This is a genomic window from Parathalassolituus penaei, assembly GCF_026626885.1.
GTDB classification, from domain to species: domain Bacteria; phylum Pseudomonadota; class Gammaproteobacteria; order Pseudomonadales; family Oceanobacteraceae; genus Oceanobacter; species Oceanobacter penaei.
Genome location: NZ_JAPNOA010000056.1, coordinates 1 through 230,686, shown reverse-complemented (window position 1 = coordinate 230,686; position 230,686 = coordinate 1). Strand labels below are relative to the sequence as shown.

The 230,686-nt window shown below is 55.0% G+C and carries 175 protein-coding genes and 2 tRNA genes (1 of these 177 cut by a window edge); 72 read left to right on the top strand and 105 right to left on the bottom strand.

Annotation, left to right across the window (positions count from 1 at the left end):
• Positions 1–522 carry the 5' portion of a TRAP transporter substrate-binding protein gene (locus OUO13_RS15775; protein WP_283174857.1) on the bottom strand. It extends 450 nt beyond the left edge of the window, so only the first 522 of its 972 coding nucleotides appear in the window; the start codon lies at positions 520–522; the stop codon falls past the left edge of the window.
• Between the two features lie 439 nt (positions 523–961).
• Here OUO13_RS15775 and OUO13_RS15770 point away from each other — a divergent pair, with 439 nt between their 5' ends.
• Positions 962–1,408: a bacteriohemerythrin gene (locus OUO13_RS15770; RefSeq protein ID WP_283174856.1), complete on the top strand. Its 447-nt coding sequence runs from the start codon at positions 962–964 to the stop codon at positions 1,406–1,408.
• A gap of 58 nt (positions 1,409–1,466) precedes the next feature.
• Here the strand turns inward: OUO13_RS15770 and OUO13_RS15765 are convergent, their stop codons facing one another.
• From OUO13_RS15765 to OUO13_RS15740, 6 genes are all read right to left on the bottom strand, one after another.
• The gene (locus OUO13_RS15765; RefSeq protein ID WP_283174855.1) at positions 1,467–1,748 is read right to left on the bottom strand and encodes a hypothetical protein; all 282 of its coding nucleotides are present in this window, start codon (positions 1,746–1,748) and stop codon (positions 1,467–1,469) included.
• Positions 1,749–1,791: 43 nt separating this feature from the next.
• Positions 1,792–2,991: a GGDEF domain-containing protein gene (locus OUO13_RS15760; RefSeq protein WP_283174854.1), complete on the bottom strand. Its 1,200-nt coding sequence runs from the start codon at positions 2,989–2,991 to the stop codon at positions 1,792–1,794.
• Between the two features lie 131 nt (positions 2,992–3,122).
• Complete coding sequence (locus tag OUO13_RS15755) at positions 3,123–4,454, bottom strand: hypothetical protein (RefSeq protein WP_283174853.1); 1,332 nt, start codon at positions 4,452–4,454, stop codon at positions 3,123–3,125.
• Between the two features lie 270 nt (positions 4,455–4,724).
• Positions 4,725–5,876 carry an L-threonine dehydrogenase gene (yiaY, locus tag OUO13_RS15750; RefSeq protein WP_283174852.1) on the bottom strand — a complete coding sequence of 384 codons (1,152 nt, stop codon included), beginning with the start codon at positions 5,874–5,876 and terminating at the stop codon, positions 4,725–4,727.
• Between the two features lie 730 nt (positions 5,877–6,606).
• Positions 6,607–7,254, bottom strand: coding sequence for a DsbA family protein (locus OUO13_RS15745; RefSeq protein WP_283174851.1), 648 nt, complete (start codon positions 7,252–7,254; stop codon positions 6,607–6,609).
• A complete protein-coding gene (locus OUO13_RS15740; RefSeq protein WP_283174850.1) occupies positions 7,248–8,120 on the bottom strand; it encodes an MBL fold metallo-hydrolase in 873 nt (290 codons plus the stop codon). Before OUO13_RS15740 ends, OUO13_RS15745 begins: the two co-directional genes overlap by 7 nt.
• 118 nt (positions 8,121–8,238) lie before the next feature.
• On the opposite strand from OUO13_RS15740, the gene OUO13_RS15735 reads away from it, so the two are divergent.
• Entirely contained in the window at positions 8,239–9,132 is an 894-nt protein-coding gene (locus OUO13_RS15735; RefSeq protein ID WP_283174849.1) for a LysR family transcriptional regulator, read from the top strand.
• Here the strand turns inward: OUO13_RS15735 and OUO13_RS15730 are convergent.
• Positions 9,129–9,776 carry an alpha/beta hydrolase gene (locus OUO13_RS15730; RefSeq protein ID WP_283174848.1) on the bottom strand — a complete coding sequence of 216 codons (648 nt, stop codon included), beginning with the start codon at positions 9,774–9,776 and terminating at the stop codon, positions 9,129–9,131. The two genes, OUO13_RS15735 and OUO13_RS15730, sit on opposite strands and share 4 nt — an antisense overlap.
• Positions 9,777–9,920: 144 nt before the next feature.
• Entirely contained in the window at positions 9,921–11,942 is a 2,022-nt protein-coding gene (locus tag OUO13_RS15725; protein WP_283174847.1) for a methyl-accepting chemotaxis protein, read from the bottom strand.
• Positions 11,943–12,369: 427 nt separating this feature from the next.
• Here OUO13_RS15725 and OUO13_RS15720 point away from each other — a divergent pair, with 427 nt between their 5' ends.
• On the top strand, positions 12,370–12,750 hold the full coding sequence (locus tag OUO13_RS15720; RefSeq protein WP_283174846.1) for a hypothetical protein: 381 nt from the start codon (positions 12,370–12,372) through the stop codon (positions 12,748–12,750).
• 31 nt (positions 12,751–12,781) lie between these two features.
• Here the strand turns inward: OUO13_RS15720 and rlmF are convergent, their stop codons facing one another.
• Positions 12,782–13,768, bottom strand: a complete 987-nt coding sequence (gene rlmF, locus OUO13_RS15715) for a 23S rRNA (adenine(1618)-N(6))-methyltransferase RlmF (RefSeq protein ID WP_283175042.1) — start codon at positions 13,766–13,768, stop codon at positions 12,782–12,784.
• A 380-nt stretch (positions 13,769–14,148) separates the two neighbouring features.
• Here rlmF and OUO13_RS15710 point away from each other — a divergent pair, with 380 nt between their 5' ends.
• Positions 14,149–16,971: a hypothetical protein gene (locus OUO13_RS15710; protein WP_283174845.1), complete on the top strand. Its 2,823-nt coding sequence runs from the start codon at positions 14,149–14,151 to the stop codon at positions 16,969–16,971.
• A gap of 41 nt (positions 16,972–17,012) precedes the next feature.
• Here the strand turns inward: OUO13_RS15710 and OUO13_RS15705 are convergent, their stop codons facing one another.
• Entirely contained in the window at positions 17,013–17,234 is a 222-nt protein-coding gene (locus tag OUO13_RS15705) for a toxin-antitoxin system HicB family antitoxin (protein WP_283174844.1), read from the bottom strand.
• Between the two features lie 233 nt (positions 17,235–17,467).
• On the opposite strand from OUO13_RS15705, the gene OUO13_RS15700 reads away from it, so the two are divergent.
• The 3 genes from OUO13_RS15700 (at position 17,468) to OUO13_RS15690 (ending at position 20,218) form a co-directional block, all read left to right on the top strand.
• Positions 17,468–18,433, top strand: a complete 966-nt coding sequence (locus OUO13_RS15700) for an alpha/beta hydrolase (RefSeq protein ID WP_283174843.1) — start codon at positions 17,468–17,470, stop codon at positions 18,431–18,433.
• Positions 18,434–18,557: 124 nt separating this feature from the next.
• Complete coding sequence (locus OUO13_RS15695; protein ID WP_283174842.1) at positions 18,558–19,763, top strand: MFS transporter; 1,206 nt, start codon at positions 18,558–18,560, stop codon at positions 19,761–19,763.
• Positions 19,760–20,218: a cyclophilin-like fold protein gene (locus OUO13_RS15690; protein WP_283174841.1), complete on the top strand. Its 459-nt coding sequence runs from the start codon at positions 19,760–19,762 to the stop codon at positions 20,216–20,218. Before OUO13_RS15695 ends, OUO13_RS15690 begins: the two co-directional genes overlap by 4 nt.
• 16 nt (positions 20,219–20,234) lie before the next feature.
• Here OUO13_RS15690 and OUO13_RS15685 read toward each other — a convergent pair whose 3' ends face one another.
• Both OUO13_RS15685 and OUO13_RS15680 read right to left on the bottom strand, forming a co-directional pair.
• Positions 20,235–20,825, bottom strand: coding sequence for a retron system putative HNH endonuclease (locus tag OUO13_RS15685; RefSeq protein WP_283174840.1), 591 nt, complete (start codon positions 20,823–20,825; stop codon positions 20,235–20,237).
• Positions 20,826–20,831: 6 nt separating this feature from the next.
• The gene (locus OUO13_RS15680) at positions 20,832–22,223 is read right to left on the bottom strand and encodes an AAA family ATPase (protein WP_283174839.1); all 1,392 of its coding nucleotides are present in this window, start codon (positions 22,221–22,223) and stop codon (positions 20,832–20,834) included.
• Between the two features lie 414 nt (positions 22,224–22,637).
• Here OUO13_RS15680 and OUO13_RS15675 point away from each other — a divergent pair, with 414 nt between their 5' ends.
• Positions 22,638–24,332, top strand: coding sequence for a subtype B tannase (locus tag OUO13_RS15675; RefSeq protein WP_283174838.1), 1,695 nt, complete (start codon positions 22,638–22,640; stop codon positions 24,330–24,332).
• An 85-nt stretch (positions 24,333–24,417) separates the two neighbouring features.
• Here the strand turns inward: OUO13_RS15675 and OUO13_RS15670 are convergent, their stop codons facing one another.
• Positions 24,418–24,885, bottom strand: coding sequence for a nuclear transport factor 2 family protein (locus OUO13_RS15670; RefSeq protein ID WP_283174837.1), 468 nt, complete (start codon positions 24,883–24,885; stop codon positions 24,418–24,420).
• A 95-nt stretch (positions 24,886–24,980) separates the two neighbouring features.
• Here OUO13_RS15670 and OUO13_RS15665 point away from each other — a divergent pair, with 95 nt between their 5' ends.
• The gene (locus OUO13_RS15665; protein ID WP_283174836.1) at positions 24,981–25,559 is read left to right on the top strand and encodes a TetR/AcrR family transcriptional regulator; all 579 of its coding nucleotides are present in this window, start codon (positions 24,981–24,983) and stop codon (positions 25,557–25,559) included.
• Between the two features lie 507 nt (positions 25,560–26,066).
• Here OUO13_RS15665 and OUO13_RS15660 read toward each other — a convergent pair.
• Together OUO13_RS15660 and OUO13_RS15655 are read right to left on the bottom strand one after the other, a co-directional pair.
• Positions 26,067–26,309 carry a DUF3297 family protein gene (locus tag OUO13_RS15660; RefSeq protein WP_283174835.1) on the bottom strand — a complete coding sequence of 81 codons (243 nt, stop codon included), beginning with the start codon at positions 26,307–26,309 and terminating at the stop codon, positions 26,067–26,069.
• Between the two features lie 106 nt (positions 26,310–26,415).
• Positions 26,416–27,210 carry a M90 family metallopeptidase gene (locus OUO13_RS15655; protein WP_283174834.1) on the bottom strand — a complete coding sequence of 265 codons (795 nt, stop codon included), beginning with the start codon at positions 27,208–27,210 and terminating at the stop codon, positions 26,416–26,418.
• Positions 27,211–27,372: 162 nt separating this feature from the next.
• On the opposite strand from OUO13_RS15655, the gene OUO13_RS15650 reads away from it, so the two are divergent.
• A complete protein-coding gene (locus tag OUO13_RS15650; RefSeq protein WP_283174833.1) occupies positions 27,373–28,152 on the top strand; it encodes a Fic family protein in 780 nt (259 codons plus the stop codon).
• 136 nt (positions 28,153–28,288) lie between these two features.
• Here OUO13_RS15650 and OUO13_RS15645 read toward each other — a convergent pair whose 3' ends face one another.
• From OUO13_RS15645 to OUO13_RS15630, 4 genes are all read right to left on the bottom strand, one after another.
• Positions 28,289–29,482: a reverse transcriptase domain-containing protein gene (locus OUO13_RS15645; protein ID WP_283174832.1), complete on the bottom strand. Its 1,194-nt coding sequence runs from the start codon at positions 29,480–29,482 to the stop codon at positions 28,289–28,291.
• A gap of 44 nt (positions 29,483–29,526) precedes the next feature.
• Positions 29,527–30,027: a hypothetical protein gene (locus OUO13_RS15640; protein ID WP_283174831.1), complete on the bottom strand. Its 501-nt coding sequence runs from the start codon at positions 30,025–30,027 to the stop codon at positions 29,527–29,529.
• A 392-nt stretch (positions 30,028–30,419) separates the two neighbouring features.
• Entirely contained in the window at positions 30,420–32,441 is a 2,022-nt protein-coding gene (locus OUO13_RS15635) for a transglycosylase SLT domain-containing protein (protein WP_283174830.1), read from the bottom strand.
• 300 nt (positions 32,442–32,741) lie between these two features.
• The gene (locus tag OUO13_RS15630; RefSeq protein WP_283174829.1) at positions 32,742–33,767 is read right to left on the bottom strand and encodes an LLM class flavin-dependent oxidoreductase; all 1,026 of its coding nucleotides are present in this window, start codon (positions 33,765–33,767) and stop codon (positions 32,742–32,744) included.
• Positions 33,768–33,898: 131 nt separating this feature from the next.
• On the opposite strand from OUO13_RS15630, the gene OUO13_RS15625 reads away from it, so the two are divergent.
• Positions 33,899–34,060, top strand: a complete 162-nt coding sequence (locus OUO13_RS15625; RefSeq protein WP_283174828.1) for a hypothetical protein — start codon at positions 33,899–33,901, stop codon at positions 34,058–34,060.
• Here the strand turns inward: OUO13_RS15625 and OUO13_RS15620 are convergent.
• The 6 genes from OUO13_RS15620 to OUO13_RS15595 all read right to left on the bottom strand — a co-directional run bounded on the left by OUO13_RS15620 (position 34,047) and on the right by OUO13_RS15595 (position 41,924).
• Positions 34,047–34,604, bottom strand: coding sequence for a hypothetical protein (locus OUO13_RS15620; protein ID WP_283174827.1), 558 nt, complete (start codon positions 34,602–34,604; stop codon positions 34,047–34,049). The two genes, OUO13_RS15625 and OUO13_RS15620, sit on opposite strands and share 14 nt — an antisense overlap.
• A 392-nt stretch (positions 34,605–34,996) precedes the next feature.
• A complete protein-coding gene (gene guaA, locus OUO13_RS15615) occupies positions 34,997–36,574 on the bottom strand; it encodes a glutamine-hydrolyzing GMP synthase (protein ID WP_283174826.1) in 1,578 nt (525 codons plus the stop codon).
• Between the two features lie 201 nt (positions 36,575–36,775).
• A complete protein-coding gene (guaB, locus tag OUO13_RS15610; RefSeq protein WP_283174825.1) occupies positions 36,776–38,263 on the bottom strand; it encodes an IMP dehydrogenase in 1,488 nt (495 codons plus the stop codon).
• Positions 38,264–38,346: 83 nt separating this feature from the next.
• Entirely contained in the window at positions 38,347–39,345 is a 999-nt protein-coding gene (locus tag OUO13_RS15605) for an alpha/beta hydrolase (RefSeq protein WP_283174824.1), read from the bottom strand.
• Positions 39,333–41,255: an Lnb N-terminal periplasmic domain-containing protein gene (locus OUO13_RS15600; RefSeq protein WP_283174823.1), complete on the bottom strand. Its 1,923-nt coding sequence runs from the start codon at positions 41,253–41,255 to the stop codon at positions 39,333–39,335. Before OUO13_RS15600 ends, OUO13_RS15605 begins: the two co-directional genes overlap by 13 nt.
• Before the next feature lie 195 nt (positions 41,256–41,450).
• Positions 41,451–41,924 carry a DUF3015 family protein gene (locus OUO13_RS15595; RefSeq protein WP_283174822.1) on the bottom strand — a complete coding sequence of 158 codons (474 nt, stop codon included), beginning with the start codon at positions 41,922–41,924 and terminating at the stop codon, positions 41,451–41,453.
• Between the two features lie 230 nt (positions 41,925–42,154).
• On the opposite strand from OUO13_RS15595, the gene xseA reads away from it, so the two are divergent.
• The gene (xseA, locus tag OUO13_RS15590) at positions 42,155–43,606 is read left to right on the top strand and encodes an exodeoxyribonuclease VII large subunit (RefSeq protein ID WP_283174821.1); all 1,452 of its coding nucleotides are present in this window, start codon (positions 42,155–42,157) and stop codon (positions 43,604–43,606) included.
• A 2-nt stretch (positions 43,607–43,608) separates the two neighbouring features.
• A complete protein-coding gene (locus tag OUO13_RS15585) occupies positions 43,609–44,451 on the top strand; it encodes a peptidoglycan DD-metalloendopeptidase family protein (RefSeq protein ID WP_283174820.1) in 843 nt (280 codons plus the stop codon).
• A 682-nt stretch (positions 44,452–45,133) separates the two neighbouring features.
• Here OUO13_RS15585 and OUO13_RS15580 read toward each other — a convergent pair.
• Together OUO13_RS15580 and ccoG are read right to left on the bottom strand one after the other, a co-directional pair.
• A complete protein-coding gene (locus tag OUO13_RS15580; RefSeq protein ID WP_283174819.1) occupies positions 45,134–45,448 on the bottom strand; it encodes a hypothetical protein in 315 nt (104 codons plus the stop codon).
• Positions 45,449–45,622: 174 nt separating this feature from the next.
• Positions 45,623–47,086: a cytochrome c oxidase accessory protein CcoG gene (gene ccoG / locus OUO13_RS15575; RefSeq protein WP_283174818.1), complete on the bottom strand. Its 1,464-nt coding sequence runs from the start codon at positions 47,084–47,086 to the stop codon at positions 45,623–45,625.
• 113 nt (positions 47,087–47,199) lie between these two features.
• On the opposite strand from ccoG, the gene OUO13_RS15570 reads away from it, so the two are divergent.
• From OUO13_RS15570 to OUO13_RS15560, 3 genes are all read left to right on the top strand, one after another.
• On the top strand, positions 47,200–48,651 hold the full coding sequence (locus tag OUO13_RS15570; protein ID WP_283174817.1) for an aminotransferase-like domain-containing protein: 1,452 nt from the start codon (positions 47,200–47,202) through the stop codon (positions 48,649–48,651).
• 111 nt (positions 48,652–48,762) lie between these two features.
• A complete protein-coding gene (locus OUO13_RS15565; RefSeq protein WP_283174816.1) occupies positions 48,763–50,481 on the top strand; it encodes a nitrite/sulfite reductase in 1,719 nt (572 codons plus the stop codon).
• A complete protein-coding gene (locus OUO13_RS15560) occupies positions 50,478–50,921 on the top strand; it encodes a DUF934 domain-containing protein (RefSeq protein WP_283174815.1) in 444 nt (147 codons plus the stop codon). Before OUO13_RS15565 ends, OUO13_RS15560 begins: the two co-directional genes overlap by 4 nt.
• 316 nt (positions 50,922–51,237) lie before the next feature.
• Here OUO13_RS15560 and rhlB read toward each other — a convergent pair whose 3' ends face one another.
• Complete coding sequence (gene rhlB, locus OUO13_RS15555) at positions 51,238–52,686, bottom strand: ATP-dependent RNA helicase RhlB (RefSeq protein ID WP_428982351.1); 1,449 nt, start codon at positions 52,684–52,686, stop codon at positions 51,238–51,240.
• A 308-nt stretch (positions 52,687–52,994) separates the two neighbouring features.
• On the opposite strand from rhlB, the gene OUO13_RS15550 reads away from it, so the two are divergent.
• Positions 52,995–54,350, top strand: a complete 1,356-nt coding sequence (locus OUO13_RS15550) for an MATE family efflux transporter (RefSeq protein ID WP_283174814.1) — start codon at positions 52,995–52,997, stop codon at positions 54,348–54,350.
• A 75-nt stretch (positions 54,351–54,425) separates the two neighbouring features.
• Here OUO13_RS15550 and OUO13_RS15545 read toward each other — a convergent pair whose 3' ends face one another.
• The 3 genes from OUO13_RS15545 to OUO13_RS15535 all read right to left on the bottom strand — a co-directional run bounded on the left by OUO13_RS15545 (position 54,426) and on the right by OUO13_RS15535 (position 57,066).
• Positions 54,426–55,463, bottom strand: a complete 1,038-nt coding sequence (locus tag OUO13_RS15545) for an NADP(H)-dependent aldo-keto reductase (protein ID WP_283174813.1) — start codon at positions 55,461–55,463, stop codon at positions 54,426–54,428.
• Between the two features lie 108 nt (positions 55,464–55,571).
• Positions 55,572–56,042, bottom strand: a complete 471-nt coding sequence (locus OUO13_RS15540) for a bacteriohemerythrin (protein ID WP_283174812.1) — start codon at positions 56,040–56,042, stop codon at positions 55,572–55,574.
• Between the two features lie 142 nt (positions 56,043–56,184).
• Positions 56,185–57,066 carry a tetratricopeptide repeat protein gene (locus tag OUO13_RS15535; protein WP_283174811.1) on the bottom strand — a complete coding sequence of 294 codons (882 nt, stop codon included), beginning with the start codon at positions 57,064–57,066 and terminating at the stop codon, positions 56,185–56,187.
• 125 nt (positions 57,067–57,191) lie between these two features.
• Between OUO13_RS15535 and OUO13_RS15530 the strand changes: the two genes are divergently transcribed.
• Positions 57,192–57,827, top strand: coding sequence for a DUF6436 domain-containing protein (locus OUO13_RS15530; RefSeq protein ID WP_283174810.1), 636 nt, complete (start codon positions 57,192–57,194; stop codon positions 57,825–57,827).
• On the opposite strand, the gene OUO13_RS15525 is transcribed toward OUO13_RS15530, so the two are convergent.
• The 17 genes from OUO13_RS15525 to leuC form a co-directional block, all read right to left on the bottom strand.
• Positions 57,765–59,819, bottom strand: coding sequence for a transglutaminase TgpA family protein (locus OUO13_RS15525; protein WP_283174809.1), 2,055 nt, complete (start codon positions 59,817–59,819; stop codon positions 57,765–57,767). The genes OUO13_RS15530 and OUO13_RS15525 overlap by 63 nt on opposite strands.
• Positions 59,816–60,814: a DUF58 domain-containing protein gene (locus tag OUO13_RS15520; RefSeq protein WP_283174808.1), complete on the bottom strand. Its 999-nt coding sequence runs from the start codon at positions 60,812–60,814 to the stop codon at positions 59,816–59,818. The genes OUO13_RS15525 and OUO13_RS15520 overlap by 4 nt, the downstream gene beginning before the upstream one ends.
• On the bottom strand, positions 60,814–61,734 hold the full coding sequence (locus OUO13_RS15515) for an AAA family ATPase (RefSeq protein WP_283174807.1): 921 nt from the start codon (positions 61,732–61,734) through the stop codon (positions 60,814–60,816). The genes OUO13_RS15520 and OUO13_RS15515 overlap by 1 nt, the downstream gene beginning before the upstream one ends.
• Before the next feature lie 250 nt (positions 61,735–61,984).
• Positions 61,985–63,199: an O-succinylhomoserine sulfhydrylase gene (locus tag OUO13_RS15510; protein WP_283174806.1), complete on the bottom strand. Its 1,215-nt coding sequence runs from the start codon at positions 63,197–63,199 to the stop codon at positions 61,985–61,987.
• Between the two features lie 20 nt (positions 63,200–63,219).
• Positions 63,220–64,740: an amidophosphoribosyltransferase gene (gene purF, locus OUO13_RS15505; protein ID WP_283174805.1), complete on the bottom strand. Its 1,521-nt coding sequence runs from the start codon at positions 64,738–64,740 to the stop codon at positions 63,220–63,222.
• Positions 64,741–64,752: 12 nt separating this feature from the next.
• Positions 64,753–65,256, bottom strand: a complete 504-nt coding sequence (locus OUO13_RS15500) for a CvpA family protein (protein ID WP_283174804.1) — start codon at positions 65,254–65,256, stop codon at positions 64,753–64,755.
• Between the two features lie 87 nt (positions 65,257–65,343).
• Entirely contained in the window at positions 65,344–66,264 is a 921-nt protein-coding gene (locus OUO13_RS15495; protein ID WP_283174803.1) for an SPOR domain-containing protein, read from the bottom strand.
• On the bottom strand, positions 66,249–67,574 hold the full coding sequence (locus OUO13_RS15490) for a bifunctional folylpolyglutamate synthase/dihydrofolate synthase (protein ID WP_283174802.1): 1,326 nt from the start codon (positions 67,572–67,574) through the stop codon (positions 66,249–66,251). Before OUO13_RS15490 ends, OUO13_RS15495 begins: the two co-directional genes overlap by 16 nt.
• A 69-nt stretch (positions 67,575–67,643) precedes the next feature.
• A complete protein-coding gene (gene trpA, locus OUO13_RS15485) occupies positions 67,644–68,453 on the bottom strand; it encodes a tryptophan synthase subunit alpha (RefSeq protein ID WP_283174801.1) in 810 nt (269 codons plus the stop codon).
• 11 nt (positions 68,454–68,464) lie between these two features.
• Positions 68,465–69,679: a tryptophan synthase subunit beta gene (gene trpB / locus OUO13_RS15480; RefSeq protein WP_283174800.1), complete on the bottom strand. Its 1,215-nt coding sequence runs from the start codon at positions 69,677–69,679 to the stop codon at positions 68,465–68,467.
• The gene (locus OUO13_RS15475) at positions 69,666–70,301 is read right to left on the bottom strand and encodes a phosphoribosylanthranilate isomerase (protein ID WP_283174799.1); all 636 of its coding nucleotides are present in this window, start codon (positions 70,299–70,301) and stop codon (positions 69,666–69,668) included. Before OUO13_RS15475 ends, trpB begins: the two co-directional genes overlap by 14 nt.
• 80 nt (positions 70,302–70,381) lie before the next feature.
• Positions 70,382–71,200, bottom strand: a complete 819-nt coding sequence (gene truA, locus OUO13_RS15470; RefSeq protein WP_283174798.1) for a tRNA pseudouridine(38-40) synthase TruA — start codon at positions 71,198–71,200, stop codon at positions 70,382–70,384.
• Between the two features lie 10 nt (positions 71,201–71,210).
• A complete protein-coding gene (locus OUO13_RS15465) occupies positions 71,211–75,278 on the bottom strand; it encodes a motility hub landmark protein FimV (protein WP_283174797.1) in 4,068 nt (1,355 codons plus the stop codon).
• A gap of 257 nt (positions 75,279–75,535) precedes the next feature.
• Positions 75,536–76,654 carry an aspartate-semialdehyde dehydrogenase gene (asd, locus tag OUO13_RS15460; RefSeq protein ID WP_346429364.1) on the bottom strand — a complete coding sequence of 373 codons (1,119 nt, stop codon included), beginning with the start codon at positions 76,652–76,654 and terminating at the stop codon, positions 75,536–75,538.
• 35 nt (positions 76,655–76,689) lie between these two features.
• Entirely contained in the window at positions 76,690–77,766 is a 1,077-nt protein-coding gene (gene leuB / locus OUO13_RS15455) for a 3-isopropylmalate dehydrogenase (protein WP_283174796.1), read from the bottom strand.
• 88 nt (positions 77,767–77,854) lie between these two features.
• The gene (gene leuD / locus OUO13_RS15450) at positions 77,855–78,502 is read right to left on the bottom strand and encodes a 3-isopropylmalate dehydratase small subunit (RefSeq protein WP_283174795.1); all 648 of its coding nucleotides are present in this window, start codon (positions 78,500–78,502) and stop codon (positions 77,855–77,857) included.
• Positions 78,503–78,518: 16 nt separating this feature from the next.
• On the bottom strand, positions 78,519–79,937 hold the full coding sequence (leuC, locus tag OUO13_RS15445; RefSeq protein WP_283174794.1) for a 3-isopropylmalate dehydratase large subunit: 1,419 nt from the start codon (positions 79,935–79,937) through the stop codon (positions 78,519–78,521).
• A gap of 120 nt (positions 79,938–80,057) precedes the next feature.
• Here leuC and OUO13_RS15440 point away from each other — a divergent pair, with 120 nt between their 5' ends.
• Complete coding sequence (locus tag OUO13_RS15440) at positions 80,058–80,933, top strand: LysR family transcriptional regulator (protein ID WP_283174793.1); 876 nt, start codon at positions 80,058–80,060, stop codon at positions 80,931–80,933.
• A 66-nt stretch (positions 80,934–80,999) separates the two neighbouring features.
• Positions 81,000–81,932: a universal stress protein UspE gene (gene uspE / locus OUO13_RS15435; RefSeq protein ID WP_283174792.1), complete on the top strand. Its 933-nt coding sequence runs from the start codon at positions 81,000–81,002 to the stop codon at positions 81,930–81,932.
• 143 nt (positions 81,933–82,075) lie between these two features.
• Here uspE and OUO13_RS15430 read toward each other — a convergent pair whose 3' ends face one another.
• The 10 genes from OUO13_RS15430 to sdhC all read right to left on the bottom strand — a co-directional run bounded on the left by OUO13_RS15430 (position 82,076) and on the right by sdhC (position 95,386).
• Positions 82,076–83,968 carry a propionyl-CoA synthetase gene (locus OUO13_RS15430; protein ID WP_283174791.1) on the bottom strand — a complete coding sequence of 631 codons (1,893 nt, stop codon included), beginning with the start codon at positions 83,966–83,968 and terminating at the stop codon, positions 82,076–82,078.
• A 174-nt stretch (positions 83,969–84,142) separates the two neighbouring features.
• Positions 84,143–85,015, bottom strand: coding sequence for a succinate--CoA ligase subunit alpha (gene sucD, locus OUO13_RS15425; RefSeq protein WP_283174790.1), 873 nt, complete (start codon positions 85,013–85,015; stop codon positions 84,143–84,145).
• Between the two features lie 9 nt (positions 85,016–85,024).
• Entirely contained in the window at positions 85,025–86,191 is a 1,167-nt protein-coding gene (gene sucC / locus OUO13_RS15420) for an ADP-forming succinate--CoA ligase subunit beta (RefSeq protein WP_283174789.1), read from the bottom strand.
• 165 nt (positions 86,192–86,356) lie between these two features.
• Entirely contained in the window at positions 86,357–87,799 is a 1,443-nt protein-coding gene (gene lpdA / locus OUO13_RS15415; RefSeq protein ID WP_283174788.1) for a dihydrolipoyl dehydrogenase, read from the bottom strand.
• A gap of 21 nt (positions 87,800–87,820) precedes the next feature.
• Positions 87,821–89,017 carry a 2-oxoglutarate dehydrogenase complex dihydrolipoyllysine-residue succinyltransferase gene (gene odhB, locus OUO13_RS15410; protein WP_283174787.1) on the bottom strand — a complete coding sequence of 399 codons (1,197 nt, stop codon included), beginning with the start codon at positions 89,015–89,017 and terminating at the stop codon, positions 87,821–87,823.
• Positions 89,018–89,046: 29 nt separating this feature from the next.
• On the bottom strand, positions 89,047–91,887 hold the full coding sequence (locus tag OUO13_RS15405; RefSeq protein ID WP_283174786.1) for a 2-oxoglutarate dehydrogenase E1 component: 2,841 nt from the start codon (positions 91,885–91,887) through the stop codon (positions 89,047–89,049).
• Between the two features lie 278 nt (positions 91,888–92,165).
• A complete protein-coding gene (locus OUO13_RS15400; RefSeq protein ID WP_283174785.1) occupies positions 92,166–92,876 on the bottom strand; it encodes a succinate dehydrogenase iron-sulfur subunit in 711 nt (236 codons plus the stop codon).
• 15 nt (positions 92,877–92,891) lie between these two features.
• Positions 92,892–94,667: a succinate dehydrogenase flavoprotein subunit gene (gene sdhA / locus OUO13_RS15395; RefSeq protein WP_283174784.1), complete on the bottom strand. Its 1,776-nt coding sequence runs from the start codon at positions 94,665–94,667 to the stop codon at positions 92,892–92,894.
• Positions 94,668–94,670: 3 nt separating this feature from the next.
• On the bottom strand, positions 94,671–95,018 hold the full coding sequence (gene sdhD, locus OUO13_RS15390) for a succinate dehydrogenase, hydrophobic membrane anchor protein (RefSeq protein ID WP_283174783.1): 348 nt from the start codon (positions 95,016–95,018) through the stop codon (positions 94,671–94,673).
• On the bottom strand, positions 95,012–95,386 hold the full coding sequence (gene sdhC, locus OUO13_RS15385; protein WP_283174782.1) for a succinate dehydrogenase, cytochrome b556 subunit: 375 nt from the start codon (positions 95,384–95,386) through the stop codon (positions 95,012–95,014). Before sdhC ends, sdhD begins: the two co-directional genes overlap by 7 nt.
• Positions 95,387–95,733: 347 nt before the next feature.
• On the opposite strand from sdhC, the gene gltA reads away from it, so the two are divergent.
• The 3 genes from gltA (at position 95,734) to OUO13_RS15370 (ending at position 98,817) form a co-directional block, all read left to right on the top strand.
• The gene (gene gltA, locus OUO13_RS15380) at positions 95,734–97,014 is read left to right on the top strand and encodes a citrate synthase (RefSeq protein ID WP_283174781.1); all 1,281 of its coding nucleotides are present in this window, start codon (positions 95,734–95,736) and stop codon (positions 97,012–97,014) included.
• Positions 97,015–97,108: 94 nt separating this feature from the next.
• On the top strand, positions 97,109–98,110 hold the full coding sequence (locus OUO13_RS15375) for an NAD(P)-dependent oxidoreductase (protein ID WP_283174780.1): 1,002 nt from the start codon (positions 97,109–97,111) through the stop codon (positions 98,108–98,110).
• Between the two features lie 104 nt (positions 98,111–98,214).
• Positions 98,215–98,817: a hypothetical protein gene (locus OUO13_RS15370; protein ID WP_283174779.1), complete on the top strand. Its 603-nt coding sequence runs from the start codon at positions 98,215–98,217 to the stop codon at positions 98,815–98,817.
• Here OUO13_RS15370 and OUO13_RS15365 read toward each other — a convergent pair whose 3' ends face one another.
• Together OUO13_RS15365 and OUO13_RS15360 are read right to left on the bottom strand one after the other, a co-directional pair.
• The gene (locus tag OUO13_RS15365; protein WP_283174778.1) at positions 98,818–99,618 is read right to left on the bottom strand and encodes an MOSC domain-containing protein; all 801 of its coding nucleotides are present in this window, start codon (positions 99,616–99,618) and stop codon (positions 98,818–98,820) included. It abuts the gene before it with no gap.
• An 85-nt stretch (positions 99,619–99,703) separates the two neighbouring features.
• Complete coding sequence (locus OUO13_RS15360) at positions 99,704–100,642, bottom strand: chemotaxis protein CheV (protein ID WP_283174777.1); 939 nt, start codon at positions 100,640–100,642, stop codon at positions 99,704–99,706.
• A 123-nt stretch (positions 100,643–100,765) separates the two neighbouring features.
• On the opposite strand from OUO13_RS15360, the gene OUO13_RS15355 reads away from it, so the two are divergent.
• Positions 100,766–101,995, top strand: a complete 1,230-nt coding sequence (locus OUO13_RS15355) for an EAL and HDOD domain-containing protein (protein WP_283174776.1) — start codon at positions 100,766–100,768, stop codon at positions 101,993–101,995.
• 3 nt (positions 101,996–101,998) lie between these two features.
• Here OUO13_RS15355 and waaC read toward each other — a convergent pair whose 3' ends face one another.
• Complete coding sequence (waaC, locus tag OUO13_RS15350; protein ID WP_283174775.1) at positions 101,999–103,024, bottom strand: lipopolysaccharide heptosyltransferase I; 1,026 nt, start codon at positions 103,022–103,024, stop codon at positions 101,999–102,001.
• 157 nt (positions 103,025–103,181) lie between these two features.
• Between waaC and OUO13_RS15345 the strand changes: the two genes are divergently transcribed.
• The 6 genes from OUO13_RS15345 (at position 103,182) to OUO13_RS15320 (ending at position 114,078) form a co-directional block, all read left to right on the top strand.
• Positions 103,182–104,105, top strand: coding sequence for a lysylphosphatidylglycerol synthase transmembrane domain-containing protein (locus tag OUO13_RS15345; RefSeq protein ID WP_283174774.1), 924 nt, complete (start codon positions 103,182–103,184; stop codon positions 104,103–104,105).
• A gap of 87 nt (positions 104,106–104,192) precedes the next feature.
• On the top strand, positions 104,193–105,230 hold the full coding sequence (locus tag OUO13_RS15340) for a glycosyltransferase family 2 protein (RefSeq protein ID WP_283174773.1): 1,038 nt from the start codon (positions 104,193–104,195) through the stop codon (positions 105,228–105,230).
• Positions 105,231–105,239: 9 nt separating this feature from the next.
• Positions 105,240–106,844: an ArnT family glycosyltransferase gene (locus tag OUO13_RS15335; RefSeq protein WP_283174772.1), complete on the top strand. Its 1,605-nt coding sequence runs from the start codon at positions 105,240–105,242 to the stop codon at positions 106,842–106,844.
• 3 nt (positions 106,845–106,847) lie between these two features.
• Positions 106,848–107,636 (top strand): phosphatase PAP2 family protein, encoded by a 789-nt coding sequence (locus OUO13_RS15330; RefSeq protein ID WP_283174771.1) that lies wholly within the window; start codon positions 106,848–106,850, stop codon positions 107,634–107,636.
• A gap of 183 nt (positions 107,637–107,819) precedes the next feature.
• Entirely contained in the window at positions 107,820–109,031 is a 1,212-nt protein-coding gene (gene fabB / locus OUO13_RS15325) for a beta-ketoacyl-ACP synthase I (RefSeq protein WP_283174770.1), read from the top strand.
• 157 nt (positions 109,032–109,188) lie between these two features.
• On the top strand, positions 109,189–114,078 hold the full coding sequence (locus tag OUO13_RS15320; protein ID WP_283174769.1) for an ATP-binding protein: 4,890 nt from the start codon (positions 109,189–109,191) through the stop codon (positions 114,076–114,078).
• A 518-nt stretch (positions 114,079–114,596) separates the two neighbouring features.
• Here OUO13_RS15320 and OUO13_RS15315 read toward each other — a convergent pair.
• From OUO13_RS15315 to recC, 4 genes are read right to left on the bottom strand one after another with little or no spacing between them, the layout of a single operon-like run.
• Entirely contained in the window at positions 114,597–117,755 is a 3,159-nt protein-coding gene (locus tag OUO13_RS15315) for a DUF748 domain-containing protein (RefSeq protein ID WP_283174768.1), read from the bottom strand.
• Between the two features lie 32 nt (positions 117,756–117,787).
• A complete protein-coding gene (gene recD / locus OUO13_RS15310; RefSeq protein ID WP_283174767.1) occupies positions 117,788–119,707 on the bottom strand; it encodes an exodeoxyribonuclease V subunit alpha in 1,920 nt (639 codons plus the stop codon).
• A complete protein-coding gene (gene recB, locus OUO13_RS15305) occupies positions 119,704–123,507 on the bottom strand; it encodes an exodeoxyribonuclease V subunit beta (RefSeq protein WP_283174766.1) in 3,804 nt (1,267 codons plus the stop codon). The genes recD and recB overlap by 4 nt, the downstream gene beginning before the upstream one ends.
• A complete protein-coding gene (recC, locus tag OUO13_RS15300) occupies positions 123,507–126,929 on the bottom strand; it encodes an exodeoxyribonuclease V subunit gamma (protein WP_283174765.1) in 3,423 nt (1,140 codons plus the stop codon). Before recC ends, recB begins: the two co-directional genes overlap by 1 nt.
• A 190-nt stretch (positions 126,930–127,119) precedes the next feature.
• Here recC and OUO13_RS15295 point away from each other — a divergent pair, with 190 nt between their 5' ends.
• Complete coding sequence (locus OUO13_RS15295) at positions 127,120–127,776, top strand: hypothetical protein (protein ID WP_283174764.1); 657 nt, start codon at positions 127,120–127,122, stop codon at positions 127,774–127,776.
• A gap of 10 nt (positions 127,777–127,786) precedes the next feature.
• On the opposite strand, the gene zapE is transcribed toward OUO13_RS15295, so the two are convergent.
• From zapE to cynS, 3 genes are all read right to left on the bottom strand, one after another.
• Positions 127,787–128,869 (bottom strand): cell division protein ZapE, encoded by a 1,083-nt coding sequence (gene zapE / locus OUO13_RS15290; RefSeq protein ID WP_283174763.1) that lies wholly within the window; start codon positions 128,867–128,869, stop codon positions 127,787–127,789.
• A gap of 91 nt (positions 128,870–128,960) precedes the next feature.
• Positions 128,961–129,620, bottom strand: coding sequence for an NADPH-dependent FMN reductase (locus OUO13_RS15285; RefSeq protein ID WP_283174762.1), 660 nt, complete (start codon positions 129,618–129,620; stop codon positions 128,961–128,963).
• 87 nt (positions 129,621–129,707) lie between these two features.
• On the bottom strand, positions 129,708–130,148 hold the full coding sequence (gene cynS / locus OUO13_RS15280) for a cyanase (protein WP_283174761.1): 441 nt from the start codon (positions 130,146–130,148) through the stop codon (positions 129,708–129,710).
• A gap of 429 nt (positions 130,149–130,577) precedes the next feature.
• Between cynS and OUO13_RS15275 the strand changes: the two genes are divergently transcribed.
• A complete protein-coding gene (locus OUO13_RS15275; RefSeq protein WP_283174760.1) occupies positions 130,578–131,351 on the top strand; it encodes a fatty acid desaturase CarF family protein in 774 nt (257 codons plus the stop codon).
• Between the two features lie 2 nt (positions 131,352–131,353).
• On the top strand, positions 131,354–132,280 hold the full coding sequence (locus OUO13_RS15270; RefSeq protein ID WP_283174759.1) for a lysophospholipid acyltransferase family protein: 927 nt from the start codon (positions 131,354–131,356) through the stop codon (positions 132,278–132,280).
• Between the two features lie 595 nt (positions 132,281–132,875).
• On the opposite strand, the gene OUO13_RS15265 is transcribed toward OUO13_RS15270, so the two are convergent.
• Entirely contained in the window at positions 132,876–135,164 is a 2,289-nt protein-coding gene (locus OUO13_RS15265) for a YgiQ family radical SAM protein (RefSeq protein ID WP_283175039.1), read from the bottom strand.
• Between the two features lie 522 nt (positions 135,165–135,686).
• On the opposite strand from OUO13_RS15265, the gene OUO13_RS15260 reads away from it, so the two are divergent.
• The 8 genes from OUO13_RS15260 to OUO13_RS15225 all read left to right on the top strand — a co-directional run bounded on the left by OUO13_RS15260 (position 135,687) and on the right by OUO13_RS15225 (position 144,295).
• A complete protein-coding gene (locus OUO13_RS15260) occupies positions 135,687–136,310 on the top strand; it encodes an ANTAR domain-containing response regulator (RefSeq protein ID WP_283174758.1) in 624 nt (207 codons plus the stop codon).
• Positions 136,311–136,318: 8 nt separating this feature from the next.
• Complete coding sequence (locus OUO13_RS15255) at positions 136,319–137,488, top strand: CmpA/NrtA family ABC transporter substrate-binding protein (RefSeq protein WP_283174757.1); 1,170 nt, start codon at positions 136,319–136,321, stop codon at positions 137,486–137,488.
• Between the two features lie 249 nt (positions 137,489–137,737).
• Positions 137,738–138,091, top strand: a complete 354-nt coding sequence (locus OUO13_RS15250; RefSeq protein ID WP_283174756.1) for a hypothetical protein — start codon at positions 137,738–137,740, stop codon at positions 138,089–138,091.
• A 98-nt stretch (positions 138,092–138,189) separates the two neighbouring features.
• Positions 138,190–139,572, top strand: a complete 1,383-nt coding sequence (locus OUO13_RS15245) for a CmpA/NrtA family ABC transporter substrate-binding protein (protein ID WP_283174755.1) — start codon at positions 138,190–138,192, stop codon at positions 139,570–139,572.
• 68 nt (positions 139,573–139,640) lie between these two features.
• Entirely contained in the window at positions 139,641–140,645 is a 1,005-nt protein-coding gene (locus OUO13_RS15240) for an ABC transporter permease (protein ID WP_428982350.1), read from the top strand.
• Positions 140,646–140,672: 27 nt separating this feature from the next.
• The gene (locus OUO13_RS15235; protein WP_283174754.1) at positions 140,673–141,512 is read left to right on the top strand and encodes an ABC transporter ATP-binding protein; all 840 of its coding nucleotides are present in this window, start codon (positions 140,673–140,675) and stop codon (positions 141,510–141,512) included.
• A gap of 290 nt (positions 141,513–141,802) precedes the next feature.
• On the top strand, positions 141,803–142,942 hold the full coding sequence (locus tag OUO13_RS15230) for a hypothetical protein (RefSeq protein WP_283174753.1): 1,140 nt from the start codon (positions 141,803–141,805) through the stop codon (positions 142,940–142,942).
• Between the two features lie 87 nt (positions 142,943–143,029).
• Positions 143,030–144,295, top strand: a complete 1,266-nt coding sequence (locus OUO13_RS15225) for an NAD(P)/FAD-dependent oxidoreductase (protein WP_283174752.1) — start codon at positions 143,030–143,032, stop codon at positions 144,293–144,295.
• A gap of 1 nt (position 144,296) precedes the next feature.
• Here OUO13_RS15225 and OUO13_RS15220 read toward each other — a convergent pair whose 3' ends face one another.
• The 6 genes from OUO13_RS15220 to nirB form a co-directional block, all read right to left on the bottom strand.
• A complete protein-coding gene (locus OUO13_RS15220; protein ID WP_283174751.1) occupies positions 144,297–144,767 on the bottom strand; it encodes a hypothetical protein in 471 nt (156 codons plus the stop codon).
• A gap of 60 nt (positions 144,768–144,827) precedes the next feature.
• A complete protein-coding gene (locus OUO13_RS15215; RefSeq protein WP_283174750.1) occupies positions 144,828–146,561 on the bottom strand; it encodes a bifunctional protein-serine/threonine kinase/phosphatase in 1,734 nt (577 codons plus the stop codon).
• A gap of 183 nt (positions 146,562–146,744) precedes the next feature.
• Entirely contained in the window at positions 146,745–148,490 is a 1,746-nt protein-coding gene (locus OUO13_RS15210) for a bifunctional protein-serine/threonine kinase/phosphatase (RefSeq protein WP_283174749.1), read from the bottom strand.
• Between the two features lie 205 nt (positions 148,491–148,695).
• Complete coding sequence (locus OUO13_RS15205; protein WP_283174748.1) at positions 148,696–150,165, bottom strand: NarK family nitrate/nitrite MFS transporter; 1,470 nt, start codon at positions 150,163–150,165, stop codon at positions 148,696–148,698.
• Between the two features lie 223 nt (positions 150,166–150,388).
• A complete protein-coding gene (gene nirD / locus OUO13_RS15200) occupies positions 150,389–150,712 on the bottom strand; it encodes a nitrite reductase small subunit NirD (RefSeq protein WP_283174747.1) in 324 nt (107 codons plus the stop codon).
• 63 nt (positions 150,713–150,775) lie between these two features.
• Positions 150,776–153,337 carry a nitrite reductase large subunit NirB gene (gene nirB, locus OUO13_RS15195; RefSeq protein ID WP_283174746.1) on the bottom strand — a complete coding sequence of 854 codons (2,562 nt, stop codon included), beginning with the start codon at positions 153,335–153,337 and terminating at the stop codon, positions 150,776–150,778.
• 836 nt (positions 153,338–154,173) lie between these two features.
• Between nirB and OUO13_RS15190 the strand changes: the two genes are divergently transcribed.
• The 4 genes from OUO13_RS15190 to OUO13_RS15175 all read left to right on the top strand — a co-directional run bounded on the left by OUO13_RS15190 (position 154,174) and on the right by OUO13_RS15175 (position 160,090).
• Positions 154,174–156,828, top strand: coding sequence for a nitrate reductase (locus tag OUO13_RS15190; protein WP_283174745.1), 2,655 nt, complete (start codon positions 154,174–154,176; stop codon positions 156,826–156,828).
• Positions 156,829–157,066: 238 nt separating this feature from the next.
• Positions 157,067–158,017 carry an HlyD family secretion protein gene (locus OUO13_RS15185; RefSeq protein WP_283174744.1) on the top strand — a complete coding sequence of 317 codons (951 nt, stop codon included), beginning with the start codon at positions 157,067–157,069 and terminating at the stop codon, positions 158,015–158,017.
• Complete coding sequence (locus OUO13_RS15180) at positions 158,014–158,940, top strand: ABC transporter ATP-binding protein (RefSeq protein ID WP_283174743.1); 927 nt, start codon at positions 158,014–158,016, stop codon at positions 158,938–158,940. Before OUO13_RS15185 ends, OUO13_RS15180 begins: the two co-directional genes overlap by 4 nt.
• Positions 158,933–160,090, top strand: coding sequence for an ABC transporter permease (locus tag OUO13_RS15175; RefSeq protein WP_283174742.1), 1,158 nt, complete (start codon positions 158,933–158,935; stop codon positions 160,088–160,090). The genes OUO13_RS15180 and OUO13_RS15175 overlap by 8 nt, the downstream gene beginning before the upstream one ends.
• A 16-nt stretch (positions 160,091–160,106) precedes the next feature.
• Here the strand turns inward: OUO13_RS15175 and acuR are convergent, their stop codons facing one another.
• Together acuR and OUO13_RS15165 are read right to left on the bottom strand one after the other, a co-directional pair.
• A complete protein-coding gene (gene acuR / locus OUO13_RS15170; protein WP_283174741.1) occupies positions 160,107–160,763 on the bottom strand; it encodes an acrylate utilization transcriptional regulator AcuR in 657 nt (218 codons plus the stop codon).
• A gap of 908 nt (positions 160,764–161,671) precedes the next feature.
• Positions 161,672–162,322, bottom strand: a complete 651-nt coding sequence (locus tag OUO13_RS15165) for a DUF938 domain-containing protein (RefSeq protein ID WP_283174740.1) — start codon at positions 162,320–162,322, stop codon at positions 161,672–161,674.
• A gap of 232 nt (positions 162,323–162,554) precedes the next feature.
• Between OUO13_RS15165 and OUO13_RS15160 the strand changes: the two genes are divergently transcribed.
• From OUO13_RS15160 to wrbA, 3 genes are all read left to right on the top strand, one after another.
• Complete coding sequence (locus OUO13_RS15160) at positions 162,555–164,285, top strand: proline--tRNA ligase (RefSeq protein ID WP_283174739.1); 1,731 nt, start codon at positions 162,555–162,557, stop codon at positions 164,283–164,285.
• A complete protein-coding gene (locus OUO13_RS15155) occupies positions 164,279–164,857 on the top strand; it encodes a lytic transglycosylase domain-containing protein (RefSeq protein ID WP_346429362.1) in 579 nt (192 codons plus the stop codon). The genes OUO13_RS15160 and OUO13_RS15155 overlap by 7 nt, the downstream gene beginning before the upstream one ends.
• 186 nt (positions 164,858–165,043) lie before the next feature.
• On the top strand, positions 165,044–165,646 hold the full coding sequence (wrbA, locus tag OUO13_RS15150; protein WP_283174738.1) for an NAD(P)H:quinone oxidoreductase: 603 nt from the start codon (positions 165,044–165,046) through the stop codon (positions 165,644–165,646).
• Positions 165,647–165,881: 235 nt separating this feature from the next.
• Here wrbA and apbC read toward each other — a convergent pair whose 3' ends face one another.
• Positions 165,882–166,976, bottom strand: a complete 1,095-nt coding sequence (gene apbC, locus OUO13_RS15145; protein WP_283174737.1) for an iron-sulfur cluster carrier protein ApbC — start codon at positions 166,974–166,976, stop codon at positions 165,882–165,884.
• 114 nt (positions 166,977–167,090) lie between these two features.
• Between apbC and OUO13_RS15140 the strand changes: the two genes are divergently transcribed.
• From OUO13_RS15140 to OUO13_RS15130, 3 genes are all read left to right on the top strand, one after another.
• Entirely contained in the window at positions 167,091–167,486 is a 396-nt protein-coding gene (locus tag OUO13_RS15140) for a YkvA family protein (RefSeq protein WP_283174736.1), read from the top strand.
• 44 nt (positions 167,487–167,530) lie between these two features.
• A complete protein-coding gene (locus OUO13_RS15135; RefSeq protein WP_283174735.1) occupies positions 167,531–168,391 on the top strand; it encodes a DMT family transporter in 861 nt (286 codons plus the stop codon).
• 106 nt (positions 168,392–168,497) lie between these two features.
• On the top strand, positions 168,498–171,365 hold the full coding sequence (locus OUO13_RS15130; protein ID WP_283174734.1) for a prealbumin-like fold domain-containing protein: 2,868 nt from the start codon (positions 168,498–168,500) through the stop codon (positions 171,363–171,365).
• Between the two features lie 28 nt (positions 171,366–171,393).
• On the opposite strand, the gene OUO13_RS15125 is transcribed toward OUO13_RS15130, so the two are convergent.
• Positions 171,394–172,155: a sulfite exporter TauE/SafE family protein gene (locus tag OUO13_RS15125; RefSeq protein WP_283174733.1), complete on the bottom strand. Its 762-nt coding sequence runs from the start codon at positions 172,153–172,155 to the stop codon at positions 171,394–171,396.
• A gap of 50 nt (positions 172,156–172,205) precedes the next feature.
• On the opposite strand from OUO13_RS15125, the gene OUO13_RS15120 reads away from it, so the two are divergent.
• Positions 172,206–172,448 (top strand): glutaredoxin family protein, encoded by a 243-nt coding sequence (locus OUO13_RS15120; RefSeq protein ID WP_283174732.1) that lies wholly within the window; start codon positions 172,206–172,208, stop codon positions 172,446–172,448.
• On the opposite strand, the gene OUO13_RS15115 is transcribed toward OUO13_RS15120, so the two are convergent.
• Positions 172,423–173,076 carry a riboflavin synthase subunit alpha gene (locus OUO13_RS15115; RefSeq protein WP_283174731.1) on the bottom strand — a complete coding sequence of 218 codons (654 nt, stop codon included), beginning with the start codon at positions 173,074–173,076 and terminating at the stop codon, positions 172,423–172,425. The genes OUO13_RS15120 and OUO13_RS15115 overlap by 26 nt on opposite strands.
• Before the next feature lie 116 nt (positions 173,077–173,192).
• On the opposite strand from OUO13_RS15115, the gene OUO13_RS15110 reads away from it, so the two are divergent.
• A complete protein-coding gene (locus OUO13_RS15110; protein ID WP_283174730.1) occupies positions 173,193–174,356 on the top strand; it encodes a patatin-like phospholipase family protein in 1,164 nt (387 codons plus the stop codon).
• Positions 174,337–175,080 (top strand): Sir2 family NAD+-dependent deacetylase, encoded by a 744-nt coding sequence (gene cobB, locus OUO13_RS15105; RefSeq protein WP_283174729.1) that lies wholly within the window; start codon positions 174,337–174,339, stop codon positions 175,078–175,080. The genes OUO13_RS15110 and cobB overlap by 20 nt, the downstream gene beginning before the upstream one ends.
• Positions 175,081–175,103: 23 nt before the next feature.
• Here cobB and OUO13_RS15100 read toward each other — a convergent pair whose 3' ends face one another.
• From OUO13_RS15100 to OUO13_RS15075, 6 genes are all read right to left on the bottom strand, one after another.
• A complete protein-coding gene (locus tag OUO13_RS15100; protein ID WP_283174728.1) occupies positions 175,104–176,690 on the bottom strand; it encodes an FAD-binding oxidoreductase in 1,587 nt (528 codons plus the stop codon).
• Positions 176,691–176,900: 210 nt separating this feature from the next.
• On the bottom strand, positions 176,901–177,350 hold the full coding sequence (locus tag OUO13_RS15095; protein ID WP_283174727.1) for a hypothetical protein: 450 nt from the start codon (positions 177,348–177,350) through the stop codon (positions 176,901–176,903).
• Positions 177,351–177,745: 395 nt separating this feature from the next.
• Positions 177,746–178,855 carry a DNA alkylation repair protein gene (locus OUO13_RS15090; RefSeq protein ID WP_283174726.1) on the bottom strand — a complete coding sequence of 370 codons (1,110 nt, stop codon included), beginning with the start codon at positions 178,853–178,855 and terminating at the stop codon, positions 177,746–177,748.
• A gap of 13 nt (positions 178,856–178,868) precedes the next feature.
• Positions 178,869–179,216: a DUF4870 family protein gene (locus OUO13_RS15085; protein WP_283174725.1), complete on the bottom strand. Its 348-nt coding sequence runs from the start codon at positions 179,214–179,216 to the stop codon at positions 178,869–178,871.
• 12 nt (positions 179,217–179,228) lie between these two features.
• Positions 179,229–180,446 carry a chromate efflux transporter gene (gene chrA, locus OUO13_RS15080; RefSeq protein ID WP_283174724.1) on the bottom strand — a complete coding sequence of 406 codons (1,218 nt, stop codon included), beginning with the start codon at positions 180,444–180,446 and terminating at the stop codon, positions 179,229–179,231.
• Positions 180,447–180,553: 107 nt separating this feature from the next.
• Positions 180,554–180,757, bottom strand: coding sequence for a hypothetical protein (locus OUO13_RS15075; protein ID WP_283174723.1), 204 nt, complete (start codon positions 180,755–180,757; stop codon positions 180,554–180,556).
• 310 nt (positions 180,758–181,067) lie between these two features.
• Here OUO13_RS15075 and OUO13_RS15070 point away from each other — a divergent pair, with 310 nt between their 5' ends.
• The gene (locus tag OUO13_RS15070) at positions 181,068–181,334 is read left to right on the top strand and encodes a DksA/TraR family C4-type zinc finger protein (RefSeq protein ID WP_283174722.1); all 267 of its coding nucleotides are present in this window, start codon (positions 181,068–181,070) and stop codon (positions 181,332–181,334) included.
• A 102-nt stretch (positions 181,335–181,436) separates the two neighbouring features.
• Positions 181,437–183,083, top strand: coding sequence for a phosphoglucomutase (alpha-D-glucose-1,6-bisphosphate-dependent) (pgm, locus tag OUO13_RS15065; protein ID WP_283175036.1), 1,647 nt, complete (start codon positions 181,437–181,439; stop codon positions 183,081–183,083).
• A 242-nt stretch (positions 183,084–183,325) separates the two neighbouring features.
• Here pgm and OUO13_RS15060 read toward each other — a convergent pair whose 3' ends face one another.
• Positions 183,326–184,642: a PilT/PilU family type 4a pilus ATPase gene (locus OUO13_RS15060; RefSeq protein ID WP_283174721.1), complete on the bottom strand. Its 1,317-nt coding sequence runs from the start codon at positions 184,640–184,642 to the stop codon at positions 183,326–183,328.
• A gap of 209 nt (positions 184,643–184,851) precedes the next feature.
• Positions 184,852–185,427 carry a helix-turn-helix domain-containing protein gene (locus tag OUO13_RS15055; RefSeq protein ID WP_283174720.1) on the bottom strand — a complete coding sequence of 192 codons (576 nt, stop codon included), beginning with the start codon at positions 185,425–185,427 and terminating at the stop codon, positions 184,852–184,854.
• A gap of 225 nt (positions 185,428–185,652) precedes the next feature.
• Here OUO13_RS15055 and hmuQ point away from each other — a divergent pair, with 225 nt between their 5' ends.
• On the top strand, positions 185,653–185,967 hold the full coding sequence (gene hmuQ, locus OUO13_RS15050) for a heme-degrading protein HmuQ (protein WP_283174719.1): 315 nt from the start codon (positions 185,653–185,655) through the stop codon (positions 185,965–185,967).
• 112 nt (positions 185,968–186,079) lie between these two features.
• Here hmuQ and OUO13_RS15045 read toward each other — a convergent pair whose 3' ends face one another.
• Positions 186,080–187,291: an ammonium transporter gene (locus tag OUO13_RS15045; RefSeq protein WP_283175035.1), complete on the bottom strand. Its 1,212-nt coding sequence runs from the start codon at positions 187,289–187,291 to the stop codon at positions 186,080–186,082.
• Positions 187,292–187,802: 511 nt separating this feature from the next.
• Between OUO13_RS15045 and OUO13_RS15040 the strand changes: the two genes are divergently transcribed.
• Positions 187,803–189,029, top strand: coding sequence for a GGDEF domain-containing protein (locus tag OUO13_RS15040; protein WP_283174718.1), 1,227 nt, complete (start codon positions 187,803–187,805; stop codon positions 189,027–189,029).
• Here the strand turns inward: OUO13_RS15040 and rlmKL are convergent.
• Positions 188,953–191,154, bottom strand: coding sequence for a bifunctional 23S rRNA (guanine(2069)-N(7))-methyltransferase RlmK/23S rRNA (guanine(2445)-N(2))-methyltransferase RlmL (rlmKL, locus tag OUO13_RS15035; protein WP_283174717.1), 2,202 nt, complete (start codon positions 191,152–191,154; stop codon positions 188,953–188,955). The two genes, OUO13_RS15040 and rlmKL, sit on opposite strands and share 77 nt — an antisense overlap.
• Before the next feature lie 182 nt (positions 191,155–191,336).
• On the opposite strand from rlmKL, the gene rmf reads away from it, so the two are divergent.
• A complete protein-coding gene (rmf, locus tag OUO13_RS15030; protein ID WP_283174716.1) occupies positions 191,337–191,534 on the top strand; it encodes a ribosome modulation factor in 198 nt (65 codons plus the stop codon).
• A 147-nt stretch (positions 191,535–191,681) separates the two neighbouring features.
• Here the strand turns inward: rmf and OUO13_RS15025 are convergent, their stop codons facing one another.
• The 4 genes from OUO13_RS15025 to OUO13_RS15010 form a co-directional block, all read right to left on the bottom strand.
• Positions 191,682–192,704 carry a quinone-dependent dihydroorotate dehydrogenase gene (locus OUO13_RS15025; RefSeq protein ID WP_283174715.1) on the bottom strand — a complete coding sequence of 341 codons (1,023 nt, stop codon included), beginning with the start codon at positions 192,702–192,704 and terminating at the stop codon, positions 191,682–191,684.
• Positions 192,705–192,766: 62 nt separating this feature from the next.
• Positions 192,767–192,997, bottom strand: coding sequence for a DUF2835 domain-containing protein (locus tag OUO13_RS15020; protein WP_283174714.1), 231 nt, complete (start codon positions 192,995–192,997; stop codon positions 192,767–192,769).
• 110 nt (positions 192,998–193,107) lie between these two features.
• Complete coding sequence (locus OUO13_RS15015) at positions 193,108–194,142, bottom strand: hypothetical protein (protein WP_283174713.1); 1,035 nt, start codon at positions 194,140–194,142, stop codon at positions 193,108–193,110.
• A gap of 215 nt (positions 194,143–194,357) precedes the next feature.
• On the bottom strand, positions 194,358–199,190 hold the full coding sequence (locus OUO13_RS15010; RefSeq protein WP_283174712.1) for an NAD-glutamate dehydrogenase: 4,833 nt from the start codon (positions 199,188–199,190) through the stop codon (positions 194,358–194,360).
• Positions 199,191–199,454: 264 nt separating this feature from the next.
• Here OUO13_RS15010 and OUO13_RS15005 point away from each other — a divergent pair, with 264 nt between their 5' ends.
• Genes OUO13_RS15005 through OUO13_RS14980 form a run of 6 tightly spaced genes read left to right on the top strand, consistent with a single transcriptional unit; the run spans position 199,455 to position 206,745 of the window.
• Entirely contained in the window at positions 199,455–200,414 is a 960-nt protein-coding gene (locus OUO13_RS15005) for an AAA family ATPase (RefSeq protein WP_283174711.1), read from the top strand.
• A 21-nt stretch (positions 200,415–200,435) separates the two neighbouring features.
• On the top strand, positions 200,436–201,371 hold the full coding sequence (locus OUO13_RS15000) for a DUF58 domain-containing protein (protein ID WP_283174710.1): 936 nt from the start codon (positions 200,436–200,438) through the stop codon (positions 201,369–201,371).
• A complete protein-coding gene (locus OUO13_RS14995) occupies positions 201,368–201,976 on the top strand; it encodes a DUF4381 domain-containing protein (RefSeq protein WP_283174709.1) in 609 nt (202 codons plus the stop codon). The genes OUO13_RS15000 and OUO13_RS14995 overlap by 4 nt, the downstream gene beginning before the upstream one ends.
• Positions 201,973–202,983: a vWA domain-containing protein gene (locus OUO13_RS14990; RefSeq protein WP_283174708.1), complete on the top strand. Its 1,011-nt coding sequence runs from the start codon at positions 201,973–201,975 to the stop codon at positions 202,981–202,983. The genes OUO13_RS14995 and OUO13_RS14990 overlap by 4 nt, the downstream gene beginning before the upstream one ends.
• Positions 202,976–205,024, top strand: coding sequence for a VWA domain-containing protein (locus OUO13_RS14985; RefSeq protein ID WP_283174707.1), 2,049 nt, complete (start codon positions 202,976–202,978; stop codon positions 205,022–205,024). Before OUO13_RS14990 ends, OUO13_RS14985 begins: the two co-directional genes overlap by 8 nt.
• On the top strand, positions 205,018–206,745 hold the full coding sequence (locus tag OUO13_RS14980; protein WP_283174706.1) for a BatD family protein: 1,728 nt from the start codon (positions 205,018–205,020) through the stop codon (positions 206,743–206,745). Before OUO13_RS14985 ends, OUO13_RS14980 begins: the two co-directional genes overlap by 7 nt.
• Before the next feature lie 25 nt (positions 206,746–206,770).
• Here the strand turns inward: OUO13_RS14980 and OUO13_RS14975 are convergent, their stop codons facing one another.
• The 5 genes from OUO13_RS14975 to OUO13_RS14955 form a co-directional block, all read right to left on the bottom strand.
• Positions 206,771–207,448: a transglycosylase SLT domain-containing protein gene (locus tag OUO13_RS14975; protein WP_283174705.1), complete on the bottom strand. Its 678-nt coding sequence runs from the start codon at positions 207,446–207,448 to the stop codon at positions 206,771–206,773.
• Positions 207,448–209,541, bottom strand: a complete 2,094-nt coding sequence (gene ligA, locus OUO13_RS14970; RefSeq protein ID WP_283174704.1) for an NAD-dependent DNA ligase LigA — start codon at positions 209,539–209,541, stop codon at positions 207,448–207,450. The genes OUO13_RS14975 and ligA overlap by 1 nt, the downstream gene beginning before the upstream one ends.
• 14 nt (positions 209,542–209,555) lie before the next feature.
• A complete protein-coding gene (locus tag OUO13_RS14965; protein WP_283174703.1) occupies positions 209,556–210,956 on the bottom strand; it encodes a cell division protein ZipA in 1,401 nt (466 codons plus the stop codon).
• Between the two features lie 115 nt (positions 210,957–211,071).
• Positions 211,072–214,596, bottom strand: a complete 3,525-nt coding sequence (gene smc, locus OUO13_RS14960; RefSeq protein WP_283174702.1) for a chromosome segregation protein SMC — start codon at positions 214,594–214,596, stop codon at positions 211,072–211,074.
• Positions 214,597–214,701: 105 nt separating this feature from the next.
• A complete protein-coding gene (locus OUO13_RS14955) occupies positions 214,702–215,364 on the bottom strand; it encodes a GntR family transcriptional regulator (RefSeq protein WP_283174701.1) in 663 nt (220 codons plus the stop codon).
• A gap of 664 nt (positions 215,365–216,028) precedes the next feature.
• Here OUO13_RS14955 and OUO13_RS14950 point away from each other — a divergent pair.
• Positions 216,029–216,703: a LexA family transcriptional regulator gene (locus OUO13_RS14950; RefSeq protein WP_283174700.1), complete on the top strand. Its 675-nt coding sequence runs from the start codon at positions 216,029–216,031 to the stop codon at positions 216,701–216,703.
• Between the two features lie 65 nt (positions 216,704–216,768).
• On the opposite strand, the gene OUO13_RS14945 is transcribed toward OUO13_RS14950, so the two are convergent.
• Positions 216,769–217,611: a DMT family transporter gene (locus tag OUO13_RS14945; protein ID WP_283174699.1), complete on the bottom strand. Its 843-nt coding sequence runs from the start codon at positions 217,609–217,611 to the stop codon at positions 216,769–216,771.
• 209 nt (positions 217,612–217,820) lie between these two features.
• Between OUO13_RS14945 and OUO13_RS14940 the strand changes: the two genes are divergently transcribed.
• Positions 217,821–218,729: a GAF domain-containing protein gene (locus tag OUO13_RS14940; RefSeq protein ID WP_283174698.1), complete on the top strand. Its 909-nt coding sequence runs from the start codon at positions 217,821–217,823 to the stop codon at positions 218,727–218,729.
• Between the two features lie 82 nt (positions 218,730–218,811).
• Here OUO13_RS14940 and fadA read toward each other — a convergent pair whose 3' ends face one another.
• Together fadA and fadB are read right to left on the bottom strand one after the other, a co-directional pair.
• A complete protein-coding gene (fadA, locus tag OUO13_RS14935; protein ID WP_283174697.1) occupies positions 218,812–219,993 on the bottom strand; it encodes an acetyl-CoA C-acyltransferase FadA in 1,182 nt (393 codons plus the stop codon).
• 23 nt (positions 219,994–220,016) lie between these two features.
• Positions 220,017–222,185, bottom strand: a complete 2,169-nt coding sequence (gene fadB / locus OUO13_RS14930) for a fatty acid oxidation complex subunit alpha FadB (protein WP_283175034.1) — start codon at positions 222,183–222,185, stop codon at positions 220,017–220,019.
• Between the two features lie 471 nt (positions 222,186–222,656).
• Between fadB and OUO13_RS14925 the strand changes: the two genes are divergently transcribed.
• Positions 222,657–223,439, top strand: a complete 783-nt coding sequence (locus tag OUO13_RS14925) for a hypothetical protein (protein ID WP_283174696.1) — start codon at positions 222,657–222,659, stop codon at positions 223,437–223,439.
• Positions 223,440–223,579: 140 nt separating this feature from the next.
• Here the strand turns inward: OUO13_RS14925 and OUO13_RS14920 are convergent, their stop codons facing one another.
• Complete coding sequence (locus OUO13_RS14920; RefSeq protein WP_283174695.1) at positions 223,580–224,059, bottom strand: hypothetical protein; 480 nt, start codon at positions 224,057–224,059, stop codon at positions 223,580–223,582.
• Positions 224,056–225,960, bottom strand: a complete 1,905-nt coding sequence (locus OUO13_RS14915) for an ATP-binding cassette domain-containing protein (protein WP_283174694.1) — start codon at positions 225,958–225,960, stop codon at positions 224,056–224,058. Before OUO13_RS14915 ends, OUO13_RS14920 begins: the two co-directional genes overlap by 4 nt.
• Positions 225,961–226,143: 183 nt before the next feature.
• Between OUO13_RS14915 and OUO13_RS14910 the strand changes: the two genes are divergently transcribed.
• From OUO13_RS14910 to OUO13_RS14895, 4 genes are all read left to right on the top strand, one after another.
• The gene (locus OUO13_RS14910; RefSeq protein ID WP_283174693.1) at positions 226,144–227,238 is read left to right on the top strand and encodes an efflux RND transporter periplasmic adaptor subunit; all 1,095 of its coding nucleotides are present in this window, start codon (positions 226,144–226,146) and stop codon (positions 227,236–227,238) included.
• Positions 227,222–230,338, top strand: coding sequence for an efflux RND transporter permease subunit (locus tag OUO13_RS14905; protein WP_283174692.1), 3,117 nt, complete (start codon positions 227,222–227,224; stop codon positions 230,336–230,338). The genes OUO13_RS14910 and OUO13_RS14905 overlap by 17 nt, the downstream gene beginning before the upstream one ends.
• 107 nt (positions 230,339–230,445) lie before the next feature.
• Positions 230,446–230,521 (top strand) — tRNA-Val (locus OUO13_RS14900).
• A 44-nt stretch (positions 230,522–230,565) separates the two neighbouring features.
• A tRNA-Asp gene (locus OUO13_RS14895) sits at positions 230,566–230,642 on the top strand.
• The last annotated feature ends 44 nt before the right edge of the window (positions 230,643–230,686 follow it).

Below are 230,686 nucleotides of genomic sequence, written 5' to 3'. Positions count from 1 at the left end.
ATCATTGGCAAAAGAACGAACTCGTTTGCCTTTCAGGTCTTCTACCGAGTTCAGGGGCTTGGGGCTCATAATGTTACGCATGCCACTGAAGGTATACCCCAATCCAACAAGATTGTAGTTCTGCAGATTGGTCAACATGGTTTGCCCCTCCGGCGATTTTGCTGCAGCTTCCAGCTGATCCAGTTTATGGAACTGAAATGGAACCAGCCAGCCGTTTAACGCCGGGTCAAAAGTCGTCAGGGATTCAACCGCAATAATACCAGCCTGCAACTCACCACTTCCAAGCATCTCGAGAATGGCCGCTTCACCACGCACTTTTACAAAGCGGGACTCTTTGACGTTGATGGGACTTGTCGGCGTATTCAGATTGCTCTTGAACTGCTGCATTACCTGAATCCAGGGATGACCTTCTGGCGCTACCACGCCAAAACGGATCGACTCAGCAGAGGAAGTCGCTGAGACCAGAAACACCAGCAGACTGGCGATCAGAGTCGAGACACGAGTTATGGCTGTTTTTGTCATGATTTTTATCTTTTTTATATAACACGGGAGATTCCGTTCCACAGCCTCAACGGTACCGGATAAAACACCATCAGGTACTATCCAGGACAACTGACCACGGCTATGCAAGGGTCTGAAAGCATCCATCCACTACTGGCGATCATGAATGGTACTTACGGTGAGAATGCCCTCTCCTTTGGCTGCTAGTACCACCCCCCATTGGTAGCATTAAAGTTTTTTACAAATCGGGAAGACAGATCCCGCAGCGGACTGGCATAACGGCTTGTCGGATTTGCAACAAAGCGATAAGCGCGCAGAACTCATCGTGCTACCGAGGCTGTCATTTTGTAGGAATGCCGACAAAAATTTCCAACCACAAGAAACAAGTCATTGATTTAAATAGCTTTATTATCTGGAATGGTTTTTGCCAATGTACTTTCAAACAAAGTGGAGAGTACTCATGCAACAGTTTCAGTGGCTACCTGAATTTGAAACCGGCATAGAAGTAGTGGATGCCCAGCACATGCGAATTTTTGAATATTTACTGGCAGTTGACCGTGCGATCCGTTTGGAAGAAACAGATTCCATCCAGCATGTGGTGCATTCATTGATTGATTATTCAATCTCACACAACGCCTTTGAAGAAACCCTGATGGAACAGGCGGATTATCCCATCCTGGCAGCTCACGCCAAGGTCCACGAAGCTTTCCGCAACCGTGCCTTATCCTATGAGAAGCGTATCGAACAGGGTGAGGATTGCATCAAGGTCGCCAAGGAAGTGCGTTCGGATATTGGCTTATGGTTAACCAACCATATTCAGCGGGATGACAAGGACTATGTTCCCTATGTCCGTAAATCCATGGAAGGTGGATTTGTCAGCCGTATGATGAAGCGTTTTTTCGCATGAAACTGAGCAAACACTTGCTACCCGGCGAGCCACAACAAAAGAGCCAACGCTGGGTAGCTCAGAAAAGATCGGCCACGGAGACGAATAAACGCCCTGCCCCCTTGAACAGCCAGACCAGCACTTCCCAGGGGAAGTTAGCGATATCCAGCACAGCATCCAGCAAGCGGCGGCCATTACCGGCTTCGGGACGCACCCGGTCGGCCAGATACCCACACACCACCATGCCGACTATTTTCCAGAATCCGAATCCGTTCAGATATTGGTCGACCAAAAGCCAACCCCCCAGAGCAACCAGCAGCAACGCAATAACAAAGCGGACGTCATCCCAATCCTGGTTCATACCCTTCATTCCTTTGAACTTTGCTGCCCACACGGGCACCTGTTTAAAGCTGCGCTGACAAATCCAGATCGGCCAAAGCAAAGCCGTTGATCATCGATGCCATATCACTGGCCAGATTCACACGGTTACGACCAGAGTGTTTCGCCGTGTACAAGGCGCGGTCAGCAGCTTCCAGCAAACGTTGAGGGAAAACTTCGGTTCTCGGCAAACACGACGCCACACCAATGGAAACCGTCAGATGGTGCCATGGCAGCGCCAGATCGTGGGGAATACGGCTGTTGGCAATCTCGATGCGGAATTCTTCGGCCAGCGCATAAGCACGTGACTCATCAACCCCCGGCAATACCACCACAAACTCCTCCCCACCGTAACGCGCAACAAACCACTCTTCCGAGCTGAAAAACGTCTGCAAACGACTGGCGATAATCTTCAGGCATTCGTCGCCTTCCAGATGGCCCTTGCTGTCGTTGTAGAGCTTGAAGAAATCGACATCCACCAGCATCACCGACAAGGATTTGCCATTCTGGTGCGATGCCTCGCAGGCAACCTGTAAGGCATTGTCAAAGAAACGCCGATTGGCAATCCCTGTCAGACCGTCGGTATTGGAGTGCAGATACAGCTCATCGGCCAACAGGCGGTTCTTGTGGGCCAGCACAATGCTACCGTGCAGGGTGCGATAAATACGCTGCGACGAACTCAGAATAAGGACCAGATACAGTAGCATCACCGCAGCCAGAATATTGCCATCCACCGTCCCTTGCCAACCTTCCCATAAGGCCAGCGAGGTCAACACAGGCACCACAAACAGCGCCAGACTGACCCGGGAAGCCGAAGAAGTCGACACCGTACCGGCACAGATACCGGCCTGAATCACCAGCATGATCAGGGTATCGGCATGCGGCACGCTGCTGACTACGAACAGCCCCCATGAGCTCCACAAGATGCCATTCAGGAAAGAAAAAAACGCTAACAATCGGGAATGCGATGCTGCGTCCCACGAACGAAAACGGGACAACCGATAGTACCCGAATGCTGCAATCCGCATAGTGGTCAACACCAATACAGCAGCACCAAACAAGGCCAGTCCAGTCAATGGCAAGCGTTCGATATAGGCCAGAATATTAGCCATAGATAAAGCCAGATTACCCGCTGCAACAACAGGCATCTGGGAATACATAACACGCACCAGCTCCTGACGAGGATCAGGGATAGCTGCGGAGTTATCGACTGGGCGATGATTCATTAACAGACGCTCACTGAACAGGCCGGCAATCATACCTTGTCAGATACGGGAAAAAATCCTGTTTTTGGGAAACTCCACCATCTCCCCCTTGTCAGCCTGCCAATTAACCTGTCAGACACTCCATCAGGCATTTATGACAAAAACTGATACACGTACAGGGTTAAACAGCAGACCAGAAACATCAGCACCGCATAGTTGCGATTGGCTCTTAACAACGCCCGCGCACTCAACCCATAACGAGCCTGCAAGGTCAGCTGAATGCCGGATAACGGTGATAGCCCCACCCCCAACGCCCAGCCCATCAGCAAGGTCATACCAAACAGGTCCGGGTCGGTCACACTGGAGCCAAGCAGGCTGCCTGCCAGCACCACACTGGTCACCGGGTGCATTCCCGCCATGGCCGCCGCCAGCAGGGCAATCAGGGTCAATACCGCTTCTTTATATCCGAAGTGTTCCGGTGCCAGTGAAATATCCAGTGTGTACAGGGTGGCCGCGACTCCCGCCGCCAGCACCGCAGCAGCCAGAAACAACGCCAGTTCACTGCACATATTCGGCAGCCCCGTTTCAATATGACACCGCAGCGACCTGCCTCCCTCGACTTTCTGGGTCAGCAACAGCCAGCTGCAAGCGAATGTCAGTGCAATCAGCGTAACCTGGGTTAATACCGCCACTGCAGGCCAGATCAGGTGCGCCACAATCACCAGCACCGCTAACAATAAAGGCATCCACAGTGATGACCACTGCAGCGGATAACCCATGGCCGTTTGCGCTTCCGGGTTACGTTTTATCTCCCATGCCGAGTACAGCAATGCCACCAGCGCCACCGGCAAACCGAACAACACCAGAGTCGCCAGATGTGAGCCCGGCGCACTCAACAGTGCCAGCCCCATAGCCGCAAAAAACGGTGACCAAAAGGCACAGGTGGAAAACGCCCGCAGCAACACCAGCCCTTGTACCGGCTGTAATGGCTGGTTGTGGCGGGCATGAGCCAGACGATCTCCCACAATCAGTACCGCCGAAATATTCAGCACCGCACCAAACAGATGGGTGCCAAACAGACTGCGTTGCAACACCGACACACCAGACGGCAAGGCATCACTGGAGTTCACACCCGCCAGCGCTACCAGACGCAAAAAACTCACGCCAATCATCATGCCGACCACCAGCTGATTGGCCTCCAGTGCTTTTAACCAGAAACTTCCCGCATTACCGGCCAGCGTGGCGAACATCAAACCGGCCAGCCCCACCAGTATCAGAATACCAATCTGCTTTTTCTGGGTGCGTTTGATACCCGGCGCCACCAACAACATCGCCACCCACAAACCGGAGCCCGCTATCCAGGGCGGCAGACTGTGTTCAAGGCTGGTGAACAACACCAGAGCCAGCGCGATCAGCATAATCACACCAGCCAGACGATGAATGGCCGCAGAACCGGACAACCAGGGAGAAAACAGGCTCAACACAGACAGGCTCCGAATACCGGCCAAGAGGAAAACGCTGAACAGCGTAAACGCGAATATTGCCAGTTTTTGGCAAGCCTATAGAGACAAGGATCAGGAATGCACTGTTGTGTTATGCCATAAAGCGATGGCCCGCTGATCCATCAACGGCAGCTGGCAACTGCTGGTGAGGGCCATAAAAAAACCACCGGCCGCTGACGCGACCGATGGTTTCTCATCATTTCAGATGCCAACCCGCTGCTCGTTATCAGAAGCATCAGGCAAGCCGTCGGATTACAACGCCTGACGGAAGATCTCGCACACTTCCTCGAAACCTGGTTGTACCGGGTTGGTAAAACCACAGGCGTCTTTCATAGCGTTGGTGGCCAGAGTCGGAATATCTTCCTCTTTGGCACCCAGCTGGCCAACACCGGCTGGAATATGAACATCTGCAGACAGGGCACGAATCGCCTGCAGACAGGCATCGGCGGCGGCTTCATCACTCAGACCACGCACTTCACAACCCATGGCGGCCGCCAGTTCACCCAGACGTTTGGCCGCCACTCGGGCGTTAAATGCCTGCACGTGTGGCAGCAGAATGGCATTACATACACCGTGTGGCAGGTCGTAGAAACCACCCAGCTGGTGCGCCATCGCGTGTACATAACCCAGCGATGCGTTGTTAAACGCCATACCGGCGAGGAACTGGGCGTACGCCATCTGTTCACGGGCTTCGATATTGCTGCCGTCATTCACCGCCGTACGCAGGTTGGCACTGATCAGACGTACCGCTTGCAACGCACAGGCGTCGGTTACCGGAGTGGCAGCCGTCGACACATAGGCTTCAATCGCATGAGTCAGCGCATCCATACCGGTAGCCGCGGTCAGCGACGCTGGCATACCGGCCATCAGCTCCGGATCGTTCACAGACAACACCGGTGTGGTGTGTTTATCAACAATGGCCATTTTTACGTGGCGGCTATCGTCGGTGATGATGCAGAAGCGAGTCATCTCACTGGCGGTACCGGCAGTCGTGTTGATCGCCACCAGCGGCAGTTGCGGCTTGGCAGAACGATCCACCCCTTCGTATTCGGTGATGGAACCACCGTTAGCGGCGACCAGTGCAATCGCTTTGGCGCAGTCGTGTGGCGAACCACCACCAAGGGAAATCACAAAATCACAGTCATTGGCTTTCAGAACCGCCAGGCCATCTTCAACGTTGGCAACGTTCGGGTTGGGTTTGACGTGATCAAACACCACCGAGGTCACACCGTGGGCAGCCAGCAGCTCGGCAACCTTGCCAACCATACCGGTTTTCACCAGCGGCGCATCGGTTACCACCAGCGCTTTTTTCCAACCGTACGACTGGATCGCCGCCGCGGCATCTTTCAGGCAACCAGTGCCCATCAGGTTCACAGAAGGAATAAAAAAAGCAGTTGCGGCCATATCGGTAAACTCCGAATCATCGATTTGTGGTCAGGCTATACCTGTTTGAGTGACCCCAAATTGACTCGGAGCAATTCTGCTTTTTTGTTTGCTGAACGAATCTTTTGTAAACCGACTCAGATCAACCTGCAGCCCCGTTGAATAACTCGATACCCACTGTGGCTTCTCGGAACAATGACAAAAGGCATGGTGTTTTCAGGAGCAAATTTCTGTGGCGGTATCGGGAATCGCATCGGATGGCAACACCGTCTGCACGGCTTGTTAATTGGCACAACCTTATGCTATCCGGCCTGGCGGGGCATCCATACCCCTGCCGGGTCGGCGTTGCGGTGAATACCGGCTCGCCCAGATGGGCAATGGGTAGCCAGCTGCGCTGGGCGAAATCGGTGTTGATGGATACTGTTCGTCCGACGGCTGCTGGCTGCTGGCGGCTACTCGGTTTGTTAATTGGCCTGGCTGGTTGCCCTCTTGGGGGACCTTGTCCCCCGGCCGGGCGGGCCTCCCCCTGCTTTTGCCCGCTGGGCTCGTTTTTCCGGTGTTCACCGACAACGGCTTTTCGACCCCGACCCGATGGCACGTCCCTGTGCCAACGGGTCTGGCGGGGCATCCATGCCCCGGCCGGGTCGGCCGTTGCGGTGAATCCCGGCTCGCCCAGATGGGCAATTAACAGTTGCCAGCTGCGCTGGGCGAAATCGGTGTTGATGGATACTGTTCGCCCGACGTCCGATGCTCAGCTGAGTCTGGCCAGCAGGTTTTGCCATTCTTGCGGTTTGCCGTAGTACTGGCTGTGCGGCAGGCGTTGCCAGCCTTTTTCGGTTTCCAGCAGCAGGGTCGGGAAGCCTCGTACGCCCAGTTGGGTCATGAGCCGCTGGCTGTGTTGCAAGGTTTCGTGCAGGGTTTGCCGGGCGTTGGCGATGGCCTGTTGGCAATCTGCGCTGCTGAGGGGTTTACCGTTGTGGCTGGCGAGTTCCTTGATCACTGTGGCCAGCACGCGGATATCGGCGACATCCAGCCCGTGCTGGTAATGCGCTTGCTGGATGGCTTTCAGGGCGCTGAATTCATCCAGTCCCAGTGCTTTGCTGGCGAGAATGGCCTGGCTGGTGATCATGGAGTCCATCACCAGTGAGCCTTTGCCCGCTACCCGTTGCCGATAGGCATCTCCAAACTGTGCGCCGGTCAGGTTGGCGATATGCTGGTCGGCTTCGAGAATATGACGACGGAACTGCGGGTTGATTTCGCCGCGTTCGAGCATGCCACCTGGGTGTAATTCAAGCTGCCACCCCTGTTGTTGGGCCTGTTGCTGCAGGATGCTGACCAGAGTGGTGGCGCCGAAGCACCAGCCACACATAGGGTCATAAAAGTAATGAGCCCTTACCATTTCATCTCTCCGGTATGTACCTTGGAGCCCAGTTCGAGGGCAATGCCGAGGCCTGCGTCTGGATACTGTTGCTGCATGGCAGCTTTTACGTCGGCGCTGTTGTGGTGGTCTTTAACGGCCTGACGGAAAGCGGCCAGATACCCTTTGGAGTATTCAATCGCGCTGGCGGTCAGTTCAGTGTTGGCGGCCATATGCCCTGGAATGACCACCTCAGGCTTCAGTGCCAGCATGCTGTCGAGCTGCTGGTTCCAGGCGTCCAGCTGTTCGGCGCTCTGGGTGTCGGCGGTCCACAGATGCAGGTTTCCGAACACGGCGATGTCGCCCAGAATGGCCTTGTTATCCGCAATCCACAGGTATGGACGGGTTGCCAGCACGCCATCGGTGCCCCGGATGTCGATACTGTGACCTTCCAGATTCAGGCTGCTTTCATTCCAGGCATCTGGCAGCACTGGCTGTTGTGGAGCGTTGGCTCCCAGTTTCGGGCCCCAGTAGGCTACTTTGCCCGCCATTTTCTTTTCAATTGCTGCGCGCACGGCCGGGGTGGTGATGATGCGGACATCCGGGAATACCTGCTTCAGCACTTCGGCACCAAAGTAGAAGTCCGGGTCGGCTTGGCTGATAAAAATGGTTTTTAACGGTTTGCCGGTGTCCAGCACCTTGGCCGCCAGACGCAGGCCATCGGCTTTGGTGAAACCGGTATCCACCAGCAGCACTTCGTTTTCGCCAACGATCAGGGTGGAGTTGACGTGGAAGCTGTTGGGGCCAGCGTTGTAAACGTCGAGGGTCAGTGGTTGTCCGGCCAGTGCGGCGGTGGACAGCAGGCTGGTGGCGGTGGCGATCAGGGTTTTGCTAACGGTGTTTGACATGGAAGGCTCCGGTTGTTCGTTGTGGTCGCTATGGGGAGCATTCTGGCGTTTGATTGGTTACTGAAAAATAGCCAATAATCGTCATCATTATTTCAGAATATGAACAGGTTGGGCGTAGATGGATCGGATAACAGCAGCAAAGGTGTTTGTGGATCTGGCCTATTCCGGCAGCTTTACCAAAACGGCGGATCGGCTGGAGATGTCGCGGCCGATGGTCAGTCGGCATCTGGAATTTATGGAAAGCTGGATGCAGGCGCGACTGTTTCACCGCACCACTCGCAAGATTTCCCTGACCAGTGCGGGTGAAGCCTGTTTGCCGGAGGTCGAGCAGTGGTTGCAGCAAGCGGAGCGGCTGGCGCAGATGCTGGTGGCGGAGCAACAACCGTCGGGCCAGATTCGGCTGGCGACCAGTATGTCGTTTGGTTTTTCGCAACTGGTGCCCGCATTGGCCGGGTTTATGGCGCGTTACCCGCAGGTGACGGTCGATCTGACCTTGCAGGACCGGGTAACGGATCTCACCGCTGAGCGAATTGATCTGGCATTACGGTTTGCCAGCAACCCTGATCCATCCCTGATTGGCAAACCCATCGCCCTCTGTGATTCGGTGCTGGTGGCAGCGCCTGAATATCTGCAGCAACGGGGGACGCCGCAGCATCCGGATGAATTGCAGCAGCACGATTGTGTGGGGTATCGCAACTTCGGACGCCATGTCTGGCATCTGAGCCACCGTGATGGTGATGAGTGTTCGGTCAGCGTCAACTGTCGTCTGACCGCTGATGAGGCCACGGCGTTGATGGTGGCGGCGCAGCAGGGCATGGGGATTTCCATGCAGCCGACCTATCTGGTGTCTGGCCAGCTGGCCCGAGGGGAGTTGCAGGTGGTGTTGCCGGAATGGCAGCCGGACCAGTTAAAAATCTATGTGCTGTACGTCTCGCGCAAGCATCAGTCGCTGGCGGTACGGGCGCTGATTGATTATCTCGAAGACTGGTTCCGGGAGCATCCCTGGGGTTAACCGGCGTTCAGTACCAGGGTCATATGGTCGGTAACGATGCGTTTGAGGATATGCAGTTTGCGATTGAAAAAGTGGTCGGCACCGGCAATCACCACCACCGGACGGTCCTGATCGGCGGCCCAGTCGAACACCGAGTTTAACGGCACAATTTCGTCCTTCTCGCCGTGCACAATCAGGGTTGAACCTTGTGGATGCGGGGTGTTGTAAATACGGCCGCTATCAACCTCTCCTACGGCGGTGCCGGTCAGCATGATGGTTTGCACCTCGATGCCCTGAGCGTGCAGCCGTTCCTGTACACGCGTTACTACCCAGGTTCCAAACGAAAACCCGGCCAGCACCAGTGGCAGGTTCGGGTATTCACTGCGCAACCAGCGCAGCACTTCCATCATATCGTCGGTTTCACCATTGCCATGATCGTGGCTGCCCGAGCTTTGGCCAACGCCGCGAAAATTCGGCCGTGCCACCAGATAACCCATGGATTGCAGAACCCGGGCAATGGTCACCGGCACCTTGTGGTTGGCGTTGCCCCCCATCAGTGGGTGTGGATGGCCGATGAGGGCGATACCACGCGGAGATTCGGCGGGAGCATCCAGCCATACTTCGATATTACCGGCAGCGCCGGACAGCAGCAGGGTTGAGTTCATGGCAGTTTTTCAGAGAGGGATGGCGGATTATACCCGCTGCAACGTGGTTGGCGGTGATGGATGAGCTGGAAACGGATTATTCCGTGGGCGGCAAGGATTTGAAGTGGGCATAAATGCCCACGAAACACTCTTCAAAAAATCGCTCTAACGTCTGCTGACAAAACTGGCGAGATCGCTGGAGGCATCGCGAATACGGCTAATATTGGCCGTAATTTCCTCAGTGGTAGCGCTTTGTTGTTCGACTGCCGTGGCGACTTGCAACATGTGATTACTGATGCTGTCGATGGTCTGAGCAACATCCGCCAATGACTGATCAGCAACAGCGGTAGCATCAACAGTATCGGTAGCACGCTCAAGACCTTTGCTGACCATAGCGACTGCTTCCCGAACTTTGCTGGAAAGGTCTCCAATCAGACTGCTGATTTCTTCGGTAGAAGTCTGGGTTTTGGCTGCCAGAGTCCGTACTTCATCGGCAACAACGGCAAAACCACGCCCCTGTTCACCGGCACGGGCGGCTTCGATGGCGGCGTTTAATGCCAGCAGGTTGGTCTGTTCAGCGATCATATTGATCACGTCGATAATGCGATTGATGTTATCGGTGCTGGTGGAGACCGCTTCAATAGTAGTGCTGGTTTTGGCCATATCTCCGGACAGAGAACTGACAGAGCTGACCGCTTTACTGAGTATCTGCCGCACCTGACGGGTAGCGTTAACGGCAGATGACGCCTGATTGGACGACTCACTGGCCAGCGACGAAACCTCACGAATGGTGCAGTGCATCTGTTGCATGGCAGATGCCACGCTGTCGATTTCATGAGCCTGACGCGAGGTACTTTGCAACACCTGACTGGCGTGTTCACGGGTCAGGTTATCGGCACGTTGCAGTTTATCGCCCATGGCATTGATAGCGCGGCTGACGACGTCATCGGCCGAGGCTGGTTGTGCACGCTGGGTGAGATTGTCGGCGGCAATGGCCTGACAGACGCGAGCTACCTGCTGGAAGGACGTGGCGACCCGCCTGGTGATGGTTTCCAGTGCATCAATCTCATCCTGGTTACCAGCTGGCTGACCCAGATCCAGATTATCCACATTACCTGCAGCAACTTGACGTGCCAGTTGCAGGGTACGACGGGTACGGCGGGTGATAGAGCCAGTAAAGGTCATGGCGATGCCGATAATCATGGCCATAATCACCGCCAGAATCAGCGCACTACGCAATGCATCGGCGTAAATCGGCGCATAGACACTTTCACGCGACACTCGCTGCATCAACTTCCAGTCGCCAGTCGGGATATTGATGGCGGTAAAATAAAATTCTTTGTTGTCGACGGGATCAACTGCCTCAATCACCTCGCCAGGTTTGCTTAACATGGTGCCAAACAGCTCTTTGTAAGGAGTATCAGCGATTTTCTGGGTACGCATCTGTTCCGAGTTGACCGATACCGCGATAACGCGGTTTTCATGGCTTAACAACAACAGATCAGTGCCTTCTTTTACGGCCAGTTTTTTCAGGTAACCGTCGAGAAAGCTCAGGGCACGGTCGATGCTGGCGATACCCTTGAACTGGCCATCAATCACAATTGGGTAAACCTGCTCGATGATCAGCTTGTTTTCATAAATGTAGGGTTCGGTGATCAGCCCCTCAGCCTTGCCACTGGACTGGAAGCGGCGTTTGACGCCGTCGTAATAGAGGCTGGTTTCCATATCCACCAGCGGTGTCAGCTTGAGTGTTTCACCATCGCGATACCAGTACGGCAAAAAACGTCCATCACCAGAATGGCTGTCGGGTTGCCCAAGGTTGTTGCTGTCGGCACCATCAGCATCTGGCTCGTAACCAAATGAACTGCCCAGAAATTCCGGGTTTTTGTCCAGCACCTCACGGGCAAAGTCGATACTCAGCTGGCGTTGGCCAAATAATCCAGCCACCTGTGATTCAGCCATGATTTTGGCGGTTTGCAGAGCGTGTAGGTTACCCAGCTCAATCTGGCGAGCCGCACTGGCAGCTTCGCTAGCCAGTAGCTGTTTGGCAGCAGTTTCGGCTTGTTCGGCATTCTGGTAGATGTCGAGACCTACCGAGGTACTGAACATCAGGACGACAGGGGTGACCAGTTGCACCAGAATTCGTTTACGCAAGCTGCCAGACAGCGAGCCTTGAGAGTCGGGCATAAAAAATCCTCAATAGGGGCAACGGTTTCCTGTCCATGTGCTACATGTCCTTCGATACAAGAATAGACAGTGATTCAATATTTGCTCATCAGGAGACACTCTGATAGCTCTGCGCAAGTACCGCAGCCCGTGCCATTCGGGGCTTTTGGTACGGTGACAACTCAATAGTCGCCGGTTTTTAACGTAGCCCCCCGGATTCAGGAATGAGGCCCATCAAACCGGCTTCGTGATTCATCACCATTCCGACAAGCCAAAGAAAGCAGGCATCGAGTTATTCAGAGGGCCGCAAGGACAACATTGGTTGCGCAAACCTGAACGCTGCGTTTCAGCTTTGGCGTTGAGTGGAGCCGGTACGATTGTTACGGTGTGGGTTTTGGCGGGTAGTGGCAGTGGTTGCCATTATCCGAAGACACACAAGGAGCCCCTGATGTCTGCTGAATTCAAGCCGGTTGCGTACCTGAAAAACTCTTGCCCGTTCTGCTTCAAGTTTGTGATGTTTATGGCCGAAGCCGGGTTGATGGACAGTATTAACATCGTGCGTATTGATGGCGATAACGAAGAAGAGATGAACCGTTACCGCACGTTGCTGCAGGAAAAAACCGGCGCGACGGCGAGCTTCCCGACGGTGGAAATAGAACCGGGCCAGTTCAGCAGTGATTCCGAAGGTCTGATCCAGCACTTTGCGGCCCTGAAAGGCATTGATCCGACGACGCTGCCAGGTCTGGCTTATTACAAGGAAAACCTGTTCCCGGCTTACATCGCCCGCTTCAAGGAATTAAAAGCGCTGAAAGAAAAATTCGGCCAGTAAGGTTTATGGCTGATATGAAGGTGTCTGGCAGTTAACGCGACTGCCAGCGCATTTGTCGCCACAACGTCTGTTGTTGTGGATTCAGAAAGGTCCAGGCGATCAGGCGGCTGATCTTCTGGCCTTGCGCCATCTGGATTACCCGGCTTTCTAGCGCACCCACATGTTGCAGCAGCTTCTCAAACGCTGGCAGATTCGCCTGTTTGGATACCAATGAGGTGAACCAGAACACCTGGCTGCCAAACTGCTGGCTTTCTTCGATCATGCGACTGACAAACGCCAGCTCGCCACCGTCACACCAGAGTTCATTGTGTTGCCCACCAAAGTTCAGCCCCGGTTTTTGCTCGCCGGTTTTACCCAGATTGCGCCACTTGCGTTCGCTGCCTTCGAGCATTTGTTCTGCCGATTCGTGAAAAGGCGGGTTGCAAAGGGTCAGATCAAAGTAGTCGGCAGGGCCAATCACACCAGCAAAACAGCGATCAGCATGGTTCTGCTGAACCAGCCTGATCTGGCTGGCCATCGTCGGATTGGCGTTCAGCATGCGCTGTGCCGATGCCAGTGACTGCGGGTCGATATCCGAACCCACAAATTGCCAGCCGTATTCGCCCTGACCAATCAGTGGATAAATACAGTTGGCACCACAGCCAATATCCAACGCTTTTACCCGTTTCGCCGGTGGCACCTTGCCCTGATTCGCGCTGGCCAGCAGATCGGCGAGGTTATGAATGTAGTCGGCACGCCCTGGCACCGGCGGGCACAGGTAACCCTCCGGAATATCCCAGTGCTGGATGCCATAGGCTTCCTGCAGCAGCGCCCGGTTCAGGGTTTTCACCGCCTGCGGGTTGCTGAAATCAATGGTACTGATGCCCGCCGGATTCAACTGCACAAACAGCTGAAGTTCCGGGCAAGCCTGGGTCAGAACCGCAAAGTCGTAACCATTGCCATGACGGTTGCGGGGGTGTGGGCCCGACGGCTTTACCGCGGGTTTTGTTGCCGCTTTTGGGAGTGCCGGTTTGGTGATTGTAGGTTCTGTGCTTGTCAGTTTTGTGCTTGTCGGTTTTGTGGCCGGAGCGGACACACGTGTCTGGCGGGAACGGCGCTCATCTCCTGTACGGGAACGGGAGGCTGACGGGTTTGATGAATAAGCTGGTTTACGCGGCATGCTGATCGGCTGGCAGAAAAAACGGCCGACAGTATAGAGGCCTCAGCCCATGCGGGACAGTCGCAGAATGGTCAGGGTGGTTATTCGCGATTTGTCCTATACATTATGTTGCCCCACCGAAGGCCATCACGAAAATTTGCTGAGCGTGCCAGTATTCACACCAACACAGGCCCCACTCTGTGTCGGATAAAAACCGCCAGAACCGATAAGACTTCTGGCGCAACTTCAGTGTCGCCGGGTTGTTTACACCCGATGTCGTCGATGAAGTTCGTTTATTACTGACTCCCAGCTCTGATGGTGATTTGACCGGTCTGCTTCTGGAGCTTCTGGTTGGCTCCGCCATTGTTCATGACCTGGAGGATGACATACGCCCACTGCTATTGTCAGAGCAGGAATATCTTCGAACGCGGCAATACGCGCTTGAGTGCTTATGTAGTTTGAAGCAGGACTACAACCCGTACGGTGACCTGGCTGTTTTGATCTTTACCGCCAGTACAGAATCTTTAAAGCTGGCAGCACAGGCGATTGAATATTACTCGCCGTCTTCTTTTAGCAGAGAGTACCTTGCTGGTTTTCTTCGTGTCTGTATTCACCTATATCCGACAGAACGTCATCCAATCGAAAGTGTTGTCGGCAGTCGTTATTTCGTCAAGAAATTGATTGGCAGTTTCGACATTGATACTACTGAATATATTCTCGATTCATTGACGCAGGAACTCGCCTGCACCTGCGGTCAGAAGTTTTATTCCTGCAAGTGCCGAGTCACCATCAGCAAGGTGATCAGCATTTTATTGGATCGCTATTTTGAACTGAAAGAAGCACCGTTTGATTATGAAAAAATCTGGGGCTGGATGTGTGAGTTGAATTTTTCTGGCAGCGTTCGTGCAGATCAAAGCAAATCCGTCGAAGTTCTCCAAACCAATATGGAACTCAGGCATGGAATCATACGCCATGCGTTTTCAGGCCTGAACGACCATGAAATGATAAATTCAGTGATTTCCCGACTTGGATGGCACTCACATTCTGGTCTCACACTGACCACAGACGATTACCGATATATCATCGATTTTGCTTTCGAAAATGACAATGTCCCCCTCTGGTCTGCCTTTATGCAGCATCACATCCATAGAGCCAGCAAGGAATACCAAAAACCAAATGCTCTTCGACGGCATATGCGACTTCAGGCTCTCCAGAAGCCAGAACTGATGCGTCAATGGGTGAAGAATGAAAAAGCCTCTGTCAGACAAAACCTTGAACAGAATAAAACCGACTACAGACTGCATAGATCGTCAAAACGGTATACTCGAAAAAGACAAGAACAACACAAAGAAAACATTGAATACATACAGAAAAATCGAGAACTAATCAAAAGCGGAAAGCATCGAAGGGCCATTGAACAATTTGCAGCTGCCTTGCTTTTCAGCCCAGAAGAAATTGACGCAAGATTCGGCGACAAAAAATTAGTATTTGATGCTCTTTATAATTGCATTGACACGATCACTCCTGACCTGCCGACAATACAAAATGTTGCAAAATTAAAATGCGTTTCCAAGCATTTCCAGATAGTTCAAATTCTCCATGCCGCATGCTTGGCGCGCCTACGAATAGATGGCAACCTGGCTTCAGCACCAGCAGAGCCTTTATTTATACTCAAAGCAGATTCAAATATCCAATACCCTGGCAAATCTAACGAGGAGACTTCAACACTAAACGCCGAAATAAACAGACTGGCATTTTCAAATCCATCAGAGATTGAACGATTTTGCAGAGAATATATTGAACCTCAAATTGCCAACGCCACCTGCGAACACCCGAGCGTGGACCGACTTCGCAGCGACAAGATATTCAAAGATATTGCTCCAACTCTGGCTTTGGAGTGGCTGAGCAAATATACCAATATGTCTCCATTTGCACGTGACACTCTTTTTGATATTGCTGTCGACAGTACAAGCCAAGCCAAAGTCACAGAACTTGTTGCTCAAAAATGCGCAGAAATTCTCTACTCCCCGGTCCCAGAACAACCTGATGACGAACCGAAGGAATTGCGTAATTTCTGGTGCATAAGGGCTGCGTATTTCCTGAATGAAAGTGTTGGCCAACATTGGGATTGGCTCAAATCTGACAAAAATATGATTCTCGGATTTAACGAGCGCTCCGGCCGATTCATCGATCATGACGGAGCATCCTGGCCAAGGTTGACAGCCTCAAAAATCGAGGCACTTCTGGAGGCATACTTCACTCACTGGCCAAAGGTCGAACTTCCCAGTCATTGGGGCTCCGACAGCCCGCAGGAAGAAACAGCCTACCGTTTCCTGACCGATGTGGTTTCAGGTATCGCATCAGACACTCCAGAAAATGCCATCCCGGTATTGAAAAGACTATTGGCAAAAACTGTCTATACTGATCTTCATAATCAGATGAAAAGCATGCTTGCGGCACTCAAACGTAAACAGGCTCATAGAGATTTCCAACCGCCAAAACCTGCCGAGATTGTCCGGCTGCTGGATCATGACGACGTCGTAACTGTTGAAGGGTTACGTGCCCGAGTATTGCAGCAACTGAAAACGTACCAGAATGAAATCAACGGCGGAGAATTAAATCAGGTACGGCGTTTCTATGAAGATTTCAAGAAACCTGAAACCTATTTAAGAGAAGTCAGGTCAGCGGAGGTTATTGCCGAACACTTGAAATGGACTCTTGGCGGCCAGTTTTCAGTCAAGATTGAAGATCAGACCAAAGCGGCTCAGAGAATGGATATTACTGTGTCCAAAACCCTATCAGACAAGAAGCATTTACTAGTCATTGAAGTAAAAGGCCAGTGGCACCCGGAACTCTATACCGCTGCCAAAACCCAGCTGAAAGACCGTTATTCCATTCACCCTGATGCGGCAAATCAGGGAATATATCTGGTGCTCTGGTTCGGAACACACCTCGAAGTGAACGATAGAAAACACAAGATAACATCCGCTGATGAGCTAAAAACCAGCATTGAAGCAACCTTGCCGAATGAGTTGCGGGGTGCCATTGACGTATTTGTGCTGGATGTTTCGAATCCGTCCTAACCGGGTGAGGTGTCGATCTCGTCGAACCCGGTCCACCGCCGTTACCCGGTAAAATGCTCGTCCAGCTTATCCAGCAGCTCCAGCCCCTTGCGCTTGTCGCCCACAGCCGCCATCGCCCGAAAGCGGACTTCAGTATCAAACTCGGCGATGGCCTGCGTTGATAGCTCTTCAATCAGTTTGTTCATGCTGATTTTTCTGTGAGCTGCCAAAGCTTTCAGGCGATTATGTTTATCGTCGGGCAAGCGTACGGTTAATTTCGCCATTTCAAGGCTCCACAAAACAATCTCAGGATGATGATGGCAGAATGCCTGCAAGACTCAGTAAGAAATACACAATCTATCCAGCTCTCTCCAAAAGCATAGTTGCAACCAGAATCCTGCCCTTCAAGGATTCAGAGAATCAGGCAAGAAATCCGCAGGATCTTCATACCGCCCACCAGCCTCGTCGATGCATATTGGTTTCATCCAGTTTTTCTACCCAATGCGAGGTATAAAGCATGCATCTGACTCAAGAGTGGGACAAAACTTTCCCAAAGAGCGACAAGGTTGAACACCGCAAGGCCACCTTTACCAACCGTTACGGCATCCAACTGGCCGCCGATCTGTATGTGCCGAAAAATGCGGCAACCAGCGGCCTGCCAGCCATTGCGATCAGCGGCCCGTTTGGTGCGGTGAAGGAACAGGCATCCGGTCTGTATGCCCAGACCATGGCCGAACGTGGTTATGTGACCGTGGCGTTTGACCCGTCTTACACCGGTGAGAGTGGTGGCGAGCCAAGACACATCAGCTCTGGCGAGATCAACAGCGAAGACTTCAGCGCCGCTGTCGACTTTCTCGGCCTGCAACCGAATGTGGACCGCAACAAGATCGGTGCCATCGGCATCTGCGGTTTTGGTGGCATGGTGCTGAACGCCGCCGCCGTCGACAAGCGTATCAAGGCGGTGGTGACCACCAGCATGTACGATATGTCCCGGGTGATGTCGAAAGGTTACTTCGACTCCATGACCCCGGAACAACGTAACGATGCGCTGACCGCCATGAGCCAGCAGCGTTGGGACGATGCCGAAGCCGGTGCACCTGCGCTGTCCAACCAGGGTCTGCCAAGCGCCCTGAGCGGTGAAGAGCCACAGTTCGTCGCCGATTACTTCGACTACTACAAAACCCCGCGCGGCTTCCACCCACGCTCCATCAACTCCAATGGCAGCTGGACCATCACCTCGGCGTTCGCCCTGATGAACATGCCGCTGATGCGCTACGTGGACGAGATTTCACCACGCCCGATCCTGCTGATCGCCGGTGAAAACGCGCACTCCCGTTACTTCACCGATGACGTGTTTGATGCCGCCGAAGAACCGAAGCAGAAGCTGATTCTGCCGGGCATGGTGCATGTGGATCTGTACGACCAGCTCGACAAGATCCCGTTTGAACGCATCGACGCCTTCTTCGGCGAAAACCTGGCCTGATTCCTCTTATCGCTCTGATAACTGGCCAGATAGCAGTCCCCTGCCAGTACCGATGCTCTTCACGTCGCCGGTGAAGACATCTGTGCTGGCGCCTTATTCCGCTGACCCCACAAGGAATTCAGGCATGCATACCTTTCGCACTTCCCTCGCCTTCTGGGGCGCCGCTGTCGCACTGGTGATGACCTATGCCGCCTCGGCTTCACCCATTCCCCTTTATGAAACCTGGCGTTCAGTCGATGACCTCAGTTATTCCGACTTGTCGCTGAGTTCTGTGATCTATTTTGTCGGGGCAGTATCGGCGCTGCTGGTATTCGGACGCTTGTCGGATTACCTCGGCCGCAAACCAGTGGCCTTGCTGGCGCTGCTGTTGGCAGGCGTGGCGAGTGTGCTGTTCCTGTTTGTGCACAGCGCCTGGCCGTTGCTGACCGCACGATTGTTACAGGGCCTGGCCTGCGGACTGGCTTCTACTGCCATGACCGCATGGATCGTTGATACCACCAAAGCTGAACACAAAGCCCTGCCCGCCCTGATTATCAGCGTCAGCCCGCTGGTGGGGCTGTCGATTGGCAGCCTCGGCGGTGGCAGCCTGATCAACTTTGCGCCCTATCCGCGCACACTGGTGTTTGTGGTATCGCTGCTGTTGCTCGCTGCCAGTATGCTGGTGCTGCTGTTCGGACAAGAATCCGTGCACCGCAAGCCTGGGGTCAGGTCATCTCTGAAGCCGGTGTTTGGATTACCGAAAGAGGGTCGACACTGGTATCCGGCCGCTGCGATTGCCTTTAGCTGTACCTGGGCAGTGGGTGGTTTTTATCAGGCATTCGGCCCCACCATCGCCGCCGGGTATCTGCACTCCGGCACCCCGGTCGCCGCCGCCATTGTGTTTGCGTCGTTTATGCTACCCAGCGTTTTAGGCTCCACCCTTGCCGCCCGCTTCAGCCATCAGCGCGCCCTGATTATCGGCATGCTGGTGTTTATGCTGGCCATGATCGGCGTCGCCACCTCGTTGCATTTTGGCTTGCTGCTGCCGTTTTTGCTGTGCAGCGCCTGCGCCGGTGCGGCACAAGGTGCCACCATGAGTGGCGGGATTCGGAGCCTGATGAGTGGCGCCCAGCCCCATCAACGGGCCAGCACCTTCTCGGTGATTTACGCCACCGCCTACACCGGTGCTGCCATTCCGACCCTGATTGTCGGCCGCCTGACCAGCCACTTCAGCCTGCTGGAACTGGTGAGTGGTTACGCCGTGCTGGCCGTTGTTGGCTGGATGCTGGTCACGCTGCTGAACCTGCGAACACGACTAACCGCCGCTCAACAGGAGACAGCCCAGGTATGACCACACGGCTGATGACAATCAAACGCACGCTACTGGCGCTGGCTCTGGGGATCGTCACCAGCTGCGCCCAATCCGAAAACCCGACCAACATTCAGGAACATGCAATGAACATTGTGATGGAAATCGACGGCATCGAACTGCCAGGCACCCTTAACGACTCCGCCGCCGCCCGCGACTTCGCCGCCATGTTGCCACTCACCCTGACGCTGGAAGACTACGCCAGCACCGAAAAAATCAGCGACCTGCCGGGCAAACTCTCCACCGTTGGTTCACCGTCCGGCACCGCCGCCAAAGCTGGAGACATCACCTACTACGCACCCTGGGGCAATCTGGCGATCTTCTACAAACCGTTTCACCACGCCAGCGGCCTGATCAAACTTGGCAGCTTTGACAAGGGCGCACAGGGCCTGATGTTTAATGGCAAAAAAAACGTGGTGATTCGAGTGGTGGAGTAACAGACAAGCGACAAGGTTATAAAACAGTATCCAGTAAATATCGAAACGGTGCTTGATTCAGAAAATCAGCCAGATCCGCTGGTGAGTTATTGGCGATCTGATTCGCCTGCTTCAGCCACTTTTCCCGATCTCGCACCAGAGAGGCATCCTTGTTCAGCCCCAACATATCGCGAGTCTGAACCACAGGGTGCTTCTGTTTACGCGTCAGCGTAATGAGTGGCTCAATAAAACCATCGGTCGACAAGGTCCAGAATTGGTTACAGCCAGGTCCCGGTTCAATCGGCAGCAAACCATTCTTTTTCTTCTGGCCACAGGTCTGGTTATTAATGCAGCTATGAGCGTAGTTGCTGTAAACGAAGCACAGCTGTGGATGGGCATTATTCCCTGCTTTGGGTTTGATATGCTCAACCTGTCCTGCGTCAGGCTCCAGTGAGCGTTCACAGTAAACACACAATCCTCCCTGATCCTGATTGAGTGCAGCCTTCACGGCATCCTTGATAGGCCCGAATGCCAACGAATCAAAATCCTTCACCGTCAAATCCGGATGACTGGCAACAAAACCGGTTAACGCGGAAACCCCACCAGCACGATGCTGCAACTCAACCATAGCGAATCAACCTTCCCTGTTCTTCTTACGCTCCGCCAGAAACCGCCACGTCGTCAGGTCACTCTCGTGAAACTGATACCCCTCTTGCTCCAGCTGCTGCCAGAGTGTTTGTGCCTTAGGAGACGACTCCTGACCGGCTCGCACCAGCAGTTCGTATTCCCGAACCACACCCTTAAGAGCCAGCTCCGGCTCGGTATGCGTCGCCATGATATAAGCCAGCGCATCGCCCGACTCATGAGCCAGTGGGCTGAACCCGGGTTCAGCTATTGATATCTGACCATCATTCACCGCAAGAACCCGGATATAGCGTTTGGCAACGGTTGTCAGTACCTGCGGACTGTGGGTACTAACCACAAACTGAATTGCCGGGAAGGCTTCGCGAAGCTGCCCCACCACCACCTGTTGCCAACGCGGATGGAGGTGCATATCCACTTCATCAATCAATACCACGCCCTCTGTTTTACGCGCAGCTTCAACCCCCAGATGAGGATTTAGCTTGATGCAGCGATAGGCAATATCTCCGATCATCGCCAACATGCTGCGAATGCCATCGCTGAGCTGTTCAACCTCCAATACACCCTGATCACCGTGTGATAAAACCAGCGACCTGTCATGCGTGACACTGTACTCAAGTGAATGCCAGCCGGTACTTGGCCGCAAAAAACAGTCGATGGCCTGCTGAACCACTTTTACCCGGTCCTTTGCCGAGGTTAACGCTTCAGCATTCGGCTGGCCTTCAAGACCCTTTATTTGCTCTTCTCGAAGGCTCTCAAAGGCACCGATGAACCATTCCTTGAAATGCTTGTAGGAGGACGCCGGATCAAGGCAGTTCAGATAAGCAAAGGTACGAACACCAACATCGTCATCCGATGCATCATTTTTGGTTTTGGATATTTCAGTGAGTTTTTTCTGCGCCCACAGACGCCCGGTCCCGTAGTAGCCAAACACCGGCAAGTTAACCTGGCTCTCCAAATCCGGATCCCGTGTTTTGTCTTGCAAATCAGCGACCCACTGCTTGAGTGCCCTGGCATCACCTCGGTCTTTCGTCTGGCTGGAGCGCGATTCTTTATCCCGATAACGCTGCCAACAACTGATCTCGCCATTGCCGTAATCTCCGGTCAGGGATACGGTCGCGGGTAACTGACGGGCCATATTGCCATGAGCCATTCTGACCATACGAACATCAGCGATCGAGATACCATTGGCAGGGTCGGCCTTGGCATTTCTGGCAATATCAAAGCAGCTGACAAACGACCAAAGCCCAATGCGTATCGCATCCAGAACTGACGACTTACCCTGACCATTTTCGGCAACAAGCACAGTCAGCTGAGGATCAAGCTCCAGCTCAGCCCGTTGAAAACATCGAAAATTTTCAAGGTTCAGTCTTTCCAGTTTCATCAACCATCCTCAAGTACAGTCCTGCTCAATCGTGTCGCCACGGAACATAACTCCGCTGATCGACAACCACCATCAAAGTTGGCATCAGCATAATACAACAGCCACATTCCTGACGGCTCTTCTCAAATGCGGCACCTTGGCTTCGACACTATCCTAATAATGAAAATCTACAATCAGGTAACACGCTGGCTGAAATTATCGTGCCCTGTTGGCCATATTCAGACTTCACGACTGTATTAACCCATCACAGCTTTTCCAACCCATGACAATTCCTTGCAAGCTCGCCGGGAGTATTAACCCGGTCTTAACTATCAGACGTCCAGTATCGCTGTCATGAAACAAACAAGGACGCAGCGGCGGCCATCACCGGCCGCGCTGTGTACCGATCGTCTGACTGATCAAGTGGGTGTGTGTATGAAACGTATTCCTGTATTGCTGGCTGCTGGTACAACGCTGTCATTGCTGGCGGGTTGTTCCGACAAACCGGAGCCAGTGGCTGAAACCGAAAAAGCGGCCGAGAAAAGTTCTGCCATGGCCGACCAGGACCCGCTGGCGTTTCCGCCGCAGGGCTTTGTCGAAGAAACCCTCACCGTCAAAACCGACGCGGGTGAACAGACCATCACCGTCCACCGCTGGAACCATCTTCTATACGTCTCCAAACCCGTCGATGCCGACTACCAGAGCCTTGATGTACAAGTCCCCGTGGCCATTAACGGTAAACCCATTGATGCCAGCGCTGCGCCTATCGTTCTGAACATCAAGATTGGCGGTTATCGCTCGGTGAACAACCGCAACCCGGATGACGGTATGGGCCGTGGCCCACACGGTATGCAGCCACCGGGTGCCAGTATGGCAGCAGGCCCGGATGGCAAACCGGGCGAGCATGGCCCGCAAGGTGATCATGGTCCGAATGGAGATCACGGCCCGCGGGGCGATATGCCACCACAAGGCCAACGCCCGGGAGCCGAAGGTGGCAAGCCACCCCGTGGCCTCGCGATGGGTATGGGCATGGGTTCCGACAAGGCCAATCTGGCACTGGCCGCCGGTTACGTGGTGGTCACACCGGGTGCCCGTGGCATCAACAACCAGCGTGACGGCAAACCATACGGCATGGCCCCGGCGGGTATCGTCGACCTCAAAGCGGCCGTGCGTTATCTGCGTCATAACGATGCTGCAATGCCGGGCAACAGCGAATGGATAGTGTCAGCGGGTTGCAGCGCCGGTGGTGCCATGTCGGCCCTGCTCGGAGCCTCAGGCAACAACACCTGGTATCAGCCGTATCTGGATGAAATCGGTGCCGCCAACGCGCCCGACAATATCTTTGCCAGCGCCTGTTACAGCCCGATCACCGATATCAACCACTCCGACAGTTCTTATGAATGGTTCTTCGGCCAGATGCCGGTGAACGGCAAGCTGGTCGATCAGCCCCTGTCGGCCGAACTTAGTAATCAGTACGAGGCTTACCAGCAACAGCTGGCGCTGAGTGGTCTGGCCGGAGCAGATGGCAAACCGGGCGAAGCCATTACCGCCGCCAACTACGCCGAGTATTTCACCCGCACCTGGCTGCAACCGTCGGCTACGGCTTATCTGCAAGCTCTGCCTGCCGATCAGCGTGACGACTACCTGGCCCAGCACGGCTGGATTCATTGGGATGGCCAACAGGCGACCCTGGCGTTTGCAGATTACCGCAACGACATGACCCGCATGAAAGGCCTGCCAGCGTTTGATGACTTCGAGATGAAAGCGCCGGAAACACAGCTGTTTGCCACCGGCACCGACAAGGCCAATCACTTTACCGAGTTCAGTCTGCGTCATAGTGCTGGCGATAACGCCCAGCTGGGTGAGGAACTGCAACAGCGCATCAACCACATGAACGCCATGTATTTTACCGATGGCAAACAAAGCGATGTGGCGCAGCACTGGTGGCTGCGTAACGGCAGCCACGACAACAACAACGCGCCGATCGTTATGACCAACCTGGCCCTGAGCCTGGAAAATCATGGCAAGAACGTCAACAGCGCCGAGTTCTGGGGCGGCGGCCACTGCGCCGATGACGACCCGCAAGGCATGGTGAACTGGATCGGCCAGATCACCGGTTACCAGCGCTAAACGCTAGCCGGGTTACACCCGAAGCGGTGATGATCCTTGCTGATCATCGCCGCTGGCGGTTCCCGAGCTGCTAGTCCAACCCGGATTACAGGCCCAACTCACTCAGGCCCGGATGATCATCCGGGCGACGCCCCGCTTCCCAGAAGAACTTGCGCTCAGACTCCTGAATCGGCAGATCGTTGATGCTGGCAAAGCGGCGCTGCATATAACCGTCGGCGTTAAACTCCCAATTTTCATTGCCGTACGAGCGGAACCACTGGCCGGAATCATCACGCCATTCATAGGCAAAACGCACCGCAATGCGGTTGTCGGTATAGGCCCACAACTCCTTGATCAGCCGGTAGTCCAGCTCGCGTGCCCATTTGCGAGCCAGAAAGGCCTTCACTTCCTCACGACCACGCGGAAACTCGGCGCGGTTACGCCACTGGGTATCCTCGGTATACACCAGTGATACCCGCTGCGGGTCTCGGCTGTTCCAGGCGTCTTCCGCCATACGAACCTTCTGGATGGCACTTTCGAGAGTAAACGGCGGCAACGGTGGCTTTTGATCCATGATGAACTCCGGTGTAAATGGCAAAACCCAAGGTAGACAGATCTGTCTACATGCTTAAACTACCCTTTGTAGACAGAGCTGTCTACAATACCGACATGAACACAAACAGCCCCATCCCAACCGGCATACCGGCGCGCGAACGAATCCTCGTCACTGCCCACGACCTCTTTTACCGTCAGGGCGTCCGCGCAACCGGCATCGACCGGATCATTGCTGAATCCGGCGTCACCAAAGTGACCCTGTATCGCCACTTCCCCAGCAAGAATGACCTGATCCTCGCCTACCTCGATTATCGTCATCAGCTCTGGATGACCTGGTTTGATGCCGCACTGACACGCCACGGCAACCAGATTCAGAGCCTGGTTCCGGCCCTGCAGGAATGGTTTGAACGGCCAGATTTTCGTGGCTGCGCCTTTCTGAACAGCGTCGGAGAACTGGCCGAAGCATTACCCGCGGTGCTGGACATCACCCGCAACCACAAACAGGACATGTGGCAAGCCATTCTGCAACGCGCCAGCCGCGACCAACGTCCCATGCTGGAGCCAATGCAAAACGTCATCACCATCGCCATCGACGGCGCGATTATTCATGCCCAGTACGGCCAACAACCCACCGCATCACTGACGGCACTGCAACAGATACTGGAACGGGTATTACCCGCACAAGAAAAATGACCCGCCACACACCACCACGGCCGAACACCACGACCGCAGGATGCTAATAGCGCGAAGCGCGTATCACATCGAAGCCGCCAACCGCATCCTGCAGCCACACAACACCCAAACCGTAGGATGCTAATAGCGCGAAGCGCGTATTACATAGAACCGCCAACCGCATCCTGCGGCCACACGACACCACAGCCGTAGGATGCTAATAGCGCGAAGCGCGTATTACATCGAACCGCCCGGCCGCATCCTGCGGCTGCACAACACCCAAACCGTAGGATGCGAATAGCGCGAAGCGCGTATTACATCGAAACCGCCAACCGCATCCTGCGGCCATACAACACCACAGCCGTAGGATGCCAATAGCGCGAAGCGCGTATTACATCGAAACCGCCCGGCCGCATAACGCCCAGCAAAAACAAACCGCCAAAAATAAAAAAACCGCCCAAAGGCGGTTTTTTTTGTTACTCCCTGCCGCCCCACAAACACGGAACCGGCAGAAAACACATCCAGCAATTACTTGTAAAACGCTTCCACTTCGCCTTTCAGCTTCATCAGCAGCGGACGACCAAAACGATCCTTGGCAGTCGGCGAAGCCACTTTTACCCAACCTTCGCTGATGTTGTATTCCTCAACGTCAGTACGTTCCTTGCCCTTGAAACGGATACCGATGTCAAACTCGAAGCACGCCTCAACATAGTGCGGGCTGCGTGGGTTAATGGACAGGTGGTTAGGCAGTTCTGGTTTGGAATCAGACATAATCGGGATACGACCTTGTAGTCAGTTTAAGCTGGCACGGATTGTATATGGCGCCAGCCGTATTGCTCAACCAACACACCACCAACACACCACCAACACAACCCAGCTACACTCCGGCAGCAGCCGGGTCTTGCCGATAAAACAGACACATTTGTTCATACAGCTCGGGTAACGCCTGTTTCAGAGTATGCGGCGCCTCAAAGAAGGTTTCGCTGCACACCGCAAAAAACTCCGCCGGATTGGTCAGGCCATACGCATCAATCGGCAACACCGCATGGTGCATAGGGTGATGAAGCGCCGCCAGCGCCTGCAACTGCTGCCAGGCCGCCGCAAACACATCATGCCAATGCTGCGCGCTCATACCCGCATGCATCGGCGGCGCACCATTGGCCCCGTCATTCAGCATATCGAGCTTGTGCGCCAGCTCATGAATCACCACATTACCCGCCTTGCCCGAACGGGCGTGCGGACCACAATGCAGAATCGCATCCCACGACAGAATCACCGGCCCCCGACTCCAGGCCTCACCACTCAGGCCCGGCCCAACGGCATGCGTAACCCCATCTTCACTGCGATACGGCCGCTGCGGACGGAAATCACCCTCATACAGAATCAGCGTCTGCCAACCGTCGTACCAGTTCAGCCCCAGATTCAGAATCGGCACACACGCCATCGTCGCCACCTTCAGGCAAATCGGCCCCGTCAGCTCAAAATCCCGCCCCGACGCAAACACCTTATGCACCAGAAACCGCAACGACAGCTCGAACAGCTCATCACGCTCCGTCTCGGAATAACGAGCCAACAACGGCCAATCCGCATTGGCAGCATCCCAATCGGCACGGATAAACCCCATTTGCTGGATATGCCGCCGCTCCAGCCAATGCTCAATCGCCTCAAACACCTGAAGACTCCCGCAACAAACCACAGATAGAACCGCCAAACCGGCTAACGCCTATCAGAGCACAACGGACCGAAGGGAAAAAGCGGAAGACGAAGCCATTCGGGCGGAGAAGTCATGAGGGAGAAAAATCGTGCGCGAGCGAATGTACTCGCGAAGCCATAGTTGCTGACAGACCAGCAACGCTATTTGGCATCCGCATCAGAGAAGACGATAATTACGCACACCATAACCCTGTGCCCACGCCTACCTATGACCCCGACTCAATTCCAGTTGATGAAACCCAACCGTGCCAAAGCGCTGATGCTGGCCAAGCACGAAATATCAACGTTGGTTTACAACGCCATTCAACTCGAAAACATCAACTTCACCCTGCCCGAAGTCCAAACCATTCTGGACGGTATTACCATTGGCGGGCGCAAGCTGTCGGATCAGAACATCACCGCCAATCAGGGTAAGGCCTGGCAAGAACTCTTTGCCATGGTCAAAAACAATCTCTTCAAGGTTGATACAGACACGGCATTTAAACTGCACGCCATCGCAGGACATGAAGAAGCACTGGAATGGGGCAAGTTCCGAAGCGGCGGAGTGCTGATTGCCGGAACCGACTACACCCCGCCTCCAGCCAGTCAGCTGCCAAGCGAATTTGCCAACATGGTGGCCGAGATGGAGCAGATCAACGACATCTACGACCGCGCCATTCACGTTTTCCTCAGCATGGCACGCAACCAGTTCTTCTGGGACGTTAACAAGCGTATGGGGCGTTTTATGATGAACGGCATTCTGCTGGAGGCAGGCTACCCCGTGATCAACCTGCCCGCCAGCCGCCGTCTGGAATTCAACGAACTGATGCTGGAGTTCTACCCCACCGGCAATCAGCAACCCATGAACCAGTTTCTAAGATCCTGCCTTGACCCGAGAGTGATCGGGATAATGGCGGAGTGATTCACTGGGGAGCGTGGGCTGCTTGGCGGCAACCCGCCCCTGCCATCGAATACTAGAAACCGAGAGTTGAGCCCCGCACTGGCTCGTAGAGCACTAATAGCCGAAGGCGTATTACAAACGAGGCCAAAGCGAACTGCTATACGAGCATTAAGAATTGCTTTTGCTTATTAGTGAGATTTTCGTACCTTATCCCAAACTGGCTAACAAACAATCGATTCATTACGTCATTTCTTGCAGACTCCAAGACATTCTTCAATTGTTCAAAGTTACTACATTCACGGTAAACACCTAAATATCCAGAAACAACACCATCAAGCTTACCCATCAACCCAGATATATTAACATTATTCTTGGCACAATAATCCAAATCGCAGTACTGATATACCTTACACTTTACAGCATCAAGCTGTTTTTGAGTTACCTCAATAGCATATCCATCAGCTTTCCTAACCAATCCAAGTCCAAGAAACTCAACAGTATCCAAGGGCGATGCAATTATCGTCTTATTTTCCTCACCGATGGGATGAACTTCCAAACCTATTTTTGACAATTTCCCCACACAATATTCATGTATATCGCGGCAACCTTCCTCACTTCCAGAGAAAGCAACAAAATCATCTGCATACCTAACCATAGGTACTTTTTTACTCTGAATAGATCTATCAAAGTCAAGCAGCATCAAGTTAGCAAGATAGGGAGACATAGGCATTCCTTGGCGCAACCCCACCCCCTCATTAATATTCAATTTCTTTATACGCTTAGAGACAGCAGAGCCACCACAGTATATTTCCACATTAACAATACTTTCAATAATAGGATGCAATGCCTTTAATCGAATATTTTTCCTGACACTCTCCATTAACAAAAATCTATCAACACGATCAAAAAACGAAGTTATATCGGCCTTATAAACCCAATTAAGATCTCTCCTGTGCTCAACAGCCTTTTTCGCAGCCATCGAAACACTCCGCCCCCGAACAAAGCCGTAGCTAACATCATTAATGAAAGCATAGCCATTAATTGTAAGATAAGACAAAAGAGCACGTTGAACGAGTCTATCCACAACCGACGGAACGCATATAACCCTATCCTTGCCATTAGCCTTAGGAATAAAGTGCGGATTTAACAGAGAAGGCCGATATGATTTATCACGAAGTGATTGTGATAAGCGCAATATATTTCTTTTTTCATCTTCTTTAAATTTATTTATTGAAACTCCATCAAGACCAAAACTATCTCGCTTGCTCTTTTGGGAGTCATAAAGCATTTGCCCCCAAGCTTTTGACAAAAACTCAGGAGAGGAGAAACTATAAAGCGAATTTCTGGGCATGTGTGGACGCCTGAAATCAGGATGTCTGTGTCTCGCTGAAGCTATTAAGCCCTCAACCAGCGAGCATATGAACGAGTCACGGCACCTTGAGCATAGCCGTCGATCGTAGATCGTTGCGTAATCTCAATCGCCATCTTGCTGTTGCGATAATCTTCGCAATCAGTAGGCTGCCAATGTATCGCCTTACGCGCAACCTGCGAAACTGCAAATTGGGCGTGCGACAAACAAAGGTGTTTGCCAGCCTCACGAGTGTGAATGATTATCGATTGCGCTTCGATTCTCAAGTTATATTCCAACTGCATTCTAATGTCTCCAGTAAGAGTTACATCCAACTGACTAGCAGCAAAAATGCCGCACGAGAACGCCATAACCTTCAAACACTTCAGCACAAGTTGAATTGCCGAGCCCGCAGCCTGCCTTAGGCACACTAATAAAGCGTTACTGGCCTCTCTAGCTTTGTTGAGGGCAAGAGACCAGGTATTGGCGATCACGGCACCTTGAGCATAGCCGTCGATCGTAGATCGTTGCGTAATCTCAATCGCCATCTTGCTGTTGCGATAATCTTCGCAATCAGTAGCACGCCAATGTATCGCCTTACGCGCAACCTGCGAAACTGCAAATTGGGCGTGCGACAAACAACAACAGAAAAGAATATAAAGGCAATTTTTTCTATTTCAAGAGCGAGGGACATCTCAATAACGCTGCACCGCTCTGTACAAGTGCTATAGAACGTGTAAGCAAGACAGCGATAGACAAGTCCTTTTCAAACTCGCCAACACCGATCAAACGCGGTGCAGGCCCGTCCTTTGGGGCTTTAGAGATGGTGAAGAATCTCGATAAGCAAGAGCGAGCACCGAGTTGGCCAGATGGTTTTAGGTTAAATTCTGTTTCAATTAACTCTCCCCCATACATCGCTCTTCCCTATGCGAGTCTGGCGTTACGGCACTACTACGGCAGTTTGTGGGCTTACCGGGCCGGTTAACAGCAGCTGTTCGTTGGGTGCCAGCATATCGACCGGTTGGCCAGCGCGTTGGCCGTAGATCACGCGGAACGACAGTACGTTTTGCACGTAGTTGCGGGTTTCGGTGAACGGGATGGTTTCAATCCAGGCGTCGAGTGGCAGGTGGCCTCGGGCTTTTAACCACTGGTCTACACGGCTTGGGCCTGCGTTGTAGGCGGCGCTGGCAAAGGCGCGGTTCTGGCTGAAACGGTTGTACATTTCCGACAGGTAGGCGGTGCCAAGGGCGATGTTGGTTTGTGGCACAAACAGCTGATCCATTCCGCCAAGTGGCAATCCGTGTTTGCTGGCGGTGGCTTTGGCGGTGGCAGGCATTAACTGCATCAGGCCGCGGGCGCCAGCGCTCGATACCACTTCCTCGCGGAATGCGCTTTCCTGGCGGGCAATGGCGGTAGCCCAGGTGGCATCAATGCTGTTGCGCCCGGCTTCGGCGGCAAAAATGCCGGAATACTCTTTCGGGAATCGTACATTGAGGTAGTTCCACTGCTGCTGGTTGACCGCGTCCATAATGGCCTGGTGATACCAACCCCACCCAAACGATATCGCGGCCAGCTGTTCGCGCTGGGCAGCATTAAAGCTGGCACGGGCTGAGTTCCACTCGCGGGCCGCTTCGGCTTTACGGTTCAGCACCAGCCATTCACGGGCGCGCTGAATTGCGGCGTTTTGCTGCAACGAGGCGAGGATCAACGGATCTTCCTTGGGTGGCTGATCGTTAAGGCTATATGGCAGGTTCTGACGGGAAGCAGCCATAAAGCCATAGAAGGAACGCGACTGCGCGACCTTGGCCCAGATTTCATCCAGCGAAGTATTGCCCGGTGTCAGCATGTCGCCAGCACGGGCGTACCAGTACAACCAGCGGTCCGACGTCTGCAAGGTGTCGGGCAGACGACCAATCAGGGTTTGTATCAGCGTCCATTGCACCGGATTGGCGGCCAGTGCCTGCACCAGCTGGGCTTCGGTGATGTCGGAGTAACGGTATTCGGGGTCGATCTTCTGCAGCAACGCCGGGGCGTTATCGGCGGTGGCGGCAACCAGTCGACGACCGATATACACGTCGAGCTGGGCAATTAACGGCGAGGTTGCAGGCAGGCTGGAACGGTAGCCCAGCCAGCGTTCGGCAGCCGTCGCCGGGTTCTGGCGTGCCATGCCTTCAAAGGCTTTTTTGATCAGTTGCTGGCGGGCATCTTCCGGGAACAGTGCCAGGTTGGCCGTTGGCACCTGCTCCGGGTTGGCTTGCAGGTTTTCATACGCGGTGGCCGCCGCCAGCACGTTGGCGGTCATAAAGCGGTGCAGATAGGCAGCCAGTCGGGTTTCTCCGGCGAGCACCGCCAGCCAGTACCGGCGGGTGGCGACTTCGGCACTCGGGTTACCGGCAGCCACCCATTTTTCGAACAACGGGTCGCACTGCGATACCTGTGATTTACCCACCGTCCACAGGGTTTGCGCCAGCGCCATGCCCTGTTGCTGTTTACCGGTTTCCAGATAGGCACGGCCGAGGTCACATTGCACGGCGTCGGCTTTTACCGGCAAACGCTCGTACGCCACCAGCCATTCGGCCCAGCGATTGTTTTTGGACAGCTGTTTCAGCCACATCTGTTGCAGGTAGGTGCGCTTCGGAAACAGCGGGTAAGCATCCAGAAACTGGTTGATCTGCTGTTGAGTCAGATACTCAGGAAAACGCTGAAACGCCTGATACTGCAAATGCGGATACAGGGCGTACTGTTGCAGCGGGGCGATCAGGGCCGGAATCTCGGCGTATTGAGCCGTTTGCAGCTTTTTTTCTGCATCCAGAAAAGCCTGACTGTCTTTGGATGGTGCAGGTCGGGTGATCACCACGGAGGTTTCAGCGGCTTCTGCCACCGGGCTTAATGAGCCAAGGGTGATCAGCAAGCTGGCGAGAATGTTAACGGCTTTCATGGAAGTCTTGAGGCTTACTGACATAAACGGGGGAAGACCTGATCTTCAGTGTTTGTCCTGATTTGGTCAATTGCTGGCGGGCGGAGTTCACAGGTTTCTTTCCAACATCCCGAACAGGGCACAGTGAAACGTGGGTTAGATGCCGGAAAACCGAGCCAATACCCGCTTACCTCGCTCTTTTTATCTCGCTCCCTCTTACATCATTCCCTCTTACATCATTCCCTCTCAGCTATTACCGATCAGCATCGCAGGATGTATTCGCACAGCGCGATCAGGCGCTGCGCGTAATACATCAACAACCGAATACAACCGGACCCAACCGGGTTAACGGTCAGCCAGCAGCTCCCGCACCATCGGCATAACCTGCTCACCGTACAGGCGGATGCAGTCCATCTGGTATTCATGCGGAACCGGGCCGGTGGTGTATTTGAGATCAAAGCGCTGCAACGACAAGTCCTGCGCAGCGGCGGCGATTTTACGGGCGACGGTTTCCGGCGATCCCACAAACAACGCGCCCTGCTCCACTTCACCCATAAAGCGATCTTTGGTCATGGCAGGCCAGCCGCGTTCACGACCAATACGATTCATCATGCGTGAGTAATACGGCCAGAAACGTTCACATGCCAGCTCATCGGTGGCCGCAACCAGCCCCGGCGAATGTACGCCCACCGGTTTCGGCTCGTGCCCCAGCTGTTTGCAGCTTTTCAGATACAGGTCGACCAGCGGCCGGAAGCGCTTGGGAGCACCACCAATAATCGCCAGCATCAGCTGCACGTTCTGACGCGCAACCCGCACCACCGATTCCGGCGTGCCACCCACACCAACCCAGGTGGTCAGTGGTGATTCAAACTGCGGATACACCTCGGCGGAACGCAACACCGGCCGGGTTTTGCCGCGCCAGCTGATCGGGTTCTGCTCCAGCAGGCGCACAAACAGATCAAGCCGTTCTTCAAACAGCAGGTCGTAATCTTCGCCCTGAAAACCGAACAGCGGATAACTTTCGGTAAACGCGCCACGCCCGAGAATCACCTCGGTACGGCCCGGAGCCAAGGCATCCAGGGTGGCAAAACGCTGGAACAGACGTACCGGATCGTCGGTCGACAACACAGTGACCGCAGTACCAATTTTGATGCGAGACGTTTTGGCGGCGATGGCACCGAGCAGAATTTCCGGCGCGGAAATCGCAAAGTCATCACGGTGATGTTCACCCAGGCCCAGATAATCAACGCCAACCTCATCCGCCAGCACCGCCTGCTCAACAACTTCGCGCAGCACCGCACCCATGGGTTTCAGAGTGCCATCGAGGGTCATGGTGACATCACCAAACGTATGCAAACCCAGCTCAATCATGCTGATTCTCCCGCCATTCAAACCGAATGAGCAGGATTATCCGGGCAAACCCGCAGGCCCGCGACGGCTGAAATAATATGTTCAGGGAGGTGGCAGTGTCGGCGCTTTTTCGATCAAGGTGACGGGCCGTATTGCGCATCATCGCAGCAGATGAACTGCTGCACCGTATTACCGGCAAGCCCGTCTTGATCAGCAACGCCACCATCAAACTGATGGCGGGCGAACGCGACCGCACCCATTTCAGCCATGACAAAAGCGCACGTGAACTGGGCTGCTACTCTACTTCAAGATAAGTGAGCGTCCGGAGTACTCTTTGGTTAATTCAGACTCCTTCGCGATACGGCAAATATCGTAAGGTTTGCTTGGGGTACACTTCAACTCTTGCTTCGTTTCTTTATGAATCCGTATAGCTCCAGTAAAACGATACCCTTCATCCCTCATGCATTCATTTTCTTCAGTTAGCATCCGAAAGATGTCATGAATATATTTGGGCGCACCGAGGGCGCTCGACATGGTATGCAACTTTTGTTCTTCGACAGATTTTGCTTTTTTAGGATCTCCCGGCCTATTAGAGTATTTCCCTGAACTAGCCTCGACAAGCAGTTTTTTCAATTGTGCTTTGTCACGAATAACTTCACCATTTACATCAACACCCTGACCGAAAATCTTATCTTCACAGACCTTGTCATCCGCAAGAAATATAGGTGAATCAGCTCGTATAATCTCATTCTGGCCATTCTTTCTGTACACATCAACCGTATCCCATTTTTCAGGAGGAATCGCGACACAAGCACTGACCAACAAAGGCAATACGACCACCAGATTTTTCTTAATCATCAAACTCCACTTCCCTGCCGATTTAAATATTTTAAAATTTCAAACAACGCTTATTTCTTCTAAAGCAAAAACTTTCACATTAAAACCACAAACGGCGACAATAATACACGACCAACCACTCACTCCAACATTACAAAATCATTTTCGAAAGCGATTAACACCTCACAACCACCGCCCATAAAGGCTCATTAACAACAACTATTCATCCCGGCACGATACATTTAACGTAAACAATGCCAACCAGAAGATATACTGCCATCCGGCAGCCACCCTATCAAAGATCACCAAAGCTCCATTAACAAGCAAACAAAACGGGAGCCGAAGCTCCCGTTTTGTTTGACCGGTCTAACCGGCGTTGTTACCACTCAAGCGGCAACACGCCCGAGACGATCTTATTCCCACTCAATGGTGGCTGGTGGCTTGGACGATACGTCGTAGGCCACGCGAGATACGTGTTCGATCTCGTTGATGATGCGGTTGGATACCTTCTCCAGCAGTTCGTAAGGCAGGTGTGCCCAACGAGCAGTCATGAAGTCGATGGTTTCTACCGCACGCAGGGCGATGACCCACTCATAACGACGACCGTCGCCCACTACACCCACTGATTTCTGTGGAATGAACACGGCGAATGCCTGGCTGGTCTTGTGGTACCAGTCGGCGGCGTGCAGTTCTTCCAGGAAGATGGCGTCGGCTTCGCGCAGGATGTCGGCGTATTCTTTCTTCACTTCACCGAGGATACGCACACCCAGACCTGGGCCCGGGAATGGGTGACGGTAAACCATGTCGTATGGCAGACCCAGTTCCAGACCGATCTTGCGAACTTCGTCTTTGAACAGTTCACGCAGTGGCTCAACCAGGGACATCTTCATGTCTTCTGGCAGACCGCCAACGTTGTGGTGTGACTTGATCACGTGGGCCTTGCCGGTTTTGGCGGCGGCTGATTCGATCACGTCAGGGTAAATGGTGCCCTGAGCCAGGAACGGTACGTCTTTCAGCTTGCTGGCTTCGTCGTCGAATACTTCGATGAAGGTAGCGCCGATGATCTTGCGCTTGGCTTCCGGATCAGCAACACCGGCCAGTTTGCCGAGGAACAGGTCTTCAGCGTTGGCACGGATAACTTTAACGCCCATGTTCTTGGCGAACATTTCCATCACCATGTCGCCTTCGTTCTTGCGCAGCAGACCGTTGTCTACGAATACGCAAGTGAGCTGGTCGCCAATGGCGCGGTGCAGCAGGGCCGCTACCACAGAAGAGTCTACACCGCCGGACAGGCCCAGCAGGACTTTCTGGGTGCCAACCTGGGCACGTACTTTTTCAATCTGGTCTTCGATGATCTTGGCTGGAGTCCACAGGGCTTCACAACCACACACTTCCAGTACAAAGCGCTCCAGCAGACGCAGGCCTTGCAGGGAGTGAGTTACTTCCGGGTGGAATTGCACACCAAAGAAGTTTTTGGCGTCACAGCTCATGGCAGCGATTGGGCAAGAAGGAGTGGAAGCCACCACTTCGAAGCCTTCTGGCATGGCTACCACTTTGTCACCGTGACTCATCCAGACGTCGAGCAGGGATTTGCCTTCAGCGGATACGTGATCCTTGATGTCGCGAACGAACTTGCTGTCGTTCTCGATCTGGATCTGGGCGTAGCCGAACTCACGTACTTTGGAGCCTTCTACCTTGCCACCCAGCTGCTCGGCCATGGTTTGCATACCGTAGCAGATACCCAGCACTGGCAGACCCATGGTGAACACACATTCCGGAGCACGTGGTGAACCGGCTTCGGTCACAGACTCAGGACCACCGGCCAGGATGATACCGGACGGGTTGAATTCACGGATTTCCGCTTCGTCCATTTCGAACGCACGGATTTCGGAATACACACCGATCTCACGCACACGACGTGCAATCAGCTGGGTGTACTGGGAACCAAAATCCAGAATCAGGATTTTGTGAGCATGGATATCTTGAGACATAGGGTATCCAGATAAACCGGGCCAGAGCCCTGGGTTGATGTTCAAATAAAAATGCAAAAAGGGGATACCGATCCCCTCTTCAGAATTCCATCGTCCGGAAATAATCAGGCAGCGCTTGCGCCCTGCCCGATTCACCGAGTACCGCGGGATTCAGGTGCTGTGCTGGCAGGCTATTTTGCATAACCTGCCGGCGCATTTACCTTAGTCGCCCAGACGGTAGTTTGGTGCTTCCTTGGTGATCTGCACGTCGTGTACGTGAGATTCCTTCATACCTGCAGCGGTGATTTTCACGAACTGAGGCTTGGTACGCATCTCGTCGATGGTGGCACAACCGGTATAACCCATGGACGCACGAACGCCGCCCATCAGCTGGTGAACCACGTTGGACAGTGGGCCCTTAACGGCGATACGGCCTTCGATACCTTCAGGAACCAGTTTATCAACACCGGCTTTCTTGTCCTGGAAGTAACGGTCGGAAGAACCCTGGGTCTGACCCATGGCGCCCAGAGAGCCCATGCCACGGTAAGACTTGTAAGCACGACCCTGGTACAGCTCAACTTCACCTGGCGCTTCGTCGGTACCGGCCAGCATGGAACCAACCATGATCACGGACGCACCGGCTGCAATCGCCTTGGCGATGTCACCAGAGAAACGGATACCACCGTCAGCAACCACTGGCACACCGTATTTTTCCATGGCAGCGGCAACGTTGGCCACGGCGGAAATTTGCGGAACACCAACACCGGCTACGATACGGGTAGTACAGATAGAACCTGGGCCGATACCGACTTTCACGCCGTCTGCACCGGCTTCTGCCAGAGCAATTGCCGCTTCAGCGGTCGCGATATTGCCACCGATTACCTGTACTTGCGGGTACTTGGTTTTAACCCAACGAACGCGGTCGATAACACCAGTGCCCATGGCATTGCTGGTGTGACCGTGAGCGGTATCCACAACGATCACGTCAACGCCGGCTTTCACCAGTGCATCAACACGTTCGTCAGTACCGGCACCGGTACCGACAGCCGCTGCTACCAGCAGACGACCCTGGTCATCCTTGGCAGCGTTCGGGTAAGCCTTGGCCTTGTCGATGTCTTTAACGGTCATCAGACCAACCAGCTTGCCAGCGGCGTCCAGAACCAGCACTTTCTCAATGCGGTGCTTGTGCAGCAGACCCTGAACCACTTCCGGTGCAGTGCCTTCCAGAACGGTAACCAGCTGTTCTTTAGGAGTCATCACGGATGCAACGGTGGCATCCAGATTCTTTTCAAAGCGCACGTCGCGGCTGGTAACGATACCAACCAGCTCGCCGTCATCCACAACCGGCATACCGGAGATATTGTGCTGACGGGACAATTCCAGAACACGGCTGATCGTAGTGCTGCTGGTCACAGTGAAAGGGTCTTTAACCACACCACTTTCGTATTTCTTGACCTTACGAACTTCAGCAGCCTGCTCTTCAATAGACAGGTTCTTGTGAATAACCCCGATACCACCTTCCTGAGCAATAGCAATGGCCAGGCGAGCCTCGGTCACAGTGTCCATAGCAGCAGAAATCAGTGGAATATTGAGCTCAATACCGCGGGTCAGACGGGTTTTCAGCACTACCTGATTTGGCAGAACTTCGGAATAACCGGGAACCAACAGCACGTCATCAAATGTGAGTGCATCCTGAGCGATTCGCAACATAGAGAGCCTTCCAGAATGGGTGGGGGGAAGCCCTGGGGAAACTGCGGCGGAAAGCCCGAAGAGTGACCTTTTCCGCCGGGACATTATCCTTGAACAGCAACCCCGGAGAAACTTAGGCGCGGCATTGTATCCAATAACCCTTGACGGGTAAATGTCTGACACGCATTGGAAAGTATAAAGCTGCGAGCCTGATCGCGCACTTCAGTGCTGGCAAAGCCCGCCACATGGGGGCCCTGCAGCCACAACCAACAGTCTGTTCCATGCAATTGCCCGAACACTGCCCGGCCCTGCTCTGCCGGTATCAAACCATCGTCGCGACTGTGCATGACCAGTACCGGCACATGGATATCTCCGGCATGCCGTAACGGATCCCACTGACCCGGCAGCAGCCAGATAAAAGGCCACAACAGCCAGCCCAGCCAGGAGTGGCTGAGCGCCTCGCGGGCGATGGTCCCGTATCCGGAAAATGGCGCTTCCAGAACCAACGCATCAATGCCGTAGACATCCTGGGCTTTGGCCACAAACGGCACCGCCAGTGCCGCGCCCAGGCTCTGCCCCAGCACCACCAGCCTCTTGTCCGGAAAACGCTGGCGCAGCCAGTGCGCCGCTGCCTCAATATCGGCAAACACCGCAGGCACCATGGCCTGCCCGGCGGATGCCCCATAACCCCGATAATCCAGTGCCAGCAAACCAATGCCACTGGATGCCAGCCAGCCGACACTGACGATATGGCTGCTGATATTTTCACCATTGCCGTGCAGATACAGCACCACGGTATCCTGCTCCGGTTGCGGCACCTGACCCCAGACATCCAGACCATCTTCCCGCAACTGCGGGCGCTGGGCCGGAATCCACCAGCCATGCACCTGAACCTCGTCAACGGTGTTCAGCCAGACATCCTCATAGTCAAGACCCAGCTCGGTCGGGGTACGAATCCAGACCGTCTGCGGCACAAAAAACAGGCTGGTCAGCGAACTGCAGCCACTGACCAGCAGGCTCGCCGCCAGCAACACCACTGACATCATCAACGCCCGGCACCAGCGACGCGGCCCGAATGTCCGCAAGAGATTCAGAAATACCACGACCACTGCATCCGGCTTTCGGTTTCGGCACGAGTCCCGGCACTGGCATCCGTCAGCTGGCGCTGCCAACCCAGCCCCAGCTGCCACCGCACACCCTGCGACCAGCGCAGATCCAGCCCCAGACGGCGACTGCGGGAGTCCTCACCAGCCCAGGCCGGTTGCCAAACCCCGGACAGCTGCCCCAGCAGTTCACCACCACCCAGCTGCCAGCGCCCGCCAAGCCCCAACTCCGGGCCACTGGCGAGCCGCCAGCCACCATCCAGTTCATCACCGGCGGTCAGGCGATTATTCAGCAACGCCCAGCCACGCACACCGGAATGGCGCGCCTGCCCGGCCAGCCGCCAGCTGTAACCAAAACGGGCATCAAAAAAAGACTGCAACCCATCCGCAGCCATTGGTCGCAGCACCCCTGCTGCCCCCCCCCAGGATAACGGCCGGAAAAACTCATCCCGCTCCGACAGCGATAACACATCCACCACCCGGAACTCCTGCAGGCGCAAGCCAATCCCATCACTGACACGCACCCGCACATGGCCCATCTGGATCTGTGCCCCTTCGGTAAAACCGGGCTGAGGATCGAGAATATCGTGATAGGCCGGGCGATAACCCAGCTCCAGCCAGTCGCGCGCACCACTCTCAACGACGCTCCCACCGGCACTCCGGGTTTCTCCAAGGGCCAGCTGCAAACGCTGGGTATTATGACCCTGATCATCGCGCACCGGCGGCTGCTCCGGCTCGATAAAGGCAATCCCCGGCGGCCGCCGACTGCGCGCCGACAACATGGCGATGGTGCGTGCTCGCAAAACCGGATTGCCCTGTTTCTTGCGAATCGACAGATAACGGGCGTACTGGTGCGCCAGCTCCAGAGCCTGTGACTGGGCCATCAACTCCTGCCCCAATCGCTGCTCTGCTGCCAGCGCTTGCAACAGGGTTTCAATATCGGTGTCGGTTTCAACCAGTTGTTTGGCGGTGCTGATCACTCCGGGCAACGCCTGCTCACTCATGGTCAGCATCTGACTGGAGGCCGACGGCCGATAGCGGGCCGATTCGATGGCATCGGCCTGATACAGCGCCCGCACGGTATCCACCGGAATAGTGCGCCAACGGAAATCATGGGCGGTATCCAGACGCTCACTGGCGGCATCCAGCATCGCCAGCACCCGATAGGAGCAGTTTTCGTCGAAGAAGTAGTAATCAAACCAGGTGTTCTGCAGCTCCCAGGTGTGGCGTACAAACTGGTCGACTTCGGCCTGATCAAGATTGAGGCGATATTCGATGACGTCGCGGTACTCCATATAACGGTACTCGCGGGACTTGACCATAAACGGAAGCACCGACACCACACCGGGATAACCACCGGTCAGGCCCTTGTAACTGAACACCAGTTCGTTATCATCCGGGTCGGCATTGGCGGCAAAATTGACGCTGTAGGCCAGCAAATCGCTGCTGCCTTCCGCTCTATCCATACGGATCAGGGTGTGGCCGTACATGGACGACGGTGAGTTGATATGAGACGCCGGAAACACCAGCGTCAGCGCGTGGGCGTCAATAACGTCACGCCAATGTTCAAACTCCGGGCACGGCTGATCCTGCCAGGGCAAGGTCGGCAGCTGCTGTTTAAGCCAGTGATAACGGGCCGGAAACCGGCACTGTGCTGAAGCATCGGGCGCCTGCCCGGTTTGCAGAAAGGCACTCACATCGGCCTGCAGTTCAGCCGCCAGATCCTGACCACCGTCAGCGGCCAGAAAAAATTCCGGGCTGCGATTGCGGCTTTCCTCTGCGCCGGTCAGCGCCGAAGCCCGCACATGCAGCAACTGCTGCCACTGACGACTGGCCGCCAGATCCGCAGCCTGCTGTGAAGTAATGACGACAGCGGTCGGCTCGGCACAGGTCGCGACCGGGATCGACACAGCCAACGCCCATCTACCCGCCTTTCGCATCCATCGAACCCAAGCACCCATCACCAGGCATCCCTCAAATATTCGAACCACCAGACACCAGCCCTGAAAAACAAAAAGTGCGCCGAAGCGCACTTTAAAGGGGATCAGTCAGTGTCAGAACAACCCCAGCCTAGCCGGAGGTCATGACAAACTGACGAACATCGATCAGCCTACGTATTTCTGCAGGCTGGCGTTGCTGGCCATCACTTCGGTCATTACGCGGGTAGCACTGGCGGCATCGGACTCAGCGGTGAACATACGGTCGAAGCTGGACTGCATGGCAGCCGCAAACACGGACTGATCTGCGGCTTCCACACCCATCACTTCACCCAGAGCTGCCAGGGTTTCGCCTTCGCCACGAGCCACGTCCAGCGCCAGCTGATCCATGTTGTCGTTGATGAACGCCTGCGCCATGCTCAGCTTCAGCGGGCCATGGGCATCTTCACAACCCAGAGTGCCAGAAGTCATACCAAAGGTCTGGTTGCCAGAAGTCCCGTTGGTGGTGGCGGCCAGTACAAATTCATGCCACTCATTGGCATCCGGGAAAACTACTGCAGTGCCCAGACCACAACCGGCCGGGTTGGCAAACGCAGCAGAAGAAGCAACAACCATCAGAGAAGCGGCAAACAATTTTTTCATAGGAATCCATCCTGTCCTGATTGAAACTCGGCATCGCTGCTCTCAGCACCGAAGCTGGCAACGGCCGTCAGCCATTCGCTAAGTTACTGATAATAGACACAAGCGTCCAGAGGACTTGCGTCTATAAACACACAGCAATATCACAATGTGAGCCAGCGCAAGTTCATCGCAGGTCTGGCCAGCGCTGCCACAATATGGCAGCCTGCCCTGAAACTCCGATTGAGTAAGCCATGTCTGCTTTTAATCCCGACAACGCCATTTTTACGGTTGCCCAGCTCAACGAACGCGCCCGGCAACTGCTGGAAATCAGTTTTGCCAACGTCCGTGTCGAAGGGGAAATCTCCAGCCTGTCGCAGCCATCGTCTGGCCACTGGTACTTCACCTTAAAAGACCAACAGGCGCAGGTGCGTTGTGCCATGTTCCGCTCGCGCACGGCGTTGCTGAAATTCCAGCCGCGTAATGGTGACAAGGTCGAGTTACGAGCCCGTGTCAGCCTTTATGAAGCCCGCGGCGACTACCAGCTGATTGTCGACAGCATGAAACCGGCCGGTGAAGGCGCGTTGCTGCAGGCCTTTGAGCAATTGAAGCAGAAGCTGGCGACAGAAGGACTGTTTAATCCCGACAACAAACGCCCCCTGCCCTATGTGCGCCGCGTTGGTGTGATCACCTCCGCCACCGGTGCCGCTCTGCACGATATTCTGACCGTGCTGGCGCGTCGCAGCCCGGATATTGAAGTGGATATTTACCCAACGCTGGTTCAGGGCCGCGAAGCACCGGCACAGATTATCGCGGCGATTCAACGTGCCAACCGCGATCAGCGGGTTGATGTGCTGATCGTTGGCCGTGGCGGCGGTTCGCTGGAAGACCTCTGGTGTTTTAACGACGAAGCAGTGGCCCGTACGATTTTCCAGTCGGCCATTCCGATCGTCAGTGCCGTTGGCCACGAGGTGGATTTCACCATCGCTGACTTTGTCGCCGACCTGCGCGCGCCCACGCCATCGGCTGCCGCCGAGCTGATCAGTCAGGATCATTTACATCGTCACGAACGCCTGAACCAGATCCGCCAGCGCCTGCTGCTGGCTCAGCGTCATCGTCTGCAGCATCAGCGCCAGCGTCTTAATCAGGCGCTGGCCGGTTTGCGCTCGCCGTTACAACGCATCCAGAACCAGGCACAAAAACTCGACCATCTGGAACAGCGCCTGCACGGCATCCTGCGGTCGCGTCTGCAACAATTACAGTGGCGTCTGCAGCAGCATCAGCGCGCGCTGGTTTTGCAACATCCCCAGCAGCGCCTGACCAATCTGAAACGGCATAATGAACAACTGCAACAACGGCTGATGCGTGCGATCCAACAGCCACTGGCGAGTGAAGCGCGCAGCACTGAACAACTACAACAACGTCTGCTGCGTGCCATGCAGCAACAACTGCAACAGCAGCAACAACGATTGGCGCGTAACGCCAGTGTGCTGAACAGTGTCAGCCCGTTGCAGGTACTGGCGCGGGGTTACTCCCTGTGTCAGGACGACCAGGGTGGCCTGATCCGTGACTACCGTCAGGTGCAGCCACAACAACAGATTCATACACGTTTGCAAAACGGCTGGATTACCAGCCAGGTGACCGCCAGTGGCGCGCCCGCTGACAGCACCACCCCGACCTCCAATGACTCCAGCGAGACTGTCTGAACATGAACTTCCGTCGTACCGGCCTTTTGATTGGCGCCCTGTTGTGCAGTGTGGGCGCGTTTGCCGACCTGCCCAAAGAACACCTGATTCCAGGTGGTCTGGCCCTGTTTGAACTGGGCCAGAGCAAACAGCCTCCGGTCGTGCGTTACAACAACCAGCAAGTGCTGGTATACGCCCACGGCGGCGCCAATGGTCAGGCACCGGAATGGACCGCCGCTATCGGTATTCCGCTGGATGCCAAGCCGGGCCAGAGCAGCGCCACCTATGGCAATCAGAAGCTCACCTTCACCATCGGCAGCCACAAGTACGCCGAACAGCGCCTGCAAGTGCAGAACAAACACGTCAACCCTGATCCAAAAGCCATGGAACGCATCAACACCGAAGCCGCGCGCATGGGCAAGATTTTCAAGAGCTTTAACAAACCAGAGGCCCAGACCTGGCCACAGATGATCTGGCCAGCCGAAGGCCCGCTGTCGAGCCCGTTTGGTCTGCGTCGCTTCTTTAATGGTGAAGAACGTAACCCGCACACCGGTCTGGATATCGCCGCCAAACGAGGCTCCAGAATTGTGGCACCGGCCGACGGCGTGATTCGTGATACCGGTGATTTCTACTTCAACGGCAACACCGTGATGATCGACCACGGTCAAGGCATGATCACCATGTTCTGCCACCTCGACCGTATCGACGTCAAACCGGGGCAGGTTGTCCATCAGGGCGACATGGTCGGCATCGTCGGAGCCACCGGCCGCGCCACCGGCCCACACCTGCACTGGACCTTAAGCATGAACAACGCCCGCGTTGATCCACGTCTGGTGCTGCCACCACATCCAAGCGAGAAGAAGTAAAAAAACGTCGGGCCGGGCGTCGGGCGAACAGTATCCATCAACACCGGCTTTGCCCACCGAAGGTGGCTGCAAAATGCCCATCTGGGCGAGCCGGGATTCACCGCAACGGCCGACCCGGCCGGGGCATGGATGCCCCGCAAGGCCCGTTGGCACAAGGACGTGCCATCGGGCCGGGGTCGAACAGCCGTTGTCGGGGAATACCGGATTCACGAGCCCAGTCGGGCTAAGCAGGGGGAGGCCCGCCCGGCCGGGGGACAAGGTCCCCCAAGAGGGCAAGCAGCCAGGCCAATTAACAAGCCGAGTAGCCGTCAGACGTCGGACGAACAGTATCCATCAACACCAATTTCACCCACCGAAGGTGGCCGCCCATCTGGGCGAGCCGGGATTCACCGCGACGGCCGACCCAGCCGGGGCATGGATGCCCCGCTAGCTCAGTTGGCACAGGGATGTGCCATCTGAGCGGGGTCGAAACGCCGTTGTCGGGGAATACCGGATTCACGAGCCCAGTCGGGCAAAAGCAGGGGGAGGCCCGCCCGGCCGGGGGACAAGGTCCCCCAAGAGGGCAAGCAGCCTGGCCAATTAACACGCCGAGTAGCCGTCGGACGTCGGCGTCGATCAAGTAAAAACCGCAGCGTTCCCACGCGGAGCGTGGGAACGAGAAGCCTTGCAAACTAACAAGCCGTCAGGCGTCTTTACCCAGCACCGCTGGCTTCAACACATTCAACTGCCCTTTCACCATCACCAACACCGCATAAACCAGCGCCACTGAAGCAATTACCCCACCCGTCAGCACCAGTGCCGAGCCAGATTCCGGGTAGTCCACGGCGGTATACACCAGTAATGGCAGTACCGCCAACGCCAGTCCGGCGCCGAACATCCGCCAGTATTTTGGACGTTTACGCATCAGGGCCATTACGACACCAATCACCAGCAGGTGTAACGACACCAGGCTGTCGAGGCCAATTACCAGTATCAGAAGTTGCAGGTCTGTCGACATAAAGGCTCCGCCAATAAAAAAACCCCGCCAGCTTGCCTGCTTCAGCGGGGTTTTTCATCTGTCGGGGTCAATACGGCGCTGGTATCCGCTCAAGATTCACGGCCAGATACACATCTCACACCAGCAACTCCAGCCCCCCAGCAGCCATCAATCACCACTGCAGGTTCACAATCATCAGGGGTTGACCGGCGTTATAAACTTCACATCGCGGGTTTCCACCACATCCCCCATACGGGCAGTAATACGTACGGTGTCGGTGCCCTGATCTTCTTTTAATGCACAGATACGGAAGTTCTGGCGCATCCCCTGATTGTCGCGCAGGTCGATGGTGTCGGGGCCCACCAGTTCAAACCCGGCCCAGCCGCTTTGCAGATACGAAAGCCCCTGCACCGCCAACTGCACATCAAACGCGCCCTCAACAAAACTTTCGAGTTTGAAATCGAAGTCGTTACACACCGTGTTATCCGGCCGCTCAACATACAAGGCACCACGGTCGCGGCTGACTTCCAGCAGCAGCTGGTGGGTATTGGCAAAACCGAAGCCCACCAGCGCCATCATAACGGTCAGAACGGCCGCATAGGTCAGTAAACGCGGACGAACCCACGGAGAACGTTTGCCGAGCAACTGGTTTTCCGATGCAAAACGTATCAACCCGGCGGCCTTGCCAATTTTGGCCATCACACCATCGCAGGCATCGATGCAGGCACCACAGTCGATACAGGCCAGCTGCAAACCATTACGGATATCAATGCCGACCGGACAAACCTGCACACACAGAGAACAATCCACACAGTCGCCCTGACTGGAACAGCTGGAGGTATTGCCTGCAGACACGCCGCTGGCAGAATCTTTCGGGCCTCGACGAGGCTCACCCCGAGCAATATCGTAACTGACCGTACGGGTGTCAGAATCAAACATCACACTCTGGAAGCGCGAGTACGGACAGGCGTGAAGGCAGATTTTTTCACGCACCAGACCGGCGTTGGCCCAGGTCAGTAATCCCATGGTGATCACCCAGGCCCAGCTGGCCGACACAATATTGAACTGCGCCAGCTCCACCAGCAGATCCCGAATCGGCACAAAATATCCGGTAAAGGTGATCGCCGTGGCAAAGCCCACCAGCAACCACACCAGATGTTTGAGCACGCGCCGCCCCCACTGAACCGCTGTCAGACCTTTTTCATCCATTTTACGCAGCTTACGGGCGTCACCTTCGATCAGCTGTTCGATGCGAATAAACCACCAGGTCCAGACACTTTGCGGACACGCAAAACCACACCATACGCGTCCCATAGCCACCGCCATAAAAAACAACAAGGCTGCACCGGCAATCAGCAAACCCGCCAGCAACGGCAAGTCGTACCAGCTAAGGTTGAGACCAAACAGGAAAATCCGGTGATCGTTGAACGAAAACAGCACCATCGGGCGATCATTCCACTGCAGCCACACCGTGCCAAAAAACGCAGCTAACAGGGGCCAGCTCACCAGTCGGCGCAGGTGCTGGAACAGCCCGCTCACCAATCGCACGTAAAACTTGCCGTTCACCTGAGCCGGCTTTTGCGGCGGCAAACGGGCCTGCAAAGACTCGGCGGTCTCATCCCGCAGCGGAATCTGGCGGGCAATCGGTTGGGTACTCATCGGGTTGTTCCCCTCGCATCGTATGTGTCACTGCGCCCAGATTAGGGCATTGACAACAACAGGTTCAGGGCTAAAAAATTTAAAATGAATAGGTACAGATTTCAGTGACCCTTATGACCAAGTACTCGCCCATCCCAGCGCCCACCCAATCGCCAAGCACAGCCGATCAGGAGTTTCGTTACCAGCAGCTGGAACAACAACTGCTGGCAGGCATCCAGCAACAACGCTGGCGGCTGGGCGAACGCCTGCCCTCCATACGCGATCTGTGCCAGCAGTTCGAAGCCTCCAAGGCCACCGTGCAACACGCTCTGCAACGGCTGGAAGCCCAGGGCCTGCTGGAGGCCCGGCCCAAATCCGGGTTTTACGTAACCCTGCGCCCCGGCGCTATCAGCCCACCGCAGGCACGTAACCGGCTGGAGCCGCCACAACCGGTGAACGTCAGCCAGTTGTTACTCGACATCATGCGCCGCAGTGCTGCCTTTGATATTTTGCCGGGGCGTCCTTCCGGCGACCTGCCGCCCGGCATTGTGGCACTGAACCGCTCAATTGGCCGCGCCCTGCGCCGCCAGCGCGGTGATGACTACCTGTACTACGACGACCCGGCCGGTCTGCCTGCCCTGCGGGAACAGCTGTGTCTGCATCTGAGCCGTCGTGGCTGTCAGTTGCCGGTTGACCAGCTGGCCATTACCTCGGGCTGCCAGCACGCGCTATTTCTGGCCTTGATGGCCTGCTGCAAGGCCGGTGACGTGGTGGCGGTGGAGTCGCCAGGCTTTTATGGCCTGCTGCAATTACTCGAACAGCTGCAATTGCAGGTGATTGAAATTCCGTCTCCCACCAGTACCGGCATGGACCCGGATGCCCTCGAAGCGGCACTGGCGCGCTGGCCAATCCGGGCCTGTATTGTGTCGCCCGCATTTTCCACTCCCGGTGGCGCACTGATGCCGGATGCCCATCGTCAGCGTTTGCTGACACTGGCCGAGCAGCACGATATGGCGATGATCGAAGACGACATTTACGCCGACACCGCGTTTGCCACCCCGCCCGATCCCCTCAAGGCCCTCGATCAGCATGGCCGCGTGATTCTGTGCAGCTCGTTCTCGAAATCGTTATCCAGGGATTTACGTCTGGGCTGGATCAGTGGTGGTCGCTGGCATGCGCGAATCCTGCATCTGAAGCTGGTGACCCAGCTGGCCAGCAGCCGTTCATTGCAGCAGGGGGTGGCAGATTTTCTCGAAGACGGCAGTTTCAGCAGCCATTTACGACGCCAGAAATACCTGCTACGTGAACAGCGTGACCGCCTGCTGGCCGCGTTGCGCATCTGGCCCGGCAACCACCGCATCAGCACTCCGGAAGGCGGGCTGGCGGTCTGGCTGGAACTGGATCAGGACGCCGATACCCTCACCCTGTACCCTCAAGCGCTGCAAGCTGGCGTGGTGATTACCCCCGGCCCGCTGTTTTCGGCATCTGGTCAGTTTCACCACTGCTTGCGCCTGAGTTTTGCCCACGACTGGACGCCGTCACGGCTACAGGCACTGCAGACCCTGTCGGGGTTACTGGTGCCCTGATACCCGATAGCCAATCACAATCTGTCCCTATGATTTTTGTTTTATGTGAGCCTGCACCCATTCCACACAGCTGATTAGCCTGATAACAATCCAATCAGTCAGGCAATCACTGTGTATCAATACAACGAATACGACGAAACGCTGGTGCTATCCCGGGTCGAGGAGTTCCGCGATCAGGTGCAGCGTTATCTGGCGGGCGACCTCAGCGATGAGGAGTTTCTGCCGTTGCGGCTGCAAAACGGCCTCTACAAGCAGCGCCACGCCTGGATGTTACGGGTCGCCATTCCGTACGGCACCCTGTCGGCCGAGCAGTTACGCTGTCTGGCGCAAGTCGCCGATCGTTATGATCGCGGTTACGGCCACTTCACCACCCGCCAGAATATCCAGTTCAACTGGATCGAACTGACCGACGTTCCGGACATTCTGGAGCGGCTGGCACACCAACAGATGCATGCCATCCAGACCTCCGGCAACTGCGTCCGTAACATCACCACCGAAGCCTTTGCCGGTGTCGCCGCCGATGAATATCAGGACCCGCGCCCCTACGCCGAAATCCTCCGCCAATGGGCCACGCTGCACCCGGAATTCCTGTTTCTGCCGCGCAAATTCAAGATCGCCATTACCGCCGCCGACGAAGACCGGGCGGTGATCCGCGCCCACGATATTGGCCTGCACCTGTACGAACAGGATCAGGAAGCACGCTTCCGGGTGTTGGTCGGCGGCGGTCTTGGACGCACACCGATTCTGAACCAGAGTCTGTTTGAGGCGGTGCACTGGCGCGATATTCCGGCGGCGATTGAAGCGATTTTGCGGGTGTATAACCGTTATGGCCGTCGCGATAACAAGTACAAGGCGCGCATCAAGATTCTGGTAAAAGCCCTGGGGATCGATGCTTTCCGCGAAGAAGTGCAACAGGAATGGCAGCAAATGCGCAACAGCGGCCATGCTCCCGCCATCAGCAGCGAAGAACTGGCGCGAGTCAGCGTCGGGTTTGAGCAACCCCTGCCGACGCTGCAGCCTGATCTGGAATACGGCGCCTGGCTGGCGCGTGATAGCGGTTTTGCCCGCTGGTGCCGCAGCAATACCCGCTCGCAGAAGCAGCAGGGCTATGTCAGCGTGGTGATTTCCAGCAAACCGCATCCGGCGGCTCACGGTTCAACAGACGCTCTCCCGGCCGCCCCTGGCGACCTCACCAGCCAGCAAATGCGCCAGCTGGCGACCATGGCTGAGGATTACAGCAACAGCGAAATCCGCGTCACCCATGAACAGAATCTGGTGCTGGCCAATATCGCCCAGCGTGACCTCTACCCGCTTTGGCAACGGCTACGGCAACAGCAACTGGCGACGCCCAATATCGGCCAGCTGACCGACATCATCGCCTGCCCCGGCGGTGACTACTGCAGCCTCGCCAACAGCCGCACCCTGCCAGTCACTGCGGCGATCCAGCGGCTGTTTGATGATCAGGACCAGCTCGACGACATCGGCACCATCAGCCTTAACATCTCAGGTTGTATGAACGCCTGCGGCCATCACCATGTTGGCAACATCGGCATTCTGGGTGTCACCAAACAGGATCAGGAATGGTTTCAGGTCACCATTGGTGGCCAGCAAGGGCACAACGCCCGCCTCGGCCAGATCATCGGCCCAGCGTTTCAGGCCGACGCCATACCGGGCGTGATCCAGACCCTGACCAACACCTACCGCCAACACCGTCAAGCCCGGGAAAGCTTCGTCGACTGCGTGCAGCGGTTGGGCATCGCCCCGTTCAAAAATGCGGTTTACCAGAATACTGGGGCATCAGCAGAAACCCCGACGGAGGCCAATGTATGAGCCAACTGATCAGCCTGTTATCCGGTCAGCCAGTGATTGAAAACAACGACCGCTGGCAGCCAGCCTCAGCAAGCGTCGCCACACTGCCCGTAATGAGCCTTGAAGAATGGCAAAACGCCGGTTGCCCCGGCAACGCCGGCTTGCAACTCCAGGCCAACGACGACCCCGAACAACTGCCCGCCGCCGCCCTGCAACTGCCCCTGATCTGCCTGTGGTTTGAACGCTTCACCGACGGCCGCGCCTACTCACAAGCCAACATCCTGCGCCGCCGCATGGGCTATCGTGGCGACCTGCGCGCCTGCGGGGATGTACTGCGCGACCAGCTGGTCATGATGGAACAATGCGGCTTCAGCTCATTCCTGATACGCGCTGACAAAAACCCGCAGGATGCCCTGCAAGGCTTGCAGAGATTCCGGTATAGATTTCGGTCTGACGTCTGAATGAGAAAAACCATCAAGGGGGCGCAAGCGACGAGGATCAATAGCAGATCCTGTCACGTACCGGAGACTATGAAGTAATCATCTTGCAGGGTAAGAAAGACCCCCGCCATTTTGAGATGTGATGAATCTGTATTGGATTCAATAGCTCGGGACACTTTGAATAACTCTGCACGAATGCTGCAGCGTGTGTGAGCAAGGCGGCGAATGCAGTGAAATGAAGAGCCTGTCCGGCCGGGTCTTTCAAGTTCGTTAACACGCTCAAACGCGCTACAGCCCGCCCCTTTGGGGCTTTTGGGCTATAGCGCAGCGCCGTGTATTACGGTTGGGTCAAAGGCAGTTTTTTGCCGATGTATTTTTCCAGATCCGGTAAGGCAAATGCGTCGTCTTCTGATACCAGACTGATGGAAATACCCTTGGCACCGGCACGACCAGTACGGCCAATACGGTGTACGTAGTCTTCCGGATCTTCCGGCAAGGTGTAGTTCACGACATGGCTGACGCCATCGACGTGAATACCGCGACCGGCCACGTCAGTGGCAACCAGAATACGCACACCGCCGCTACGGAAACGCTCAAGCGTCTTGATACGTTTGTCCTGACTCACCTCACCCGACAACAACACCGCCTTGAACTGGTGTTTATTGAGCTTGTCGCACAGGTTACGGGTCAGGTCACGACGGTTGGCGAAAATGATGCAACGTTCTGGCTCCTGTTCGCGCAGGATGCGTTCCAGAATGCCGAACTTGTCGGACTCTGGCACCAGATAGAAAGTCTGGTCAACACGGTCGGTAGTCACCTGTTCCGGCTGGATTTCTACCTTGCGAGGATCACGGGTCCACTGGTCGATCAGGATACGGACGTCGAAGTTGAACGTGGCCGAGAACAGCAGGGTCTGACGATGATCTTTCTGCGGAGTGGCACGCACGATACGACGTACGTCCGGAATAAAGCCCATGTCGAGCATACGGTCGGCTTCGTCCAGGACCAGCACTTCTACCTGATCGAGGAATACATCCTGGCTGCGCATAAAGTCGATCAGACGACCCGGTGTCGCCACCAGCACATCCACCACGTGGTCACGCAGCTGCTTGCGCTGTTCTTCGTAGTTCATACCACCAACAACAGTCACAATGTTCAGACCGCTGTATTTGCCCAGACCTTCGGCGTCTTTACCAATCTGCAACGCCAGTTCACGGGTTGGCGCTACTACCAGAGCACGCGGCTCACTGGCAAAACGTTCTTCCGGTTTAACGGTTAACAGACGGTTCAGAATGGTCAGCAGGAAAGCGGCCGACTTGCCGGTACCAGTTTGCGCCTGACCAATGGTGTCACGACCACGCAAGGCCGCTGGCAGACTTTCGGCCTGAATCGGCGTGCAGTAGGTGAACCCCAGATCTTGAATAGCGTGCATCAGCTCCGGCGCCAGATCGAGATCGTGGAAACGGGACTTGCCCGGCATAGGCTCAACCTTGAAGTCTTCGGGTGACCATGGCACTACCGGCTGGGTATTACGAGGTTCACGCGGCTTGCGTGCAGGCTTCTGGGTCTCGTGCTTGCGACCTTCGTTACGAGGAGACTTGCTGTGGCTGTTGTGGCCCTTGCCGGATTTGTCACGGGAGGAGCTACGGCCGGTTTCCGGTGCAACAGTGTCAGTATGGGAGTGATCAGCAGAGCGGGCTTCCGGGCTGGACTTTTTGTCAGAACTGGCCACGGCTGCCTGAGGAGCCGGCTTGCCAGCGAGGTTCTTGAAAAGTTTCTTGAGCAAAAGAGTCTCCAGTCAGATTGTTTCCGCAATAAACATATTGCATGCCTAATCAGCGTTGCCGAGATAATAGTCCAGAAGCGGCCTTTTGAATATGGGGAGTGCTATTTGCCTATTCAAACAGCACTGCAAGGGGCCCTCTGAATAACTCGGCGCCCGCTCTGGCAGAGTTATTCAGAGTGTCCCAAGCCCTTCCCGAGTATCATTATCCGAATCCATAACAACCGTTGGTAATGGTCTACCAAGACACTGGCGCATACCAGCCTGGATAGGCAGAATGCGCCCGACCAAATCTCAATGTTGCTTCTGTCATGACATTTATTCGCCAGGAAGCCCGCGCACTGGCTGCGCTGACGGCACCCATCCTGATCACCCAAATCGCCCAGATGGGTATGGGCACCATCGACACCCTGATGGCCGGTTACGTCAGCACCCGCGATCTGGCGGCGGTGGCCATTGGCACCAGTATCTGGTTACCGGCATGGCTGTTCCTGTCCGGGGTTCTGGTGGCGCTGTCACCGCTGGCATCACGCCTGCACAGCTCGGATCAGCAACAACGTATGCCCCATCTGCAAGCCGCTGCGGTTTCGCTGGGCCTGATAATGGGGGTCCTGACTGCTCTGGTACTGGCAATCGCAGCCTGGTTGCTGCCATCGTTTTCGAACGATCAGCAGACGGCCGCCATTGCTTCGGATTATCTGCTGGCGGTGGCGCTGGGGATGCCAGCGGCCGGACTATTTCTGGCACTGCGTTTTTATTCGGAAGCCGTAGGCCATGCCCATCGGGTGACGTTGGTCATGCTCGGTGGACTGGCTCTGAATATTCCGGCCAACGCTTTGTTTGTGTATGGCCTGCTGGGTTTGCCGGAACTTGGCGGCGTCGGTTGTGGTATTGGTACAACGCTGGTGTTTGTGCTGATGGCGCTGGCCCTGCTGGCCGACACCCGCAAACGCCGTTTGCCCACCCATTGGCCGCTGCTGCGTGAGAGCCTGCAACCGGACTGGGAACAGATTCGTCAGCTGTTAAAGATTGGCTTACCGATTGGTGCTGCCATTTTCTTTGAAGTCAGTCTGTTTACGGTTATTGCGCTGTTTCTGGCAGGCCTCGGCCCTACCACCGTGGCCGGACATCAGGTGGCACTGAACCTGTCGTCGATCACCTTTATGATTCCTCTCAGCATGGGTATGTCGATTACGGTGCGCGTCGGCCATCATCTGGGGCGCAATAATATCGAAGCAGCCCGGCGCACCGCCTGGCTGGGGATTCGCCTGAATCTGCTGATTGCGGCGTTTAACGCCACGCTGATGGTGACACTGTCGGAAACCATTGCCGGGCTGTACTCACCCGACCCGGCGGTGGTCAGTCTGGCGGCCACCCTGCTTCTGTATGCCGCCGTATTCCAGTTATCCGATGCCACCCAGGTGGCGGCAGCGGGTGCCTTGCGGGGTTATCACGACACCCTGATGGTAATGCTGATTACCTTTGGTGCTTATTGGGTCGCCGGTCTTGGCTGTGGTTATTGGCTCGGGTTCTATGGCTCGGAATATCTGGGAATAGCACCCATGGGGGCGGAAGGATTCTGGATTGGCCTGATCACCGGACTGACCATGGCCGCGTTGGGCTTGCTGACCCGCCTGTGGCGAGTCAGCAATCGGTATGTCCATTAACCCCGGAACTCCCGGCGTGAGTTTTAAAGCCCCTGCGGTCAGGGGCTGCTGACGATCCCGAACTCGCCCCCAACCTTACGGGCAAGGATTCGGAATACGGCGATGAATGGCTTCCAGCTGCTCCAGCAGCCCCGCATCCAGAACCAGCTCGGCAGTGGCAATATTTTCGCGCAGCTGGGTCATATTGGTGGCACCAATAATGTTGCTGGTAACAAAATTTCGGCTGGTCACAAATGCCAGCGCCAGCGCCGCCGGTGACAAACCATACTCACGCGCCAGTTCGGCATAGGCGGCAATTGCAGCCTCGGCCTGTTCACCCTTGTAACGGCTGAAACGTTCAAACAGGGTCATACGCGCCCCTTCTGGCCACTGGCCATTCAGGTACTTGCCAGACAGCGCACCAAACGCCATCGGCGAATAGGCCAGCAAACCAACGTTCTCGCGGATCGACACTTCCGCCATCCCCACTTCATAACTGCGATTCAGCAGGTTGTAAGGGTTCTGCACCGATACCGGCAGCGGCCAGCCATTGGCCTGAGCCAGCTGGATAACCTTCATGGTGCCCCATGGGGTTTCGTTGGAAAGACCGTAATGACGAATCTTGCCTTCCGAAATCAGCTCCACCAGCGCGGCCAGGGTTTCTTCCAGCGGTGTCGCCTGTTCATCCGGGTTGTGGACATAACCCAGCTTGCCGAAGAAATTGGTAGAGCGGGATGGCCAATGCAGCTGATACAGATCGACATAATCAGTCTGCAAACGATGCAGGCTGCCTTCGATGGCTTCACGAATATGGGCGCGATTGAGCTGTGGCCCGTTACGAATGTGAGTCATCCAGTCGCCAGGACCCGCCACCTTGGTGGCCAGAATAATGTCCTGACGTTTTCCGCTGCGAGCGAACCAGCTGCCGATAATCGATTCGGTGCGGCCCTGGGTTTCGCCTTTCGGCGGCACCGGATACATTTCAGCGGTATCAAAGAAGTTGATACCGGCCGCCACGGCATAGTCCATCTGCTCGTGGCCTTCAGCCTCGTTGTTCTGCTGGCCCCAGGTCATGGTTCCCAGGCACAGCTTGCTTACGTGCAGGCCAGAGTGGCCGAGTGGTCGTGTCTGCATGTTGGTCTCCTAGAATCAGGTCGCCAGTATAACGATGACACAACCACCCTGTACCACTCGCAACCCAGCGTTCAGCTGAGCGCTGCAATCCCGAATGAATTCAATCCGTCAGGATGCCTTCTGGTCAGTGCCAAAAATCTTGCGCAGGGCACCACTAACCCAACTACTTTCCTGACGCAAAGCTTTACGTACCAGAGCCGCATAGTTGTGATCTTCCTGTTTTATATGCTCAATCAGCCAGCGGGTCAGATCATTGCGAGTCTTGCGAGCAACACCAAACGGATCACTGCCAGTGCGCAGTAATTCGTTAAGCTCATCGACCCGACTGCAAAAACGATGATGAACCTGGATATGCGGCTCCAGCAGCGGGTATCCAGCTTTTTCCATTAACTGTTCTTCAAATGCAAAATGGTCGAAGGTGTAATCCTTGAGACGTTCCATTACATCAAATACCAGTTCCTGATCGTTATTCTGAATAGCTTCATGCAGATCATTCACGTAATCCATAATGCGACGGTGCTGGCTGTCGATCAGATCCACACCAATATCGAGACTGCTGTCCCAGTCAAAATAAGCCATACCCTCTCCACTGCGATGCCATACCGGTTTTAAAAGAGGGGCATCCTAGCGAGATCAGAGATAAGAACTATGACGCCGATCAGTCAAAATGTGCATTTTTCGACACATTCTGGCAGGCTGACGCCGAATACGCCGTTTTTCGTCACATATATGAGTTACGTGAGACAGCTACCCACTGGCGACGAATGCGCTGGGCAAGAGCCCGATCAGGACAGGTGTTGATCAGTTCAATCAAGCGTTGCCGAATACGATTCTGATCATGAGATGCAATAGCGGATACTGCACAGTTAGCCAGTACATCAAGCAACCGCTGCATGGCTTCTTCATAATGTCCGGAGACCGCTTGTGCAGTCGCCAGTTGTAATAAATTGCCGATATCCGGTTGGGCAGCAAACATCTGCTGGGCACTATCCAGCTCTTGTGCCTGAGGCCGCAGTAACCAGCGATGATAGAATTGCTGCAATTGTGGATCGCGCATCACTTCCGGACTGGCACCTGCCAGCCATTGAGCCTGTTCGTCCCGAGCCTGTTGATTAGCGCTTTCACTATCCAGAGCCTGCAGCAATTCAAGCAACACACTGCTGTCAGCCGGAGCCTGACGCGCCAGCGCTCGCAACATGGCAATTGCTGAAGAAGAGTCACCGGAATGGATCAGTGCTCGGGCAGAAACAAGTGCTTCCTGCACCGGATGACTGACAAAAGGTGCCAGAAAACGACGGATCTCACTTTCCGGCAGGGTACGGTCGAAACGCGCCTGCTCGCGCCCAAATCGCACCAGCAACACCGCGGGCAGACCACGCACCGTAAAATGCTCACACAAGGCCGGATTGGCATCGGCATCAATCTTGACGACCTGCAAGCGCCCTGCAAATTCGTCCGCCAGTTTTTCCAGCACGGGCAAAATCGCACGACAAGGCGCGCACCAGCTGGCCCAGAAATCCAATAGCAGGGGTTGTTGCCATGAAAGCGGCAGAATGTCTTCAAAAAACGAGTGTTCCTGGGCCTCAGGAATGCGCGGATTCATGCTGATTCTCTTGATCCGGGCCCGCTGGCGGGCAAGGTTATCGTTGCATCCGGATGCCTGGCTGCGGATACTGCCCCCAATCGCGGAGCTGGCTCCGCCACCAGTGAACCCGATACAGGATCATTATGGCCGCTAATCCAACCACCAACAGCAAACCGCAGCATCGCAATCTGGTGCTCGGCATTGTGGTGATTTTATGGCTGACTGCAACTGCCATTCTGCTCTGGTGGTTTCAGAGCCGCTCTGTCCAGCCGTTTCTGCCAGCCGATCACAACCCTGCCACTCTGCAGGTTGCCCAACTTGCCCCAGAGCTGGCCAGCTGGTTACCAGCGGCGGAACAACGTACCCCGGTTACCCTGATTCATTTCTGGAATCCCGATTGTTTGTGCAATCAGGTCAGCAGTCGGCACTTTGAAAGTCTGGTCAAACAGTTTTCCAGCCAACAACTCGACATCCTGGTGGTTGCACCAACCAATACCAGCGACGAACAGATTGCCGATTTCAAACGCCTGAACGGTGATCGTATGCGCATCATGCGGATGCCGCCCGATCAACACTGGTTGCCTGCCAGTCCGTCACTGGCGCTCCTGCGCGCCGACGGTACTCTCGGTTATTTCGGCGCATATGGTTTTGGGGCGCTGTGCAGTATTTCTGACGAAGACTTTTTTCCCAACATGGTGCGCCAGATGGCGGCCGGATCATACGGCCCCTTCATGAATATGGCGGGCAGCGGCTGTTTCTGTCGCTGGCCGACGAACTGATTTCAGACGTCGACGCAGCTGGCGGATATGCCGCTGCAGACGCCGCTGGTCGTCATGGTTAACCTCGTTACTCTGATAGACCAGCTGATCAATCAGATGCGCAAGGCGGCGGCAATCATCGGCCAGTGCTGGCATGGCCAACGCCAGGCTTTGCAACCAGCCAGACGGCGTTTGTCCGATGCCTACCTCAACTCCGCACTGGCGCGCCTGCTGCTGCAGTTGTTGCCATTCCCGAATCCAGGGCAAGGTATTGCTGCGCTGACGGCGAATCAGCAACAGGCTGCCCATAAACAGGAACAACCCCACCACCAGCCCGCCCATCCAGGCCAGCATGGCTTGGTAATCACCACGATCAAAAACCTGCTCCAGCAGACTTTCCTGCAAGCTGCGGTCGTATGAAAGCACCCAGCGATTCCACAGGTAGTTCATGGATTCGCCTTTCATTTGCAGGTCGTAAAGCCAACCGATCTGCTTCATCCGCCGCCCGATACCCGTCTGACCTTCGATCAGGCTGGCTTCTTCGTCGCGCAGGGCGTCTTCCAGACCATACTGCACTCGCATCGGAGCTACCGCTGCGGTTGGATCAACCCGCACCCAACCACGGCCGTCTTGCCAGATCTCAGCCCAGGCGTGGGCGTCGTACTGTTTTACGGTCAGGAAATGGTCTGTTTCGTTCCACTCGCCGCCTTGATAGCCAGTGACCATCCGCGCCGGAAAACCCGCTGCCCGTGCCAGAAACACAAACGCGGCGGCGTAATGGGCACAGAATCCGCGACGACTTTCAAACAGGAACTGGTCAATCTCGTCCTGTCCGTAACGGGGAGGCTTGAGGGTGTAATGGAAGGGCTGCTGATTGAAGTGATTCATCAGCGCCAGACTGAAGCCCGCTGCCTCACTGTATTGCTGGCGTAACTCGGCCGCCATGGCGCGGGCTTGCGGGTTCATGTCCGGCGGCAAACGCAAATTCAGCTGACGCTCATCATCGGTGAGCGACTGTTGCCGCGGTTTGAATAGCGAAACGCCACGATAATGCATCCGCTGATACACACCCTGGCGATTGATCAACAGACCGGTGCTGGTAATGCCCGAACTACGCTCAGCAGCCGCTGGATTATCCAACGCATACATCCAGCGCTCGCCGGTAGGCTCCATAATCACTTCGTAACGATTGGCCACCAGCACAGCTCCATTGCCCAGTGCCGGGTCCGGATACCACTGCACCGAACTTGAACTGCGGGAGTAACTCCAGGTGCGGCCGTCGTACTGATCGAGCACCAGTGCTCGCCAATAGAGCTTTTCGCGATCCGGTACCATATTGCCTTCGAACGATGCCCGGAAGGCCACTTCATCGCGAATACTGAGGTTGGCAATGTCACCCGGCGTCATACTTTCACTCAGCCCGGTAAAGCTGCGATCACTTTGCAGCTGGATGCTCCACAGCGGCCCCATTCGGGGAAACAGCAGATACAGCACCAGCATCACCGGCAACGCCAGCACCATAAGAGCACTGGCATAACGCATGGCAACCCGCACACTGGTGCTGCCCGCCACATTCAGTTGCAGGGAAATCAGGGCAACGGTGCCGAACCACAAACCGGCAATGCCGTACAGCCCCCAGAGAGGCCCTTGCTCAAACAGGAACCCGGTAGCCAGCAAAAAGAACTGCAAATACACCAGAATAAAGGCGTCACGGCGCGTCTTCATTTCCAGCAATTTCAGGAGCGCAGCCGTCACAAAAAACGCTACCGCACTTTCCAGCGAAAACTGTCCGGAATAACTGAAAAACACCGCCACCGCCCCAAGGCCCACCGCAATCGTTTTGGTCGGCCAGCCGGGATACGGCAGCTGGCCACGATGCATTAACCAGCGCCAGCAAATGGCCAGGGCAGCCAGCAGCCAGAACGGGAAATGCAGGTGACTGACATGGATCACCAGCGTCGCCAGCATTTGCAGCAGTAACAGAATCAATGCAACACGGGGAATCTGGTTCATATATCTTCCTCTCCCGGTGCGCGGAACAATGCCAATACCGCCAGGCATTGCTGCAGGTGCCCCTCGGAATGGGCGGGGCGAATCTCAACGCCGGGCAACCGCAAGCCATACAACCAGCCCTGCTCGTGACAGCTCAGTACCCAGCCACACAGGCGCGACAAGCGGGTTTCCACGTCACCACTGACGTTATTCCATTCGAGCCAACAGCTGGCACCTTCATCGCGATCGAATTCCTTGGTAACAAGCCCCTTGCCTCGAGCCAGTTGTTTCCAGGCAATCTGACGCAACGAATCCCCGGCTTGATACGGGCGCAGACCGCGAAAGTCCTGCTGACCGGCGGCATCAAGGGTGGCTCCCGGCAGGCTGTCACCATCCCCACCAGCGGATAACACCAGCGGCACCTCTTCCGGATGCGGATACACCAGAGAGCCCACATCAAGGTCCAGATGAGTCCAGGTATAAAATAGCCCGGCCGGAAAACGGCTCTCCACCAGCAGACGCCCGGGCTGCAAACGCCCACGCTGCTGGCAGTCAAACAGGATATGCAGATCGGCAACTTCACCAGCAATAGCATCGGTCTGACGCTGCGGATTAGCGGGATAACCCAGTTGAATGCCGTAACGGTTGTAACGACCATCCGCACTGATACGCAGCGGAATACTGGCGGTGTCCCCGACAAAGCAGGGCATGGCCTCGTGGGTGGCCAGCGACAGCCCGGCCAGATTGCGGAAGGTGAGGTACATGGCAACCCCACCCATGGCGAACAGCCAGAAGGTCATCGCAAAAATCAGACTGTTCTGATAGTTGATAGCGGTCAGCAACAACAGCAACAACAGCAAACCAAACACCCAGCCAGCCGCACTGGGCAGAATAAAGATCGAGCGCTGGCTCAAACGAATTTCACGCTGACGCGGAATACGTTTATCGAGCCAACGGCGCGTTCGTATGCGCCATAGCGCCCGCAGGCGTTCTCGCAAGGAAAGCGACGCTGTCATCAGGCCAGCACCGCTACCTTTTCCAGCACCAGCGCCGACGCCGCACGTGTACCACCACCGGCGTCGGCCAGACGATGGTCAATCACCGCTGGCAAAACCGCTTGCAAGTCTTCCGGCACCACATGCTGGCGGCCATTAACCAGCGCCCAGGCGCGGGCACTGTTCAGCAAGGCCAACGCACCACGCGGAGACAGACCATACAAATAACCAGCCTGATAACGCGTAAAGGCAATAATGCGCTGCAGGTAATCCAGAACCGACGACGACACATGAATATCACGCACCTGCTGTTGCAGACGTTGTAATTCTTCCAGCGAGATCAGTGCCGCCAACTGCCCGGCTTGTTGACGTCGACCGTTACCTTCGAGCAACAGACGTTCTGCACGCTCATTGGGATAACCGAGGGTAATACGCATCAGGAAACGGTCGAGCTGGCTTTCCGGCAAGGTAAACGTGCCTGACTGGGAGACCGGGTTCTGGGTCGCAATCACAAAGAATGGCTCCGGCAGCGGCCGGGTCTCCCCTTCCACCGTGACCTGACGTTCTTCCATTGCCTCCAGTAAGGCACTCTGGGATTTTGGTGTGGCACGGTTGATTTCGTCAGCCAGCAACAGCTGGGTAAATACCGGTCCGGCATGAAAACGAAAACGTCCAAGATCCGTACCCGGTTCTTTTTCGAAAATACTGACGCCAAGAATATCCGCCGGTAAGAGGTCGCTGGTGAACTGGATACGGTTGTAGCTCAACCCCAACACACTGGCGAGGGCATGCGACAAGGTGGTTTTGCCCATGCCCGGAAGGTCTTCGATCAGCAGGTGGCCGCCCGCCAACAAACAGCTGAGTGCCAGCTTGAGCTGGTTTTCCTTGCCGAGAATAATCTGGTTGAGTTGTTCAAGCGCCCGTTCAATGGCCACCGACATGCAATGCTCCTTGGCAGATCCAGCCGGACACTCCGGCACAAAAGTCAGTTTTGACCAAGAATACAGGCTTTGCCAGAGCACTCCCACCGGCCATATCAGGAATGGTACGCATTGTGCCGCTAATGGCGGGAATACAGCGTTACGGTATTGCAACGCCTGTTCATAAAATCATCATTCTCGAACAACACTCAATAAAAAAGGGGCCGAAGCCCCTTTTAACGAATCTGATCGCGCCGAGACGCCAACAGAATCAGAGTGCGTCCAGGCCGTGAGCCAGGTCGCGCTGGATATCCACCACGTTTTCCAGACCCACCGCCAGGCGGATCAGGCCCTGGCTGATACCGGCCGCCAGACGCTCTTCTTCGGACAGACGACCATGAGTGGTGGTTGCCGGATGCGTAATGGTGGACTTGGTATCACCGAGGTTAGCGGTAATGGAAATCATACGAGTAGAATCAATCACCTTCCAGGCACCGTCACGACCACCTTCCACTTCGAACGACAACACACCGCCCGGCAGTGTTTGCTGACGCTGAATCAGATCATATTGAGGGTGAGATTCCAGACCACAGAAGTTCACCTTGGTGACTTTCGGATGCGCCAGCAGCCAGGCCGCCATCTGGGCAGCATTCTCGCTGTGGGCTTTCATACGAATACCCAGTGTTTCCAGACCCTTGGTGAATACCCAGGCGTTAAACGGGCTCATGGTTGGGCCAGCAGAACGCAGCACACCAATGATCGGGTCGATCAGGCTCATTGGGCCGACCACCGCACCACCCAGGCAACGGCCCTGGCCGTCGATATACTTGGTGGCTGAGTGGATCACCAGATCCGCACCCAGTGCCAGCGGACGCTGGATTACCGGAGTACAGAAGCAGTTATCCACCACCAGCATGGCACCCACTTCACGCGACACCACGGACAGCGCGCCAATATCGGCGACTTCCAGCATCGGGTTGGATGGCGATTCCAGGAAAAACAGACGAGTGTTGGCGTTGGACTTGGCACGCCAGTCGTCGGCATTCACCGGGTCTGCGTAACTGATATCCACGCCGAACTTGCGCAGGAACTTCTCGAACAACACGATGGTGCTGCCAAACACACTGCGCGAGCAGATGACATGATCACCGGCTTTCAGGTGGGCGATGGCAACGGCGTAAATCGCCGCCATACCGGACGAGGTCGCGGCACAGGCTTCGGCTCCTTCCATCGCCGCCAGACGCTCTTCAAAAGTGCGTACGGTCGGGTTGGTGTAACGGGAGTACACGTTACCCGGGCTTTCGCCTTTGAAGCGCGCAGCTGCCTCCGCCGCAGAACGGAATACGTAACTGCTGGTCGGGAAAATGGCTTCCGAGTGTTCGTTCTCCTGGCTGCGATACTGTCCAGCACGCACCGCCAGGGTTTCGATAGCAGCACCGTCGAGGTCAGACTGATACGGTGCCAACAGTTGTTCGAGTTCGTTCATATCGAGGCTCCCTTGCCCGATCAGGATTCAGCTTCGTTGTGCAGGTCGATCGCAACGTTTTCGACAACCTTGCGACCACCTTTGTTGCTATCCGCACGCTGGTCTGACAAACGGGTGAAGTATTCGTCGTTGATATCGCCAGTCACATAACGACCGGTAAATACTGAGTCTTCAAAACGGTTCGCTTGAGTCTTGCTGCCTTCCAGACAGGCAGCAATCAGATCATCCAGCTCCTGATAAATCAGGCGGTCGGCACCAATCGCCTGGGCGATTTCGTCGGTGCTACGGCCATGGGCGATAAACTCTTCCTTGGCTGGCATATCGATACCGTACACGTTCGGGTAACGAACCGCAGGAGCAGCAGAAGCGAAATACACTTTCAGCGCACCGGCCTCACGAGCCATCTCGATGATCTGCTCACAGGTGGTACCACGTACGATGGAGTCGTCCACCAGCAGTACGTTCTTGCCACGGAATTCGAGATCCAGAGGATTCAGCTTCTGCTTCACGGACTTCTTGCGCTGGTTTTGACCCGGCATGATGAAGGTACGACCGATGTAACGGTTCTTCATGAAGCCTTCGCGGTATTTCACGCCCAGACAGTTGGCGAGCTCCAGGGCGGAGGAACGGCTGGTATCCGGAATCGGAATCACCACGTCGATGTCGTGATCTGGCCATTCACGCATGATTTTCTCGGCCAGCTTTTCACCCATACGCAGACGCGCCTTGTACACCGCGATACCGTCCATAACGGAGTCGGCACGAGCGAAGTACACCTGCTCGAACAGACACGGGGTCAGTTCGGTGTTGTCGCAGCACTGCTGGGTAAAGAGTTCACCGGCTTCGGTGATCACGATAGCTTCACCTGGCGCGATGTCACGGATCAGGGTGAAACCCAGTGCATCCAGAGCCACAGACTCGGAAGCCACCATGTACTCTGGGCCCTGAGCGCTGTCACGACGACCAAATACCGCCGGACGAATACCGTGCGGATCACGGAACGCCACAATGCCGTAACCACAGATCATGGAAACCACGGCGTAACCACCACGAATACGTTCGTGTACACGACGCACTGCGTGGAAAATGGTTTCCGGAGTTGGAACCAGCTGTTTCTGTTCCTGCAGTTCGTGCGCAAAAATGTTGAGCAGAACTTCGGAATCAGAAGTGGTGTTGATGTGACGCAGGTCTTCCCGGTAGATGTCCTGGGCCAGCTCTTCAGTGTTGGTCAGGTTACCGTTGTGTGCCAGCGTAATACCGTACGGAGAGTTCACGTAAAACGGTTGGGCTTCCGCAGAGCTGGAGCTACCGGCAGTCGGGTAACGGACGTGGCCGATACCCATATTGCCGATCAGACGCTGCATGTGACGGGTACGGAACACGTCACGTACCAGACCATTGTCCTTACGCAGGTAAAGCTTTCCCTGATCGCTGGTTACAATGCCGGCCGCATCCTGGCCACGGTGCTGGAGCACGGTGAGGGCATCATAAATAGACTGGTTAACATGGGTTTTGGCAACGATACCCACTATTCCGCACATGCGCGCATTACCTCAGAAATCGGTCGGGAGGGATGACATCACCTGGTCAGTAGCGCCGGGCAAGGTGTCACGAGCCCAGTTCGCCAGCATTTCCAGATGAGGGATAATCAGAGAAACTTTCCACCAGGGGTCCTGTGGCACCACGGTGTACTGCAAGCCGTACACAATTGCCACCAGAACAACGAGGCCACGAATCAGCCCAAATACCATGCCCAACACCCGATCAGGGCCAGACAATCCGGTAATCCGGATCAGTTCGGCGATCAGATACGTGACCATGGCACCCACTGCTACGGTGCCCAGAAACAGAATCACAAATGCAGCTACCCAGCGAATCGAACCGGTCTCAATATGATCGGACAACAGGGTGGCAAGATGGCCGCTGTACATACGGGCCAGCAGAAACGCGGCGACCCAGACAGCCAGAGAAAGGGCTTCCCGGACGAACCCGCGATTCAGACTGATCAGACAGGAAATTGCCAAAACTCCGACAATCACCCAATCAACAACTGCCATTGTGATTCATTACCCGGCTTGATAAAGCGCGAAGTATAGGGGCTGAAGCCATGCTCGACAACCAGAGCCTGTCTTGTGGTCGTGTCCCTAGCGAGGTACATACCGTTTCAGACGCAGATCACTGCGATCCAGCGCCAGCTGCAGCCGCACACGCACTCGTTCGGCCTCGGCCTCACTGACTTCCGGACCAGCGTAAACGCGGGTCAGACCGTCACTTTCGGTAGTGCTGTACGCCTTGAAGCCGTCACGTCGCAAACGATCACGCACGGCATCACCATTGGCCTGCTGCGAGAACGCACCAATCTGGATTACCCACGCATAGGGCAAACCCGAGGCATCCACCGCTCCCGGCTGACCACTGTTTTTGGCGACCGTTGGTGCCGCTGCCGGTGCAACCGGAGCAGGAGGGACTGCCGGCTTGGCCATTTCAGCAGCGGCTTTCTGTGCCAAAGCCTGTTTCTGAGCCAGCTCCTCGGCTTTTTTCTGCGCCAGTTCCTGTTCCTGCTTTAATGCCAATGCCTGCTTCTGGGCCAGCTCCTGGGCTTTTTTCTGAGCAAGGTCCTGTTCCTGCTTGAGCGCAGCGGCCTGTTTCAGTGCCAGATCCTGGGCTTGCTGGCGCGCCAGCTCATCATTCTGGATTTGTTGCTGGGCCAGTGCTGCCTGGCTGGCAAGCTCATCGCCGCCGTCCATCGGCACTTCCGGCTGCGCGGCGGTCGCCACTTCATCCGCGGCAGCAGCAGAGGCTGCATCGGGCGCATTCACAACCGCCTCGTCCGTTGGCGGCATCAGTTCGCCCTGAGGCTCACCACGCGCCAGCTTGTCGAGATCAATACGGATACGCTGCTGGTTTTCCACCTCAGCCCAATCCGGCATAGGAGGCATAGGCGGCATGTCGTCACCAATCGGCAGCTGCTGACGCGAGCCGTCAATTACCACGGGCAAGGCGATGGCCAACACCACCACCGTTACGACAGCCCCAAGAATGCGTTTTTTCAGATGCTTGTCCATGCACTGTCCTTCTCATCGGGATTGGATTCCCGGATAAATCGCAACGCCTGTTCAACCGTAAAGAACGAACCCAACACCAGCCAGTGACCGTTTTCACCACGATCCAGCAGGCTTTGCATGGCGTCCATTACTGTTTCATATCCTTCCAGTTCTGGCTCACGCCCGGCCACGGCCAGTCCGGCTTGCACCCGAGTCTTCAGAGTCTGGACATCCAGTGCCCGCGGCCCCTGCAAACCAGCCAGCTTCCAGCGTGGTGCCACAGGCAATACCTGCACAACCTGCTCCACCGCCTTGTCACCCAGCATCCCCAGCAGGATGCCGTTTACCTGCAACCCGCGACTACCAAGGTAGGCCGCCGCCTGTTCATTGTGGGCGACATCCAGCGTCAGGCTCAGCCCGCTGGCATGTTGCCAACGCTGCAGCCGACCTGCCACTCGCAGGCGCTGAACAGTCTCCGCCACTTGCTGCTCAGGCAATAAATGCCCCAGTAATGCCAACGCCTGAATGGCCGTTGCAACGTTGGCCGGCGGAATATTGGCCTGCGGCAAGCGCCAGTTCATTTTGACCGTTTCATCGGCATACGGCCGGAAGGCCAGTTCCAGAGAACCATCAGCGTTTTCACTGATGTCGTAATCCTGACCACGAGCCACCCACTGGCCACCAATGGCTTCAACCGTCTGCTGGCCACGAGCCGGAGCATCCGGTTGACCACATACCAGAAAACGTCCCGGACGAGCGATGGAGCATTTTTCGTAGGCGATCTGTTCAAGGCTGTTACCCAGCCAGGCTTCGTGATCCAGACCAATACTGGTCACAATCGACAGATCAGCTTCTACAATATTCACCGCATCCAGACGACCACCGAGGCCAATTTCAAGCACACAGGCATCAAGCTGACGGGAGCGGAACCAGGCCAGCGCCGCCAGCGTACCGTATTCAAAATAGGTCAGTGGTGTATTACCACGCGCAGCTTCCACCATGGCAAAGGATGCACAGAGATCGTCGTCACTGATGTCATCACCATTTACGGAAACCCGTTCGTTATAACGAAGAATATGAGGAGAATTATAGACGCCCACACGCATCCCCTGCCGCGCCAGCAAAGCCGACAACAAGGCCGTAGTGGTGCCTTTGCCATTGGTGCCGCCAACCAGAATCACCAGCGGAGCCGGTCGCAAACAGTCCAGACGTCGGGCTACATCCATCACCCGCTCCAGCCCGAGTTCAATATCGGCGGTATGCAGGGATTCCATGTACGCCAGCCATTCATTAACGCTGGCAGGTGCCGCCTGGTGTTCAGGGCCCGTCATCACACTACTCCATTCTTCATTATGCTTGATCAGAAAAGAAACCGGGGTGCCGTGGCACCCCGAACCGTCTTACACTGCGGCATCCATGGCCGTACGCATTTCGCGTAGCAGCTCACTGACCTGCGCTCGTGCCAGGTCGGCATTATCAGCATTGGCGGCGATGCGGTTTACCAACGCACTACCAACAATTACACCATCCGCGACACGGGAAACGGCAGCCGCACTTTCACCATTCTGGATACCAAAACCCACGCCAACCGGAATGGACACACGCTGACGGATGCGCTCAAGGTTACGAGCCACATCATCAACATCCAGAGCCTTGGAACCGGTTACACCCTTCAGGGATACATAATAGACGTAACCACTGCCAGCCTTGCCGATGGCTTCGATACGAGCATCAGTGGTGGTTGGTGCGATCAGGTAAATCATGTCCAGGCCAGCATCACGGAAGTAGACAGCCACGTCTTCGGCCTCTTCTGGTGGCAAATCCACCAGCAGCACACCATCAACGCCCGCCTCTACCGCCGCCTTGACGAACACGTCATAACCCATGGCTTCAACCGGGTTCAGATAACCCATCAGAACCACTGGAGTGGTGCTGTTGGTGGCACGGAACTCGGACACCATGCCCAGCACATCACGCAGGGAGGTGTTGTGTTCCAGCGCGCGCTCACAGGCCAGCTGGATCGCCGGACCGTCGGCCATTGGGTCAGAAAACGGCACACCCAGTTCGATCAGGTCTGCGCCGGACTCAACCAGCGCATGCAGCATCGGAACAGTCGCTTCTTTCTGTGGGTCACCCGCGGTTACATACGGGATCAGGGCCTTGCGACCCTGGGGCGCCAGGTTTGCAAACAGGGAGCTGATACGATTCATTCTGTCTTTCCTCAGGCGGTCACGCCGTCCAGGCTTGCGATGGTGTGAATGTCCTTGTCACCACGACCGGACAGGTTGACCACAATAAACTGATCCGGACGCATGGTAGCGGCCAGCTTCATACCGAAAGCAACGGCATGGGAGCTCTCCAGAGCAGGCATGATGCCTTCCATCTGGGTCAGTTTGTGGAACGCATCAATGGCTTCATCGTCAGTCGCGGCCACATAGTTGGCACGACCCACGTCTTTCAACCATGAGTGCTCAGGACCAACGCCTGGGTAGTCCAGACCGGCAGAAATGGAGTGAGTCCCCATGATCTGACCGTTTTCATCTTCCATCAGGTAGGTACGGTTGCCGTGCAGCACGCCCGGACGACCTTTGCTCAGTGGTGCCGCATGGTCATTACCATGCAGACCCAGACCACCGGCTTCAACGCCGTACATCGCCACTTCAGGGTGAGCAATGTATGGGTAGAACATACCGATGGCATTGGAACCACCACCCACACAGGCAACAACGGCATCCGGTTGGCGACCAATCTGGTCGGCACACTGACGCTGGGTTTCACGACCGATCACCGCCTGGAAGTCACGTACCAGCATTGGGTACGGGTGTGGACCCGCCGCAGTACCGATGATGTAGAAGGTATCGTCAACGTTGGTTACCCAGTGACGCATGGCTTCGTTCATGGCGTCTTTCAGGGTTTTGGTACCGGAAGTCACTGACTGCACGGTCGCACCCAGCAGTTTCATGCGATACACGTTGAGCTTCTGACGTTCAACGTCAGTAGAGCCCATGAACACCTTGCACTCCAGACCAAAACGGGCTGCTACGGTCGCGGTGGCAACACCGTGCTGACCAGCACCAGTCTCGGCAATCACTTTCTTTTTGCCCATAAAACGGGCCAACAGCGCCTGACCAATGGTGTTGTTGATCTTGTGGGCACCGGTGTGGTTCAGGTCTTCACGCTTCAGATAAATCTGGGCGCCACCACAGTGCTGGCTAAGACGCTCAGCGTGGTACAACGGAGAAGGACGACCCACATAGTGAGCCAGGTCGCGGTCAAAAGCTGCCTGGAAATCCGGATCTACACGCAGTTTGGTGTAGGTGGCTTGCAGTTCATCCAGTGCCGCAGTCAGGGTTTCGGACACAAAACGGCCGCCGAAAATACCAAAATGGCCGCGTTCGTCTGGCAGGTTCAGATCAATCTTGTTATCGGTTGACACGATACACCTCGTTCATAAATGCCTGGATCTTGCCGGCATCCTTAATGCCTTTACTGGCCTCTACTCCACCACTGACATCAACGGCAAAAGGCCGGACTTCAGCAATGGCAGCCGCCACGTTATCGGCGGACAAGCCACCGGCAAGAATAATGGGTTTGTTCAGATCATCCGGCACCAGCGACCAGTCAAAGGTTTCGCCAGTACCACCGGGGACACCCGGTTTATAGCTGTCTAACAGAAGGGACAAGGCACCTGGGAAGCGCAGGCACGCCTCCACCATATCCGACGCTTGCCGGACACGGATGGCCTTGATGTATGGGCGGTTGAACTGGCGGCAGAAGCCATCGTCTTCATCACCATGGAACTGGATAAGGTCGATTCTAACGTTATCCAGAACGCTTTGCACTTGCTCAACGGTCGGGTTAACAAAAAGAGCCGTAACGGTTACGAAGGCTGGAACAACGGCGGCAATATCAGCAGCCTGCTCTATGGTGACGGCGCGCGGACTTGGGGGATAAAACACCAGGCCAATGGCATCAGCACCTGCGTTCACAACCTGATGAGCATCCTCAACACGGGTGATACCACAGATTTTGGCCCGCGTACGCTGATACAGACTCATGAAAAACTCCGCTGCAAAAACCGGAATGGTAACAAAGACATTCCGGCTTGCGCAGCGTTTCTATTCAGGAAAACGATCGCTCAGAGTGCCAACAGAGGCTCAATCATCATAGGCCCCCATGGATCACTCGGAATCGCAAACTCCTCCGGGTAACGCACGCCAACGAAATGCAGACCATCCCCCGGCGCGGTAATCCCCGCTGCCACTCGTGACTGACTGGCCAATACATCTGCCATCCATTCGACCGGTTTGTGGCCTTCTCCAATCGGCAATAACACACCAACGATGTTGCGCACCATGTGATACAGGAAAGCACTGGCTTCCAGCTCCAGCATGATCAGATTGCCCCAGCGCTTGACGCCAATACGATGCATGGTCTTGATCGGGGTTTTGGCCTGACAATCCTTGGCGCGGAAAGCCGAAAAGTCGTGAGTACCCAGCAACGCCTGTGCCGCTTCATGCATACGATCAGCATCCAGCGGATATTTCCACCAGGTCATCTGGTCATGCTGAAGCGCCTGACGATACGGAGCGTTATTGATGAAATATCGATAACAGCGGGCCTTGGCCTTGAAGCGGGCATGGAAATCCGCACTGACCGGCTCCAGCCATTGAATCGACACTTCCGGGGGAGAGTTGGTGTTGATCCCCATAATCCAGCCGTAGTTGGAACGGCGGGCATGGGAGTCAAAATGAATCACCTGACGGGTAGCATGAACACCGGCATCGGTACGACCGGCACAAGCCACATCTACCGGGTGATTCGCCACCAGTGAAATGGCCGCTTCGAGAGCGGCCTGTACAGAAAGTTCATTGTTGTGATGTTTCTGCTTCTGCCAACCGTGGAAACAACGACCGTTGTATTCCACGATGGCAGCGTAACGCTGGATTTCGGACATTCAGATCAACTTAGGCAATAGAGTTCAGAAGACTACGAGCTTCCTGCTTCTGCTGATCGCTACCTTCCTGCACGATTTCCGCCAACAGGTCACGAGCACCGTCAGCATCTCCCATGTCGACGTAGACACGAGCCAGATCCAGCTTGGTGGCGCATTCGTCGGTGCTGGAGAGGAATTCGAATTCATCTTCAGCATCGGCCAGTGCATCCAGATCGATATCGCCATTTACTGCGTTAACAGTGCTGGCAATTGGCGCAGAGTCAACGACGCCATCCAGCTCCGGCAGATCTTCCAGCTCTGGCAGATCACCAGTGTTGGCAAAATCCAGATCAGGCAGATCGTTGGAATCAACCAGTTCGAAGGCATCAGAATCGGAACCGTTATCCAGTTCAAATACTTGCTCGTCAGCTGCTGAAGATTCAGACAGACCGTCCAGTGACAGATCAGACATGTCATCACCAGAATCCAGATCCGCCAGACCATCCAGAGACAAGTCAGCCAGATCGGCAGATTCTGTTTCAAATGCTGCCAGTTCAGAATCCAGACCATCCAGAGACAATTCCGGCAGTTCTTCAAGCCCATCCAGAGACAGATCGGACAGCTCTTCAGCAGAATCCAAAGACAGCTCAGGCAGTTCTTCAGCAGAATCCAGAGACAGCTCAGGCAGCTCCTCCAAACCATCAAATGACAGATCAGCCAGTTCATCGGCAGCAGCGGACTCAGTTACGTCCAACTCCAGATCAGCCAGGTTCAGATCGTCAGAAGAAGACTCTTCAGCAGTCAGATCAGCCAGGTTTTCGAGATCAGCCAGATCCAGCGACGGAACACCGATCTCGTCAGCAGCATCCAGTCGTGCATCCAGGTCTGCCAGCACATCCAGATCATCCAGCTGTGGCAATTCATCATCAGTTGCTTCGGCAACAGCGGCTTCTTCAACAACCGGTTCAGCGGACAACTCCGGCAGTTCTTCGAGATCAGACAAATCGAGGTCGGCATCGGCTACCGCACCCAGTTCCGCTTCCAGATCACCGAGATCCAGATCATCAGCATCCAGAACCTCGTCAATACCTGCAGAATCGGAAGATTCCAGACCGGACAGATCGAAATCCATCAGATTGTCGTCAGCAACAGGCGCTTCAACCACTTCAGCAACAGGCTCTTCTGCTACTGGCAGTTCCAAACCAGACAGATCGAAATCCATCAGATTGTCATCAGCAACAGGCGCTTCAACCGCAGCAACAGGCTCTTCTGCTACTGGCAGTTCCAGACCAGACAGATCAAAATCCATCAGATTGCTGTCATCAGCAGCCACTTCTTTTGCTGGAGCTTCTTCTTCAACAGAATCCAGACCGGACAGATCAAAGTCCATCAGATTGCTGTCATCAGCAGCCAATTCTTCTGCTGGAGCTTCTTCCTCAACAGAATCCAGACCGGACAGATCAAAATCCATCAGATTGTCATGAGCAACTTCACCAGCAGCTTCATAGGTTTCAGCCTGCAGAGAATCCAGAGAACCCAGATCGAAATCCAGTGAGTTCGCGTCATCTTCCGCAATAGCCTCTTCCGGCTCTTCGTCAACCAGAGCAGGCTCATCAAATGCACTCAGATCGAAATCGAGGTCACCACCAGCGGTAACCGTAGACACATCATCCGCCGCTTCATCACCCATAGCCGGAACATCAAGATCCAGGTCCGACAAGGCTTCCAGCTCTTCAACAGAAGAACCGGCACGATGATCATCACCGCCCAAGTCAAGTGCATGAGCAAAATCCAGACCAGAATCCAGCTCTGCTTGCAGGTCATCACCAACAGTGGCATTTGCTTTCTTGTCGAGCTCCTCATCCAGACCACTCTGGAACTCCATGCTCAGATCATCAAGCGACACATCACCATAGCCATGATCCAGATCGACCGGATTGGTCAAACGGGAACGCAGTGCCCCCACCTGATCATGGTAGAAATCACCAAAGGCAGCCTGCAGGCGCGACTCCTCATCAGCAAACGCTTCTGCGTTGTCAGACTCAGCAAAGACTTCCAGCAGTTTCAGCGCATACTCAGCATGATCAGGCTGTGCAGAAATGGCCTTTTGCAGTTTTTCAGCCGCTTCATCGAAGTTGCCGTAGGCAATAGCCATATCCGCTTCAGCCAGAATATCCGCCATGGACGGGCCAGTATCCACGGCACTATCACCGCCCATATCGAGGTTATTCAGGAAGTCGCCGGAAACGTCCAGTGAGCCAACTTCCGATGCACCTTTAAAGGTAAAATCATCATCGGAGGAATCCTGGGCAACGGCAGCACCTGCAACCACAGCACCACCCGCTACTGCAGCGGCGGCAGCCAGATCAGGGGTTTCAACCTCTTTATCGGCCTTGCCCTTTTTGGCGGCTTTTTTGTCAGCTTTCTTGTCAGTTTTTTCGCCTTCCGGCTTGCCTGCACGACGCTTGCGTGCGGCAACCAGACCACCACCCAACGCCAGCAGAACCACACCAACCAGGCCACCAGCCGTCACAGGATCAGACAGCAAGTCGCCAATTGGATCAGCTTCAACCGGTTCAGGCAGAACAATTGGTTTTGGCGGAACCGGCTTCTGAACTGGCGCAGGTGCAGGTGCTGCAGCAGGCGCTACAGGCTGCGCGGCACCCGGCTCGGTTGTTGCTGCCGGAGCACTATTATTAGCAACAGGTTCTGCTGCAGGAACTGACGGCTGACCCGCAGGAACCGGTGCAGTCACTGCCGCTTCAGCCTGCGCAGTCGCTGGCTGTGTTACGCCAGGGACTACTGGTTGTTGTGCAGGCTTGCCTCCCCCCGCTTGCATATTAGCGAGCTGGTCATCCTTCAAAGTAACCAGACGTTGCAGGGTTGAAATCTGCTCTTCCAGCGCCTTCAAACGCTCAGACAGATCCTGGTTTTCACGACGGGTTTTGTCGAGATTTTCCAGCGCAATCGCCAGATCGTTCTCAAGCGCTTGCTGACGCACACTGTTTGTGCCGCTGCCACTCTTGACATCACCGCTCGCACCACCGGACTTGTTATCATTACCAGTGGCTGAAACGAGTTTTACCTCACCGCCAGTTTCGGAACGCTTGTTTGCTGAAGAAGATGCTGAACGACCGGTCGCATCCAGCTGAGCATTACCACGACCCAGTTCCTGATTCTGACGCTGAACCTCAGAAACAGCAGTTTCGCGACTGACAGCACGCACCTCATCTGCAGCCGGGATACGCAGAGTCTGATTGGTTTTCAGACGATTGATATTGCCTTCAATAAATGCTTGCGGGTTTTCCCGCTGAATCGCCACCATCATTTGCTGTGGAGATACTGAGCTGTCTGGACGAGTTGCCAGCGCAATAGACCACAGAGTGTCGTTAGTCTGGACCTGATAGGAGTCTGAACCGGCATAACGGGAGGTTTCGCTGCGGGCAGCCGGTTTAGAAGAACTTACCTGCGCCACAGGAGGAACACTCACAGGAGACAGAGGCGGCTGAGGTTTGGCAACAGGTGCCGTAGTATTTGGCGCAGCCGGAGCCTTGGAAGTTGAACCTACAGGCGGCATCGCAAGCTTTGGCTGATTCGAAGCCGTTGAGACAATAGATGGCATCGCCAATTTTGGCTGAGCAACTGCTTCCTGTATTTGAACAGGTGCAGGAGCAGTGTCGGCAGCCAAAGATGGCAAAGGACGCACCACATCACCATCAAACGTTGGAGGATCCAGCAATACGGTGTATTCACGCAGAACACGACCGGTTGGCCAGTTCACTTCCACAAGGAAATTCAGGAAAGGTTCAGTGACCGCATCACGAGTGGTCAACACAATTTTGTTGCCAACGGTATTAAAGCGGATTTTGGTCAGGAAGTAGCTACGATCAACACCAGCGCGCTCAAAAGCCGCCTGGGTTGCCAGCGATGGGCGCATTTCTTCTGCAGACAGACCGGCGGTATCGACCAGATCAATCTCTGCAACCAGCGGCTGATTAAGCGCCGACTTGAGGGTCAGTTCTCCCAGACCCAAAGCCATAATCTGGGATGAAGTGGTCAGTCCGACCAGCATCAAGGCGTTCGCAAACAGGCGCTTCATGGGTGCATCCTTGGTTGTATCACGGCTTGGTTTCGCCGGGTTAAATCATATAGTGCGCGTATTAATTGACCCGTCTGGCTAGTCTGGACCAGACACAGGTTGGCCCAAGTATCATTTATTACGTCGACTGACGCAATCGTCAGAACCCGCCGAAAGCTATAAAACTGATATGGAATAAGGGTTTATGAGAACTTCAGCAAGTTGTGCATGAAAAAGCGGGCCGAAGCCCGCTTTTTTAACATTGTTGTCAGATGCAATCAGCTGCGATTCAGCAGAATACGCAGCATACGACGTAACGGCTCGGCCGCACCCCACAGCAGCTGGTCGCCAACGGTGAACGCGGAAATGTATTCCGGCCCCATGGCCAGTTTACGGATACGACCCACTGGAATACTCAGGGTGCCGGTCACTACCGCAGGAGTCAGCTCTTTCATACTGGCTTCACGAGTATTCGGAATCACCTTCACCCACTCGTTGTGAGCAGCGATGATGGATTCGATCTCTTCCAGTGGCAGATCTTTCTTCAGCTTCAGGGTAATTGCCTGGCTGTGACAGCGCATCGCACCAACACGAACACACAGACCATCAACCGGAACCTGGTTATCGCTACGGCCCATGATCTTGTTGGCTTCAACCTGGGCTTTCCATTCTTCACGGCTCTGACCGCTTTCCAGCTGGGAGTCGATGTATGGAATCAGGCTGCCAGCCAGTGGTACGCCAAACGCGGCTTTTGGATAGTCTTCGCTGCCAATAAAATCAGCAACCTGACGGTCGATATCCAGAATCGCAGAAGACGGGTTTTCCAGCTTGTCTTTGACGTTGGCGTGAATAGCACCCATCTGGCTGATCAGTTCGCGCATGTTCTGTGCGCCCGCACCAGAAGCGGCCTGATAGGTCATAGGCGAAGCCCACTCCACCAGATCCTTCTCGAACAGACCACCCAGAGCCAGCAACATGAGGCTCACGGTGCAGTTGCCACCCACGTAGGTTTTTACACCAGAGTCGATACCGCGATTGATTACATCAGCGTTTACCGGATCCAGAATGATGATGGCATCATCTTTCATACGCAGGGAAGAAGCTGCGTCAATCCAGTAACCGTTCCAACCCGCTTCGCGCAGTTTTGGATACACGTCTTTGGTGTAATCGCCACCCTGACAGGTGATGATCACATCCTGGGCTTTCAGAGCTTCGATATCGGAAGCGTCTTCCAGTACGCCGGAAGACTTGCCGCCGAATACCGGGGCAGCCTGGCCTTTCTGGGAAGTGGTGAAAAATTGTGGTTGGATCAGGTCAAAATCGCCTTCTTCTTCCATACGCTGCATCAGCACGGAACCCACCATGCCGCGCCAGCCCACCAAACCTACTTTCAACATATCTTTTTACCTGTAATTCCTGAAACGCTGACGGCTCACAGAGCCGCCAGTACCGCATCACCCATCTCGGCAGTGCCTACGCGGGTCATGCCTTCGGAGTAGATGTCACCGGTGCGCAGGCCCTGATCCAGAACCTTGCTCACCGCTGCTTCGATTGCATCAGCAGCAGCGCCTTCACCGAAGGTGTAACGTAACATCATCGCCACGGACAGAATAGTAGCCAGCGGGTTGGCGATGCCTTTGCCAGCGATGTCCGGAGCAGAACCGTGACAAGGCTCGTACATACCCTTGTTGTTCTTGTCCAGAGAGGCAGATGGCAGCATACCGATAGAACCGGTCAGCATGGCAGCAGCGTCAGACAGGATGTCACCAAACATGTTGCCGGTAACAATCACGTCGAACTGCTTGGGTGCACGTACCAGCTGCATCGCAGCGTTGTCGACGTACATGTGGGACAGTTCCACTTCCGGGTATTCCGGAGCCAGCTCTTCCATGATTTCGCGCCACAGTACGGTCACTTCCAGCACGTTGGCCTTGTCAACAGAGCACAGCTTCTTGTTGCGCTTCATGGCAGATTCAAAGGCAACACGGCCGATACGACGGATTTCAGTCTCGTTGTATACGTAGGTGTTGTAGCCTTCGCGGTCGCCGTTCTCCAGAGTACGGATACCACGTGGCTTGCCGAAGTAGATACCACCGGTCAGTTCACGCACGATCAGGATATCCAGACCGGATACTACTTCTGCTTTCAGGGTAGAAGCTTCAGCCAGTTGCGGGTACAGAATCGCTGGACGCAGGTTACCGAACAGTTCCAGGTTCTTGCGAATACCCAGCAGGCCTTGCTCAGGACGCAGAGCGCGATCTTCCAGCTTATCCCACTTTGGACCACCCACAGCACCCAGCAGGATAGCATCGGCAGCCAGGGCTTTTTCCAGAGTCTCAGCTGGCAGCGGAGTGCCAGCTGCATCATAACCAGCACCACCAACCAGACCTTCTTCCAGTTCCAGACCCAGACTGAAGGACTCATTCACCTTGTTCAGAACCTTGACGGCTTCTGCAACGATTTCCGGACCAATGCCATCACCAGGCAATACAAGGACTTTCTTGCTCATGACTTATTCTCCTGAACTGGTGTGTTACCAGTAAATTCAACAAACAAAAGCCGGTCAGAGACCGGCTTTGCATAAATATCCGGACAAATCAGGCGCCGGCACCAAACAGCCACGGTGATGACTGGCGACGCTCGGCTTCATAGGCGCGAATATCATCCGCGTCCTGCAGAGTCAGACCGATGTCATCCAGACCATTCAGCAGGCAATGCTTGCGGAACGGGTCAATATCAAACGACAGCACCGCTTTGCCATTAGCCAGAACCTGCTGCTGTTCAAGATCAACGGTCAGCTGGAAACCTTCGTTGGCAGCAACGGCCTTGAACAAATCATCCACCACTTTCTCGTCAGCGATGATTGGCAGCAGACCGTTCTTGAAGCAGTTGTTGTAAAAAATATCGGCGTAACTTGGCGCAATAATGGCGCGGAAACCGAAATCTTCCAGTGCCCAAGGGGCGTGTTCACGGCTAGAACCACAACCGAAGTTTTCACGCGCCAGCAGCACGGAAGCGCCCTGGTAACGTGGCAGGTTCAGCACAAACTCTGGATTCAGTGGACGACCGCTGTTATCGGCATCCGGCTGACCTTCATCCAGATAACGCAGTTCATCGAACAGGTTCGGGCCAAAGCCTGAGCGCTTGATCGATTTCAGAAACTGCTTCGGGATGATCATGTCGGTATCAACGTTCGGCCGATCCATCGGAGCCACGATACCAGTGTGTACAGTAAAGGCTTTCATCAACTGTCTCCGCTAATCAGAAGGTACGAACGTCAACAAAGTGACCAGCAATCGCCGCAGCGGCAGCCATCGCCGGACTCACCAGGTGGGTACGACCACCGTAGCCCTGACGGCCTTCGAAGTTACGGTTGGAGGTAGACGCACAATGTTCACCGTTGCCCAGCTTGTCGGCGTTCATAGCCAGACACATGGAGCAACCTGGCTCACGCCATTCAAAACCGGCTTCGACAAACACCTTGTCCAGACCTTCGGCTTCGGCTTGCGCTTTCACCAGACCAGAACCCGGAACCACCAGAGCTTGCTTGATGGTAGCGGCAACCTTACGGCCTTTGGCCACTTCAGCGGCAGCACGCAGGTCTTCAATACGGCTGTTGGTGCAGGAACCGATAAACACGCGGTCCAGCTGGATATCAGTGATTTTCTGACCGCCAGTCAGGCCCATGTATTCGTGGGCACGTTTGATAGCCGAACGTTCAACGTCGTCCTTGCCATCTTCAACACGCGGCACAGTACCGTCGATATCAGTGACCATTTCAGGGGAAGTACCCCAGGTAACCTGTGGTTTGATGTCTTCGGCCTTGATCTCAACGATCTTGTCGAAGTGGGCATCATCATCGGATACCAGATCTTTCCAGGCCGCCAGAGCCATTTCCCACTGCTCGCCTTTTGGTGCGTATGGGCGACCTTTAACGTAGTCAGCAGTGATCTGGTCGAATGCCACCATCCCCACACGGGCACCGGCTTCAATCGCCATGTTACACATGGTCATACGGCCTTCCATGCTCATGGAACGGATGGCAGAGCCGCCGAATTCCATCGCAGTACCGTTACCACCAGCAGTACCAATCACGCCGATCACGTGCAGCACTACGTCTTTACCGGTCACACCGGCACCCAGTTCACCGTCAACACGGATCAGCAGGTTTTTCATCTTGCGCTGGATCAGACACTGGGTCGCCAGTACGTGCTCAACCTCGGAAGTACCAATACCGTGGGCCAGAGCGGCAAACGCGCCGTGCGTCGCGGTGTGGGAGTCACCACATACCACGGTCATACCTGGCAAAGTAGCGCCCTGCTCCGGACCAACCACGTGTACGATACCCTGACGCTGGTCCTGCATCTTGAATTCGGTGATACCAAACTCGTCACAGTTCTCGTCCAGGGTTTTTACCTGAATACGGGATACCGGGTCCTGAATACCATCAATGCCGGACAGACGCTCAACCGGCGTGGTGGGTACGTTGTGGTCAGGGGTCGCCAGGTTGGCATCCAGACGCCATGGCTTGCGGCCAGCCATACGCAGACCGTCGAACGCTTGCGGAGAGGTTACTTCGTGCAGCAGCTGACGATCGATGTAAATGAGTGCAGTACCGTCATCGCGCATTTTGACAACATGCTGGTCCCACAGCTTGTCGTAAAGAGTTTTCCCGGCCATGTTCAGGCTCCTTCGAGATTCGTGGATCAGGGGATTGCGACAGGATACGCAGAATGGTAAACAACGCAAATTCATTATTTTCGTAGATTTGATTCCGAACAGGAATCGGGAGGGATTCTTGTGGATAGCCAGCTGTTACAGTCGTTTTTGGCAGTTGCCTCATGCCAGTCATTTTCACTGGCGGCAGAACAGCTGCATCTGACCCAGTCAGCCGTCAGCAAACGCATCCAGTTACTGGAGCAGCAGCTCGACAGCCCCCTCTTCGACCGCCACAACCGCACCGTCAGCCTGACCGAGTCGGGACTGCAGCTGTTGCCCCGTGCGCGCCAGATTCTCGACCTGATCGCTGATACCCGTCAGGAATTGCATAACCTCAGCGGCGCGGTCAGCGGCACCCTGTCATTGGCGACCAGCCATCACATTGGCTTGCATCGCCTGCCGCCAGTCTTGCGTGAATTCGTCAGTCGTTACCCCGCGGCCACTCTCGACATCCGCTTTGTCGGCTCAGAAGGTGCCTATCGCCTGATCGAACAACGCCAGGTGGAACTCGCGCTCACCACCCTCGACGACCAGCATCCAACCTTTATGGACTGCACACCACTGTGGGTCGACGACATGCTGTGCGTGTGCGGACACGAACATCCGTTAGCCCGCATGAAACAGCTCAAACTGGCAGACCTCGCCGCAACCCCGGCCATTCTGCCTGAGAACGACACCATCACTTTCCGCATGGTAGATCGGGTTTTCCGCCAATCCGGCCTGTCATTACGCAATGCCATGCCGACCAACTATCTTGAAACAATCAAAATGATGGTTTCAGTAGGCCTGGGCTGGAGCCTGATCCCGGCCTCGATGGCGGATGATCAGGTCCACATCCTGGAATGGCCGGGCATTCCGGTGCAGCGCCATCTCGGGCTTGTGCATTTGCGTGAACGCTCACTCGGCAACGCCGCCAAAGCCCTCATACAATTACTGAACGACAGTATCAGGAATTGACCCACGGCATCGCTGGCCATTTACAAGCAGCGTTATGCTGAAACAAACCCGTGAAGGAGCTGAACCATGCTGGACATTAACCATATCCTCGTCGTCCTCGATAGCGAGCATCCTGAACAGATCGCCCTCGACAAGGCTTTGTGGCTGGCTGGCCGTGTAGACGCTGACATCACCCTGTTGACCGCTGTGTATGAGCCATATGCTGGCGAAAATGCGTCTCTGGATGAAGAAACCCGCGTCCGAATTCGTGACGCCCGCACCGACGCCACCCAGCGCTGGGTCGACAGTTTCCTGCCTGAACTCGAAAGTCGCGGCCTACGTGGTCGCAGCGAAGTGCACTGGCAAAAACACCTGCACAACGCTGTGATCGAATCCATGCGCCACACCGATTTTGATCTGGTTATAAAGGGCACGGCCCCCCACAGCCTGATGGATCGCATTTTTACCCATACCGACTGGAACCTGATGCGTCATTGCCCGGCACCGGTCATGCTGGTGAAAAGCCCACAACCATGGCAGCACAATCGGGTGCTGGCATCCGTGGATGCAACCTCCAACGATGAAGGCCACCGCACCATCAACGACAACATCCTGCAGTATGCTGAACATCTGGCCGATCACTTCGAAACCGATCTGCATCTGGTCAACGCCTACCCGCAAATCGCCATCGCGTTTGCCATGGTGCCGGAAGTCTCCGCTCCGGATGACATCCAGAAATACATCACCGAACAGCATGAACTGGCCTGCGAACAGCTGGCCCGTCGTTACAACATTGCTGAAGATCACATTCATATTGCCGAAGGTGAAACGCTGGATGTCGTAACCCAGGTTGCCAAGGAAACCGCAGCGGACCTGCTGGTTGTCGGTTCCGTAGGTCGAACCGGTATTGCTGGCGTACTGATTGGCAACACCGCAGAGCAGCTGGTCGACAAGGTGCCGTGCGATATTCTGGTGATCAAACCGCAGGATGGCGTACCGGCAGCAGCAGACGCCGAATAAGCCGACTCAAATGACAGGCAAAAAAAACCGGGCCAAATGGGCCCGGTGAATTCAAGGACAGAGAGCAGGAGACGATTGAACAGGCTGCCAGCATGTTCAGGTCTTGTTATTAAGACGCCCTGCTCCCCGGAAAGTTTCCAAAATTATTCTTTTCGAACGCCCTTTTCTGTCAGGGTTTGTTCGATTTCCTCAAGACAAGCCGGATCATCGATCGTGGACGGGGCTACGTAGTCCTCGTTGTTGGCAATATTTCGCAGGATCTTGCGCAGAATCTTGCCAGAACGGGTTTTCGGCAAACGCTGCACCACCACCGCCTGATTAAAACAGGCAACGGCACCAATACGATCACGCACCCGCTGCACCAGCTCCTTCTGCAACTGCTCTTCGTCAATCTCGATGCCGTCTTTCAGCAGAATCAGGCCCAGAGGCTCTTCGCCTTTAAGGTCGCTGTGGCGACCAATCACCGCACATTCCGCCACTGCCGAATGTCCGGCAACCACCTCTTCCATTTCGCCGGTCGACAGACGATGCCCCGCCACGTTGATAATGTCATCGGTACGCCCCAGTACAAACAGATACTGATCGTCATCCAGATAACCGCCGTCGCCAGTGACGTAATAGCCTTCAAAGGTACGCAGATAACCAGAAACAAAACGGTCATGACTGCCCCACACCGTCGGCAAGCAGCCCGGCGGCAACGGCAATTTGATGGCAATACTGCCCTGCTCGTTATTGGCGACCGGATTGCCACGACTATCCAGAATTTTCACGTTAAAACCCGGTGACGGCCGAGTGACCGAACCGGCTTTAACGGTAACAGGCTCCAGCCCCATATGGTTACCGGCAATGGCCCAGCCGGTTTCGGTTTGCCACCAGTGATCCACAATCGGACGACCGATATGTTCCATCACCCACTCGTAAGTCGGCGGGTCGAGGCGCTCACCTGCCATAAAAATGGTTTTCAGCTTGCTGAGATCATGAGGTTTGGCCAGCAGACATTCAGGATCTTCCTTACGAATCGCCCGAAACGCCGTTGGGGCTGCAAACAGGCCCTTGACGCCATACTCCTCACAGACACGCCAGAACGCACCAGCATCTGGCGTACGCACCGGTTTTCCCTCATAAAACACGGTAGTACAGCCGTTAAGCAGCGGTGCATACACAATATAGGAATGCCCCACTACCCAGCCGACGTCCGATGCGGCCCAGAACACATCACCCGGTTTCATGTCGTAAACCACGTCCATGCTGTATTTCATGGCAACCGCATGCCCACCGTTGTCACGCACCACCCCTTTGGGTTTACCAGTCGTGCCAGAGGTGTAGAGGATATAAAGCGGGTCAGTAGCCAGTACCGGCGTGCAATCAGCAGGCTCGGCCTTGGCTACCAGATTGGTCCATTCGATATCACGCCCTGCAATCAGATCACATGGCTGCATTTCACGCTGAAGAATCACACAGGCAGAAGGTTTGTGAGTGGCAATATTAATGGCGTTATCGAGAATTGGTTTGTAAGAAATAATACGACTGACTTCAATACCACAGGATGCCGATACAATGACCCGCGGCTGTGCGTCATCAATACGCACCGCCAATTCATTGGCAGCAAATCCACCAAATACCACCGAGTGAATGGCACCCAGACGCGCGCATGCCAGCATGGCAATAGCCGCTTCAGGTACCATCGGCATATAGATAACAACACGGTCGCCTTTCTCAACACCAAGACAGGACAGAGCTCCAGCAAAACGCGCTACCGCTGCGGTCAGTTCGTTATAAGTCCAGGTTTGCTTTGTTCCGGTAACGGGTGAGTCATAGATAAGGGCGAGTTGCTCGCCACGCCCCTGCAGGACGTGATAATCAAGTGCCAGATAGGCGGTATTGAGCTCACCGTCGGCGTACCAACGATCAACACCGTTGTTATCCTTGCTGAGAATGGTCGTTGGTTCGCGGAACCATTGAATGCGTCTGGCCTGTTTTTCCCAGTAACCAGCCGGATCCGTAATCGAGTTTTTATATTCTTGTTGGTATGTCATACGTATTCCCCACTTGGCAATATGGAACACGATAGAGTCACACTGGCAGAGTCGCCATTCGACCAAGAGTTATCAAACCTTGGTCTAAAACAAAAGGCAGGCGACAAATATGTACATAAAAAAACCCGCACAAGGCGGGTTCTTTTATGACAGAACTTTATAAGCGGTAAAAACTTACCAACCAGTCAGTTCTTTCAGAGCAGCACCGATGTCGGCCAGGCTCTTGACGGTTTTAACACCAGCGTCGTTCAGAGCAGCAAACTTCTCGTCTGCAGTGCCTTTACCACCAGAGATGATGGCGCCAGCGTGGCCCATGCGCTTGCCAGCAGGAGCGGTAACACCAGCAATGTAGGAAACTACAGGCTTGGTTACGTACTGCTTGATGAACGCAGCAGCTTCTTCTTCAGCGGAACCGCCGATCTCACCGATCATAACGATGGCTTCGGTCTTCGGATCGTCCTGGAACATACGCAGGATGTCGATGAAGTTGGAGCCTGGGATCGGGTCACCACCAATACCAACACAGGTAGACTGGCCAAAACCGTAATCAGTAGTCTGTTTTACAGCTTCGTAAGTCAGGGTGCCGGAACGGGAAACGATACCGACTTTACCAGGAAGGTGGATGTGACCTGGCATGATACCGATCTTGCACTCACCCGGGGTGATAACACCTGGGCAGTTAGGGCCGATCAGGCGTACGCCCAGCTCGTCACACTTAACTTTGGCATCCAGCATATCCAGAGTAGGAATACCCTCAGTGATACAAACGATCAGTTTGATACCACCGTTAGCCGCTTCCAGGATGGAGTCTTTGCAGAATGGAGCTGGAACGTAGATTACAGACGCTTCAGCACCAGTCGCTTCAACTGCTTCTTTAACAGTGTTGAATACTGGCAGACCAAGGTGAGTAGAACCACCTTTGCCCGGAGTTACACCACCAACCATTTTGGTGCCGTATGCAATCGCCTGTTCAGAGTGGAAAGTACCCTGAGCACCAGTGAAACCCTGACAGATTACTTTGGTGTCTTTATTGATAAGAATGCTCATGATTACCTCTTACTTTCCAGCTGCTGCCGCAACGACTTTCTGGGCTGCGCCAGTCAGATCGGTGTCCGCGATGATGTTCAGGCCACTTTCACCCAGTACTTTGGCACCCAGTTCAGCGTTGTTGCCCTGCAGGCGCACAACAACAGGCACTTTCACACCGACTTCCTTGACCGCACCAATAACGCCTTCAGCAATCATGTCACAACGCACGATACCACCGAAGATGTTGATGAATACTGCCTTCACAGAATCGTCAGACAGAATGATCTTGAACGCTTCAACAACGCGCTCTTTGGTCGCGCCGCCGCCTACGTCCAGGAAGTTGGCAGGTTGGCCACCGTGCAGTTTCACGATGTCCATGGTACCCATCGCCAGACCGGCACCGTTTACCATACAGCCAATGTCACCACCCAGAGCAACGTAGTTCAGTTCCCACTTGGCAGCGTGAGCTTCACGTGGATCGTCCTGTGAAGGATCGTGCATTTCTTGCAGATCCTTGTGACGGTATACCGCGTTGCTGTCGATGTTCAGCTTGGCATCCAGGCAGTGCAGGTTGCCTTCGGAGGTGATCACCAGAGGGTTGATCTCCAGCAGAGCCAGGTCCTTGTCTACGAACAGTTGAGCCAGACCCAAGAAGATCTTGGTGAACTGTTTGATCTGGTCGCCTTGCAGGCCCAGTTGGAAAGCCAGTTCACGAGCCTGGTAAGGCTGTGCGCCCACCAGTGGATCGATGGTGGCTTTCAGGATTTTTTCAGGGGTTTCGTGCGCAACTTTTTCAATCTCCACGCCACCTTCAGTAGAGGCCATGAAGACGATACGACGGGAAGAACGGTCTACGACCGCGCCCAGGTACAGTTCGCTAGCGATATCAGTGCAGCTTTCAACCAGAATGCGGCTCACTGGCTGGCCTTTTTCGTCTGTCTGGTAAGTCACCAGACGCTGGCCCAGCCATTTGTCAGCGAAAGCACGGATCTCTTCTTTGGAAGAAACCAGCTTTACACCGCCAGCCTTACCACGGCCACCGGCATGTACTTGTGCTTTGACGACCCACTTGTCGCCACCAATGATGTCAGCAGCTTCGACAGCTTCTTCAACAGTTTTGGCTGCCACACCTTTGGAAACTGGCAGACCGTACTGTGCAAAAAGCTGCTTACCCTGATATTCGTGAAGGTTCATCGCTTTCGTCCTGTCTTCTTTTATGTCGGGTGTTGCCCGACAGTGTGTGTTAACCAGCCACGCCTTGTTGTGGCCCCATCCACGCATCCTGACAGATACGCTGATGGACGTGGCCGGCAATATAAGCACTGGCCCGGCGAACCGGGCCGATGTTCTTACTCTTTATTATTTTTTAGCTGGGCGACGATTCACTTTGTGAATCGCGGAGTTGCTTACAGCCAGAGCCGCTTCGTGAACTGCTTCAGAAACGGTTGGGTGAGCAAATACCATCATGCCGATGTCTTCAGCGCTGGAACCGAATTCCATCGCGATAACGATCTGCTGACACAGGTCACCTGCGTTAGGGCCAACAATGTGGGCACCCAAGATGCGGTCGGTATCAGCGTGAGCAATGATTTTTACGAAACCATCGGTGGTATTGCTGGCCATTGCACGACCAACGGCCGCGAATGGGAACATACCAACGTTGTATGGCTCGCCTTCTGCTTTAACCTGTTCTTCGGTCTTGCCTACCCAGGCAATTTCCGGAGTGGTGTAAATAACAGACGGGATCACGTCGTAGTTCAGCTGAGCCTTGTGGCCATGGATGCGCTCGGCAACCATAACGCCTTCTTCAGACGCTTTGTGAGCCAGCATAGGACCACGAACCACGTCACCGATTGCCCAGATGCCTGGAGCAGAGGTTTTGCAGGTTTCGTCGACGTGGATGAAACCACGCTCGTCCATGCTTACGCCGGAATCAGCAGCCAGCAGACCTTCGGTGTATGGCTTGCGGCCAACAGCAACGATCAGCTTGTCAAAGGTTTCTTTCTTCTCTTCGCCGCCTTCCTGGAAAGTAACGGTAACCTGACCGTCCTTCACTTCAGAACCAGTCACGCGAGCGCCCAGACGGATGTCCATGCCTTGCTTGGTGAACAGTTTCTGAGCTTCTTTGGAAACCGCAGAGTCAGCAACGTGCAGGAACTTGTCCTGAGCTTCCAGAACGGTAACCTTGGCGCCCAGACGGCCCCATACAGAACCCAGTTCCAGACCGATAACACCGGCACCAATCACGCCCAGACGAGCTGGTACGGATTTGAATTCCAGTGCGCCAGTGCTGTCGACGATGATGTCTTCAGTCAGCGGAGCTGGTGGAATGTTGAATGGTACAGAACCGGTAGCGATGATGATGTTTTCCGCTTCCAGAGTCTGAACTTCACCGTTATGAGCAGTGAATTCAACTTTCTTGCCAGCCAGAACCTTGGCAACACCTTCGAATGCAGTTACGCCGTTGCCTTTCAGCAGACCAGCAACACCCATGGTCAGGTTTTTAACAACCTGGTCCTTGCGAGCCAGCATCTTGGAGATATCGATGGTGATATCGCCAGCGCCAATACCGTGCAGATCAAACTCGTGTTTGGCTTCTTCGTACTTGTGGGAAGTATCCAGCAGTGCCTTGGATGGAATACAACCAACGTTCAGACAGGTGCCACCGAAAACCGGCTTGCCATCCTTGTTGATCCACTTGTCGATACAAGCGGTATTCAGACCCAGTTGGGCACAACGAATAGCGGCAACATAACCACCTGGGCCGCCACCGATGACGACTACGTCAAATTTATTGCTCATTTTGTTTCCTTAGTTTCCCTGTTAAATGTCCAGCAGCATGCGAGCAGGATCTTCCAGCAGGTCCTTGATGGTGACCAGGAACTGAACTGCTTCTTTGCCATCGATCATGCGGTGGTCGTATGACAGAGCCAGGTACATCATTGGCAGGATTACTACCTGACCGTTAACGGCCATTGGACGTTCCTGGATCTTGTGCATACCCATGATCGCGGTTTGTGGAGGGTTCAGGATAGGAGTAGACATCAGGGAACCGAACACACCACCGTTGGTGATAGTGAAGGTACCGCCTTGCATGTCTTCAATACCCAGCTTGCCGTCACGACCACGTTTGGCGAAGTCACCAATGGTGCTTTCGATTTCTGCCAGATTCATGCTGTCGGTATCACGCAGTACTGGTACAACCAGACCACGCTCAGTGGATACGGCTACGCCAATATCCTGGTAACCATGGTACACCATATCGTTACCGTCGATAGAAGCATTGACAGCCGGGAAACGTTTCAGAGCTTCAGTAGCGGCCTTCACGAAGAAGGACATGAAGCCCATTTTCACACCGTGTTTCTTCTCGAACAGGTCCTTGTACTTGTTGCGCAGTTCCATAACCGGCTTCATGTTGACTTCGTTGTAAGTAGTCAGCATGGCGGCGTTTTGCTGAGCTTCAACCAGACGACGGGCGATAGTCGCACGCAGACGGGTCATAGGAACACGTTTCTCAACGCGCTCACCAGCAGCAACAGAAACTGGAGCAGCGGCAACAGAAGGCGCTACTGGAGCAGGCTTGGAACCAGTCTTGATGTGGTTAACCACATCTTCCTTGGTTACACGACCGCCACGACCAGTACCGGAAACATCAGTACCGGCAACGTTGTTTTCGTCAGCGATCTTGCGAGCAGCTGGGCTCATGATCACTTCGGCACCAGCAGCGGCTGGAGCGGCAGCAGGAGCAGCTTCAGCAGCGGCTGGAGCTGCAGTAGCAGCAGCGCCTTCAACGAAAATAGCCAGAACTTCGTCGCTCAGTACTACGTCGCCTTCGTTCTTGAAGACTTCTTTCAGGATACCGGAAGCAGGAGCCACAACTTCCAGAACAACCTTGTCGGTCTCGATATCGACCAGCAGTTCGTCACGTTCTACCGCTTCACCAGGTTTCTTGTGCCAGGTTGCTACAGTACCGTCTGCGACTGACTCTGGAAAAGTCGGGGCCTTGATTTCGATGCTCATTATGGTTTTCCTTAGAGTGTTCCTGCTAATTATTCGCCCTGGATATCCAGTGCGTCACGAAGGTATTGTTCAAGCTGCTTCAGGTGCAGAGCCATGTAACCGGCGGCTGGCGACGCGGAAGCTTCACGGCCTGCATACTGCAGAGCCATACCAGGTTTGAACTTCTGGATTACGCGAATCATGTGATGCTGGCTGTTGTACCAGGCGCCCATGTTCATCGGCTCTTCCTGAACCCAGAAAACTTCCTGCATATTCGGGTACTGAGCCAGAATTGCAGTCAGATCATCTTCAGGGAACGGGTACAGCTGTTCGATACGAACAATGGCGATATCCTTGATGTTCTCGTTACGGCGACGTTCCAGCAGGTCGTAGTAAACCTTGCCAGAGCACAGCAGTACGCGACGTACATCAGCCGGGTTCAGCTCGTCGATCTCGTTGATGACGGTCTGGAAGCTGCCGTGTGCCAGGTCTTCCAGAGTGCTGATGGCCAGCTTGTGACGCAGCAGACTCTTAGGAGACATCACCACCAGCGGCTTACGCAGCGGACGGATAATCTGACGACGCAGCATGTGGTAAACCTGGGCCGGAGTAGAAGGCACACAGATTTGTACGTTGTGCTCAGCGCACAGCTGCAGGTAACGTTCCAGACGCGCAGATGAGTGCTCTGGACCCTGACCTTCGTAGCCGTGTGGCAGCAGCATGGTCAGACCACACAGACGGCCCCACTTGTGCTCACCGGAGGAGATGAACTGGTCAAACACTACCTGGGCACCGTTGGCGAAGTCGCCGAACTGGGCTTCCCAGATCACCAGGGAACCTGGAGTGGTAGTGGAATAACCGTATTCAAACGCCAGTACCGCTTCTTCAGACAGCAGAGAGTCGTAGATAGCGATTTTGGGCTGGTCCGGGCTGATGTTGGCCAGCGGAACATAGCTGGTCGCATCTTTCTGGTTGTGCAGCACGGCGTGACGGTGAGAGAAAGTACCACGGCCAACGTCCTGACCAGTGATACGAACGCCGTAACCTTCATGCAGCAGGGTGGCGTACGCCATGGTCTCGGCGAAGCCCCAGTTGATTGGAGCAGCACCAGCGGCCATACGGGCGCGGTCTTCCAGAATCTTGCCTACTTGCGGTTGCAGGGCAAAACCTTCTGGCACTTTCAGCAGACGGTTAGCCAGATCCTGCAGGGTTGGCAGATCGAAGGAAGTGTCAGCGTCAGCAGTCCATTCGTGACCCAGGAAAGGAGTCCAGTCCACGAACAGTGCCTTGTTAGGCTCTTTCACCAGGCTCTTCACTACGTGACGGCCTTCATCCAGCGCCTTGCGGTAGTCTTCTTCCAGCTCTTTGGAGTGTTCCAGAGTCAGAACGCCATCCGCGATCAGCTTTTCAGCGTAAACAGAACGGGTGGTCTTCTGCTTCTTGATCTGGGCGTACATCAGCGGCTGGGTGCCTGACGGCTCGTCCGCTTCGTTGTGACCACGACGACGGTAACATACCAGGTCGATCACGACGTCCTTGCGGAACTCACGACGGTAGTCAGTAGCCAGCTGGGCAGCAAACAGAACGGCTTCCGGATCATCACCGTTAACGTGCAGGATCGGAGCCTCAATCATCTTGGCTACGTCGGTGCAGTATTCGGTAGAACGCACGTCTTCACGCTTGGAAGTGGTGAAACCTACCTGGTTGTTGATCACGATACGGATGGTACCGCCAGTGCAGTAAGCACGGGTCTGGGACAGCTGGAAGGTTTCCATCACAACACCCTGACCAGCGAATGCAGAGTCGCCGTGGATGGTGATAGGCACAACCAGTTCGCGGTTTACGTCACCACGACGGTCCTGACGGGCACGAACGGAACCTTCAACTACCGGAGATACGATCTCCAGGTGAGACGGGTTAAACGCCATGGCCAGGTGAACTTCGCCACCGGAGGTCATCACGTTGGAAGAGAAGCCCTGGTGGTACTTCACGTCACCGTGAGACTGGAATTCAACCTTGCCGTCGAATTCGTTGAACAGATCGGAAGTCTTTTTACCCAGGGTGTTGATCAGGGTGTTCAGACGACCACGGTGGGCCATACCGATCACGATCTCTTTGGTGCCGTAAGAACCGCAACGCTGGATGATTTCATCCATCAGAGGGATCAGGGACTCACCACCTTCCAGACCGAAGCGTTTAACGCCCGGGTAACGGGAACCCAGGTATTTTTCCAGACCTTCAGCAGCGGTCAGACGCTCCAGCAGGTGCAGTTTTACTTCGTTGCTGTACTTTGGATGAGCACGTGCACTTTCCAGACGCTGCTGGAACCAACGCTGCTCGGCGGTGTTGACGATGTGCATGAATTCAGCGCCGATGGTGCCACAGTAAGTGGTTTCCAGAGCGTCGATGATTTCTTTCAGAGTAGCTTCGTCCTGACCGATGAACAGGGAACCGGTCTGGAAGCGGGTGTCCAGATCTGCCTTGGAAAGACCATGGAAATGCAGATCCAGATCAGGCACTTGCTGACGAGCCATCAGACCCAGAGGGTCGAGCTTGGCATGCTGGTGACCACGACCGCGGTAAGCATTGATCAGTTGCAGAACCTGAACCTGTTTACGCTCGTGTTCAGTGCTGACGCTGCTGGCAGATACCGGGCGTGCGCGACGCTGGTTCTGGGAAATCAGCAGGAACTGATCGCGGATAGGGCTATGAGGAATATCGACAGTGACGTGTTCGTCAACGCGAGGAAGTTGGTCAAAATAACTGCGCCATTCTTCAGAAACTTCACTTGGGTCTCTGAGATAGGCTTCATAGAGCTCTTCTATGTAAGCAACGTTGCCTCCCGCCAATTGGGAGGTGCTCCATAGTTGCTCCATTGTCTGCTCGTGCATGTAAGCTCACCCTGTTCGTGTAAAAATCGAGGGAAAGTCACCCACAGAGTGTATGCACCGACTCTAGCACTGCCAGGCGAGTTAGAGGGTCGATCGATAGATCGCAAGGCCTCTGAGGTGATGCAGAAATACCCTGCGCCCTCAATTACTTATTAATTTCGTTATATCTTGCTTTTTGGGCGCGATATCGAAAAAAAATTTTTCACGAAAATGGGCTGTGTGTCCAGCCCACTTACGTCTAACTCCGTTGCCAATATGGCAACGGAATAGTCTGTTGCTTATACCTGTTGGCTCAGCAACATATTGCGGATGTGACCAATTGCCTTGGTTGGGTTAAGGCCTTTTGGACACACGTTCACGCAATTCATAATACCACGGCAGCGGAATACGCTGAACGGGTCACTCAGACCAGCCAGACGCTCTGCAGTTGCGGTATCACGGCTATCAGCCAGGAAACGGTAAGCCTGCAGCAGACCGCTTGGACCGATGAACTTGTCAGGGTTCCACCAGAAGGAAGGACAAGCAGTAGAGCAGCATGCACAGAGAATACACTCGTACAGGCCGTCCAGCTTCTCACGCTCTTCCGGAGTCTGCAGACGTTCAATCGCTGGAGCCGGGGTATTGTTCTGCAGGTACGGTTTGATCTTCTCGTACTGTGCATAGAACATGGACATGTCGATAACCAGGTCACGAATAACCGGCATACCAGGCAGCGGGCGCAGAACCAGCTTGTCCATTTTACCATTGGTGGCTTCAGAGATCGGCGTAATACAGGCCAGACCGTTCTTGCCGTTAATATTCATACCATCGGAGCCGCAAACACCTTCACGGCAAGAACGACGATATACCAGACTGGAATCCTGTTCCTTCACCAGAGCCAGCACGTCCAGGATCATCACATCGCGGTTACCCGGAATAGTGATGTTGTAGTCCTGCATGTACGGAGCGGCGTCCTTCTCCGGGTTGTAGCGATAAACACTTACGAGCATTGCATACCTCCCAAATTAATAGGTACGGACTTTCGGTTGGAACGCTTCGACAGTTTTCGGAGCGAAGTTCACTGCACGCTTGCCAATAGTCTTGGTTTGCGGGAAGTACAGGGAGTGACACAGCCAGTTTTCGTCATCACGTTCGGTGAAGTCGTTACGGGCGTGAGCACCACGGGATTCCTTACGTTCGATCGCCGCTACCGCAGTTGCGTAAGCAGTTTCGAACAGGTTGTCCAGTTCCAGCGCTTCGATACGAGCGGTGTTGAACGCCTTGCTCTTGTCATCCAGAACAGTGTTCTTAACGCGCTTGCCGATTTCCTTCAGCATCTCCAGACCTTTTTCCATGCTCTCGCCTTCGCGGAATACGCCGAAGTACAGCTGCATGGTCTTCTGCAGATCAGCACGTACTGCTGCTACAGACTCGCCGGAAGAGGAATTGTTCAGTCGGTTCAAACGAGACATGGCAGCTTCGATGTCAGCATCGGTAGCATCCACAGACTCATAACCGTCCTTGAAGCTCTGCTCAACCTGCAGACCTACTGCGCGGCCGAATACCACGAGGTCAAGCAGGGAGTTACCACCCAGACGGTTCGCACCGTGTACGGATACACACGCGATCTCGCCAGCGGCGTACAGACCTTCGATAACCACGTCGTTACCGTTGGCATCCTGGGTCAGAGCCTGACCACCGATAGTGGTAGGAATACCACCCATCATGTAGTGACAGGTTGGAACCACAGGGATTGGCTCTTTAACCGGGTCAGCGTGAGCGAAGGTACGGGACAGTTCCAGAATACCTGGCAGCTTGGCGTTCAGGGTTTCTTCACCCAGGTGATCCAGCTTCAGGAATACGTGGTCACCGTTTTCACCACAACCACGACCGCCCAGAATTTCCAGAACCATGGAACGGGCAACTACGTCACGACCAGCAAGGTCTTTGGCGTTAGGAGCGTAACGCTCCATGAAACGTTCGCCGTCCTTGTTGACCAGGTAACCACCCTCACCACGGCAACCTTCGGTTACCAGTACACCGGCACCAGCAATACCAGTCGGGTGGAATTGCCACATTTCCATATCCTGCATTGGCACGCCAGCGCGGATCGCCATACCAACACCGTCACCAGTGTTGATCAGAGCGTTGGTAGTGGACTGGTAAATACGGCCCGCACCGCCAGTAGCCAGAACAGTTGCCTTGGCCTTGACGTAGACGGTTTCACCGTTTTCGATGCAGATAGCAATAACACCTACTACCTGACCCTTGGCATTTTTCACCAGGTCAACGGCATACCATTCGTTCAGGAAGGTAGTACCGCCTTTCAGGTTACCCTGGTACAGGGCGTGCAGCAGGGCGTGACCGGTACGGTCAGCAGCGGCGCAAGTACGAGCAGCCTGAGTCGGGTTATCCGGACCTTTGGACTGACCACCGAACGGACGCTGATAAATACGGCCTTCTTCAGTACGGGAGAATGGCAGACCCATATGCTCCAGTTCGAACACTGCCTGTGGACCTACAGAGCACATATACTCAATAGCATCCTGGTCACCGATGTAGTCGGAACCTTTAACAGTGTCATACATGTGCCAGCGCCAATCGTCGTTTGGATCCGCAGACGCGATCGCACAGGTGATACCACCCTGGGCAGACACAGTGTGGGAACGGGTTGGGAACACCTTGGTAATACAGGCAGTCTTGATACCCGCTTCGGTCAATTGCAGTGCCGCACGCATACCGGCACCACCGCCACCAACTACGATGGCATCATATGACATGGTTCTGATAGATGACGACATGACTCACACGCTCCAGAGGATATCGATACCCCATACGAGGTACACAAACAGGAAACCGGCACACACCAGCTGGAACAGGAAACGAACACCGGCGTTCTTCAGGTAGTCAGTGGAGATAGTCCACATACCAACCCAGGCGTGACCACAAATGGACATCAGGGCGGCAAGACTGAAGACTTTCATCCAGGTCTGAGCAAACAGACCTTGCCACTGGGCAAACTGCAGATCCGGGGAAGCAGCTACAAAGCCCACCAGAAACAGAGTGTAAAGCGCCAGGATAACAGCGGTCAGACGCTGAATAACCCAATCATAGAGGCCACTACGGCCAAGGTTTGTAACACTTGCTACCATACCCAAACTCCTGCCAGAACGATCACGATCAGGCCAGCTACCAGAGTAATCATGGCGCCAGTACGACCGCTTTCTTTGGTTTCACCAATTCCCATGTCCATCAACAGGTGTTTGATACCTGCCACAAAGTGGTAACCCAGTGCAGACAAGATGCCCCAGGCGATGAACTTGACCAGACCGTTATCAAACGCAGCCTTCAGCCCGGCGAAGCTTTCGGCAGATTCCAGAGACGCTGCCAGCGCAGACAGCATGAAAGCTACTGCGAAGAACAGGATGAAACCGGAGACACGGTGGATAATGGATGCTTTGGCAGGAAGAGGGAGCTCAATAGTAGAAAGATCCAAGTTTTTAGGTCTAATGCTATTCACGGCTCTTTACACTCTCTTATGGGCTCGAACCGGAAACCGGTACGAGCACGGGCTCAAGAAGAATCGGCCAAAACTTTGTACAACTCTTGCACAAGTATTCTGACCGCGGCAAATTATAGTCTCGCCCCCCTTGTTTTACAAACAAAACCAAGGTCGGATTACTACCTTTGCATGATCCCATCATCGGGCTCATACGAAGATCGTCGGCAATATACTAAAGTCCAAGGCTCGGATATGCTCGACTCCGAGATAATTGACAAACCGGCTTCAGAACCTATAGTGAGTCCCCTTAATTAGAGGTAACGCCTTAATTACTGGGCTTAAATTGAACAGCAGGAGGCCTATCCATGGCTGACAAAAAAGCAATACTGAAAGTTGACGGCATCGAGGAAGCGCTCGAATTACCTGTGTATGAAGGTACTCTGGGACAGGATGTTGTTGACGTTCGTAGCCTGACTGGCAAAGGCCTTTTCACTTACGACCCGGGCTTTGTGTCTACTGCAGCCACTGAATCCAAAATCACCTATATTGATGGTGACGCCGGTGTTCTGCTGCACCGTGGCTACCCGATCGAGCAACTGGCGGAAAATTCCGATTATCTGGAAACCTGCTTCCTGTTGCTGCACGGAGAGCTGCCAACAGCCGAAGAAAAAGAGAACTTTCTCAGCACCATCAAGAACCACACCATGGTTCATGAACAACTGAGTCACTTCTTCAATGGCTTCCGTCGTGACGCTCACCCGATGGCGGTAATGTGTGGCGTTGTTGGTGCCCTGTCTGCTTTCTATCACGATTCTCTGGACATCCACGATCCAAAGCATCGCATGATCTCTGCTCACCGCCTGATCGCAAAAATGCCAACTTTGGCAGCAATGGTTTACAAATATTCCATTGGCCAACCATTCATGTACCCACGTAACGACTTGAGCTATAGCGAAAACTTCCTGCACATGATGTTCAACACACCATGTGAAGACAAGAAGGTAAGCCCGGTGCTAGCCAAGGCCATGGATCGTATCTTCCTGTTGCACGCTGACCACGAACAGAACGCTTCCACTTCTACAGTACGTCTGGCTGGTTCTACTGGTGCCAATCCGTTCGCTTGCATCGCTGCAGGTATCGCAGCTCTGTGGGGTCCTGCTCACGGCGGCGCTAACGAAGCGGTACTGCGCATGCTGGCTGAAATCGGTGATGAGTCCAACATCGACAAGTTCATCGCCAAAGCCAAGGACAAGGATGATCCATTCCGTCTGATGGGCTTCGGTCACCGCGTTTACAAGAACTTCGACCCACGCGCCAAGGTTATGAAACAGACCTGCGACGAAGTTCTTGCTGAACTGGGCATGGAAGATGATCCAATGCTGAAGATCGCCATGAAACTGGAAAAGATCGCTACCGAGGACGAGTACTTCGTAAAACGCGGCCTGTACCCGAACGTAGACTTTTACTCCGGCATCATCCTGAAAGCGATCGGCATTCCAACCGAAATGTTCACCGTGATCTTCGCTACCGGCCGCACCCCTGGCTGGATTGCACACTGGAACGAGATGATCAGCAGCGATTACCGCATCGGTCGTCCACGTCAGCTCTATACTGGTCACACCCGTCGCGATTACCCAGCCAAATAAGCCGTAATATCGACATAAAAGCCGCCTCTTGAGGCGGCTTTTTTTTACCCTTTTTCCGGGCGGGTGATACGAATCAAAACAGTCCTGTCCAATATTGTCTACTATTCATACCGGACACCTGATCAGAAAAAGAATATCGTTATATTCAATTACCACTGAAGCCTCCACGACTCACCAACATTCATATATCAACATATCGAATATAAATATGAAAAATATAACCTTTATCGGCCTTGGTACAATGGGATTTCCAATGGCGGGCCATCTCGCTAATAACGGATTTGATGTCACCGTTTATAATCGCACTACCGCCAAAGTCGACACTTGGATGCAACAATACCAGGGCACATCGGCCATAACGCCAAAACAGGCTGTTGCGAACGCAGATGTAGTGATGATTTGTGCAGGCCGGGATGCCGATGTTCGGGCCCTGATAACCGCCAAAAACGGCGTACTTGCAGGCATAAAACCTGGCGCATTGATCATCGACCACACCACCACCTCTGCCCTGCTGGCCGAAGAAATGGCTGCCATTTGCCAAACACACGGCGTGCGCTTTGCTGACGCCCCGGTATCAGGAGGCCAGCAAGGCGCACAAAACGGTCAACTGAGCCTGATGGTCGGCTGTGCGGAAGCAGACTTCGACGCAGTTCGCCACGCAACCGCACCATACACCCGTGCCATCGCCCGCCTTGGTGAAGCGGGTTTCGGCCAGAAAACCAAGATGGTCAACCAGATTTGTATTGCCGGACTGCTGCAAGGCTTGTCCGAAGCCATCAACTTTGCACAACACAACGGCCTTGATGCTGAACAGGTTATTTCGGTGATCTCACAAGGTGCAGCCGGAAGCTGGCAGATGCAGAACCGTCACAAAACCATGATCGCGGGTGAATACGACCATGGTTTTGCCCTGGACTGGATGCGCAAGGATCTGGGAATTTGTCTTGAGCAAGCCAACCGCAGCGGTGTCAGCCTGCCCGTAACCGCCCTCGTCGACCAGTTCTATGCCGACCTTCAGGCAATGGGATGTGGGCGCCAGGACACATCAGCCCTGCTCAAACGCCTTGAAAAACTGTCAACTTTGTCAAATTCGTGACTACCAACACAGATCAAGGATTTACTGCATTCACGAGACTGCAATAACTCGCCAATCAGGCAACCTCGACTATGCTTTACTCAGCCATCTGAGTCGAGGTTGCCATGATCCCACCCGAACGCCACAGCATTGCCGGACAACCGCACCCACAAGACAAGGAAATAGACTGGAGTCAGGTCGGAGAAACCCTTGCCATGCTGGCATTGGCAGTAGCCCAGATCGATACCTCCCTGACCGAGGGAACCCAGTCTGTTGATCGCTTGTCGTCCAGTTTTACTGCCATGGCAGAAAATACCCGTCGCATTCTTGCCATCAGCAACCACGAGGTCGAAGCGGAACACATCACCGCACGGGAAATTCGCAATGAAATTCGCCACATCGCTACCGATGTCAGCGAAGAGATTCATCAGGCCATTGTTGCCTTCCAGTTTTATGATCGCCTCAGCCAACGTCTTGAACACGTCAGTCAGAGCCTTGAACGAGTAGGCCACCTGATGGCCGACCCATCACAGCGCTACCAGCCTCGCTACTGGAAAGAACTGCAAACCAAAATCAAAAGCCAGTACACCATGGAAGCCGAACGCATCATGTTTGAGCACATCATGGCAGGCAACAGCGTGGCACAGGCACTGGAAATCTATCACCATCACTTCCAGCGCAGCGCTAATGATTCGTTTGATACAACGGATGAAATCGAACTGTTCTGATCAGCTCACAACAGTCAGCCGTTGCCCGACCTGAAGGGATGAAAGCCCACGGGCAATGGCGTTCTGACCAAAAATAATCTTGCCATCCACCGTACAAAGCTGCTGCAACACTGGCAACAGATCCGCATCACGCACCTGGGTTACCGGATCACGCTGCGGGATAACACAGCGCTCGCATGGCTTCACGAGCAAAAGTGAGCCATCACTAACATCAAGGCGCCGCCACACCAGCTCTTCAAATCCGGCATCACCACCATTAATCACGACATTAGGCCGGAAGCGCTCCATTTGCAGCGGCTTACCCCATTCCCGACTAATCGCCGCCAGAGAGGTTTCTGACGTTACCAGCAACGGAAATCCATCAGCAAAGCCGACCAGCTCACCCTCTTCCGCATAACGCAAATCGACCTGACGATGAGTAGTCTCCGGCATTTTGACCAGACGACATGGGCGCCCCAATACCGACTCCAGCCAGGCCGCCATCTCATCACCACAATCACGGGCGATCACCTCGTCACGCCAGACTGTCACCAGCTGTTCATCCCCCACTCCTTCTACACATTCCCCCTTACCATCAAAACCAAGAACCAGCTGTCCCTCAGACCAGCGCGGGATAATCCAGGCCATCGCCGGCAACTGACGCTGGGTCAGAAAACGACCATCAGGAGCGACGATCATGTAACGCCTATCACCTACCACCCCTTCGGCCGACAACTCAAGTGAATCCACTGACATGCCCGCACAGGACTTGACCGGATACACAAACAATCCGGTAATCACCAACTCTGCTTCCTGATTCATCTGCTCTCCGAAATTTCAGGCAAAAAAAAGCGCTATCCAGGAACCCTAGGATAGCGCCTGCAGGGAGTGAACTCATCCCGCGCGTTTACACATTATCCAGTTTGGTCTTGATCAGTCGCTGAACTTCAGCCGCCATTTTTTCCGGCGCAAACTTGGACAGGAATCCATCACATCCCACTTTTTCGACCATCGCCTTGTTAAAGTTGCCGGACAACGAGGTATGCAACACCACAATCACGTTTTTCAGATCCGGATCTCGACGAATTTCGGTCGTTAACATATAACCATCCATTTCTGGCATCTCAGCATCCGTGATGATCATCACTAATTCCTTGTCGATATCGAGACCGGTTTCTTTCCAATGCATCAATTGTTGCCAGGCCTCCAAACCGTTGCGCGCCTCAACAATTTGCAATCCCATCGGTCCTATTACCTGACGCATTTGTTCAATAGCGACATGCGAGTCATCAACCAGCAAAATTTTCTTGCCCTTCATACGGGCCATTAAAGAATCATCATAGGCGTCTGGTGAGAGTTGCGTGTTATACGGTGCAATTTCGGCCAACACCTTTTCCACATCAATAATTTCGACAATACGCTTATCCAGGCGAGTAATTGCTGTCAGATAATGTTGACGCCCTGCGCCACCTGGCGGAGGAAGAATCTCGTTCCAGTTCATATTGACAATACGATCAACTCCACCCACCAAAAAAGCCTGAACCGTCATGTTGTACTCAGTGACGATGATGGTGGCGTCATAGGCCTTCATATTCAAAGGCCCCATCTGAATGGCAGCACGTAGATCCACAACCGGTACCGTTTGCCCACGCAAGTGAGTCACTCCACGGACTACCGGATGGCAATCAGGAATACAGGTCAGACGCGGCAAACGCATGACTTCCTGTACTTTGAACACATTAATTGCAAAGTACTGACTCCCACCCAGGTGAAATAACAGAAGCTCAAGGCGATTCTGCCCTACCAGACGCGTGCGGGCATCAACGCTACTCAGTACACCGCTCATACATAGCTCCACAACAGATCTCTCAAAAGAGTGTAGACAAGACCAGACAAAACGCCCGCTTACGCTAGACTTTAAAAAGATTTCCCGTCAGCCGCTGATGGCCCCAGAATGTGGAAGGTATCCATGAATGACGAATACACCCCCCTACTGGCGCGCCAACCTATATTGGATCGCGCCATGAAGGTTGTCGGGTACGAGCTGTTATGTCGGCCGATCCCTAACGCCAGTCAGGAGTGGCAGGATAATTTTGGCGATAGAGCCACCAGTGAAGTGATTATTGGCGCATACAACGAACTGGGCATCGAAGTGGTGACCGGAGGACTGCCCGCTTACATCAACTTCACCCGCTACTGGATCGCAAACCCTCCTTTGCTCGGCCCCTCCCCCATCGTTGCCGAAATTCTGGAACACATCGATATCGATGAAGAGCTGATCAAGCTGGTCAAACGCCTGCGCAAGCTGAAATATATGGTGGCACTGGACGACTACACCGGCCAGCCACTCCCCGAGAAGCTGCTGCAACACCTCGACATCATCAAGGTCGATATGCTGGCGATTGATGGCGCCGAACAGTTGCGGGAGATCATCCAGCAGTACCAACGTCCTGGGCTACGCTGGCTGGCGGAAAAAGTTGAAACCATGGCTGACTTTGAAGCCTGCCTGGCCGCTGGCTGCGATCTGTTCCAGGGATACTTTTACAGCAAACCCAACATCCTGTACGGACGCCGGATTCCGGATAACAAGATAGCCGTGCTGCGCTTGCTGAAGGTACTCAACAATCCAGATGCTGATATAGATGAAGCAACACGGATTCTGCAATCTGATCCACAGCTCAGCTTCAAACTGCTGCAAATGGTGAACTCGGCCTACGTTGGCTGTGCCAATGAGGTCAGCTCGATTCCGCGTGCCATCATGATTGTTGGGTTTGACCGTATCCGCTCATGGTCAAACATCATTGCGCTGGGGAGGCTCGATGACAAACCCGGCATACTGCGCGAGCAAGCCGTGATGCGGGCATGCCTGGCCCGCGAGCTGGCTCCGGTCTGGAAAAAAATCCTGCCGGAAGACGCGTTTACAATGGGACTGTTTTCACTGCTGGATGCCTTCGTCGACATACCGATTGGACACCTGTGTAATAAAATGTATCTGGCATCGGATCTGACCGCCGCTCTGACCACTGGCTCTGGCGAGATGGGCGGCCTGTTACAGGCTGTTCTTTCGATGGAACGCGGCGACTGGCTGCAACTCGATTGGCAATCCATCACCAGCAAGGGTATTGATGTCGAGAGTCTCGGGAAATGTTATCAGCGGGCCCTGAAAGAGGCCCGCGAGCTGCTAAGCGTACTGCAATAAATATCAAACCTGTTGGGCCAATCGCTGTTGCAGATGGGCATAAACCATTTGCGGAGAAATTTCCCGGTAACAAGGCGGCTGAATATCACCCGGCTCTTTCTTGAGACATGTACGTGACAAACAGGGAGCACAGGCATAACTGCTGGCCATCACCTGCATTTGCGGCCCCAGGGCGCCGGTCAGACGTGCATCGGTTGAGCCGTAAATTGCCACGGATGGCACTTCCAGTGCAGCAGCGACATGACACAGGCCGGTATCAACCCCGACAATCGCCTGAGCATGAGCCAACCACGCCGCCAGCGAATTCAGCGACATTTTGGGCAATACTTTCACCGTCGCCAGGCCATCTGCGACACGCTCGGCGCGCAGACGTTCTTCTTCATTACCCCATGGCAAAAACACGTGACGACCACTGGACGCCACCATTTCCGCCAACTGCCGCCAGTAGGCTTCCGGCCACAGCTTGGTATCCCAGGTCGTACCATGCAGGAAAATCCAGTAATGCCCCCGCACATCCGGATGTTGCCAACGCGCGTGGTCAACCCCGTAACCAAAACGTTCCGTCAGCGGATAATCCAGTGCCAACGCAAATAAACGACGTAAACGATGAATCGCATGTTCACCGCGCGCCACCGCAACAGTCCGGTCGTAAGCGCGCGCAGCAAACGGCTCACGGCAACTGGTTGCATCCAGCCCAACCTTGGTTCCACGAGCCATTCGCGTAATCAGCGAGCTTTTTATAAGCCCCTGGGCGTCCAACACCAGATCGTAATGCTCTTCTCGCAGACGACGGCGAAAATCACGCATTTCGCAACGGGTCTGGCGGCTCAACAAGCTTTTGCGCCAACGCCGCCAGGCCACCGGAATCACATGTCGAATCAGCGGGTGCCAGCTCGGAATATCGGCAAACGCCTCTTCCACCACCCAATCAACCGTCACCCCCGGACGATATCGATAGAGGTCCTCGATGGCAGGCAGGGTGTGAAACACATCGCCCAGAGAGGACGTTTTGATGACAAGAATCTTCACGCTGGTTACTCAGTACGTTAGCTGCGGGAAAATTACCGCTGGATGGCGACGGATGCAAACTTGACTTGCCGTTTTTCAGCAGCAAATATCGCCGCCCACTATAGAAGATGCGTAGAGAGTGCCATTGCACTCTCCGCAAGCCGGAGATCGCCCGTTCATGTTACGTTCCTGGAAGTTCTGGGCAGCCTTTATCCTGCTGGCTGTTCTGTTGTGGCTGGTTGAAACCACCTGGGGGTGGGGAGCCGTTATCCAGAGCTGGGAAAGTATCCCGCCATCTGCGGTTGCGATTGCCATGTTACTGATGCTGGCCAGCTACCTGTTACGGGCACTGCGTTTCTATGACTTCTTTTATAGCAATTGCCGTGGCCACTTCCTGCGCCTGACCCGCATCACCGTTCTGCATAATTTCTTTAATAACCTGATGCCCATGCGCAGCGGCGAAGCCGCCTTCCCGATGCTGATGAAAAGCCATTTCAACAGCCCGCTGCGGCATACCATTCCAGCGCTGTTATGGCTGCGCCTGCTCGACCTGTATGCGCTATTGGTACTGGCAGGCATATCCCTGCAGGCCCACATGGGCTGGAGCCCGGAGATTCGCATTGGTCTGGGCATTGTCGCAGTACTGATTCCTTTATTGATCCTGCCGGTACAAAACCGCATCAACCTCTTCCTGAAACAGCATCCGTCGCCAAAACTCAACAAGGCGGTTGAGCTGATGAGCGCCCTGCCTGCAAGCCCATGGCCGCTGGTCCGCGCCCTGCTCTGGACCTTTGTGAACTGGGCATTAAAAGTGGCCGTGTTCAGCTGGTTACTGCAACAGTTTATTCCGATCAGTTTTTACCAGGCATGGATCGGCGCCAGCACCGGTGAACTGAGCAGTGTTCTGCCGGTCAATGGTGTGGCCGGTGCCGGTACTTACGAGGCAGGCATCGTCGCCGGACTGTTACCGTGGAAAATTGCCGCCACCGACGCGTTGGCTGCCGCGGTTAACCTGCACCTGTTTGTGCTGGGTTCGACCCTGATTCTGACGGCACTGATTGCCGTGGCGACCCTGAATGTCAGGAAGCCACCACAACACTGATCGAGCGGAATACCATTGGCAGGTTTTTTCACACCCCGCTTTTGGGTATTATCCGCGCAAATTTTTACTGACCAGAGTGGTAGACCTGTGAGCCAGAGCCGAAAGCCGTCACTGTCCATTGTTATCCCGATGTACAACGAGATTGATAACGTCGGGCCCATGATCGCACGCGTTCATGAAGCCCTGGCGGCGTATAACGGCCCATGGGAACTGCTGATTGTTGACGATGGTTCAACCGATGGCACCCCTCAGGCGCTGAATCGTGAAGCGGCTATTCGTGGCCCTCACGTTCGCATCGTTGAACTGCGCCGTAACTTCGGTCAGACCGCGGCCATGCAGGCGGGTATCGATGAAGCCCACGGTGAACTGATCGCCACTCTTGACGGCGACCTTCAGAACGACCCGGCCGACATCCCTCGTATGATTGATCACCTGATCGAACGTGATCTCGACCTGCTGACCGGCTGGCGCAAGAATCGCAAAGACGATCTGGTGATGCGCAAGATTCCGTCCCGTATCGCCAACCGTCTGATCGGCAAGATCACCGGCGTACGTATCAATGACTACGGTTGCTCGCTGAAAATCTATCGCGCGTCTGTTATCAAACAGGTTCGTCTGTATGGTGAAATGCACCGTTTTATTCCAGCCTGGGTTGCCGCGGTTGTACCACCAAGCCGCATTGGTGAAATCGAGGTAAACCACAACGCTCGTGTTGCTGGCGTTTCCAAATACGGTATCTCCCGCACCTTCCGCGTGATCCTCGACCTGCTGTCAGTCTACTTTTTCATGCGTTACAAGGCCCGTCCTGGCCACTTCTTTGGCATGATCGGCCTGAGCATGGGCTCCATTGGCTCCCTGCTGCTGGTTTATCTGGCCTTCGTGAAGTTTATTCTGGATGAAGATATTGGCAGTCGTCCGCTATTCCTGATTGCCGTGGTGTTTGTGATTGCTGCCCTGCAATTCCTGACCACAGGTGTGATGTCGGAGTTGATTTCCCGCACCTACTTTGAGTCCTCGCGCATCCAGCAATACGTTATCTACAAACGCGATGACGGCGCCGAAACCAAAACCGGCTGGGCAAACGCGGACAAAGACGACACCCCGAACGATAGCCAGGCAGGCTAAGCCCTGCCCATGAAACTGCTGCCGCGTAATCTGCCCCTCGGGCTGCTGGTATTCGTAGTCGTGATGTTCGCTCTGAACATCAACGGCTACCTGCTGTTTGATCACGACGAGGGCGCCTTCAGCGAGGCTACCCGTGGCATGTTTGAGCGTGGTGATTTTATTACCACCATGCTCAACGACCGCATGCGTTTTGATAAACCGATTCTTATCTATTGGCTGCAAGCCGCTTCGATCAGCCTGTTTGGCACCGAAGTCTGGGCATTCCGCGTCCCATCAATGCTGGCCGGTATCGGCTGGTCTCTGGCTGTATTTGCGTTCTGCCGTTTCCACATTGGCCGCAACACCGCCGTCGCGGCTGCCATGATTTGTGCAGGCGCCCTTGGCATCAACATGATTTGCCACGTTGCCACCGCCGATGCGCTGTTAAATGCCCTGCTAGCCAGCACCCTGCTGCTGATTTACCACTACAGCGAAAAACCGTCCAACCATCTACTGTATGCCATTTACGCCCTGATGGGCCTGGGCTTGCTGACCAAGGGGCCGGTGGCGGTGCTGATCCCGCTGATGGTTGCAGGCCTGTATTTTGGCTGGGCCCGCCGTTGGCAAGACCTGTTTCGTGCGCTGTTTTTTGTACCGGGATGGATCGTCACCCTGGCGATTGCAGCGCCCTGGTACATTCTTGAATACATGGCCCAAGGCCAGGCGTTTATTGACGGCTTTTTCCTGAAGCACAACGTCAATCGTTTTAATAACGCGATGGAAGGCCATGATGGTGGCTTCCTCTTTTATCCGTCCGTTTTACCCTTTGTAGTGGCACCGTTTGGTGCGCTGCTGCTGCGTATGCTGCCGAGCGTGCGTGACGCCATTCGTATGGACGGCCTTAATCGTTTCTTGTGGATCTGGTTCCTGGTCGTACTGGTACTGTTCAGCCTCGCCAGCACCAAACTGCCCCACTACATTCTGTATGGCAGCACACCACTGGTAATCCTGATGGCACGCCACCGCTTCAGCCTGCGTTCACGCTGGCTGGCCGCGGTGCTGCCGGTGTTGTTTTTTGGCTTGCTGATGGCCTTCCCGTTGCTGATTCCGGTCATCGAGGGCCGCCTCACCAACCCGATTGAAATCGCCACCGCCCAACGCGCGGCTCACTACATTAATAACCAGTTTGCGATGCTGGCTGCACTGGCCGGTCTGGCCTCACTGGCACTGATCCTGTGGCGTCGCCTTGCGATCTGGCACGGACTGATGGCAACCGCCGTGATTCAGGCGCTGTTTGTCTGGGCCGTTATGGTACCGGCCATCAGCGATGCCCAGCAGCTGCCCGTGTATGAAGCCGCCCAGTACGCTCGCACTCTGCAACAGCCGATTGTTACCCAATCCATCGACATGCCGAGCTTCAACGTCTATCTCGATCGCGTGACTGTGCGCCGTGGTTTGCAGCCGGGCGAAGTGGGATTCGGACGTATTGACCGAATCCGCGATCTGGAACGTTACAACGTGCTGTTCCAGTCCGGCCTGATTGTGCTGATCGAGCTGAAACCGGAACCGGTGGATGCGGCAGTTGTGTCAGAGCCGGTCGCGGAGCCAAGCGTCGAAGCCTCTGAGTCGGAGTAACCCATGCCAGCCAACAACATTCTGCCTCGCCTGTTGTGGCTGGCAGCCCTGCTGGCCATAGCCGCAGTGGCTGTGCGCCTGACCGGTAACAACCAGTCATTGTTCCTGATAGTGAATCACTGGGCACATGACTATCCGGCGGCACTGTGGAGTAATCTCACCATGGTGGCCGACACCCTGTTTGCCATGACCGCCCTGCTGGCCGTGTGTGCCGTACGGCCCGAGTTATTGCCGCGAGCCTTGTTGTTGTTACTGGTTGGCACCCTGGTCGTACACGGCGGCAAGGCTTTTTTTGATGCTGCCCGCCCGGCAGTAGTGCTCGCCCAGGACAGTTTCTACATCATTGGTCCGAAGCTGAAACACCATAGTTTTCCATCCGGCCATTCGTTTACGGTGTTTGCCTCTATGGCACTGATTGCCAGTCAATGCCGTTTGCCAGGCCAGTTATTGGTGCTGGCCGTCGCCGCAGCGGCAGCCTTCAGCCGCATGGCCGTTGGGGCGCACTGGCCTCTGGATGTATTAACCGGCTCTGCGCTGGGCCTGATTGTCGCAGCCATCGTACTGGCGTGGCGGCCGCTGCCTGCGTGGTCGGAACATCCGGCCACACTTTTGCTGACCGTAACCATTCTGACCCTTGGTACTATTTACCTGCCTTTTTTCAACAGTCGTTACCCACATGCACAGTTGTTGACCAGTACCTCCGCCGTAGTCGCGGTTCTGGTCGCCTTAAAATGGTTCTGGTGGCCTCTGATGAAACTCACCACAAAGCTGATTCAGGACAAGAGGGGCTAATTACCCCCTCTCTGTTCAATAATATTTTTCTTTATCCCTTTTTAACTCGTGCTATATAGTGGCTGTCAAAATTTCGGCCGGTGGGTAACCGACGGTCAGAATTAGGTGTTTTTGAAACAATAATTCAACGCAACTGTCATACACTGCCAGTTTGCGTGTACTAAAACAGTCAGAGATCTAACTATGCGTCGAGTGGTGGTTACAGGTATTGGTATCGTCGGTTGCCTTGGTAACAACAAGGAAGAAGTACTGGCGTCATTGCGTGAACAACGTTCAGGCATTCGTTTTATTCCCGAGTACGCTGAACTGGGCATGCGCAGCCACGTTGCCGGCCGTCCGAACATCGATCTGGACGCTCTGATCGATCGCAAGCTGAAGCGCTTCATGGGCGACTCTGCTGCCTACTCCTACCTGTCACTGAAAGAAGCAATTGAAGATGCTGGCCTGACTGAAGACATGGTCTCCAACATCCGTACCGGTCTGGTTGCCGGTTCCGGTGGCGCTTCTACCAGCGACATTGTTGAATCTGTCGATATCATCCGTGACAAGGGCATCCGTAAAGTTGGCCCATACCGTGTAACCCGTACCATGGGCTCCACTGTATCCGCCAACCTGGCAACCCCGTTCAGCATCAAGGGTGTTAACTACTCCATCACTTCCGCGTGTGCGACCAGCTCTCACTGCATCGGTCACGCCATGGAACTGATCCAGTGGAACAAACAGGACATCGTTTTCGCCGGCGGCGGTGAAGAAGAGCACTGGTCCCTGTCCATGCAGTTCGACGCCATGGGCGCACTGTCCAGCAAGTACAACGAAACTCCGGAAGTTGCCTCCCGTGCCTACGATGCCAACCGTGACGGTTTCGTCATCGCTGGCGGTGGCGGCATGCTGGTTCTGGAAGAATACGAACACGCCGTAGCGCGTGGCGCGACCATTTACGCCGAACTGGTAGGTTACTCTGCCACTTCCGACGGCGCCGACATGGTTGCTCCGTCTGGTGAAGGTGCTATCCGCTGCATGCAGGAAGCCCTGGCCATGGCCGGTAACCCAACCATCGATTACCTGAATACCCACGGCACTTCTACTCCAGCCGGTGACGTCACCGAGCTGAAAGCAGTTGCCCAGGCGTTTGGCGACAAGATCCCACCGATCAGCTCTACCAAGTCCCTGACCGGCCACTCCCTGGGCGCCGCTGGCGTACAGGAAGCCATTTACAGCCTGCTGATGCTGAAGCACGGTTTTATGACCGGCAGCGCCAACATCAGCGAACTGGATCCAGGTGCAGAAGGTTTCCCAATCCTGCGCGAAAACAAGGAAGCAGAGCTGAAGACAGTTATGTCCAACAGCTTCGGTTTTGGTGGCACTAACGCCGCCCTGATTTTCAAAGCACTGTAATTGGACTCGCAGACAGCTACCGGGGAGGTAGCCGTCTGAATATAGCCCGATGCCGGACACCGCCAGACAATGGAGGCGTTCGACATCGGGCTTTGGCCAGTTGACGTTTGCTGGCCACATCCGTCCGAATATCGGCAAATAACGGAATTGATTAACCATGTCCGAACAATCAGCAACCAAGCAAGTAGACCAGCTATTCCAGATCGCCGAGCAGTTATCGGCTGATTTTTCCCTGTTTCCGGAATACGAAGACAACGCTGTAGACAGCACCGTAAAAGGTCTGATCTCCCCTGCCCGCTGCGAGAAAAAGCTCGCCAAACTGGCCACCCTGAACATCGATGAATACATCGAGCAGGTTGTTGCGCCAAGCGAAAGCGCCCAGCGTCCAGGTTCCAAGTCCATCGTTCAGCACCTGATCCTGCGCACCATCACCGAAGTGGAAGATGGTCCGTTGTACTGTGCTGAAGCCGAAATGGACTTCAACGGCAAGGTCCGCCGTGTTGGTTTTATCTGTCAGAACCGCGACCACGCCAAAGGTGTATGGGGCCCACAGCACCACAACCGTGCTGCCCAGGTAGCTCGCTCCTACGCTCGTCGCTCCATGCCGATCATCACCTTCATCGACACCCCCGGTGCTGATGCAGGCGAAGCAGCCAACGCTGCCAACCAGGCTCACTCCATCTCCCACCTGATCACCGAAATGGCCAACAACGACGTGCCAACACTCGGTATCATCTGGGGTGCCGGCTATTCCGGCGGTGCGATCCCTCTGGCGACCACCAACCTGCTGCTGACCGTACGTGATGGTATTTTCAACACCATCCAGCCACAGGGTCTGGCCAGTATTGCCCGCAAGTACAACCTGTCATGGCAGGAATGTGCCAAGTACGTAGGTGTCTCCGGTTACGAACTGCGTAAAGCCGGTATCATCGACGGCATCATCGACTACGCCCCTACCGATGCAGACGAAAAACGTTACAACCTGCATCAGGCCATCGTGACTGGTATCCAGTCTATCGAGAACAAGGCTGCCGATTTCGCCCGTACCAACCCTTACCTGATGGATCACTACAAGCTGGCGGTTGACCGTCTGCTGTCACCATCCGAAAAGCTGAAAAATCTGCAGAAGAACACCAACTTCTTCCTGGCAGATACTCCGACCGAACACGTTAACATCTTCGGTCTGACCTACCGCTACACCCGTTACCTGACCCTGCGTCGCCGTATCCACTCCAGCACCGTTGAAAACTACGGCCGCCTGGCAGAAAAAGAGATTCCGGAAGGCCAGCTGACCCAGCGCATGGAAAAGGAAACCCGCCGCAAGTTCCAGAACTGGCTGCAGGCTCCTGAGAAAATCGTTTACGACGATATGCTGAGCAAGAGCTGGAAGAACTTCTGGGCCAAATACGACGAGCGTGATGACACCCGTGGTACCCTGGCACGTCTGTTCCGTGGCGAACCAAAGAACAACTACCTGAAGGCCAAGCAGGAACTCTGCTTCAACCTCGGTCTGTACCTGTTCAACCGCTGGAAATCCGACGCTGCCGTTAACTTCCAGGGCCTGCTGAACTACCTCGAAGATTACAAACAGAGCCGCTTCCTGCTGCGCGCCAACGATATTCTGGATGCCCAATCCGTAGCCCAGTTCATCGAAAGCAACCCGCACGCACTGGCGACCTACGTTCGTGAACAACTGCCACACGACCTGCACCAGGACATCACTCTGGGCATGACTCGTGAGAAGTCCCGTGGCGCTCTGGCCCAGTCCATCGCGACTGCCCTGAACACCATTCTGCAGTCTGAACTGATTCCGGAAGGCATCCGTTCTGGCCTGAAGCTGTCTGCCCGCACCGAAGCGCTGGCCAACAGCATCACCAACGTGAAAGTTGAAGCCAACCGTCGCATCCTGGAAGAGTCTCTGGCTCCGTACATCCAGTTCCGTCAGGAAAACATCCAGAACCCGGCTCACCCGGACATCACCATTCTGGACGCCATCCTGCACGACGAACTGCGTCATGACTTCACTCTGGTTTGCCAGAACATGCTGGTATTTGGCCAGCTGTACGACAACTTCATCGGTAACCTGGTGAACGTTGCGAAAGAAGCCAACGAAACCCGCAGCCTGTCTCTGGAGTCCCTGAAAGCCCTGTTGGAGAAATCCCTGGCTGAAGCGACCTCAGGCCCAAGCTACACCGAAGAAGAACGCGATGCCTTCAACAACTGGCTGGCGTACTTCATCAAGAGCGGTCAGCGTGGTGACTTCCTGAAGTCTGTTGAAGAATGGAAGAAACTGGCGTTCCCACGTCTGTCTGACACCCTGTTTGTGGTGATCACCTTCATCTTCGAAAAACTGCTGCCGGAATACTATGTCGCCGACCAGGCTGGCAAGACCTACAGCGGTCGTATCAACCCGGTATCCATTGGTCGTCGTAAAGACTTCTGGAACCGCCTGACCATGGCTTACCACGACCTGCTGATCCAGCAAGTCCTGGATGACACCAAGCGTCAGAAGAAAACTTCTGCCAACGCCCTGATTGGTCGCTTCTTCAGTGACTTCCAGGAGCTGAACGCCAACCTGATGTCTTCTGACCCGGTATCTTTCCCTGGCTTCCGCAGCTCAATCGAAGATGCCCTGAAGAAAAATATCAAACCATGCGGCGTGATCACCGGTATCGGTACTATCCGTATTGGCGAACGCGAACAGCAGGTCGGTGCTCTGGTATCCAACCTCGACTTCCAGGCGGGCGCCTTCGATATGGCCGCTGCCGAGAAGTTCTGCAAACTGATGGTTGAGTGTGCTCGTCAGCAGCTGCCAATCGTCTGCTTCGTATCTTCTGGCGGTATGCAAACCAAAGAAGGTGCAGCAGCACTGTTCTCCATGGCAGTAACCAACGACCGTATCACCCGTTTCGTGCGTGATAACGATCTGCCAATCGTGGTATTCGGTTACGGTGACTGCACCGGTGGTGCCCAGGCATCCTTCGTGACTCACCCGCTGGTTCAGAGCTACTACTTCTCTGGTACCAACATGCCGTTTGCTGGCCAGATCGTGGTTCCAAGCTATCTGCCAAGCACCAGCACCCTGTCGAACTACCTGTCCGTGTCCTCCAAGTCCATGGCTGGTCTGGTTCGTCACCCGTTCTTCGATGACCTCGACAACCGTCTGCGCGCCATCGACCCGGATATGCCAATTGCCCGCTACAGCGTGGAAGACGTTCTCGGCCGTGTACTGCAAGGCTACGTGAACGCTGCCCGTCTGGCTCCGGACACTGGCAAAGGTGCAACCGCTGCCAAGAAATTCGGCAAGATCGACAAGGTACTGGTTCACGCTCGTGGCTGTACCGCGGTCAAACTGATCCGCAAGGCTCAGGAAAACGACATCAAGGTTATTCTGGTTCAGTCTGACCCGGACATGGATTCCGTACCGGTTGACCTGCTCGGCCCAGAAGACCGCGTGGTATGTATCGGTGGTAACACCCCTGACGAATCCTACCTGAACGCCAAGTCCGTTCTGCGTGTCGCGCACCACGAAAACGTGAAAGCCCTGCACCCTGGTATCGGCTTCCTGTCAGAAAGCAGTGCGTTCGCCGCCCTGTGTGGTAACCACGACATCAACTTCGTTGGACCACCAGTGTCTGCGATGGAAACCATGGGTAACAAGTCCAACGCCATTAACACCGCTATGCGTGTGAAAGTGCCGGTGGTTCCTGGTTCCCACGGTATTCTGACCAGCTCCGCCAACGCCGCTGCGGTTGCCGATGAAATCGGTTACCCAGTACTGCTGAAAGCGGTACACGGTGGTGGTGGTAAAGGTATCCAGGTTGTTCACTCAGCCGACAAGATGCACACCCTGTTCCACCAGATCTCTACCGAAGCCAAGGCTGCTTTCGGTAACGGTGACGTATACCTGGAAAAATTTGTGACCTCTCTGCGTCACATCGAAGTTCAGGTTCTGCGTGACAGCCATGGCAACACCAAGATCCTGGGTCTGCGTGATTGCTCCGTACAGCGTAACAACCAGAAGATTTTCGAAGAATCTGGTTCCACCATGCTGCCACGTGAACTGGAACAACTGTCTTACGACTACGCAACCAAACTGGCGGATGCCGTTGAGTACGTAGGTGCCGGTACTGTCGAATTCATCTTCGACCTGGCTGCTGACACCATCTACTTCATGGAAATGAACACCCGTCTGCAGGTAGAACACCCTGTGACCGAACTGGTGTCCGGTATTGACATCGTCAGCACCCAGTTCAAGATTGCAGAAGGCGCGAGCATTGCCGACATGGCTCCTAAAGCCAACGGTTATGCCATTGAAGTCCGTATCAACGCTGAAAAAGCGGTGATGAAGGGTGACGAACTGCAGTTCGTTCCAACTCCTGGCCAGATCCGCGAATGCGTACTGCCGGAAGAGGATTACATCCACCTGATTTCCATGGCTGCTCCTGGCAAGAAGGTATCGCCGTTCTACGATAGCATGATCGTTCAGGTGATCTGCTACGGTAAGGATCGTGAAGACACCATCGCCAAGCTGCGTGAGTACCTGGATCGCGTGAAGATCACCGGTGTTTGCACCAACATCCCGCTGGCCAAACGCGTGCTGGATGACGAGGTCTTCCGTAAGGGCATTTACGATACCGGTTACCTGCCTAAATTCCTGGCACGTATCGATCTCGAAGCCCTGATCAAGGACATCGAAGACGCTGCTGATCTGTCTGCCAACGCAGTAGATGCCGCCGCCCTGAAGATTGAAGGCTCTGACGAACTGAAAGTTCTGTCTCCGTCTACCAGCATCTTCTACGGCTCCTCTTCTCCAAGCGAACCTGCGTTCGTGAAAGAAGGCGACATCATTGATACCGAACAGACCCTGTGTCTGATGGAAGCCATGAAACTGTTCTCACCACTGGCGCTGAAGCAATTCAACCGTCAGGGTGCTGAACTGTATCCGGTTAACCAGAAGTACAAGGTTACCCGTATCATGAACAGCGATGGTCAACAGGTGAACCAGGGCGACCTGTTGTTCGTGGTGAAGCCAGTCGCTGGCTGATCCCCTGTCGAACAAAGCAGTAAATAAAAAACCCGGCTTATAGCCGGGTTTTTTATTGGGCGACGGTTATGGCGTCGGGCGTCGGGCGTCGGGCGTCGGGCGTCGGGCGTCGGGCGTCGGGCGTCGGGCGAACAGCATGCATCAACGCCGCAAATAACCTCCACGCCATCACAGCCAACGGCAGTTCCTACAAAAATACAGCTTTCCCCAGCGCAGCTGGCCACCGTTAATCGCCCATCTGGGCGAGCCGGGATTTACCGCAACGGCAGACCCAGCCGGGGCATGGATGCCCCGCAAGGCCCGTTGGCACAGGGATGTGCCATCTGGCCGGGGGCGATCAGCCGTTGCCAGGGAATACCGGAAAAACGAGCACAGTCGGGCAAAAGCAGGGGGAGGCCCGCCCGGCCGGGGGACAAGGTCCCCCAAGAGGGCAAGCGGCGGTGCAAATTAACAAGCCGAGTAGCCGCAAAGCGCCAGACGCCAAATCCGATCGCGGCCCGATCAAACGCCATCAACGATTACAAACCAAGTTCAACCCTTGGTTTGCCACCTTTCTGCGCCCCACACAGGGTCACACGCCCAGACAGAGAGCTACCCCGCTGATCCTTGAAGCCTGCCAGCTCCGCCTTGATCAGACGACCACGTTGATCCGCCAACGCACCCCATTTATCCCCCAGGTTTTTCACTTCGGAATCCGAAACAAACGGGCAAACCTGCAACTCCAGATTGGTACGGGTATCCATCATTTCCGCAACCTTGCCCAAGTACTGACGATGCTCGTCAGTCAGTTCCGCTTTACCGCTTTCAAATTGCAAAGGGTCAAGACGAATCGCCAGCAACTTTTCGCCCGCGTACTGCGCCACGCTGATCACCGTGGTGTACGGCTGCAGCAGCTGTTTGAGGTAATACATGGCCGCGGTTTTGACAGCTGTCTGGCTCAGCTGAGACAGGATGTCGTTGATACCCACATTCGGGTTATCCAGAGAACCGGTGATCGGCAGATCCATCTTGAGGTTGTTGTTCTTGTCCTTCAGCAGCGACAAGGCAGTCTCAACCGGCATGGAAATCTGCTGGCTGACGTTCTGGATAATGCGTTCATCGGCCGGTTCGAATTCGCTGTTTTTAAGACGCAAGGTCGCATTACCGTTCATTTTGCCGCGATCGAAATCAATATCACCATTCACCCGCAGCATGCCTTTCTTGACGCGGTAGCCGATGGAATCAATCACATACGGGCTCAGCGGCACCAGATTCAGCTGGGTGACGTTAATGCCCAGATGACCATCCACATCACCACCTACCAGACCGATCTGGCCGGTAAAGCGGTTCTTGTTGTACTCATCCAGCGATACCTGGGCAGTAAACTCGGCACGTTGTACATCACTGCGCTTGCTGGCGAACAATGTCGCATTGGTAATCACACCAAGATTCAGCAGATCCAGGGTGACGTCGGTACGTACTTCCGGTTTGATCGCCTGATCATGCCAGAACACCAGACTAGGTTTATCCTCACGCTGCTGGATACCGGCAATCCGGAACTGCAACATAGTGCTGTTCTCAGCAGTGGTTTCCTTGCCAGAGGTGACAACCTGTCCGTTAGGACGCTGCGGAATAAAACGGATATTACCGTTGGCGTCACGCTGCATACGGATTTGTGCCGCCGCAATTTCGTTTACGCCAGTGGTCAGCATCTGGCCATCAAAATAAATCGACGGCACTTTGTACTCTTCAACCGACAACAGGGTATTTCCAACCAGACTGTCGGAACCCGCAGCGGGCTGCTCACGCACACTGGCGCCACTGATAACCAGGCTGGAAATTTCCTGCAGTTTGGCGGTCGCACGAATGCCGTTGAGACGAATCTGATCAGCCAGCACCGGAATATAGTCGTCCACCAGCATCGACAGACCTTGGGCAGAAAAATCGCCATTCAGCTCAGGCTGACGTCGCCAGTCACGAACGTCACCCTTCCAGACCAGAGTAACCGGCTGCTGCAAATGCACACTGCTCGGAGCCAACGGAGCGCCTACATTCAGTTTGCGCAGCTCCATGCCGCCTTCCAGTTCAATCGGGTCAACCGACTCGCTGTTAATGGCACCAATGCGGTTATCCCCCATTGCCAGCCCAACTTCCAGGCCGGCCTGCTGCCAGTGCACCAGAATGCCAGTCATCCGGATGCCAGCGATATCCACTTCAAATGGCAACGGCTGGGCCTTGTCTTCTTTTGGTTCTGCTGCCTTGCTGGCGTCTTCGGCGCCAGTGGCGTCCGCCGCAGCGGTAGCCGTCGCGTCAGCTGCAGGATCGGCAGCAGCAGCTGTATCAGATGCTTTTGACGTGGCTTCCGCCGACGCCAGAATCGGCCCCAACCAGGTGGCTCCAATCAGGTAACCATCTTGTGAACCGCTGGAGACTTCAACGCCCTGTAACTCGTGCAGGGCCGTTTTCAGATGGTTCTTGCTGAATTCGATGCGCTGAACCTGATACCGGCTGACTGACAACAGGGTGGTTTCCAGAGCCGCGGCCTTCTGGGAGCCAGTATCGGCTTTTGGTTGCACCGGTAGTTTGCTGGCCTCAGGCGCAACGTGAATATCTGTGCCTTTTAATGGCGCTACCGCCGGTTGCTCCGGAACGGAAGCCTGACCACTGGCCACCTCGATTTTCTGTTCATTCGCAACCACTGCCGGGGCCGCTGACGTTGCCGCCGTAGCGATCCGTTCACCAACCAGCAAGTCTTCCAGCAGGAACATCCCCGCCGACTGGTCCTTGAGGGTGGCATTAACACCGGCCAGACGAGCGCCGCCAAGCTGGATATGGGCTTGCTGCTTGTACAGCACATCCAGCCCTTTGAGCTCAATGTCAGTACGCAGGCGACGCGCCTTGTCATCTGACCAGTCTTCCACCTTGCCGTGGGTTACTACTGTCAACGGACGCAGCAGTCGCACCGGATCAGGCTGCTCAAGCTCCAGGCTCTGAACGCGAATCTGGGTGCTGAAGTTGATGAGGTCAGGGCTATGGGTATTGATATCGCTGAGTGCCAGATCATCAATCGCAACCTGGGCACGACGGGGAAGATTATTCTTGCTGCCTTTTGGCTGCTGCCAGCCAAGCTGAATATCGGTGAAATGCAGGCTGTCGAGCTCTACCGCAGGCAAGGCTGCAAGCTGTTCCTTGAGAGTCTGTTCAACACTGCCATCAGCAGCCGTTTCGTCAGCAGACGCGGTTGCCAGAAACTCGAGACCCAGCGCCTCAATGCCGTTGGCGGTACGAACTGCACGAGCGTGCAGGCCGTCGAGATCAAAGTTGGAGATCGCCACCACACCGTCCACCACACGACCGGTGTCGAGATCCAGTACCAGCGTGCCCAGCTCGCTGCGCTCACCCTGTTTACCCGGGTGATTAAACACCAGACCGGATACTTCCAGACGCCCACTCCAGAACGCCAGATCCCAGCGATCAATGGTGAGCTGATAACCTTCACCCTGCTCGGCGTACCAGTTCTGGGCTTTTTTCACCAGATACGGCGGCACCAGATACCAGAGCACCGGCAACAGAATGGCAACGAACAACAGCAGTCCCAGTACAACACGCCCGACCACAAACAGCGCACTGCGGCGGCGCCGGCGACGACCACCCTGTGGACGGCCGTTAGCTGGGGTATGGGTCTGTTCAGTAGGCATAAAAATCCCTGTAAATCAGAAACAGTGTGATCTTAAGACCAGAGTGCAGCGGCCAGGCCACTGGCCCGCTCCACCCGGTTTTGCACGCCTCGTTGCCAGCACTCCGGACTACTCAACAAGGCGAAGTGCCGACGGGCACGAGTAATAGCGGTATACACCAGCTCACGGCTGATCAGCGCCTGCCAGCGCTCCGGCAACAACAATAACACCCGATCAAACTCCGAACCCTGACTCTTGTGTACCGTCATGGCAAAGGCCGTTTCGTGGGAAGGCAAACGTCCGGGCAGGTAATAACGGATACTGCCATCGGTGTCTTCAAACGCAACCCGGGGTTCATTGCCCTGATTATGAACCATAATGCCTATATCACCATTAAACAGACCAAGATCATAGTCATTACGCGTCACCATCACCGGACGCCCGATATACCAGGGTGAACCGACCTTGCGTTGCAGACCGGCATGAGCCGTTAACAGTTCTTCAATCTGACGGTTAACGGTTTCAACCCCCTGATTACCCTGTCGGACTGCAACCAGCACACGAAATTCCGCAAATGCTGACAAAACCGACCGAACATCACCCTTCTTGAGAGCTTCACAGTAATTCTGGTATCCACCAACCACCCGTTGTTGCCACGGTAACAAGGCCCGCCGAGGACTTCCCGCAGGCAATTGATAAGTAGAGTCAAGATACAGATCCGTCGTGGCAAAGGAATTAAAACAGCGGATCGTAGCCGCCACATCACCAGCATTCACGGCTTTTGCCAACTGACCAATACCACTCTCTTCGCTAAAACGCCGCGAGTAATACAACCGTGCAACGGCATCCTGCAACGGACTACGCCATACCCCGACAGAAGGCTCCAGATCGTATCCCAACAAGGATTGCAGTCGCTCGGCAAAACCGGCCGACAGTCCAAATCCGCCATCCGGGTTGCTGACATCCGCCAGCACACTACCCGCTTCCACCGACGCCAGCTGATCCTTGTCGCCCAGCAACACCAGACGAGCATGAGGAGCCAGCGCCGACAACAGCTGATACATCATGGCGAGGTCGATCATGGAAGCCTCGTCCACGACCACACAATCCCAAGGCAATGGCCGCTCCGGTCCATAGCGAAAGCCATCCGGCGTCCAACCCAACAAACGATGCAAGGTAAAACTCTCATCAGGAATTCGCTCAGAGCCGGGCAAATTATCGCGCTGCCGTGACTGGCGGATCGACTCCAGCATACGCGCCGCGGCCTTGCCGGTGGGGGCGGCAAGCGCAATGGTCATGTCAGGATGTTGCCCCAACAAGGCACACAACATACGGGTTACCGTGGTGGTTTTACCCGTGCCAGGGCCGCCGGTGATAACACAGAAATGTTGGAGACAAGCCGTGGCCGCGGCCACCGCCTGCCAGTCTGGCCCAGCCTGGCCTGGATGATGAGGGAACAAGGCGCGTAAGGAAGCACCCAGTTCAGCATCGGCAGGATTGGCGGGGACTACCTGAGTACGACTGCGAATCGCTGATTCAACGGCTTGCTGATAGAAAAAGTAGCGTGCCAGATACAAACGCACCGGTTGATTCTGGCGGATTTCCAGAACCAGTGGTTGACCAGCCCAGCCGCTGGCAGGCAACGGCTCATGGGGAATGTCCGTCTGCTGAGTCCAGACCACATCGCGGGTTAACGTCTCCAGCAATGCCGTATTGGGCCACCAACGCCCCAATTCCGGCAGTGGGCAATGATCCAGCGGCAAACAGACCTGACCTCGCCCCAGCGCCCAGCTTAACGAACAGGTCATCACAAACAGGCTGGCAGCCTGATCTCCGGCAAAACGCTGGTCACTCCAGTTCAACAACTGACCGGCCATTTGCACATCAATACTGCGCAACCGGCGCTCCTCGACCAGACGTGCCAGCTCACGGCGTAATCCTTCAGGCAAACGGTTATCCATCAGAGGGTTCATACCGCGCTCTCCTTGTTTGCCGTTACCAGCAGGGTTTGTTGCCAGCGCTGCAGTTCCTGCAGGTCAACCGGCCGATACTCAACACCGGTTTTTCCATCCGCCGTCATACCGCGCAGAAACAGATAAAACACACCACCCAGATGTTGCCGTGGATCGTAATCCGCCAGACGCTGACGCAGGAATGCATCCAGCGCCAGGGTGTACAGCCAGGCTTGCAGGTCGTAGTGATGGGCCGCCATCGCAGTGCTCAGACGACCCGGCAGATAATCATCGGTCAGTTCACCGAGGTAATTGGATTTGTAGTCGAGCAGGTAATAACGACCGTCAACACACACCACCAGGTCGATAAAGCCCTTGAGGTAACCAGAGACCGGGCTGAAATCGAGCTGATGATGTTCCACCAGTGCCTCAGCTCCGGTTCCAGCGCCATTCACCGCGGCACCAACGTCCAGCAGCGGATTCAGCATGGATGCGCGCAGCTTGCGAATAGGCAGACAGAACTCCATTTCATCGAGACGCTGGCGCTTGCCAACATCCGCCAGCCGGAACGAGCCAAAGGCACCGTTTAACGGCGTCCGGGCGATCTGTTGTAACCAGTGACAAACCGCCAACAACCGCTGCGGACGTTGTTCATCATCGGCACCCGCCACTCCGTAACGTTGCATTTCACGCTCAACCAACAGCGCCAGGGCTGCTTCGTCTTTAAAATCCCAATGTTCCAGCATGCTGTGCAAACAGGTACCGGCGTTGGCGCCTTTCGGAAACTCCCGCGCAGCCACCATCACCGGCAGCGCCGCTGGCTGATCCTCAAACCCGAACATCTCGGCCTGACCACTGCCAGCTTGTACCAGACTGCTGGCAACCTCGTTCATAAAGCCCGATGCCAGGCCTCCCGCCACCGCGTGTGCGGCACTCAATACCTCATCCGAGCGCAGGCCATCATCGTCTCCCCCCAGCCACAACAGCTCGTCAATGCTGGCTTCGACCTCTTCGGCTTTGCCACCCCGTGGGCGGGCTAACGAGGTAAAACTGCTGACTCGCCAGCTGTCGTACAAGGAACGCCGGAATTCCGCAGCCTGAACCACCTCTTTCAAGGCTGGTCCCAGCGGTTCGGAGCCCTTTGGCCATAACGGAAACGGCGTCACGGCAATACCTGCTGCCGCCAGCGTCGCATGGTCGGCCTTGGCAAGATCCAGCTCCAGTGTTTCTACCTGCAACAGGTCGCCCAATGCCGTACCGGTCAACACCGCTTTTTTGTAGCTTTGTGCCTGATTCAGCCAGATAAAACAGCCCTGTTTGGGACGTGTCAGCGCCACGTATAACAGGCGCATGGCTTCGGCGCGGTTATCCCGCGACTGTTTTTCTTTTGCCTCGTCATCCGGATCAAGATCAACCACCACGCCCAGATCTTCATCAAAATAACGCGCGCCCAAATCACGGTTATTGTCACTGACATCGCCCCACAGAAACGGCAGGAACACCAACGGGTATTCGAGCCCTTTTGACTTGTGAATGGTCACAATCGACACCAGGTTGGCATCGGTTTCGAGACGCAGCTGCGCCTCGTCCTGTTCCCGATCATCAAAAATCTGGTCGGTTAACCAGCGCAACAATGCCTGATGTCCACGCAGGCGTCGGCTTGCCTGCTGCAACAATTCACCCAGGTGCAACAGGTTGGTCAGACGCCGCTCGCCCTGATCCAGACAACGCAATTGCACGGCGCGCTGGTCGTGCTCCAGCCACAACATCAGCGCCGCCATAATGCCCTTGCGCTGCCAGCTCTGCTGATACTCGGCCATTTTGCCAAGCTCGGCTTCCCACAGCGGCTCATCGTTCAGCAAGGTATCCAGTTGGCTGGCGCTGTAGCCGTGAGATTCAGTGGCGAGCGCATTACGCACGGCGCGTTCGTCAGATGGGTCCGCAACGGCGGTTAACCAACTCAGCAGATCCATGGCTTCGGAACTGGCAAACACCGAGTCGCGCGACAGGAACACGCTGCCAATGCCAAGTGCTGACAACGCTTGCTGCACCAGACTGGCCTGGTACCGGCTACGTACCAGCACCGCCACATCACCCGCCTTGACCGGATCATCACCGAGGCGACCATTACCGGTCAGCAAGGCCAGAATCTGCGCCGCACACTGGCGCGCGCACAGGCTACGGGCCGCTGCCAGCGACTGACGGGAATCGTCTACCCACAGCTGTAAAGGTGATTGTGTTTGCCAGCTGCCACTGGCATCCAGCTGGCGGAAGGCTTTCTGGTCGTGAACTCCGGCCGCCGCCACCGCTACAAACGGAATATCCTGATCAAACACAAACGGTGCCGGGTGTTGCAAAAACAGGTGATTCACAGCGTTGACCAGCTGGCTGTGACTGCGCCAGTTGGTATCGAGGGTGAAAATCCGCTCCGCAGGCAAGGAACGCCGGGCACCGATGTAGGTAAAAATATCCGCGCCACGGAAGGCATAAATGGCCTGTTTGGGGTCGCCGATGGCACTCATTCCCCACTGCACCGGCTCATCATTCATGGCGGTTTGCGGATAAATACGCGAGAAAATCCGGTACTGCAGCGGGTCGGTATCCTGAAACTCGTCGATCAGTGCCACCGGATACAGGTTACGAATGCGTTCGGCCAGCAGGGCACCACCGGGACTGTCCAACGCGGTATCCAGCAGACGTAACAGATCGTCCGGTGACATGGCACCGTCACGTTCCAGCAGTTCAAAATAACGACTCTGCACCTGCTGATACCAGTGCTGGATCAGTTGGACTTTCAAGGGTTCAACCGCATCCAGAAAGGCCTGAATCGCCTCGAATAGCGGATGTTCCGGCGCCGCTCCGTTCTTCTTCAGATGTTTGGGGGTGTGCTGATATACCGACCCGAAACGCTCCAGATTCTCGGGCAATTCCAGACTCATATCCGCCGCCAGCCAGCGTTCGATACGCTCCGCCCAGACCGGCAGCAACGCCGCCCGATAGTAGGTGCCACTGAGGCCCGACGCGGCGATTTTTCTACACACCCCGTCCGCTCCCAGCGCTTGCCATTGCTGACGCAGTGCTGGAAAACCGGCTTCCAGCCGCGTCCAGACCGCCTGAAAATCAAATTGCGGATCCAGCGCCGGTAAAAACTTCAGCCCGCTGCGCGATAACCAGCCACGCAGCATCTGTTGTAACTGCTCCGGTGTACCGAACAGCTGTTGCAGATAGGACACCTGCTGGCGATTTAACGGATACTGGCCATTACGCCAGACGTCCTCACAGGCCTGGCGCAAATAGCTGGCAGAATCCAGCACCAGTTCGGCGCTGAACATCACCCCGGCATCAAAGGCAAACTGGCGCAACATGCGCTGGCAAAAGCCGTGAATGGTGAATACGGAAGCGTTATCCATCTGGGCCAGATTGAGGCGGAACCAATCCGCCATGCGGTTATAGTCCTGCAACAGCAGGCCGTCGGATTCCGCCACGCCGATGCCAGAGGAAGACTGATTGGCAGCCAGTGTCTGCTCAACCAGTGCCGCAAAGGCCTTGTCGGTCATGGCATCACCACGGGCCGCCCGTAACAGATCGTCGAGGTTGCCACGAACACGATCACGAATACGGCCACGCAGCTCTTCCGTTGCCGCATTGGTGAAGGTAACCACCAGCACCCGGTCACAGCCCAACGGCGCCAGCCCGGTCTGATGCCCCAGCAGCAAACGGCTATACAAACTGGCGATGGTGAAGGTTTTGCCAGTACCGGCACTGGCTTCGATCAGCGACTGCCCTAGAACCGGAAAGGTTGAAATATCAAGACGTTGCATCAGGCATCCGCTCCTGTTTTCGGGCCATCCTCGTGTTCGGACAGATGCGCCAACAAATCATCCAGCACCCAACGGTGCTCCTCAAGCCAGGCCAGCGCCTGCTCATCGTCAGCAATCTGGCTCGCCAGCTCAGGCAAACAACGCTGAACAGAGGGTTTGCGTAACTCACCAAACTCACTGTCGGCCGATTTGCGGATCGCCACGACCGCCTTGTCGGGGTCGCTGATCTGCAGCAATCCCGACATCAACAGGCTGGGCAAACAGGACGACGGTTGCTGCCAGCATTGCAGGTAGAACTGGCAATAACGCTGAATCAGGGCCGCCGCCAGATCGGGTTGCGGGGCGCGCAGATAGTAGTGAACAAATTCCTTGCCAGCCCCCGGAAAATGCAAACCGGACACCCGTCCAGGTGCCACGGCACTGACCAGTAGCAGATCGAGCCAGGCATCCAGCAGATGCTCACCACGGACAGTGCCGGTCCGGTAACGCACCAGCACGTCACCATGCAGATGCTGCAGCTCACCCAGAATTTCATAATCGCCATATCCCGGACAGCTCAACGGCCACAGCAAGGAAGCCGATTCAACCGGAGCCGCCAGCAAGGGCACCAGCGCATTGCGCAGTGGCAACAGCCGTTTATCCAGGCGTTCGGCCTCAACTTCACCCAACGCCCTCACCGGCAACTGGCCTAACGCCTGCTGACGGGCCACAAACAAGGGTTCGCCCGGCTGCAGTGCTTCAGCAGGTTGCTGCAAAAGCCCCTGCAACCGTTCTGAGCGCAAACGATAACTGTCGAGGTTATCGAGGCTGAACGGTTCTTCTGTTGGGTGTTCCTGCCACCAGGGGGCCAGATTGGCGCGCAAACGGCGGCGCACAAAAAACTCGGCACCATTACGCAAGGCGGCTTTAACGTCTTCCCACAGAATCTGCCGCGGCGTCTGCCCCGGTTGCAACTCGGCGGGCAATTGCAGCGGTTGCTCCCAGAAGCGCCGCGCAGCCGGCAAACTGCCACTGACCGCCGCCGCAACACCGGCCCACAAGGGCTGATAACCTCGCACGGCTCGTACCGGCTCGCTGTTGAAAACACTCGGATTAAACGCCTGCAATGGCAGCGCTTCACACAACCAGTTTTGCAAATGCTCACGGCTCTGCGCTGGCTCCAGTGTTTCATCACCCTGCAGGCAGAAACTGTCGAGCACATAATCCTGCAGTTCACTCACCAGCACCGATGGCTGCAATTCGTTGTTCTCGCGGGCATCACGGCCCCGGTAACTGATATACAAATGCTGCTGGGCGGAACACAGGGCTTCCAGAAACAGGTAACGGTCGTCGTCGCGGCGCGAACGGTCGCCACGGCGGGCTTTACCGGCACTGATCAGGTCAAAACTCACCGGTGGCACCGAGCGCGGATAGTCGCTGTCGTTCATACCAAGCAGACATACCACCCGGAACGGAATGGAGCGCATCGGCATCAGGGTACAGAAGTTGACCGGCCCCGCCAGAAAACGCTGCCAGCCGCCCTGCTGCCCCAGTTGCTCCGAGAACCAGGCACGCACCAGTGTGGCCGACAGCGGCAGGTCCGGCAGCGCACCGGCCAGCTCCAGTTCATCACGCCAACGGCTGACCAGATCACGGATTTTCTGAACACTGGCCTGTTGCGCCACTAACAGGCTGCTATCAGCGGCCGGACTGAAAAAAGCATCCACAAGCTCCGGAATGGCACTTAACCAATCCTGACTGCTCGCCAGGTTGCGCAACCGCTGCTGCCAGAGCTCGAGGGTATCGACCAGTTGCAGCAACTTGCCCAGCAATTCAGCACGGGTGCCTTCGACAGCCGCCACCGGCCAGTCATCGTGCCAGCCCGGCGACTGGTCGGGCACCATCAGCCCCAGCAGCAGTTGCCGTAATCCTTTACGCCAGCTGTTCTGCTCAAATGCCGGCAAGCCGAGGCTGGCACGCTGCTCACCATCCAGCCCCCAGCGCACCCGCGCCCTTAACAACCAGTCGCGAATGTCATCGAGTTCATCATCACCAATATCAAAACGGGCACGTAATACCGGCACATCCAGCCAGTCTTGCACTTCGGTTACCAACAGTCGGCTGTCGGGCAGCCCCAGCAAGCCCAGAAAGGCCGTCAGAACCGGGTTTTCCGTCACTAACGACTGGTCGGCAATTGCCCAGGGAATGCGGGTTTCGGCGCTGACGCTGGAAAATACGGCGTCAATATAAGGGGCATAGAGGTCCACATCCGGCACCATCACCACCACATCACGCGGTTTGAGGCTGGTGTCCTGCTCGAACCAGTACAACAGCTGGTCGTGCAGACGCTGCACTTCACGCAGCGGGCCATGGGCGGAAATCAGGCGGATCGAATCATCGTTGCTGGCGATCGCGGTTTTACCCTCACTGGAACCATCACGGCAGCCTTCCGCCGCCAGTTGCTGGCGATCGCTGAGATCGAGGATATCCTGCTGAATATGCCGCAACAGGGTTTCGCCCGGCGTGGCATACCAGGCCTCAATATCGTCAACCTGCTCGGAATCGTGCACCAGTGTCAGGAAATCCCGACCAACCCGGCCCCAGCTGGCCAGCAAGGGATTACCGCGATCCAGATAGGCAGCGGCATCTGGCTGACGTTGCAGAATGCGCAAGCGACGACGGTCATCAACGATATCGCCCCAGAAGTTGCGGCACGGATTCAACAGGAAAAAGTGCACATCAATGACCGGACTGATCGCCTGCAATACTTGCCAGTAGCTGCCCGGCAAAGCGGCAATACCAAACACAAACAGGCGTTTGGGCAAATTCGCCAGCCGCTCCGGATAACGTTTTACCAGATCAGGCAAGGACTCCAGCAAACGGGCGCGGTGTTCAAGATTCTGGCCACTGGCTTTGGCATCAGCCACCAGCGCCCGCCACACCAGCGGTTGCCAGGGTTGCAGACTGATATCAGCGCCGTCGATGTTGTCCTTGCCGTTTTCCCAGTCCAGCAGCCAGTCAGGCCGGTACACCAGATACTGGTCAAACAGGTCGGCGATGTTCTGGGCCAGCTGATACAGACGGATATTGCGAGGATCGTTATCGAGGTAATGACGAATGGCCTCACATTGAGGCTCTTTTAACAAGGCTGGCAACAGCCGCACCAGCTTCCAGGCCATCAGGGCCTTATCGAAGTGGGAACGCGACGGCAAATCGGGCTGCAGATGGTTAAAAACCTGCCACACAAAACTGGATGGCAACGGAAATGCGAGTTGTGCCGCAACCCCCAGGCCATCAGCGACATTCAGCCGTAACCAGTGCGCCATACCCTGACTCTGGACCAGAATGGCCTCTTCGTCGAACGGAGATGGCGGATTCTGGCGCATTTGTGAGAGCAGAAGCTCCTTGAGGATTTCCAGGTCATTGGAATGGTATAGCTTCATGCACAGGCACCATCAGCAGTCTCGACATGCCTGACATTCTATCACTGCCAATCGGCAGGCCACGACCCGGAGCCAGAATCCTGCGACAGCCAATGACGCAGGAACCCTTGCCCGGACTCCATGGTCTGTCTGATGACCCAGTTTTCAGCTTCTGTTAGCGTACCCCCGATTCGACCCAGGAGTTTCAGCCATGGACAGTTTTGCCAATCGCCAGCAACAGATTTACCAGAGTTTCCGGGATCAGATGAACAGCCAGCCGCTTGTCAGCGATGGCAACCTGAACAAGGGCAGCGGCTGCCTGTTGGTGCTGCGTTACGGGCCCGACGTTACCCGCCCACTGGAAGAAGTGAGCCGTCGTATCGCCAGCCACATTCCTGCACTGACCTACAGCGCCGACAACCTCCACACCACCATAGCCACCGGCTCGGCGTTACCACTGCGCGCTCGTGCTCATGAAGATGAATTAACGCTGTTTAATCGTTATCGCCAGTTCCTGTCGACGCGAGTCACTCGTATGGCCGAACACTGGCTGGGCGATATTCGTATCCAGCCGCAGGGGCTGCTATTTAATCGCAACAGCGTGATTCTGGCCACAGAGCCTTGTGAGGCATTTATTGAGCTGGCGAAAGCCATTCAGGTCGCCGCCAATGAGGAAGAACTGCCCATGCAAATGCCATGGGGCAGCCATATTACGGTGTCACGTTTTTTGCCGGAGCAACACGACCTGACCATTCTGCCCGACCTGTTGCAACCGCCGCGGTTGCCGGAATTCCTGCAGCCGGTTGGGTTGCAACTGGTGTGGTTTGAATGCAGCGCCAAACACTTCCGTTTTATCGAGGAGCCTTGATTCCACCCGTTCAGGACGGGTCCAGCAATCCGGTTCGTGCAGTGCTGGTGCCACCAAACACCAGCAGCTGCATTTCCATCAAACGGCTGACCAGCCTTACGGTGTCCGCTTCCAGCTCCGGGTCGGACAGCAGCTCCAGAATCGGCTCTTCCGAAATCAGCCACAACCGCAGCCGATGCTCATACAGAACATCCACCAGCCAGATCAGGCGTCGCAAGGCATTGGGCTCATGCAACAGACGTCGATGAATCCCCGATACCACCACCTGCGACCAGCGCTCAGCAATTTCGAGATAATCCAGATGCGAACGCGGCCCCATACAGATGGCTTCAAAATCAAACCAGACTACGCCCTCACCTTCCGCACGGGCATTCACAGCACGACCACTCAGGCGTACCAGCCGATTGTCCAGGGTTAACGAGCAGCCCGCGGTAGCTAACAGCGCCAGCAAACGGTGATCGGATACCTCATCCGCGGGAGCCAGATACTGCAGGGATGTATCACCGCCACGACGGCGATAATCGCGCGCGCCATCCAGGTGGAGGATGTCAAAGTTCCGATTCACCAGCGCAATGATTTTCTGGGCCTTGTGATGATGATTAGGATCGGGCAACAGATTATCCGGCGGGTAATTGGAGGTCAGCACCACAAACACCTGCTGTTTCAGCAAAACGGCCAGAAAGCGCTCCAGCAACACCGCATCAGCACCGTCGTGAACATGAAACTCATCCAGACAGAACATCCGGCAATTGGCGGCAACTTCATGGGCGAGGGTGATCAGGAAATCGGTGCCACCACCGGGGCGGGACATGCCGCGATGTAACTCCCGAAGAAAGTGATGGTAATGCAATCGTCGTGAAGCCTCTGGATACAGGGCAAACAGAGCATCCATCAGCAGGGTTTTGCCTCGCCCCGGTTCGCCCCACAAATAGGCACCACGGGGCTGACGGCGACGAAAAAACGCTACCTTGCGCTTCGGGCGCTGGGATTGATGCTGCAACTGCTCCAGCGCTTCAGCCGCCTGGCGCTGGCTGTCGTCCAGTTCCACGCCCTGATTCTGCAGATGTTGCACCAGTGATGTACGTTCGACCACGCCCTGCTCCTTACACCGGCTGACGAATTCCAGAAAGCGGTCGGCATGATACTACGGTAGTAAATGGATACCACTGCAGGAGCAGATTGGGTCAGTTCGCAGGCGCGTTACGCTGGGATGGATCACGCTGAAACGCCTTGCCCGGCAACCCGGCTACCTGACGCTGGTTAGAACAAGCTTGTGCCCACCAGTACAACTGCTCAAAGGTGCGCCCCATATAACCTTGCCATTGACCAGACTGACTGGCGTCAGCGATTGATCCATCTTCCGCAAACACCGTTTGTGCCGCCGGTACATGAATCATGGCCGACACCGGCAAACAGCCCAGTTCCGCCAGAAACGTACGCATATTTACTGCGGCTCGGGCACCACCCCATTGACCGGCAGAATAGGTGACGATGGCACTGGGTTTGAACGAAAACAGCGAACTGCCAAAGTGATTAAGCAGATCCGCCAGCGCCGGACTCATGGAATGGTTGTACTCCGGGCTGACCATCACGTAGGCATCCGCTGCCGCAATCTTCTGCGCCAGCGCATCAAGATCAGCAGGCACATGACGGCGGGACCAGGCGAAATGTGGTTTGAAGATCGGACCAGTAGCAAAATCGAGCGGATCGATCAGCTCAACCTCGAGGTCCGCAAAGGTCAATTGCAGTTGTTGCTGACAGGCCAGCGCGACGCGCAGGCCAAGACGGGCAGGCGCCGGTGGCGTGCTGTCACGCACCGACCCCAGAAATACCAGACACTTCATGATGGAACCGAACCGGAGATCAAAGGCCGCAGACTGCCGCAGCCATGGTTGAATAACAAGTCCGGAACCAGTGCTTTACAGCCAGTTTTACCAGGCTTTGTACGGCAAAAACTTGCCATTCATGGTTAATACCACACGGTCGCCTTTTGGATTTTCTTCCTTGGCAACATCCATGGTGAAGTCGATAGCACTCATGATGCCGTCGCCGAATTTTTCCTGAATCACTTCTTTCAGGGTTTCACCATAGACGCCAACAATCTCGTACAGGCGATAGATCAGCGGATCTTGTGGTACCTGCCACTGCCATTGTTTGGTCGGATACTGCATCAATGCAGCCTTGACCTCATCGGACAGTTCCAGCAAAGCGCAGAGCTTGGCAGCCGGTTCCGCTGGCATACTGTTCATTCCCAGACAGGCGGAGGTAACCCAGACAGTGCCCATGCCGATGCCTTCGGCAATGGCTTCCCAACTGAGATTGCGGGCAGATTTGGCCAGAATAATGGCTTCAGTCATCTCAACCTTGTTCACAACGGATCTCCTGAGGTGCGTCGGTGATGGAATCAGAATCCGGCCTCGCCTCCCCCGATGCCCAGGCCGGAAACCACACTATAACCAGCGCTCCAGCCCATACCGAAGGCCGTCAGGGGAATCCAACGGACATTGCGGCTAATCATTCAAGCCACACACCTACTGCACAACATATCATGTAACGGCCGATAGACAGACTTTTGTTCTGACCATCCAGACCGGTGATCACGCAGCGCCCTCTGATTTGAAGCACTCTGGATGATCAACATCCTGATTCGGAACCTTTGCCGGATTGCCGGTCGAATCTTCACAAAACCCGAAACATGTCAGGTTTTACCAGCCCGCAAAGGGAACGGATTGTTTGAAGAAAAGCACCCACAAAGCTATGATCTGCACAATTCTCAAGCGACACGATGGATCGGCCCCGAGTTGACGACATCCAAATCCGAATCCCGCAAGCCTGCTTCAAGCCCTCTGGATGATATTACCCCCGCAGAAACCGGCCTTTTGCTGGTTTGCTGGCTGTTTTTCCTGCTGAACTTTGCACTGGTTAGTTATGCTCTCTATTCAGGCGCAGCCTGGTGGGCATTGGCACTTTTTCCGCTATCTGTCTATACCGCCGATGCGCTATCCGGTATTTCGCACTTTTACCTCGATTACCGCCGCACCACGCCAAATGTTGGTCTGCGCGAGCTGTATTTCTTCAAGGGTAACAAAGGCTCACCCAAGTACCTGAAGATGCGCGAAGAAGCGATGGAAAAAATATCACCGCTGGAAAAAGTAGTCTTCGACTTCAAAACTCATCACCTGAGCCCAGGTGCACTGGCCCGTCGCAGTTTTATGCGTCTGGCTGCCCCTATGGTGATGTTTATCGGCTTCCCGTTGGCATTGGTGTCTGGCGGACTCTTTGCGCTCGGTATCATTGGCCCGGCGTTGCTGGTTTTTATCTGTATGTTCAACCTGATGCTGTCACTGGCTCAGTACGCCCACGCGCTGGCGCACCGTCGTGAAATTCCGGGTTGGGTACAAGTATTGCAAAAACTGCATATTTTTATCACCAAGGAAGCCCATAACATCCACCATCAGGACCTCGGCATGGACTTCTGCATCCTCAGTGGCATAGCCAACCCGCTGGTTAATCGCATCTTCAATTTCTGCCGCCGTCGGGGCTGGATTTTCGAGGATGGTCTGACCCCTGTCTGATTATGGTTACCAAAGTTCGTCGCACGTCGGCACGCCCGTTGCCGCTGACTAACCGTCAGCGGCGTATTCAGCTCCTGATCAAACTGCCGTTGTTTGCCGTGCTGCACCTGCTGTCGTGGCTCGGTCAGGCTCGTGTGCGCAGGCTCGCCGCACACCCACGCACAGCCCAGATTGTCACCTGGATGATCCGCAAACTGCTGGGGCGTCAGCGCCTGTACTGTGAGCACAACTTTGAGCAGATTCTGGGAGAGCGCAGTCTGGAAGAACGGCAACGCATTGAGCGTATGTTCTACCAGAACATGCTGGGCGCGGTTGCCGAAGGCATCAGCCTGCCCCCTGCCTCACCAGATCCGAAACACATCCGCAGCTCCGGTTTGCAGTATCTGGACGATCATCCCAATGGGGTGATTTTTGTATCATGCCATCTGTATGGCTGGGAAATCAGTCGTCTGAACCTGTTCCGTATGGGAATTCCGGTGTATAGCCTGTACCGGGATTTTTCCGATCGCCTGCTGAATCACCGCAGTTTCAACAGCACCAACCGCTTTGGTGACCCACAGTTTTATATCCCGACCTGGGATACCAAACGCATGATCCGACACATCGCCGAGGGTGATAACGCCTTTCTGTTTGTCGACGTCCGCACCAAACGAGGCCGTAATGGCAAATTGCTGAATTTCTGTGGCAAGCCGGCATGGACATCAACCTTTGCCGCCAGCATGGCGCTGACCCACAACAAGCCGCTGATTCCGGTTTATATCCTGCAAGACAAAAATGGTGACTATCACCAGTGGTTTGAAGAACCGATTGATACCAGCTCAGGTGACCCTGTAGTGATTACGCAGTTGATCAACGATTCCATGTCGCGCCAGATTATGGCCAATCCGCATTGTTGGGCCTTGTGGGATAACAACCGCTGGGCACCCTGACGCCAACGCCTGTCTCATAAAAACGGGCGGTTTACAGAACCGCAAAAAACAAAGGGGCCCACAGGCCCCTTTGTTTTGCTCGACAGAAACTGCCGTTATTTCAGATTACGCACATGGGCTGGTTTGCCAGCACCACCGGCAGGCTTGTTAATTGGCACCGCCGTATGCCCTCTTGGGGGGCCTTGTCCCCCGGCCGGGCGGGCCTCCCCCTGCTTAGCCCTGCTGGGCTCGTGTTTCCGGTATTCACCGACAACGGCTTTTCGACCCCGGCCAGACGACACATCCCTGTGACACCTGGCCTGGCGGGGCATCCATGCCCCGGCCGGGTCGGCCGTTGCGGTGAATCCCGGCTCGCCCAGATGGGCATGCTGTAGCCAGCTGCGCTGGGCAACGTCGGCAATCAATGATCAGGCAATGACAGCGAGAAGGAACCGGACTCGCAATCCAGACACTCTCCTGCAATACAACCACTCAGGGGATAACAACCGCTGGGCGCCGTGACGCCGACTCCTGTCGCGTGAAAATAGGCGGTTCACTGAAGCGCAAAAACAAAGGGGCCCACAGGCCCCTTTGTTTTGCTCGACAGAGACTGCCGTTATTTCAGCTTGCGCACACGTGCTGGTTTGCCTGCACCACCAGCAGGCTTGTTACCACCGTTGGCCGCCACAGGTTTATTTCCGCCGTTAGCCGCTACAGGCTTATTGCCATGTTTTGCTGCTGGCTTCTGTCCATTAGCTGCCGGTTTGCCAGCACCTGTATTGGTATTGGCACCGGAGTTGGCCTTGCCAGACCCGGAGCTGTTACCGCTAGCACGATTCTGGGCCGGTTTGCCGTTGTTACGAGCCGCACCCGGCTGTGGAGCACCACGGCCACGCGCCTGATAACCCGGACGCTGAACCTGGCCTTGTGGCGCATCGTCATCCGGAATCAGGGCATTCGGCCCTTTGCCAATCAGGTCATGACGACCCAGACGACGCAGTTCTTCACGCAGCATTGGCCAGTTACGTTCATCGTGATAACGCAGGAAAGCCTTCTGCAAACGGCGCTCTTCGATATCACGCGGAATATGCATACGACCACTCTTGTAGCTCATACGCTGCAGCGGGTTACGCTCGGAGTGGTACATGGCGGTCGCCAGTGACATCGGTGACGGATAGAAGGTCTGCACCTGATCCACACGCATCTTCTGACGTTTCAGCCACAAGGCGAGATTCATCATGTCAGTGGTTTCACTGCCAGGGTGAGCGGCAATAAAGTACGGGATCAGGTACTGCTCTTTACCGGCTTCTTTGGAGAACTTGTCGAACATGCGCTTGAAGCGGTCATAGGTACCCATGCCCGGCTTCATCATCTTCGACAGAACGTTCTGCTCGGTGTGTTCCGGCGCAATTTTCAGCAGACCACCCACGTGGTGGGTCACCAGCTCACGAACGTATTCCGGATCCTCGACCGCGAGGTCGTAACGCAGACCAGAGGCAATCGCGATACGTTTGATCCCCGGCAGATCTCGGGCACGACGATACAGCGAGGTAGTGTGCTTGTGACTGGTTTCGAGGTTTTTGCAGATACCCGGATACACACAAGACAAACGACGGCAGCTCTTGAGGATCTTTTCGCTCTTGCACTTCAGCATGTACATGTTGGCGGTTGGGCCACCCAAGTCCGAGATGGTGCCGGTAAAGCCTGGCACCTTGTCACGAATCTCTTCGATCTCATTGATGATGCTGTCTTCGGAGCGGCTCTGGATGATACGGCCTTCGTGCTCGGTAATAGAGCAGAAGGTACAGCCACCAAAACAGCCACGCATGATGTTCACCGAGAAACGGATCATCTCGTAGGCCGGAATACGCGCCGTGCCGTAAGCCGGGTGCGGCACACGCTGGTAAGGCAGCGCGAATACGGCATCCATCTCATCGGTTTCCAGCGGAATCGGTGGCGGGTTTACCCACACTTCCTGATTACCGTGTTTCTGGATCAATGGGCGCGCGTTGTACGGGTTGGACTCCTGGTGCAAGACACGGGAAGCGTGGGCGTAGAGGGCGCTGTCGTTACGGACCTTCTCGAAAGAAGGCAGACGGATACAGGTGGTATCCAGATCGTGTTCAATCTTGCGCTGCAACGGCATCGGAATGATCTTGATCGGCATCACATCGTCGTCAGCGCCCTTCTTGTTGTCAGAAGCACAGCTTTCACTGTTGGCTTCTTTCATTTCATAAGGGTTTGGCAGAACGTCAATATGACCTGGCCAATCGATACGGGTGGAATCGATTTCAGTCCAGCCGTTTGGCACAGAGTCACGCAGAATGGCGGTACCACGCAGATCGGTGATCTCATGAATCGAACGACCAGCAGCCATCAGATGGGTCAGGTCAACCAGCGCGCGTTCGGCGTTACCGTACAGCAGAATATCGGCACCGGAATCGATCAGTACTGAACGACGAATCTGATTGCTCCAGTAATCGTACTGGGCAATACGACGCAGACTGGCTTCGATACCACCAATCACAATCGGTACGTCCTTGTACACTTCACGGACTTTCTGGGAATACACAATCACCGCACGATCCGGACGTTTGTCCGATTCACCGTTCGGTGTGTAGGCGTCTTCAGAGCGAACCTTGAGGTCAGCTGTGTATTTGTTGATCAGCGAGTCCATGTTGCCAGCGCTGACACCAAAATAGAAATTCGGCTTGCCGAGTTTGGTAAACGACGTCGGATCATTCCAGTCTGGCTGGGCGATGATACCCACACGGAAACCCTGCTTCTCCAGCAGACGTCCGATCACGGCCATACCAAAACTTGGATGGTCAACGTAGGCATCCCCACACACCAGAATCACATCACAACTATCCCAGCCGAGCTGATCCATTTCCTCGCGGGACATTGGCAGAAACGGGGCCACACCATAACACTCGGCCCAGTATGGAAAATGTGAAAACAGCCCCGCAGCATGAGTGTTGACCGGCTGAGCGGTCGAAGCAGCCACACGGCCTGAGGTTGAACTATCGGACATCGATTTACCCTGTTAAGGAAGACGGGATATGACCTTGTCTGCACCGGGACAAAAACAGACGTTTTTGCATACCGGATCAGAACGGTGCAGGAGAGTGGTCAGCAAACCGCCATTGTCCCAAAAAGCAGCGCCCAACAAAAGGAAAGCCCACTCTCCGATATGAAAAATATCTGTGAAAACCCGCTATTCCCGCTTATAAAACAGGGACTTATTCACACACTAAGCATATGGAAAAGCATTACTGACATTCAAATATGAACATTGGAGCGTAATTTGCTTCCAAACCATGTCAGCCCTTGCGAATCCGGCAGTAATACTCCAGACATGGAGAGCGAACGTTCAAAACTGTTACTATCTCAGGTCACCCGTCATTAAAAAACCAAAAAACCCGATATGACCAAACGTGACCTGCCTGAATCCGATCACCCGAGTGGGCCCTCCACCCGCATCATGCTGGTAGACGACCAACCAGCACGGGCGGCCATTCTTGAGCAAGCACTGATCGATGCCGGTTGTGAGGTCATTGCCCGACTGTCGAGCGCCCAGGGGCTGATGAAAAAAGTGGTCGAGCACCAGCCAGACGTCATCATCATCGACATTGAAAGTCCTGACCGGGACATGCTGGAACACATGACCGTGCTGAACCAGCACAACCCCAAACCAGTCATCATGTTTTCTGATGAAGACGATCCGGCCACAATTGAAAAAGCCGTGAGAGCCGGCGTAAGCGCCTACGTGGTCGATGGCCTTAACCCCTCACGGGTCAAAAGCATCATGGCCGTTGCCGTCGCGCGTTTCAGGGAGTTTCAGGCGCTGCGTGGCGAACTGGAAAAAACCCGTAATCAGCTGCAAGACCGCCGCCTGATGGATGAAGCCAAAGCCATATTAATGAAACAGAAAAACATGACCGAAGATGAGGCTTACCATGCCATGCGCAAAATGGCGATGGATCGGGGCCAACGCCTGACCGATGTTGCCCGCAACATCATCTCGGTTATGAACTTGCTGAACGGGTAGTAAAGAAGATGAAGGACGTTCTTGAAAAAACCGAACTCACCATTGGCTACATGCCATTAACCGACAGCCTGCCACTGCTGGTAGCGGACGCTCATGGCTACTTTCAGGAACAAGGGCTGGATGTCAGCCTGCAGCAGGAAGTGTCGTGGGCCAACATCCGTGACAAGGTACTGGTTGGCCATCTGGACGCTGCACAGATGCTGGCACCCATGCTGATTGCCACCCATCTGGGGTTGGGCGGTATCAAGAAACCCATGATGACGCCCTTTGCATTTGCCCTGAACGGCAATGGCTTCACAATTTCCAACCAACTGGCCAGCGAACTTGACCGTATTGCCGGCTGTAATGTCATGGCAGACGCCGCCCTGGCAGGCAACGCCCTTAAACAGCTGGTAGAAGAACGTCGTCAGCAACAACGGCCCGTCTTGCTGTTTGCAACGGTTTACCCCTACTCAATTCACAACCTGCTGTTACGCGACTGGTTGTCCGCCAATGGCATTGATCCGGATATCGATGTAGCACTGGTGGTTCTGCCGCCATCCCAAATGGTGGATCATCTCAGCCAGCAGAACATCGACGGTTTCTTTGCCGGTGCCCCATGGAATTCCGTCGCTATTCAGCGCGGCGTCGGTTCCTGCCTGCTGGCCAGCAACGACCTTTGGCACAGCGCGCCGGACAAGGTGCTGGGCATGACCAGTGCCTGGGCGGAGGCTCATCCCAATGTGGTGAAAGCACTGGTGCGTGCGCTGGATAAAGCCTGTCGCTGGATTGATCACAATCGCCAGCAAGCCGCCAGCATCATGACCCGCTACGTTAATGTACCGGAGGCCGCAGTATTACCGGCTCTGACCGGCCAGTTCACCTACCGCACCGAACAACCGCCAATTCACCAGCCAGATATGCTGGTTTTCCATCGTTACCTGGCCAACTACCCGTGGGCCGAACACGGCGCCTGGTTTTTACATCAGTTGCAACGCTGGAACTGGGCCAAAACCGATATTGATGCCGAAAGCCTGGTGCGGGAATGTTATCGCGCCGATCTGTATTGCGAAGCGTTGGGCCACCACACGCTGGGTGAGCACCTGCAACAGGGGCTGAGTTTCCGCCATGAACAACCGTGGCAGCTGGGTGATGTCCCGATGGCAGCCACCGCGTTCTCTTACCAAAGCTCACTCTGAGCACAAGCCTCACACCGTCAGCGCCTACTGACGGTGTGGGCCCCCACGCCAGCCAGACCACCAACCGCCCAGCCTGACTCCGACACACGGCTCAACACGTCTCATCAGCCATCACCAGCACTGACACCCGATCAGACGCTCACACTGCTTCCTGTATCAACATTCCTGTTAACGCACTGACTCACGTGAACGCTCATCAACGCTCTGTCCGCCTATCTATTCTGTCCGTCTATCTATAAAGAAGCAGCAGTGGTACCGGACATCAGGGTTCATACTCCCGAAACCTCCACCGATCCAACAATCAAACCAGCCCGCACTGAAATATCTCACCACTTTTGGCGTTCGCATCAAAATATTGCAAATTCACCGCACCCAAATAAATCACTCGCCGACTTTGCATTACTTTTATGGTGCAGCCCGATATTGGGCTATTTTGCTGGCATTTACGGCGATATGCGCATTGCTGACAAAGCCAACCCTGACGCGGGTTTTTGGCCCAGCCAACCGCTAAAAACCCATGAAATTGGCAATATCGCAAAAGTTGGCACACCACTTGTATTAGATATATCAGAAACCCAACGGCGGGTTTCAACCACAATTTGAATTCAGGCAAAGGCGCTAACGACCCTCCAACGATGGGGGATGTCGTTGGCGCCTTTTTTTGTACCCGAACTTACCGATTACAGAACCGAGGAAGAAAGATGCGAGGAATTAACACACTGCGTCGCGCCATCCTGACCAGCGCTGTTGCTCTGGCCACCGGTATTGCCACACTGTCTGCTCCATTTGCCAGCGCCACTGAATACGCAGAAAAAGAAGAGCTGAAGTTCGGTTTCATCAAGCTGACTGACATGGCTCCTCTGGCCATCGCTTATGAAAAAGGTTTCTTCGAGGACGAAGGCCTGTACGTAACTCTGGAAGCCCAGGCTAACTGGAAAGTATTGCTCGACGGTGTGATCGATGGTCAGCTCGACGGTGCGCACATGCTGGCGGGTCAGCCACTGGGTGCCAGCATCGGTTTTGGTACCAAAGCTGACGTTATCACCGCATTCTCCATGGACCTGAACGGTAACGGCATCACCGTTTCCAACGATGTATGGCAGCAGATGAAAGCCAACATCCCAATGGAAAATGGCAAGCCGGTTCACCCGATCAAGGCCGATGCCCTGAAGCCTGTTATCGAAAAATACAAAGCCGAAGGCAAACCATTCAACATGGGTATGGTATTCCCGGTATCCACTCACAACTACGAACTGCGTTACTGGCTGGCAGCCGGTGGTATCAACCCTGGTTACTACGCTCCAGCCAAAGGTGACATCTCTGGCCAGATCAAGGCTGATGCCCTGCTGTCCGTAACCCCACCACCACAAATGCCAGCCACCCTCGAAGCCGGTACCATTTTCGGTTACTGCGTGGGTGAGCCATGGAACCAGCAAGCCGTATTCAAAGGCATTGGTGTGCCAGTGATTACCGACTACGAAATCTGGAAAAACAACCCGGAAAAAGTATTCGGCGTGAGCAAAGCCTGGGCTGAAAAGTACCCAATTACCCACAAGAAAGTCGTAAAAGCGCTGATCCGTGCAGCCCAGTGGCTGGACGAGAACAACAACGCCAACCGTGCTGAAGCCGTGCAGATCCTGTCCAAACCACAATACGTAGGTGCAGATGCCAAGGTGATTGCCAACTCCATGACCGGTACCTTCGAGTACGAAAAAGGTGACAAGCGTGACATCCCGGACTTCAACGTGTTCTTCCGTCACAACGCGACTTACCCGTACTACTCCGATGCCATCTGGTACCTGACCCAGATGCGTCGTTGGGGCCAGATTGCCGATGCCAAGACCGACGACTGGTACAAGGAAACTGCCAAGAACGTTTACCGTCCTGACATCTATACCGCAGCAGCCAAAGAGCTGATTGCTGAAGGCAAGGTAAAAGCGTCTGACTTCCCTGACTTTGCAACCGAAACCGGTTTCAAGGCACCAACCAACGAATTCATCGATGGCGTGACTTACGACGGCACCAAACCAAACGATTACCTGAAGTCCTTCAAGATCGGTCTGAAAGGCGACGACAAGATCTGAGCCTGACCTTTCGAGAATAACCAACCGACTGTCCCGGTTCGCCGGGACAGTCAACCAGGAGCGAAATTATGAATATTGCACTGTCGAACATGCCTTGGCTGGAACCGCTGGTAAAAATTGCCAAAGGTGAAAACGTATCCGGAAATATCCAGATCATCGTCAAATCCGTTGGTGTACCACTGGCCGGTATTCTGGTCTTCCTGATGGTATGGCATGCCGCCGCAAGCAATATCCATACTTCACTGGGCAACTTCCCTGGCCCTTCTGAAGTGTACGAACAAAGCAAGAATCTGGTCTCCGCGCACTTTGCCGAGCGCGCCAAAGCCGAAGAATTTTATGCCCGTCAGGAGGAGCGAAATGCCGCCCGCCTGGCACAAGATCCGACTTACGAAGCCAAGATCCGTGAATACACCGGTAAACCGACCTACATCGACCAGATTGAAACCAGTCTGATCACCGTACTGAGCGGTTTTATCCTGGCTTCCGCACTGGCGATTCCACTGGGTATCGTGATTGGTCTGAGCAGCACCCTGAACGCCGCCTTCAACCCGGTTATCCAGATTTTCAAACCGGTATCACCACTGGCCTGGCTGCCACTGGTCACCATGGTGGTATCAGCCCTGTACCAGACTGACGATCCAGCAGTGCCCAAGTCCTTCATCACTTCCATGATCACTGTGATGCTGTGCTGCCTGTGGCCAACCCTGCTGAACACCGCCGTAGGTGTCGCGTCGATCTCCCAGGATCTGAAAAACGTGAGCATGGTACTGCGTCTGAACTGGATCACCCACGTGATCAAGATCGTCCTGCCATCCTCTGTACCTATGATTTTCACCGGTCTGCGTCTGTCTCTGGGTATCGCCTGGATGGTACTGATCGCTGCCGAAATGCTGGCGCAAAACCCTGGCCTCGGAAAATTCGTCTGGGATGAATTCCAGAACGGTTCCTCCAACTCCCTGGGCCGCATCATGGTTGCAGTACTGACCATCGGTCTGATCGGCTTTGCTCTGGATCGCATCATGCTGTCTATCCAGAAAGTCGTGTCCTGGGACAAAAAAGCCACTGTGCGTTAATCAAATTCGAATTCAGGAGCAAAAGTTATGAGCGTAATTCTCGACATCACCGGCTGCGGTATTGAATTCCAGACCCCCAAAGGCTCTTTCCGCGCCCTGCGCGACGTGAACCTGAAGATCAAAAAGGGTGAATACATTTCCCTGATCGGCCACTCAGGTTGTGGCAAATCCACCGTACTGAACATCGTTGCCGGTCTGCTGCAGGCCACTGAAGGCGGCGTGGTACTGAACGGCAAGGAAGTGCGGGAACCAGGCCCAGAGCGTGCTGTGGTATTCCAGAACCACTCCCTGCTGCCTTGGCTGACTGCCTATGAAAACGTTGAACTGGCTGTGAAAACCGTATTCAAGGGCAAAAAGACCAAAGCTGAAATGAAAGAGTGGATCGAGCACAACCTGGAACTGGTGCACATGACCCACGCCATGCACAAACGTCCGGATGAAATCTCCGGCGGTATGAAGCAGCGTGTTGGTATTGCGCGCGCCCTGGCCATGGAGCCGGATGTGCTGCTGATGGACGAACCCTTCGGTGCGCTGGATGCCCTGACCCGTGCCCACCTGCAGGACTCCCTGATGGAGATCCAGAAGGAACTGAACAACACCGTCATCATGATCACCCACGACGTGGATGAAGCGGTACTGCTGTCCGACCGTATTGTGATGATGACCAACGGCCCTGCTGCCACCGTCGGCGAGATTCTCGAAATCGACCTGGAACGTCCACGTAACCGTATCCAGCTGGCTGACGACCCGCGCTACAACCACTACCGCCACGCGGTACTGAGCTTCCTCTACGAGAAGCAGCGTAAGGTGGAAGATTTCAGCAAGGCTAAAGAAGCTAAAGCCGAGGCCGACTCCAAGGTCGCCTGATCCCGTAAACCCCTGATTTGCCAGTCTCCCCTGACTCAAGAGTCAGTGCTCCCCCGCACTGGCTCCCGGACACCTGCACGTCTGAAAATGGGCAAATCAGGCGCTACGGCTCCGGTGATCCGGTCCGGCTTTTTAAAACTGAAGAATAAACGGCTATGGAAGGCCGAATGCGCAACCCGACGTCACGAGCAAAAACGGATAACGATCAATAACGGCAGCAGAACCGGCCACATACAAGAGCCGGTCTGCAATCCCGATTTCCGGGCTCGAATTCGAAGGAGAACAAACGAATGCACGGCAAGAAGATTCTGGCAGTTACCATCGCACTGTTGTCTGCACAAGCCATGACAGCTTCCGCTTCCACAGTGGAATCTGCTCTGAAAGACGGCAAGATGCTGGCTGACTTCCGCCTCCGTTATGAAACCAACGACACCGACAACACCACCGACGAAGCCAAGGCACTGACCCTGCGCTCCCGCATCGGTTATGAAAGCGGCGCCCTGAACGGCTTCAAGGTACTGGTTGAAAACGAGATGGTTCATGCGCTGGTTAATGACTACAGCCCTGAAACCGCCGGTTTTGACCCGGTCCCTGACCCGACTGGCAACGAAATCAACCGTGCCCAGATCAGCTACGCCAACACCACCGGCTTTGCCGCTGTGCTTGGCCGCCAGCGTATCGTGCTGGATAACGCCCGCTTTGTAGGTAACGTCGGCTGGCGCCAGAACGAACAGACGTTCGATGCCGTCAAGCTGGACTACACCATGGGTGCGATCAAGGTTCAGTACGCGTTTATTGATCAGGTAAATGGCATCAGCTTTAACGCTGTTGACGTCACCGACCACCTGCTGAACGTGGCTTACACCCTGACACCAGGCACCCTGAGCGGTTTCGCTTACCTGCTGAAAAACGATGACACTGACGCCAAGGACAACACCCTGGGCGCCAGCTTCACCGGCAAAACCGGCATGTACCTGTACAGTGCTACTTTTGCCCAGCAGAAGACTGACAACTTCAGCGCCAACTACATGGCCCTGGAAGGTGGTGTCGACGTATCCGGCGTCAAGGTGTTCCTCGGTAACGAAACACTTGGCAGTGACGATGGCCAATACGGTTTCCAGACCAGCCTGGCAACCAAACACGCGTTCAACGGTTGGGCCGACAAATTCCTGGCCTCCACTCCAACGGCAGGTTTGGTAGATAACTATTTGAAAGTAGCGGGAAATCTCTACGGAGTAGGTCTGCTGGCGATGTATCATACTTTCGAAGCAGACCAGGGTAGTACAGACTTTGGTACTGAACTGGATCTGCAAGCAACCTACGCATTTGATGCCACCAGCGCAGTTGGCCTGAAAACCGCCAGCTACAGCAAGGGGGACACTGGTGCAGATACTGACAAAGTCTGGCTCTGGGCTGAAAAACGCTTCTGATCCAGTCTGACTGAACCCGGCCAGGGGTGGCCTGCACCACCCCCTGCCAGGTTCAGGCACATCTGATTTGAAGGAGTTTTTTCATCCATGCGCACGTCTACTCTGGTCATTATTGGCAACGGCATGGCCGCCAACCGGGTACTCGAAGAAATCGGCACAGAACATGCGTTCGACGCGATAGAAGTGCTCAGCGATGAAAGTATTCCACACTACAACCGCATCATGCTGTCGCCGTTACTGGCACGCGAAACCACACTGGCCGACATCACCCCTCACGATGCCCAGTGGTACCGTCAACGCCGCATTCACATTCACCTGAAACACCCGGTAGAAAAAATTGATACCGATGGTCGCCGGGTGATCTGTAAAAGCGGCAAGGAATTCCGCTACGACGCCCTGTTGCTGGCTACTGGTTCACGCTCAGCCATTCCAGCATTACCGGGCACCGATGCATCGAATGTCCTCGGTTTCCGCACCATGACCGACGTTGATGCCATGTTGGCTGCCCTGCCCCAGCTGCGCCATGCCACCGTAATTGGTGCAGGCCTGCTGGGCGTAGAAGCGGCTGTTGGCTTACGTGCCCAGGGCGTGGAAGTCACCCTGATGCATCGCAATCAGGTACTGATGAACCGCCAGCTCGATGCTGTTGCCTCCGGAATTCTGGAAGCGGAACTGCAACGCCGTGGCGTGGATGTTCGCACCGGTGTTAATCCGCTCGAGTTGCCACACAGCAACGGCAAGGCGTCAGCCGTCCGTTACAGCCGTGACGGCAACCAGGAAACGCTGGATACCGATCTGGTGATTTTTGCCACCGGCATTCTGCCCAATATGGAACTGGCAGCAGCAGCGGGAATTGATTGCGGACGGGGTATTCAGGTGGATTCGCGTATGCGCACCTCGGTTTCCGATGTGTACGCCATTGGCGAATGCTGTGAGTTTAACGGCAGCACTTACGGACTGGTCGCGCCGATCTGGGATCAGGCCAAAGTTGTGGGTCGTCAATTACAGCTGTTTTTTGCCGACCGGGTTTGTGTGCCGCGCGGTAGCAGTCTCAAGCCAATTGATTATCAGGAACGCGAACACCTGACCAAGCTCAAAGTTTCCGGTGTTGATATGCATAGTATGGGCGACTTTAACGCAACCCGGGACTGTGACGTACTGGAGCTGCAGGATCTTGATGAAGGGATCTATAAAAAACTGGTTGTCCGCAACAACTGCATTATTGGCGTGTTGTGTGTGGGCGATGTAGCCGACTCGGGATGGTATTTCGAATTACTGAGTGATCAGACGGATATCAGCCCAATACGTAGCCAACTGTTGTTTGGCAAGGCCTGGTGTAACGGTGCCGCCTGATTTATTGCGACGCCTGCTGGCGTACGACAAGTATTGTCGCCAGCAAAACTCCCACAACTGCACCAGCGTAACTGCCAGCGTGCACAAAACCGACCAGCACAAATGCCGCCGGAGCCTGTACGCCCGGCCAAATCCAGTGCTGGAGACTATTAATGCCATACTCGGTCAACCAGAGTTCGCCAGCGAGATAGCCGCTGAGTCCTCCGCTGATAGCCGAGCCAAGTAATGTCAGAACCATACGCCCGCGCTGCTTGAACAGTTGTGGGCGCCAATAGCCCAGAATTCCCAACCACAACCCCGCCAACGCCCCCACCCAGACAGTGGCCATAACGCCGGTTACAGCGACCAGCCAACGTTCCGGTAGCAGCCAATGGCCGATTCCAAACTGGATAAACTTGAAACGCTGATAATACTCAGGCGACAGGCTGTAAGTGATCTGGTCATGAATGACACCATATACGGCCGCCAGCAATGCAAAACTGCTCGTCAGCAGTAATAAACGAACCCCGTAATGCCTCACAACCATCCGGACTCAGAGTGCAAACAGCAGGGCTTCGAGCACCGCCACCAGGGTGGCGCCAATCGCAACCGATTTCCAGAACTGCAATGGCTCACGTTTCCAGAACGGAATGGCAGCCGCCTGTTCAATCAGCAAGTCATTGGGCTGGTGAAGATCCGTGAGGAATTCGGAGAAGGCCACATAACGCTGGCGCGGGTCCGGGTGACAACCTTTGCGTAATGCCAGCTCCAGCCACAGCGGCACATCCGAACGGATATCCCGCACCGGTCGGTATTGCCAGTCGGCGCGGCTGCACTGTTTGCGCTGCGCCAGATCATCCAGCAAAAATGGCGTTCGGCCAGCCAGCATTTCAGCCACAATCACGGCCAAGGCAAACAGGTCGGTTTGCGAGCTGGATTCGCCCTGCAACACATATTCCGGGGCAACGTAATTACAACTGCTTCGTGGCAAACGCCCCCGGTCGAGCGGCTGAGATTCGCGTAAACCACGCGCCGATACCGAGCCAAAATCGAGAATCTTGACCACACCCTCGCGATCAATCATGACGTTTTCCGGCTTCAGATCACGGTGCACAATCCCAACCCGCTGCAAGGCCCGCAAGCCCTGCACCAGCTGTTCAGCGATCTTGCGCACATCACTAAGACCCGGCTGCGGATGATCGAACATCCACTGGCGCAGGCTGATTCCCTCGATCCACTCACAGACGTGATACATGTACTGGCTGTCATGATTATCGTCGTGAATTCGCATCAGATTAGGATGACAGACATGACTGCCCACCCAGCGTTCGCGGGCGAAAATATCCTCACACAGCGCATCATTACCACTGCCAGCAGAAGGCACCTTGAGTGCACAGATGCGGCCGTTACGACGGTTGAGCGCCCGATAGATATGGCTGCGATGGGTAGTATAAACCAGCTCCTGAATCAGAAACTGATCAAGGCTGTCACCTTCATTCAGGAGCGGTGGCAAACGGCACTTGCCCGTTTCAACCCGTCGAACTTCCGGCTGTGGAATACCCAGCGCGTTAACCCTTAACAGCAAACAGGTGGCATTGTCCTCGGAACCGGCGTCAATGGCGTTATCGACCAAGCGTCGGCAGAGCGCCTCCAGTTGCTGACGATCACTCTTTTCGTTTACCGCCGTTACCACATCCACCATAGCCGCACGGGTGGCACGGTTATGAACACCGTCCGAGCACAACAGAAAAACGTCGCCGGCCTGTACATCCCGTTGCTGGTAATCGACTTCCAGACGAGAGTCCATACCTAGCGCACGGGATAAAAATGCCTGACCGCTCCCCGTATGAATATGATCACGGGTCAGCTGTTCCAGCACCCCGTCGCGCCACAAATAAATGCGACTGTCGCCAACATGAAACAGATGGGCAGAATGGTCTTTGATGATCAGACCGCTGAAGGTTGTAACCAGAGCATTAGCTTGTGCAGATGCCTGCCGACCGTGGTGATAAAGCCAGGAGTTAAGCCCAACCAGAACTCGCGCCGCAGCGGTTTTGACATCCCACTCGTCAGGCGTGCTGAAATAGTCTTGCAGAAAGTGCGTAACACTGGTTGCACTGGCTTGCTGGGCATTCAGACTGGAGCTTATTCCATCAGCAATACAGGCACCAACGCCTTTTGAACACGCATTGTCAGGAGCGGATTGGTGAATGGCAAACGCGTCCTGATTAATTTCACGCTTACCTGCGGTAGTCACACCACCAAACTGTACATCCAACACACTCATGTTTCCGTCCCTGATTTGGATAGATCCGTTAACTCATGATAGCAGCTATTGCTGCAACTGCGGGCAATTCTGTTAACTCCTGTAACGATTTGCAATCATTGAGTGACCGCTCAGGATTAAAGATATCAATCCGCACAAATGTCCAACCAGCTCACAAAAAATCTCTCGAAGCTCCCGTTCTGCTCACATATGACTCAAAATCCACCAGCCTTCCACCAGCGCGGCAGTAGCCCAGATCACCGAAACCGCCTGCCAGAATATCAATGGATCACGCTGCATCAGCGGCTGACGGGTATGTAATGCCAACAAGGATTCGTTGGGCTGGAACAGGTCCGTACGGAACTCGGAGAAGGCTTCATAACGCTGACGAACCGACGGATGCATGGCCTTCTGCAAGGCCAGATCCAACCACAATGGCAAGTCCGGACGATGACTACGCAGCGGTTTGTATTTCCATTCACTGACCGACTTGGCACCACGGCGATAGACGTGCTCCATATCAAATGGCAAGGCACCAGCCAGCATTTCATAAACCATCACCGCCAGTGAGAACAGGTCACTCTGGCTGGTGGCAACGTTATCGACCACATACTCAGGTGCAATGTAGTTCACCGACCCCACCGGCACATCTTCCAGTGAGAATACACCTAGCTCGGCCAGACCTTTTACCGACACCGTGCCGTAATCAATGATCTTGACCCGACCGTCCTCAGTCAAAATGACGTTCTCCGGCTTCATATCACGATGCACCATACCCGCCCGTTGCAAACCACGCAGACCGAGAATGATCTGATCGGTGATGGCGCGCACCTGCTGCAAATCGGCATGTGGATGATCATGCATCCACTGCCGCAGACTGATACCTTCCAGCCACTCACACAGGTGATAGAGAAACTGGCTGTTTTCCTGCTGCGGCCAGATCTTCATCAGATTGGGGTGATCGAGACGGCTGCCGATCCATTGCTCACGAGCGAAGCCTTCCAGATAGGCCGGATCATCTTCAAAGTTGATCGATGGTGCTTTTAACGCATAGGTTTTGCCATCACGCTTGCTGACCACCTTGTACAGGTAACTGCGGTTGTTGGCATGGATGACCTTTTTCACCTGGAAGTGATCAATCACCGATCCTTCTTCCAGCACCGGCGGAATCACCCGCTGTCGGGCTGAGCGCTGCATTTCTTCCAGCTCACTGGATGGCAGGTCTTTTACCCGCAGGATCACACAGGTGAGGTTGTCGTCCGAACCCGCCGCCAGCGCATCGTTCTGCAATTGCTGGCATACCTGTTCGATCTGGCGCTGGGTTGATTCCTCTCCCAGGCTGGCCAACGCGTCACGCATGTGGTTGTGAGGCAAGTATCCATGCACACCATCGGTGGAGATCAGAAACAGATCCCCCACCTGCAAATCCCGCTGCAGATAATCCACTTCCAGACGGGTATCCATCCCCATTGCCCGTGAAAGTGCCTGACGGCCACCCATGTTGTGCACATGGTCGCGGGTGATTTGTTCGAGATTGCCACCCCGAAAATGATAAATACGGCTGTCACCCGCATGAAATACATGCGCGGTGCGGGATTTCAGGATCATGCCACTGAAGGTGGTCACCAGGCCGTTATGACGAGCACTGGCCTGTTGGCCGTGGTGGTACAGCCATGAGTTCAGGGCCGACAACACCTTGCCAGCAGCCGTTTTGACGTCCCAGCTGTCGGGGGTGCTGTAGTAGTCCTGCAGAAAATGGGTAACGCTGGTTGAACTGGCCTGTTGGGAGTTTTCGCTGCTGCTGACGCCATCCGCCACCGCCACGCCGATGCCTTTGAATCGCACCACCGACAAGGTTGGCTGATACACCGCAAAAGCATCCTGGTTAATGGGCTTTTTGCCCGCAACCGAGATACCGCCAAATTGAACATCCAGGGAATTGTTTGCCATTGATTGCCACCGTTCACTTCCGCATACGCAGAATAGCGGAAGCCATCAATAAAAAACCGCACCGATCCGGGGAGAGATCGATGCGGGAGAATGGGCATCGGGGAGAATGCCCAAATCAGAAAGAAAAGAGGAGCCTCCGAAAAACCATATACCGATGAAGGAAGATATGGAGGGGAGGTCAGAGTAATAGAGGCTCCCTAAACTGTTAGCGGCTTACGTTGATCAGCTCAACAGAACCGTCGTCACGAACTTCCACGATGTGACCTTTTGGCTCTTCCATCGCCAGCAGGGCAACAAAACCAACCACTGCCGTACCGGCAATCACATAGAAGAAGGTGGAGTAATCAACAAAGGACAGCACGGTCAGGTACACCACCGCACCCACGTTACCGTAGGCACCAGTCATACCAGCGATCTGGCCAGTCATACGACGCTTGATCAGTGGCACCACTGCAAACACCGCACCTTCACCACCTTGTACGAAGAAGGAACATGCCATCGCCGCCACAACCGCCAGCCACAGAGGCCATTCGGAGCTCACCATACCCATCAGGGCGTAACCAATGGCCAGACCGGCAGTCAGGATCAGCAGGGTTGGCTTACGGCCACAGCGGTCAGAAATCCAGCCACCGCCCGGACGGGACATCAGGTTCATAAAGGCGTAGGCAGACGCCACCATACCGGCTTTTACAGGGTCCAGCTGGAAGGTTTCAGCGAAGAACAGCGGCAGCATGGACACCACCGCCAGCTCAGAACCGAACGTAGCGAAGTACAGAATGTTCAGTACAGCAACCTGTTTGAAGGCGTAACGGTGCATTTCCGGAACTTCCGTAGTGAACACTGATTTGTTCACTTTCCAGACCTGGGACGCTTCGTAGAAGTACAGAACAACCAGAACCACATAGAAAATAACGGTGGTGCTTTCAGAGAACATTTTCACGCCGGCTGGAGACAGTTTCCAGGCCAGCAGCGCCAGTGCGGCATACATCGGGATCTTCATGATCAGCAGGAACCAGAAGTCGCCCTTGCTGGTCACTTCCATCGCACCCACGTGTTTCGGCTTGAAGTAGGTAGAGCCTTTAGGTGTATCGGATACGTTGAAGTAGTAGATAAAGGCAAAACCAAGGCTCAGGGCACCGGTCAGACCGATGGCATAACGCCAGCCGTCATCACCACCAAACCACAGGGCAACTACTGGCAGACAGAACGCAGCAGCAGCAGAACCGAAGTTACCCCAACCACCGTAGATACCTTCCGCAGTACCCAGCTCGTTGGCCGGGAACCACTCAGACACCATACGAATACCAATTACGAAACCGGCGCCAATGAAGCCCAGCAGGAAACGGGCAATGGCAGCCTGGCCAAAATCATCCGCGGTGGCGAACATAAAACACGGGATGGAACAGATCGCCAGCAGTGCAGAGTAAACTTTCTTTGGACCGAACTGGTCGGTCACCATACCAATAATCACACGGGCCGGAATGGTCAGCGCCACGTTCAGGATCAGCAGGGTTTTGATTTCAGACGGAGTCAGGCCGATGCTTTTGGCCATCGCCTGCAGCAGCGGGGCGTGGTTAAACCACACCACGAAGGTGATAAAAAATGCCATCCAGCTCAGGTGCAGGATCTTCATCTTGCCGGTAAAGGCAAACAGATTGAATTTTTCTACGCTCATGAAGAAGTCTCTGGGTTGTTATTCATTCCAACAAAAAGGCCATGAAGGGTCCCTCGTCCCTTCATGGCCTCGTTGCCATTCTTATCGAATTTTTCCTACTTCAGGCGTCCAGCCCATGAACGCCTGAAGTTGGTACCACACACGACTACGTTGTCGCAGTAGCACCGCAGACATTGCGACGCCATTGCCGCAATGCCTGCTGATTCAGTCACCTTTGACGATATCAGCCCAGTTCAACCTGGCCTGCGTTTACACGCACCGGATATACCTTCAGGCTGACTTCAGCGTCTTCAAGACATTCGCCGGTAGCCAGATCAAAATGCTGTTTGTACATAGGAGCTGCCACCATAACGCGGCCGCCCAGCGCACCCGTAATGCCACGGGACATCACGTTAGCCTTGCTGAATGGATCATAGTTGCTGACCGCATACAGCTGCTCGTTAGCGCTGACGCGGAAAATTGCCACTTGCTCACCATTGTGCAGGGCACACACACCAGTACCTGGAGTGATGTCTTTCAGTTCGCAAACGCTTACCCAATTGCTCATGTTTCTGTCTCCTGAATCTGTGTTGCCGGAGCCAGCAGCTCCGGCTATGAATCTGTGTGAAATTTATTTGCTGTTCAGATCAACCAGTTCGATACGCTCGAGCTCGGTTGCCGGACGGCGCTGACCACGCTCACGAACATAGGCGAGGTTGTCGTCAGCCTTGTCGGAGTTGATGAACTGGCTGAAACGCTTGAGCTTTTCAGGGTTCTCGATGGTGGTCTTCCATTCACACTGGTAAGTGCCAACCACTTTGGTCATGGCATTTTCCAGTTCTTCACAGATATTCAGGCTGTCGTTGATCACCACGTTTTTCAGGTAATCCAGACCACCTTCCATGTTTTCCATCCATACCGAAGTACGCTGCAGACGATCAGCGGTACGGACGTAGAACATCAGTACGCGGTCGATGTACTTGATCAGGGTGTCGTCATCCAGCTCGGTGGCGAACAGGTCAGCATGACGTGGACGCATACCACCGTTACCACACACGTACAGGTTCCAGCCTTTTTCGGTGGCAATCACACCGATGTCCTTGGACTGGGCTTCAGCACACTCACGAGTACAGCCAGAAACGGCGAACTTGATCTTGTGTGGTGAACGCAGACCCTTGTAACGATTCTCCAGCGCAATCGCCATGGAGACAGAATCCAGCACACCGTAACGGCACCAGGTAGAGCCTACGCAGGACTTCACAGTACGCAGTGACTTGCCGTAGGCATGACCGGTTTCGAAACCGGCATCCACCAGTTTCTTCCAGATTTCTGGCAGCTGGTGCAGTTGGGCACCGAACAGGTCGATACGCTGACCACCAGTGATCTTGGTGTACAGATCGTAATCACGGGCAATTTCACCCAGCACGATCAGTTTTTCCGGCGTGATTTCACCACCGGCAATCCGTGGAACGATGGAGTAGGTTCCATCTTTCTGCATATTGCCGAGGAAAATATCGTTGGTGTCCTGCAGGCCGATCAGGCCATCTTTCAGAACGTATTCGTTGTTGAAGGACGCCAGGATAGAACCCAAAGCCGGTTTGCAGATTTCACAACCGTATTCGCCTTTGCCGTGACCTTCCAGAACCTGTTCGAAGCTGCTGTAGCCCTGAACACGAACGATGTCGGCCAGTTGGGCACGGGTGTAGGCAAAGTGCTCACAGATGTCCGTGTTGACTTCAACACCCATGGACTCCAGTTCGGCATCCATAACCTGTTTCACCAGCGCCGCACAGCCACCACAACCGGTAGATGCCTGGGTGGCTTCTTTCAGGGCGCCCATGGTATGGCAACCGTTACGAACGGCTTCCTGGATCTGGCCCTTGGTAACGTCGAAGCAGGAACAGATCTGGGCAGTGTCAGGCAGGGAAGAAACACCCAGACCCACTGCAGCAGCACCATCGGTGGCTGGCAGGATCAGGCTGGCAGCGTTGCCAGGGATGTCCATGTTGTTCAGCATCAGTTGCAGCAGGGTGCCGTAGGATTCGGCTTCGCCCACCAGCACTGCGCCCAGTACTTTCTTGCCATCAGCAGAAACGATCAGACGCTTGTAGACTTCACCGATGTCATCGTTGAAGACGTAGCTCTGGGAACCCGCAGTACGGCCGTGAGCATCACCGATAGACGCCACGTCCACGCCCAGCAGCTTCAGTTTGGTGCTCATGTCAGCACCCTTGAACGCCAGTTCGGACGGGATGTGAGTGATCAGGTTGCCAATGATGTGGTTGTAGGCCACTTTGGCCATCTGGTAACCCGGAGCGACCAGACCGTAGATCTTGTTGTCCCACAGGGCACATTCGCCGATGGCGTAAATGTCGTCGTTGGAAGTCTGGCAGAAATCGTTAATCACGATACCGCCGCGCTCACCCAGTTCCAGACCGAACTTGCGAGCCAGCTCGTCTTGTGGGCGGATACCGGCAGAGAACAGGATCATGTCGGTTTCCAGGAAAGAACCATCCGCAAAGTTCATGCGGTAGCGGCATTCTTCACCGGCAACAATTTCCTTGGTGTTCTTTTCGGTGTGAACGGTCACACCCAGGTTTTCAATCTTGCGACGCAGCAGCTTGCCGCCGCCCTCGTCCAGCTGCACCGCCATCAGACGTGGAGCAAATTCAACCACGTGGGTTTCCAGACCCGCTGCTTTCAGGGCGTTGGCCGCTTCCAGACCGAGCAGACCGCCGCCTACAACGACACCGGTCTTGCTGACCGCGGCAGAGGCAGAGATGGCTTCGAGGTCTTCAATGGTACGGTAAACCAGGCAGTGATCCTGATCCTTACCCGGAACAGGCGGAACAAATGGGTAAGAACCGGTAGCCAGAACCAGCTTGTCATAGCCTTCAATACGGCCGCTGGCAGTGGTGATGGTCTTGGCATGAGTGTCGATGCCAACAACCTTGTCGTTCAGGGTGAAGATAACACCCTTCTCGTTGTATTCGGATTCGGTAGTCAGAGCCAGATCGGCTGCCGTGTAACCGGAGAAATATTTGCTCAGCTGAACACGGTCGTAAGCGAGACGCGGTTCTTCAGAGAAGGTGAGGATTTCAAACTGGGATGCGTATTCAGAAGTGGCCAGCGTATTGATGAAGTTGTGACCAACCATGCCGTTGCCAACAACGATGATACGTTTTTTGCTCATGAGGGATTCTCTCTATTATGTAGTCATGGTACGGGGAACTCCTTTATGTGCATCGTTGCGCTGAATGCCTGCGACGCCGTTGTGGCAGGCAACATCGCAAATGGTTTAGCAATCACAATGCCAACTTTTCCGTTTACGCCAAAAACAGCTTAAAACCGACCTGGTTTTCTTATTTATTCACTGCCTGACTGCTGCAAAAACCGTCCTAAAGATCATTTTTCAACCAATATCGTCATAAAAATTGCTCCATCAAGAAGCAGCTACCATATAACCTCGCCCGGTTCCCTTGAGCGCCACGATGAAACACGCACCATCCAGATGCGAAAGCCCAAAAAAGGCACCAATTTGAGACATTTCCGGACTTTGAGTCCGGCGTATGTGCATCAACCGCTCGCACCTGCGCAACAATCACACACCCCTCAATGAATATCGAAATCGACATACTGATTGCCATAATTGGCAGGCAAAAGCCGCCAGATATTCAAAGAACAGATGTATTGCGCTGAATTTACTGACATTCTCCGGGCCGTTACCGCGATCGCCACTGGCGAGAAAGGTTGCGCACTTCAGGCGCCCCCTCGTTGGGGCGTCTTTTTTCCTGCCCTGTCAGAAAAATCCCACAGCATTCCTGCCGACTGGCACTATTCTTGTATAGATTTAGCCAATTGCTGCGTAGACGTCCCAAATCGTCCAACAGCCCGGGCAACGCTGCCCCGCATGACCAGCACCAACGACGGTGCCATAGCGACATCCAGAATTCAGATAACAGAGCAGAGGCGCTCATCGGACATTACTCCGATGGGCGCTTTTTTTTGCGATAAAACAAAGGCGTAACCATGACTACAGTTGCCATTACCCAAACCCGTACAACCTGCCCTTACTGTGGCGTAGGCTGCGGTGTGGCTATTACCCGTCAGGACACCGACGTACTGCCCGTTGCCGGTGACAAACACCATCCATCCAACTTTGGCCGTCTGTGCGTAAAAGGCTCCAACCTGCATGACACCCTCGATCTGGATGGGCGCCTGTTATATCCGTCGGTAAACGGTGAACGAGTTGATTGGGATACGGCGCTGGACACCGTCGCCAACCAGTTACGCTCAGTGATTGCCGAACACGGTCCGGGCGCCGTAGCCATCTACGCCGCCGGCCAAATGCTGACCGAAGACTATTACGCCGTGAACAAGCTGATGAAAGGCTTTATCGGCAGTGGCAACCTCGACACCAACTCCCGTCTCTGCATGGCGTCTGCCGTGGCCAGCTACAAACGTGCGTTTGGTTCCGATACCGTACCGGGCTGTTATGAAGACCTCGAGCAGGCTGATTTGCTGATCATCACCGGCAGTAATGCCGCGTGGGCACACCCGATCCTGTTCCAGCGCATGACCGCCGCCAAAAAAGCCAACCCGGACCTCAAGGTGATTGTGGTAGACCCGCGCCGCACCGCCACCTGTGATCTGGCCGACCTGCATCTGGCGATTCGTCCGGGCAGTGATGCCTTCCTGTTTAACGCTCTGCTCGGTTATATGGATGCCCAGAACGCACTGGACACCGACTTTATCAACCAGCACACCGAAGGCAGTGATGAGCTGCTGGCCAACATCCGCAGCCAGTGGCAAGGCATTGAAGCCGCCGCAGCCCAACTGGATGTCAGTGCCGAAGACCTGACCACCTGCCTCGAATGGTTCAAGGCGCGTCCACGTACCGTGACCTTCTATTCTCAGGGCATCAACCAGAGCAGCTCCGGTACCGACAAGGGCAACGCCATTATCAACCTGCACCTGGCGACTGGCCGTATCGGCAAACCGGGTGCTTGTCCGTTCTCCATCACTGGCCAGCCAAACGCTATGGGAGGCCGTGAAGTGGGCGGCCTGGCCAACCAGCTGGCGGCTCACATGGACTTCGCCGATGCCGACCGTGATCGCGTACAGCGCTTCTGGAATGCTCCGAATCTGGTGCAAGGCCCAGGCCTGAAAGCCGTTGATCTGTTTAATGCCATCAAGGCCGGTGATATCAAATTCGTCTGGATCATCTCCACCAACCCGCTGGTGAGTATGCCGGACGCCGACGATGTGCGGGCAGCCCTGCAGGCCTGTGACATGGTAGTGGTCTCCGACAACATGGGTAACACCGATACTGCCCTGCTGGCGGATGTGCTGTTGCCAGCGGCTGGCTGGGGTGAAAAGAACGGTACCGTGACCAACTCCGAACGCCGTATTTCGCGTCAGCGTGGTTTCTTGCCAAGCCCGGGCGAAGCTCGTGCCGACTGGTGGATCATCAGCCAGATCGGCCGCCGTCTGGGTTATGAAAGTGCTTTCGACTGGCAACACCCGGCCGAAGTCTTTGACGAATACGCCCGCCTGACCGGCTTTGAAAACAACGGCAGCCGTGACCTCGACCTCAGCGGTCTGGCCGGCATGAGCCAGGAAAAATACGATCGGATGCTGCCAGTACAGTGGCCAGTAAACGCCCAATACCCACAGGGGCGTCAGCGTTTCTTCGAGGATGGCCGTTTTTTCACACCATCCGGCAAGGCGCGTTTTATCAACGTGACACCGGCGCTGCCGGTTTCCCGTAGCAACGACGGCCCACTGATCATGAACACCGGCCGAGTCCGTGACCACTGGCACACCATGACCCGTACCGCCAAGTCATCCAAACTGGCCCAGCATATTCGCGAACCGTATCTGGATATTCACCCGCAAGATGCCGAGCGTTTTGGTATTCAAGAAGGCCAGCTGGCACGAGTGTTCAACAGCCGTGGCGATATTCTGGTACGAGCCCACATCACCAGCGATCAGCGCACCGGTGAGGTGTTTGTGCCCATGCACTGGACCGACCGCTACGCCAGCAAAGGCCGTATGGGCGCACTGATCGACAAGACCAACGACCCGATTTCCGGTCAGCCGGAACTCAAGTTTACCGGTGTCAGCGTTGAGCCATTCAAAACCCGCTGGCGCGGTATGTTACTGAGCCGCGTGGATCTGGGAGCCATCCCGTGTGACTACTGGGCTTATGGCCCAACTGAAACCTGCCACGGTTATGAACTGGCAGGCAATCAGGAACCGGAAGCCATGCTGGCATGGGCAAAATCTGCCTTCCCGAACGCCCGCTGGCTGCAAATGCGCGATCCGATGGAAAGCCATGAACGTCTGGTCGCGGTAGAAAATAACCTGATCCAGATGGTGTTGTTCCTGCACCCGCATGAAGCGTTTGAAACCCGTCAGTGGCTGCTGGAACGATTCCGTGCTGGTGAACTGACCCCCGCCGAACGTCGTTTCCTGTTGGCAGGCAACCCGGCCGACGGTGTTGAAGACCAGGGCAAAACCGTTTGCTCCTGCTTCAGTGTGGGTGAGAAACCGATTCGTGAGGCCATCAAGGGTGGTTGCAAAACCGCCGAGGAACTGAGTGCCAAACTGCGTTGTGGTTCCAACTGCGGCAGCTGTATTCCGGAACTGAAAAACCTGATTCGTCTGGAAAGCGCCAACTGATTTTTCATTCCGTTATCAAAGTAGCAGGCAATACAGGGGCAATTGCTCTGATACGATGTCAGGACTCATATACCACCTGTGGTAATACCAAAGCCCCTCTGAAATCCCCTGCACAACTCTGCGCGACTGCTGCAGTGATCAGCCGGTGACTGCATTCGCATTAATACAGTTCACCGGCGCTTCTGAGTTCAGCAGCGCTTCTGATAAGGTACGCCAATAGCCGTACAGGAGTGCTGTTGTGAATTGCCACCGTCTGTTATCCGCCTTGTTGATATTGCTCCTGTTGAATGGCTGCCAACAGGAGCGTCCCAATCAGGCGCTTGGTACACTTGAGCGCAATCGCATCAGCATCACGTCTCCGGCCAGCGAAACCATCGTGCAGGTAGCCGCCCAAGAAGGCCAGACGCTCAAGGCCGGTGAGCTGGTTCTGCAGCTGGACACCACCAGTGCCGACGCCCGCGTTCAGCAACGAACCGCCGAATTACAACAGGCTCAGGCCGCACTGGCTGAATTGCAGGCTGGCGCTCGCAGTGAAACCATCGCCGCCGCCCGCGCCCGAGTACAAGGTGCTACTGCCACTCTGACCGAAAGCAACCAGCAATTAAAACGCAGCGAATCACTGCTGGCCAAAAACATGCTGGGACAAGCCGAACTCGATTCTGCCAAAGCGCGTCAGCAAGCCGCCGCCGCTACCTTGCACCAATATCAGGATCAGCTTGATGAATTACTGAACGGCACTCGCCCGGAACAACTCCAGCAAGCCATCGCTGCGGTTGATGCTGCACAGGCACGCCTGACGATTGAACAGAAATCACTGGCCGACCTCAGCATCAAGGCACCGGTCGATACCACTCTGGATATCCTGCCATGGCGACCTGGCGATCGTGTCAGCGCTGGTACCCTTCTGGTTTCATTACTGGAAACCGAAATCCCCTGGGTACGGGTCTATTTGCCCCAGGAACAACTGGCCAGCCTGAAACCGGGTAGCCAGGTGCAGGTGCAAATCGAAGGGCAAACCAGCCCGGTCACCGGAGTGATTCGCAGCATCCGTGCTCAGCCAGCCTTTACGCCATATTTTGGCCTCAATGAACGCGATCGTGCCCGCCTGATGCACTTGACCGACATTGATCTTGGCCCGGAAACCCGCGACTTGCCGACCGGACTGGGTGCTGCGGTATTGCTGCCATGAAACAGGATTCCGAACTGGCGATCCGGGTGCGCAACATGAGTCGCACCTTTGGTGACAAGCTGGCAGTCGACCAGCTGGATCTCGACATCCCCAAAGGCACCATTTACGGATTTCTGGGGCCTAACGGCTGTGGCAAATCGACCTCAATCCGTATGCTCACCGGCCTGCTGACACCGACCAGTGGCGACATTCGGGTGCTGGGTTATGAATTACCGCGCCAGGCCGAATTGCTGCGCACCCGCATTGGTTACATGACCCAGAAATTCTCCCTCTACGAAACCCTGAGCGTGCGCGAAAACCTCGACTTTGTGGGCCAGATCTACAGCCTCGGTCGCCAGCAACGCCGTCAGCGTATTGATGAACTGCTGCGCCTGTACAGTCTTGGTGATCATCAGAAACAGATGGCGGGTTCGCTCAGCGGCGGCCAGAAACAACGACTGGCGCTGGCCGCCGCCACCCTGCACCACCCTGATCTGTTATTTCTCGATGAACCGACCTCGGCGGTCGACCCGGAAAATCGCCGTGAATTCTGGGAACGCCTGTTTGATTTGTGCCATCAGGGCACCACGATTCTGGTGTCTACCCATTACATGGACGAAGCCGAACGTTGCCATGCGCTGGCCATTCTCGAAGACGGTGTCAAACGTGCCGATGGCAGTCCCGACCAGCTGATGCAGGACATGGGTGCCCGCGTGTTTGAAGTCAGTGGTGACGATTTACGGGCACTCAAAACCCGCCTGATCAACCAGCCTCAGGTAATTTCAGCGGCTCAGCTTGGTACCCGCTTACGTGTGCTGGTGCGAAAATCCGAACCTCAACCGCAGCAGTGGTTACAGCAGCAACTGCTCAACCAGACCAGTGAAGAAGTCCGCCCAAGCCTCGAAGATGTGTTTGTCAGCTGCACCGGGGGTCATCATGTCTGAATTGGGCAATAGCCTCAGCCGCACACTGGCCATCATCATCAAGGAGCTGCGCCAGCTGTCACGGGATCGTATGACCTTTGCCCTGATCCTGATGATTCCGATGGTGCAGCTGATCCTGTTTGGTTACGCCATCAATACCGATGTTCGCCATATCGAAGTCGGCGTGGTCGATCTCAGCCAGTCGAGCTGGAGCCGCGAGTTATTGCGAGTAACGGCCGCGACACAGGCAGTGGATTTTCATCATTCGTACGGGTCGGTGCAGGAAGCTGAACAGGCCATTACCCGTGGTGAGGTCAAGGCAGTGCTGTATCTGCCTGCGGATCTGCCCGAGCGCCTGGTGGTGCACCCATCCTTCACCGGACAAGGGCAAACCAGTCGTCAGCCAGCGCTGACACCGGCGGTTGGACAATGGCTGGTCGATGGCTCCGATACTCTGGTGGCATCCAGCATTCGCGGCCTGCGAACCCTGCCATTGGATGAAGTGGCCGGGCGTCCACACAACCCGGCATTACCGGTGCTGGAAGTAGTGCAGTACTTTAATGCCGAACAACGCAGTGTGGTGAACATAGTGCCAGGCCTGCTGGCCATTATTCTCACCATGACCATGATCCTGTTCACCTCCGCAGCGATTGTGCGCGAGCGCGAACACGGCAACATGGAATTCCTGATCACCACCCCGGTAAAACCACTGGAGCTGATGATTGGCAAGATCACGCCTTACATGCTGGTTGGTATCTTGCAGATCAGCATCATCCTGACCATGGGACATCTGGTGTTCGATGTGCCGATCCGTGGCAGCGCGCTGAATATTCTGGGCTCGGCCCTGCTGTTTATTGCCGCCAGCCTGACGCTGGGACTGGTGATTTCCACCATTGCCCGCACCCAGTTACAGGCGATGCAAATGACGATTTTTATCCTGCTGCCGTCGATTCTGCTATCGGGGTTTATGTTCCCCTACGACGCTATGCCGGAACCGGCGCAATACATCGCCGAAGCATTACCGGCGACGCACTTTATTCGCCTGATTCGGGGCGTGGTACTGCGGGAAGCGCAGATCAGTGATATGCCAGCCGACGCTATCTGGCTGGCGCTGTTTGCGCTGGGTGGTTTGCTGGTGGCCGCCAAACGCTTTCACAAACAGCTGGAATAAACCGGCCCGCGCCGGTTTATTGCTCAGCCTGAAGGGTCTGACGTGGCAAGGCTTGCAGATACAGACTTACGAACTGCTGCAAGGGAGCACTGCTTTCCTGCAAACGCGCCTGTAAAACCGCACCCTCCCAACCAGTCCAGAACCAGCTGGCCAGAGCCTGACAATCGGTATGTAATGCCAACTCCCCAACCTCCACCGCCTGCTCAAGACAGATCGCCAGGCGCTTTTGCCAATCGCCGAAGGTGTCCTGCAGCAAACTGCGAAAACTGGCAGGCAAGGCCGCTACTTCCTGACCGAGATTGCCAATCAGACACCCACGCCGCCATTCAAAGCGCGCCATGCCCTGTTCGGCATCATCCGCAAAGGCCTGAATCCGCGCCAAAGGAGGCAAGGCCTGATTGCTAAAATGGCGCTCCAGCTTGGCCGCAAAATAGCGTCCATATTCTTCGATCAGCGCCAGCCCAAAGGCTTCCTTGCTATCGAAGTAGTGATAAAACGAACCTTTGGGAACGCCAACACGTTTGAGGATTTCATCAAGACCGCTGGCACTGAAGCCTTTTTCGGTCAGAATTTCGAGACCGGCGCGCAACAACAGCGCACGGCTGTCCTCATCGGAAATCCGGGCTTTCGGGGGGCGGCCACGCCGCTTGGGAGGAGAATCAGATATGGTCATAACCATCATGATAGTCCGACGGCTATAACCACTTCAAATACAGGGAGATTACAGAGACGAAATAACCGGACAGTTGTCCATCATGCCGATAAGTCAAATACCGGATTGCACCGAGTAGACGTCGGGTGTCGGGTGTCGGGTGTCGGGTGTCGGGTGTCGGGTGTCGGGTGTCGGGTGTCGGGTGTCGGGTGTCGGGTGCGATCTTGTGGGCATAAATGCCCACACTACAACAGAGCATCAAATTGAAACGATTTCACCCAGCGCAGCTGGCCACCGTTAATTGCCCATCTGGGCGAGCCGGGATTCACCGCAACGGCCGACCCAGCCGGGGCATGGATGCCCCGCAAGGCCCGTTGGCACAGGGATGTGCCATCGGGCCGGGGTCGAATAGCCGTTGTCGGTGAATATCGGAGAAACGAGCCCAGTCGGGCAAAAGCAGGGGGAGGCCCGCCCGGCCGGGGGACAAGGTCCCCCAAGAGGGCAAGCAGCCTGGCCAATTAACAAGCCGAGAGCCACCGGACGTCGGACGCCAGACGAACAGTATCAATCAACACCGATTTCGCCCAGCGCAGCTGGCTGCAAAATGCCCATCTGGGCGAGCCGGGATTCACCGCAACGGCCGACCCAGCCGGGGCATGGATGCCCCGCAAGGCCCTATTTTTACCAATAGACAGGGCACAGGGATGTGCCATCGGGCCGGGGTCGATCAGCCGTTGTCGGGGAATACCGGAGAAACGAGCCCAGTCGGGCAAAAGCAGGGGGAGGCCCGCCCGGCCGGGGGACAAGATCCCCCAAGAGGGCAAGCAGCCTCGCCAATTAACAAGCCACGTAGCGAATTAACAAGCCGCGTAACCATCCAGCCAGAGAACAACAAACAATAAATGAGTAATAAACGGAGCAGTGCCGGTTTACTGGTACTTGCGAAACACCAGCATACGGTTGTTAGCAGGCATGGCGACGTCTTTTAGAAGACGCAGTTTTTCACGACGGGCTGCCAGAACCATTTGTTCAAAGTCCTTGAGACCAGCGTTCGGATGAAACTCCTGACGCACCCAGGCATCCAGCGCACGGTTGCCGTCACTGGTGAACTCACCATTGTAATTGTACGGACCATAAAACAGCGCCAGACCACCCAGACGCAACACCCGGCCAACGCCGTATAACATGGCGCGCACATGCGGCCAGTCGAGGCAATGCACCAGATTGGCGGCAAACACGGCATCGACCTGTTTGACCGGCCACAAGTCCTGCCCCACATCGAGCACCAGCGGTGGCAGGAAGTTATCTCGATGACTCTGCAGGCGACGGGCGTTCAAGACGCCCATACGATTGGCAACTTCAGAAGCTTGCCAGGTCAGGTGTGGCAGCTGTTCGGTAATAAATTCCGCATGTTGGCCGGTGCCACTGGCGAGTTCCAGCACCACGGCACGTCCCGGCAGCTCTGTGGCCAGCACGTCAACAATCGGCTGGCGATTGCGCAGGCAAGCTTCCGATACTGGCAATTCAGCAGCATTCACTATCTGAAACTCGGGAAGGGAATCAGCCCGGTTTGTTGCCATATCCTCTGCGCACCTTTGGAAGTTGATCGGGATTACCCGAATGGGCGCCGAGAGTATGTCACAGGGGGGGTAAAGGCCCAATACTCCTCCCGGCAAAAATCACGGGACACTGAATCTACGGGATACGTCATTTCAAATGCAGGTAAATGTGCAGGTAAATTGCCGCAAGCCGCCGGTGAACGTAGAATCAGGCGCGTTTATTCAAGTCATCAAGCGGAAATCGGCTCCCACTATGCGCGCTACCGAATTTTTACTCGCAACTGAAAAAGAAACTCCTGCAGATGCCGTGGTGGTCAGCCACCAGCTGATGCTGCGTGCGGGCATGATCCGCAAGCTGGCAGCAGGCCTGTACACCTGGCTGCCGCTGGGTCTGCGTACCCTGCGCAAGATTGAGACCATCGTTCGTGAAGAAATGAACCGTGCCGGTGCCCAGGAAGTTCTGATGCCTGCCGTTCAGCCTGCTGAGCTGTGGGAAGAAACCGGCCGCTGGTTCCAGTACGGTGGCGAGCTGCTGCGTATCAAGGACCGTCACGAGCGTAACTTCTGTATTGGCCCAACCCACGAAGAAGTGATCACCGATCTGGCTCGTAACAACATCAGCAGCTACCGTCAGCTGCCGCTGAACCTGTACCAGATCCAGACCAAATTCCGTGACGAAACCCGTCCACGTTTTGGTGTGATGCGTGCTCGTGAATTCATTATGAAGGACGCCTACTCCTTCCACATTAATGAAGAGAGCCTGCAAGAAACCTACGACAAGATGCATCAGGCCTACTGCAACGTGTTCAACCGTCTGGGTCTGAACTTCCGTCCGGTACTGGCTGACACCGGTTCCATCGGTGGTGCCAAGTCGCACGAATTCCACGTTCTGGCCGATTCCGGTGAAGACGATATTGCCTTCTCGACCGAAAGCGATTACGCCGCCAACGTTGAACTGGCCGAAGCTCTGGCGCCAGCCGGTGAACGTGCCGCGCCAACGATGGAACTGTCGGTGGTTGATACGCCAAACGCCCACACCATTGCGGACCTGGTTGAAAACCACGGTGTTGCCATCGAAAAAACCATCAAAACTCTGGTGGTACGTGGCGCTCCGGACGAAAAAGGCCAATACGGCCTGGTGGCTCTGCTGGTTCGTGGTGACCACGAGCTGAACGAAATCAAGGCCGAGAAAATCCCTGGCGTTGGTTCACCACTGCAATTCGCCAGCGAAGATGAAATGCGTCCGGTGATCGGCGCAGGCGCGGGCTCCATCGGCCCGGTTGGTCTGAACATGCGTATCATCGCGGACCGCGCGGTAATGCTGTGCAGCGACTTCGTGGGTGGTGCCAACGTTGATGGCAAACACCACTTCGGTATCAACTGGGGCCGTGACCTGCCAGAACCAGAAGTAGCCGACCTGCGTAACGTGGTTGCTGGCGACCCAAGCCCATGTGGCAAAGGCACCATCGAAATCAAACGCGGTATCGAAGTGGGCCACATCTTCCAGCTGGGTACCAAGTACTCCGCCGCCATGAAAGCCACCGTACTGGATGAAAACGGCAAAGACCGCACCATGGTTATGGGCTGTTACGGTATCGGTGTCAGCCGTGTGGTTGCCGCTGCAATTGAACAGAACCACGATGAAAACGGCATTATCTGGCCGGATTCCATTGCACCGTTCCACGTAGGGATTGTGCCAATGAACCTGCAAAAGTCTGAAGCAGTACAACAGGCCACGGAAAAACTGTACGCCGAACTGGTAGCGGCGGGCATCGAAGTATTTGTCGACGACCGCGACAAGAAAACCAGCAACGGTGTGAAGTTTGCAGACCTGGAACTGATGGGGATTCCACACCGCCTGGTGATTTCTGATCGTGGTCTGGAAGTCGGTCAAATGGAATACAAGGCTCGTCGTGGCGGTGATGTGCAGAACATCAACGTGGCTGACGTGGTTGAATTCCTGAAGGGCGCCATTCAGTGCTGAAACGTCTGCTGCTGATCCTTCTGCTGCCCCTGTCACTGCAGGTGTGGGGGCAACAGGACGACGCCGGTCAGGCGGTTACGCCTGAACTGCGCGCGGCATTAATGGATGCCGTCGGCAGCGCTGATTCGTTTGCAGATCGTTTTGAAGCTGAAGTCTGGCTGCTGGACATGTCCGGCCGCCTGCAACGGCGGATGGACGACGAGCAGGAGCGGTTGGAATTCCTGCGCCTGGTGCATCAGGAAGCCACCCGCGCCAATCTGCCGCCAGAACTGGTTCTGGCGGTGATTCAGGTTGAAAGCAATTTCGACCGTTTTGCCGTGTCCCGGGTCGGTGCCCAGGGATTCATGCAGATCATGCCGTTCTGGGTTCGCGAAATTGGCCGCCCGGAAGACAACCTCATTCGCACCCGCACCAACCTGCGTTACGGCTGCACCATTCTTCGTCACTACATGGACATCGAACACGGCAACTGGATACGCGCCCTAGCCCGCTACAACGGCAGCCTCGGCCGTACCGTTTACCCAAACAAAGTGCTCGACGCCATGCAACGCACCTGGTTCAACCACGACTGAATAGTCACATCAGCAACGCGTTTTTCAGCAACGACCGTGGCATTCACTGTTCGTTTGTTTCATTTTCTCGAACAGTTTGCGCTGTTTTTTGCCATTTTTCCGAACCCGTTTCTGGGTAACAATTTCTCCATCCAATGCCTACTACGCAGCACCTGCAAGGTTTGCTGCCCACCATGGAGAGTTGAAATGAGCAAGATTCTGGTTCTGTACTATTCCTCTTACGGCCATATCGAAACCATGTCCAAAACCATCGCTGAAGGCGCTGCGTCAGTTGAAGGTACTGAAGTATTCATCAAGCGTGTTCCTGAGCTGATGCCGGAAGACGTGGCTCGTGGTGCCGGTGTAAAACTGGATCAGGAAGCTGATATCGCCCGTCCGGATGAGCTGGCTCTGTACGATGCCATCATTTTTGGTACCCCGACCCGTTTCGGCAACATGGCCAGCCAGATGCGCAACTTCCTCGACCAGACTGGTGGTCTGTGGGTGAAAGGCGCTCTGCAAGGTAAAGTTGGCTCCGTATTCACCAGCACTGGTACCGGTGCTGGTAACGAAACCACCATCACTTCCTTCCACAACACCCTGTTCCACCACGGTATGGTTGTGGTTGGCGTGCCTTACGGTATCCCGGAAATGTTCGACGTATCTGAACCACGTGGTGGTTCTCCATACGGTGCCGGCACTCTGGCCGGTGGTGATGGCAGCCGTCAGCCTTCCGACAAGGAACTGGCGATCGCCCGTTACCAGGGCAAACACGTTGCCGAAATTACCAAAAAGCTGATTGCAGGCTAAGCTTGTTATAGCGACAGACAAAACCTGTAACAATTGCGGGATAGTCTGTAAGCCGATACCCGGTTTGTACCGGGTATCAACAAACCGCGAGTCCCGATAAATGCAGATCGGGAAGACGGGAGAGAAGCTCTGGATTCCAGCTTCTCGATCAGATCCCCTGCCCGTTCAGCCTGGCTGAACTTCGCAGGGGGCCTACTACTGCCAACGACAGCTTTCCTCAGGACTTATCGTCCGCTTAATCATCCGATACTTCGATCACTGGCATACTGTCGGCGGCTTTACCACCACGCGCCAGTTCAACAGCCATCCGGCGCGCAGCGTGACGGTACATCATCGCCACTTCAGAACTGTCATCCGCTGCCACCACAGGCGTACCAGCATCGGACTGCTCACGAATGTATTTCGCCAGCGGCAGTGACCCCAGAACCCGGGTCTGATAAGCCTTGGCCAGACGTTCACCACCATCTTCACCAAAGATGTGTTCGGCATGACCACAGCTGGAGCAGATGTGCATGCTCATGTTTTCGATAATCCCCAGCACCGGAATGCCCACTTTACGGAACATCTCTACGCCTTTTTTGGCGTCCGCCAGGGCGATGTCCTGTGGAGTGGTGACAATAACAGAACCGGATACCGGGAATTTTTGACTCAGGGTCAGCTGGATATCACCAGTGCCTGGCGGCATATCGATCAGCAGGTAATCCAGTTCACCCCAGGCGGTCTGGCTCATGATCTGCATCAGCGCCCCAGCGACCATCGGGCCACGCCACACCATAGGAGTGTCTTCGGTGACCAGATAGGCCATCGACATACTTTTCACACCATGCGCTTCGATTGGCACAAACCACTTGTTATCAATGGTCTGAGGACGGGTCCCATCGGCCACGCCCAGCATGATGCCCTGACTCGGGCCATAAATATCGGCATCCAGCAGGCCCACGCGGGCACCATCACGCGCCAGCGCCAGCGCCAGGTTCACGGTAGTCGTGGACTTGCCCACGCCGCCTTTGCCGGAGGCCACCGCAATCACGTTTTTAACACCAGCCAGTGCTTCGCCACCTTCGTGACTTTTGTGCGGAGCAACTTCCCACTGGATATTCACGATGGCAGCACTGCAACCATCCAGATTCTCAACAGCGGTTTGCAGCAATTGGGCAACGCCGTTTTTCAGATATTCCGATGGGTAATCCAGCTGGATATCAACAGCCACAGAAGTGCCATTGATGCGGATGTCACGCACGGCCTGCGCCGTCACCAGATCGGTTTCCAGATAAGGATCGGTATAACCGGCCAGCGCGCGCTCGACCAGGCTGCGGGTAAGTTGGGTCACTCTGACCTCCCGTGTTCATACAAGTGTTAGTGGCGGATTTTACGCCGCTTGCCGCCCAGGCGGCCAGCCTGCCACAATCGCGGTTTGCACTGTTCCATCCCGGGGAAACTGCCTGTGATATCCTTCTCTGCCCGTTTACGTCAGTGGGCACGCTCATTAAAGCAACAAATCCTGATGCTGTATTGTGCCCTGCGCGACCCCGGCATGCCGGTGTTCACCCGCTGGCTGGCGATTGTGGTGGTAGCGTATGCGCTCAGTCCGATTGACCTGATTCCGGATGTTATCCCGGTGCTGGGCTATCTCGATGACGTCATCCTGCTACCGGTGGGGATCTGGCTGGTGATCCGCATGACACCACCAGAGGTGATCGAACGCGCCCGACAACAGGCCACCCTGATCAGCAGCAAGCCGGTGAACAAACGTGCTGCGGTGGTGATTGTGATTCTCTGGATCATAACCGCCCTGCTACTGGCCAAGGTTTTATGGCCATATCTGGCCACTTCCGGCTGAATCACAGCAGCCTTCCCGATTATAAGAAACAGGAATCAGACCGCTTGAATAACGCAATTTTCTGGATGGCTGGTTCCATCAGTTTTTTCTGCCTGATGGCCACCGGTGCGCGCGAGTTAAGCCACGAGTTACCCATCATGCTGTCGCTGTTTTTCCGCAGCCTGATCGGTGTGATAGTGGTCGGCACCTTGCTGCTGGCAACCGGTCAGCGTCAGCAGTTTTTCACCAAACGCCCAACGGCCCACGCCGTGCGTAACCTCTTTCACCTGGCGGGTCAGTACGGCTGGTTTATGGGGATTGGCCTGTTACCACTGGCACAGGTAATTGCACTGGAGTTTACCGTGCCGATCTGGACCACCGTGATTGCCGCACTCACCCTCGGCGAACGTATCACCACCCGCAAACTGATTGCTGTGCTAATGGGTATCTGTGGAGTCTGGGTAATTGTGCAACCGGACGCTGGCAGTTTCGACAGCGCCTCCCTGATTGTGCTGGCAGCCGCGGTGGGGTATGCCATTTCCCATATTGGCACCAAAACGCTTTCTGCCACCGACAGCTCCGTCACCATTGTGTTTTACATGTGCCTGATCCAGATGCCTCTGGCATTCCTGCTGGCGCTCCCCAACTGGCAGTGGCCTGTTGGCGCACAATGGTTCTGGCTTGGTGTGATTGGTGTGTCAGCCTTGCTGGCCCATTACTGCCTGACCAACGCCATGCGTGGCAGCGATGTTGCCCGCATCATGACCATGGATTACCTGCGCTTGCCTGCGATGGCCCTGGTCGGTGTGCTGTTCTACTCAGAACAGCTGGCCTGGACTCTGCTGGCTGGTGGCGTGCTGATGGTGATTGGAAATCTTGTAAACAATCCACAAGTTCGATTTTCTACCATCCTGTCAAAAGAATAATTTGACAAACCCAGCATGCAGACGGCTCTCTACAAATTATCTGACTTCCGATATTCTCTTTACCAATTGTAAACGCACTGTAAACGCATGGCAGAGACAGGGATTCATGACTTCTCCAAAACGCACAAGGGTAGCTATTGGCCATCGCTTGTTCACCAGCAGCACCTGCCAATTGTTTATAGTACTGGCCACGCTGCTGCACTGCAGTCTGACTCAGGCGGCCTTCGTAGCCATTCCCAACGTCAGCGCAACCAAGGATTTGAGCTGTCTGAATCAACGCACCGGTTCGGGCTTTAACTGTACTGCAAAAGAGTTTACGGTTAATACCGCGTTCAGCGCAGCAGCAGGGACGCCCCCGTTCTGCATGGCAGGACAGGAATTCGAGTTTATCGTGGACGTAGAATTGTCAGGCAGTAATGCCAATCGCTACGATATCGGTTTTTTCGTCGGTCAAACCGGCAATGATCCGGCCAATAGCAGCGCTGGCCAGCTCTGTTCCGTGGCAACCTTCCCTACGTCACCATCGCCTTGGGCAGCGCTCAATAGCAACGCATGTGGTGACTATCTCAGCGCCGGCGAAACTATTAACACGATCGACAAAATCAAGGTTGTTTGTGCAACAGACACAACGACCAACACCCTGCAAATTCCATACGTACTGACCTATGTACAAAATGCCGGTGGAATCTGTAACGGCCCGTCAGATGTAAAAACTGATACCGGATCCAAATGCAAAAGTGGCTCAGCATCCGTAAGTGGTGTAAAAGCCGTGCAGGTTGGTGTTTGGATGGACGTCACCAAAGCGACCATTCCATCATCAAGTAACCAAAGCTTCACCTACACAGCATCTGCACCTAGCGGCTACAAAGTAATTGCACTAACAGGCGCGACCAGCCTGACCACGACCGGCACTTCGGGGGGGACTTATACCCCCGCAAGCATTGAACTGGCCACCAACACAACCACGTTCTCACTAAAGAACGGCGAAACGGCTCGTGTGTTCATGACAGTGGCGAGTGACGGCTCCGCCCAGCCACTGACCGTCACCGAAACCGCTCAATCTGGCTGGGATCCAACGGCCACCATCAGCTGCACCGGCCCCGCCACCAGCAATAACAATACCCGAATGATGACAGCATCGCTGAGTGCTGCAGCCCCATCAGCGGCCTGTACGATTACCAACACCAAACGTCCTACCATCACCATGAAGAAAATATCGATTGGGGATGTGGGCAGCTTTACTTTTACCGGCACCAATACCTGGGCTAGTCAGACATTAACTACTACAGCATCCAATACCGAGGTTACTGGCAGCACCCAGGTCCTGCCACAGTATGTTGAAACCACTATTGCCGAAACCAATATCAGCGGCTTCCGACTGGATGACTTATCCTGCATCGTTGCAGGTAGCCCAGTTGCCTACGGAAGCACCAGTTATGATTTTCAGTCGAGTTATCAAGCCGTTACGTTTGACAGCAACGTGATGTCACCAGGGGCAGACATTATCTGTACATCGACCAGTGTTCGTCGCCGTACCTTACAGGTTATCAAGGTGTTAAATCCAACGATTGATGCAGGCAAATTTGTACTTGCCATGCAATACGATCATGTCGGCATCAACACCGGAAATACCCAGACTGTTTCCTCCGAGATTGGCGGCCATAATACCAACGTATCAGCCACAGTGGACGTAACCGGCAATATGGTTGTGTCGGAAGCTGTAGGTGATACCAGCACCAATATGGCCAACTATTCGCCGAGTATCAGTTGTAATACCAGCCCGGTGACCAGCAGTACCGGCAGCACGTCACTGGCGTTTGTAATGCCGAATCTGGATGTGTTGTGCACATTTACCAACATCCGCAAGTCGGCCAGCCTGGTGCTGAAGAAACAATGGCAGGTAGGCATTCCTGGCGACACAGCAACCATAAGCTCCAGCGGTTTTATCAATAACGGCACCTCCGGTGCGGTGGTAGCCGACAGCACGGGTAATAACCTTGGTAGCGGTACAGCTTTTACCGTGTATTCCGGTGAGTCTGGCACGATTGCCGAAACCTTTAATGTGGGGACCGCCAACAACTACAACAGCAGCATTGCCTGTACCGGCACCAATGGTTTGTCGGGCGCTATTCTCACCGTACAACCCATTGATACTGCCATTCAGTGCATCATCACCAACGCTCGCAAGTCCGCCAACCTGACCGTACGCAAGCAGTGGATCAATTCCGATCCGGGCACTCAGGTCAACGTACAGAGCAACGGTATGATCAATACTGCCTACAGCGGCAGCTCGTCATCCGGTGGCAATACCCTGACCACCGGCACCTCGGTAAAAGCCTATGTCACGGAGCAGGCTACCTTCTCGGAAACCTATACGATTGGTTCAGCCAGCAACTTCGTCAGCTCAGTTACCTGTAGCGGCACCAGTGGATTTGACAGTGCCACTGGCACCCTGACCGTAAATGTCGCCGATACCGACATTATCTGTACCTACAGCAACCAGGCGAAAAAACCGATTATCACCGTGACCAAAAACACGGCCGTGGTGAGAGACCCGTTAAACGGCACCAACACCCCGAAAAACATTCCGGGTGCGGTAGTCGCTTATAACATTGAGGTGGTCAACAGCGGCCCAGGTGCCGTTGATGCCAACACACTGGTGATTTCGGATGTGATTCCGAACAACGTCAAACTGTTCGTGGGGGATGCAGGCAGTGGCGCACCGGTCAGCTTCACCGATGGCGCCATCAGCAGCGGGCTGGGCTGGGTTTACTCAGGACTGTCGAATGGAACCGATAGCGTCGACTTCTCAAACGATGGTGGTATCAGCTGGAACTACGTTCCGACCCCGGATGCTGACGGTTATGACAACAACGTCAGCCACATCCGCTTCAAACCAACCGGCGCCATGAACGCCTCCTCCGGTACCAACTACCCATCCTTCAAGGTGCGGTTCCTGGTGGGTGTGAAGTAATTCCGATGATTGCTCCGGGGTCTGCTTCTTATAGCGGGCCCCAGAGCAGCTTCAGAGCTACCAGCAAGGTCACCACTTCGTAAATACGTTTGATCGTTGCATTACCGGCCTTGATAGACGTATTGGCACCAAGATAACCACCAATTGCCGATCCCAGTAACAAGGCCGGAATCCAGCTCCACTGCACATCGGCCACGGCTCCCATCGTCACGGCACCACTACCGTTCCAACCCAGACCAACGGCTACCAGGGTGTGAGCGACGGCCAGTTTGTATTCCAGACCAAACCAGTACACCAGCCACAGGGTCACAAACAGGCCGCTGCCTGCCGACAAGGCACCGTTGATAAAGCCGATCAGCAGCAACACCAGCCCGCCAATAATCATCCCCTGCAGGTTGTGGTTACGCTCGTTGGCTACCACACCCAGTGACGGTTTGAACACCGAATACAGGCTCAACATCAGCATCAGAATACCTAACGCCTGCTCAGCCATCCGATCATCAATGTTCAGGACAAACAGCGCGCCTGCTACCACACCGGGAATACCACTACCAGCAATCAGCGCCAACAGCCACAATCGCAAATGTCCTTCACGCAGATGGCGGCCGGTGGCACCAACACCCAGCGCCACCGTGGCAATCTTGTGGGTGGCCAATGCCAGCGGGAACGGTAAACCCATAAAAATCAGCATTGGCAGCTGAATCAAACCCGCTCCGCCCCCCGCCAATGCCGAAAACCAGTTGGCAGCGATGGCAAGGCCAAGGAGAATAATGTGTTCGCTATACTGCATTCTGCGTCCCGAGACTGTTTAATCCACCCGAATCACCGCGAAGGATGATTATGAAATTTGCGCTCTACTACTACGATGCCTGCCCTTTTTGCCAGCGAGTGCTGCGTGTCCTCCCTGACCTCAAGGTGGAAGTCGAAAAACGCAACGTTCTGACCAATGCCGGATACCGTCAGCAGCAGTACGCCGCGACCGGTCGCACCACCGTTCCGGTACTGCGACTGGAAGACGAATCCGGCAAGGAAAGCTGGATGTTCGAGTCAGCCGATATTATTCGTTTCCTGCAGGCGCAGTAATTCCGGCAAAACTGGCCAGTACCGCCGGGTCGGCCAGCATGCGTTTGACCGTATCAACCACGGCCTGGGTCTGCGGATCCACTTCCAGATTGATACGGTCCCCCACCACCGCGGTACCAAAGGTGGTGACGTCGCGGGTTTCCGGAATCAGATGTACCGCAAAACGGTCATCCTTCACTTCCGCAATGGTCAGGCTACAACCGTTCAACGCCACATACCCCTTGTCGAGCAGATATGGAGCCATGTCTGACGGACGTTCGAACCACAACACCAGATTATTGGCAGACTCAATACGCTCCAATACCGTCACCTGCCCCATAATGTGGCCAGACAACAGATGACCACCAATCTCGTCACCCATTTTGGCCGCTCGTTCGATATTCACTTCAGAACCCGCTTGCAGCGCACCAAGGTTGGTCAGGCGCAAGGTCTGGCCAATAGCATCAAAGGTTACCTTGCCAGCATCAATCGTGCGCACGGTCAGGCAAGTACCGTTCAGGGCTACCGATGCTCCAATCTGCAGACCGGTCTGCAAGGCGGGCGGGAAATTGAGGGTAAACGAGGCAAAATCTTCTTTACGATCCACCGCTGCAATCGGCAAACGGGTCTGAACAATACCGGTGAACATATCGAACTCCTGATAGATATTGCCCGGTAATCGCTGTCAGATAGGTCGGATTACCGGCGGGTAGCCAGCATTATGCACTATACTGACTATATAGTCCGAGGCGGGGAGGCCACCGCATGACAACCGAAAAGACAGGCCTGATTCTCTCGGGTGGTGGTGCTCGTGCGGCATATCAGGTAGGCGTACTGAAGGCCGTTCATCATCTGCTGCCACGAGGACACGTCAATCCGTTTCAAGTAATATCCGGCACCTCTGCTGGTGCTATCAACGGCATTGCACTGGCCAGTTACGCCGAAGACTACCGACGCGGCATTCGCCATCTGGAACGGATCTGGAGCCACTTTTCGTGCGACCAGGTCTATCGCACCGACCTTGCCGGCATGTCCGGCTCATTATTACGCTTCAGCCGAGCACTGCTGATTGGTCGCCAATTCCGCCAGGATCCGGTTTCTCTTCTGGATAATCGCCCGCTGGCTGAACTTCTGCACGAAGTGATTCATTTTGCCGCCATTCAGAAAGCCATCGACAATAAAGCCCTGCATGCGGTAGCCGTCAGTTGTTCCGGACTTGAAAGCGGTGAATCCGTGAGCTTTTTTGAAGGACATCCGGATATTCCCGATTGGGATCGACGCAGACGCCTCGGTCGCCGCAGCCGCCTGACGCTTGAACACCTGATGGCATCCTCCGCCATTCCCATGGTGTTCCCGGCCGTTTTTCTGGGTGACCAGTATTATGCCGATGGTGCCGTACGCCAGCTCGCCCCCATTAGTCCGGCCCTGCATATGGGCGCCCATAAAATCATGGTAATCGGAGTCGGTGCTACGGCCATCAACAAACCCGACCCTTGCCGCGTAGACAAAACCTACCCCTCGGCAGCCAAGCTGATGGGCCATATGCTGAATGCCGCATTTCTCGACAGCATGGAGTCCGATGTTGAACGCCTGTTGCGCATCAACCGCACCCTGCGCAACATTCCCCTGGCCGTGCGCCAGCACACCGGTATGGAGTTAAAACCTATCCGCCTGCTGGAAATCAGCCCCAGCCGATCCCTTGATTCCGTCGCTGGTGAACATGCCGACGAAATGCCGAGAGCACTCAAATACGTATTACGCGGCAGCGGCAACATCAGCACCCAGGGCTCCGGACTTTTAAGTTACCTTTTGTTTTCGGAGGGTTACTGCCGACAGCTGATTCAGCTAGGCTTTGATGACGCCATGGCAAAAGCTGCCGACATCAGGGACTTTTTCAGAGAGTTTTTTAATGACAGCCAACTCAGCTAGACCCTACGCCTATCAACGCATCGTGGTTCTGACAGGGGCCGGTATTTCCGCCGAGTCCGGCGTAAACACCTTCCGCGATAACGGTGGTCTGTGGGAAAACCATCGGATTGAAGATGTCGCCACCCCGGAAGCCTTTGAACGGAACCCAGAGCTGGTACAACGTTTTTACAACCTGCGCCGGGCACAACTGACGGAAGTCAAACCTAACGCCGCCCACCTGGCACTGGCTAACTTTGAGCAGGAATACGATGGCGAATTCCTGCTGGTCACCCAGAACGTGGATGACCTGCACGACCGCGCTGGCAGTCAAAAACTGCTGCATATGCACGGCGAGTTAAAAAAAGTCCGTTGTGTGCGTACACATCGGGTCTATGACTGGAGCGACGACATCACCGACAACACCTTGTGTGAATGCTGCCAGCAGCCTAACCTGCGTCCGCACATCGTCTGGTTTGGCGAAATGCCGCTGTTTATGGATGAAATCTACCGCGCCTTGCAGAGCTGCGATCTGTTTATCAGCGTTGGCACCTCCGGCCACGTTTATCCGGCGGCGGGATTTGTGGAACTGGCCACCCAGGCCGGAGCCGACACGATCGAAATCAACCTCGAACCGTCGCAGGTCAAGGATGCCTTCCAGGAGCACATTTATGGCAAGGCCGGTCTGATGTTACCCATGTATCTGACAAAGCTGCTGCAAGCCTGCCAGGCCAGCAAGGACGCCTGAGCGCACTTGCAGACCAACGGCCATCAGACAACGGCCCGCCCTTCACACTGCGGGCAGTAGATGTGACCGGTACGCAGGTGGTACAACACCCGTGTACCTGGCTCCAGCACGGCCTGACAACTATCACACAAGGCACCACAGGACAGCACTTCGTACCCCAGGCCACTTACCGGCTGCACCACCCCACCAATACGACGGCCACGCGGTTCATCCTTGACGATGTCCTGGCGGTAATACTCCTCGTACTCCAGCCACATCGGAATCATGTCTTCCGGCACCCCGTGCAAGCGCATACAGTCGACCAGCAAGCCAAGACGGTGATCGTAAACTTCGTTGGATATCACCATCCAATGATGGGAGTTCCGGGGACGATCACCAAAAAAGCAGGGCTCACCACTGAACAGGCGCTTGTAGAAACTGAACACCTTTTCTTTCGAGCGCTGTTTGTTGGAGTTATGGAAATACGGCGACATGATCGGGTCTTCAAATACCCGATCATAAAAAGTATCAAGAATTCGCCCGAGACGATTATCTTCCTCCAGCATGGCCCACAACTCTGGATGCGTGGCCGGATACGGACGTTCATCATCCGCCAGCTCGGCCTCCTGAGAACCTTCCTGCGCCGCTTCGGCCACCAGCAAGGAATTGGGATGATTCTGAAAGGTAAAAGCGTCGGCTAATACACGGCGACCATCAACACCATTCGCCAACATCCAGCTGCGCGCAGCCTGTACCGCACCGTCACTGCCACACAGGACATACAGACGCTGTCCATCGTCACCTGCCACCAGACCGGAACAGATATCCGCCAATAACTGAGGATCACGGGCCGAACCAGCGACACTGGCGTAATCCAGCATCGGTTTGCTGTCTGCCAGCGCCGTCAGAGCAGCGTCCATATACAAACCTCTGGCCTGACTGGCCATATGCCGCACGCGCACCAGACGAGGTTCGTCCGCTCCCATACGCTCAACCGTATCAAGGGTCAGGCCATACACAGACGACATTCCCACACCAAAGGCCAGCAGGCCAATTTCAGCAACACCAGACGGCACCAGCACCTGGCCCTGCGGTTTGGAAATACGGATTTCATCCCCCACCGCCAGCTCGTCCACCAGCCAGCTGCTGACCAGACCACCTTCAACCTTGCGGATATGGCACTCCAGATACCAGGTCATCATCGGTGTACTGGCCAACGAATAAGGGCGGCAGATGCCGGATGGATGCCAGATATCAATAAACTGGCCTGGCTGATATTCGGGATTAAACGACGCTTCGATGGCGATACGCACAATATCGTCGGCCAGAAACTCTTTTTCAGCTACCATACCTGTGTAGGTCAGATCCGCATTCACCGGTTGCTGCATTTCAAGGAAATCACGCACGGTGGTTTTGCAGGGCAAAAAATAGCCTTTTTCCACCAGTTCCGGTGCCAGGCGACCATGTTCAAGCTCTTCACCATCGGCTTTGGTCGACTTCATCATACAGGCGTTGCACACCCCGTTACGGCAGCTGTTGCGCAGCTCCAGCCCCTGACGCAACAACCCCAGCAGCAGGTTTTCCCCTTCACGAATGTGCCAAGTCTGTCCCTGGTAACGGATTTCAGGCATATCCAGCTCCTGTTGCTCGGCACCTGGCCGTTTGAAGTGCTCGTTAAAAATGGCGGCATGGTAAAAAAGTCAGCCACAAAACCATACAGGCTGAATCAAGAATCCGCACGTTACCCGTGGAATTGACCAAAGGGTTACACCGGATTGTGAAAATCAGGCATAAAAAAGCCCGGCAGAAACCGGGCCTGGCGCGACCAGTCCACTGTTTCCTCAGTAGGACTGACCACGATAAAAACGCTTGGGGCTTTTGTTGTCAGGCTCGGACACGTCGTTGCGCTTCACCTTCTCCCGATATTCAACACCCCGATAGGTGCGGACGACTTCTTCGGCGTCCCCTTCCGGAAGGCTGGTGCCAACCGGTGTTAACAGTCGATAGGCAACTCCACGATACAACTCAACGCGTGCCTCATAACCGTCAGGAACCACTTCCATCTGCAAGCGCAAAAATTCGCGCCGGGCCGATAACGACAGCAATTCCAGAAACGCTACCGCGGCGTCAAACAGTTCCTGAACACCACTGGCAAGAGACTCCAACACCATGTGGTAAGCCACCTCGGTGTCTTTTCTCCATTTAAGACTCTTGCCTGTTACCACTTCATACTTCAATGCCAATGCCAGCAACGCCTGCTGAGCCTGGCCATCCATTACCATCGTGCCCATTCAGATTCTCATATATTCAATGAAGGAATCCGGCCTGGTACTTTGTAGAAACACTCCCCTCTGCCCTACCTGATCACATACCTGACCAGACATGCAGTCCGGAAACCGAAGATCACTCCCATACTCCCCAGTACAGGACTACCATGATCAACACCCGTTTTATGGGCATTCCGAACAGGCGCTATTGTGAAAATTTCGAGACAGGCTTCAACGAAAAAACGTCAAATACGAACCAAACGGTATCAATTCCTGACGAGCGGCAGCACCAGTCAGGAATTGATCTCTATTGATAGCAAGATCACCTAGCAAGCTCGCAACACTCTGTGATTAATCATTAAAATCAACAACTTAGTCAATGATTGTCATTTTACCAGATTGCACTACAATGTGTCTTTTCAGGCCAGCAATTCAAAACAACCCGCCGAAAAAACAACACCGTTTATTAAAACCTCAACACGGTGAATACCCGGATAATGCTGCCGGGTTGTCATCGATGCCAACGACAAACGCTTTTGCAGCAGACAGGTCTGGCCTGCCGCCAGGGTGATATTTTTCAGTTTGAATACCTTGGCTGACGTAGAACCATTGGCCTTGACGTAATGCACCTGAAAATCCACAACCGCTTTCTGCTCATCAGCCGTCGGGTTCTGCAGTTCGAATCCAAGCACAATAGACTCTCCCATAACCGCCTGCTGATTATCAAAAGTGCTCGTCACCAACCGGATCGGACTGCCATTTTCGAAACCCAATACAGCCAGTGCACCGGCATCGCCACGTTTGACGGCACTTCGCAACGCATGGCGGATAATCCATTCCCGCTCCGGACTCGCGCCCTCCGACCAGCGCCGAGCCACATCCACCAGCAACTGCGGATGATCCTTGCCAATATCATTGAGGTTATTGGCAACCGAACGCCGGACATACAATGCCGGGTCATCTTTTAACAATTCCAGCAACTCCAGCACCAGCGCTGGATCTTTCTGGAACTCCGGCAACCGCCCGGCCCATGGCAAGCGAGTACGGGTTCCTTCCGATACCAGGCGTCGCACATGCTCATTCTCATCCGTCGCCCAAACCCGCAACTGCTCCAGCGTTTGCTGGGTGTGCCGCTGGATAAATGGCCGGATACTGAATTCTGCCGTAAACAGGCAGGTCAGATGATTCAACGCTTGCAAGGACACCTGCAGGTGTTCCAAACCGAACTGACTGACAAAACTGGTATGAGGCAAATAGAAGAACCCACCCAGAGCAAAACCATCCACTGGCAGCGGCTCGGCAGTTGATGCCAATAGAATCGCTACCGCCTCGGGATAGTCCGCTGGCAAACAGCCAGCCAGACAACGCCCCAGATGACGACCACGGTCCAGCAACTCCAGTTCGAGGTAACCGGTTTCGGCCTGCGCTATAAACGCGGCCGAATCAAATGCCGGGTAAACCAGGGCAATCTGACGCGCCAGTTCTCTGGGGACCTCAAGGCCATAACGTTCTTTTAATGGCGCAGCCACCGGGTCACCCCCCTCAGAAATCGTCGTACGGACGACCGTTAACCAGACGTAACAGGCTACGGGTCAAACGCCACGCCGCCCACACCCAAACCACCAGCAACACCAGCCATCCCACAAACACCATGGCCAGAACAGTGCCCACCAGCGTCCAGACCGAACCCCAGACAAACACCTTCAGCAAATTACGGTAATGACCGTCAAACCGGGTGCCACGGGCATCACCTCTGGCAATCCAGGCCCAGATTCCGCCCACCAACCAGAAAATACCGGTGAACAAACCGGTAATCATCAGCACACAGGCAATCAGCGCCTGGGTACGTGCATCGTTTTCTTGTGGCGAGAGATGATTCATCTCTGACATCCAGACCTCCTGTTAACCGCCCCAAAGCGGCATTAACTCATTCATCAGACCAGTAACGCCGACACCAGCGCCGATCAGCCATAATACCGAACCCTTGCGCATGATCAGCCACCAGCCACCCAGCAGTAACAGCGGCACATCCAGCCAATGACTGACTGCGGCCGGCAGCACCGGGTTGATCAGTGCCGCCAGCAATATGCCCACCACGATGGCATTGGCACCCGCCACCGCCGCCACTGCACCGGGTCGTGTTTGTAACCAGTGCCAGACCGGCAGAGCGGCGATCAGCAATAAAAATCCGGGTAAAAACAGAGCCAGCAACGCCAGTACGGCACCGAAGACAGGGCCGTTATCAGTCGTTAAAGCTCCCAGCCAGCTGGCAAAGGTGAACAAGGGCCCCGGCATGGCCTGCGCCAGACCATAACCGGTCAGGAACTGTTCGGCACTGACCAGACCCGGGGTTACCAATCCTTGCTCCAGTAACGGCAACACCACATGGCCACCACCGAATACCAGCGCTCCGGCCCGATAGAAAATGTCGAGCAGGCTTGCGGTATCACTCACACCCGCCAACAGCGGCAACCCTGCCAGCAATAACAGAAATATCACACCACACAGCAGAGCCGTCCGGCGTCCATAACCAACCGCCAGCCGGGTTGTTGGCAATGCGGATACGCCCTGTAAACGCCAGTATCCAAACCCGGCACCGGCAATCACCAACAGCACCGATACCAGCGCCCCTTGCCAACACCACAACAAAAACGCGGCCAGTATTGCCAGACCTCGCCGCTGATTATCCGGGCATAACTTGCGCGACATTCCCCACACCGCATCGGCCACCACAATGGCTGCCACCAGCTTGAGTCCATGCACCACACCCGCCAGCAGGCTGTTGTCCACCTTGAACAACCAGATCGCCGCAACGGCCATCAACAGCGCCGACGGCAAAGTGAAACCGATAAATGCCGCAATACCACCCGCCCAGCCGGCACGTAATAACCCCAGGGCAAACCCCACCTGACTGCTCGCTGGGCCGGGTAAAAACTGGCACAAGGCCAACAGGGAAGAATATTGATGAGCATCGAGCCACTGGCGTTTATCCACCAGTTCACGCTGGAAATAGCCAAGATGGGCAACCGGCCCACCAAACGAGGTAAGACCCAGTTTCAGAAAAATCAGAAAAACGTCGACAACCCGGTGAAGCCCGACTGACGGCGAAGGCGGTGACATGTTCACTCCTGTAGAGCAGACCGGGCCAAGGCTGAAAGCCCCGCTCCCGGTTTCCGGACCGGATGTTGTATTAAGACAACACTCAGGCCCGATGATAACGGCAAATATTAACAATTACCCTTTTTCGCTTGTCCCGGTGGACAGAAACCACCGCCACCATCATGACGACCACCACCGTCATGATGGCCACCATCCCGATGCCCACCACCGTCATGGTGACCCGGGTCGACCACAATAGAACCATCCGGTGTGTACAGGGCACAGCCCGATAACATCACCAGCATCAGCAGACCCATTGCCAAAAGCTTCATAAGACCTCCGATCGTCGCTTCCTTGATTCATTATGAAATGCACAGTACCGACAGTCGCGGATTTCATCCAGTTGTCGAATTCCGGATTGCAAACCTGCGTTCACAATCGCCGACGAAACCCACATTTTTGTTGTTCCGTCAGGGTGCGCCATGATTCGTCGGCCCCCAAAATGCTCTCGATATTCGAGATCAGCCGTGATTGTCTGCAAACGTCCTCCTGTCGGCACGGTACGACCAACACAATTGACAGCTATTTGCCCCCGGCCTAGCGTTGCATCAGACCCGCGTATTCAAAACAGAGGAGAAAGGTATGGCTTCAGGATGGGCACCGGAAGGTGCTGTTCAGGACCAGATTGATGCCAGCATCGACGATGCTGTTGAGCAGGCACGCCGCAAGTTGCCCAGCGGTGAAAGCCTGGAACATTGTGAAGACTGCAACGCCCTGATCCCCGAAGCCCGGCGTGTCGCTGTTCCTGGCGTCCGGCTTTGTATCCGCTGCCAGGCCGAGCAGGAAAAACATGAGGTACGTCATAGCCTTATCAACCGTCGTGGCAGCAAGGACAGTCAGCTCCGTTAACGCCTGCGGATCACCATCAGAATCCGGTAACACCGTTGCATCCGGCGCGCCAATCAAGCAGCATGAGCCTCGGAATCAACAATTATGATGGATGGACTCAAGATGGCTATTCACCCGCAAGCGGGACAAATCGCACCACTCGATACCCTCGTTAACGTTCCAGCGCTGGTTGCAGCCTATTACCGTCTCCAACCGGATATCATCAGTTATCCGGAACAGAAAGTGGCCTTTGGTACTTCCGGCCACCGTGGTTCTGCGTTGAGTACCACCTTCAACGAAAACCACATTGCTGCCATTTGTCAGGCAATTGCTGAGTATCGCGCCGAAGCTGGCGTGAAGGGTCCGTTGTATCTGGGTAAAGACACCCACGCCCTGTCCGAAGCGGCCTTTGGTACTGCCATGGAAGTTCTGGTCGCCAACGGTGTACGTGTACGTATTCAAGACGGCGGTGGTTACACCCCTACTCCGGTGATTTCCCACGCAATTCTGACCCACAACGCCGATGCCGATCCGGACGATCTGGCTGACGGTATTGTGATTACCCCTTCCCACAACCCACCGGAAGACGGCGGTATCAAATACAACCCGGCCAAAGGTGGCCCGGCTGATACCGACATCACCAAGTGGATTGCCGATCGCGCCAACCAGCTGCTGGCGGAAGATCTGGAAGAAATCGAATGGGTTCCGGCCGAAGATGCTGATGACAGCAGCCTGGTCGAAGACTTTGACTTTATCGGCCACTACGTCAACGACCTTGGCAACGTGATCGATATGGAAGCCATCAGCAAGGCTGGCATCCGTATTGGTGTTGACCCAATGGGTGGTTCAGGCCTGCACTTCTGGAAGCCGATCGCCAAAAAGTACAACCTCAATATTACCCTGGTGAATGAGAAGGTTGATCCGTCGTTCTCGTTTATGCCGCTGGATAAAGACGGTCGTATCCGTATGGACTGCTCCTCTCCATACGCCATGACCAACCTGCTGGCCCTGAAAGACGATTTCGACATCGCCGTTGGTAACGACCCTGACTACGACCGTCACGGTATCGTGTGTAAAGGCTTTGGCCTGATGAACCCGAACCATTACCTGGCCGTTGCGATTGAATACCTGGCAACTCATCGCCCGAACTGGCCACAAAACGTCAAGTTCGGCAAAACCCTGGTGTCCTCCGCCATGATCGACCGCGTGGTTAAAGGCCTGGGTCGTGAACTGTGTGAAGTTCCGGTTGGCTTCAAGTGGTACGTTGACGGTATGTACAGCGGTGAAATGGCGTTTGGTGGCGAAGAGTCTGCCGGTGCGTCTTTCCTGCGTCATAACGGCAAGGTCTGGACCACCGACAAGGATGGTTTCATTCTGGCGCTGTTGGCAGCGGAAATTCTGGCCGTTACCGGCAAAGACCCACAACAGCTGTACGAAGAGCAGGTTGCCCGCTACGGTCGTCCGTACTACACCCGTATCGACGTACCATGCAGCGCCGAAGCCAAAAAAGTGCTGTCCAACCTCAACGCCCAGTCCGTCAAGGGTGACATGCTGGCCGGTGACGCCATCACGGCCATTCTGACCCATGCTCCGGGTAACGGCGCTGCTATTGGTGGTCTGAAAGTAGAAACCGCCAACGGCTGGTTTGCTGCCCGCCCGTCCGGCACCGAAAACGTCTACAAGATCTACCTGGAAAGCTTTATATCCGAAGAACACGTAGCGCTGCTGGAGGCCGATGCCAAGGCACTGGTAAACAGCGTTCTGGGGTAACCCACGAAGCTGCTGGCCGTTATTCCCGCGAATAACGCCCTCTAAACAAAAACGGCTGCCTTGGGCAGCCGTTTTTGTTTAGAGGGCGTTCTCAATTAAGCAAGCCAGATGACAGCCAACACCAAACAGAGCATCGACAGGTAATTCCTGACCAAGCGTTCAGAAACTCCTATAGCAAGAACGTGGATCTATTTTTACAAATAGTTTCGAGGCTACCCGGCATTCACCGCCGGGTAATTATCTCAGGCAAGAGTATTGATCAATACTCCATCTTCAACTGCTTGAACAAAACGTTTACGCAATCGCTCGGGATTATTAAGGTGTTTAAGTGCATCAGCCATCGTTTGGCGCCCTTCCGAAACCAATTTGAACAATGCATCCTCAAACTCTACAGTATCCTCCACCACCGGTTGCTGACTTATCGGTTTCTGCCCATGCTCCTCCTGTAAGCTCAGGTTTAGCCCACCGTCAGTGCGGGCGTCTTTCACCGACAACGCACCACTGTTGTCCGCCAGTTTGATACGCAGACGCAGGTTGTTGGGAGAGTCGGCATTTTTCAGAGCTTCGTCCAGAGAAATACGGCCTTCGCGGAACAGGCGGAACAAGGCTCCGTCGAACGTCTGCATGCCAAGGTTTTCCGACTTTTCCATCACCTCTTTGATCAGGTGGAATTCACCACGCATGATCATGTCTTCCACGGTTTTGGTGCCCAGCATCACTTCTACAGCCGCGCAGCGTTTGCCTTCGACGGTTGGCAACAGACGTTGGGAAATAAACGCGCGCAGGTTCTGGGCCAGCCCCATCAACAGCTGCGGACGACGCTCTTCCGGGAACATGTTGATAATACGTTCCAATGCCTGGTTAGCGTTGTTGGCGTGCAGGGTGGAAATCGCCAGGTGGCCAGTTTCGGCAAACGCCAGCGCGTGCTCCATGGTTTCGCGGTCACGAATCTCACCAATCAGAATCACATCCGGCGCCTGACGCAGGGTGTTTTTCAGAGCAGCATGGAAACTCTTGGTATCCGTGCCCACTTCCCGCTGGTTCACGATACATTTCTTGTGCTTGTGAACGTATTCCACCGGGTCCTCAATGGTGATGATATGGCCACCCGCACTGGCGTTACGGTGGTCGATCAGCGCCGCCAGCGAGGTCGACTTGCCGGAACCGGTGCCGCCCACGAACAGGATCAGGCCGCGCTTGGACATGATCACTTCCTTGAGGATCGGCGGCAGGTTCAGCTTGTCGAGGTTCGGAATTTCGGTGTTGATGTTACGCGCCACAATCGAGACTTCGTGGCGTTGTTTGAAAATGTTGATACGGAAACGGCCAGACGCATTCGAAATCGCCAGGTTCATTTCCAGCTCGCGCTGGAATTCCACCCGTTGCTCGTCGTTCATCAGCGAATCCGCAATACGGGCAACATCACCAGGGCTGAGTGGCTCACGCGCCAGTGGTTTGAGAACGCCCTGGAATTTGGCACATGGTGGAGCGCCGGTGCTCAGGTACAGGTCGGAACCATCTTTGGTTGCCAGCAAATGCAGCCAGGAATCCATGCTCATTGCCAGAGTCTCTCCATTAATTGCAAATAAATCAGCCAGTTACAAAATCAGAATTGATTACGGGCGCCAGTGTGACGCAGATCCGGTAAAGCCGACAGCCTACCAGTCAAGTTGGCTTCAATGTACGCGCCGAACGGCAAAAATCGCACCAGATTGTGATATTAGTCACATTTACAGGTGATTTGAAATTGGCGGGGGAAAACAGGCGTTCAGGTACGCATGATAGTCATGGTGCCACTGGCCAACGGACCACGCACACATTCGAGATAATGTACAAAACCGGCGTTAAAACTGACCAGACGATGCGGCTGGATTTCCTGCACGCTGCCCGGCAAATAAAGCAGCACCACCCCTTCATCAATCCACAGATGTTTGCGTGACGTAGCCGCCGTGCCATTAAACGTGTAACGGCCATATCGGCAAAAACGGATACGAAAAAGATCCAGACCATCCTGCCCCGGTGGCACCCGTAAAGACTGACATTCAAGAACAGGTACGTCAGCATCCGCAATGCCCGGCACCACAGGCGGCTGCACAAGATCATCGATGCGGATGTTCATCGCCAACGCCAGACGCGCCAGCACCCCCACGGTCGGGCTTTTCAGGCCGGACTCGATATCCATAATCACGGAACGACTGACACCCGAACGCTCCGCCAACGACTGCAGGGTTTCCCCGGTGGTCATACGGTAGCCACGAATCACCGAACTCAAGGTTGCAAGGTCGGGAATCGAATCAATACGAGCCGGACGGTTACCCATCCCAATATCTGGGGGAATAGTCATATCTGAACTGTAGCAAGGACAAAACCGCCTGCAAGCAGCGCGGTGGGCGCGCATTGTCGCTGATTCAGCGCCGAAGCGAAATCGCCGGGCACGAAATACTGATAATGGGGTCAGACCAGAACGGACATCCCGACAATTGCCAAAATACTCGACCAGCACGCCGGGACTGGTTACCGTGACACAGGGCCAACATCCTTGCCCTTATCAACACTCAGGAGAAGCACCATGTTTGTTGCCATGAACCGTTTCCGGATTGCTCCGGGACGCGAGCAGGATTTTATCGATATCTGGAAAAGCCGCGAATCCTACCTTAGCGGAGTTCCGGGTTTTGTCAGTTTTAACCTGTTAAAAGGTCCGGTGACCGCCGAATACAGCCTGTTTGCATCACACTCGGTATGGGAATCCGCACAAGCCTTTGAAGACTGGACACACTCAGAAGCGTTCCGTAAGGCCCACGCCAATGCCGGTGGCCCGCGCAAGGATATTTACCTCGGCCCACCACAGTTGGAACTGTTTGAATCGGTACTGGGTGAAGGCTGATACCAGCACACCATAACGTCCACAGCCAGAAATACCAAAAACAGAACCACCCTAAACAAAAAAGGGTGCCGTGGCACCCTTTTCTGTTTTGATGATCAGGCCTGCAGCCTGATCAGTCGATTGCAGTAGAACCAATCTTGTGGATAGACAGGTCAGCACCGTTAAATTCGTCTTCTTCAGACAGACGCAGACCAGCCACCGCCTTGACCAGACCATACACCACAAAACCACCCGCCAGTGCGATAACCACGCCAATCAGAGAACCCACCAGCTGCGACATAAAGGTCACACCACCCAGACCGCCGAACGATGTCAGGCCGAAAATACCGGCCGCAACACCACCCCACAGACCACACAGGCCATGCAGCGGCCATACACCCAGCACGTCGTCGAATTTCGGGAAACGGTTCTGAGCCAGGGTAAACATGAATACAAACAGCGCACCGGCAACACCACCAACCACCAGCGCACCAATCGGGTGCATCAGATCAGAACCAGCACATACCGCCACCAGACCCGCCAATGGACCGTTATGAATAAAGCCCGGGTCCTTTTTGCCAACGACCATGGCAACCAGAGTACCACCCACCATAGCCATCAGACTGTTCACTGCCACCAGACCGGAAATCGCCGTCACAGTCTGGGCTGACATCACGTTAAAGCCGAACCAGCCCACCGCCAGAATCCAGGCCCCCAGAGCCAGGAACGGGATATTCGATGGTGCAAACGCCACCACCTTGCCACCACGGTAACGACCGTTGCGGGAACCCAGCAAGTAAATAGCACCAAACGCAATCCAGCCACCGACAGCATGAACCACGATAGAACCGGCGAAATCATGGAAAGCGGCACCAAAGGTGGCCGTCATCCACTCCTGGAAACCATAGTTGCCATTCCAGACCATGCCTTCGTACAGAGGATAGACAAAAGCAACACACAGGGCCGAAGCCGTCAGAATCGGATAAAAACGCGCACGCTCAGCAATACCACCGGAGACAATCGCCGGAATCGCCGCCGCAAAGGTCAGCAGGAAGAAAAACTTCACCAGGTCGTAACCGTTGTTACCGACCAGCTGGTCAGCGCTGGAGAAGAAATTCACGCCATAAGCGATCTGGTAGCCGATAAAGAAATAGGCCAGTGTCGAAACACCAAAATCAGTGATGATCTTGACCAGTGCGTTTACCTGGTTCTTGTGACGAACGGTGCCCACTTCAAGAAAGGCAAATCCGCCGTGCATCAACAGCACCATAATGGCGCCCAGCAGGATAAACAGGGTATTGGTGCCTGACAGCAGGCTTTCGACAGCGCTGTTCACGCTGTTCAGATCGACAGACTCCACGAGCTTTCCCCTTTGACATGCGGGTGGATGATGTTTTCAGACAAGAATGATCGTTTTGTTCCCCAACAAAACATGACCACTCCATGACGAACCAAAATAAAGCACAAGGCGTACCAACTTTGTTAACTTTGTCACGAGAGGACCTGACTTTTTGCATCAAAGCAGCGCAAGCTTGGAATTCATCAGCCTTAAAGCAGTGCAAAGTGACCGCAAATGCCACATTTATGTCTAACGGATGCGCTCTGACACACCAGAATCATCACAAAAACGCACAAAATTAGCGCACAAGACACACCTAGAGTTCCAAGATGATGCAAACCTGCAGGTAAGACCATTCCAGCCGCTCGTGGAATCAATGGCGCAGATACCACCCCAACAACAGGTCATCCAGACTGCAAATAACCAGTTTCAAACCCCCGTCACACAATAAACGCTGACCTTCTCACGCATCTGCATTAACATCCTGCCTCCCTCGCAGTATCAGGACAGGACGTCGATGAAGCAGGTGTTCGATCTACAGCAGCTGACCCCAAAAGGAATTCAGGAACAACGTGCCCAGTTAACCGCCTGGTTAACGCTGATGATTGCCCTGGTTCTGGGCTCTATCACCATTCTTCGTCCCCTGTTTGCCACCATGCACACGCTGTTTCTGGTATCCGGCGTGGTGAATACCTCGTTACTGCTGATCCTCTGGCAAATTCTGCGTCGTGGTTACTGGCAAGCGCAGGCACCAGCACTGCTGATGGGCCTGTGTATCTACATGGCGTTTCCGTTGATCCTGTTGTCCGGCGGCCCGAACAGCCATTACAGCCCCATCATTCCGCTATTTCCGTTTATTGGTCTGTTACTGGGTACATTCAGGATGGCGCTGTTTGCGCTGGTGTTCTGGTCCGTTGCCTGGATCGTTATGGCCTGGATGCTGCTGCACGGACATCTGCCCAACGACCTGACCCTCGACCCGCCCAATCTCGCCAAAACCGTGTCTCGTACCATGTGGCTGATTGGTGCCAGCATTATTTCGCTGATGTTTGCGGTTCAGTTCGATAATCGTAGCCGTCAATTGCGGGATTACCTGCTGGAGCTGGTGGAAAGTGATCCGTTAACCGGTGTTGGCAACCGTCGTCGTATGGATATGGTGCTGCAGCGGGAGTTGTCAGATCACAGCCGTCGTCACCAGTGGTTATGCCTGATGCTGGTGGATGTTGATTACTTCAAGCGTTATAACGACAGCCGCGGTCACGCGGCGGGGGATATTGCCCTGCGCGAGGTAGCCAACTGTCTGCAGAATTGCCTGAACAGCCATATTGATCCGGCCAATGCGACGCTGGCGCGTTATGGTGGTGAGGAGTTTGTGCTGATCATCCACAACTGCGACCCGGTTTTTGCAGCACAGGCAGCGGAGCAGGTACGTAAAACCGTGCAGTCGTGCCAGCTGGGTTACCGCGACAACCAGCCAGACGTATTAACGGTGACCGTCGGTTTTGCCTGTATCCGCGAACGGGAAAAACACAGCGCCAGCAGCCTGTTTGAACGGGCCGACCAGGCGCTTTATACCGGCAAACGAGCCGGAAGAAATCGGGTAATGGATGCTGATCGCGTCTGGACCAAGCCCCATTACCGCAACGAAGAAATCAGTGCAAGCCGGATCAGCCCGCCTGAATGTGATAGCAATGGTGAATATTCGGACGACGAGCGTAATCATGTGGCACTGAGCGGCCACTGACGTTACGAATTTTCAGGCCCGCCAGCGCTTCTTCATCCAGATCAAACTTGCGCAGGTTGTTGGAGAAAATCAGCAGGCCACCCGGCTTCAGACAAGCAACCGCCTGACGAATCAATGTAGCGTGGTCGCGCTGGATATCCAGAACCCCTTCCATACGCTTGGAGTTGGAGAAAGTTGGCGGGTCCATAAAGATCAGGTCGTAAGTGCCCTGCTGACGTTCAGCCGCCTCTTCCAGCCAGCGCAAGCAGTCAGCCTGCACAAAGTTGTGACGATCCGGATCAATATCGTTCAGTTCAAAGTTGTCACGACCCCAGTTCAGGTAAGTACGGGACATATCCACGCTGGTGCAATGCGCCCCTGCCACCGCCGCATGCACACTGGCCGTTGCGGTGTAACAGAACAGGTTCAGGAACTTCATCCCCGGTTGTTGGGCCGCCAGTTTGGCAATTTCCAGACGGGTCGGACGGTGATCCAGGAACAGGCCGGTATCCAGATAATCACGCAGGTTCACATTCACCAGCACCTTGCCTTCCGGCACGGCAAACATGTTGCGGGATGAGTCCTGCTTTTCATACTGACGTTTGCCGCTCTGACGTTCACGACGCTTCAGCACAATGCGCTGGGCATCAATACCGGTTACTTCCGGCAATACCGCCAGCACGTCGAGCAAACGACGTTCCGCCCGTGCTTCATCAATCGTCTTTGGCGGCACATATTCCTGCACGTGCAACCACTGCCCGGTTTCACCGGCATCACGCTGGTCAGCCGCGGTATAAACGTCGATGGCAACGGCATATTCCGGCAGGTCAGCGTCATAGACGCGATAACAGTACACGGACTCACGACGCGCCCATTTCTGCAGCGGCTTGAGGTTCTTGGCCAGACGGTTGGCAAACTGCTCAACCGGACCCCGAATCATACTGCCGCGCGGCTGTGCTGAGCGCTCGTCAGCGGCACCGAATACCAGCAGACGGGTAGCAATCAGACCGTTCAGCAGGTTGTACTGTTTATCCAGCGGACGACGGATCGAACGCGCCAGATCGGTGTTACCGGTGAATACCGCCAGACGCCAGTCCGGCAGTTTCATGGTGGCATCATGGAATTGCTGATACAGAGGTGCCAACTGTGGCAACTCACTCAAACGCTCGCCGTATGGCGGGTTACACACCACCAGACCACCGTCGGCAGCCACGTCCTGATTCACACGCAGCTGATCAATGCCACGACGTTCCAGATGTACCTTGCCAGACAGACCGGAGCGCGCCAGGTTAGCCTGAGCGGCTTCCAGCTGACGGGCATCAATGTCGAAGCCATACAGATGGCTCTTCATGGCGTTCAGGCCCGCAGTGCGACGCTGACGAGCGTCATCCACCAGCTCCAGCCAGATACTGCGGTCATGACCGCGCCAGTACTCAAAACCATGCTGCTGGCGATTCAGACCAGGAGCCACGTCGGCGGCCATCAGGCCCGCTTCAATCACCAGCGTGCCGGAACCACACATCGGGTCGATCAGATGTTTGCCTTCCGCTGCCAGCGCAGGCCAGCCAGCACGCATCAACACTGCGGCCGCCAGGGTTTCTTTCAGGGGTGCCAGACCCGGCTGCAGACGGTAACCACGGCGGTGCATACCGCTACCACTGAAGTTGAAATACAGATGCAGCTTGCCTTTACGGAGCTGGGCTTCGATTCGAACCTGGGCATCTTTATCGACGTTCGGGCGACTGCCAGTGTCGAGACGGAAACGGTCACAGATGGCGTCCTTGATTTTCTGGGCACCAAACTGGGTGTTGTTAATGAAGTCGGTCTGGCCATGAAAGTCGATTCGCATGCTCGCACTGACCGGAAAAATCTCGTTCCACGGCAGTTGGCGCGTTTCTTCATATACTTCGTCGACATTGCCGACCTGACATTCATGCAGCGGTAACAATAAGCGACTGGCGAGACGAGACCATAAACAGAAGCGATAAGCTGTTTTCAGATCCCCACGCCAGAACACCCCGAGGTGAGTTTCACGTTCAACTTCGCCGCCTAACTCACTGATTTCCTGAACTAACAGGGGTTCGATCCCCTTGGCACAGCTGGCCAGCCAGGTGAAGGTTTCCGACGAGGGATGGTTTTGCATCATGGGTGAGGCCTGTTTGGTCAAATAGCGATCGACTACAACAGTAGCCGGATCTATAAAAAATAATTCATTAACAGTCGGCGCAACAACGGGATAAAACAGTAGAAGGCGCTGTCACAAGGTTGTCATGCTCTGGCAGCCTGCCAGTGCCTGGCCCAGTTAATTGCAAGCGAGGACGCTACGTTATGAAAAAACAGAAACGCGATCTGCAAGAACGAGCTTATTCCCGTGGTTACCGTGCCGGTGTAGAGCACCGCTCCAAGGATCTGGCCCCTCCGGAAGGTCCACTGCGTGACGCCTGGTTGGCGGGATGGCGCAGCGGTCGCGCTGATCACTGGGATGGGTATATAGGCGTTTCTGGAATCCATCGATTGGCAGTATAACGACAACCAGAGAGGGTATCCGCTTTCACGTTCGTAACACCGTCAGACGACTCGGAAAGAGTCATACATAACGTTCCAACCAGCCTCCGTCCGGCGGAGGAACGGGCCCCAATTTTCCGGGGCCCGACTCTTTTCAGCTAACGCTGATCAATTCATATGCGCAATGGCTTCAGCTGATTCACGCACCAGCTCAGGACCGCGGTAAATAAAGCCGCTGTACACCTGTACCAGACTGGCACCCGCACGGATCTTGTCGACCGCACCAGCACCATCAGTAATACCACCCACGCCAATCACTGGCAGACGACCCGCCAGCACCTTGCACAGGGTTTCCAGTACTTCGGTGGCTTTGTCTTCCAGTGGCGCACCACTCAGACCACCGGCTTCTTCGGCGTTCGGGCAACCGGCAACACCGTCACGGTCCAGTGTGGTGTTGGTGGCAATCACACCATCCATTTCACACTCCACCAGCGTATTGGCAACCAGCGCCACTTCGTCGGTATTCATGTCCGGGGCAATTTTCACAAAAATCGGACGGTAACCATGTTCTGCGGCCAGCTCACGCTGACGGACTTTTAACGGCGCCAGCAGATCACGCAGGGCATCACCGTACTGCAGGGTACGCAGGCCCGGAGTGTTCGGCGACGAAATATTCACGGTGATGTAGGTGGCGTACTGATACACCTTTTCCAGGCAGATCAGGTAATCACTGACCGCGTTCTCAACCGGGGTATCGAAGTTCTTGCCAATGTTGATACCCAGCACACCATCGTAACGGGCGGCTTTGACTCGCTCGATCAGGTAATCAACACCCTTGTTGTTGAACCCCATACGATTGATGATGGCCTGACGTTCAGGGATGCGGAACAGACGCGGCTGCGGATTACCCGGCTGTGGACGTGGTGTGATGGTGCCGATTTCGATAAAACCGAAGCCCAGACGCGCCAGGGCATCAATGTAATCGCCATTTTTGTCGAGACCAGCCGCCAGACCCACCGCATTTGGAAAACGGATTCCCGCCACTTCAACCGGATTGCCGGTCATGCGTGGCGCCATGTAGCGCAGTACGCCCAGACGTTCGGCGGCTCCCAGCAGGTCCAGACTGACTTCATGGGCAGTCTCGGCACTCAGGCTGAACAACACTGGACGAAATACGTTATACCAATCCATAACAACCTCACAGACAGGCGGCTGGAACCGCCAACGGGCTCAGATTCACAAAATTGCGCGGATTATACGCGAGGAAGGCGAGCGATGCTCTGGAACTTGCCTTGTGCATCAAATTCAATAACAAAACGCCCGTTAACCCCTTCGCGGGTGACCATGGGACGTAACAGATTGGCAGGGAAACGCACGCTGCGGCCATCAAGAGCCCGGCCCTGAACCATTCGTGCATCACCACTGTAATAACGCTGCAATTCAGCAGCCGACAGGTAAATATCGAGAACCACCCGCTGGTTCATGGTGAGGGCCTCATCCGGATTTCTATTGGACCTCGAACAAGCATAGACCAGCGGGATTGCGGCAGGATTGTCAGCTCACGGCAAAGCGGACACAGCCGGACAGATCGGCATCAAGGCTTACGCTGGCGGTAAAACGCGCGAATGTCTTCCAGTCGCTCTGTATGATCCAGCTGCCAGATGCCCAGAGGGCCATGAACAAAACGAAAGGCATGAACAGAGCCAATCTCAAACTGTTGCCAGTATTCCTTGCGATTACCAAACCGGATCACCGGCATATTTTCATCCACCGGCACCAGACGCCCGTTCTCCTCCAGCCGGTAGTCATAATGCTGCGCAGGACCGCTTGCCAGAGCTTCATCCAGACGTTTGGCAGCGGGCAACCAGGCCAATGAGACACAGATACTGCCGATCATGCCCAGCACCATGGATTCGCGCAGAGGAATCCGGTTTTTCTGCAACACAAACCAACCGCCTAATGACACCAGCAACCCCAGTACCGGCAAGCCCCACATGGCGTATCCCCAGTCCAGAGCTTCCAGCGGATTCAACAACAGGCCGTCCACCAGCGCATACGCTGCCGCAACCAATATCAGCACCAGAGCCGCAACAGACGCAGGTCGTGAGAACAGATCAAAGTCTTCGGATGCCTCATCGGGCAAAACCTTACCCGGCACCAGCTTGCGCCACAAATCGGCGGTTGCCCGCCGTGAGTCATTGGCTTGCATACCAATATCGGATGACACCAGCCACTCCTGCTGCCCGGCCTCCAGACGCAACCAGAACAGACTGCCACCGGCAAACATATGATTGCCCTGCCAGCTGATGTCGACCTGTTCACGACGCCAGCCCTGATCCAGCTTTTCACCATCCGGTTTCAAACCGACCAGACGGATGCCCTGATCAGATTCCAGCAGCAAACCACGGAAGTCGTAAGGCAGCATTCGCAACCAGCGTTTTTTACCTTCGCCCCTCATCAGATAAACCCGATGCCAGATACAGCCATCCCGAATGGCATCCTCCACCAAGTCGTCCTGCAGGCGACCGAGGCGACGTGTCCGTAAAAACAGCCAGGAAACAAAAGCCAGAGCGGTCAGAAGCAGGGCCGACTGGGCGTATATCATCAGATTAAATTCATTCATCATCATTCAGCACAAGCTCCCTGCATGTCGTCAGCGGCCAGTCTGAACGGCAAGCAGGCTCAGGGCGATGATAAAAAGGCAATTCTGAGGGGTGGCCAGCAGACCACTAATGAACCATTTCGCAAAGTGCCAAAGCTGGCTGAAATGGTCTGCAAACAGAGCGGAACCAACCGCTCCGTTTGCAGAAACAAACAGGACCCGTCTGTCGAATCAACAGGACCCTATTGGCAAGGCGGGCAATCTGCCTGCTGGCGACTGGCCTGAGCCAGATCCAGCAGCTCACGCAGAGCAACCGCCACCATGGCAAACTCCATATGATCCGTGGCCTTGAGGTCGGCCAACATAGTCTGCCAGCGGCTGAACAACAGCGATTGATCGTTCTGCCAGCGCTCCAGGGCCGCCGACAGCGCTTCTCCTTGTTGCAGCCCGGTCATAACCCCCACCGTCAGGGAACGCTGCTGCCAGTCCAGATCATCACGCAGACTTTCCCGAGCCAGGGCTTCCCAATGACTGGTCGCTGGCAAGCCGTTAATCTGCTGACCGAACCAGTTCAACGACAATTGTTCACCCACCTCGAAGTAAGCCACCGCCACATCGTTAACCGGCTGCCCGGTTTGAACGGCCGCTTCCACAATCCCCAGCGCGGAATAAAGGTTAACAGCACCACTGCAGTAACTGGCCAGTTCGGCAGGAACCCCCTGGGCAATACGTTCATCTCTCGATTGCTGCCAACGCTCAAGTGATGTGCCACGCAAGGTAGTCCCCATTTCAGCAGCAATACCTGCAACGGCGGCACGGAAGCGTTCAACCTCGACACTGATATGGATACTGGCGCGACGATTGCGCACAAACCAGCGAGTAGCACGGCGCACCAGACGCATCAGGTCGGCCATCATGTCTTCCTGTACCACCGTGCTGACCTTGTAGTCGAGCTCATTGATTGCCTTCCAGTAGTCGTCCAGCGCAAAAATATCCCGTGCGGCGACATAGGCACGGGCGACATCAGCAACACTGGAGCCAGTAGACTTCGACAACCGGTGCATGAAGTTGATTCCCATGTAGTTGACCATGTCATTGGCCAGCTGGGTGGCAATAATTTCACGACGCAGACGGTGATTACGCAGCGGCTCGCCAAAACGTTTTGCCAGTTCGGACGGGAACGCCGTGGTCAGGATTTCCGCTACGTAAGCATCTTCATATATATCGGGATGATTCAGTTGCTCTTTGAGGTCGGCCTTGGTGTAGGAAATCAGCACCGCCAGTTCTGGCCGGGTAAGGCCGACGCCACTGGCCTTGCGATTGACAAGGGTTTCATCGTCGGGCAGGAATTCCAGCGCCCGATTGAGCTTGCCTTTGGATTCGTACGACTTCATCAGGCGCACGTATTCTTCCATACGTGGCAGACAGTCCTTGTAGGCCAGAGAGATAGCCTGAGTCTGGCGATAGTTGTCCTGTACCACCAGCTCGCCCACTTCTTCGGTCATGGCCATAAAGATTTCATTACGCTGCTTGCGAGTCAGATCACCGCTGGCAACCACTTCGTTGAGCATGATCTTGATGTTCACTTCGTGGTCGGAACAGTCCACACCACCGGCGTTATCAATAAAGTCGGTGTAACTGGCACCACCCTTGAGGGCAAATTCGATACGGCCAAGCTGGGTCATACCGAGATTGCCACCCTCGCCCACCACTCTGGCTCGCAGATCACCACCGATCACCCGCAGGCCATCGTTGGCCTTGTCACCCACCTGGGAATGACGCTCTGAGGCCGCTTTTACATAAGTACCAATACCACCGTTCCAGATCAGATCGACTCTGGCCTTGAGGATATAGTTGATCAGATCATTCGGCGCGAGACGATCCTCGCGGATTTCGAACAGCGCCTTCATCTCGTCACTGATCGGGATACTCTTGGCAGAACGCAGGAACACACCACCGCCTTTGGAGATCAGCTTGCTGTCGTAATCCGACCAGGCCGAGCGAGGCAGTTCAAACAGGCGTTTACGCTCAACAAAGCTGGCCGCAGCATCCGGAGTCGGGTCGACAAAAATGTGCATATGGTTAAAGGCCGCCACCAGACAGATATGCTCGGAACGCAGCATGCCGTTGCCGAACACGTCACCGGCCATATCCCCAATACCAACCACACTGAAATCAGTGGTCTGTACATTCAGCCCCTGCTCGCGGAAATGGCGCTGTACCGATACCCAGGCACCACGGGCGGTAATCCCCATTTTCTTGTGGTCGTAACCAATCGAACCGCCAGAGGCAAACGCATCACCGAGCCAGAAACCTCGGGTCACCGCAATTTCGTTGGCAATATCCGAGAATGTTGCGGTGCCCTTGTCGGCAGCAACCACCAGATAGGTGTCGTCCGCATCATGGCGTACCACCCGCTCCGGTGGCACCACGGCACCGTCCACCAGATTGTCGGTTACGTCCAGCAATGCCGATACAAAGGTCTGGTAACAGGCGATCCCTTCCGCCATAAAGGCATCACGACCACCGTCCTTTGGCAGGTTTTTGGCGATAAACCCACCCTTGGCACCCACTGGTACAATCACGGCGTTTTTCACTTGCTGGGCTTTTACCAGCCCCAGGACTTCCGTACGGAAGTCGTCGGCGCGGTCCGACCAACGCAAGCCACCACGCGCAACCCGACCGCCACGCAGATGCACACCCTCGACCCTTGGGGAGTAAACAAAAATCTCGAACATTGGCCGAGGTAACGGCATTTCCGAAATGGCTGCCGGATTCATCTTCAACGAGATATAGGATTTCGGTTCACCATCATCACCATGCTGGAAGAAGTTGGTGCGCAGGGTGGCGCGAATCAGTTCGATGTAACGGCGAATGGTACGGTCTTCGTTGAGCTGGCTGACGGTATCCATCTTGCCGAGAATATCCGCTTCAATGGCGGCGAACGCCTCATTGCGAGCATCTTCCGACTCAAATCCCAGCCCAAAACGGGCATGGAACAGCTTCACCAGACGCGCACTGAGGGAGATGTAACGGCTGAGGGTTTCGGCAATGTATGACTCGGAAATCCCGAAACGGATCTGCTTCATATAACGGGCGTACGCCCGCAACAGGGCAATATCTTTCCAGCCTAACTGACCGCCCAGCACCAGCCGGTTGAATGGATCGTTTTCAGCACGTCCTTGCCAGATCGCCCGGAACGAATCCTGAAACAGGGCTTTTACTTCCGCGATGTTAATGCTGTCAGATAAGGTATATTGAAGCAGGAAATTATGAATCCAGATAACCTTGCCATCACGGCGAATAATTTCAAACGGATGCTCACCCAGAACACGCAAGCCTAGGTTTTCCAGTACCGGAATCACATCTGACAATGGCAAAAAAGAGTCTCGATGGAACAGTTTGAAGTGCAACTGATTGCTATCTTCTTCCAATTCACGATAAAAACTCATCCCCAGTTCGACTGGCGACTGCACACATAGATTTTCGATGTACTGGATATCCGTCACCGCTGTACGGGACGTAAAGTTCTCCCGATAGCCAGCCGGGAACGCACTGCGATAGTCCACAAACTGGCGATTACCCAGTTCTTCACCCACCTGTTCAATCAGAGCATCGTGCAGGTCATCCTGCCAGGAACGCACCACCTGGCGAATCTTGCGCGCCACCATGATTTCATCAAAGTCGTTGTTGCGAGACGAATCCAGCCGCAAGGTGTATTGAGCCCGCGCCAGTACGGACTCAGAAAAATAGGTAGTGGATTCAATATCCAGCGGTGCAAATTCATGCCGCAGCACCCCCTCAATACGCTGACGCAAGTCGGTGTTGTAAATATCACGGGGGACATACGCCAGGCAGGATACAAATTTGCTGTAAGGGTCCTTGCGCAGATAAATCCGGGTCTGACGACGCTCCTGGATATTGAGAATACTGATAGCCGTACGATGCAACTGGTCAACCGTTGACTGGAACAAGTCGTCACGCGGATACACTTCAAGAATGCGGTTCAGCTCCTTGGCGCTGTGACTACCAGGCGTAAAATTTGCGCGCGCTCGCACATCAGCCAGTTTATTTCGCACAATCGGAATATTGTTGGGAGTTTCGATATACACAATCGAGGTATACAGCCCCATAAAGCGAATTCCGCCAATTACTTTGCCTGTTTTATCAAAGCGTTTGACCACTACATAATCCGGATAAGCAGGCCGATGCACACGGCTACGCTCCCCCGATTTCATAAAACTGATTGGCTGAGGATTAGTAATAAAACGATGAATTTCTTCGGGTAAGTCCTGCAAGCGCAAACGGTCACGGTCAGCCTGACGGAAGCGGAAAACCCCAAGGTCCTGACTGCCGTCACGGACCACGTAGTCACCATCTTTATCGTGTTCAAACGAAAACTCGTCTGATGCCAGAAAGGTAAAATGATTAAGGCTCAACCAGCGTAAAAAAGCCTCACCTTCGTTGGTGCCTTCCTGTTTGCTGGCCGCCAGTTCGGTGGCAGCCACCTCCAGACGCTTCATGATTTTCGGGAAGTCATCCACACAGCATTTGACCTCGGCCAGAACCGATTTTAACGCCTCGTTTAACTCACTCAGAATGGCTGGATCGGAATGGTGATCAAACTCCATATACACCAGCGCCTCTGCTACCCCCCCCTCAGACGGCACACTCCAGTCGATACTGTTATCCAGCTGCTGCTTGTTATCCCGACGGGCATACAACACGCAATAATGCAGCGCATGCAAAGACATCTGACGACTGTTCAGCTGCAAGCGGATTGAGTCAACCAGAAACGGCATATCTTCACATACCACTTCAACTACCGTATGCGAACATTGCCAACCATGGTTCTCATGATCCGGATTAAATACCCTGACCTTGGCCTCGCCCGTCTGCCGCTGCTGCACAAAATGCCAACTGGACAGTGTCGCTCCATAGAGATCTGTCGCCGGGCGCGCCAGTAACTCATCCGCCGGCACATTGGCATAATAGAGATTGGAAAAACGGGTCAGCAGAGCAGCCTGTGGGGCTGCGTTTCGATCGTTGATAATCTCGCGCAGAGCGGTCAGCATAATCGGTGTCCAGGTTTTTTATTGTTCTGTTAAGCGTAGCATTGCTGTATCTGTCGTCGCTGGCCAAACTGTACATTCTTTGAGCCAACCCTCTCTTTGGTCTGAATATCGCTTGTCTTTTTGTACCAGCTCTCTCCACCTCTCGACGCATATCCGCGGTAACCCCTTGAACTTTATGGTTTAGCCCTGATCTCATGGGCACAATACGGATAGCAGCCACTGACCGGTTGCTATAGCCCCATGCCGTCGACAGGAAATATGTGAATGAATCAGTCCGAAGGATTCCAGCGTCTGCGTACCACCCTGCAACACCGCATTATTGGCCAGCCTCATCTGGTCGACCGTCTGCTGATCGCCCTGCTGGCGGACGGCCATCTGCTGGTGGAAGGGGCTCCCGGTCTGGCCAAAACCAAAGCCATCAACGCGCTGGCCGACCGTATTGAAGGGGATTTCAAACGTATTCAGTTCACCCCCGACCTCCTGCCCGGTGACATTACCGGTACCGAAATCTATCGCCCGCAACAGAACAGTTTTGATTTCCAGCCCGGCCCGATTTTCCACAACCTGATTCTCGCCGACGAAATCAACCGAGCCCCGGCCAAGGTACAAAGTGCCCTGCTGGAAGCCATGGCCGAGCGGCAGATCACCGTTGGGGGTGTCACCCGCAAATTGCCTGAACTGTTTATGGTGATGGCAACCCAGAACCCGATTGAGCAGGAAGGCACCTACCCGCTGCCGGAAGCCCAGCTTGACCGTTTTGTTATGCACGTGCGCATCGACTACCCGGATGCCGATGCCGAACTGAAAATCCTGCGTCTGGTTCGTGGCGAGGCGCTGCATCAGGTCGATGCCGACGATTGCCACCTGACCCAGGCTGACATCATGAACGCCCGTCGCCAGTGTCTGGATTTGCACCTGAGCGAATCCGTCGAGCAGTACATCGTGCAGCTGATCATGGCAACCCGTCGTCCGGATCGTTATCACCCGGATCTGGCCAACTGGATCGAATACGGCGCCAGCCCTCGTGGCACCATTGCCCTCGAACGCTGCGCCCGAGCCCACGCCTGGCTGCAAGGTAATGATTACGTCAGCCCGGACGATGTTCAGGCCGTGGTTCACGATGTGCTGCGTCATCGCCTGCTGCTGAGTTTTGAAGCGGAAGCCAGTGGTCTGGGCACCGATGCCGTCATCGATCGCCTGTTACAACTGGTGCCTGTTATCTGATTTTCGGCCGGGACGTTCGTCATGAAAAACGCCAGTGCTTCTTATGGGGTCGATCCCCGTTTCAGCGCCGCAACGCAAATCGATACCGGCGCGCTGGTTCGTCTGCGCGAGCTGGCATGCCATATCAGCCTGCGCCAGCCTCGCAAGGTCTACAGCGCCCTGTCCGGGCAGCATGTGTCGGCCATTCGCGGTCGCGGCCTCGAATACGCCGAAGTTCGGCACTACCAGCCCGGTGACGATATTCGCGCCATGGACTGGCGGGTAACCGCCCGTACCGGTCAACCGCATATCAAGGTGTTTCAGGAAGAACTGGAGCGTCCGTTGTTGCTGGTCTGTGATTTGCGCGCCAGCATGCACTTCGGCAGTCGCCGCACCTTCAAACAGGTTCTGGCCGCTGACCTCTGCGCCTTGCTGGCCTGGGCCGGAGCCAACTCCGGTGACCGCGTCGGCGCGCTGATCTTTAATGACGACCAGCAATTTGACCTGCGCCCATCCAACGGCCCACGGCATGTTTTGCAGATCATCAATCGCCTGGCTGCCATGCCCACCAGTGCGGCGAGCGAACCGGTCCAGCGCATGACCGCCATTTGCCAGCAATTGCGCCGCGTGTCTCGCCCTGGCACCGCAATCTGGTTCATCAGTGACTGGAGCGGATTTGGTGACGAACAACAAGCGTTGCTGTTCGACCTCTGCCGTCATTGTGAAATCACCGCCATTCAGGTGCATGACCGCCTTGAGAGTGAACTGCCGCCACCAGGGCGTTACGACATTACCGATGGCCAGCAACGCCTGCGTCTGGATACCGCCAGCAGTCAGCAACGCCTGCACTGGCAACAGCTGGCCAATGAGCGTCAGCAACAGCTGCAGCAACAACTGACCCGTCTGAAAGTGCCGCTGCTGCGGATTGCTACCGACGATGATCCGCTGACCATTCTGCGGCAGGGAGGCAAAGCATGATTCCGGCCGCTCCTGCTGTTATGAACTCGCCCGCGTTACCAACCGCTGTACCGATGTCACCTGCAACCATGCCTGCTAATCCCGTCGCGAATCCCGCAGAAAGCCTGCAACTGCGTGATCTGCATATGCCTGATCCGATCAGTGCCTGGCCTCCGGCTCCTGGCTGGTGGCTGGTCGGGATTCTCGGTGTGATATTGCTGCTGGCGGCCATGTATGGTGGCTGGCGCTTCTGGAAAGACTGGTATCCACTGCATCGCAGTCGCCGCGACAGCGCGCAGCAACTGGAAAACTGGCGAGTCGAATGGCGTCAGCACCGGAACAGCAACCAGCTGATCAACAACATCAACCTGGAACTCAAACGTTTCTGCCAACTCTGGTATCCGCATGCACTTAATCTGCACGGACAGGCCTGGGTCGATTTTCTGCAACAGCACAGCCGCATCAGCGCAGAACCATTACAGCCGCTGGCAAGTGGTGGTTATGCTCGCCCGGATACCAACCTTGATGGCGACCAGCTGGTAGCAACCACAATCCAGTGGCTGCAACAACAGAACGGTCGTCAGATTCGACGCGCACGCGTCACCACAACAGAGGTGCTGTCATGATCGAGTGGCACTGGCCCTGGGCTTTTCTGCTGTTACCGCTACCGATCCTGATGCGGTTTCTAGCCGCGCGTCCACGCCCACAACAGGCATTACGGGTTCCGTATCTCGGTGTATGGCAAGGATTTGGTAACAGTAATGCGGCTGACAACCAGCCTCGTCGGGGTGCAGCCCTGATTCTGATGCTGATCTGGCTGGCACTGGTTACAGCCGTTGCCCGCCCCTTCCAGCTGGGAGACACCATCCAGATGCCGGTTACCGGACGCGACCTGTTATTGGCCATGGACATCTCCGGCAGTATGGCGCGTGAAGATATGAATCTGCAGGGCAATGCCGTCAGCCGTCTGGCGACGGTCAAATCGGTGCTGGATGAGTTTGTACAACGCCGTCAGGGCGACCGGATTGGTCTGATCCTGTTTGGTGCCAACGCGTATGTACAAGCACCACTGACCTTCGACCGAGAGACCGTGCGTACCTGGCTGGGTGAGGCGCAGATTGGTCTGGCGGGCACCGAAACCGCTATTGGTGATGCTATTGGACTGGGTATCAAACGTCTGTTGAACAACCCGGCCGAAAGCCGCGTTATGGTTCTGCTGACCGATGGTGCCAACACCGCTGGTGAGATCGACCCGCGTCAGGCCGCCAGTCTGGCCGCCGAAAACGGGGTGCGCATCTACACCGTGGCGCTCGGTGCTGACGCCATGCAGATTCCCGGATTCTTTGGCTCACGGGTTGTAAACCCGTCTCAGGATCTTGATGAACCCCTGTTGAACGATATTGCCCGAATGACCGGCGGCAGCTTCTTCCGTGCCCGCAATCCAGCCGAACTGCAGGGTATCTATCAGATGATCGATCGCCTTGAGCCAGTGGATCAGGACCCGGAGCAATACCGTCCACAACACAACCTTTATCAATGGCCACTGGCATTGGCCTGGTGCCTGAGCCTGCTGCTGCTACTCAACAACAGTTATCCGCTGGACACCCTGGTGCGGAGATTCCGTCGTGACTGATACCTGGCTGAACCTGCTGCAACAATTTCACTTCACCCGTCCCTGGTGGCTACTGGCCCTGTTGGCCGTTGTGATCCTGCCCTGGTTAAACGCCCGTCGTCATGCTGGCAACAGCCCATGGCAACAGGTCATTGACCCGCATTTACAGTCCGAACTGCTGGAACAGCAGGTTGTCACCGCCGCCAATCCTTGGCGTTTGCGAGCATTGATCGCCGCTGCGGTTCTGGCGGCACTGGCCTTGGCCGGCCCGGCCTGGGAACAGCAACCACAACCGGTGTTTCGCAATCAGGATGCACTGGTGATTTTGCTCGACCAGTCATTATCAATGGCGGCAGAAGACGTCAAACCGTCCCGTACCGACCGGGCTCGCCAGAAGATTCTGGATATCCTCAAGGCCCGCAAGGATGGCCAGACCGCCATGCTGGTATACGCGGGTGACGCCCATGCCGTAACACCACTGACCGATGACGCCGACACCATTCGCAACCTGTTGCCACCCATTTCGCCATTTCTGATGCCTGCTCCCGGCAGTCGTCCTGACAAGGCCATCGCGTTGGCCCAGAAGATGTTAAAAGACTCCGGAGTAACCCACGCTCGCCTGTTACTGATCACCGATGGCCTGCAAGACAAGGATGTTGATCGTATCCACGAGGTATGGGACGCCCAACACTTCCCGCTGGGAATTCTGGCCGTCGGCACGCTGGACGGTGCCCCTGTGCCGCTGCCAACCGGTGGATTCCTGCAGGACAACCAAGGCAGCATTGTGCTGGCGCGCCTTGATAGTCAGCAAATCAGTCGGGTGGCCAGTGGACTGGGTGTGAACTGGCGACCGCTGGGATTACTGGACGACGACTGGCAATCCCTGTTGCCGGAACAGGTTCAGGAGGCCAACGCCAGCAGTCGTGATCCGCAACAAGCCAACCTGTGGATCGACCAGGGCTATTGGCTGGTGCTGTTACTGTTGCCGGTTTGCCTGCTGGCGTTCCGCCGTGGCGTGGTGTTTTGTCTGCTGTTAGTGCCGATGCTGCATCCGCAACCCGCTGCGGCACTGGAATGGCAGGACCTCTGGAAAACCCCGGATCAACAGGGTGCCGAATTGCTACAACAGGACCCAGCCGCCGCCGCCAGCCGTTTCGAGAATCGTGACTGGAAAGGCACTGCGGCGTACAAGGCCGGTGATTACGCGACCGCCGCCCAGGCGTTTAACAATCCCGGTAATGCCGACAGCCTCTACAATCAAGGCAACGCCCTCGCCCGCTCCGGTGACTTGCAAGGCGCTATTAATGCGTGGGACAAGGCATTGGAATTAAACCCCGATATGGACGATGCCCGTTTTAACCGCAAACAGGCCGAAGACCTGCTGAAAAAACAGCAGGATCAACAAAATCAGCAAGGCCAGAACCAGAACAGCAAAGACCAGAACAGCAAAGACCAGAACAGCAAAGACCAGAACCAGCAAGGTCAGAACCAGCAAGGTCAGAACCAGCAAGGGCAGAACCAGCAAGACCAGAACCAGCAGGGCCAGAACCAGCAAGGTCAGAACCAGCAAGACCAGAACCAGCAAGGTCAGAACCAGCAAGGTCAGAACCAGCAAGACCAGAACCAGCAGGGCCAGAACCAGCAAGGTCAGAACCAGCAAGGTCAGAACCAGCAAGGTCAGAACCAGCAAGACCAGAACCAGCAGAGCCAGAACCAGCAAGGTCAGAACCAGCAAGGTCAGAACCAGCAAGACCAGAACCAGCAGGGCCAGAACCAGCAAGGACAGGACCAGCAAGGCCAGAACCAGAACGGTCAGAACCAGCAGGTCCAAAACCAACAAGGTCAGGCCAACCAGGAAAAGTCTGACAAGGGTGATCAGCAGTCCGCCAGCGGCCAACCCCAGCTAACCGAGGAAGAACGCCTCAACGCTGAGCAGCAGGCGCGCCTGCAACAATGGTTGAATCGCGTGCCCGACCAGCCAGGCAAGCTGCTGGAACGTAAATTCCTTTATCAATATTCCCAACAAAAACAGGAACAGGAATCCGGAGACGTATTATGGTGAGTCAGGCAGTTTCACTCAGGTCACTGACCACAGGTATCTGGCTACTGTTGGCTTTGCTGCTCGGCTCCCTGCTGGCTGCTCAGGTACAGGCCGACACGTTTGAGGCCAGCGTGGATCGAGCGTCGATTTCAGAACACGAAACCCTGACCGTCACCTTCAGTTTCAGCCCACAGGCCCTGATGGGAACGCCAGACTTCAGCGGACTCAAACAAGACTTCTCGGTTGTTCAGGGGCCGTCACGCTTTAACAGTTTCCGTTCCACCAATGGTCAGATTGATTCCCGCACCGAATGGTCGCTGGTGCTGACACCGCTACACAGCGGACGCCTCACCATTCCGGCCATCACGTTCAAAGGCCAGACCAGTAACCCGATCGAAATCAATGTCAGCCAGCAATCGTCGCAGGTGCAACAGCAGTCCAGCGAAAATGCATTTTTTGATATCCAGGTGGATCAGCAGCCGCTGTATTTTGTGCAGAGCGAAATCCTCTATACCGAAAAGCTGTATTACCGGGTTAATCACCAGTCACCAAGCCTGTCCGATATGGCAGTCGAAGACGCTCGTGTGGTTGCCATTGGCGAGCCACGTCAGTACTTCAGCACCATTAATGGCGAACGCGTGGGGGTATACGAACGCCGATTTGCGATTTATCCGGAAAAAACCGGCACTCTGGTGATTCCTGGCCAACGTTTCCAGGCGGTGGCCACATCCCGCAGTAATCCTTACGACGCCTGGCAAGGCCGGCAAACCATGATCACCGCAGCCAGTAAACCGATTGAACTGACGATTTCAGCGATTCCGGCCAATTATCCTCCGCTGCCATGGCTGCCAGCCAAAGCCGTGGACGTCAGCGACCAATTCAGCCTGGCCGATGATCAATGGGTGGTTGGAGAAGCTGTTACCCGTACGATCCGGATCAACACCGAAGGTTTGTCCGCCAGCCAGATTGTACTGCCGGAACCAGTATTACCAGACGGCCTCAAACGTTATCCGGATCAGCCGGATATCAAGGATCAACTCACCGATGAAGGTGTCACTGGCGTATATCAGCAAGCGGTAGCGCTGGTACCGACCCAACCGGGCACCTTGCAACTGCCAGAGTTCAGACTGGCATGGTGGAATACCCGTACCAATCAGCTGGAGTACGCATCACTGCCTGCCCGCACGGTCACAGTCAAGGCAGCCCCCAACAACGCCCCAACTCCAGCGGCTCCGGCAGTCGATTCAGCGGTTCCAGCCGCCAGTGATGTAGCGCCTATGGCAACCAATGACGGAGCGCCAGATCAGCGCTGGTGGCTGCTTACCGCCGTATTAGTGCTGACTAATCTGATCACACTGGGATTGTGGCTCAAAAACCGCACCCCTTCGGTTGGATCGCCTGCTGTTAAGGAAGATATCTCATCGGCCGCGGGCATCTCCCGTCAGCAGTGCTGGAAACTTCTGAAAAACGCCTGCCAACAAGGGGATGCCGCCGCTGTACGCAACCATCTGCTGGCCTGGGCTGGCACTGTGTGTGTACAACCACCACGCTCACTGCGAGAGTTACAACAACAGGTGTCCGATCCGGGGTTAAAAGCCGCGTTGGCCGAGCTGGATGCCACCCTGTTCAGCGCCCAGACCAATAGCGCCTGGAACGGCACCAATCTGCTGGTACTGCTGGAACGGTGGCAGAAAGAAACTGCGAGCAGACCTGCCGCTGCCAAAGGGCTGTACCCGTCGTAACGGCGAGTCAGCATTACATCCGATCTTATTGCTCCATCATCTCCAGCCAGAACTGACGGTCTTCATCCGTCGTCTGGCTGGCAGCCTCGCCACCACCGGAACGGTTGCCGCCGACACCACAACTGTTCATCTGCGCCTGATAACGCTGGGCGCGCTGCTGCACACTGGAAGCGGTATTTAATAACCACTTTTTGTTTTTGTAGGTACCACGCTGATACCCCTGAACCCCTTCGTGGTAGGCCAGATACAGACGGTATGCGTCATTGCTGGCAATGCCTGCCCGCCGTGACGCATTACTGTTGTACCAACCAATAAAGTCCATGGTGTCGTCAAAGTCTTCACGATCCGCTGAACTGTTACCGGTGGCGCGACGATAGTCATTCCAGGTGGTGTCCAACGCCTGTGCATAGCCATAGGCCGTTGATGGCCGAAAACCGATCCAGTTACGCGCTGGCTGGTTATCGGCAACAAACTGCGACTCCTGATACACAAACGCCATACTGATTGGCACCGGTGTACCGTATTTTTTTTCGCTCTTGCGTGCGGCTTCCAACCAGTGGGGATACTGATCGAACATGTCGCAAGCATTATGAGGATTGGATGGCGGCGATACCGGGCCGGTAGAACAGCCCACCAGCACCAGTGCCGGTAACACAAGCCGGGCAACCGGCCAACGAATCCGATGTCGCAGCCGGTTGGTCATCAGGCGTGTTCCTCAAGCAGCGCCATAAAGGCTGCCTCATCCAGAACCTGCACGCCCAGCTGGGTCGCCTTGGTCAGTTTGGAACCGGCTTTTTCACCCGCCACCAGAAAGTCGGTTTTGGCTGACACACTGCCAGTGACTTTGACGCCCAACGCTTCCAGACGCTCACGCGCTTCGTCACGAGTCATCACACTGAGAGTGCCGGTGATTACCGCGACCTGCCCGGCCAGTGCCGAGTCGGCGCCTGCGGTTGCAGGTTCCTGCTCATCCCAATGCACACCAGCGGCTTGCAACGCTGCAATTACCTCCCGGTTATGGGCTTCGGCAAAAAAGTGCACCAGATGAGCGGCGACCACCGTGCCAATATCGGTAACTTCCAGCAGTTGTTCTTCGGTTGCCGCCATGATGCGATCAAGGAAGCCAAAATGGCTGGCCAGATTGGCTGCAGTTACCGTACCGACTTCACGAATTCCGAGGGCATACAGGAAGCGGCCCAGAGTTGTCGATTTGCTGGTTTCCAGCGCATCCAGCACATTGCGCGCTGACTTTTCGGCCATACGATCAAGGCCAGCCAGTTGCTCAAGGCTGAGATGATACAAATCAGCGACCGAATGAATCAGACCAGCATCCACCAGCTGATCAATCAGCTTGTCACCCATACCCTCGATGTCCATGGCACGACGGGCAGCAAAGTGCTTGATGGCCTCCTTGCGCTGCGCCGAACACACCAGGCCACCAGTACAACGGGCAACCGCTTCACCTTCCACCCGCTCCACCAGTGAGTCACACACCGGGCAGCTGGTTGGCATTTCAATCGGTTGGCTGTTATCCGGACGACGGTCTTCCACCACAGAGACCACTTGCGGAATAACATCCCCGGCGCGGCGAATAATAACGGTGTCACCAATACGAACACCAAGGCGCTCGATCTCATCCATATTGTGGAGAGTGGCATTGCTGACGGTCACACCGGCAACGTGGACAGGCTCCAGACGCGCCACCGGCGTCAGGGCTCCCGTGCGGCCGACCTGGAAATCGACGCCCAGAAGACGGGTCATTTCTTCCAGTGCCGGAAATTTGAACGCAATCGCCCAGCGCGGTGCACGGGCAACAAAGCCCAGTTGCTCCTGTAAAGCCAGCGAGTTGACCTTGAACACCGAGCCATCAATCTCATACGCCAGCTGGCTGCGACGCTCGCCGAGGGCCTGATACAAGGCCAGAGCCTCATCCGCACCTTGAGCGCGGGCCGTTTCGCTATTAATTCGAACACCCCAGTCTTTCAAGCGGTGCAGAATATCCCAGTGGTTATCCGGCAAGGCCACATCATCCGACACTACGCCCACACTGTAGGCACAGAATTCCAGCGGACGCTGGGCGGTAATACGCGGGTCAAGTTGACGCAAGGAACCCGCAGCAGCGTTACGCGGATTGGCGAATACCTTTTCGTCATTGGCACGGGCACGATCGTTGTAGGCATCAAAACCCGCGCGCGGCATATATACTTCACCGCGCACTTCCAGACGGGAAGGCAGATCCTGCCCCGGTTCCCCCCGCAACCGTAATGGCACGTTCGGAATGGTACGTACGTTATTGGTAATGTTTTCGCCAGTCTGACCATCACCACGAGTAGCCGCCCGTACCAGCAAACCCTGTTCGTACAACAGACTGACCGCGAGGCCGTCGAGTTTGGGTTCACATACGTATTCAACCGCTTCGGAAGTTTTCAGGCGCTCACGAACACGCTGATCAAATGCCACAAACTCCTCGGGAGTCATGGCGTTATCGAGCGACAGCATCGGACGTTCATGGCTGACTTCTTCAAAACCGGCAGCCGGTGCAGCTCCAACCCGCTGGGTTGGAGAGTCGGCGGTGACCAGCTCAGGATAACGAGCTTCGAGGGTCTGCAGTTCACGCAACAAACGGTCGTACTCGGCGTCCGGCACGGCCGGTTCATCGAGAACATAATAGCGGTAGTTGTGATCGAGGATTTGCTGACGCAGGGCGCTGATACGCCCTGCATCCTGTTCCGAGTCAACAGAAGAAACTGCCCGCGCGGTTTCATCCTGACCGAACAGGTCGTTCTGATGTGTCATGGGGTCATCCCTGCTCAGCGTTTTTTGCCAGTTCTCTGTTTGTTGGCCAGGTGTTGGCGACGTTCAAACTCAGAAATCTGCTGACGGTCGTGTTCGGTCGTTTGCAGAGTAAAAATACTGCGTGTGCTATCGAGCAGTTCGGCGTTGAGGTGTTTGGACATCAATCGCGCCATTTCCGACATAGCCTGATAGGCTTCCTGCGGACGGCTGGCACCCGGCAAGCTCATAAACAGGGTCAGACCAGCATAGGCTTCGTTTTCCATGGTTTCAGGATCAAAAATCCCCGGCTCCCAGGTCTGGGCGATGGAAAACTGGATTGAGCCACGACCATCCGCATCTTCAAAACGATGAAAAATGCCTTCACGCCCCAGGCGCAGATCACATCCATCAAACAGATGCAGCAACGACAGGCCAGACATACCGTTTTCATCGCGGGCACGTACGTGAATTACCAACACCACTTCCGCTGGCGGACGCTGGGACAAATCTTCAGAATCGTCACGAGCGTAAATCACCATTTTGCTGCCAGCGTTTTCCACTTCGTCCTGCTGTTCGATTTCGTCCTCAAGATGAGGATCGTCAAACCGTTCTTCGTCAAGGTTGTCATCCATGGCGGCATGGAACACAGAAGAGTGTTCTTCAGCCGGGTCAAAGGTGGCAATAATATCGTCTTCAGTAATGGCTGGTCGGCCCGGTTTGGCTTTCTCGGCATTACGAGCTTCCGTGCCTTCCACCAATGGCTCGGCACCAAGGTCCTTGACGGTCATCAATACCGGTACAGACACATCAAGATTGGCCGGTTTAACCCGAGGGATAATGGCGGCCTGCTCCATAACAGCTTCCTGCTCAGCTACTTCAGAACTGTTGGCGTCGAGCCAGTCATTCAGACTCGACTGCAGCTGGTTACCGGTTGGACGCGGCTTGACGGAATGAGCAGGCTCAATCACGGATGCATCTTCAGCTGCCACTTCGTCTTCGAAAATCGCAGGCTCAGAAGCCACTACCGCCTCTTGCGGTTTTACCACACGGGTCGGCGACACAATTTCATCGGACGCGGAGAACGACAGCTGAGGCTCGCGTTCAGCACGGTCGGCGACAAAGCTACCAGCTACCGGTTCCTTGCGCTCAGTCACCTTGCGCTCTGTAGTCTTTCGTTCGGCGCCCTTGCGCTCAGCGTTCTTGCGTTCGTTTACTTGACGGGCAGTGGTTGCGCCATCAGTCCGGCCACCAACAACCCTGGCTCGCCCCTGCAGCTCAGGATTATGTTCGGTCTCCGGAAAACGGAATTCATTGCTGATATCGAGTTTCAATGCAGCTGCGCGAGCTTTGCGCATTCTCCGCACGCCATCGATAACGATAACGACCACCACTAATAATCCGATCAGGATCATGACGGTGTGTCTGGTCAGTTCCATACAAGCCCCAATTGCCTAAATTGGTCCGTTTCGGACCGGATCTGTCGACGCCATCGGCGTCTGCCCTTCAGTAATGTTGTGTGCAGCGACCGGAGAATCCCGCTATTCGCATTGCTTATTCAACAGAATAGACCTGATTGCCGATCATTTCTGCTGCTTCCTCGATATCAACACTGACCAGTCTGGATACACCAGGTTCCTGCATGGTAACCCCCATTAACTGATCCGCCATCTCCATCGCAATTTTGTTGTGCGTAATATAAATGAACTGGACCTTTTCAGACATGGCTTTCACCAGACGCGCGTATCGTCCAACATTTGCATCGTCCAGCGGCGCGTCTACCTCATCCAGCATACAAAATGGCGCCGGATTCAGCTGAAAGATGGAAAACACCAAGGCAATTGCCGTCAGCGCCTTTTCACCACCCGATAACAGATGAATGGTGCTGTTTTTCTTACCCGGAGGGCGCGCCATAATCGCCACACCGGTGGTCAGCAAGTCGTCATCGACCAGATCCAGCCAAGCCTGACCACCACCAAAGACCTTTGGAAACAGGTCTGCCAAACCGGCATTAATCCGGTCAAACGTATCTTGAAAACGGGTCCGGGTTTCGCGGTCAATTTTCTGAATCGCGCCTTCCAGCGTCAGCAATGCTGTTTGCAAATCCTGATGCTGTGCATCCAGGTATTCCTTGCGCTCGCCCTGGATACGATATTCGTCAATTGCTGCAAGGTTGATATTGCCCAGTCGACGAATTTTTTCACCAATACGTTCAAGCTCTTCCTGCCACAACTCCGGAGTCGCTTCTTCCGGCATATTGTCCAGCACTTCGCGCAAGGTCAGCTGCTCTTCCTGCAGCTGCTCGACCAGTGCCTGCCGGCGAATATCCAGCGCCTGGCATTCCATACGAACAGCTTCCAGTCGGGTAGCCAACTGCTGGGCCTCGGCTGCTGCTTGCTGGCGGATCTGCTCCTGGCCACGAATCTGCTCTTCCGTTGCCTCCAGCTGCTGTCGAGCAGCTTGCATCAGACCTTCAGCATCCTGGCGCTGCAATAACAACTCCTGCAGCTCTTCTTTCAACAACGCGAGATCAGCTGAATGATCCTGCTCGCGTGTTGCCAGCAACTGCTCGCGACGCTCAAGCAACCGCTCATGCTGTTGTTGCAAACGGCTGATCGCGGCTTGTAAACCTTGCTGGCGACCGCGCAAATCACGCACTCGCAGTTGAGCCTGATGTAACTGGTCGTTGGCCTGTCGAGCCCGCTGACGGGCCGCATCCAGCGCCAGCTGACACTCATCACGCTGTTGCTGTAATTGCTGACGCTGTTCACCCAGCTCACTCATGGCCTCGGTGGCTTCTTGCCACTCCAGCTGCAACATGGCCAGCTCTTCGCGAATTTCGTGTTGTTGCTGCTCTGACTCCTGCAAGTCTTGCTGCAAACGCTGACGACGCTGCTGATGCTGTTCGGCTTTTGCCTGCAGCGCCGACCAACGGGTACGTACACTCAGCAACTGCTGGGACTGATGTTGCCATTCACGCTGGGACTGATCGCGCTGCTGCTCAAGACTGTGCAAACGCAGCCGTCCCGCTTCGAGGTCAGCCTCAAGGTCCTCAACGTCCATTTCGAGCTCATCCAGCTCACCCGCCAGCGCCTCAAGCTCCTGCTGGCGCGCCAGCAAACCACCGGCAGCGCCAGCCATTTGTCCGGCCTGTAACCAGTCACCGCCGACGCAGATACCGTCAGGGGTAATCCAGTACTGTCCCGGCTGCAATTCACTGCGTCGGGCCAGCGCTTCGTCAAGGCCGCCACAACAGCGTACCGGCAGCAACCATGACACCAGACTGGCGGGCCCCTGTACCTGATGCAACAGGGAATCGGCGGGAATGTCCCGCACAGGGACCGGACGGTTTTCCCTCAGAGTCAACACTCCGGCAGGCAGTTCGTGCAGCCATTGTCGGGCGATGCCTATGTCATCCACTATCAATGCCTGCAATCGGATCCCAAGGGCCTGCTCAACAGCAGTTTCCCACCCTGTACGCACATGCAACTGGCTGCTGAGGCGGATTTTGCGCGCCAACTGCCGGCTTTCCAGCCAATGCTGCATGGCATCAGAGTCCTGACTGCGAGCAGCCGCCTGCAGAGCTTCCAGTGTGGTTTTGCGCGCCTGCATCTGCTGCAATTTCTGACGCTGCAACTCGAGGTCGCGCCGTTTGTCATCAAGGCGGAGGCGATTCTCTTCAACTTGCTGACGCTGTTCTTCGGCCCGTTGCTGATATTCCTCGACCTGCAATTCCAGCTCGGCCAGTTCTTCCTGCAGCAACTCGCCTTCGTCGTCTTCAGCCGGTGCGGTTACCGTTGCCAGCTCATCCCGCTGACGCAATTGCTGTTGCTGCAAGCGCCCAAGCTGCTGTTGGAGGCCATTCATACGCGCCTGCGCTACGTCAGCACGACGCGCCGGCTCTCCGGCATTCTGGGCAAATTGTTGCCACTCATCCTGCCAGTGACGCTGACGCTGTTCGGCTTCCTCGACCAGAATACGCTGCTCTTCGGCAGTTTCTTCGAGCACCAGGGTTTCTTCGTCCTGTAACAGCAGCTCCTCGTCCACTTGCTCGAGTTGTCGCTGATCGGACTCAAGCGCAACACTGCCTTCTCGCAACGCCTGCTCGGCCTCTGCCAGATTTCGATCGAGTTCCAGACTGAGCCGGGATTGATGCTCGATTTTCTGTTCCTGACGCGCAATCCCCGCACCGATTTCATAAAACCGCGCCTGGGTTTGCTGGAAGGTGTCCTGCTGATCAGACAGTGTCAGACGCGCTTGCTCAATATATGACTCAGCAGCGCGGATATGCGCATTCTGCTCTTCAGTACCGGCTTGCAGACGCGCGATCACTACTTCTTTCTGGTGGTAGTCGGCATCCAGTTGCTGCCAGCGCAACGCCTGTAACTGAGCTTTTTTCTGACGCTCGTCGGCCTTAAGACTTTTATACCGCTCAGCGGCTTCAGCCTGACGCTGCAGATGTGCAAGTTGACGATCCAGTTCCTCACGAATGTCCTGCAGGCGCTCAAGGTTTTCGACCGTACGCCGCATCCGGTTTTCGGTTTCACGGCGGCGATCCTTATAACGGGAGATACCAGCCGCCTCCTCCACATACACCCGTAACTCTTCAGGCTTGGCTTCAATCAGACGAGAAATCATGCCCTGTTCGATGATGGCATAGGAACGTGGCCCCAAACCCGTCCCAAGAAAAAGATCGGTAATGTCTTTACGGCGGCACTTTACGCCATTAAGAAAATAGAGGGATTGGGCATCACGGGTAACCTGACGGCGAACGCTGATTTCATTATATCCGGCGTACTCCCCCCGCAGAGTCTGATCGGTGTTGTCGAATATCAATTCAACACTGGCTTTACCAACTGGTTTCCGTTCTGAAGAACCATTAAAGATCACATCCGTCATGGCATCGCCACGCAGATATTTGGCAGAACTCTCACCCATAACCCAACGCACGGCGTCAATGGTGTTGGACTTGCCACAACCATTCGGGCCAACGATACCAGTCATATTGGTAGCAAATGCAACTGTTGTCGGGTCAACAAAAGACTTGAAACCAGACAGTTTGATAGCTTTGAGACGCATTGGGGGAGTTCAGGCAAACAATCAAGCTGCCATCATACGCGAAACCGGTATAAGGAGGGATCACCTTCCTGCAGAATCAGCAACTCTGCAGGAAAGTTTGAATAATCAGGCAGATACGCTATCCAGGGCTTGAACAACCAGCAAGCAATGACGCTTGCAGTATTCGTTAACCAGCGCAGGCACATCTGCCATACGCTCGGACAGGGCGTATTCGATCAGACGAGTAACGAACAGGGTCGTATCATCCATCTCGCTCAGATTTTTGCGAAGCGCCAACGCTAGCGCACGGTGCAATGGTGGACGCAGATTATCCAAAGCAGTCTTCAGATATTCATTCCCGGCAACGGTAGCGGCTTCAGAAATCAGCTCAAAATTGGCTTCAGTAAAGAGGTTCTCATCATGGCTGGCAGCGGAACTGTTCAGCTTGCGCACCAGACCATCAAGTACTGCTTTACCTTCAGGAGTCCAGCTCCAGGACAATTTCTCTGCCAGCATTTCCAGCAAGTTACCATACAATCGATACAGACCACGCACACGATCAGCCGTCAATTCAGTAACAAAAGCGCCACGACGAGGCTGAATAGTTACCAGGTGTCGACGCTCCAGAATCAACAGTGCTTCCCGCACAGAACCACGACTGACTTGCAACTCAGAGACAATCCGAGCTTCCTGGATACGCTCGTTACTGACCAGCTCTCCCTGAATGATTCTTTCAGCCAGATGATTCGCGATTTGCTCGGCAAGACTTTCGGCGGCGACAAACGCCATAACTACTCCTGATTCCAGATTACCTTTAAAAGCCTGATTCTATCACTTTTGATAGCCTCGGCATCACTTTTGGAATGCATAAAAAATGCAATCGTCAAACTTATTGGTGGACATTCGTTACCTGAACACCATTAAATAGTAGACATTGCAACAACATATTGAGAAGATATCGCAACACCGAGCAGATTGTCAGACAATGAAATCATCAACATACACTGACAAGATTGACTGCGCTTTACTCAAGCAACACTGGTTCCAATGTATGAATGTTGGTCAATGTGCGTCTCAATGCCATTGAGTCAATGTATGTCTATCAGGAATCTATCATTATCGATGAAACGCTTGGTGCAATCCGTCGGAATGATTGACAGAGCTGCCTCCTCAAGGTTTCTTGTCTGCATCAATAAACCAGAGATCAAACGTTTGCAAGTGAGCAGAGAACGTTCAAGAAGCGCACCCAAAGCTGCTACATACACTTAATGTAGTCGAAATGCTGTCGGCGAACGTTGCTGACGAAATATCAACACACCGCATATATCAAAGGATGCTACTGACACTTATGAATGTGTGTCAATCCTTTAAGATAGGAAATTGGCAAGCAACAGCACGCTTTCATTGAGTTTCACGCTGTATGCGTAACTGACACCAGAGAATCAGTGACAATATGACAACACATCCGCATGCCGATCAGGATCCGTTGAGCCCAGGCTTTCTGCAAGCATTGGGGAGACGAATTGCCGTGATGGCAGAGCTGGTTGGTAGCAAGAAGCGTCTTGCAGATGCCGCTGGTATTTCCGAATCCCAATTATATCGTTGCATCAAGGGTAGTAGTGCCACCACAATTGAACCTCTCGTTGCCATGGCAATGGCCGCTGGTGTATCAATTGAATGGCTGGTACTGGGGCGAGGAGAAATGAAACAACAGGGTTCATTTTCCGGGAATCATGCCACCGATACATCTGCTCTGATAGCGATCGGAGACCTTGATGCAAACAGCCAACATGCCCCTCTCGCAGTAACAGCAGAATGGCTGAATCAGCAGGGATTACAAAGTAATTACTTGCATGTAACTACAGTTAGCGGCGACATCATGGCACCAACCTGCAACTCAGGTGACTTGCTGATGATCGATACTAACGACATACAATTGCGTGAAGGGCACATTTTTGTTCTGCGTAGTGGTGGTCAGACATTAATTCGCCGCATCCAGATTGCACCATCAAAAGGATTATGGCTGATGTGCGACAATACCCGGTACCAACCAACCATTTTACCAAATGACTCCCTGACTCCTCCGGATGTGGTGGGTCGTGTTGTGTGGATTGGTCAGAGCATCTAATGCCCCTCTGAATAACTCGGCGCTCTCGCAGAGTTATTCAGAGTGTCCCTAATACAATTCTTTCTCTACGCAGACCGCTGTGCAGTCTGCAGCGACAGGTAGACCCCTGTCACGATTAGTAACATAGCCAGAAACCGGCTCACCCCCACAGGTTCAGCAAGAATCATCACCCCTGCCATTACAGTAATGACCGGAACCAGCAACTGTAACTGTGCAGCGCGCTGAATCCCGAGTGCAGGTAAAATCCGGTACCAGCCAAAATACCCCAAACCGGATGCCAGCGCTCCAGATGCCAGCGCAAGACACCATGGCTGCCAGTTGTCTGTTGTCCAGTCACCGACCAGTAATAATGCTGGCGAGACCAGAACACTGGCTGCAACAAAAGCACTGCGAACATCCAGCAGCGGAGCAGCGGACCCCTGCCCCAACACCACAAATCCTGCCCACCCTGCTCCGGCAACCAGCATAGACACAACCGCTAGTGGTTCTGGAGCCGATGCACCAGGTAACAGCAACCATGCCAGCCCCATTAAAGACATCACAATACCGATTATTTTCAGCCAGCTCGGAAGCCCATGACGAATCACTGCCACCGTTTGTAATAACAACTGCACACAAGCAAACAGCACAAAAGCACCAACACCAGCATGCAACTCCAGATATGCCCACGAAAAACACCCGGCGTATAACAGCAAGGATGCGCCCAGCATCCAGAAACGTATCTGTCCCCAAGGAATGGAAACTGGCTGCCGGGTTAATATCAGCAGCAATGACAACATCAGAGCACCGGACCATAAGCGAACCAGAGTGAATAATGCTGGGTCAAAGTGCCAGACGCCCAAAGCCCATCGACACAACAGGGAGTTCGCCGCAAAAGCCAGCAAGACCAGAGCAGTCAGCATGATCATAAAAAGGCATCGTCTATCATTTGAAGTTTCGACGATTGTGCCAGCACAGGTTCACTTTCATAAGCAGACAAAAGCCTCTATACAGGCCAGCCATTACATCAACCAGCAGTGCGAACAAACAGCAAAACGGACAATCCCGGCATTGATATCATCAGCATGTCGCCGAAAATTGCGACAATAATCGGGTGCAGCAGACAGGAGGACTGAGCATGAAAGCGTTCGTCAAGGCAGCGGAAGTATGGACCCCCGATGCCACCGGTAATCGTCTGCGACTGGCGACCAGTTATTATGGTGATCTTGGTGATTTTGAGGCCATCAGCAAAACCATGTCGTTTGGCTACGGAGAAGGGTTACCAGGTGGTGCCTGGCAACAACGGCGACCACTGGTGTGGAACGACCTCAAAAACGACCAGTTCAAACGCCGCAACTTTATTTCCGACACCGGTATCGAGTCCGGCATCGCCATTCCGATTTTTTCGGGCGAATTTCTGTTGGCAGTTGCTGTGCTTTTTTGCGGCCGCTCCGGCGAAGTGATGGGCGCGGTTGAAGTCTGGTACAACAACACCATCAACCCTCGTAACGAGTTACGTGTGACCGATGGTTATTATGGCGACTTGCAGCATTTCGACTACATATCCCGCAAGCTGACCATTGCCAAAGGCAGAGGACTGCCTGGTCAGGCATGGGAAAAAGGTCGTCCTCTGATCATGACAGATATTGGAAACAATGATGCGTTTCTGCGCTCGCAGGACGCTGCTGAAGCCGGAATCTGTACCGGTATTGCGTTGCCTTACTCCATCCTTGCCGATGAAACGCAGGTCGTCACCTTCCTGTCGGCGATGGGAGCACCAATTGCCCGTGAGTTTGAAATCTGGATTCCGGACTCCGCCAACATGTCGTTGCGCTTTGAGTCGGGCTTTAGCGTGGACAGACGCAATCTCGCAGCTGAATACGATGGCGTGCGTTATATCCGGGGTGAAGGTGACCATGGCAAAGTCTGGATCACCGGGCATCCCCAGATCATTACCAGCCCCCATCATCCGCGCTCCGTATTTTTGTATCTGCCGGTCATCAGCCTTGGTCAACTAACCGCCGTGGTCAAATTCCAGTTGCAGTAGGCCAGGGACCCTTAACAAAAAAACGGCACCCATATTATGGATGCCGTTTTTGGTATAACACCAGAGAACGTATCAATGTCTGTTACTCGAGACGCTCCCAGACCGTAGCAATCCCCTGCCCCAGACCAATACACATGGTGGACACGCCGTAACGTCCGCCTTCTTGTTCCAGCACATTAATCAGCGTTGTAGAAATACGTGCACCGGAACAACCTAACGGGTGTCCTAACGCAATAGCACCGCCATGGATATTCACCCGTTCGTCGGCAATATCGGAGATCTTGAGGTCCTTGATACAGGGCAGGGACTGCGCAGCAAACGCCTCGTTCAGTTCCCAATAGTCAATATCAGACGCTTCCAGGCCAGCACGTTTCAGCGCTTTTTTGGTCGCTGGCACCGGGCCGTATCCCATGATGGCGGCGTCGACCCCGGCTACCGCCATCGACACAATCCGTGCACGGGGCTTGAGACCCAGCTCGGCGGCTTTTTCAGCACTCATCAGCAACATGGCCGCAGCCCCGTCGGTGATCTGCGACGATGTACCGGCCGTCACTGTGCCATTTTTGGGATCAAACGCCGGACGCAGGGCGCCCAGAGTTTCCAGGGTGGTTTCCGGACGAATGGTTTCATCCTCAGTGACCAGCACCTGCTTGCCGTCGGCATCGTGACCCAGCATCGGTACAATTTCGTTTTTGAACTTGCCAGCCAGAGTCGCGGCATGGGCGCGCTGGTGCGAACGTACGGCAAACGCATCCTGTTGATCACGGCTGATACCGTGCATTTTGCCCAGCATTTCAGCCGTCAGGCCCATCATGTTGGAGGCTTTGGCGAAGTATTTTGAAGACGCCGGATTGTGATCAAAACCGTGAGTCATCTCGACGTGACCCATATGCTCAACCCCACCCACCACAAACACATCACCGTTGCCGGTCATAATGGCCTGAGCCGCAGTATGGATCGCACTCATGGCAGAGCCACACAGACGGTTAACGGTCTGAGCACCGGCCTCTTTTGGAACCACGGTCAGCAGGCCAATCTGGCGCGCCAGGTTAAAGCCCTGTTCCTTGGTCTGGTTCACACAGCCCCAGATGATGTCTTCGACCAGCTTCGGGTTAACCCCCGGATTACGCTCAAACAAGGCGTTGATCAGATTGGCCGACAGGGTTTCAGCACGAACGTGACGGAACACTCCGCCTTTGGAGCGGCCCATCGGGCTGCGCACTGCATCGATAACAACGACGTCTTTCGGATTCAGAGTAGTCATTTTGAAATTCTCCCGTTCGTGACTCAGGCGCTCAAGGCCGCCGCTTTAGGAAACCAGGACTCGCCCGCTGCAGCCATGGCACGCATGCGCTCGGTCGGTTGATACAACTTGCCAAGATCTGCGTATTGATCGCAGATCTCGACAAATCGGCCCAACCCTACGGAATCCATATAACGACAGGCACCGCCACGGAATGGAGGGAAACCAATACCAAAAATCAGGCCCATATCCGCTTCGGCTGGAGTTTCCACAATGCCCTCTTCCAGGCAGCGCGCGATTTCAATACACATCGGAATCATCATGCGCTGAACGATCTGCTCATCGCTCAGTTCCACCTGAGCGGCCACCACCGGCTTAAGCAAATCATAAACAGCGGCATCCACAACTTTCTTCGGTTTGCCCTTTTTATCAACTTCGTATTGATAGAAGCCTTTACTGTTCTTCTGACCCAGACGACCGGCTTCGTACATCACGTCCATCGCGGTTTTGAAATCCGGCTTCATACGATCCGGGAAACCCGCCGCCATCACTTCATTGGCGTGATGACCGGTGTCGATGCCTACCACATCCAGCAGGTAAGCAGGCCCCATCGGGAAGCCGAACTTCTCCATCACCTTGTCGACTTTCTGGAAGTCGGCACCGTCACGCACCAGACCGGCAAAACCAGCGAAATACGGGAATAACACCCGATTCACCAGGAAGCCAGGGCAATCGTTCACCACAATCGGGGTTTTGCCCATCTTGCGGGCATACGAAACAATGGTGGCAACCGCTTCGTCAGAGGTCTGACTGCCACGAATCACTTCCACCAGCGGCATCATGTGTACCGGGTTAAAGAAGTGCATACCAAGGAAGTTCTGCGGGCGCTTGAGATCAGCCGCCAGCAGGTCAATCGAAATGGTGGAGGTATTGGTAGCGATCACACAGTCATCGCGCACCTGATCTTCCAGTTCCGCCAGCACAGCTTTTTTGACTTTCGGATTTTCAACAACAGCTTCCACCACGGCATCCACAGAGCTGAACTCGCCGTAACTCAAGGTCGGACGAATACGATTGAGGGCCGAACCCATCTCAAACGCCGTCATCTTGCCTTTTTCGACGCGTTTCGAGAGCAGCTTGTTGGCTTCGTTAAGACCCAGCTCGATACCGGCTTCGGCAATGTCCTTCATCAGAATCGGCGTGCCTTTATAGGCAGACTGGTAAGCAATACCGCCTCCCATAATGCCCGCCCCCAGCACCGCTGCCTTGTTGATGGCACGTGCCTGTTTTTCCCAGCCCTTGGCTTTTTTCTTCAGCAGCTGGTCATTCAGAAACAGACCGACCAGTGATTCACATTCGCTGGATTTGGCCAGCTGGGCGAAGTTTTTAGCCTCCACCGCAATCGCCTTGTCACGTTCCATCGACGCATGTTTCTGCATGGTCTTGATGGCCATGATGGGAGCCGGATACTGACCTTTGGTCTGGCCGGCCACATAACCCTTGGCCGTTTCAAACACCATCATGGCTTCCATGGCATTCAGCTGCAGCTTGCCTTTTTTAGCCTCACGGCGTGCTTGCCAACCCAGATCACCGGCAACCGCCAGTTGCAGCATTGCAAGCGCCTGCTCACGCAGTGCTTCAGGAGCAAAAACCGCATCTACCGCGCCATCTTTCAGAGCTTTGTCGGCATCCTGTTCGGAGCCCATACAAATCCATTCGATCGCATTGTCGGCGCCAATTACCCGAGGCAAACGCACCGTACCGCCAAAACCCGGCATGATACCCAGTTTGACTTCTGGCAAACCGATACGGGCATTGGTCGACATCACCCGTAAATCGGCCGACAACACCAATTCCATACCACCACCGAGGGCAGTACCGTTAATGGCTGCAAGCGTCGGAAACGGCAGATCCTCAAGGGCGCTGAAGAGGTTATTGGGGTACATCAGCCATTCCACCAGCTGCTCTTCCGGGCCAGCAAAGTAGGATCCGAACTCAGTGATGTCGGCCCCTACAATAAAGGTGTCCTTGGCGGACGATAGCAGCAGGCCACTGATACCGGTCGCAGCGGTTAACGCCTTGATGGCGTCCTCCAGCTCCCCGAGTGTATGTCGATCAAACTTGTTGACCGACTCATCTTGCCGGTCAAAACAAAGTTCGGCGATACCATTTTCCAGCATGCTGACTCTGATGGCTTTACCGTCGTAAATCATCCGCGGATCTCCCGTAGCGTTCATTTGCCTCCCCATCATGGACCGTATCCAGACGGGAATGTTTATTCGGATTGTCGAGGCCAGAATTCAAACAATCATTTCATACAGGCGTTTGAATTTTCCCAAGATTCAGCCAAGTTCTGATCGTTGTCAACATCAAAGATTAGAACGAGTGTCAGCCACCGGCAAAAAGACAGGAAAATGGTGCAGGGTAAACAACGCATTTCGTGAAAAAATGGTAGAAAATGCACGTAATGAAAGTGGCCATACAAGACAGAATCAAAAGCAGTTGCTAACCCCGGTCCGGATGGCTCACTATGGCGGTTCATTCTTGTTACCAGGTCGTATAGCCTTTTTACGTGTTTACTGGTAATGGAAGTTTTTTGTTAATTTATGTGAGCAGCTATAGGGTTCTGTAAGGGAATCTCATACACTCACAGTCAATAAAAATAATCATAAATCGAGATTCTGATGATGAAGCACCTGCACTCACTGATCCTGTCTGTGATCCTTCTTGTTACTTCTGCTTCAGCCTCCGCAGACGCGGAACAGCTGTTGATCCAGTTACAACATATGCGCCTTGCCTCAATCAGTGCCATGACGGATTTCTTCATGTTTGCCGGTCTCGATGCCGACAGCAAATATGAACGTCGAATGGATGCCGATGTTGAGTCTTTCAGTCAGGCCATGACAAGCGCTCGCGAGATGGTTGCCGCCGACAAACTGGTGACTCATCTGGATGCCATCGATACCGACTGGCAAGCATTCCAGCTGTCACTGAACAGCAACCGCAATCTGGTGCACAACCAAGGCGCCACCAGTGCTCAGGTTGTCGAAGACTTGGCTCGTCTGAACAATGCTTTGGTTACCCGAATCAGCGAGTCTTACCAAAATATTGCTGGTAGTAACACCATAAATCCGGCTGTTGAAAAAGCCCGCTCAATGGCACTGTTGCTACAGGAAATGACTACCAAATACGCTGCCAGTGCTGCCCTCAACAAGGCCGACGTCAACATGGGTGAGTACAAACGCTCCCTGCAAACCATGACCATGGATTTCGAGTTCAAACTGGCAGATCTGAAATCTGTTGCCTACCGCCCACAAACCTACATTCTAATGGATAACATCAACAGCAAATGGCGCTTCCTGCGTAACTCCATTACTCGTCAACACGAAATGGACGTTCCATTCCTGGTTATCAGCTACAACGACCGTCTGATCCGTCATCTGGAAGAACTGGAGGGCAAGATCTGATCGCCGATCTCAGCCCGAACAGCAGACAAGAAAAAGGCCGGTAATTCCGGCCTTTTCTTTTTGGTTCTTATACTCACTGCCTACTGATGCTGACACGGCCCACAGTCGTCAGCCATCCACTATCGACATCGATATGCGAATCAGCCCAGGAACGTATCAATCACGTTGGCATACACTTCCGCAGTGGCTTCACGATTCTCGGCCGCCATCAGCATGACCCGGTTTTCGTATACTTCCAGCAAGTACAACTTGTCTGGCCAGCCCAGCAACAGACTGGAGATCTGCTGGCCGGTTTTCTGTACATCGGCAGGCTTGTCATGCCAGGACAGTCCATCCGGCAGGGCTTCGTTATCCCAGGCTGGCTGCCCCACAATACGAAACAGCAGATTGCCCTGAGGTTTGCCAGGATTTTTCATACGGCTGTACGACGTACCCGTAATGGCTTCCCGCACACCGGTTTTAGCCATATCCGGCTGAAAATTATGATGGCGAACCTGCAGCCCCAGCTTGATAGCAGCCAGCCGCAATGCGGCCAGCCGTTGGTCACGAGGACTGGGTTTCAGCCAGTAAATGGAGCCAAACAACATCAGCCCCACTACGGCAAAAATCCCCCAGATCATGACGCCATTTCCTCTAGCTCCAACCAACGCTCCTCCAAGGCCTCAACTCGGGTTTCGGCATCAGCCAGTTCCGCCAGCACTTTCTGGATTTGCGTCTGATCACCACTGTAGAAATCCGCAGCACCGGCTTTGGCGCGCAGATCATCTCGCTTGGCTTCGGCCTCGGCAATCTGCTCAGGCAACATATCCAGCTCACGCTGCAGCTTGTAGGACAGCTTGGCTTTTGGCGCAGCCGTGGTGCTAGCTGCTGCCGCTGCTTTTTCAACCGGTTTGGCCGCCGCTGCACGAGCAGCATTTTTCTGGCGCTCAGCATCACGAACCTGCTTGCGCGCCTGCCAATCAGAATAACCGCCAACTTCCTCTTCGATTTCACCGTTTTCGCTGAACACCCACAGCTGGGTTGCAACGTTGTCGATAAAAGCACGGTCGTGACTCACCAGCAGCAGGGTGCCCTGGTATTCCATGAGGCGTTCTTCCAGCAGCTCCAGGGTTTCCACATCCAGGTCGTTGGTCGGTTCGTCCATTACCAGCAGATTGCATGGTTTCAGGAACAGCTTGGCCAGCAAAACACGGTTACGCTCACCACCCGACAGAGCTTTGACCGGGGTGCGGGCACGTACCGCCGGGAACAGGAAGTCACCCAGATAACCAATCACATGACGGTTCTGACCGTTAACGGTCACGAAGTCCTTACCGTCAGCTACGTTGTCCGCAATGGACTTTTCATCATCCAGTTCATGACGTCCCTGATCGAAGTAGGCCACTTCCAGCTTGGTGCCGGTTTTGATGGAACCACTTTGCGGTTCCATCTGCCCCAGCAACAGCTTCAGCAGGGTACTTTTACCCACACCGTTGGGACCGACCAGACCAATACGATCACCACGTTGTACGATGGTCGAGAAGTGGCTGACCTGCTTTTTGTCTTTCCAGGCGTAACTGATGTCCTTTACCTCGAACACCTGTTTGCCAGATGCTTCCGTGGAGGTCATGCTGATATTGGCAGCACCCTGCACATCACGACGGGCCGCACGCTCGCGACGCAAGTCTTTCAGACGCTCTACGCGACCTTCGTTACGGGTACGGCGCGCCTTGATCCCCTGACGAATCCACTTTTCTTCTTCAGCCAGACGCTTGTCGAACAGCGCATTCTGGTTGGCTTCGTCTTCCAGGCGTTTTTCACGATATTCCAGAAAGCCGTTGTAATCGCCCAGCCACTGGTACAAATGGCCACGGTCCAGTTCAACAATGCGCGTCGACAGGTTTTGCACAAATGCGCGGTCGTGACTGATAAACACCAGCGCACCGTTAAATTGCTTCAGCTGTTCTTCCAGCCACTGGATGGTGGCAATGTCCATGTGGTTGGTTGGTTCGTCGAGAATCAACAACTCAGGTTCGGTTACCAGTGCACGCGCCAGCATAACGCGACGCTGCCAACCACCGGACAGACTCGCAAACGAGACTTCAGCCGGCAAACTCAGACGCTGGATAATGGCGTCCACTTTTTGCTGCCAGCTCCAGCCATCCGCGGCTTCAATACGGGCTTGCAGCTTTTCCAGCAGATTCAGATCCGCGTGTTCACCTTTATGGGTTTCGTCGTGATAACGGGCAATCACCGAACCCAGCTCCCCCAGGCCTTCCGCGATGACGTCGTATACAGGAATATCGACCTTGGCGGGCAGCTCCTGCTGCAGCGAGGCAATACGCAGCATATCGCGACGTTGCACACTGCCATCATCCAGCGTCATGGTTCCGTTCAGAATCTTGAGTAGGGTGGATTTGCCTTCACCGTTACGCCCCACCACACACAGACGTTCGCCGCTGTGGATTTCGAGGTCGACCTTGTCGAGTAACACATGGTCACCGAAGGCCAATTCGGCCTGTTTCAAACTTGCTAGCAACATATTCTGGTTCCGGCCCCGCTATTCATATCAGCGCCGCAGTGTAATGGCAGGAGCGAAGGCTGCCCAGAGGCAGACAGGAATATCCGATCCGACAGTTTGGCCGTACGTCGGTAGAGGGCTTGCTATTGCCTGAACGGCTGTGTAAACAGTGTTAACATTTTTTTCAGTTCCAAAGGTCTGCACATGTCCAAGGGATTACCCATCAATCGAGGTTATATGGCTGCCATTATTCTGGTAGCGGCCACCAGCGTCTGGATGATGTCGGCACCGGAAGCCGAACCTGAGCCGGTCGGCAAAGGCCCTCTGCCGGTCGAAGACGCCCTGCCATCAGTGCAGACCAAGCTGATCACCGGCCAGCCACGCCAGACCTGGCTGACACTGTCCGGCCGTACCGAACCCGGACGTTCGATTCAGATCAAGGCCGAAATCAAGGCTCGGGTGATCAGCATTCACAAACAGAAAGGTGATGCGGTCAAAACCGGTGATGTGATCATGGAACTGGATCAGCGCGACTGGCCTGCCCGCGTAAAACAGGCCGAAGCCAATTTGCGTCAACGTCAGATCGAACATAAAACCGCGCTCAAACTATACGACAAGGGCCTCACCAACGATGCCCAGCTGGCACAGGTGGCAACCCTGCTCGCCAGCGCTGAGGCGGAACTCACCAGTGCCCGTCGCCAGTTGGATGCCACCCGCATCATCGCGCCTTTTGCGGGCATTATTAATGATCGAAAAGTTGAACAGGGCGATTATCTGCAAGAAGGACAGGTGCTGGTACAGCTGCTCGACTTCACCCCGTGGATTGTCAGCGCCCAGGTTCCGGCGCGCGACATTGGCCGTGTGCAGTTGCACCAGAAAGCCAGCGCACGTCTGAGTGACGGCCAGACTGTAACCGGCAAAATCCGCTTTGTAGCAGCAGAAGCCGATGCCGCCACTCGCAGCTTCCGGGTCGAACTGGCTGTTGATGACAACCAGCCACGCGCGCTGGCCGGTCTGAGTGCTGACCTGTTATTGCCGACGGGCGAACAACAGGCATTTCATCTGTCACCCGCCCTCTTGCTGGTCGACGATCAGGGGCGATCCGGCGTGAAAGTGGTCAACGCCGAACAGGCGGTAGAGTTCGCGCCGGTGAATTTGCTGGAAGCCGATGCCGACGGCATCTGGGTCATCAGCAACAACAGCCAGCTGAATCTGATCACTCGCGGCGCTGGCTACGTTCGTAGCGGCCAGACCGTTATCAGCACCAGCCGGGAGGACCAGCATGCACGCGCTGATTGATGCCGCCCTGCAACGCTCCCGCACGGTACTGATGCTGTTTACGCTGTTGATGGTGGTGGGTGTCACCGTTCTGATTGGCATCCCCAAAGAAAGCAGCCCGGACGTCGCCGTACCCATTGTGTATGTATCGGTTGCCCACGATGGTATCGCCCCTCGTGACGCCGACGCCCTGATCTACAAACCGCTTGAGCGTGAACTGCGCGGCCTCGACGGTCTGAAAGAAATGGTCTCCACCGCCAGCACCGGCCATATGTCGGTGATGCTGGAGTTCTACAGCGATGTGGATATCGACAAGGCCATTCAGGAAGTCCGACAGAAAGTCGATGACGCCAAGGCCGACCTCCCCGAAGACAGCCATGAGCCTCGTGTCGTTGAAGTCAACGTCGCGCTGTTTCCAATCGCCGTGGTAACCCTGTCTGGCGACATTAGCGAACGTGAACTGTATGCCGTTGCCAGTGATCTGCAGGATCGACTGGAAGCACTTCCGGGGGTTCTGGAAGCAACGATTCAGGGCAAACGTGAAGACATCGCCGAAATTGTGGTGGACCCAGCCCGCCTAGACAACTATCAGCTGTCGATGACCGATATGGGCAATCTGGTACGGGCCAACAGCACGCTGGTTGCGAGTGAAGACCTGCAAGGCGAAGCCGGACGTTTTGGCATTCGTATCCCGGGCCGGGTCGAAACCATCGACGACATCCTTAATATGCCCATCAAGGTCAGTGGCGACGAAGTGGTGCTGTTTCGCGACGTCGCCGCGGGCCACCTCGGTTACAAGGACCGCAGCACCAGCGCCCGAATTAATGGCAAACCGGCCGTAACACTTGAGATCAAAAAGCGTATTGGTGCCAACATCATTGAAACCATGGATCAGGTAGGCGCCACCATCAAAACCGTGGAGCCGTACTGGCCAAACGGCATCAGGGCCGAAGTGATTCAGGACTCATCACGGGAAATCAATTCGATGCTGAACGATCTGTTCAACAACGTGCTGGTCGCCACCCTGATGGTGATTGTGCTGGTACTGGGCAGTCTTGGCATTCGCAACTCGCTGCTGATCGGCACGGCGATTCCGGGGGCCTTCCTGATGGGGGTCATCCTGCTGGCACTGGGCGGCAGCACCATGAATATGGTGGTGTTGTTTGCGCTGATTCTGTCGATTGGCATGCTGGTAGACGGCGCCATTGTAGTGACCGAATACGCCGATCGACGTCTGGCCGAAGGACATACGCCACGACAGGCATATGGTGAAGCAGCACGCCGGATGGCATGGCCGATCACGTCTTCTACGGCCACCACACTGGCGGTGTTCCTGCCCTTGCTGTTTTGGCCCGGAACCACCGGCGAGTTCATGAAGTATCTGCCCCTCACCCTGCTGTACACATTAAGCGCCTCTCTGGTCATGGCACTGATCGTTGTGCCGGTGCTCGGCAGCGTTGTGACCCGCAAGACCGGTGGTTATCAGGATCTGGTGCAACAACGCCTGAAGGCAGCCGAAGAAGGCAACTTTGCGGCGATTGGCGGCCTCACCGGATTTTACGTACAGGTGCTGCAAATCGCCCTGCGCCATCCATTAAAAGTCCTGACTCTGGCGCTGGGCAGCCTTGTTCTGTCTGCTGTTCTGTACGGCCAGCATGGGCATGGTGTGGAGTTTTTTCCGGATGTCGACTCCGACACCGGCCTGATTGATATCCGGGCACGGGGAAATCTGTCCATCAGCGAACGCGAAGCGCTGGTCCTGAAGGTTGAACGCTCACTCGCCGACATGAGTGAAATCGAATCGGTCTATACCGCGGTCTTTACTCGCCCGCCACAAGACAGTGCCCCGGATCTGGTAGGCCGCATCCAGATTGGCTTGATCGATTGGGAACAGCGCCGCAGTGCCAATCAGATTCTCAAAGAGATCGAACAGCGTAATGCCAATCTGCCCGGCATTATCATCGAAACCAACAAGAAAGAAGGCGGCCCGCCGTCAGGAGCCGATATTCAGCTGCAACTGACCGCCATGAATGGCGACGCCATTATTCCGATGCTCGAAAAGGTTCGAGCCATGATGGAAGCCGATCCGGACTTCAAGGACATTCGTGATGATCGTCCACTGGAGGGAGTTGAATGGCAATTGCAGGTAGACCGCGAAGAAGCCTCCCGTTACGGCACCAGCATCGCAGCAGCAGGCTCAATGATCCGAATGCTGACGGGGGGCCAGAAAGTGGGAGCCTTCCAGCCTGACTTCAGCGATGATGAAGTGGATATTGTCCTGCGTTATCCGGAGTCGTATCGGACCCTTGATCAACTTGCAAACTTCAACATAACCACGCCACACGGGCTGGTTCCGGCCAGCCAGTTTATCAACCAGAAAGCCATCGCTGCCGAAGGTGACCTGGTACGGATCAACGGCAAACGCCGTTACCGGTTGATGGCCAATGTTCACGAAGGAGTTAACGCCACCGAAAAGATCCAGCAACTGTCGGAAAAAATGAAAGCGCTCGACTGGGCTGGAGCCGGTGTTGAACCGCGTTTCCGTGGCGACTTCGAACAGATGGCTGAAACCGGCCTCTTCCTCGGACAGGCGTTTTTTATCGCCATCTTCCTGATGGCGACCATTCTGGTCACCCAGTTCAACAGCTTTTATCAGGCTGGCCTGATCATGAGCGCCATTGTGTTATCGGTGATGGGCGTCCTGATTGGTCTGCTGGTGCGAGGCGAGCCGTTTGGCATTGTGATGAGTGGTGTCGGCGTGATTGCCCTCGCGGGTATCGTCGTGAATAACAATATTGTTCTGATCGATACTTACAACCAGCTGCGTAAAGAAGGTCTGGAAGCCGTTGAAGCAGCATTACGCACCGGAGCCCAGCGCTTGCGTCCGGTAATGCTGACCGCCGTAACAACCGTATTGGGATTAATCCCGATGGTTATGCAGTGGAACATCGATCTGATCAACCGTCACATCAGCAGCGGAGCACCGTCATCACAGTGGTGGACCCAATTATCGACCGCAATTGCCGGTGGTTTGACCTTCGCCACCCTGCTGACATTGATCCTGACACCCTGTTTACTGGTGTTATTTGATCAGAAAAGAAACAAGTCGATCAAAACCTGAACGATTTTAAAAAATAACGGCAAGTTACTGAAAAAAATCCGGTTTTTTCTAAAAAAAGTGTTTGACACAAACCTCATCCAGAGTAGAATGCGCTCACGTTTTTCAGGGGGTGATTAGCTCAGCTGGGAGAGCATCTGCCTTACAAGCAGAGGGTCGGCGGTTCGATCCCGTCATCACCCACCATATTCTGCCTGACAACAGAATACGAAAAACGAAGTGACTTAAGCGGACTGGTAGTTCAGTTGGTTAGAATACCGGCCTGTCACGCCGGGGGTCGCGGGTTCGAGCCCCGTCCAGTCCGCCATTTTGGGTGATTAGCTCAGCTGGGAGAGCATCTGCCTTACAAGC

Coding starts and splice junctions, on each gene's coding strand:
- OUO13_RS15770 (WP_283174856.1), top strand. CDS start 962: ATGCAACAGTTTCAGTGGCTACCTGAATTTGAAACCGGCATAGAAGTA.
- OUO13_RS15765 (WP_283174855.1), bottom strand. CDS start 1,748: ATGAACCAGGATTGGGATGACGTCCGCTTTGTTATTGCGTTGCTGCTG.
- OUO13_RS15760 (WP_283174854.1), bottom strand. CDS start 2,991: ATGAATCATCGCCCAGTCGATAACTCCGCAGCTATCCCTGATCCTCGT.
- yiaY (WP_283174852.1), bottom strand. CDS start 5,876: ATGGCCGCAACTGCTTTTTTTATTCCTTCTGTGAACCTGATGGGCACT.
- OUO13_RS15745 (WP_283174851.1), bottom strand. CDS start 7,254: ATGGTAAGGGCTCATTACTTTTATGACCCTATGTGTGGCTGGTGCTTC.
- OUO13_RS15740 (WP_283174850.1), bottom strand. CDS start 8,120: ATGTCAAACACCGTTAGCAAAACCCTGATCGCCACCGCCACCAGCCTG.
- OUO13_RS15735 (WP_283174849.1), top strand. CDS start 8,239: ATGGATCGGATAACAGCAGCAAAGGTGTTTGTGGATCTGGCCTATTCC.
- OUO13_RS15730 (WP_283174848.1), bottom strand. CDS start 9,776: ATGAACTCAACCCTGCTGCTGTCCGGCGCTGCCGGTAATATCGAAGTA.
- OUO13_RS15725 (WP_283174847.1), bottom strand. CDS start 11,942: ATGCCCGACTCTCAAGGCTCGCTGTCTGGCAGCTTGCGTAAACGAATT.
- OUO13_RS15720 (WP_283174846.1), top strand. CDS start 12,370: ATGTCTGCTGAATTCAAGCCGGTTGCGTACCTGAAAAACTCTTGCCCG.
- OUO13_RS15705 (WP_283174844.1), bottom strand. CDS start 17,234: ATGGCGAAATTAACCGTACGCTTGCCCGACGATAAACATAATCGCCTG.
- OUO13_RS15700 (WP_283174843.1), top strand. CDS start 17,468: ATGCATCTGACTCAAGAGTGGGACAAAACTTTCCCAAAGAGCGACAAG.
- OUO13_RS15695 (WP_283174842.1), top strand. CDS start 18,558: ATGCATACCTTTCGCACTTCCCTCGCCTTCTGGGGCGCCGCTGTCGCA.
- OUO13_RS15690 (WP_283174841.1), top strand. CDS start 19,760: ATGACCACACGGCTGATGACAATCAAACGCACGCTACTGGCGCTGGCT.
- OUO13_RS15685 (WP_283174840.1), bottom strand. CDS start 20,825: ATGGTTGAGTTGCAGCATCGTGCTGGTGGGGTTTCCGCGTTAACCGGT.
- OUO13_RS15680 (WP_283174839.1), bottom strand. CDS start 22,223: ATGAAACTGGAAAGACTGAACCTTGAAAATTTTCGATGTTTTCAACGG.
- OUO13_RS15675 (WP_283174838.1), top strand. CDS start 22,638: ATGAAACGTATTCCTGTATTGCTGGCTGCTGGTACAACGCTGTCATTG.
- OUO13_RS15670 (WP_283174837.1), bottom strand. CDS start 24,885: ATGGATCAAAAGCCACCGTTGCCGCCGTTTACTCTCGAAAGTGCCATC.
- OUO13_RS15665 (WP_283174836.1), top strand. CDS start 24,981: ATGAACACAAACAGCCCCATCCCAACCGGCATACCGGCGCGCGAACGA.
- OUO13_RS15660 (WP_283174835.1), bottom strand. CDS start 26,309: ATGTCTGATTCCAAACCAGAACTGCCTAACCACCTGTCCATTAACCCA.
- OUO13_RS15645 (WP_283174832.1), bottom strand. CDS start 29,482: ATGCCCAGAAATTCGCTTTATAGTTTCTCCTCTCCTGAGTTTTTGTCA.
- OUO13_RS15640 (WP_283174831.1), bottom strand. CDS start 30,027: ATGGCGATTGAGATTACGCAACGATCTACGATCGACGGCTATGCTCAA.
- OUO13_RS15635 (WP_283174830.1), bottom strand. CDS start 32,441: ATGTCAGTAAGCCTCAAGACTTCCATGAAAGCCGTTAACATTCTCGCC.
- OUO13_RS15630 (WP_283174829.1), bottom strand. CDS start 33,767: ATGATTGAGCTGGGTTTGCATACGTTTGGTGATGTCACCATGACCCTC.
- OUO13_RS15620 (WP_283174827.1), bottom strand. CDS start 34,604: ATGATTAAGAAAAATCTGGTGGTCGTATTGCCTTTGTTGGTCAGTGCT.
- guaA (WP_283174826.1), bottom strand. CDS start 36,574: ATGTCTCAAGATATCCATGCTCACAAAATCCTGATTCTGGATTTTGGT.
- guaB (WP_283174825.1), bottom strand. CDS start 38,263: ATGTTGCGAATCGCTCAGGATGCACTCACATTTGATGACGTGCTGTTG.
- OUO13_RS15595 (WP_283174822.1), bottom strand. CDS start 41,924: ATGAAAAAATTGTTTGCCGCTTCTCTGATGGTTGTTGCTTCTTCTGCT.
- xseA (WP_283174821.1), top strand. CDS start 42,155: ATGTCTGCTTTTAATCCCGACAACGCCATTTTTACGGTTGCCCAGCTC.
- OUO13_RS15585 (WP_283174820.1), top strand. CDS start 43,609: ATGAACTTCCGTCGTACCGGCCTTTTGATTGGCGCCCTGTTGTGCAGT.
- OUO13_RS15580 (WP_283174819.1), bottom strand. CDS start 45,448: ATGTCGACAGACCTGCAACTTCTGATACTGGTAATTGGCCTCGACAGC.
- ccoG (WP_283174818.1), bottom strand. CDS start 47,086: ATGAGTACCCAACCGATTGCCCGCCAGATTCCGCTGCGGGATGAGACC.
- OUO13_RS15570 (WP_283174817.1), top strand. CDS start 47,200: ATGACCAAGTACTCGCCCATCCCAGCGCCCACCCAATCGCCAAGCACA.
- OUO13_RS15560 (WP_283174815.1), top strand. CDS start 50,478: ATGAGCCAACTGATCAGCCTGTTATCCGGTCAGCCAGTGATTGAAAAC.
- OUO13_RS15550 (WP_283174814.1), top strand. CDS start 52,995: ATGACATTTATTCGCCAGGAAGCCCGCGCACTGGCTGCGCTGACGGCA.
- OUO13_RS15545 (WP_283174813.1), bottom strand. CDS start 55,463: ATGCAGACACGACCACTCGGCCACTCTGGCCTGCACGTAAGCAAGCTG.
- OUO13_RS15540 (WP_283174812.1), bottom strand. CDS start 56,042: ATGGCTTATTTTGACTGGGACAGCAGTCTCGATATTGGTGTGGATCTG.
- OUO13_RS15535 (WP_283174811.1), bottom strand. CDS start 57,066: ATGAATCCGCGCATTCCTGAGGCCCAGGAACACTCGTTTTTTGAAGAC.
- OUO13_RS15530 (WP_283174810.1), top strand. CDS start 57,192: ATGGCCGCTAATCCAACCACCAACAGCAAACCGCAGCATCGCAATCTG.
- OUO13_RS15525 (WP_283174809.1), bottom strand. CDS start 59,819: ATGAACCAGATTCCCCGTGTTGCATTGATTCTGTTACTGCTGCAAATG.
- OUO13_RS15520 (WP_283174808.1), bottom strand. CDS start 60,814: ATGACAGCGTCGCTTTCCTTGCGAGAACGCCTGCGGGCGCTATGGCGC.
- OUO13_RS15515 (WP_283174807.1), bottom strand. CDS start 61,734: ATGTCGGTGGCCATTGAACGGGCGCTTGAACAACTCAACCAGATTATT.
- OUO13_RS15510 (WP_283174806.1), bottom strand. CDS start 63,199: ATGAACGAACTCGAACAACTGTTGGCACCGTATCAGTCTGACCTCGAC.
- purF (WP_283174805.1), bottom strand. CDS start 64,740: ATGTGCGGAATAGTGGGTATCGTTGCCAAAACCCATGTTAACCAGTCT.
- OUO13_RS15500 (WP_283174804.1), bottom strand. CDS start 65,256: ATGGCAGTTGTTGATTGGGTGATTGTCGGAGTTTTGGCAATTTCCTGT.
- OUO13_RS15495 (WP_283174803.1), bottom strand. CDS start 66,264: ATGGACAAGCATCTGAAAAAACGCATTCTTGGGGCTGTCGTAACGGTG.
- OUO13_RS15490 (WP_283174802.1), bottom strand. CDS start 67,574: ATGACGGGCCCTGAACACCAGGCGGCACCTGCCAGCGTTAATGAATGG.
- trpA (WP_283174801.1), bottom strand. CDS start 68,453: ATGAATCGTATCAGCTCCCTGTTTGCAAACCTGGCGCCCCAGGGTCGC.
- OUO13_RS15475 (WP_283174799.1), bottom strand. CDS start 70,301: ATGAGTCTGTATCAGCGTACGCGGGCCAAAATCTGTGGTATCACCCGT.
- truA (WP_283174798.1), bottom strand. CDS start 71,200: ATGTCCGAAATCCAGCGTTACGCTGCCATCGTGGAATACAACGGTCGT.
- OUO13_RS15465 (WP_283174797.1), bottom strand. CDS start 75,278: ATGAAGCGCCTGTTTGCGAACGCCTTGATGCTGGTCGGACTGACCACT.
- asd (WP_346429364.1), bottom strand. CDS start 76,654: ATGTTGAAAGTAGGTTTGGTGGGCTGGCGCGGCATGGTGGGTTCCGTG.
- leuB (WP_283174796.1), bottom strand. CDS start 77,766: ATGAGCAAGAAAGTCCTTGTATTGCCTGGTGATGGCATTGGTCCGGAA.
- leuD (WP_283174795.1), bottom strand. CDS start 78,502: ATGAAAGCCTTTACTGTACACACTGGTATCGTGGCTCCGATGGATCGG.
- leuC (WP_283174794.1), bottom strand. CDS start 79,937: ATGGCCGGGAAAACTCTTTACGACAAGCTGTGGGACCAGCATGTTGTC.
- uspE (WP_283174792.1), top strand. CDS start 81,000: ATGCTGGACATTAACCATATCCTCGTCGTCCTCGATAGCGAGCATCCT.
- OUO13_RS15430 (WP_283174791.1), bottom strand. CDS start 83,968: ATGACATACCAACAAGAATATAAAAACTCGATTACGGATCCGGCTGGT.
- sucD (WP_283174790.1), bottom strand. CDS start 85,015: ATGAGCATTCTTATCAATAAAGACACCAAAGTAATCTGTCAGGGTTTC.
- sucC (WP_283174789.1), bottom strand. CDS start 86,191: ATGAACCTTCACGAATATCAGGGTAAGCAGCTTTTTGCACAGTACGGT.
- lpdA (WP_283174788.1), bottom strand. CDS start 87,799: ATGAGCAATAAATTTGACGTAGTCGTCATCGGTGGCGGCCCAGGTGGT.
- odhB (WP_283174787.1), bottom strand. CDS start 89,017: ATGAGCATCGAAATCAAGGCCCCGACTTTTCCAGAGTCAGTCGCAGAC.
- OUO13_RS15405 (WP_283174786.1), bottom strand. CDS start 91,887: ATGCACGAGCAGACAATGGAGCAACTATGGAGCACCTCCCAATTGGCG.
- OUO13_RS15400 (WP_283174785.1), bottom strand. CDS start 92,876: ATGCTCGTAAGTGTTTATCGCTACAACCCGGAGAAGGACGCCGCTCCG.
- sdhA (WP_283174784.1), bottom strand. CDS start 94,667: ATGTCGTCATCTATCAGAACCATGTCATATGATGCCATCGTAGTTGGT.
- sdhD (WP_283174783.1), bottom strand. CDS start 95,018: ATGGTAGCAAGTGTTACAAACCTTGGCCGTAGTGGCCTCTATGATTGG.
- gltA (WP_283174781.1), top strand. CDS start 95,734: ATGGCTGACAAAAAAGCAATACTGAAAGTTGACGGCATCGAGGAAGCG.
- OUO13_RS15370 (WP_283174779.1), top strand. CDS start 98,215: ATGATCCCACCCGAACGCCACAGCATTGCCGGACAACCGCACCCACAA.
- OUO13_RS15365 (WP_283174778.1), bottom strand. CDS start 99,618: ATGAATCAGGAAGCAGAGTTGGTGATTACCGGATTGTTTGTGTATCCG.
- OUO13_RS15360 (WP_283174777.1), bottom strand. CDS start 100,642: ATGAGCGGTGTACTGAGTAGCGTTGATGCCCGCACGCGTCTGGTAGGG.
- OUO13_RS15355 (WP_283174776.1), top strand. CDS start 100,766: ATGAATGACGAATACACCCCCCTACTGGCGCGCCAACCTATATTGGAT.
- OUO13_RS15345 (WP_283174774.1), top strand. CDS start 103,182: ATGTTACGTTCCTGGAAGTTCTGGGCAGCCTTTATCCTGCTGGCTGTT.
- OUO13_RS15335 (WP_283174772.1), top strand. CDS start 105,240: ATGAAACTGCTGCCGCGTAATCTGCCCCTCGGGCTGCTGGTATTCGTA.
- OUO13_RS15330 (WP_283174771.1), top strand. CDS start 106,848: ATGCCAGCCAACAACATTCTGCCTCGCCTGTTGTGGCTGGCAGCCCTG.
- fabB (WP_283174770.1), top strand. CDS start 107,820: ATGCGTCGAGTGGTGGTTACAGGTATTGGTATCGTCGGTTGCCTTGGT.
- OUO13_RS15320 (WP_283174769.1), top strand. CDS start 109,189: ATGTCCGAACAATCAGCAACCAAGCAAGTAGACCAGCTATTCCAGATC.
- OUO13_RS15315 (WP_283174768.1), bottom strand. CDS start 117,755: ATGCCTACTGAACAGACCCATACCCCAGCTAACGGCCGTCCACAGGGT.
- recD (WP_283174767.1), bottom strand. CDS start 119,707: ATGAACCCTCTGATGGATAACCGTTTGCCTGAAGGATTACGCCGTGAG.
- recB (WP_283174766.1), bottom strand. CDS start 123,507: ATGCAACGTCTTGATATTTCAACCTTTCCGGTTCTAGGGCAGTCGCTG.
- recC (WP_283174765.1), bottom strand. CDS start 126,929: ATGAAGCTATACCATTCCAATGACCTGGAAATCCTCAAGGAGCTTCTG.
- OUO13_RS15295 (WP_283174764.1), top strand. CDS start 127,120: ATGGACAGTTTTGCCAATCGCCAGCAACAGATTTACCAGAGTTTCCGG.
- OUO13_RS15285 (WP_283174762.1), bottom strand. CDS start 129,620: ATGAAGTGTCTGGTATTTCTGGGGTCGGTGCGTGACAGCACGCCACCG.
- OUO13_RS15270 (WP_283174759.1), top strand. CDS start 131,354: ATGGTTACCAAAGTTCGTCGCACGTCGGCACGCCCGTTGCCGCTGACT.
- OUO13_RS15265 (WP_283175039.1), bottom strand. CDS start 135,164: ATGTCCCGCGAGGAAATGGATCAGCTCGGCTGGGATAGTTGTGATGTG.
- OUO13_RS15260 (WP_283174758.1), top strand. CDS start 135,687: ATGACCAAACGTGACCTGCCTGAATCCGATCACCCGAGTGGGCCCTCC.
- OUO13_RS15255 (WP_283174757.1), top strand. CDS start 136,319: ATGAAGGACGTTCTTGAAAAAACCGAACTCACCATTGGCTACATGCCA.
- OUO13_RS15245 (WP_283174755.1), top strand. CDS start 138,190: ATGCGAGGAATTAACACACTGCGTCGCGCCATCCTGACCAGCGCTGTT.
- OUO13_RS15240 (WP_428982350.1), top strand. CDS start 139,641: ATGAATATTGCACTGTCGAACATGCCTTGGCTGGAACCGCTGGTAAAA.
- OUO13_RS15235 (WP_283174754.1), top strand. CDS start 140,673: ATGAGCGTAATTCTCGACATCACCGGCTGCGGTATTGAATTCCAGACC.
- OUO13_RS15230 (WP_283174753.1), top strand. CDS start 141,803: ATGCACGGCAAGAAGATTCTGGCAGTTACCATCGCACTGTTGTCTGCA.
- OUO13_RS15225 (WP_283174752.1), top strand. CDS start 143,030: ATGCGCACGTCTACTCTGGTCATTATTGGCAACGGCATGGCCGCCAAC.
- OUO13_RS15215 (WP_283174750.1), bottom strand. CDS start 146,561: ATGAGTGTGTTGGATGTACAGTTTGGTGGTGTGACTACCGCAGGTAAG.
- OUO13_RS15210 (WP_283174749.1), bottom strand. CDS start 148,490: ATGGCAAACAATTCCCTGGATGTTCAATTTGGCGGTATCTCGGTTGCG.
- OUO13_RS15205 (WP_283174748.1), bottom strand. CDS start 150,165: ATGAGCGTAGAAAAATTCAATCTGTTTGCCTTTACCGGCAAGATGAAG.
- nirD (WP_283174747.1), bottom strand. CDS start 150,712: ATGAGCAATTGGGTAAGCGTTTGCGAACTGAAAGACATCACTCCAGGT.
- nirB (WP_283174746.1), bottom strand. CDS start 153,337: ATGAGCAAAAAACGTATCATCGTTGTTGGCAACGGCATGGTTGGTCAC.
- OUO13_RS15190 (WP_283174745.1), top strand. CDS start 154,174: ATGACTACAGTTGCCATTACCCAAACCCGTACAACCTGCCCTTACTGT.
- OUO13_RS15180 (WP_283174743.1), top strand. CDS start 158,014: ATGAAACAGGATTCCGAACTGGCGATCCGGGTGCGCAACATGAGTCGC.
- OUO13_RS15175 (WP_283174742.1), top strand. CDS start 158,933: ATGTCTGAATTGGGCAATAGCCTCAGCCGCACACTGGCCATCATCATC.
- acuR (WP_283174741.1), bottom strand. CDS start 160,763: ATGACCATATCTGATTCTCCTCCCAAGCGGCGTGGCCGCCCCCCGAAA.
- OUO13_RS15165 (WP_283174740.1), bottom strand. CDS start 162,322: ATGGCAACAAACCGGGCTGATTCCCTTCCCGAGTTTCAGATAGTGAAT.
- OUO13_RS15160 (WP_283174739.1), top strand. CDS start 162,555: ATGCGCGCTACCGAATTTTTACTCGCAACTGAAAAAGAAACTCCTGCA.
- wrbA (WP_283174738.1), top strand. CDS start 165,044: ATGAGCAAGATTCTGGTTCTGTACTATTCCTCTTACGGCCATATCGAA.
- OUO13_RS15130 (WP_283174734.1), top strand. CDS start 168,498: ATGACTTCTCCAAAACGCACAAGGGTAGCTATTGGCCATCGCTTGTTC.
- OUO13_RS15125 (WP_283174733.1), bottom strand. CDS start 172,155: ATGCAGTATAGCGAACACATTATTCTCCTTGGCCTTGCCATCGCTGCC.
- OUO13_RS15120 (WP_283174732.1), top strand. CDS start 172,206: ATGAAATTTGCGCTCTACTACTACGATGCCTGCCCTTTTTGCCAGCGA.
- OUO13_RS15115 (WP_283174731.1), bottom strand. CDS start 173,076: ATGTTCACCGGTATTGTTCAGACCCGTTTGCCGATTGCAGCGGTGGAT.
- OUO13_RS15110 (WP_283174730.1), top strand. CDS start 173,193: ATGACAACCGAAAAGACAGGCCTGATTCTCTCGGGTGGTGGTGCTCGT.
- cobB (WP_283174729.1), top strand. CDS start 174,337: ATGACAGCCAACTCAGCTAGACCCTACGCCTATCAACGCATCGTGGTT.
- OUO13_RS15100 (WP_283174728.1), bottom strand. CDS start 176,690: ATGCCTGAAATCCGTTACCAGGGACAGACTTGGCACATTCGTGAAGGG.
- OUO13_RS15095 (WP_283174727.1), bottom strand. CDS start 177,350: ATGGGCACGATGGTAATGGATGGCCAGGCTCAGCAGGCGTTGCTGGCA.
- OUO13_RS15085 (WP_283174725.1), bottom strand. CDS start 179,216: ATGTCAGAGATGAATCATCTCTCGCCACAAGAAAACGATGCACGTACC.
- chrA (WP_283174724.1), bottom strand. CDS start 180,446: ATGTCACCGCCTTCGCCGTCAGTCGGGCTTCACCGGGTTGTCGACGTT.
- OUO13_RS15075 (WP_283174723.1), bottom strand. CDS start 180,757: ATGAAGCTTTTGGCAATGGGTCTGCTGATGCTGGTGATGTTATCGGGC.
- OUO13_RS15070 (WP_283174722.1), top strand. CDS start 181,068: ATGGCTTCAGGATGGGCACCGGAAGGTGCTGTTCAGGACCAGATTGAT.
- pgm (WP_283175036.1), top strand. CDS start 181,437: ATGGCTATTCACCCGCAAGCGGGACAAATCGCACCACTCGATACCCTC.
- OUO13_RS15060 (WP_283174721.1), bottom strand. CDS start 184,642: ATGAGCATGGATTCCTGGCTGCATTTGCTGGCAACCAAAGATGGTTCC.
- OUO13_RS15055 (WP_283174720.1), bottom strand. CDS start 185,427: ATGACTATTCCCCCAGATATTGGGATGGGTAACCGTCCGGCTCGTATT.
- hmuQ (WP_283174719.1), top strand. CDS start 185,653: ATGTTTGTTGCCATGAACCGTTTCCGGATTGCTCCGGGACGCGAGCAG.
- OUO13_RS15040 (WP_283174718.1), top strand. CDS start 187,803: ATGAAGCAGGTGTTCGATCTACAGCAGCTGACCCCAAAAGGAATTCAG.
- rlmKL (WP_283174717.1), bottom strand. CDS start 191,154: ATGATGCAAAACCATCCCTCGTCGGAAACCTTCACCTGGCTGGCCAGC.
- rmf (WP_283174716.1), top strand. CDS start 191,337: ATGAAAAAACAGAAACGCGATCTGCAAGAACGAGCTTATTCCCGTGGT.
- OUO13_RS15025 (WP_283174715.1), bottom strand. CDS start 192,704: ATGGATTGGTATAACGTATTTCGTCCAGTGTTGTTCAGCCTGAGTGCC.
- OUO13_RS15020 (WP_283174714.1), bottom strand. CDS start 192,997: ATGAACCAGCGGGTGGTTCTCGATATTTACCTGTCGGCTGCTGAATTG.
- OUO13_RS15015 (WP_283174713.1), bottom strand. CDS start 194,142: ATGATGATGAATGAATTTAATCTGATGATATACGCCCAGTCGGCCCTG.
- OUO13_RS15010 (WP_283174712.1), bottom strand. CDS start 199,190: ATGCTGACCGCTCTGCGCGAGATTATCAACGATCGAAACGCAGCCCCA.
- OUO13_RS15005 (WP_283174711.1), top strand. CDS start 199,455: ATGAATCAGTCCGAAGGATTCCAGCGTCTGCGTACCACCCTGCAACAC.
- OUO13_RS15000 (WP_283174710.1), top strand. CDS start 200,436: ATGAAAAACGCCAGTGCTTCTTATGGGGTCGATCCCCGTTTCAGCGCC.
- OUO13_RS14995 (WP_283174709.1), top strand. CDS start 201,368: ATGATTCCGGCCGCTCCTGCTGTTATGAACTCGCCCGCGTTACCAACC.
- OUO13_RS14990 (WP_283174708.1), top strand. CDS start 201,973: ATGATCGAGTGGCACTGGCCCTGGGCTTTTCTGCTGTTACCGCTACCG.
- OUO13_RS14980 (WP_283174706.1), top strand. CDS start 205,018: ATGGTGAGTCAGGCAGTTTCACTCAGGTCACTGACCACAGGTATCTGG.
- OUO13_RS14975 (WP_283174705.1), bottom strand. CDS start 207,448: ATGACCAACCGGCTGCGACATCGGATTCGTTGGCCGGTTGCCCGGCTT.
- ligA (WP_283174704.1), bottom strand. CDS start 209,541: ATGACACATCAGAACGACCTGTTCGGTCAGGATGAAACCGCGCGGGCA.
- OUO13_RS14965 (WP_283174703.1), bottom strand. CDS start 210,956: ATGGAACTGACCAGACACACCGTCATGATCCTGATCGGATTATTAGTG.
- smc (WP_283174702.1), bottom strand. CDS start 214,596: ATGCGTCTCAAAGCTATCAAACTGTCTGGTTTCAAGTCTTTTGTTGAC.
- OUO13_RS14955 (WP_283174701.1), bottom strand. CDS start 215,364: ATGGCGTTTGTCGCCGCCGAAAGTCTTGCCGAGCAAATCGCGAATCAT.
- OUO13_RS14950 (WP_283174700.1), top strand. CDS start 216,029: ATGACAACACATCCGCATGCCGATCAGGATCCGTTGAGCCCAGGCTTT.
- OUO13_RS14945 (WP_283174699.1), bottom strand. CDS start 217,611: ATGATCATGCTGACTGCTCTGGTCTTGCTGGCTTTTGCGGCGAACTCC.
- OUO13_RS14940 (WP_283174698.1), top strand. CDS start 217,821: ATGAAAGCGTTCGTCAAGGCAGCGGAAGTATGGACCCCCGATGCCACC.
- fadA (WP_283174697.1), bottom strand. CDS start 219,993: ATGACTACTCTGAATCCGAAAGACGTCGTTGTTATCGATGCAGTGCGC.
- fadB (WP_283175034.1), bottom strand. CDS start 222,185: ATGATTTACGACGGTAAAGCCATCAGAGTCAGCATGCTGGAAAATGGT.
- OUO13_RS14925 (WP_283174696.1), top strand. CDS start 222,657: ATGATGAAGCACCTGCACTCACTGATCCTGTCTGTGATCCTTCTTGTT.
- OUO13_RS14920 (WP_283174695.1), bottom strand. CDS start 224,059: ATGATCTGGGGGATTTTTGCCGTAGTGGGGCTGATGTTGTTTGGCTCC.
- OUO13_RS14915 (WP_283174694.1), bottom strand. CDS start 225,960: ATGTTGCTAGCAAGTTTGAAACAGGCCGAATTGGCCTTCGGTGACCAT.
- OUO13_RS14910 (WP_283174693.1), top strand. CDS start 226,144: ATGTCCAAGGGATTACCCATCAATCGAGGTTATATGGCTGCCATTATT.
- OUO13_RS14905 (WP_283174692.1), top strand. CDS start 227,222: ATGCACGCGCTGATTGATGCCGCCCTGCAACGCTCCCGCACGGTACTG.